The 230,686-nt window shown below is 41.4% G+C and carries 200 protein-coding genes, 1 tRNA gene and 5 pseudogenes (2 of these 206 only partly in view); 82 read left to right on the forward strand and 124 right to left on the reverse strand.

Annotation, left to right across the window (positions count from 1 at the left end; all coding sequences use genetic code 11):
* Nucleotides 1–148 (reverse strand): annotated as a pseudogene (locus M5E07_RS12060) (SDR family NAD(P)-dependent oxidoreductase) (it extends 577 nt beyond the left edge of the window).
* Between the two features lie 168 nt (nt 149–316).
* On the opposite strand from M5E07_RS12060, the gene M5E07_RS12065 reads away from it, so the two are divergent.
* Nucleotides 317–703: a winged helix-turn-helix transcriptional regulator gene (locus tag M5E07_RS12065; RefSeq protein WP_252219513.1), complete on the forward strand. Its 387-nt coding sequence runs from the start codon at nt 317–319 to the stop codon at nt 701–703.
* A gap of 23 nt (nt 704–726) precedes the next feature.
* On the opposite strand, the gene M5E07_RS12070 is transcribed toward M5E07_RS12065, so the two are convergent.
* From M5E07_RS12070 to rplU, 8 genes are all read right to left on the reverse strand, one after another.
* Nucleotides 727–1,212: a tRNA (cytidine(34)-2'-O)-methyltransferase gene (locus tag M5E07_RS12070; protein WP_116759891.1), complete on the reverse strand. Its 486-nt coding sequence runs from the start codon at nt 1,210–1,212 to the stop codon at nt 727–729.
* Nucleotides 1,213–1,315: 103 nt separating this feature from the next.
* The gene (cysG, locus tag M5E07_RS12075; protein ID WP_252219515.1) at nt 1,316–2,689 is read right to left on the reverse strand and encodes a siroheme synthase CysG; all 1,374 of its coding nucleotides are present in this window, start codon (nt 2,687–2,689) and stop codon (nt 1,316–1,318) included.
* Between the two features lie 76 nt (nt 2,690–2,765).
* On the reverse strand, nt 2,766–4,037 hold the full coding sequence (serS, locus tag M5E07_RS12080; protein ID WP_116759895.1) for a serine--tRNA ligase: 1,272 nt from the start codon (nt 4,035–4,037) through the stop codon (nt 2,766–2,768).
* Nucleotides 4,038–4,166: 129 nt separating this feature from the next.
* The gene (locus M5E07_RS12085) at nt 4,167–4,964 is read right to left on the reverse strand and encodes an RsiV family protein (protein ID WP_252219517.1); all 798 of its coding nucleotides are present in this window, start codon (nt 4,962–4,964) and stop codon (nt 4,167–4,169) included.
* Between the two features lie 210 nt (nt 4,965–5,174).
* Nucleotides 5,175–5,873, reverse strand: a complete 699-nt coding sequence (gene lolA, locus M5E07_RS12090; RefSeq protein ID WP_116759899.1) for an outer membrane lipoprotein periplasmic chaperone LolA — start codon at nt 5,871–5,873, stop codon at nt 5,175–5,177.
* 220 nt (nt 5,874–6,093) lie between these two features.
* Nucleotides 6,094–7,755, reverse strand: coding sequence for a YadA-like family protein (locus M5E07_RS16335; protein ID WP_286675271.1), 1,662 nt, complete (start codon nt 7,753–7,755; stop codon nt 6,094–6,096).
* A 231-nt stretch (nt 7,756–7,986) separates the two neighbouring features.
* Nucleotides 7,987–8,244 carry a 50S ribosomal protein L27 gene (gene rpmA / locus M5E07_RS12105; RefSeq protein WP_016165771.1) on the reverse strand — a complete coding sequence of 86 codons (258 nt, stop codon included), beginning with the start codon at nt 8,242–8,244 and terminating at the stop codon, nt 7,987–7,989.
* Between the two features lie 19 nt (nt 8,245–8,263).
* Complete coding sequence (rplU, locus tag M5E07_RS12110; RefSeq protein ID WP_010113102.1) at nt 8,264–8,575, reverse strand: 50S ribosomal protein L21; 312 nt, start codon at nt 8,573–8,575, stop codon at nt 8,264–8,266.
* A gap of 437 nt (nt 8,576–9,012) precedes the next feature.
* On the opposite strand from rplU, the gene sdsA reads away from it, so the two are divergent.
* The 8 genes from sdsA (at nt 9,013) to M5E07_RS12150 (ending at nt 19,642) form a co-directional block, all read left to right on the forward strand.
* Entirely contained in the window at nt 9,013–9,990 is a 978-nt protein-coding gene (gene sdsA, locus M5E07_RS12115; protein ID WP_116759901.1) for an All-trans-nonaprenyl-diphosphate synthase, read from the forward strand.
* Nucleotides 9,991–10,011: 21 nt separating this feature from the next.
* Nucleotides 10,012–12,063, forward strand: coding sequence for a site-specific recombinase (locus tag M5E07_RS12120; protein ID WP_252219519.1), 2,052 nt, complete (start codon nt 10,012–10,014; stop codon nt 12,061–12,063).
* Nucleotides 12,064–12,197: 134 nt separating this feature from the next.
* Nucleotides 12,198–12,803, forward strand: a complete 606-nt coding sequence (locus M5E07_RS12125; RefSeq protein WP_252219521.1) for a phosphatase PAP2 family protein — start codon at nt 12,198–12,200, stop codon at nt 12,801–12,803.
* A 32-nt stretch (nt 12,804–12,835) separates the two neighbouring features.
* Nucleotides 12,836–14,092 carry an AdeA/AdeI family multidrug efflux RND transporter periplasmic adaptor subunit gene (locus M5E07_RS12130; protein WP_116759907.1) on the forward strand — a complete coding sequence of 419 codons (1,257 nt, stop codon included), beginning with the start codon at nt 12,836–12,838 and terminating at the stop codon, nt 14,090–14,092.
* Between the two features lie 12 nt (nt 14,093–14,104).
* The gene (gene adeJ, locus M5E07_RS12135; protein ID WP_252219524.1) at nt 14,105–17,284 is read left to right on the forward strand and encodes a multidrug efflux RND transporter permease subunit AdeJ; all 3,180 of its coding nucleotides are present in this window, start codon (nt 14,105–14,107) and stop codon (nt 17,282–17,284) included.
* A complete protein-coding gene (adeK, locus tag M5E07_RS12140) occupies nt 17,284–18,741 on the forward strand; it encodes a multidrug efflux RND transporter AdeIJK outer membrane channel subunit AdeK (protein WP_252223810.1) in 1,458 nt (485 codons plus the stop codon). Before adeJ ends, adeK begins: the two co-directional genes overlap by 1 nt.
* A 103-nt stretch (nt 18,742–18,844) precedes the next feature.
* Entirely contained in the window at nt 18,845–19,201 is a 357-nt protein-coding gene (locus M5E07_RS12145; protein WP_252219526.1) for a YbjQ family protein, read from the forward strand.
* Nucleotides 19,202–19,204: 3 nt separating this feature from the next.
* Nucleotides 19,205–19,642 (forward strand): YbjQ family protein, encoded by a 438-nt coding sequence (locus M5E07_RS12150; RefSeq protein WP_252219529.1) that lies wholly within the window; start codon nt 19,205–19,207, stop codon nt 19,640–19,642.
* A 201-nt stretch (nt 19,643–19,843) separates the two neighbouring features.
* Here the strand turns inward: M5E07_RS12150 and M5E07_RS12155 are convergent, their stop codons facing one another.
* On the reverse strand, nt 19,844–20,650 hold the full coding sequence (locus M5E07_RS12155) for an SDR family NAD(P)-dependent oxidoreductase (protein ID WP_252219532.1): 807 nt from the start codon (nt 20,648–20,650) through the stop codon (nt 19,844–19,846).
* Nucleotides 20,651–20,683: 33 nt separating this feature from the next.
* Complete coding sequence (locus M5E07_RS12160) at nt 20,684–21,346, reverse strand: hypothetical protein (RefSeq protein WP_116759920.1); 663 nt, start codon at nt 21,344–21,346, stop codon at nt 20,684–20,686.
* 182 nt (nt 21,347–21,528) lie between these two features.
* On the opposite strand from M5E07_RS12160, the gene M5E07_RS12165 reads away from it, so the two are divergent.
* Nucleotides 21,529–24,423 (forward strand): valine--tRNA ligase, encoded by a 2,895-nt coding sequence (locus tag M5E07_RS12165; RefSeq protein ID WP_434087784.1) that lies wholly within the window; start codon nt 21,529–21,531, stop codon nt 24,421–24,423.
* Nucleotides 24,424–24,464: 41 nt separating this feature from the next.
* Here M5E07_RS12165 and M5E07_RS12170 read toward each other — a convergent pair whose 3' ends face one another.
* The 3 genes from M5E07_RS12170 to M5E07_RS12180 form a co-directional block, all read right to left on the reverse strand.
* Nucleotides 24,465–25,316, reverse strand: coding sequence for a class I SAM-dependent methyltransferase (locus M5E07_RS12170; RefSeq protein ID WP_252219534.1), 852 nt, complete (start codon nt 25,314–25,316; stop codon nt 24,465–24,467).
* A 169-nt stretch (nt 25,317–25,485) separates the two neighbouring features.
* Nucleotides 25,486–25,854 (reverse strand): endonuclease domain-containing protein, encoded by a 369-nt coding sequence (locus M5E07_RS12175; RefSeq protein WP_252219536.1) that lies wholly within the window; start codon nt 25,852–25,854, stop codon nt 25,486–25,488.
* A 147-nt stretch (nt 25,855–26,001) separates the two neighbouring features.
* Entirely contained in the window at nt 26,002–27,024 is a 1,023-nt protein-coding gene (locus M5E07_RS12180) for a coiled-coil domain-containing protein (RefSeq protein WP_252219538.1), read from the reverse strand.
* A 644-nt stretch (nt 27,025–27,668) separates the two neighbouring features.
* Between M5E07_RS12180 and M5E07_RS12185 the strand changes: the two genes are divergently transcribed.
* The 5 genes from M5E07_RS12185 to M5E07_RS12205 all read left to right on the forward strand — a co-directional run bounded on the left by M5E07_RS12185 (nt 27,669) and on the right by M5E07_RS12205 (nt 32,448).
* Nucleotides 27,669–28,610: a transporter substrate-binding domain-containing protein gene (locus M5E07_RS12185; RefSeq protein ID WP_252219541.1), complete on the forward strand. Its 942-nt coding sequence runs from the start codon at nt 27,669–27,671 to the stop codon at nt 28,608–28,610.
* Between the two features lie 72 nt (nt 28,611–28,682).
* On the forward strand, nt 28,683–29,426 hold the full coding sequence (locus M5E07_RS12190) for an amino acid ABC transporter permease (RefSeq protein ID WP_252219543.1): 744 nt from the start codon (nt 28,683–28,685) through the stop codon (nt 29,424–29,426).
* Nucleotides 29,426–30,109 (forward strand): ABC transporter permease subunit, encoded by a 684-nt coding sequence (locus M5E07_RS12195; RefSeq protein WP_116763406.1) that lies wholly within the window; start codon nt 29,426–29,428, stop codon nt 30,107–30,109. The genes M5E07_RS12190 and M5E07_RS12195 overlap by 1 nt, the downstream gene beginning before the upstream one ends.
* Before the next feature lie 14 nt (nt 30,110–30,123).
* Nucleotides 30,124–30,849, forward strand: coding sequence for an amino acid ABC transporter ATP-binding protein (locus tag M5E07_RS12200; RefSeq protein ID WP_252223816.1), 726 nt, complete (start codon nt 30,124–30,126; stop codon nt 30,847–30,849).
* A gap of 411 nt (nt 30,850–31,260) precedes the next feature.
* Nucleotides 31,261–32,448: an ammonium transporter gene (locus M5E07_RS12205; protein WP_116763402.1), complete on the forward strand. Its 1,188-nt coding sequence runs from the start codon at nt 31,261–31,263 to the stop codon at nt 32,446–32,448.
* Between the two features lie 66 nt (nt 32,449–32,514).
* Here M5E07_RS12205 and M5E07_RS12210 read toward each other — a convergent pair whose 3' ends face one another.
* Entirely contained in the window at nt 32,515–33,210 is a 696-nt protein-coding gene (locus M5E07_RS12210) for an HAD family hydrolase (RefSeq protein WP_252219546.1), read from the reverse strand.
* A gap of 191 nt (nt 33,211–33,401) precedes the next feature.
* Here M5E07_RS12210 and M5E07_RS12215 point away from each other — a divergent pair, with 191 nt between their 5' ends.
* Nucleotides 33,402–34,145 (forward strand): phosphatase PAP2 family protein, encoded by a 744-nt coding sequence (locus tag M5E07_RS12215; protein ID WP_252219549.1) that lies wholly within the window; start codon nt 33,402–33,404, stop codon nt 34,143–34,145.
* A gap of 237 nt (nt 34,146–34,382) precedes the next feature.
* Here M5E07_RS12215 and M5E07_RS12220 read toward each other — a convergent pair whose 3' ends face one another.
* From M5E07_RS12220 to M5E07_RS12240, 5 genes are all read right to left on the reverse strand, one after another.
* Nucleotides 34,383–35,702 carry a sensor histidine kinase gene (locus M5E07_RS12220; RefSeq protein WP_252223819.1) on the reverse strand — a complete coding sequence of 440 codons (1,320 nt, stop codon included), beginning with the start codon at nt 35,700–35,702 and terminating at the stop codon, nt 34,383–34,385.
* 25 nt (nt 35,703–35,727) lie between these two features.
* Complete coding sequence (locus M5E07_RS12225; RefSeq protein ID WP_252219551.1) at nt 35,728–36,405, reverse strand: response regulator transcription factor; 678 nt, start codon at nt 36,403–36,405, stop codon at nt 35,728–35,730.
* A 15-nt stretch (nt 36,406–36,420) separates the two neighbouring features.
* Nucleotides 36,421–38,097 carry a phosphoethanolamine transferase gene (locus M5E07_RS12230; protein ID WP_252219554.1) on the reverse strand — a complete coding sequence of 559 codons (1,677 nt, stop codon included), beginning with the start codon at nt 38,095–38,097 and terminating at the stop codon, nt 36,421–36,423.
* Between the two features lie 121 nt (nt 38,098–38,218).
* Nucleotides 38,219–39,370, reverse strand: a complete 1,152-nt coding sequence (locus tag M5E07_RS12235; RefSeq protein ID WP_252219557.1) for a porin — start codon at nt 39,368–39,370, stop codon at nt 38,219–38,221.
* Between the two features lie 134 nt (nt 39,371–39,504).
* Complete coding sequence (locus tag M5E07_RS12240) at nt 39,505–40,752, reverse strand: MFS transporter (protein ID WP_252219560.1); 1,248 nt, start codon at nt 40,750–40,752, stop codon at nt 39,505–39,507.
* Nucleotides 40,753–40,893: 141 nt separating this feature from the next.
* On the opposite strand from M5E07_RS12240, the gene M5E07_RS12245 reads away from it, so the two are divergent.
* From M5E07_RS12245 to putP, 5 genes are all read left to right on the forward strand, one after another.
* The gene (locus M5E07_RS12245; RefSeq protein WP_252219563.1) at nt 40,894–41,520 is read left to right on the forward strand and encodes a 1-acyl-sn-glycerol-3-phosphate acyltransferase; all 627 of its coding nucleotides are present in this window, start codon (nt 40,894–40,896) and stop codon (nt 41,518–41,520) included.
* Nucleotides 41,521–41,580: 60 nt separating this feature from the next.
* Nucleotides 41,581–42,507: a patatin-like phospholipase family protein gene (locus tag M5E07_RS12250; RefSeq protein WP_252219565.1), complete on the forward strand. Its 927-nt coding sequence runs from the start codon at nt 41,581–41,583 to the stop codon at nt 42,505–42,507.
* A gap of 100 nt (nt 42,508–42,607) precedes the next feature.
* Nucleotides 42,608–43,081 (forward strand): NfeD family protein, encoded by a 474-nt coding sequence (locus M5E07_RS12255; protein WP_252219568.1) that lies wholly within the window; start codon nt 42,608–42,610, stop codon nt 43,079–43,081.
* Between the two features lie 14 nt (nt 43,082–43,095).
* Nucleotides 43,096–43,950 carry an SPFH domain-containing protein gene (locus M5E07_RS12260; protein ID WP_252219570.1) on the forward strand — a complete coding sequence of 285 codons (855 nt, stop codon included), beginning with the start codon at nt 43,096–43,098 and terminating at the stop codon, nt 43,948–43,950.
* Between the two features lie 204 nt (nt 43,951–44,154).
* Nucleotides 44,155–45,645 carry a sodium/proline symporter PutP gene (gene putP / locus M5E07_RS12265; protein ID WP_252219573.1) on the forward strand — a complete coding sequence of 497 codons (1,491 nt, stop codon included), beginning with the start codon at nt 44,155–44,157 and terminating at the stop codon, nt 45,643–45,645.
* A gap of 84 nt (nt 45,646–45,729) precedes the next feature.
* Here the strand turns inward: putP and M5E07_RS12270 are convergent, their stop codons facing one another.
* The 3 genes from M5E07_RS12270 to prpF all read right to left on the reverse strand — a co-directional run bounded on the left by M5E07_RS12270 (nt 45,730) and on the right by prpF (nt 49,238).
* Nucleotides 45,730–46,638: a polyprenyl synthetase family protein gene (locus tag M5E07_RS12270; protein WP_116763378.1), complete on the reverse strand. Its 909-nt coding sequence runs from the start codon at nt 46,636–46,638 to the stop codon at nt 45,730–45,732.
* Nucleotides 46,639–46,878: 240 nt separating this feature from the next.
* A complete protein-coding gene (locus M5E07_RS12275; RefSeq protein ID WP_252219576.1) occupies nt 46,879–47,850 on the reverse strand; it encodes a sensor domain-containing diguanylate cyclase in 972 nt (323 codons plus the stop codon).
* Nucleotides 47,851–48,047: 197 nt separating this feature from the next.
* Nucleotides 48,048–49,238, reverse strand: a complete 1,191-nt coding sequence (gene prpF / locus M5E07_RS12280) for a 2-methylaconitate cis-trans isomerase PrpF (protein ID WP_252219579.1) — start codon at nt 49,236–49,238, stop codon at nt 48,048–48,050.
* Between the two features lie 316 nt (nt 49,239–49,554).
* Between prpF and M5E07_RS12285 the strand changes: the two genes are divergently transcribed.
* From M5E07_RS12285 to fic, 11 genes and pseudogenes are all read left to right on the forward strand, one after another.
* Nucleotides 49,555–50,910 (forward strand): amino acid permease, encoded by a 1,356-nt coding sequence (locus M5E07_RS12285; protein WP_116763372.1) that lies wholly within the window; start codon nt 49,555–49,557, stop codon nt 50,908–50,910.
* Nucleotides 50,911–50,994: 84 nt separating this feature from the next.
* Nucleotides 50,995–51,070: transfer RNA gene (locus M5E07_RS12290), tRNA-Arg, on the forward strand.
* Nucleotides 51,071–51,237: 167 nt separating this feature from the next.
* On the forward strand, nt 51,238–52,560 hold the full coding sequence (locus tag M5E07_RS12295) for a tyrosine-type recombinase/integrase (protein WP_252219581.1): 1,323 nt from the start codon (nt 51,238–51,240) through the stop codon (nt 52,558–52,560).
* A 380-nt stretch (nt 52,561–52,940) separates the two neighbouring features.
* Nucleotides 52,941–53,600: a hypothetical protein gene (locus tag M5E07_RS12300; RefSeq protein ID WP_252219582.1), complete on the forward strand. Its 660-nt coding sequence runs from the start codon at nt 52,941–52,943 to the stop codon at nt 53,598–53,600.
* Nucleotides 53,601–53,692: 92 nt separating this feature from the next.
* Nucleotides 53,693–53,902 carry a helix-turn-helix transcriptional regulator gene (locus tag M5E07_RS12305; protein ID WP_252219583.1) on the forward strand — a complete coding sequence of 70 codons (210 nt, stop codon included), beginning with the start codon at nt 53,693–53,695 and terminating at the stop codon, nt 53,900–53,902.
* Between the two features lie 3 nt (nt 53,903–53,905).
* Nucleotides 53,906–54,589: a Rha family transcriptional regulator gene (locus tag M5E07_RS12310; RefSeq protein WP_252219585.1), complete on the forward strand. Its 684-nt coding sequence runs from the start codon at nt 53,906–53,908 to the stop codon at nt 54,587–54,589.
* A 3-nt stretch (nt 54,590–54,592) separates the two neighbouring features.
* Nucleotides 54,593–54,937, forward strand: a complete 345-nt coding sequence (locus M5E07_RS12315) for a hypothetical protein (protein ID WP_252219587.1) — start codon at nt 54,593–54,595, stop codon at nt 54,935–54,937.
* Between the two features lie 2 nt (nt 54,938–54,939).
* A complete protein-coding gene (locus M5E07_RS12320) occupies nt 54,940–55,257 on the forward strand; it encodes a hypothetical protein (RefSeq protein WP_252219589.1) in 318 nt (105 codons plus the stop codon).
* Nucleotides 55,254–57,357, forward strand: a pseudogene (locus M5E07_RS12325) (DUF3987 domain-containing protein). The gene M5E07_RS12320 and the pseudogene M5E07_RS12325 overlap by 4 nt, the downstream one beginning before the upstream one ends.
* A 262-nt stretch (nt 57,358–57,619) precedes the next feature.
* Nucleotides 57,620–57,852, forward strand: a pseudogene (gene ssb / locus M5E07_RS12330) (single-stranded DNA-binding protein); the annotation flags it as partial.
* Nucleotides 57,853–58,200: 348 nt separating this feature from the next.
* The gene (fic, locus tag M5E07_RS12335) at nt 58,201–59,310 is read left to right on the forward strand and encodes a protein adenylyltransferase Fic (protein WP_252219591.1); all 1,110 of its coding nucleotides are present in this window, start codon (nt 58,201–58,203) and stop codon (nt 59,308–59,310) included.
* A gap of 813 nt (nt 59,311–60,123) precedes the next feature.
* Here the strand turns inward: fic and M5E07_RS12340 are convergent.
* Entirely contained in the window at nt 60,124–60,954 is an 831-nt protein-coding gene (locus M5E07_RS12340) for a Hint domain-containing protein (RefSeq protein WP_252219593.1), read from the reverse strand.
* Nucleotides 60,955–61,097: 143 nt separating this feature from the next.
* On the opposite strand from M5E07_RS12340, the gene M5E07_RS12345 reads away from it, so the two are divergent.
* From M5E07_RS12345 to chrA, 3 genes are all read left to right on the forward strand, one after another.
* Nucleotides 61,098–62,432 carry an ISNCY family transposase gene (locus tag M5E07_RS12345; protein WP_252219596.1) on the forward strand — a complete coding sequence of 445 codons (1,335 nt, stop codon included), beginning with the start codon at nt 61,098–61,100 and terminating at the stop codon, nt 62,430–62,432.
* Nucleotides 62,433–64,843: 2,411 nt separating this feature from the next.
* Nucleotides 64,844–65,764 (forward strand): chromate resistance protein ChrB domain-containing protein, encoded by a 921-nt coding sequence (locus M5E07_RS12350; RefSeq protein ID WP_252219598.1) that lies wholly within the window; start codon nt 64,844–64,846, stop codon nt 65,762–65,764.
* A 2-nt stretch (nt 65,765–65,766) separates the two neighbouring features.
* Nucleotides 65,767–67,119 (forward strand): chromate efflux transporter, encoded by a 1,353-nt coding sequence (chrA, locus tag M5E07_RS12355; RefSeq protein ID WP_252219600.1) that lies wholly within the window; start codon nt 65,767–65,769, stop codon nt 67,117–67,119.
* 95 nt (nt 67,120–67,214) lie between these two features.
* Here the strand turns inward: chrA and M5E07_RS12360 are convergent, their stop codons facing one another.
* Genes M5E07_RS12360 through kdpA form a run of 5 tightly spaced genes read right to left on the reverse strand, consistent with a single transcriptional unit; the run spans nt 67,215 to nt 74,962 of the window.
* Nucleotides 67,215–67,919 (reverse strand): response regulator, encoded by a 705-nt coding sequence (locus M5E07_RS12360; protein WP_252219602.1) that lies wholly within the window; start codon nt 67,917–67,919, stop codon nt 67,215–67,217.
* Between the two features lie 10 nt (nt 67,920–67,929).
* Complete coding sequence (locus M5E07_RS12365; protein WP_252219604.1) at nt 67,930–70,578, reverse strand: sensor histidine kinase; 2,649 nt, start codon at nt 70,576–70,578, stop codon at nt 67,930–67,932.
* Nucleotides 70,579–70,590: 12 nt separating this feature from the next.
* Entirely contained in the window at nt 70,591–71,226 is a 636-nt protein-coding gene (kdpC, locus tag M5E07_RS12370) for a potassium-transporting ATPase subunit KdpC (RefSeq protein ID WP_116762545.1), read from the reverse strand.
* Between the two features lie 9 nt (nt 71,227–71,235).
* Entirely contained in the window at nt 71,236–73,248 is a 2,013-nt protein-coding gene (kdpB, locus tag M5E07_RS12375) for a potassium-transporting ATPase subunit KdpB (RefSeq protein WP_116762543.1), read from the reverse strand.
* A gap of 16 nt (nt 73,249–73,264) precedes the next feature.
* Nucleotides 73,265–74,962, reverse strand: coding sequence for a potassium-transporting ATPase subunit KdpA (gene kdpA / locus M5E07_RS12380; RefSeq protein WP_252219606.1), 1,698 nt, complete (start codon nt 74,960–74,962; stop codon nt 73,265–73,267).
* A 396-nt stretch (nt 74,963–75,358) separates the two neighbouring features.
* Between kdpA and M5E07_RS12385 the strand changes: the two genes are divergently transcribed.
* Nucleotides 75,359–76,327: an MBL fold metallo-hydrolase gene (locus tag M5E07_RS12385; protein WP_252219609.1), complete on the forward strand. Its 969-nt coding sequence runs from the start codon at nt 75,359–75,361 to the stop codon at nt 76,325–76,327.
* A gap of 123 nt (nt 76,328–76,450) precedes the next feature.
* Here the strand turns inward: M5E07_RS12385 and M5E07_RS12390 are convergent, their stop codons facing one another.
* From M5E07_RS12390 to M5E07_RS12405, 4 genes are all read right to left on the reverse strand, one after another.
* Nucleotides 76,451–77,131 (reverse strand): DUF799 domain-containing protein, encoded by a 681-nt coding sequence (locus M5E07_RS12390; protein ID WP_116762537.1) that lies wholly within the window; start codon nt 77,129–77,131, stop codon nt 76,451–76,453.
* On the reverse strand, nt 77,128–77,505 hold the full coding sequence (locus M5E07_RS12395) for a DUF4810 domain-containing protein (protein ID WP_116762535.1): 378 nt from the start codon (nt 77,503–77,505) through the stop codon (nt 77,128–77,130). The genes M5E07_RS12390 and M5E07_RS12395 overlap by 4 nt, the downstream gene beginning before the upstream one ends.
* Nucleotides 77,506–77,518: 13 nt before the next feature.
* On the reverse strand, nt 77,519–78,190 hold the full coding sequence (locus tag M5E07_RS12400) for a CsgG/HfaB family protein (protein ID WP_252219611.1): 672 nt from the start codon (nt 78,188–78,190) through the stop codon (nt 77,519–77,521).
* A gap of 98 nt (nt 78,191–78,288) precedes the next feature.
* A complete protein-coding gene (locus M5E07_RS12405; protein WP_171304982.1) occupies nt 78,289–78,870 on the reverse strand; it encodes a LysE family translocator in 582 nt (193 codons plus the stop codon).
* A 463-nt stretch (nt 78,871–79,333) separates the two neighbouring features.
* Between M5E07_RS12405 and M5E07_RS12410 the strand changes: the two genes are divergently transcribed.
* A complete protein-coding gene (locus M5E07_RS12410) occupies nt 79,334–80,947 on the forward strand; it encodes an oleate hydratase (protein WP_252219614.1) in 1,614 nt (537 codons plus the stop codon).
* Nucleotides 80,948–81,057: 110 nt separating this feature from the next.
* Here M5E07_RS12410 and M5E07_RS12415 read toward each other — a convergent pair whose 3' ends face one another.
* On the reverse strand, nt 81,058–81,249 hold the full coding sequence (locus tag M5E07_RS12415) for an NF038215 family lipoprotein (protein ID WP_252219616.1): 192 nt from the start codon (nt 81,247–81,249) through the stop codon (nt 81,058–81,060).
* A 240-nt stretch (nt 81,250–81,489) separates the two neighbouring features.
* Between M5E07_RS12415 and M5E07_RS12420 the strand changes: the two are divergent.
* The 3 genes and pseudogenes from M5E07_RS12420 to M5E07_RS12430 all read left to right on the forward strand — a co-directional run.
* A pseudogene (locus M5E07_RS12420) lies at nt 81,490–81,637 on the forward strand (HlyD family secretion protein); the annotation flags it as partial.
* A gap of 63 nt (nt 81,638–81,700) precedes the next feature.
* Nucleotides 81,701–82,570 (forward strand): 1-aminocyclopropane-1-carboxylate deaminase/D-cysteine desulfhydrase, encoded by an 870-nt coding sequence (locus tag M5E07_RS12425; RefSeq protein ID WP_252219618.1) that lies wholly within the window; start codon nt 81,701–81,703, stop codon nt 82,568–82,570.
* 64 nt (nt 82,571–82,634) lie between these two features.
* Nucleotides 82,635–83,834 (forward strand): BaiN/RdsA family NAD(P)/FAD-dependent oxidoreductase, encoded by a 1,200-nt coding sequence (locus M5E07_RS12430; protein ID WP_252219620.1) that lies wholly within the window; start codon nt 82,635–82,637, stop codon nt 83,832–83,834.
* A gap of 89 nt (nt 83,835–83,923) precedes the next feature.
* Here the strand turns inward: M5E07_RS12430 and M5E07_RS16340 are convergent, their stop codons facing one another.
* From M5E07_RS16340 to M5E07_RS12460, 7 genes are all read right to left on the reverse strand, one after another.
* Nucleotides 83,924–84,058 (reverse strand): hypothetical protein, encoded by a 135-nt coding sequence (locus tag M5E07_RS16340; RefSeq protein ID WP_265735818.1) that lies wholly within the window; start codon nt 84,056–84,058, stop codon nt 83,924–83,926.
* Between the two features lie 146 nt (nt 84,059–84,204).
* Entirely contained in the window at nt 84,205–84,360 is a 156-nt protein-coding gene (locus tag M5E07_RS12435; RefSeq protein ID WP_416253323.1) for a hypothetical protein, read from the reverse strand.
* Nucleotides 84,361–84,424: 64 nt separating this feature from the next.
* Complete coding sequence (locus M5E07_RS12440) at nt 84,425–86,104, reverse strand: mechanosensitive ion channel (RefSeq protein ID WP_252219622.1); 1,680 nt, start codon at nt 86,102–86,104, stop codon at nt 84,425–84,427.
* Between the two features lie 617 nt (nt 86,105–86,721).
* The gene (gene eutC / locus M5E07_RS12445; RefSeq protein ID WP_252219624.1) at nt 86,722–87,537 is read right to left on the reverse strand and encodes an ethanolamine ammonia-lyase subunit EutC; all 816 of its coding nucleotides are present in this window, start codon (nt 87,535–87,537) and stop codon (nt 86,722–86,724) included.
* 15 nt (nt 87,538–87,552) lie between these two features.
* Nucleotides 87,553–88,938 (reverse strand): ethanolamine ammonia-lyase subunit EutB, encoded by a 1,386-nt coding sequence (locus M5E07_RS12450; protein ID WP_252219626.1) that lies wholly within the window; start codon nt 88,936–88,938, stop codon nt 87,553–87,555.
* A 12-nt stretch (nt 88,939–88,950) separates the two neighbouring features.
* Entirely contained in the window at nt 88,951–90,396 is a 1,446-nt protein-coding gene (gene eat, locus M5E07_RS12455) for an ethanolamine permease (protein ID WP_252219628.1), read from the reverse strand.
* 121 nt (nt 90,397–90,517) lie between these two features.
* Entirely contained in the window at nt 90,518–91,387 is an 870-nt protein-coding gene (locus tag M5E07_RS12460; protein ID WP_252219631.1) for an IS982 family transposase, read from the reverse strand.
* A 239-nt stretch (nt 91,388–91,626) separates the two neighbouring features.
* On the opposite strand from M5E07_RS12460, the gene M5E07_RS12465 reads away from it, so the two are divergent.
* Nucleotides 91,627–92,049, forward strand: a complete 423-nt coding sequence (locus tag M5E07_RS12465; RefSeq protein WP_116762515.1) for a hypothetical protein — start codon at nt 91,627–91,629, stop codon at nt 92,047–92,049.
* Nucleotides 92,050–92,135: 86 nt separating this feature from the next.
* On the opposite strand, the gene M5E07_RS12470 is transcribed toward M5E07_RS12465, so the two are convergent.
* Nucleotides 92,136–92,897 carry a ferredoxin--NADP reductase gene (locus M5E07_RS12470; RefSeq protein ID WP_252219634.1) on the reverse strand — a complete coding sequence of 254 codons (762 nt, stop codon included), beginning with the start codon at nt 92,895–92,897 and terminating at the stop codon, nt 92,136–92,138.
* Between the two features lie 85 nt (nt 92,898–92,982).
* Here M5E07_RS12470 and gigC point away from each other — a divergent pair, with 85 nt between their 5' ends.
* The gene (gene gigC, locus M5E07_RS12475; RefSeq protein ID WP_116762511.1) at nt 92,983–93,861 is read left to right on the forward strand and encodes a LysR family transcriptional regulator GigC; all 879 of its coding nucleotides are present in this window, start codon (nt 92,983–92,985) and stop codon (nt 93,859–93,861) included.
* A gap of 53 nt (nt 93,862–93,914) precedes the next feature.
* Here the strand turns inward: gigC and M5E07_RS12480 are convergent, their stop codons facing one another.
* The 16 genes from M5E07_RS12480 to ndhC all read right to left on the reverse strand — a co-directional run bounded on the left by M5E07_RS12480 (nt 93,915) and on the right by ndhC (nt 110,958).
* Nucleotides 93,915–94,673 (reverse strand): cold shock domain-containing protein, encoded by a 759-nt coding sequence (locus M5E07_RS12480; protein ID WP_252219636.1) that lies wholly within the window; start codon nt 94,671–94,673, stop codon nt 93,915–93,917.
* Nucleotides 94,674–94,775: 102 nt separating this feature from the next.
* Nucleotides 94,776–95,069 carry a cold shock domain-containing protein gene (locus tag M5E07_RS12485; protein WP_116762507.1) on the reverse strand — a complete coding sequence of 98 codons (294 nt, stop codon included), beginning with the start codon at nt 95,067–95,069 and terminating at the stop codon, nt 94,776–94,778.
* An 80-nt stretch (nt 95,070–95,149) separates the two neighbouring features.
* Nucleotides 95,150–95,785, reverse strand: a complete 636-nt coding sequence (upp, locus tag M5E07_RS12490) for a uracil phosphoribosyltransferase (protein ID WP_116762505.1) — start codon at nt 95,783–95,785, stop codon at nt 95,150–95,152.
* Nucleotides 95,786–95,907: 122 nt separating this feature from the next.
* Nucleotides 95,908–97,401: an NADH-quinone oxidoreductase subunit NuoN gene (nuoN, locus tag M5E07_RS12495; RefSeq protein WP_116762503.1), complete on the reverse strand. Its 1,494-nt coding sequence runs from the start codon at nt 97,399–97,401 to the stop codon at nt 95,908–95,910.
* Between the two features lie 3 nt (nt 97,402–97,404).
* Complete coding sequence (gene nuoM / locus M5E07_RS12500) at nt 97,405–99,012, reverse strand: NADH-quinone oxidoreductase subunit M (protein ID WP_252223823.1); 1,608 nt, start codon at nt 99,010–99,012, stop codon at nt 97,405–97,407.
* Nucleotides 99,013–99,019: 7 nt separating this feature from the next.
* Complete coding sequence (gene nuoL / locus M5E07_RS12505; protein WP_116762498.1) at nt 99,020–100,909, reverse strand: NADH-quinone oxidoreductase subunit L; 1,890 nt, start codon at nt 100,907–100,909, stop codon at nt 99,020–99,022.
* Complete coding sequence (nuoK, locus tag M5E07_RS12510) at nt 100,906–101,214, reverse strand: NADH-quinone oxidoreductase subunit NuoK (protein WP_039621332.1); 309 nt, start codon at nt 101,212–101,214, stop codon at nt 100,906–100,908. Before nuoK ends, nuoL begins: the two co-directional genes overlap by 4 nt.
* On the reverse strand, nt 101,214–101,732 hold the full coding sequence (gene nuoJ / locus M5E07_RS12515) for an NADH-quinone oxidoreductase subunit J (RefSeq protein WP_171304980.1): 519 nt from the start codon (nt 101,730–101,732) through the stop codon (nt 101,214–101,216). Before nuoJ ends, nuoK begins: the two co-directional genes overlap by 1 nt.
* Nucleotides 101,732–102,274, reverse strand: coding sequence for an NADH-quinone oxidoreductase subunit NuoI (nuoI, locus tag M5E07_RS12520; protein WP_116762494.1), 543 nt, complete (start codon nt 102,272–102,274; stop codon nt 101,732–101,734). Before nuoI ends, nuoJ begins: the two co-directional genes overlap by 1 nt.
* An 18-nt stretch (nt 102,275–102,292) precedes the next feature.
* A complete protein-coding gene (gene nuoH / locus M5E07_RS12525) occupies nt 102,293–103,309 on the reverse strand; it encodes an NADH-quinone oxidoreductase subunit NuoH (RefSeq protein WP_116762492.1) in 1,017 nt (338 codons plus the stop codon).
* 3 nt (nt 103,310–103,312) lie between these two features.
* Nucleotides 103,313–105,994 (reverse strand): NADH-quinone oxidoreductase subunit NuoG, encoded by a 2,682-nt coding sequence (gene nuoG / locus M5E07_RS12530; protein WP_116762490.1) that lies wholly within the window; start codon nt 105,992–105,994, stop codon nt 103,313–103,315.
* Nucleotides 105,995–106,005: 11 nt separating this feature from the next.
* Nucleotides 106,006–107,334 (reverse strand): NADH-quinone oxidoreductase subunit NuoF, encoded by a 1,329-nt coding sequence (gene nuoF / locus M5E07_RS12535; protein WP_252219638.1) that lies wholly within the window; start codon nt 107,332–107,334, stop codon nt 106,006–106,008.
* Entirely contained in the window at nt 107,331–107,840 is a 510-nt protein-coding gene (gene nuoE / locus M5E07_RS12540; protein WP_016166025.1) for an NADH-quinone oxidoreductase subunit NuoE, read from the reverse strand. Before nuoE ends, nuoF begins: the two co-directional genes overlap by 4 nt.
* 13 nt (nt 107,841–107,853) lie before the next feature.
* The gene (gene nuoC, locus M5E07_RS12545) at nt 107,854–109,641 is read right to left on the reverse strand and encodes an NADH-quinone oxidoreductase subunit C/D (RefSeq protein WP_116762486.1); all 1,788 of its coding nucleotides are present in this window, start codon (nt 109,639–109,641) and stop codon (nt 107,854–107,856) included.
* Between the two features lie 87 nt (nt 109,642–109,728).
* Nucleotides 109,729–110,406, reverse strand: a complete 678-nt coding sequence (locus M5E07_RS12550; protein ID WP_016166027.1) for a NuoB/complex I 20 kDa subunit family protein — start codon at nt 110,404–110,406, stop codon at nt 109,729–109,731.
* A gap of 6 nt (nt 110,407–110,412) precedes the next feature.
* Nucleotides 110,413–110,958 (reverse strand): NADH-quinone oxidoreductase subunit A, encoded by a 546-nt coding sequence (gene ndhC, locus M5E07_RS12555; protein ID WP_252219640.1) that lies wholly within the window; start codon nt 110,956–110,958, stop codon nt 110,413–110,415.
* 529 nt (nt 110,959–111,487) lie between these two features.
* Between ndhC and M5E07_RS12560 the strand changes: the two genes are divergently transcribed.
* On the forward strand, nt 111,488–111,844 hold the full coding sequence (locus M5E07_RS12560; protein ID WP_252219642.1) for a hypothetical protein: 357 nt from the start codon (nt 111,488–111,490) through the stop codon (nt 111,842–111,844).
* An 87-nt stretch (nt 111,845–111,931) separates the two neighbouring features.
* Here M5E07_RS12560 and bfmS read toward each other — a convergent pair whose 3' ends face one another.
* Together bfmS and bfmR are read right to left on the reverse strand one after the other, a co-directional pair.
* On the reverse strand, nt 111,932–113,590 hold the full coding sequence (gene bfmS / locus M5E07_RS12565; RefSeq protein ID WP_252219644.1) for a sensor histidine kinase BfmS: 1,659 nt from the start codon (nt 113,588–113,590) through the stop codon (nt 111,932–111,934).
* A 34-nt stretch (nt 113,591–113,624) separates the two neighbouring features.
* Nucleotides 113,625–114,341: a response regulator transcription factor BfmR gene (bfmR, locus tag M5E07_RS12570; RefSeq protein ID WP_116762477.1), complete on the reverse strand. Its 717-nt coding sequence runs from the start codon at nt 114,339–114,341 to the stop codon at nt 113,625–113,627.
* Between the two features lie 586 nt (nt 114,342–114,927).
* On the opposite strand from bfmR, the gene M5E07_RS12575 reads away from it, so the two are divergent.
* The 3 genes from M5E07_RS12575 (at nt 114,928) to M5E07_RS12585 (ending at nt 119,423) form a co-directional block, all read left to right on the forward strand.
* Nucleotides 114,928–117,756, forward strand: coding sequence for a ribonucleoside-diphosphate reductase subunit alpha (locus M5E07_RS12575; protein ID WP_252219646.1), 2,829 nt, complete (start codon nt 114,928–114,930; stop codon nt 117,754–117,756).
* Between the two features lie 111 nt (nt 117,757–117,867).
* Nucleotides 117,868–117,996, forward strand: a complete 129-nt coding sequence (locus M5E07_RS12580) for a preprotein translocase subunit YajC (protein WP_116762473.1) — start codon at nt 117,868–117,870, stop codon at nt 117,994–117,996.
* Nucleotides 117,997–118,139: 143 nt separating this feature from the next.
* The gene (locus M5E07_RS12585; RefSeq protein WP_252219649.1) at nt 118,140–119,423 is read left to right on the forward strand and encodes a ribonucleotide-diphosphate reductase subunit beta; all 1,284 of its coding nucleotides are present in this window, start codon (nt 118,140–118,142) and stop codon (nt 119,421–119,423) included.
* Nucleotides 119,424–119,579: 156 nt separating this feature from the next.
* Here the strand turns inward: M5E07_RS12585 and M5E07_RS12590 are convergent, their stop codons facing one another.
* The 10 genes from M5E07_RS12590 to M5E07_RS12635 form a co-directional block, all read right to left on the reverse strand.
* Nucleotides 119,580–132,488: an Ig-like domain-containing protein gene (locus M5E07_RS12590; protein ID WP_252219652.1), complete on the reverse strand. Its 12,909-nt coding sequence runs from the start codon at nt 132,486–132,488 to the stop codon at nt 119,580–119,582.
* Between the two features lie 60 nt (nt 132,489–132,548).
* Nucleotides 132,549–133,496: an OmpA family protein gene (locus M5E07_RS12595; protein ID WP_252219655.1), complete on the reverse strand. Its 948-nt coding sequence runs from the start codon at nt 133,494–133,496 to the stop codon at nt 132,549–132,551.
* Between the two features lie 422 nt (nt 133,497–133,918).
* Nucleotides 133,919–135,157 (reverse strand): HlyD family type I secretion periplasmic adaptor subunit, encoded by a 1,239-nt coding sequence (locus tag M5E07_RS12600; protein WP_252219658.1) that lies wholly within the window; start codon nt 135,155–135,157, stop codon nt 133,919–133,921.
* Between the two features lie 185 nt (nt 135,158–135,342).
* Nucleotides 135,343–137,481, reverse strand: a complete 2,139-nt coding sequence (locus M5E07_RS12605; protein WP_252219661.1) for a type I secretion system permease/ATPase — start codon at nt 137,479–137,481, stop codon at nt 135,343–135,345.
* 87 nt (nt 137,482–137,568) lie between these two features.
* Entirely contained in the window at nt 137,569–138,831 is a 1,263-nt protein-coding gene (locus M5E07_RS12610) for a TolC family protein (RefSeq protein ID WP_252219664.1), read from the reverse strand.
* A 623-nt stretch (nt 138,832–139,454) separates the two neighbouring features.
* Complete coding sequence (gene acpP, locus M5E07_RS12615; RefSeq protein ID WP_016166057.1) at nt 139,455–139,691, reverse strand: acyl carrier protein; 237 nt, start codon at nt 139,689–139,691, stop codon at nt 139,455–139,457.
* A gap of 87 nt (nt 139,692–139,778) precedes the next feature.
* Nucleotides 139,779–140,513, reverse strand: a complete 735-nt coding sequence (gene fabG, locus M5E07_RS12620) for a 3-oxoacyl-ACP reductase FabG (protein ID WP_116763572.1) — start codon at nt 140,511–140,513, stop codon at nt 139,779–139,781.
* Entirely contained in the window at nt 140,510–141,496 is a 987-nt protein-coding gene (fabD, locus tag M5E07_RS12625) for an ACP S-malonyltransferase (RefSeq protein WP_116763570.1), read from the reverse strand. The genes fabG and fabD overlap by 4 nt, the downstream gene beginning before the upstream one ends.
* Before the next feature lie 161 nt (nt 141,497–141,657).
* The gene (gene rpmF, locus M5E07_RS12630) at nt 141,658–141,840 is read right to left on the reverse strand and encodes a 50S ribosomal protein L32 (protein WP_004695348.1); all 183 of its coding nucleotides are present in this window, start codon (nt 141,838–141,840) and stop codon (nt 141,658–141,660) included.
* 76 nt (nt 141,841–141,916) lie between these two features.
* Nucleotides 141,917–142,474 carry a YceD family protein gene (locus M5E07_RS12635; protein WP_252219667.1) on the reverse strand — a complete coding sequence of 186 codons (558 nt, stop codon included), beginning with the start codon at nt 142,472–142,474 and terminating at the stop codon, nt 141,917–141,919.
* A gap of 97 nt (nt 142,475–142,571) precedes the next feature.
* On the opposite strand from M5E07_RS12635, the gene M5E07_RS12640 reads away from it, so the two are divergent.
* From M5E07_RS12640 to rluB, 5 genes are all read left to right on the forward strand, one after another.
* Nucleotides 142,572–143,234: an elongation factor P hydroxylase gene (locus tag M5E07_RS12640; protein ID WP_116763566.1), complete on the forward strand. Its 663-nt coding sequence runs from the start codon at nt 142,572–142,574 to the stop codon at nt 143,232–143,234.
* A 77-nt stretch (nt 143,235–143,311) separates the two neighbouring features.
* Entirely contained in the window at nt 143,312–143,929 is a 618-nt protein-coding gene (locus M5E07_RS12645) for an L-threonylcarbamoyladenylate synthase (protein ID WP_116763564.1), read from the forward strand.
* 329 nt (nt 143,930–144,258) lie between these two features.
* Nucleotides 144,259–145,050, forward strand: a complete 792-nt coding sequence (locus M5E07_RS12650; protein WP_252219669.1) for a segregation and condensation protein A — start codon at nt 144,259–144,261, stop codon at nt 145,048–145,050.
* Nucleotides 145,047–145,631 (forward strand): SMC-Scp complex subunit ScpB, encoded by a 585-nt coding sequence (scpB, locus tag M5E07_RS12655; RefSeq protein ID WP_252219672.1) that lies wholly within the window; start codon nt 145,047–145,049, stop codon nt 145,629–145,631. Before M5E07_RS12650 ends, scpB begins: the two co-directional genes overlap by 4 nt.
* A 41-nt stretch (nt 145,632–145,672) precedes the next feature.
* Complete coding sequence (gene rluB, locus M5E07_RS12660; RefSeq protein WP_116763558.1) at nt 145,673–146,782, forward strand: 23S rRNA pseudouridine(2605) synthase RluB; 1,110 nt, start codon at nt 145,673–145,675, stop codon at nt 146,780–146,782.
* Nucleotides 146,783–146,884: 102 nt separating this feature from the next.
* On the opposite strand, the gene M5E07_RS12665 is transcribed toward rluB, so the two are convergent.
* The 6 genes from M5E07_RS12665 to M5E07_RS12690 are packed head-to-tail and all read right to left on the reverse strand — an operon-like array spanning nt 146,885 to nt 156,303.
* Nucleotides 146,885–148,603 (reverse strand): ABC transporter ATP-binding protein, encoded by a 1,719-nt coding sequence (locus tag M5E07_RS12665; RefSeq protein ID WP_252219675.1) that lies wholly within the window; start codon nt 148,601–148,603, stop codon nt 146,885–146,887.
* A 13-nt stretch (nt 148,604–148,616) separates the two neighbouring features.
* Nucleotides 148,617–149,759, reverse strand: a complete 1,143-nt coding sequence (locus M5E07_RS12670; protein ID WP_252219678.1) for an ABC transporter permease — start codon at nt 149,757–149,759, stop codon at nt 148,617–148,619.
* Between the two features lie 7 nt (nt 149,760–149,766).
* Nucleotides 149,767–150,705 carry an ABC transporter permease gene (locus M5E07_RS12675; protein ID WP_252219680.1) on the reverse strand — a complete coding sequence of 313 codons (939 nt, stop codon included), beginning with the start codon at nt 150,703–150,705 and terminating at the stop codon, nt 149,767–149,769.
* 11 nt (nt 150,706–150,716) lie between these two features.
* A complete protein-coding gene (locus M5E07_RS12680) occupies nt 150,717–152,732 on the reverse strand; it encodes a M3 family metallopeptidase (protein WP_252219682.1) in 2,016 nt (671 codons plus the stop codon).
* Between the two features lie 24 nt (nt 152,733–152,756).
* Entirely contained in the window at nt 152,757–154,565 is a 1,809-nt protein-coding gene (locus M5E07_RS12685; protein WP_252219685.1) for an ABC transporter substrate-binding protein, read from the reverse strand.
* Between the two features lie 13 nt (nt 154,566–154,578).
* Nucleotides 154,579–156,303: an ABC transporter substrate-binding protein gene (locus tag M5E07_RS12690; protein ID WP_252223826.1), complete on the reverse strand. Its 1,725-nt coding sequence runs from the start codon at nt 156,301–156,303 to the stop codon at nt 154,579–154,581.
* A gap of 786 nt (nt 156,304–157,089) precedes the next feature.
* On the opposite strand from M5E07_RS12690, the gene M5E07_RS12695 reads away from it, so the two are divergent.
* The 6 genes from M5E07_RS12695 to M5E07_RS12720 all read left to right on the forward strand — a co-directional run bounded on the left by M5E07_RS12695 (nt 157,090) and on the right by M5E07_RS12720 (nt 163,816).
* Nucleotides 157,090–159,762: a TonB-dependent receptor gene (locus M5E07_RS12695; RefSeq protein ID WP_252219689.1), complete on the forward strand. Its 2,673-nt coding sequence runs from the start codon at nt 157,090–157,092 to the stop codon at nt 159,760–159,762.
* Between the two features lie 163 nt (nt 159,763–159,925).
* Complete coding sequence (locus M5E07_RS12700) at nt 159,926–160,636, forward strand: energy transducer TonB (RefSeq protein ID WP_252219692.1); 711 nt, start codon at nt 159,926–159,928, stop codon at nt 160,634–160,636.
* 28 nt (nt 160,637–160,664) lie between these two features.
* Entirely contained in the window at nt 160,665–161,534 is an 870-nt protein-coding gene (locus M5E07_RS12705; RefSeq protein WP_252219695.1) for a MotA/TolQ/ExbB proton channel family protein, read from the forward strand.
* A 15-nt stretch (nt 161,535–161,549) separates the two neighbouring features.
* A complete protein-coding gene (locus M5E07_RS12710; RefSeq protein ID WP_252219697.1) occupies nt 161,550–161,975 on the forward strand; it encodes an ExbD/TolR family protein in 426 nt (141 codons plus the stop codon).
* A 21-nt stretch (nt 161,976–161,996) separates the two neighbouring features.
* Entirely contained in the window at nt 161,997–162,419 is a 423-nt protein-coding gene (locus tag M5E07_RS12715) for an ExbD/TolR family protein (protein ID WP_116760161.1), read from the forward strand.
* Between the two features lie 266 nt (nt 162,420–162,685).
* Nucleotides 162,686–163,816, forward strand: a complete 1,131-nt coding sequence (locus M5E07_RS12720; protein ID WP_252219699.1) for a hypothetical protein — start codon at nt 162,686–162,688, stop codon at nt 163,814–163,816.
* A gap of 55 nt (nt 163,817–163,871) precedes the next feature.
* Here M5E07_RS12720 and bioD read toward each other — a convergent pair whose 3' ends face one another.
* From bioD to M5E07_RS12745, 5 genes are all read right to left on the reverse strand, one after another.
* The gene (gene bioD / locus M5E07_RS12725) at nt 163,872–164,513 is read right to left on the reverse strand and encodes a dethiobiotin synthase (RefSeq protein ID WP_252219702.1); all 642 of its coding nucleotides are present in this window, start codon (nt 164,511–164,513) and stop codon (nt 163,872–163,874) included.
* Nucleotides 164,510–165,289, reverse strand: coding sequence for a malonyl-ACP O-methyltransferase BioC (gene bioC, locus M5E07_RS12730; RefSeq protein WP_252223828.1), 780 nt, complete (start codon nt 165,287–165,289; stop codon nt 164,510–164,512). The genes bioD and bioC overlap by 4 nt, the downstream gene beginning before the upstream one ends.
* Before the next feature lie 9 nt (nt 165,290–165,298).
* Nucleotides 165,299–166,456 carry an 8-amino-7-oxononanoate synthase gene (locus M5E07_RS12735; RefSeq protein ID WP_252219705.1) on the reverse strand — a complete coding sequence of 386 codons (1,158 nt, stop codon included), beginning with the start codon at nt 166,454–166,456 and terminating at the stop codon, nt 165,299–165,301.
* Nucleotides 166,453–167,736, reverse strand: coding sequence for an adenosylmethionine--8-amino-7-oxononanoate transaminase (gene bioA / locus M5E07_RS12740; RefSeq protein WP_252219707.1), 1,284 nt, complete (start codon nt 167,734–167,736; stop codon nt 166,453–166,455). The genes M5E07_RS12735 and bioA overlap by 4 nt, the downstream gene beginning before the upstream one ends.
* Nucleotides 167,737–167,841: 105 nt before the next feature.
* Nucleotides 167,842–168,555: an alpha/beta hydrolase family protein gene (locus M5E07_RS12745; RefSeq protein ID WP_252219710.1), complete on the reverse strand. Its 714-nt coding sequence runs from the start codon at nt 168,553–168,555 to the stop codon at nt 167,842–167,844.
* Nucleotides 168,556–168,836: 281 nt separating this feature from the next.
* On the opposite strand from M5E07_RS12745, the gene M5E07_RS12750 reads away from it, so the two are divergent.
* Nucleotides 168,837–169,373: a peroxiredoxin gene (locus M5E07_RS12750; protein WP_252223831.1), complete on the forward strand. Its 537-nt coding sequence runs from the start codon at nt 168,837–168,839 to the stop codon at nt 169,371–169,373.
* Nucleotides 169,374–169,379: 6 nt separating this feature from the next.
* Nucleotides 169,380–169,889: a hypothetical protein gene (locus M5E07_RS12755; RefSeq protein WP_252219713.1), complete on the forward strand. Its 510-nt coding sequence runs from the start codon at nt 169,380–169,382 to the stop codon at nt 169,887–169,889.
* 71 nt (nt 169,890–169,960) lie between these two features.
* On the opposite strand, the gene ftn is transcribed toward M5E07_RS12755, so the two are convergent.
* Nucleotides 169,961–170,425 carry a heteropolymeric bacterioferritin subunit Ftn gene (gene ftn / locus M5E07_RS12760; protein ID WP_116760145.1) on the reverse strand — a complete coding sequence of 155 codons (465 nt, stop codon included), beginning with the start codon at nt 170,423–170,425 and terminating at the stop codon, nt 169,961–169,963.
* A 573-nt stretch (nt 170,426–170,998) separates the two neighbouring features.
* Here ftn and M5E07_RS12765 point away from each other — a divergent pair.
* On the forward strand, nt 170,999–172,066 hold the full coding sequence (locus tag M5E07_RS12765; protein WP_252219716.1) for an SDR family oxidoreductase: 1,068 nt from the start codon (nt 170,999–171,001) through the stop codon (nt 172,064–172,066).
* 61 nt (nt 172,067–172,127) lie between these two features.
* On the opposite strand, the gene ligA is transcribed toward M5E07_RS12765, so the two are convergent.
* The 5 genes from ligA to M5E07_RS12790 form a co-directional block, all read right to left on the reverse strand.
* On the reverse strand, nt 172,128–174,167 hold the full coding sequence (gene ligA / locus M5E07_RS12770) for an NAD-dependent DNA ligase LigA (RefSeq protein WP_252219718.1): 2,040 nt from the start codon (nt 174,165–174,167) through the stop codon (nt 172,128–172,130).
* An 87-nt stretch (nt 174,168–174,254) separates the two neighbouring features.
* The gene (locus M5E07_RS12775; protein ID WP_116760136.1) at nt 174,255–175,211 is read right to left on the reverse strand and encodes a cell division protein ZipA C-terminal FtsZ-binding domain-containing protein; all 957 of its coding nucleotides are present in this window, start codon (nt 175,209–175,211) and stop codon (nt 174,255–174,257) included.
* Nucleotide 175,212: 1 nt separating this feature from the next.
* A complete protein-coding gene (gene smc / locus M5E07_RS12780; RefSeq protein WP_252219721.1) occupies nt 175,213–178,665 on the reverse strand; it encodes a chromosome segregation protein SMC in 3,453 nt (1,150 codons plus the stop codon).
* Between the two features lie 9 nt (nt 178,666–178,674).
* The gene (locus tag M5E07_RS12785) at nt 178,675–179,370 is read right to left on the reverse strand and encodes a GntR family transcriptional regulator (RefSeq protein WP_116760132.1); all 696 of its coding nucleotides are present in this window, start codon (nt 179,368–179,370) and stop codon (nt 178,675–178,677) included.
* Nucleotides 179,371–179,525: 155 nt separating this feature from the next.
* Nucleotides 179,526–180,335 carry a sulfite exporter TauE/SafE family protein gene (locus M5E07_RS12790; RefSeq protein WP_252219724.1) on the reverse strand — a complete coding sequence of 270 codons (810 nt, stop codon included), beginning with the start codon at nt 180,333–180,335 and terminating at the stop codon, nt 179,526–179,528.
* 28 nt (nt 180,336–180,363) lie between these two features.
* Here M5E07_RS12790 and M5E07_RS12795 point away from each other — a divergent pair, with 28 nt between their 5' ends.
* Together M5E07_RS12795 and M5E07_RS12800 are read left to right on the forward strand one after the other, a co-directional pair.
* Nucleotides 180,364–181,122, forward strand: a complete 759-nt coding sequence (locus M5E07_RS12795; protein WP_116760119.1) for a biotin--[acetyl-CoA-carboxylase] ligase — start codon at nt 180,364–180,366, stop codon at nt 181,120–181,122.
* 9 nt (nt 181,123–181,131) lie between these two features.
* Entirely contained in the window at nt 181,132–181,878 is a 747-nt protein-coding gene (locus tag M5E07_RS12800; protein WP_252219726.1) for a type III pantothenate kinase, read from the forward strand.
* Here M5E07_RS12800 and M5E07_RS12805 read toward each other — a convergent pair.
* The gene (locus M5E07_RS12805) at nt 181,854–182,432 is read right to left on the reverse strand and encodes an RBBP9/YdeN family alpha/beta hydrolase (RefSeq protein WP_252219729.1); all 579 of its coding nucleotides are present in this window, start codon (nt 182,430–182,432) and stop codon (nt 181,854–181,856) included. The genes M5E07_RS12800 and M5E07_RS12805 overlap by 25 nt on opposite strands.
* 145 nt (nt 182,433–182,577) lie before the next feature.
* A complete protein-coding gene (gene ffh, locus M5E07_RS12810) occupies nt 182,578–183,987 on the reverse strand; it encodes a signal recognition particle protein (RefSeq protein ID WP_252219732.1) in 1,410 nt (469 codons plus the stop codon).
* Between the two features lie 138 nt (nt 183,988–184,125).
* Here ffh and M5E07_RS12815 point away from each other — a divergent pair, with 138 nt between their 5' ends.
* A complete protein-coding gene (locus M5E07_RS12815) occupies nt 184,126–184,935 on the forward strand; it encodes a cytochrome C assembly family protein (RefSeq protein WP_252219735.1) in 810 nt (269 codons plus the stop codon).
* 189 nt (nt 184,936–185,124) lie between these two features.
* Here the strand turns inward: M5E07_RS12815 and blaMCA are convergent, their stop codons facing one another.
* Both blaMCA and M5E07_RS12825 read right to left on the reverse strand, forming a co-directional pair.
* Nucleotides 185,125–186,297 carry an MCA family class C beta-lactamase gene (gene blaMCA / locus M5E07_RS12820; RefSeq protein ID WP_252219738.1) on the reverse strand — a complete coding sequence of 391 codons (1,173 nt, stop codon included), beginning with the start codon at nt 186,295–186,297 and terminating at the stop codon, nt 185,125–185,127.
* Nucleotides 186,298–186,993: 696 nt separating this feature from the next.
* A complete protein-coding gene (locus tag M5E07_RS12825) occupies nt 186,994–187,353 on the reverse strand; it encodes a hypothetical protein (RefSeq protein ID WP_252219740.1) in 360 nt (119 codons plus the stop codon).
* Nucleotides 187,354–187,592: 239 nt separating this feature from the next.
* Here M5E07_RS12825 and M5E07_RS12830 point away from each other — a divergent pair, with 239 nt between their 5' ends.
* Entirely contained in the window at nt 187,593–188,528 is a 936-nt protein-coding gene (locus M5E07_RS12830) for a tRNA dihydrouridine synthase (protein ID WP_252219743.1), read from the forward strand.
* A 60-nt stretch (nt 188,529–188,588) separates the two neighbouring features.
* Here M5E07_RS12830 and M5E07_RS12835 read toward each other — a convergent pair whose 3' ends face one another.
* The 15 genes from M5E07_RS12835 to M5E07_RS12905 all read right to left on the reverse strand — a co-directional run bounded on the left by M5E07_RS12835 (nt 188,589) and on the right by M5E07_RS12905 (nt 198,097).
* Nucleotides 188,589–189,035, reverse strand: coding sequence for a YybH family protein (locus M5E07_RS12835; RefSeq protein WP_116760101.1), 447 nt, complete (start codon nt 189,033–189,035; stop codon nt 188,589–188,591).
* Nucleotides 189,036–189,367: 332 nt separating this feature from the next.
* Nucleotides 189,368–189,703: a YegP family protein gene (locus tag M5E07_RS12840; RefSeq protein WP_016165324.1), complete on the reverse strand. Its 336-nt coding sequence runs from the start codon at nt 189,701–189,703 to the stop codon at nt 189,368–189,370.
* A gap of 220 nt (nt 189,704–189,923) precedes the next feature.
* The gene (locus M5E07_RS12845; RefSeq protein WP_252219746.1) at nt 189,924–190,301 is read right to left on the reverse strand and encodes a 5-carboxymethyl-2-hydroxymuconate Delta-isomerase; all 378 of its coding nucleotides are present in this window, start codon (nt 190,299–190,301) and stop codon (nt 189,924–189,926) included.
* 115 nt (nt 190,302–190,416) lie between these two features.
* Nucleotides 190,417–190,761 carry a zinc ribbon domain-containing protein YjdM gene (locus M5E07_RS12850; protein ID WP_044739298.1) on the reverse strand — a complete coding sequence of 115 codons (345 nt, stop codon included), beginning with the start codon at nt 190,759–190,761 and terminating at the stop codon, nt 190,417–190,419.
* A gap of 84 nt (nt 190,762–190,845) precedes the next feature.
* A complete protein-coding gene (locus M5E07_RS12855; protein ID WP_252219749.1) occupies nt 190,846–191,463 on the reverse strand; it encodes a class I SAM-dependent methyltransferase in 618 nt (205 codons plus the stop codon).
* A 61-nt stretch (nt 191,464–191,524) separates the two neighbouring features.
* Nucleotides 191,525–191,887 carry a DUF488 domain-containing protein gene (locus tag M5E07_RS12860; RefSeq protein ID WP_252219752.1) on the reverse strand — a complete coding sequence of 121 codons (363 nt, stop codon included), beginning with the start codon at nt 191,885–191,887 and terminating at the stop codon, nt 191,525–191,527.
* A gap of 35 nt (nt 191,888–191,922) precedes the next feature.
* Nucleotides 191,923–192,267, reverse strand: a complete 345-nt coding sequence (locus M5E07_RS12865) for a DUF2004 domain-containing protein (protein WP_116760093.1) — start codon at nt 192,265–192,267, stop codon at nt 191,923–191,925.
* 14 nt (nt 192,268–192,281) lie between these two features.
* Nucleotides 192,282–192,728: an SRPBCC family protein gene (locus M5E07_RS12870; protein ID WP_252219755.1), complete on the reverse strand. Its 447-nt coding sequence runs from the start codon at nt 192,726–192,728 to the stop codon at nt 192,282–192,284.
* A 110-nt stretch (nt 192,729–192,838) separates the two neighbouring features.
* Nucleotides 192,839–193,207, reverse strand: a complete 369-nt coding sequence (locus M5E07_RS12875; RefSeq protein ID WP_016165331.1) for a ribonuclease E inhibitor RraB — start codon at nt 193,205–193,207, stop codon at nt 192,839–192,841.
* Nucleotides 193,208–193,289: 82 nt separating this feature from the next.
* Nucleotides 193,290–193,955: an RluA family pseudouridine synthase gene (locus M5E07_RS12880; protein ID WP_116760089.1), complete on the reverse strand. Its 666-nt coding sequence runs from the start codon at nt 193,953–193,955 to the stop codon at nt 193,290–193,292.
* A gap of 126 nt (nt 193,956–194,081) precedes the next feature.
* Nucleotides 194,082–194,780 carry a DUF1003 domain-containing protein gene (locus M5E07_RS12885; RefSeq protein WP_252219758.1) on the reverse strand — a complete coding sequence of 233 codons (699 nt, stop codon included), beginning with the start codon at nt 194,778–194,780 and terminating at the stop codon, nt 194,082–194,084.
* A gap of 93 nt (nt 194,781–194,873) precedes the next feature.
* Nucleotides 194,874–195,116 (reverse strand): DUF6868 family protein, encoded by a 243-nt coding sequence (locus M5E07_RS12890; protein ID WP_252219761.1) that lies wholly within the window; start codon nt 195,114–195,116, stop codon nt 194,874–194,876.
* Between the two features lie 42 nt (nt 195,117–195,158).
* Entirely contained in the window at nt 195,159–195,722 is a 564-nt protein-coding gene (locus M5E07_RS12895; protein WP_252219765.1) for a DUF4256 domain-containing protein, read from the reverse strand.
* A 574-nt stretch (nt 195,723–196,296) separates the two neighbouring features.
* On the reverse strand, nt 196,297–197,184 hold the full coding sequence (locus M5E07_RS12900; protein WP_252219768.1) for a DMT family transporter: 888 nt from the start codon (nt 197,182–197,184) through the stop codon (nt 196,297–196,299).
* A 76-nt stretch (nt 197,185–197,260) separates the two neighbouring features.
* On the reverse strand, nt 197,261–198,097 hold the full coding sequence (locus M5E07_RS12905; protein ID WP_252219771.1) for a helix-turn-helix transcriptional regulator: 837 nt from the start codon (nt 198,095–198,097) through the stop codon (nt 197,261–197,263).
* Nucleotides 198,098–198,164: 67 nt separating this feature from the next.
* Here M5E07_RS12905 and M5E07_RS12910 point away from each other — a divergent pair, with 67 nt between their 5' ends.
* From M5E07_RS12910 to M5E07_RS12925, 4 genes are all read left to right on the forward strand, one after another.
* A complete protein-coding gene (locus M5E07_RS12910; RefSeq protein ID WP_252219774.1) occupies nt 198,165–198,572 on the forward strand; it encodes an Mpo1-like protein in 408 nt (135 codons plus the stop codon).
* Between the two features lie 239 nt (nt 198,573–198,811).
* A complete protein-coding gene (gene ygfZ / locus M5E07_RS12915) occupies nt 198,812–199,537 on the forward strand; it encodes a CAF17-like 4Fe-4S cluster assembly/insertion protein YgfZ (protein ID WP_252219777.1) in 726 nt (241 codons plus the stop codon).
* A gap of 450 nt (nt 199,538–199,987) precedes the next feature.
* Entirely contained in the window at nt 199,988–201,310 is a 1,323-nt protein-coding gene (locus M5E07_RS12920) for an OmpP1/FadL family transporter (protein ID WP_116760073.1), read from the forward strand.
* Between the two features lie 335 nt (nt 201,311–201,645).
* Nucleotides 201,646–202,866, forward strand: coding sequence for an OmpP1/FadL family transporter (locus M5E07_RS12925; RefSeq protein ID WP_116760071.1), 1,221 nt, complete (start codon nt 201,646–201,648; stop codon nt 202,864–202,866).
* Between the two features lie 64 nt (nt 202,867–202,930).
* On the opposite strand, the gene thrH is transcribed toward M5E07_RS12925, so the two are convergent.
* A complete protein-coding gene (gene thrH, locus M5E07_RS12930; protein ID WP_116760069.1) occupies nt 202,931–203,548 on the reverse strand; it encodes a bifunctional phosphoserine phosphatase/homoserine phosphotransferase ThrH in 618 nt (205 codons plus the stop codon).
* 201 nt (nt 203,549–203,749) lie between these two features.
* Here thrH and M5E07_RS12935 point away from each other — a divergent pair, with 201 nt between their 5' ends.
* Both M5E07_RS12935 and M5E07_RS12940 read left to right on the forward strand, forming a co-directional pair.
* Nucleotides 203,750–204,484 (forward strand): phosphoadenylyl-sulfate reductase, encoded by a 735-nt coding sequence (locus M5E07_RS12935; RefSeq protein ID WP_116760067.1) that lies wholly within the window; start codon nt 203,750–203,752, stop codon nt 204,482–204,484.
* A gap of 173 nt (nt 204,485–204,657) precedes the next feature.
* Nucleotides 204,658–206,037 (forward strand): WS/DGAT/MGAT family O-acyltransferase, encoded by a 1,380-nt coding sequence (locus M5E07_RS12940; protein ID WP_116760065.1) that lies wholly within the window; start codon nt 204,658–204,660, stop codon nt 206,035–206,037.
* A 59-nt stretch (nt 206,038–206,096) separates the two neighbouring features.
* Here M5E07_RS12940 and M5E07_RS12945 read toward each other — a convergent pair whose 3' ends face one another.
* The 6 genes from M5E07_RS12945 to M5E07_RS12970 all read right to left on the reverse strand — a co-directional run bounded on the left by M5E07_RS12945 (nt 206,097) and on the right by M5E07_RS12970 (nt 210,855).
* The gene (locus M5E07_RS12945) at nt 206,097–206,270 is read right to left on the reverse strand and encodes a PA1571 family protein (protein ID WP_165815689.1); all 174 of its coding nucleotides are present in this window, start codon (nt 206,268–206,270) and stop codon (nt 206,097–206,099) included.
* A 140-nt stretch (nt 206,271–206,410) separates the two neighbouring features.
* Nucleotides 206,411–207,865: a ribonuclease G gene (gene rng, locus M5E07_RS12950; protein WP_116760063.1), complete on the reverse strand. Its 1,455-nt coding sequence runs from the start codon at nt 207,863–207,865 to the stop codon at nt 206,411–206,413.
* 39 nt (nt 207,866–207,904) lie between these two features.
* Nucleotides 207,905–208,471: a Maf family nucleotide pyrophosphatase gene (locus tag M5E07_RS12955; RefSeq protein WP_252223834.1), complete on the reverse strand. Its 567-nt coding sequence runs from the start codon at nt 208,469–208,471 to the stop codon at nt 207,905–207,907.
* On the reverse strand, nt 208,459–208,950 hold the full coding sequence (gene mreD, locus M5E07_RS12960; RefSeq protein ID WP_252219779.1) for a rod shape-determining protein MreD: 492 nt from the start codon (nt 208,948–208,950) through the stop codon (nt 208,459–208,461). The genes M5E07_RS12955 and mreD overlap by 13 nt, the downstream gene beginning before the upstream one ends.
* The gene (gene mreC / locus M5E07_RS12965) at nt 208,937–209,794 is read right to left on the reverse strand and encodes a rod shape-determining protein MreC (RefSeq protein ID WP_016165347.1); all 858 of its coding nucleotides are present in this window, start codon (nt 209,792–209,794) and stop codon (nt 208,937–208,939) included. Before mreC ends, mreD begins: the two co-directional genes overlap by 14 nt.
* Before the next feature lie 14 nt (nt 209,795–209,808).
* Nucleotides 209,809–210,855, reverse strand: a complete 1,047-nt coding sequence (locus tag M5E07_RS12970) for a rod shape-determining protein (RefSeq protein ID WP_116760057.1) — start codon at nt 210,853–210,855, stop codon at nt 209,809–209,811.
* Between the two features lie 132 nt (nt 210,856–210,987).
* Between M5E07_RS12970 and gatC the strand changes: the two genes are divergently transcribed.
* The 5 genes and pseudogenes from gatC to M5E07_RS16375 all read left to right on the forward strand — a co-directional run.
* On the forward strand, nt 210,988–211,302 hold the full coding sequence (gene gatC / locus M5E07_RS12975; RefSeq protein ID WP_241626980.1) for an Asp-tRNA(Asn)/Glu-tRNA(Gln) amidotransferase subunit GatC: 315 nt from the start codon (nt 210,988–210,990) through the stop codon (nt 211,300–211,302).
* A gap of 53 nt (nt 211,303–211,355) precedes the next feature.
* Nucleotides 211,356–212,834: an Asp-tRNA(Asn)/Glu-tRNA(Gln) amidotransferase subunit GatA gene (gene gatA, locus M5E07_RS12980; protein ID WP_116760055.1), complete on the forward strand. Its 1,479-nt coding sequence runs from the start codon at nt 211,356–211,358 to the stop codon at nt 212,832–212,834.
* Nucleotides 212,834–214,300 carry an Asp-tRNA(Asn)/Glu-tRNA(Gln) amidotransferase subunit GatB gene (gatB, locus tag M5E07_RS12985; protein WP_252219782.1) on the forward strand — a complete coding sequence of 489 codons (1,467 nt, stop codon included), beginning with the start codon at nt 212,834–212,836 and terminating at the stop codon, nt 214,298–214,300. Before gatA ends, gatB begins: the two co-directional genes overlap by 1 nt.
* Nucleotides 214,301–214,380: 80 nt before the next feature.
* Complete coding sequence (locus tag M5E07_RS12990; RefSeq protein WP_252219785.1) at nt 214,381–214,800, forward strand: hypothetical protein; 420 nt, start codon at nt 214,381–214,383, stop codon at nt 214,798–214,800.
* A 5-nt stretch (nt 214,801–214,805) separates the two neighbouring features.
* Nucleotides 214,806–214,895: pseudogene (locus tag M5E07_RS16375) on the forward strand (hypothetical protein); the annotation flags it as partial.
* 48 nt (nt 214,896–214,943) lie between these two features.
* Here the strand turns inward: M5E07_RS16375 and M5E07_RS12995 are convergent.
* The 3 genes from M5E07_RS12995 to M5E07_RS13005 all read right to left on the reverse strand — a co-directional run bounded on the left by M5E07_RS12995 (nt 214,944) and on the right by M5E07_RS13005 (nt 218,130).
* Entirely contained in the window at nt 214,944–216,458 is a 1,515-nt protein-coding gene (locus M5E07_RS12995) for an AAA family ATPase (RefSeq protein ID WP_252219788.1), read from the reverse strand.
* Between the two features lie 190 nt (nt 216,459–216,648).
* On the reverse strand, nt 216,649–217,164 hold the full coding sequence (locus tag M5E07_RS13000; RefSeq protein WP_252219791.1) for a hypothetical protein: 516 nt from the start codon (nt 217,162–217,164) through the stop codon (nt 216,649–216,651).
* A gap of 45 nt (nt 217,165–217,209) precedes the next feature.
* Complete coding sequence (locus tag M5E07_RS13005; RefSeq protein WP_252219794.1) at nt 217,210–218,130, reverse strand: LysR family transcriptional regulator; 921 nt, start codon at nt 218,128–218,130, stop codon at nt 217,210–217,212.
* A gap of 114 nt (nt 218,131–218,244) precedes the next feature.
* Here M5E07_RS13005 and M5E07_RS13010 point away from each other — a divergent pair, with 114 nt between their 5' ends.
* Both M5E07_RS13010 and M5E07_RS13015 read left to right on the forward strand, forming a co-directional pair.
* Nucleotides 218,245–218,820, forward strand: coding sequence for a chromate transporter (locus tag M5E07_RS13010; protein WP_252219796.1), 576 nt, complete (start codon nt 218,245–218,247; stop codon nt 218,818–218,820).
* Nucleotides 218,817–219,332, forward strand: a complete 516-nt coding sequence (locus M5E07_RS13015) for a chromate transporter (RefSeq protein ID WP_252219799.1) — start codon at nt 218,817–218,819, stop codon at nt 219,330–219,332. The genes M5E07_RS13010 and M5E07_RS13015 overlap by 4 nt, the downstream gene beginning before the upstream one ends.
* A gap of 112 nt (nt 219,333–219,444) precedes the next feature.
* Here the strand turns inward: M5E07_RS13015 and M5E07_RS13020 are convergent, their stop codons facing one another.
* A complete protein-coding gene (locus M5E07_RS13020; RefSeq protein ID WP_252219801.1) occupies nt 219,445–219,927 on the reverse strand; it encodes a hypothetical protein in 483 nt (160 codons plus the stop codon).
* Between the two features lie 208 nt (nt 219,928–220,135).
* Between M5E07_RS13020 and M5E07_RS13025 the strand changes: the two genes are divergently transcribed.
* Nucleotides 220,136–220,714, forward strand: coding sequence for a DJ-1/PfpI family protein (locus M5E07_RS13025; protein ID WP_252219804.1), 579 nt, complete (start codon nt 220,136–220,138; stop codon nt 220,712–220,714).
* A 227-nt stretch (nt 220,715–220,941) separates the two neighbouring features.
* Here the strand turns inward: M5E07_RS13025 and M5E07_RS13030 are convergent, their stop codons facing one another.
* From M5E07_RS13030 to sbmA, 3 genes are all read right to left on the reverse strand, one after another.
* Nucleotides 220,942–221,919, reverse strand: coding sequence for a hypothetical protein (locus M5E07_RS13030; RefSeq protein ID WP_252219806.1), 978 nt, complete (start codon nt 221,917–221,919; stop codon nt 220,942–220,944).
* Between the two features lie 289 nt (nt 221,920–222,208).
* The gene (locus tag M5E07_RS13035; protein ID WP_434087814.1) at nt 222,209–223,282 is read right to left on the reverse strand and encodes a DUF1176 domain-containing protein; all 1,074 of its coding nucleotides are present in this window, start codon (nt 223,280–223,282) and stop codon (nt 222,209–222,211) included.
* Nucleotides 223,283–223,426: 144 nt separating this feature from the next.
* Nucleotides 223,427–224,620 (reverse strand): peptide antibiotic transporter SbmA, encoded by a 1,194-nt coding sequence (sbmA, locus tag M5E07_RS13040; RefSeq protein WP_252219812.1) that lies wholly within the window; start codon nt 224,618–224,620, stop codon nt 223,427–223,429.
* Between the two features lie 469 nt (nt 224,621–225,089).
* Between sbmA and M5E07_RS13045 the strand changes: the two genes are divergently transcribed.
* Nucleotides 225,090–225,284, forward strand: coding sequence for a hypothetical protein (locus M5E07_RS13045; protein ID WP_116760028.1), 195 nt, complete (start codon nt 225,090–225,092; stop codon nt 225,282–225,284).
* 253 nt (nt 225,285–225,537) lie between these two features.
* Nucleotides 225,538–226,356: a tetratricopeptide repeat protein gene (locus M5E07_RS13050; RefSeq protein WP_252219814.1), complete on the forward strand. Its 819-nt coding sequence runs from the start codon at nt 225,538–225,540 to the stop codon at nt 226,354–226,356.
* Between the two features lie 76 nt (nt 226,357–226,432).
* On the opposite strand, the gene M5E07_RS13055 is transcribed toward M5E07_RS13050, so the two are convergent.
* Together M5E07_RS13055 and M5E07_RS13060 are read right to left on the reverse strand one after the other, a co-directional pair.
* Nucleotides 226,433–227,359 (reverse strand): AEC family transporter, encoded by a 927-nt coding sequence (locus tag M5E07_RS13055; RefSeq protein WP_252219817.1) that lies wholly within the window; start codon nt 227,357–227,359, stop codon nt 226,433–226,435.
* A gap of 114 nt (nt 227,360–227,473) precedes the next feature.
* Complete coding sequence (locus tag M5E07_RS13060; RefSeq protein ID WP_252219820.1) at nt 227,474–228,583, reverse strand: NADH:flavin oxidoreductase/NADH oxidase; 1,110 nt, start codon at nt 228,581–228,583, stop codon at nt 227,474–227,476.
* A gap of 192 nt (nt 228,584–228,775) precedes the next feature.
* Here M5E07_RS13060 and mutM point away from each other — a divergent pair, with 192 nt between their 5' ends.
* Nucleotides 228,776–229,627 carry a bifunctional DNA-formamidopyrimidine glycosylase/DNA-(apurinic or apyrimidinic site) lyase gene (gene mutM, locus M5E07_RS13065; RefSeq protein WP_252219823.1) on the forward strand — a complete coding sequence of 284 codons (852 nt, stop codon included), beginning with the start codon at nt 228,776–228,778 and terminating at the stop codon, nt 229,625–229,627.
* On the forward strand, nt 229,624–229,908 hold the full coding sequence (locus M5E07_RS13070) for a peptidylprolyl isomerase (protein WP_016165366.1): 285 nt from the start codon (nt 229,624–229,626) through the stop codon (nt 229,906–229,908). Before mutM ends, M5E07_RS13070 begins: the two co-directional genes overlap by 4 nt.
* A gap of 57 nt (nt 229,909–229,965) precedes the next feature.
* On the opposite strand, the gene M5E07_RS13075 is transcribed toward M5E07_RS13070, so the two are convergent.
* Both M5E07_RS13075 and mscL read right to left on the reverse strand, forming a co-directional pair.
* Nucleotides 229,966–230,295: a gamma-glutamylcyclotransferase family protein gene (locus M5E07_RS13075; protein ID WP_252219826.1), complete on the reverse strand. Its 330-nt coding sequence runs from the start codon at nt 230,293–230,295 to the stop codon at nt 229,966–229,968.
* Between the two features lie 133 nt (nt 230,296–230,428).
* A protein-coding gene (mscL, locus tag M5E07_RS13080; protein ID WP_116760018.1) for a large conductance mechanosensitive channel protein MscL crosses the window boundary here: on the reverse strand, nt 230,429–230,686 show its 3' portion. The gene runs 177 nt beyond the window's last position; only the last 258 of its 435 coding nucleotides appear in the window; its start codon lies off the right edge, out of view; it ends in the stop codon at nt 230,429–230,431.

The following is a 230,686-nucleotide window of genomic DNA, read 5'->3' on the forward strand; positions in this document are numbered from 1 at the left end:
CTTTCTTCTTGAAACCCAACGATCTGGCGCATTGCGACATATATTTTTTTGTGCCTTGTTTACGTGCTTCACGTGCAATTGCCAAACCTAGCCCGCGATTAGCACCTGTAACAAAACAACAAATCTGTAACTTTATTGCATGACCCATCCCCAAAATGATTGGTGATCCAATACAGCATCTATTCATAACAGTAGCGCAATTTTCATTCACCCATGATACACTTATGAAATCTAGTATCAATTAGTTACCACATGGTAACTGGTATAGGAAATTGATATTTAAGCAGCAAAATGCAATCAATGAGGTCTGAAATTTATGAATAAACCACTGAAATTTAATATTTTTCATCCTGATTGTCCTGCGCGACTTTTTTTTGAAAAATTTGCAGATAAATGGATCTTATTAATTGTATATACGCTGGATCAGGAATCTCAGCATTTCAATGAATTGAAAAAGAATATCCTAGGAATTTCACCTAAAGTACTCTCGCAGAAATTGAAAATATTAGAACGTGATGGATTTTTAACGCGTACTATTCATGAAGACAATGTCATTCGCGTTGAATATGCACTGACTGAAATAGGCAAAGATTTTGCGCAAAATGCCTATCAAATGAAAGATTGGGTCGAAGCCAATATGGGGAAAGTCTTAAAATCAAGACAGGGTTTTGATCAGCGCCAAGAACAAGCAGAGTCGGTTTAAATCAACTCTGCCATTTTATTACTTTATTCTTCTACTAATTGCTTAAAGCCTTGCTGACGCCATGCTTCATAGACGATCACCGCAGTGGCATTAGATAAATTTAAACTGCGAGAATTGGCTGCCATCGGTAAACGAATCCAATGTTGCTGTGGAAACATTAAACGCACATGTTCAGGTAAACCACGTGTTTCTGGTCCCATTAATAATGCAACTGGTCGATTTAAATCAGAAGTATGTGGCGTTTCAGTCCCTTTAGTGGTTAAAGGATAGACGGCATCTTTATCCACACCTTGTGTTGCCAAAAATTCAAGACATTGTTCAATATTGTCCCAAATTTGCATGCGTGCCCACTCATGATAATCTAAGCCAGCACGTTTGAGTTTTTTATCATCCAACTCAAAGCCTAAAGGTTTGACCAAATGTAGCTGCGCTCCAGTATTGGCACATAAACGAATGATATTTCCTGTATTGGCAGGAATTTCAGGCTCGTATAAAACAACATGGATCACAACATTTCTCAACTTAATAATTTTGCTCTATCTTAGATGAACCGTTCAATATCAGAACAATTCAGTCTTAGATAAATAGCAGATGGAATGAAACAATGGCATGTTACTGCCATTTTAATTGTTCACGTAAACTCACCACTTCACCAATGATGGTTAAAGTCGGTGCTTGAATATGATGTTCGCTCACTTTACTCGCAATATCTGCCAGAGTACCCACAACCACTTTTTGCTCGGGTGTTGTGCCTTTAGAAATCAATGCAACAGGCATATTGGGACGTTGTCCATGTGCAATCAGTTGCTGACAGGTATTTTCCAAGCCAACCAAACCCATATACAACACCAAAGTTTGATTCTCATAGACCAACTCATCCCAAGGTAACTCAGGCGAACCTTCTTTGAGATGCCCTGTTAAAAAACGGACACTTTGGGCATAGTCACGATGCGTCAGCGGAATACCTGCATACGCTGAACAGCCTGATGCCGCCGTAATCCCTGGCACCACTTGGAAGGTAATGCCTGCATCAAACAACTCTTGAATTTCTTCACCACCGCGACCAAAAATAAAAGGATCACCACCTTTTAGCCGACAAACACGCTTGCCTTGACTGGCGTACTTCACCAATAATGCGTTAATACCTTCTTGGGGTACTGAATGATTAGAGCGCGCTTTGCCTACATAAATTTTTTCTGCATCACGACGACATAAATCCATAATCGGCTGCGAGACCAGACGATCATAAATCACTACATCCGCTTGCTGCATTAAGCGTAATGCTTTTAAAGTCAATAATTCAGGATCGCCAGGTCCAGCCCCCACCAAATAGACTTCCCCTTTCGGAGTTTTCCATTCTTGTAATGCCTGCTCAATTAGTTGATCGGCTTCAGCCTCATTGCCATTAAACACCTGCTCTTTGAGTGGACTTGCATACAAATCTTCCCAAAAAATGCGACGCTCGTCAGGATTGGTAATTTTTTGCTTTACTGTCGCACGCCATTTACCTGAAAACTGCGCCAGTTTACCCATCCCATGCGGAATTAAGGTTTCCAACTGCGTCCGAATTTGACGAGATAAAACGGGAGATGTGCCATTGCTCGCCACAGAAATAATCAGTGGTGAACGATCAATAATGGCAGGGACCATAAAGCGACAATGGGGTGGATCATCTACACTATTAACAAGAACCTTTTCTGCTTCACAGGCTTCAAACACCTGCTGATTAACAGCGCGATCATTAGTCGCTGCAATCACGAGGCGATAATCGCGTAAATTGACCTGTGTTTTAAAAGCAGCAGCAACATACTGACCTTGGGTTTGTTGTACCAAAGTCAGTAAATCTGGTTCAATTTCAGGCGCAATCACATGCAGAATTGCATCTGCTTTGGCCAATAAAACCGCTTTGCGGTAAGCGATACGCCCACCGCCGACAATCAGACAAGGTTGCTGTTGCAGCTTTAAAGAGATTGGAAATATTTCCACGGAATACCTCTAATATTTACATCTGATCGTCTTAAAGCAATTTTCGTGCACAAACGCACACCTATCGAAAAATTAATTAATCGATGTATTCGGCACCACCCATATATGGACGTAATGCTACTGGAACTTCAATTGATCCATCAGCACGTTGATAGTTTTCCATCACTGCCAATAAAGTACGTCCTACCGCCAATCCAGAACCGTTCAAAGTATGTACGAATTCGGTTTTCTTCTGATCGGCACGGTAACGTGCTTTCATACGACGTGCTTGGAAATCCCACATATTTGAGCATGACGAAATTTCACGATAGGTATTTTGACTTGGTACCCAAACTTCAAGATCATAAGTTTTTGCTGCACCAAAGCCCATATCTCCACCACATAACGTGATTTTACGATAAGGTAAGCCCAATGCTTGCAAAATACCTTCTGCATGACCTGTTAATTCTTCTAAGGCTTGCATCGAATCTTCTGGTTTTACAATTTGCACCATTTCAACTTTGTCAAACTGATGTTGGCGAATTAAACCACGCGTATCACGACCATAAGAGCCTGCTTCACTACGGAAACATGGCGTGTGCGCTGCATATTTTAATGGCAAACGATCAGCATCAATAATTTCATCGCGTACAAAGTTAGTAACTGGCACTTCAGCCGTTGGAATTAAGTAGTATTCTTTTTCGCCCTGTAATTTGAATAAATCTTCTTCAAATTTAGGAAGTTGTCCAGTACCACGTAAAGAATCAGCATTGACCAAATACGGCACATAGGCTTCGGTATAGCCATTTTTTAAGGTATGCGTATCGAGCATAAATTGAGTTAAAGCACGCTGTAAACGTGCTAAAGGTCCTTTGAGGACGCTAAAACGAGAACCCGTTAATTTGGTTGCCGTTTCAAACTCCAAACCACCCATCCATTCGCCAAGGTCAGTGTGATCTTTAATCTCAAAGTCAAAGCTACGTGGTGTGCCCCATGTATAAACTTCAACATTATCACTCTCGTCTTTACCTTCTGGCACAGACTCATGTGGCATATTCGGAATTGAAAGAAGTTTTGCTTCAAGTTCCGCTTGTAATTCTGCTAAAGCAACTTCAGCAGCTTTAATTTCATCACCAATAGCACCCATACGTGCCATGATTTCCGATGCATCGCCACCAGATTTTTTAATTTGACCAACTTGTTTTGCGCCCGCATTACGCTCAGCTTGTAACGCTTCAGTTTTGGATTGTAAATCTTTACGGCGAGCTTCTAATGATGCCCACTCGGCTACATCCAATTGAATGCCACGTTTTGCCAAGGCTAAATTTACAGCCTCAATATTTGTTCTGATTAATTTCGGGTCGATCATAGCCAGTCTTTACTAAAGAAAAAAACTGGCTATAGTGTAAGCTGTTCATGCCAAAAAATACAGTCAGCAACGTTCCAGCACCACCACATTCAGGCAATAATCCATCAATTAGGCTTATTCATGCGTATTTTAATGCTCAGGATATTGCGGCAAACTTGGTAAATATTCAGGGCGTACAAATTTTTTCAATGTGTAGTACGGTAATGTCAACTCACTCATGCCTTCAGCATAAGAGGCTAGCTCATAAAGTGGATACACAAACACTAAACCATTTGCACCATAATAAAAATTATCACTAAGCTGTAGTTTTGCCTTTTCTATATTGTGTTCTTGCAACCAATTTTGGTTATTGTCATATAGCGCATCTAAAACTTGTGCATCAACACCTTTAATTAAAACATCTTGCAGGGCTAAACGCTTTTTCTTGTTCAGATCAAAATTTACGAATTCTTGATGGTACATTCCATGTGCCGCACCTGCTGAATAACTATAACTCTGTATGGCAAAGGTTGCGAAATTATCGTTTTGCCCTACATAACGTACGTAGGTTGAACTTTGATTTAAACCCGGCTGAGCACCTTCTTCGATACGTACTTTCTGGTTAGGTTGATTTGAAAATGCTATTGGGTCAGCTTTTTTAATCCGATCCATAAAATACTGATCAATCCATTTAAAATTGGTTTCAACCGTTTGAATATCGTATTGCGTGCATCCTTCCGTTTCGCATGCTTCAGGTTTAGCCAATTTAACAGGTACGACTTTTGCCTGAATTGCAGGAATGACTTGCGTAGCCGATGCTTCCGTGGCTGTAGTTTTGGCTTCCACAGATTTCTGTGAGGTATCCTTAGGCTGACAACCTGCAAATAAAACCACTGAACACAACAGCGGTAAAACTAAATTTCGTTGTTTTAATTGGAAAGTATTCATAAATAAACCTTATATTCGGTATCTTCAAACAATATATTTCACTATACAAACTCTCACTTTAAGATGAAATTACAAAATGTAGCCCAATGTATTGACTACATATTTAGATGAATATTTCAATCGAAATCATTTATTGAATTATTAATGTAAAAAAATGCAGCACTTAGGCTGCATTTTTTATCACTCGTCATTTGATGGAGGTTTTCAGATTTATTGATCAATAATATCTGTACCCTTTGGCGGAGTAAAATTAAAAGTCGATGCAGGAATTGCCGCATTCACCTTAACATTATTAAATTTTACATAAGTAGTTTGACCCAATGAGTCTTGTAAAATCATTAAATTCGGAGCTTTGTTGCCACCAAAACTGATGGTTAAACTTTGGAAAGCACCATCATCACTCTTTGGATAAAGGGTGTAATAGGTTTTTCCTTTATTCGGTTGAGTAACACGGTAAGACTTCATAATCTGGTTGGTATTACCCGATAATAACAACGCTGGCGTATTTGCAACTTGCTCATCTAAACTTTGACGAACTGCCTGTTGTAAGTCTGGGTCGTAAATCCACACTGTTTTACCTGAAGTCACGATGGTTTGTTTTGCAGGTGTTATCGTTTCCCAATAGAATTTTCCTGGGCGTGCAACTTTCATTGTCCCTTTAAAGGTCTGATTCATGTGCTGCGCAGTTAAGCCTTTTTTTTGTGTCTTGTTCGCACCACTTGAAGCTTTTGTTGTTTGCTCAAAATTAGCCGATAAACTTTGAATACCACTTAACTGCTTAACCAAATTTGCAGTTGCTTGTTGCTCCGATGCCGCTACAGGTGCTGCAAAAACAGTAGTACTCATCATTGGTGCGAGTGTCGCTGCACCCAATGCCATAGCACACATGGTTTTACGAAGCATATTCATGTCATCACCTTTTTTATTTGCTATTTCGCAATCTATTGAAAGCCACATATTAAACCAAATTCAGTGGCTAATAATTGAGAAAATAAGAAGATTTGTATAAATATTAATGTTTAATGTATAACACATCCATCATGATGAAGACCAATTTTTTAGCTCATATGCAAAAAAGCCCCTGAAGTTCAGGAGCTTTTCTGCTTGAGCTACTAAGATCAATTTATACTTACTTCCATTGATAACCTACAGAAGCACCGCCACCAAAGTCACCTTGGCTATTGCCCGTCAACGCAACTTTATAGACATATTTATTATTTTCAGTCACACCACTTACACCGAAGGCATAACCTTGCTCACCTTCCCAGAACCCAATACCACCGCTTACCATACTCATACCTGCTTCAGTCGGTTGTGGTAAAGAAGCGATTGCGATACTAGAAGCTACAGCAGCATATGTTCGATCTTCCAAATCTCGCATGTCTCGATTCAATGCATTCACTCGACTATCAGTATAAGCTTTCGCATCATTCAGAGTTTGCTGCCCAACTTGATTTATATAAGTTTTGGCTTGGTTCAAGATAGTGGTATCGGCAGCAGCCATTTCCTCTGGAGTGATACCATTTGTACCATCTGCACCATTTATACCATTTATACCATTTGTACCTTTCAGACTCGCTAGCCATTGAGTAATAGTTCCAGCATAACCATTGTTTACAGCAACTTGATATGCACTCACACCATTAGCGCCTGTAGTACCATTTGCTCCTTTAAGGCTTGCCAACCACTCAACCACGGTACCATCAAAGCCATTTTCCACAGCTTGTTGATACGCATTTAACCCTTGGGTACCTATTGCTCCAGTAGCACCTGTCGCACCATTTATACCTTGAAGGCCTTGTTCACCCTGCGCACCTGTAGCTCCTGTGGCACCCGTAGCGCCTGTCGCACCAGTTACACCCTGAATACCTTGTAAACCTTGAATACCCTGTTCACCTTGAGCACCTGTAGCTCCTGTGGCACCCGTAGCGCCTGTCGCACCAGTTACACCCTGAATGCCTTGTAAACCTTGAATACCCTGTTCACCTTGAGCACCTGTAGCTCCTGTGGCACCCGTAGCGCCTGTCGCACCAGTTACACCCTGAATGCCTTGTAAACCTTGAATACCCTGTTCACCCTGCGCGCCTGTAGCACCCGTTGCACCCGTAGCACCTGTCGCACCAGTTACACCCTGAATGCCTTGTAAACCTTGAATACCTTGTTCACCTTGGAGACCCTGTTCACCTTGAATACCCTGTTCACCTTGGAGACCTTGTTCACCTTGAATACCCTGTTCACCTTGGATACCTTGTTCACCTTGGAGACCCTGTTCACCTTGAATACCCTGCTCACCTTGGATACCTTGTTCACCTTGAATACCCTGTTCACCTTGGAGACCTTGTTCACCTTGGATACCCTGTTCACCTTGAATACCCTGCTCACCTTGGATACCTTGTTCACCTTGGATACCTTGAGCACCCTCAAGACTTTCCAGCCACTCTGTTTCAGTTCCTTGAAAACCATTATTCACTGCAACTTGATATGCACTATCTCCAGCAGGACCAGTTGGTCCTGGTATTCCACTCTCAGGACAACTACCTGTATCTTGATTAGAATTACACGAAGTTGCAAAAACGTTTGTATTCGCTGTCATTAAAATTGCACTTAATAAAAGCACTTTAGCAGCGAACTTTTGTTTACGAAGATAATGATTTGGCTCAAGTGTTTGTAGATTCATTGCAGTAGATACTGCAGTACTAATATGAGTTTGTTCTTTTTGTAACGTATTTTCTAAGGCTTTCGTCATTCGACTATTCGGAACACCCAAGACATTTTGATTTAATTTTTTCATGTCCTTCTTCCTTATCCTTCTCCTATTTCATCTATTACACGCCCAAATAAATGTGACGTACATCACTATTTTTTGGTATTTTGTGACTAGTAGTATTTTAATAAGAAAAAATATGGTGAAGAACAATGCGACGGTTCATCTTTTGGCTTAAATCATTTTTAGAAAAATTCATCTTTAAAAAATATAAAAAAAACCCGCATAAAATGCGGGTTTTTTCTGAACTTTTAAAACTTATGCAGTTTCAACAGTTACATAGCGACGGCCAAATTGACCTTTCACTTCAAACTTAATTACGCCGTCAGCAGTAGCAAATAAAGTATGGTCACGGCCCATACCAACATTTGCACCAGCGTGGAATTCTGTACCACGTTGACGAACGATAATGTTACCAGCAGTCACAGCTTGACCACCGTACATTTTAACACCTAACATCTTAGGATTTGAGTCACGACCGTTCTTAGTCGAGCCACCGGCTTTTTTAGATGCCATGTCTATATACTCCTAGTGATTAGCCTGCGATCGCAGTAATTTTCAACTCGGTAAACCATTGACGGTGACCTTGTTGTTTACGGTAATGTTTACGACGACGCATTTTAACAATACGGATTTTGTCGTGACGACCATGACCAACCACTTCTGCAGTTACTTTTGCGCCAGCAACAACTGGAGCACCGATTTGAATGCTTTCGCCGTTAACAACCATTAATACGTCATCAAACGTAATAGTCGCGCCAGTTTCAGCTTTCAATAATTCAACTTTAAGGGTTTCACCCTCAACTACACGGTGCTGTTTACCACCGCTTTGGATTACTGCGTACATAATGTACTCCAACTTGCCCGTGTCGTCGTGTCGATAAAGGGATATATCGAGCTTAAAACGACCGCCACTGGGGTTATACAAGGGGACAGATTTTAAGTGATTATGGCAGAAACAACAAGCCATCTTCACAAAAAAAACCAAACTTAGCCCTAAGTTTAGTTTGAAGCCCTAACATGCTAAATTAAAATAGAATGAAACACATACGACTGTGTAATAAACAATAGATTTTTAAAATCAATTCGCTACTATAGTCAGCAGATACATTTTTGATGTCATCCAAAACGTCGTTTACGTGTCTATGATAATCAATAGTCCAAATTATCACACATCAGCAACCTTGTTTACTGTGTCATTTTTTGATTCTAATTTTTGGTTACACTACAAATAACGACGCTACCGTTGAAAACATCACTTAACCAATAGAGGTTTCTATTCCTATGGCCATCGATTTTAAGCAAGATATTCTCGCCCCTGTAGCTCAAGACTTTGCTGAGATGGACACATTTATTAATGAAGGAATTACATCTAAAGTTGCATTAGTGATGGCAGTCAGTAAACATGTGGTTGAAGCAGGCGGAAAACGTATGCGCCCAATTATGTGCTTACTTGCAGCCAAAGCCTGCGGTGCCGAAGATTTAGCACAACAACGAAAATTGGCTGCCATTATTGAAATGTTGCACACCGCAACGCTTGTGCATGATGATGTTGTAGATGAATCTGGTTTACGTCGTGGCCGCCCGACCGCAAATGCAACATGGAACAATCAGACTGCGGTTTTAGTTGGTGATTTTCTAATTTCACGTTCTTTCGACTTACTGGTCGATTTGAACAACATGACCTTATTAAAAGACTTTTCTACAGGAACGTGTGAAATTGCTGAAGGTGAAGTATTGCAACTACAAGCTCAACATCAACCTGATACCAATGAACAAACGTACTTAGATATTATTCATGGCAAAACTTCGCGTTTGTTTGAGTTGGCGACTGAAGGGGCTGCAATCCTGACAGGTACACCTGAATACCGTGAACCTCTTAGAAAATTTGCTGGTCATTTTGGCAATGCCTTCCAAATTATTGACGACATTTTAGATTACACATCTGATGCTGAAACGCTTGGTAAAAATATTGGCGATGATTTAATGGAAGGTAAACCTACTTTGCCACTCATCTCTGCACTACAACACACCACAGGCGAGCAACACCAAATTATACGTAAGAGTATTGCAACCGGTGGTACTGCACAACTCGAACAAGTCATCGAAATTGTGCAACAGTCTGGTGCATTAGATTATTGTCGTAAACGCGCTACTGAAGAAACTGAAGCTGCATTGGCAGCACTTATGGCTTTGCCTGATACACAATATCGTCAAGCATTATCAAACTTGGCACAATTGGCCTTACACCGAATTCAATAAAGTAGACTTGCTTATTTGCTTATGCATATACAATTTAATGATGTATTGCGGAACATGCAGCAACAGCTTGAGCTTCCTCAGGCTGTTGATGATCTTCTGCTGATTGAGCTGGTGAATCATATTCGACCCAGTGACAGTAAAAACATAGACGAAATAGAACAAAAGTTTCAGCAATTTATTCAAACCCTTTTACTTACGCCACATGCTGCAATTACCTTACAAAGTTTTCTTCTGCGCCTGATCAATCAATATAAACAAACCAGTTTATTTGCCGATACAGGGATTTTATCGCTTGATGGTTTTTGGAATCAGTTGGCCCAGCGCGTAGGCGCACACTTTTTACCCTTAATTTATGATGGAACCCAACTGCAAGAATTGGTTCGACGAGTCTTTCATCAACCAAATGATCATTACTGGCTAGATCAAATTTCTGAAAAAAATTGGCAGCAGTTATTACAGCTCTTAAACCAAGGTCATAGCAATCAGAAAGAAAAGCTCAAAATTAAACATGAGCTGATTAAAGCAATTACCGTGATTTCATATCGAATTAGTGGTATTGGTTTATACCCTGAATTTATTAATGCGCAACCAGAACTGACTGAATACGAATCTCCGTTTTTAGAACAAAATCGTGAAATTATTGAATTTATTCAGCATTATAAAAAATTGCATCAAAATCGGGATGAATTTGCTGCCATTGCGCCACCTGATGCTTCACAAGCCTTGGTCATGATTGATCAATGTCGAGAAGTAGTCTTAAAAATTCGACGTGCCACCAAAAGGATTGGGGTGAGTATTAGCCTCACCTATTTGCTCTCTTTATTAGAGCAATGCCTTGATCGAATAGAACTGCTTCTGCAATTGATTGTTGAAGAAGATGAGGTTCGTTACCACGCTATAGGTAGCCTACTCACCGATATTAGCCAAGCGATTTATAATGAACGCAGTGTCCGTGCATTATTGGCCAATAACAGTGAACTCATTGCCTTACAAGTGACTGAAAATGCCAGTAAAACGGGCGAACACTATGTAAGTACGGATAAAAAAAGTTTTTGGTCCATGTACCGCTCCGCCGCAGGCGCTGGGGTAATTATTGCCATCATGGCCACTTTAAAAACCCTAGCATCTCGTGTCGTGATGGCACCCATCATGCAAGCGGTTGTGTATAGCATGAATTATTCTTTTGGTTTCATGCTCATTCATATTGTGCATTATACCGTCGCAACCAAACAACCTGCGATGACAGCGGCGGCACTTGCATCAACGGTACAGCATCGTAAAGGCTCTAAGACTACACAAATTGCTGAATTAGCAGCTTTAATTATTAATATTATTCGTACCCAATTTATTGCAATTATTGGCAACATTTCCATAGCAATCCCAACCGCGGCATTGATTGCTTGGTTATGGCAAACTGGATTACATGAACCGCTAATGAATCATGCCAAAGCAGCAAAGACATTACATGATTTAAATCCATTTACATCTTTAGCTATTCCACATGCAGCAATTGCAGGGGTCTGTCTTTTCTTATCGGGCTTAATTGCGGGATATTTCGACAATATGGCGGTTTACCGAAAAGTAGGCCCCAGACTTAAAGCACATCAGCAGTTGAAATTATACTTAGGACAAGAACGCCTGTATAAGTTTGCAGAATATGTAGAACGAAATTTAGGTGCGCTCGCGGGTAATTTTATTTTTGGGATCATGCTCGGCAGCATGGGCACCATAGGTTTTATTTTAGGTCTTCCCTTAGATATCCGACATATTGCCTTTGCATCTGCTAATTTTATACAAGGTCTCATGAATATTAATGATAGCCCTGATATTGGCCTAATTATTGTATCTTTTTTAGGTGTACTTTTAATTGGTTTGACCAACTTATTTGTGAGTTTCACACTGACCATTATTGTTGCTTTGCGGGCGCGTCGCGTGCGTTTTGAGCAATGGAAACCGTTAGCAAAATTAGTACTGACCCACTTTTTAACGCGTCCAATTGATTTCTTTTGGCCACCAAAGTCGCCTTTAGTCGTTGACGAAACTACAAATTCTCACAAAACTTTAAGTAAATGATTTGTTATATTTCCAACTTACTATAGATAAATTTAACCGAGTTCACACAGACTTGAAAAAAAGTGTACTGACGAGTACACTTTTACCCAAATGTTAACTGGGGGAGTCCGGTTAAACGAACAAGAGGTTAATGCATGCCGTACTTGTTGCTGATTATTGGTTGTTTTTTGTTATTTTTCAGTGTTTTGATTTTAAACACTCCCAGTTTGCTTTCATTTGATTTAGCTATTGTCGAATGGGCAAGTCATTATCGTACTGAAAATTTGAACCAAATAACAACGCTACTATCAGCAATTGGGGGGATGCCTGCTGTACTTTTTTTTACCACTTTATGGTGTTTCTATCTAACTTGGTATAAAAAATACACATATATATTACTAATTTGTTTAGGACTAATTGGAAGCGGAGCCTTTGCTTGGCTACTTAAATACTGGATTGCAAGACCACGCCCACCTGAAATATTTCATTTGGTTCAAAGTTATGGTGCTTCTTTTCCAAGTGCGCATAGTGTTTATGCTGCTGCTTTAAGTGGTCTGGTTATTTATGTATACCGTGAACACTCCAAATACTCATATATTTATTGTTTTGCAGTTATATGGTTCATTTTAATGGGGTGCTCAAGAGTGTATTTGGGCGTACATTTTCCTTCTGATGTTCTTGCAGGTTGGGGCATAAGTTTTATTTGGATTACCCTGCTATACATAGTGTTACAACACGCTATTAAGCGAAAAATAAATTAATTTTTAGATAATAATCTAACCGAGGTGGAACAATGATGTCTGCAAAGCTTTGGGCTCCAGCCCTCACCGCTTGCGCATTAGCAACAAGTATTGCACTTGTTGGTTGTAGCAAAGATCAAAAAGATGCGCAGCAGGCTGGTGCATCTCAACAAATGCCACCAACGGAAGTTGGTATTATTGTTGCGCAACCGCAAAGCGTCGAACAATCAGTAGAGTTATCTGGTAGAACCACAGCATTTGAAGTATCAGAAGTTCGCCCACAAACCAGTGGTATTATTCTGAAACGCTTATTTGCAGAAGGCAGTTATGTCCGTGAAGGTCAGGCACTTTATGAGTTAGATTCTCGTACCAACCGCGCGACACTCGATAATGCAAAAGCAGCACTCTTACAACAAGAAGCCAACTTAAGCTCGCTTAAAACAAAGCTCAATCGCTATCAACAACTGGTTTCAAGCAATGCCGTTTCGAAACAAGAATATGATGATTTAGTCGGTCAAGTTAGAGTTGCTGATGCGCAAGTTGCGGCTGCACGTGCCCAAGTCAAAAATGCTGAAGTAGACTTAGGTTATTCAACTATTCGCTCTCCAATTTCTGGTCAAACCAACCGCTCAACGGTAACAGCAGGTGCGCTTGTCACTGCAAATCAAGTAGATCCATTGGTGACCATTCAACGTTTAGATCCAATTTATGTGGATATTAACCAGTCTAGCACCGAATTATTGCGTCTACGCCAGCAACTCAGCAAAGGCAGTTTGGACAGCAGTAACAACACACGTGTGAAGCTGAAACTTGAAGATGGTAGCTACTACCCAATTGAAGGTCGTTTAGCCTTCTCAGATGCCAGTGTAAATACAGACACAGGGACTGTCACAATTCGTGCGGTATTCCCAAATCCAAATCACTTGCTATTACCTGGTATGTTTGCCAATGCGCAAATTGTACAAGGTGTGATTCCTAATGCAATTTTAGTTCCTCAAGCGGCAATTACTCGTACACCAACAGGTCAAGCGATGGCGATGATTGTGGATGCGAAAGGCGCAATTGAGTCACGTCCTGTCACCACAGTAGGTGTTCAAGGTCAGAATTGGATCGTGACTGAAGGCATTAAAACAGGTGAAAAAATTGTGGTTGATGGTGTGGCGAAAGTAAAAGCGGGACAAACCGTTTCTGCGAAACCATATCAACCTCAAACTGAGGCATCAAAAGCTTCTGCGCCAGCATCTGCTGAAAAACCGCAAGCGAAACAAGCAGAATCAAACACTGAACAAAAAGCTACTTCACACGCATAAGGGGTAGACTGAATGGCTCAATTTTTTATTCATCGCCCCATTTTTGCGTGGGTGATTGCACTGGTTATTATGCTGGCGGGTATTCTTACGCTAACAAAAATGCCAGTTGCCCAATATCCAACGATTGCACCGCCCACGGTGACAATCTCTGCAACTTATCCAGGTGCTTCTGCACAGACTGTTGAAAATACGGTTACTCAGATCATTGAACAACAAATGAATGGTTTGGATGGTCTGCGTTATATTTCATCTAACAGTGCGGGTAATGGTCAGGCATCCATTAACTTGAACTTTGAGCAAGGGATTGACCCTGATATTGCACAAGTTCAAGTACAGAACAAACTACAATCGGCAACAGCACTTTTACCTGAAGATGTACAACGTCAAGGGGTAAAAGTAACCAAGTCAGGTGCGAGTTTTATGCAGGTTCTTGCATTTTTCTCTCCTGATGGAAGCCTATCTGCTGCCGACATTAAAGACTATGTGAACTCCAACATTTCTGAACCACTGAGCCGTGTTGCTGGTGTGGGCGAAGTCCAAGTTTTTGGTGGTTCTTATGCCATGCGCATTTGGTTAGACCCTGCCAAAATGACCAGCTTACAAGTCACTCCAAGTGATGTTGCTGCTGCGATTAATGCTCAAAACTCTCAAGTGGCGGTTGGTCAGTTAGGCGGTGCACCCGCTGTACAAGGTCAAGTACTGAACGCAACGGTGAATGCGCAAAGTATGTTGCAGACTCCTGAGCAGTTTAGAAATATCTTTCTGAAAAATACGGCTTCAGGTGCCCAAGTTCGCTTAAGTGATGTTGCTCGTGTTGAACTCGGTTCAGATAACTATCAATTTGACTCTAAATTTAACGGTAAAGCTGCTGGTGGTGTTGCGATTAAACTGGCAACAGGTGCCAACGCACTGGATACTGCTGCCGCTGTTGAAGAACGCTTAAGTGAACTTCGTCAAAACTACCCAGACGGTTTAAAAGATCAATTGGCTTATGACACCACGCCGTTTGTTAAGCTTTCAATTGAAAGTGTGGTACATACTTTAATTGAAGCCATATTCTTGGTATTCATCGTGATGTTCTTGTTCTTACAGAACTGGCGTGCAACCATTATTCCTACGCTTGCCGTACCTGTTGTGGTATTAGGTACATTTGCAGTCATTAACATTTTCGGTTTCTCAATCAACACGCTCACCATGTTTGCAATGGTTTTGGCCATTGGTCTTCTGGTCGATGATGCGATTGTTGTGGTGGAAAACGTCGAACGTGTAATGCAAGAAGAACACCTCGATCCTGTCGAAGCAACTGAAAAATCAATGCAACAGATTTCTGGTGCCTTGGTGGGTATTACCAGTGTGTTAACTGCGGTATTCGTTCCAATGGCATTCTTTGGTGGTACAACGGGGGTTATTTACCGTCAGTTCTCCATCACGCTTGTGACCGCGATGATTTTATCACTGATTGTGGCATTAACCTTTACCCCTGCCCTGTGCGCAACCTTGTTAAAACAACATGATCCGAATAAAGCGGAAAGTAACAATATTTTTGCGCGTTTCTTCCGCTGGTTTAACAACAGCTTCGAAAAAGTTGCTCTGAAGTACCAAGGTGGTGTCAATCGTATGACCCATCATAAAGTCTTCTCGGGTGTGATTTATGTATTGGTTATTGTAGGTTTAGTAGGTCTATACAAAGTATTACCTTCTTCGTTCTTACCTGAAGAAGACCAAGGCGTAGTCATGACTTTGGTTCAACTTCCGCCGAGTGCAAGTCTGGAACGTACCGACAAAGTCATAACCACGATGACGGATTACTTCCTGAACAAAGAAAAAGAGCACGTAGATTCGATCTTTACCGTTTCTGGTTTCTCGTTCACAGGTGTGGGGCAAAACGCAGGTCTTGCTTTTATTAAACTGAAAGACTGGGACGAACGTACAACACCTGAGTCGAAAATTGGTGCAATTATTCAACGCGGTATGGCACTGAATATGATTGTCAAAGATGCATCTTACATTATGCCTTTACAATTACCAGCAATGCCTGAACTAGGTGTAGCATCAGGTTTTGATATTCAACTGAAAGATGCAAGTGGTCAGGGACATGACAAGCTGATCGCTGCACGTAATGCGATTTTGGGTATGGCTGCACAAGATAAACGTCTTGCAGGCGTACGTCCAAATGGTCAAGAAGATACCCCTCAATACCAAATTACCATTGACCAAGCACAAGCAGGCTCAATGGGTGTCAGTATTGCAGATATTAATAGCACCATGAGCATGGCTTGGGGTGGTTCATATATTAATGACTTCGTTGACCGTGGTCGTGTGAAAAAGGTTTATGTTCAAGGCGAAGCAAGTACACGCATGATGCCTGAAGACCTGAACAAATGGTACGTGCGCAATAACGTCGGTACGATGGTTCCTTTCTCAGCATTTGCAACTGGGCAATGGACGTATGGTTCACCACGTTTAGAGCGTTATAACGGCGTATCTTCCGTGAACATTCAAGGGACTCCTGCACCTGGTGTAAGCTCTGGTGATGCGATGCTTGCAATGGAAGAAATCATTGGCAAATTACCATCAATGGGCTTACAAGGTTTCGACTACGAATGGACAGGTTTATCTCTAGAAGAACGTGATTCAGGTAGCCAAACAGGTCCGCTACTGGTTCTTTCAATGTTAATCGTCTTCTTATGTCTTGCCGCATTATATGAAAGCTGGTCTATTCCTGTTTCAGTATTGCTGGTTGTTCCACTAGGGATTATCGGTGCATTTACTTTAACGTGGTTGGGTATGATCATTAAAGGCGATCCAAACTTGTCGTTTAACATCTATTTCCAAGTCGCAATTGTTGCAGTAATTGGTCTTTCAGCAAAAAATGCGATCTTGATTGTAGAATTTGCGAAAGAATTACAGGAAAAAGGTGAAGATCTATTTGACGCAACTTTACATGCTGCAAAAATGCGTTTACGCCCAATCATCATGACCACTCTTGCCTTTGGTTTTGGTGTACTTCCACTTGCGCTTTCTACAGGTGCAGGCGCAGGTAGTCAGCACTCTGTCGGCTTTGGTGTACTTGGTGGTGTAATTAGTTCTACACTTTTGGGTATTTTCTTCATTCCAGTATTCTTTGTTTGGATTCGCAGTATTTTCAAATACAAACCTAAGAAACAAAATAATCAGGAGCAAACATCGTGATGCAAAAAGTATGGTCTATTTCAGGTCGTAGCATTGCGGTATCTGCACTTGCGCTTGCTTTGACTGCATGTCAAAGCATGCGTGGTCCAGAACCCGTCGCTCAAGCGGATATCCCAACAGGATATATTGGTTCAACAGCAGGTCCTTCTGTTGCTGAACAAGGCTATAAAGACTTTTTTGCTGACCCACGATTGGTACAAGTCATTGAAATGGCTTTAGCGAATAACCGTGACTTACGCACTGCGACGTTGAACATCCAACGTGCGCAGCAAGCGTATCAAATTAGCGAAAACAACCAACTGCCAACCATTGGTGCAAGTGGTAGTGTGCTTCGCCAAGATACACTCAGCTCGAATAAGCCAATCACAACGTATAATGTTGGCCTTGGCGTAACCGCGTATGAGTTAGACTTTTGGGGTCGCGTTCGTAGCTTAAAAGACAATGCTTTAGACAGCTATTTGGCGACTCAAAGTGCACGTGATGCAACACAAATTTCGTTAATTGGTCAGGTTGCGCAAGCATGGTTGAGCTATTCGTTTGCCAATGCCAACTTAAAACTGGCAGACCAAACCTTAAAAGCACAGCTTGAATCATACAATCTGAACAAAAAACGTTTTGATGTGGGTATCGACAGCGAAGTCCCTGTACGTCAAGCGCAAATTTCGGTTGAAACTGCACGTAATGACGTTGCGAACTACAAGACTCAAGTTGCACAAGCACAGAACTTGTTAAACCTATTAGTGGGTCAACCTGTTCCAGCAAACTTATTGTCTCCTCAGCCTGTGAAACGCATTACCCAAAGTACGGCGTTGACAGCAGGCTTGCCAAGCGACTTGTTAAATAACCGTCCTGATGTCCGCGCTGCGGAATATCAATTGTCTGCTGCGGGTGCCAACATTGGTGCGGCAAAAGCACAATTGTACCCAACCATCAGCTTAACGGGCACAGCAGGTTATGCATCGACAGATTTAAGCGACTTGTTTAAATCAGGTGCTTTTGTGTGGTCACTCGGCCCAAGCTTGGACATTCCAATCTTTGACTGGGGCACGCGCCGTGCCAATGTGAAGATTTCAGAAACTGACCAAAAAATTGCGTTGTCAGATTATGAAAAAACCATTCAAACGGCTTTCCGTGAAGTGAATGATGCCTTAGCAGTACGTGAAAATATTGGTGACCGTTTGGCGGCACAACGCCGTCTTGTAGATGCAACCAACACCACCTATAAGCTTTCAACTGCTCGCTTCCGTGCAGGTATCGACAACTACCTCACTGTACTTGATGCACAGCGTACATCGTACTCGGCGGAACAAGGTTTGTTATTGCTTGAACAAGCAAACTTAAACAACCAAGTTGAAGTGTATAAAACCCTCGGTGGCGGCGTAAAAGCCAACTCGACGGATCAAGTGGTGAAACAGCCTTCTTCTTCAGATGTGAAATACAACAAAACAGCAAACTAAGGTTTGCAACATCAAAAGCTCACTTCGGTGGGCTTTTTTATTGCTTTTTGCTAGGCTTTTTCCTATCTTCAAAGATAATCAAATCATTTGAATATTAAAGATTATGCTTTTAAGTAACCTAGAGTCCGTTCCTGGACATAGCATTTCCCAACAACTGGATGTGGTCTATGGCAGTACCGTTCGGAGTAAACATGTGGGACGCGACTTTTTGGCAGGTTTAAAAAATATTGTCGGTGGTGAACTTACTGCCTATACCGAGCTTTTAGAAGAATCACGCCAAGAAGCCATGAATCGTATGATTGCAAAAGCACAAGGCTTAGGGGCCAATGCCATTGTAGGTATTCGTTTTTCAACCTCAAATATTGCCCAAGGTGCCTCTGAGTTATTTGTTTATGGCACTGCCGTCCGTGTCACACCGTTAGACAACCATCTTCCCGATCCATTTCCAACACAGGCCTAAGCAATGGAAAGTTTAATTTTCCAACTGCTGATCTTTGCCGTGCTCTTTAGCGTCGGTTTTGGCTTTGGTCGTTATAACGAACGCAAACATTTGGCAGAGCTTGAACACAATGAAAAGCGTCTTGCCTATATTACCGTAGGGAATTTACGCAAAGTGAGTTTTGAGCAGTCTGGGCACATGATCAGCAGCAATGTTGTGATTTCTCATGATTATTTCAAATATGTACTGGCTACCGTGCAAAACTTTTTTGGGGGGAGACTCACCAGCTATGAAAGTGTTGTCGATCGTGCCCGTCGTGAAGCAATTGTCCGACTCAAACTTGAAGCAGAAAAATACGGCGCAACGCATATCGCTTGTATACGACTGGCGACTACCGAAATGGGCATGCAAGGTGGCATGGTTGAGGTTTTTGCTTATGGCACAGCCATTTTAAAGTCGTAAAACATCTTCCCTATTCAGCACACTCAAACAGCATGAGCATTCAAAATGGCTCATGCGCTCCTATCTTCTATCGTACATTCGGATGGTAGATTGCTCGCTAGAGCATCATTCTCTAGACTGAATAAAATAGGTCACAGATAATAAAATCGTTAGCACTTTAAATAGGTGGAGAAAGCATTACTCTCTCCTATTCTTCCCAATTTACTTTACTTTCGCTTTACGAATCATTCGATACAGAGTACTTGGTGATAAACGTGAAACCAGTACGCCTAATTTTTCTTTACGCCCGCCAATGACAATATATTCATCGCCTTGCATTAATGATTTAACCGCATATTGTGCAAATTCATCTGCGTCTAAACCATTGGCTGTTGCATCATTATCAAAACCTTGTGCCTGACCTGCTCCATTTAAAGCATTAATGGACACATTGGTTTTTACAAAACCTGGGAAAACCACCGAAACATCCACCCCTTCATCAGCCACTTCTGCCCTTAGACTGTTTGCCCACATATGAATGGCCGCTTTTGCCGCAGAATATGAAGCACGATATTGCGTACCTAACAACCCTGCAATACTCGAAACAAATACCACCCGCCCAGACTTTTGTTTTAAGAATGTGGGTAAAACGGTTTTGGTCAAAAATACCTGCGAAAAATAATCGACTTCCATAATGGTGCGTTCAGTTTGCATGGTGGTTTCAGCAATCAGGGCGCGCTGACTTAAACCCGCATTATTCATCAGCCAGTCAATGCGTCCTTTGGCCGCTAAGACTTGATCATATGCATGTAAGACTTGAGCTTCATTGGTAATATCTGCACAAATTGAAAGATGTAAATCTGGATTTAACAATCCAACACGTACCTTTTCTAATTCGTCAAGGCGACGGGCAGTCAGCACCACTTGTGCACCTTGTAATGCACATTCTTGTGCCAAGGCTTTACCTAAACCTGAAGATGCCCCAGTAATCCATACCACCTTATTTTCTAAACTGTCTAGCTTGGCCATTGTTGTCTACCCTGATTCGATTACGGCAATTGCCTAATTGTTGGTTGAATTTTCTAAAAAAACAAGAAAATGATTGAAATAATGACTCATGGTTTTGGCATCATATTGCGTGCCCAATTTATCAAAACGCTTATAGCCCATTTGTGTAGTGACATGAATGACCCCGTTCAAGGTCTTATCTACCACCAGATTAAATTTCAGCATTTTTTTCGGAATCCGAATTAAATGCGTCACCCCCTGATCCACAATTTGAGTAAATGCCTGTAAAGCAGGAATCACCTCGGCATTATTACCATGTTGCATTTCTTCGGCAGAACTGAGCAAGGCTTGAACACTGTCTTCATCGACTGGATAGGACAAATAAAATTCACCCTCTTTTTGATACATCAGTTCGTGCAGATAATTTACCATCGGCAACAAACGCTCATTGCCAAAAAATGACACCGACCATGGCATATATTTACGTGTGGTTTCCATAATGTGCTGGATTACTTTGGCAGACTCATTATCCCCCGAATGCGAAATGCGGGTGATCTCACCAAAAACCTGATCAATCACTTCATAGGAAATATCTGCCAGCACCTCACCCAATGCTTTGGCCAAACTCTCGGTTTGACCTTGATTAAGTTGTTGATGAATATCCTGAAAACGTTGATGGGTTGCTGATTTCAACTTAAGTGAAATAACATAACTCATTCTATTTTTTCCTTTTTATCAAGTTCTACGATCTTGTGCATGGTCGTTATACAAGCTTCATCATAAAACCTCTCACTTGCTGTGACAATTGCAGAAACAAAGCATTTGACGAACATCCCAAAGCAGTTATTTTTTTGTTACACTAGATGCAATTTTTTATTCACTTTTTATCTATTCTGACTATGACTGATTCTGCGCAAAACATTGCTACGACTTACGATCCGACTGAGATCGAGAAAAAATGGTACCAAACTTGGGAAGAGCGTGGCTATTTCAAGCCCTCTGAAAAAGGTGAGTCATTTTGTATCATGATTCCGCCACCAAACGTCACCGGTAGCTTGCATATGGGTCATGGTTTTAACAATGCCATTATGGATGCCCTCACACGCTACAACCGTATGTCAGGTAAAAACACTTTATGGCAACCAGGTACAGACCACGCGGGTATTGCCACACAAATGGTGGTTGAGCGTCAGTTGGGTGCTCAAGGTGTGAGCCGTCATGACCTCGGCCGTGAAAAATTCATCGAAAAAATTTGGGAATGGAAAGAACAATCGGGCAACACCATTACCCGTCAAATCCGTCGTTTAGGTTCATCGGTAGATTGGTCTCGTGAACGCTTTACCATGGATGAAGGTTTATCCAATGCAGTAAAAGAAGTGTTCGTTAAACTGCACGAAGATGGCTTGATCTACCGTGGCAAACGTTTGGTGAACTGGGATCCAAAATTACAAACTGCTCTTTCAGACTTAGAAGTTGAATCGGATAAAGAAGAAGCAGGTTCACTGTGGCACTTCAAATATTTCTTTGAAGATAAAAACCTACGTACCCACGATGGCAAAGATCACATCGTTGTTGCAACGACTCGTCCTGAAACATTACTCGGTGATACTGCTGTTGCTGTGGCACTGGATGATGAACGCTATACACATCTTGTGGGTCAAAACATCATTCTACCGATTACAGGTCGTGCTGTTCCTATCGTTAAAGATGAATATGTGGATAAAGAATTTGGTACAGGCTGTGTGAAAATCACCCCTGCACATGACTTTAACGACTATGACGTCGGTAAGCGTTGTGAACTCCCAATCATCAATATCTTCAATAAAAATGCAGAAGTATTGGCTGAGTTTGAATACATCGCGAAAGCGGGCGAGCAAATTTCTAAAACCATCCCTGCTCCTGCGGACTATATTGGTTTAGAGCGTTTTGAAGCACGTAAAAAGCTGGTTGAACAAGCTGAAGCTGAAGGTTGGTTAGACCAAATTCAACCTTACACCTTGAAACCACCTCGCGGTGACCGTTCAGGTGTGATCGTTGAACCATTATTGACAGACCAATGGTATGTGAAAATTGCACCATTGGCTCAACCTGCCATTGAAGCGGTTCAAGATGGACGCATCAAGTTTGTTCCTGAGCAGTACAGCAACATGTACATGGCGTGGATGAACAACATTCAAGACTGGTGTATCTCTCGTCAACTTTGGTGGGGTCACCGTATTCCAGCTTGGTACGATGCTGAAGGTAACATCTATGTGGGTCGTGACGAAGCTGAAGTACGTGCTAAAAACAATATCCCTGCTGATGTTGCGCTTAGCCAAGATGAAGACGTACTGGATACTTGGTTCTCTTCTGCGCTGTGGACATTCTCAACTTTAGGTTGGACTGGCGATGCCAAGAAAGATGCGGAAAACTATTTCCTCAATACTTTCCACCCAACTGATGTATTAGTGACTGGTTTTGACATCATCTTCTTCTGGGTTGCTCGTATGATTATGTTTACGATGCACTTCATGAAGAATGAAGATGGTACGCCACAAGTTCCGTTTAAAACGGTCTATGTTCACGGTTTAGTCCGTGATGGCGAAGGTCAGAAGATGTCGAAGTCGAAAGGCAACGTGCTTGACCCATTAGATTTGATTGACGGTGTAGACCTTGAAACTTTAGTACAAAAACGTACTACAGGTCTAATGAACCCGAAACAAGCGGCGAAGATTGAAAAATCAACCCGTAAAGAGTTCCCAGAAGGCATTCAAGCCTATGGTACAGACGCAGTGCGTTTCACCTTCTGTGCGCTTGCGAACACAGGTCGTGACATTAAGTTCGACATGAAGCGTGTTGAAGGTTACCGTAACTTTGCCAACAAAATCTGGAACGCAACGCGTTTCGTAATGATGAACTGTGAAAATCAAGAAATTGGTAGCGAAGTTCGTCAAGACCTTTGGGAATTGCCTGAACAGTGGATCGTAAGCCGTCTGCAAAAAGCAGAAGCTGCGGTACAACAAGCTTTCGCGACTTACCGTTTAGACTTGGCTGCACAAGCGATTTACGAGTTCATTTGGAATGAATACTGTGATTGGTATGTCGAACTGACCAAACCTGTTCTGAATGATGAAAACGTATCGGTTGAGCGTAAAGCTGAAGTTCGTCGTGTATTGCTTGCAGTGATGGAAGCATCTTTACGTCTTGCACATCCTCTTATGCCGTATTTGACTGAAGAAATTTGGCAGACGCTTGCACCGAAACTCGGTATTTCTGGCGAAACCATCATGCTTGCGCAATACCCTGTAGCTAACCCTGAGCGTGTAAACGAACAGGCTGAAGCAGATATGCAATGGCTTCAAGGTTTGATTGGTGCGGTACGTAACATCCGTGGTGAAATGGGCTTGGGTAATGCGCGTTTATTACCAGTGCTTCTACAAAACACGACGGAAGCTGAGAAAGCACAGATCACACGTATTGAAGCCTTGTTTAAAGCCTTGGCGAAAGTAGAAAGCATTACTTTCTTGGCGGATGGCGAGCAACCACCATTGTCTTCTTCTTCTGTGGTTGGACATGCGTCTGTATTTGTTCCGATGAAGGGCTTGATTGACCCGAAAGCGGAATTGGGGCGTTTACAGAAAGACTTAGACAAAGTGCAAAAGCAGCATGACGTCATTGCAGGCAAACTTTCTAATGAAGGTTTTGTGGCGAAAGCACCTGCGGCTGTGGTTGAAGGTGAAAAAGTGAAGTTGGCTGAATTTGCGGATCAGTTAGTGAAGATTAAAGCGAATATGGAGCAGATTGCAGCGCTGTAAGGTGTTGGTAATTTGATCTAATTCGTAGTATAAAGGGCTGATTATTCAGCCCTTTTTTTATATACATTAACTGAATGCAACCAAAGTTCTTCTTGTGTCTTTTCAAAATTGGTATCACGTGACATTTGTTTGACCATCCCCACTCCATTTGTTGACGGAGTACCAAATTCTATTTGATTTACTTTATCCGAAACTATTAGTTTAGTAACCGAAGCTTGGTCTTTATGATTGATAATTAAGTTTTTCAATTCTTCTTCGTTTAAATATAATGACCTATCAATAATATTTAAGACTCCTCCCTCTTTTAAAATTTCATCAGATATTTCATAAACTGTATTTTGAACTTTTAAACGATAGTCCATAGCACTTTTCACCCAACCATCTAAATTGCTATCAAACCATTTAGCACCATGAGTTCCGATCAACCAACATATAATCGATTCAATTTCACACTCTTTAAAATATTCAACTAATTTTAGATCTTGTAAAATATCGCTCTGTATTAATAGACAATCAAACTCTTCAAAAACTGTTTTAGCATTTGGTAATGATTTATGTTTAACATTAGTTGCATAAAATGCACCATCTAATTTTCTATCTAGACGATCATTAATCGTTAGAACTTTAAATCCATTCATCTCTATAAGCTTACGTGTATGCTCGATACAGTAATAGTTTTCATCGACACTTATTAATTTCTTGCCTGATTTCAATAAAGCTAAAGTTGAATTTCCAACTCCACAACCAATTTCTAATACTCTTTGATGATTAGGATCTAGCTGTGAAACCATCCATTCATATAAGCCTTTATCTAAAATAGATTGTGAGTCATTTGACCATCCATTTAGATATTCTTTTTGCTTGTCTTGTACAAAAGTTTTAACTGATTTCATTTTTTCATTGTCTTATAAAGTAGCCTTTACGAAATTTAATTCATAATTTAACACTAATCTAGTACATTAACTTTAAAAATTAACCTATTTCAACAGTGAGAGGGAGCAACATTTGATTAAATACATGCCTGAATTTCGCAATGAAGTTCCCTATCCTTTTAGGAGAGGGTTAGGGAGAGGTCTGTTTTAATTCAGAACATCTCCGCCACAAATCCTCCAACACCACATCCGTCCGATTCAACACGTCATGATTCCAATACCTCACCACTCTCAAATCCAAAGCCTCTAAAAACCTTGTCCTTTCAGCATCATATTCAATCGCATCGTCTGTGCCATGCTGACTACCATCTAGCTCAATCACCAAACCCAACTCATGACAGTAAAAATCCACAATATATGGTGCAATCACATGTTGACGACGAAATTTAAGATTCATAAATCGTTTGGCACGAAGTAATTGCCACATCAGGTGTTCTGTATCTGTAGCATTGCTTCGCATAGTTTTGGCGAATTCTAATAATTGTGGGTCTAGTTTCATTTTTTATTTTCCATTTTAATTACCCTCACCCCAGCCCTCTCCCTGAGGGAGAGGAAGCATTCTTTATTAATTTAATAGTTATTTGATACGCAATGAAGTTCCCTCTCCTCCTAGGAGATGAGCAGCGCTGCTGCGCAAGGGGAGAGGTTACAAAACCCCATGTTCCAACAACATCTCTACCCCACTCACCTTTTTCATATGCTTTAAACGTTCTTTTTCCCACTTCAACTGCTGCTTTAACTCAGCAGCATCCTTATCAATCACCTTATACACATCACTCATTTTGAGCTGTTTGGTATTGATATGACTACTCAAGTGAAAAGACGTAAAGATTTCCTCTAACTGAATTTGTAAGTTCTGGCTCTGTGCTTCCAAAGACAACTGATAAAACTTCACTTGCTCCGAACTTAAAGCTTTTGAGCTTAAGCCTTTATTGGTGTCGAGCTGTAACTGGAGTTTTAATAAATAAAATAAATCCTGCTCTGCATAAGCTTCATTGACCTTCTGCAAAAGTTCGGTCTTTTCTAATTTCTTCGCTTCATCATGTTCACGGTCAGGGTGAATCATCGCGGTAATTTTTAAATACACCGTTTTCAAGGACTGCGCTGCCATTTTGGCTGCTTGCTCACGTTTTTCTTGTTGTTTTAACTGCTTGGCACGTTCTCGCTCTGCTTCATACTGGGCAGAATCATATTCATAATTTTCCCAGTCTACATCCACGTTTTGTTCTACCGTTTCAGCGAGGTCATGATTTTGTATTGAGTTTGCTTTGGCTTTCTTCGCACGTACATGCTCTGCATGCTGCATATAGAAAGTATCAATTTTCTCTACTTGTTCTTTTTGCTCGCAAGTTAGCCTCTGTGATTTTTTTAGCATCTTGGCTAAAGCGGCTATTTTGGTATCAATCTGTACCAAGTCTGCTTTGCTAAAGGCATCGCTGGCTAAGTGATTCCACAGAGTATCAAGCTGTTCAAATAAAACCGTGTGCAACTCGCTATAAACAGGTAAAAGCTTACTGCGCGTATAGTTTTGAATGTCAGCTTGCGCATTTTGCCATGTCGCCAGTTCTTGTTTTTGCTGTTCAATACGCTCAATCAAACGATTTAATTTTTTCTGTTGTGGAGACTGCTCAGCTCTGTGCTCTAAGCTGATTTTGAGATTGAAGGACATACTCATCCACACGCTGCAAAATAAAAGCACTATAACAAGATTACCCCGATGATAGAACGTCCATCCCTGATATCGCCCAATCTAAATCGTTGATTCAATTCAACAGAAATAAATGCACAATCACAGTACTTTGCATGGTGCGACATACAAATAATCGGCTTTAAATATCATGGGTAGATCGTTGTTTTGATCTTTTTCTCATTCATTTTTATCCGAACAGTAACCTATGCATGTATACATGTGTAAGCAACTCCAGTATTTTAAAAAAGTACATTAAAATCAAAACATTATATTTAAATTAAAAATTTAGAATCTATTTATCTCTCTAGAATGTTTCAATAGTGAATTGTTTATTTTTATTAAACACAGTATTTTATTAAATTATGTAATTCTGTTCAGGCACAGATTCTGCTTTGTTTACTCTAGATTCTATCTATTGGTCTTAAATTTGTTTAAAACTTAAAGATTTATCGTTAACAAAGCATCAACAATCTGACCTGCGCAACCGACTAAGACTCGCGCTAAGATGAAGCTAAATCTGTTTGTTAAACAAGCAGCCAATAATGCAAAAAACAAATAAGCTGATGGATATTCAGTCAATAAATAAAGTGAATGATGAGAACAAAACACAAGGAGTTTTACTTATGTCATTAAAACGGCCCCTGACTTCCCTGCTCTGCGCCAGTACATTGGTATTCGGTTTAAGTGCTTGTAGTGGCGACAAGACACCAAGCAGTAATGATTCTGCGGGCAAAGAAGGTTCCGCATCGGGAACGCTACAAAAAATTAAACAGTCAGGTACCATCGTATTGGGTTATCGTGACTCTTCCATTCCATTTTCTTATATTGCCGATAATCCGAATCAACCTGTGGGCTATGCACATGATTTACAACTTAAAGTTGTAGATGCAGTCAAACAAAAACTGAATATGCCCGATTTAAAAATTCGCTATAACTTGGTCACCAGTCAAAACCGTATTCCATTGGTCTCTAATGGTACAGTCGATTTAGAGTGTGGTTCGACCACCAACAACAAAGAACGTCAACAACAAGTTGATTTTTCTGTGGGATATTTTGAAGTGGGTTCGCGTTTACTTACCGCCAAAGACTCTGGCGTGAAAGACTTTACCGACTTAAAAGGCAAAAAACTGGTGACCACCGCAGGGACCACTTCAGAACGTTATATTCGCCAACATGAAAAAGAACTGGGGATTGGTGAAATTATTTCTGCCAAAGACCATGCCGAATCTTTCTTAATGCTACAAAACGGTCGTGCTGCGGCATTTATGATGGATGATATTTTACTTGCAGGGGAAAAATCGAAAGCCAAAGACCCAAATCAATGGATGATTGTGGGCACTGCACCTATTCATGAAATTTATGGCTGTATGCTCAGAAAAGGCGACCCTGAATTTAAGCAAGTGGTAGATGATGCAATTAAAGCAATCTATAGCTCAGGTGAAATTAATAACATGTATAAAAAATGGTTCGAACAACCTATTCCGCCTAAAAATATTAACCTGAACTTCCCAATGTCTGAACAATTAAAAGCTCTTATTGCGTCACCACATGACCGTGATCAGTAATCTATGCTGATCATTCTCTCAATGATTCTCAGGTAGTGCTTTCGCCTACCTGATTAAGAATATGGAGCTCCTATGAACTATAGCTGGAACTGGGGCGTACTATTTCAATCTACAGGTGTCGGTGACAGTAGCTATTTCAACTGGATTTTAACAGGTTTAGGTTGGTTACTGTTTATTGCCATCGTGGCATGGTCTATCGCATTTGTCTTGGGCAGTATGCTCGGTATTATGCGTACGCTTCCAAATAAAACTGCACGTGCGATTGGCACAACCTATGTGACCATTTTTCGTAATATTCCTTTATTAATACAACTGTTTATTTGGTTTTATGTCGTACCGAATTTTTTACCTGCGGGACTGAAAGACTGGTGGATCAATGATTTAAGTGCCAGTACCAGTGCCCTGATTTCTGCCAGTATTGGCTTGGGACTCTTTACGGCTGCACGGGTCTGCGAACAAGTCCGTACAGGGATTGAAGCCTTGCCCAATGGGCAAATTAATGCAGGCTATGCCATGGGGTTCAGTACTGCACAATTATACCGATACATTATTTTGCCGCAGTCCTTCCGTACCATTTTACCTCCACTCAGCTCCGAACTGACCAACTGTGTAAAAAACACCTCGGTCGCGTCACTGGTCGGTGTGGCTGAAATTATTTCGCAGATGAAAACAATCAGTGAGTACACACAAAACACCATCGAGATTTATACCTATGTCACCATTATTTTTATTGTGATTAACATCTGCTTAATTCAATTCATGACTTTTCTGGAAAAACGCTTGCGTATTCCAGGCACGATTGCAGGAGATAAATAATGGACTGGCTCTCTGCATTTATTCAAGATTTACAACTCTCTGCACCTGCTCTATGGCATGGTCTCAGTATCACCTTGAAAGTCGTCAGCATAGCGACCGTCGGGGGGATTTTTATTGGGACGTTACTGGCTTTAATGCGCCTGTCTTCAATTCGGATACTGAATCTAATCGCACAAGCCTATGTCAATTTATTCCGCTCTATTCCACTACTGTTGGTACTGATGTGGTTTTACTTTGCGGTTCCATTTTTCTATACCGCAATTACAGGCAATTATTTGACCATCGATACGGCTTTGGTTTCGAGTATTGTTGCCTTTATGCTGTTTGAGGCAGCCTATTTTTCTGAAATTGTCCGCGCTGGGATTCAGTCTATTCCCAAAGGGCAAAGCGCCGCAGCTTATGCGCTAGGAATGAGTTATGGTCAATCCATGCGTTTAATTATTCTGCCACAAGCCTTTCGGAAAATGACGCCATTGCTACTGCAACAGACCATTATCTTGTTCCAAGATTCGACCATGGTCTATGCAATTGGCTTGCTCGATTTTTTCCGTACCAACTATGTTCGTGGCGACCTGATGTCATTATTGACCCAGTACATTCTATTTGCAGGTCTGGTTTACTTTAGCATCAGTGTGTTGGCAACATTTATTGTGAAAAAAATTCAAAGGAGATTAAAAGTATGAGTGACCAAAAAATAATGATTGATCTCCAAAATGTCAGTAAATGGTATCAACAGTTTCAAGTCCTGACCGATTGCACCACACAAATTTGCCAAGGTGAAGTGGTGGTGGTTTGTGGACCTTCAGGTTCAGGCAAATCGACCCTCATTAAAACTGTCAATGGTTTAGAACCCTTTCAAAAAGGGCAAATTTTTGTGGATGGTATTCCAATTGCAGACCCAAAAACCGATTTAAATAAATTGCGCAGCCGCGTAGGCATGGTGTTCCAACACTTTGAATTATTTCCGCATTTAAGTGTGACTGAAAACTTAACCATCGCCCAAATCAAAGTTTTAGGGCGTAGTGCTGATGAAGCGAAGAAAAAAGGACTGGCTTACCTAGACCGTGTCGGATTAAGTTCGCAAGCCAATAAATTCCCTGCACAGCTTTCTGGTGGGCAACAACAACGAGTTGCAATTGCACGTGCATTGAGTATGGACCCGATTGCCATGCTGTTTGATGAACCAACTTCTGCACTTGACCCCGAAATGATTAATGAAGTACTTGAAGTGATGGTCGGTCTAGCGAAAGAAGGCATGACCATGATGTGTGTTACTCATGAAATGGGCTTTGCACGCCAAGTGGCAAATCGAATTATCTTTATGGATCAAGGCAAAATTGTCGAAGACTGTTCCAAAGATGATTTTTTTACCACGCCTCGTAGCGAACGGGCACAACAATTTTTAGAGAATATTTTGCATTAATTCCGTGCACATTCATCAAGAGAGACTCACCTCACTTGATGAAGTTTTGTTCTAATCCTCGATCAATAAAAATGCACTTCAATCTGCTGATCTAGCAAATTGAAGTGACACTAAAAATTCTGAACGAACATTCAACTTATATCTATGATTTTTAATTTAATTAAATAGAAACCAAAATTTTTTATGATTTTAAATTGCAACCTAGAGCACTCTTTTAAGCCGATATGCACTATTTTCCACCGAATAATTCATAGTTTTATCTGAATTGGTGCATTTTTTGCTTAATTATATGCATGAACGGAGTATTCGGTTGCTGAACTCCAATTTTTAGATTTACTAAACTATTTTGGTGCAAATCCTCTTCCAAAATTTGTACCTAAAGTCATATTTAGCACTTTTTTTGAGCAAACTATGCAAGATATCGATTTACTTTTTCTACTGCTAGGCGCAGTGCTGGTACTGGCCATGCATGCCGGTTTCGCATTTTTAGAACTAGGAACAGTTCGACATAAAAATCAGGTCAATGCCTTAAGTAAAATCCTAACCGATTTTGCACTTTCAGCGATTGCTTACTTTTTCGTGGGTTACTACATTGCCTATGGACATCATTTTTTCCATATGGGAGCAACTTTAGCGGCAGATCATGGTTATAACTTGATGCGCTGCTTCTTTTTGCTAACTTTCGCTGCGGCTATTCCTGCAATTATTTCTGGTGGTATTGCGGAACGTGCCAAAATGCGTTCCCAAGCCTTAGCGACGCTACTCTTAGTCGCATTGGTGTATCCATTCTTTGAAGGCATTGTTTGGAATGGTAATTTTGGCATTCAAACATGGTTAGAGCATACATTTGGTGCACCCTTTCATGACTTTGCAGGCTCGGTAGTTGTACATGCCATGGGTGGATGGATTGCCTTAGCCGCTGTGATTTTACTGGGTGCACGCCATGGTCGTTATAAGAAAGATGGCCGCGTCAGTGCGCATCCGCCTTCATCCATTCCCTTCCTTGCCTTAGGTTCTTGGATTCTCATAGTCGGTTGGTTTGGCTTCAATGTCATGAGTGCGCAACGTTTAGATGCGATTTCAGGCATGGTTGCCATTAATTCATTAATGGCGATGGTCGGCGGAACCATTACTGCGAACATGATGGGTAAAAATGACCCTGGCTTCTTACATAATGGTCCACTTGCTGGTCTGGTTGCTATCTGTGCAGGCTCTGATATTGTGCATCCTTTTGGTGCGCTTGTGATTGGTGCCATTGCTGGCATCATTTTTGTGAAGTTCTTCACCTATACCCAAAACAAACTCAAAGTGGATGATGTACTGGGTGTGTGGCCATTACATGGCATTTGCGGTGCCTTTGGTGGACTTGCAGTTGGTATTTTCGGTCAACAATGGTTAGGCGGGATTGGTGGTGTGTCCATGATGTCACAAATCATGGGGACTTTATTCGCTATTGTGGTTGCACTTGCGGGTGGATTCGCAGTGTACGGCGGTTTAAAAGCCTGCATCGGTATTCGTTTATCGCAAGAAGACGAGTTCCGTGGTGCTGATTTATCCATTCATAAAATTTCAGCAAATTCGGATGACAGTATGTTTTAAGTTTTCTCAATTTCCGCATGTTGCGAAGCGATTCTTTAGAATCGCTTTTTTTTTATACCAGCAATTTTATGCTTGCTCTAAATAGGCATATAACTCTTGTAAGTTCTGGATACGAGGAACTTGTAAACTTTCATCTTCAGGGTGAAAACCTTGTAACCAGATGGCTTGCATCCCTGCTTGTTGTGCGCCTCGAATATCATTCACAGGATGATCTCCAATGAACAAACATTCTGAAGGATGTACCCCTAATTTTTCCGCAGTATGTAGAAAAATCTGCGGATGAGGCTTACTCATCCCTGCTTGTTCGGAACTCACTATCACATCAAAATAGTTCTTGAAGCCAAGTCCAGTTAAAATATTCAAGCGCGTTGCATGTCCACCGTTCGACACCACTGCCAAGGCATAATCTTGTTGTTTCAAGCTTTGTAACAGCTCAATAGCACCTGACATAGCAACGGCGCATTGTCCAAAATACTGAAACCAGAAATCGGTTAAGTCTTGAAAATCGACCTCAGTTTTCCATGCTAATTCTTGCAATAAAGCAAATGCAACCGATGCCCCAATGCTCGGGTGAGTCAGTTCTTCTTTTTTAGGATATCCGCCATTATCAATTCGGCGGATCATTTGCTGTATTTTTTCCAGATCAGGTACAAATAAGTATGACTGAAACTGTTCTAGTAAAAACTCACTATAGCGCCGAATACTTTGGTCACGATGGGTTAAAGTGTTGTCCAAATCAAATAATACGGCACGAATAGGCATAAAATTCTCGGGCGACTTTTGCCTTTTAATCTAACATTTTAAACCATGTTTACATTACAGATTATCTGCTAAGTTCTACATCAAATCTGTTAAATACATCAGTCCCTCTATCTGCTTTTAAGATTCAATTAAGTCGGTTTTAAGTTTGTATTGGTTAAATCAAAAATAATTAAAATATCGTTTGTACGACCATGTCTGAATTACAACGCTTTAGCCTAAAACAAGGATTGATTCTGCTAGGCTGTTTTATTCTTTTGCAGTTCTGGTTCCCTGTCGGCGGACAACTCGATCTTATGCTCATACAACCGTGGACGGGCTTACATGGTCAATTTCCATGGCGTTATGACTGGTTCTTAGAAAAACTGAATCATAAATATGTCAAAAACCTTTTAATTCTCTGTGATGTCAGCTTCCTTGCTCTTTGGCTTGCCAGCTTTAAAATTGAACGTTTACATGCGCAGCGCTGGCAGTATGCTTATCTGTTCTGGATTTTAATTTTAAGCACCAGTGTGGTGGGTATTCTTAAATCACAATCAGGACATGCCTGCCCTTGGAATATGACTCAAGCTACAACGACTGGTTTTCTCTGGAATTTTAATCTTAGTCATGGGCATTGCTTCCCTGGCGGACATGCAGCAACAGGTTTTGCCTTAATGACGGGCTTCTTCGCTTTTAGGAAAACTACGCCTAAACGTGCTTATTTCTATCTTGTTGCAGGTTTAATATTGGGCTTTGCTATGGGATGGGCACAAATGATGCGTGGTGCTCACTTTCTCAGTCATAACTTATGGACAGCATGGGTCGTTTGGTGCTGTAACGTCACGCTTTATCCATTCTTTTATAGACGACTCGTTCCAGCACAAACCTTAGAAGTGGAACAGCCTATTGCGATTACTCAACAACCTACTACAGAAAATACTCAAGAAGCCGCTTAAAATCCTGTCCAACAACACTTGTCATTATGCTTACAACTGTCAAATTAATGATGTCTCTAGGCCATTCAATTTGCTCAAGTCAGCATGTATTTTTTTCGCACTGACCACGCATTGAATAGGCGCCTCATTCTAAAATAACAACATGCTTTGCAGCATTTTCCAAATGAAAAAATTTATTAAAAACAATCTCAACTAACTTTTGCACGAGTTAAGCCAATTTCCAAATTAGAGCAAGGATTAATCTGACTTCACCTGTTTAGGAAACTGCACTTGCACAAATAAACCACCCAGAGTTTGGCTCTTACCAAACTGAATTTTCCCACCTAAATGTTCTGTTGCTTTTTGCACAATCGAAAGACCTAGCCCACTTCCCATCTCTAAGTGATGATGAATGCGATAAAAGCGTTTCATGATCTGTTCATACAAAGCAGGGTCAATTCCAGGCCCACTGTCTTCAACTTGAATAATGGCCTCATTGCCTTGTGAAAAAATCGAGACATTAATCACGCCATTTTTAGGCGTGTATTTAATTGCATTATCAATCAAATTATAAATAATGGAGCGTACAGCAGACTCTAAACCATTCACCAATACTTCCTCTTGGCGCTCCATACCCAAATCAATCTCTTTCTGCAAAGCCACGTGAATGAGTTGTTCGACACAGTTTACTGCCACTTGGTTTAAGTAAAATGGCTGTTGCTGCATGGTATGTAAGCTACTTGCATCTTGCTTGGCTAAATCAAGTAACTGGCTAATTAAATGCTGAATACGAATTAAACCTTGGCTCAAATTTTCCAAGGCCATGTTTTCTGGAAATTCACGCAATAAAATCTGCATTTGTAAATTAAGTGCTGTAATTGGTGTTCTTAACTCATGTGCTGCATCTGCAATGAACTGACGCTGCTCTTGTTGCGCCGACTCAATACGTTCAAGTAAATAATTCATCTCTTGAATGGTGGGGATTAACTCAACAGGATAACGATTCAGCGTAATTGGAGTGAGTTCATCTAGATCACGGCGGGCAATTTCTTGTCTAAACTCATCCATGGGTCTTAGACTGCGTAAAATCACCCAGCCCAAGCCCCATAAAATAAATGGGATCATCACCAGATATGGCACAAACATACTGGTGGCTAGTTCTAAGGCTAAATGACTTCTTGCAGAAAAAGGTTGGCTGACCTGAATTTGATACTTTTCAGTAGGTAACACATACATGCGCCACACCCCTTGCGTGGTGGAGCGGTCATAAAAACCTGCCTGATTTACGCCGTGTAATAACAAATTAAATTGATGCTGCGGATGTTCTTGCTTTTCCCAGACATCAATAAACAAGTCTTCTTCATGATAGCGTTTATGAATATCAAAATGGCTTTTGATTGGCTTAGGATCATGTACAGCAACACGTTCCGCAAGATTTTTCATTTGGGCATCAAGAATTTCATCCAGTTCACCCAATGAAATCCAGTATGCCGTTGCAATTAACATGCCTCCCAACAGCAAACTAAACCCTGAAACAAAAATCAGTAATCTTTTCTTTAAAGATGTTTGTGTTGGCATTGCGTGCAATTGCTGCATAGAATCCTTAATCCAATTTACCTAAGCGATAACCCATACCACGAATGGTGCGGATAAAATCTTTACCCAACTTTGCACGCAAGTGATGAACATAAACTTCAATTGTATTGCTATTTACTTCGCTATCAAAGTCGTACAGCTTATCTTCTAAATTGGCTTTGGAAAAAATCTTATTCGGATAACTGACCAATGGCACCAGTATTGCCCATTCACGATTGGAAAGCTCCAACTCATGCCCATGCAATAAAGCAATGTGCTGCTCAACATCTAACACCAAATCACCGTAACGAAGCATCAATGTTTCACTTGAGGCTGCTTCTTGAGTAGTGCGACGCAATAAAGCTTGAATACGTGCCAAAAGTTCTACAAATTCATAAGGCTTGACCAGATAATCATCTGCCCCCTGATTCAAACCATCCACCCGATTTTGCACCTGATCACGTGCAGAAATAATCAAAACAGGTAAATTCGGAAAACTTTGACGGATTTTTGTCAACACCTGCATCCCATCCATCATGGGCAAGCCCAAATCCAACAACACAGCATCAAAACTTTGCTGTTGTAGGAGCTTTAGCGCATCAAGTCCATTGTTTACCCATTCCACCTGAAAATCATGCAACTCCAATAGGGTTTTGCTAGATTCAGCAATCATGAAATCATCTTCAATCATTAAGATTTTGGTCATTCTGCTCATCCTAACTTATGCCTTTCCTATTGGATTCGTTGCACATTGTTTTAACATATCATTTTTATCATCAATCACTTGGGTTTTCACACCCAATAAGGACAATAAAGTTGGAAATAAATTATCCTGACTGCGTGCAATTTGTTGTTGCTGCTGCAAGCAATTGACTTGGCTTGCATTATGCTGTTGCCATGTTGGTGAGAACCACATAATCATCGGCACATGAGTTTGCTGAATTGGTGCAATTGCATAAGGCGCACCATGTAAATACATGCCACTTTCACCCGTCGACTCACCATGATCCGATAAATACCAGAAGCCCGTTTGATGATTTGGCACATCTTTAATGGTCTGAATCACCTGATTTAAAATATGGTCTGTATACACAATCGAGTTGTCATAACTGTTCAGCAATTCATCTCGGCTACAACCTTGAATGGCATTGGTTGCACACATTGGCTTAAAAGGTTGGAACTGCTCCGTCGAACGTTTGTAATAGGCTGGACCATGACTGCCCATCTGGTGTAGTACGATCAGTTGAGGTGTTTTATCTTGAGCTGGAATGCTCGCCAAATATGACTTCAAGCTATCCACCAAAACTTCGTCCATGCATTCACCTTCAGCATCACACCACTTTTGTTTTAATGCTGCTGGAATTTCAAACTTATGTACGCGGTCACAAGCCCCTTTACAGCCCGAGTTATTATCAATCCATGTCACTTTATAGCCCGCACGTTGTGCAATATCGAGTAAACCTTCTCGATGACCCGCCAACTGTTCATCATAATCTTCACGTGGCATTCCTGAGAACATACATGGCACCGATACCGCAGTTGCCGTACCACAAGAACTCACTTGACTAAAGTTAATGACATTTTGTTTAGACAATTCTGGATTGGTATTCTTCGCATAACCATTTAAAGAAAAACTCTCCGCACGAGCTGTTTCACCCACCACCAAAACCATGAGTTTAGGCATTCCTTCTGCACTGGTATTAATTACTCGATGTGCATCAGTCCCATAGGTCACTAGGGGTAAATTTTCTTTTGGTTTCTGTTTACGGTAATACGATAAAGTCGAAGCAATGGTATTTTGTGGTGAAATCATGCCTTTTAAATCACGATGTTCACGGAAAATCGCTGCAAAATCGACATAGAACACAAAAAGTAACCCTCCGATAACCGCCAACGAGCCCACAATATGCAAGCTCTTGCTCAACAGTTGTTTCAATAGAGGTTTGTTTTCAATGCGAATCAGTGCAATCAACACCATTGGCACCACGACCATAAACATGCTCCACACTACAAACTGCATAGAAAATAAATCCAATGCTTCTTTAGTGTCGGTTTGCATCATGTTTTGGACTTGCCCAGGTGAAATCACGACACCTAAACCATTCACAAAATAAGCTGTTAATCCGCCTACAAAAACCAAAAAAAACGCCAAAATTTTAGCATTCCATTTCCACTGAAATAACTGTAAAACTACGTTATAGAGTGCGACTACAACTAACACCGTCGCAAATATAAAAGTATAGGATTTAACACCTTGATAAGGCGTGATTAATTGAATTTGCTTATAAAAAGCAAAATTCAGTGCAATACCTAACCAAAGTGCCAGTAACAAGTTAAATTGATGAAGAGCCAGTGGCGGAAGAAACTGTTTAAGTCGTTCGAGGCGGGTCAAATTCATTTTACGCAGTTCAATAATCTATACGTTTATCACTGTATAAACTCAAACTTAAATCTGACTTAAAACAAAAAAAGGACGCTGCTTTTGCACCGTCCTTTTGAATGGATTTTTTTATTAAAAATTAGAATTTAAATTCTAAGCCAGTACCTACAACTGGTTGTTTAGTTTCATCATCACCTTGTTCAAGCGTTAAGTAACCACCGTAACCATACATCTTCACTTGCTTGCTGAATGCATAATCTACGCCAGCCATAATTTGGTCAGCATCATAGTCATCTTTGTTAGATTTAAAGCTAGTCGTGTTTGCACTGTATTGTGCTTTGATGGTCCACGCTTTTGCAGATGGAATGTTATATTCCGCCCCCACTAACCAACCATCAGACTTATCAATATCTTGGGCATTTGCTAGGTTTGTAGCATAATCCGATGCTTTAGTATCTGCATATGTTGTTTCTTCTACTTCAGAAGTTTGGTAAAGCGCTTTTAAAGACAAGCTGTTGTCAAGCACATTTAAACGACCAATCGCACGTAGAGTGTTTGCTGCTGCAAAAGCTGTACCTGCTACACCGCTCGTGACTTCTGCTACAGATGCATTTGTCATACCACGACCTGCAAAAGTCGTTGGAACCGCTTTGTCATAAGCAACACCCGCTACAAACATTGGGCTGTCATAGACCAAAGATGCAGACCAAGTATCGCCTAAACCACGACCCGCAGCTTTAGAAGCACCATTACCTTTAGAAATACCACTAGCTTCACCAGTTGCAAGTAAAGCATTAAATTTGACTGCACCTGTAGGTAATGTCAGTGCTGGCGCTTCATAGACCACAACATTTGCAAGACGAGTCTCACCCGTCATAATGCCTGTGATGTCCGCTTTATTGGCAACATAGTTGTTGAATGTATCCACAACACCAGAAAGTTGTTTTAATGGGGTATCATGCGCGCCCACTTTTACTGTACCTAATTTGGCATCTTTTAAACCCACGTAACGGTTACGTGCAGACCAATCTGTGCCATCACCATCGGCATTGAAAGCCCATTCAGCAAGGTAAACTGCGCTTAAACGGTCATTTAGTTTTTCATCACCTTTGACACCAAGGTAAGAGCTGTTTGAACTGACTTCGACTACATCTTTATCTGAAGTGCCCGAAGCATTATCTTCTGGTAAATAGTCCACACTCGCATCAATCTCACCATAAAACGTTGGTGCCGCAAAAGTTGAACCCGCTAACAAACTTAAAGCAATCGCTGCTGCAATTTTGGTTTTCATTAAATCATTTCCCTGGTGTTAATTTTGTTACAAATATTACATTGCAGTCACATATTACAAAAGGATTAATTTTTTATTTATATATATGTTTTAATACTTTAGGCTAACAATAACTAAACAACTGAATTGTAACATTATTTTTCACACCTCACCCATCGAAAAATTGTAACAAGGCAGAGTATTGCGATAAAAATGATCAAAAATAGATAATTTGTATAGCCTAAAACATCAGCAATCAAACCGCTCAAGCTATATAACACACCACTAACCGTTGCCATAACAGCGACCTGAAAGGTGAAATCTGTGGCTGCGTACTCAGCACGACTATATTGCATCACGACCGTTAGCATCACCACTAACAACAATGCAGCAATCAAATCCTCAGCCGCATTAATGGCATAAATCACAATAGGCGCTACGGTCTGTTGCTGTTCATATTGATAAGCTAACCAAGCATAGGCCGCTAATGACATAATTTTAAGCCAAGAAAAAAACCACAATGCTTGAGCGCGGCACATCGTTCTGAGTAACGCCCCTGCCAAACCAGCCCCGCATAAAGCTGCTATTGCGCCCAACATGGTCACATACAAACCTATTTGACTAAAACTTAAGCCCAAGTCAACCATTAATGGTTTAAGTAAGGGACCAGCAAGCCCATCTGCGACTTTAAATGTCAACAACACCCAGAGCCAACGCCATAACACAGGGCTGCTTCGGTAATAGGCGACATAATCGGTAATGGCTTTCCATTTTTGCTGTCTTGAGCTTGAAGTCGGATACTGAACCCGATGATGTGAACGTTCCTGATACAACAAAATGGGCAAGCTATTCAGAAGAACAATCACCGCCATTATCCCAAAGGTACTACGCCACTCAAGCCAGTCCAGCATCCAGAGCACGGCTCCGCCACCGACAATAAACCCCAAACGAGAACCAATCACTTGAAAGGTGTTACCCCAGTGCTGCTGTTCAGATTTTAAAATGCGAACCGCCAGACCATCCGTTGCAATATCTTGCGTAGCACCTACAACGTTCAAACTCATTAAGACAATAAAAAATAAAAATAAATATTGAGGTTGATCTAATGCATGAATGGGTAAAAATGACAGTGCAATCAATGCAATGACCGTGAGCAACTGTGTGGGAATAATCCAACTACGATAATGCCCACGCTGATGATTTCCAAAACGGTCTACCCAAGGTGCCCAAAAAATTTTGATTGACCACGGCAACATTAATAAGCCGAAACCACCAATATGCGCCAGTGAGACACCTTCTGCACGCAGAATGACAGGAAGTGCATGAGTCATAAATCCCACAGGCAAACCTTGCGCCCAATATAGAGAGAACAGCAAAAGATAAACATTCTGTGCAATAGGCATAAGCCGTAATCCTACGATGGGTTCTTGATGTACCGCAGTGAGCATTTTTGCACATCGAAGCTTACATTTTGCCAATGAAGCCCTAATTCCGAAAGCGTAATATCAAGAAAAACTAAGAATATTTGTCAGGATGACAAGCCCATGTCCGCTTCATATTTCCCTGTGCTCCCCCCTCACGTGCCGACACGAGGTAGCACATTGAGCAAGCAATTTTTTCGGCAGCTTTTTCTGGCGCAAGGCTGGTCTTTTTCTGGTGAATTTCCAGACTTGCCTAAAGCAGTTGCCATTATTTCACCGCACACCTCTAATATTGATGCTTGGCATGGCTTTACTGCACTATTGGGTTTAGGCATTCAAATTACCGTGTTTGGTAAACATACGTTGTTTAAAACACCGCTCAAACCGCTGTTAAAATGGATTGGCGTGATTCCTGTTAATCGCACCTCCCCACATGGTTTAATAAAGCAAATTGTTCAAATCATTCAAGCAAAAGAGCAGATTTGGGTGGGTATGGCACCCGAAGGTACACGAAAAAGTGCCACCAGCATCAAAAGTGGTTTTTATCGTATCGCGGTCGCTGCCAATATTCCAATTGTCATGTTTGCCTTTGATTATGATCAGAAAACCATTCGTTGTTTAGGTGTCTTTTATCCAAGTGGTGACTTTAGTCAAGATTTACCCAAAATTTTAGCCTGTTATGCAGGACAATTCTCTGCGAAAAATCCTGAATGGTTGGCAAAACCGTTACAAACTCTCGTCAAAAAGTGACTGGAAATATGTGTCAAAATTTGCTCTGATGTGCGCAACTTTTATCCTGTTTAGAGTGCAATGACTCAGCTACGCTTTTTTCAATATGGCTTAATTGGCTTACTTGGTTTTACCCTCGCAGGTTGTGATAAAACCGCAACCAAACCACCTGTAACTACCCCGATCAAGGCTCGTGAACCTGTAATTGCGATTGCTCTTGGTGGGGGTGGTGCCAAAGGTTTTGCCCATATTGGCGTGCTCAAAGTCTTAGAGTCACATGGCATTAAACCCAAAATTGTCACTGGTACCAGTGCGGGAAGTTTTGTCGGCAGCATCTATGCCAGTGGCAAAAGCCCCTATCAATTGCAACAGCTCGCACTCCAATTGCAAGAGTCAGACCTACGTGATTTAACCTTAAATAATCAAGGCATTGTATTGGGGCAAAAATTACAGAACTACGTCAATAAAAATGTAAGTAATCAACCTATTGAAAAATTCCCAATACGCTTTGCAGCAGTTGCAACACGCTTAGACAATGGTAAAAAGGCGGACTTTATTTCTGGCAATGCGGGTCAAGCTGTACGTGCCTCGTGCAGTATTCCGAATGTCTTTGTTCCTACAACCATTCGTGGCAGTAAATATGTTGATGGTGGCTTGGTCAGTCCTATTCCTGTAACTACAGCAAAAGCCATGGGTGCAGATATTGTCATTGCGGTCGATATTTCTGCCCGCCCTGTCGGCAATAAACCGCTCAACATGTGGGGCTTACTCGACCAAACCATTAATATTATGGGACAGCAAAGTATTAATACCGAGCTGAATCAGGCCAATATTGTGATTCAACCCAAAGTCGGTCATGTTGGTACTTTAGACTTGAAAGCCAGCAATGCATCCATCCTTGAAGGTGAAAAAGCGGCACAACTCAAAATTAAAGCCATTGAAACGGCTATTAGTAACTTTAAAAAGTCACCCGCAGCATTTAAACCTGTGCCAAAAGCAAAATTTTAAATAAACACTTTTTTTAATATTCATCATCTTAGACATCTGTTACAGTGAATATTGATGCCTTTGTAAGCACTATTCACTAACACAATACACGAGTAGATGTATGGAATTTGTTTTTGAACCGTGGCACTGGTTTGTCCTCGGTGTTTTATTAATGCTGTCTGAATTGATCCTTCCCGCTTTTGCAGCGTTGTGGTTTGGGATTAGTGCAATTTTGGTGGGTATTTTATTGTGGATTTTTCCTGCCCTCGACTCAACAGCACAATTGGTGCTGTGGATGATTCTGTCTATTCTTTGTACCGTCGCATGGTTTAAATTCATAAAACCGCTTTCCATTGATAAAACCAAAGCTGGACTTTCGCGCGAAGCGACCATCGGTCAGGTCGGAATGGTCATTCAAGTCAATATGGAACATGAACAAATCCGCGTACGATTTCCAATGCCTGTTTTAGGCTCCGATGAATGGAGCTGCCGCACTCTCGCTAACGTCAATGTAGGCGATCGGGTACGCGTGGTCGATATTCTGGGGAATGATCTTGTGGTACAACCACATCGTCCAAATCATGACAATCAATAAAAGCGAGTAAAACTATGTCAGCGGGATCTATTATTGTTATTGCGTTGTTGGCCTTTGTCGGCATCACGATTTTTAAGGGGGTTCGTATTGTTCCCCAAGGCTACAAATGGATTGTACAACGTCTAGGTAAATACCATACGACCTTAAGTCCTGGTCTTAACTTTGTTATTCCATATGTGGATGAAGTGGCTTACAAAGTCACCACCAAAGATATTGTGCTGGATATTCCATCACAAGAAGTGATTACCCGTGATAACGCGGTTATTATGATGAATGCCGTCGCATACATTAACCTAACCACACCTGAAAAAGCAGTCTACGGGATTGAAAATTACACGTGGGCAATTCAAAACTTGGTACAGACCTCACTGCGTTCAATTGTTGGGGAAATGGATTTGGATGATGCTCTCTCTTCTCGTGACCATATTAAAGCCAAGCTAAAAGCAGCCATTTCTGATGACATTGCAGATTGGGGTATTACCTTAAAAACAGTCGAGATCCAAGACATTCAGCCTTCACAAACCATGCAATCTGCCATGGAGGCACAGGCTGCTGCCGAGCGTCAACGTCGTGCGACTGTCACCAAAGCCGATGGCGAAAAACAAGCTGCTATTTTAGAAGCCGATGGACGTCTTGAAGCTTCGCGCCGCGATGCGGAAGCACAAGTCGTTTTGGCCGAAGCTTCACAGCGTGCCATTGAAATGGTGAGTTCAGCCGTGGGTGATAAAGAAATTCCTGTTGCCTATCTGCTAGGTGAACAGTATGTCAAAGCCATGCAAGAAATGGCGAAATCGAATAATGCCAAGACGGTAGTATTACCTGCGGATATTTTAAATACTATTCGTGGTGTCATGGGACGTAATAATTAATCCGACGGATGAGATTCCTTTGCATTTCAGCAAAATAGGCAGTTTATGACTGCCTATTCTTTTTTTTAGAACAAAAAAAACAGAAAACTTTGTGGATTTATGTTTAAATCCCGCGCTTATTTTCAGGATATTGTTTGCTTTTTGTAACAATCAAGTGCAAAAAGCTACATTCTAGTTCGTGATTTAACTCCCAAGGATAAGCGTATGAGTTCACTGAATCCGACCTTAATCACTTTTTTCTTTTATATCATTGCCATGGTTTTTATTGGCTTGATGGCTTACCGTGCAACCACCAATTTTGATGATTACATCTTGGGTGGTCGTAGTCTAGGAAGTTTTGTGACTGCACTTTCGGCGGGTGCATCCGACATGAGTGGTTGGTTACTCATGGGCTTACCTGGTGCAATCTATTTATCAGGTTTATCTGAAATGTGGATTGGGATTGGTTTAATTATTGGTGCTTGGCTCAACTGGCTATTGGTCGCAGGTCGTTTACGAGTACATACCGAAGTGCAATACAACGCATTGACTCTCCCCGACTATTTTTCCAATCGTTTTAATGACCACAAGAAAGTCCTGCGTATTGTCTCTGCCTGCGTGATTTTAATTTTCTTCGCAATTTACTGTGCTTCTGGCATGGTGGCTGGTGCACGATTATTCGAAAACATGTTTGGTATGTCTTATACAACTGCACTTTGGGTCAGTGCCATTGCAACCATCAGCTATGTATTTATTGGTGGTTTCCTAGCAGTTAGCTGGACAGATACCATTCAAGCCACTTTAATGATTTTTGCCCTCGTGCTCACGCCTATTGTTGCCGTACTGAGTTTTACGGATACGCAACAACTGACCATAGCGCTTGAAGCTGCACGCCCACAAGCCATGAACCTTTTTGGTGACTTGAGTATGGTAGCCATCATTTCATTAATGGCTTGGGGCTTAGGCTACTTTGGTCAACCCCACATTTTGGTACGCTTTATGGCAGCGGACTCTGTGAAATCAATTCCCAATGCTCGTCGTATTGGTATGACATGGATGATCTTCTGTTTAGGCGGTGCTGTCGCTGCGGGATTCTTCGGTATTGCCTTTTTCCAGCAACATCCAGAATATGCTGCTGTTGTCAGTGCCAACCCTGAAACCGTATTTATGGAGTTAACCAAAGTTCTGTTTAATCCATGGATTGCAGGGATTGTGCTTGCGGCAATTTTAGCGGCTGTGATGAGTACTTTGAGCTGCCAATTACTGGTGTGTTCAAGTACCTTAACTGAAGACTTTTATAAAGCATTCCTACGTAAAAATGCTTCGCAAAAAGAATTGGTTTGGGTTGGTCGCCTCATGGTGTTATTGGTCTCTGTCCTTGCCATTTGGATGGCTGGTAATCCTGATGCCAAAGTATTAGGACTGGTTGCTTATGCTTGGGCTGGCTTTGGTGCTGCATTTGGTCCACTGATTATCTTGTCTTTATTCTGGAAACGCATGACCTTAACGGGTGCGCTTGCAGGTATGCTTACAGGCGCAGTCATGGTTATTGTGTGGAAGAATGCCTTTGCTGCAACCGGTATTTATGAAATTATTCCGGGTTTCATCTGTGCAACAATCGCGATTATTGTGGTCAGTCTATTCAGCAAAGCGCCTGAACAAGACATCACTGATCGTTTTGAACAAGCTGATGAGCTTTACAAAGCGTCTAAATAATTGCTGTAAAAAAACGCTATATCTTTGAAGATATAGCGTTTTTACATTTCAAATATCTTTAAAACTTATGTTCAATACATGTCATTAAAACTGACGAGCCAATAAGAACTGAGAAATTTGCTCCAATTCTTGCGCTTGTCCTTCAAAAAACTGCAAAGCTGCAAAAGCTTGATCGTGCAAATTTTGCGCATAAGCTTTGGCTGGTTCTAAACCCATCAATGCAGGATAAGTCGACTTATCGACTTGTTCATCTTTGCCTGCAGTCTTACCGAGTTGTTCTGTATTGGCGATAATGTCTAAGATGTCATCTTGGACTTGAAAAGCCAGACCAATATTTTGCCCATACTGACGTAATTGCGGAATTGCAGGATCCGTGCCCTGAAAAATCGTCACCGCTGCCATCATAATTGCCGCAGTAATTAAAGCACCCGTTTTATTACGATGAATCGTTTCTAAAGCCTGCTGATCAATTTGCTTACCTTCAGCCTGTAAATCTAAAACCTGCCCACAGACCATTTTCGAAGAAGCTGTCGCCAGAATTTGCATTTGCTTAAGCACGATAGACGGCTCAACTGCTTCACCTTGGTCAAATAAGCGACTCCCCAAAACCTCAAATGCCATGGATTGTAAAATATCACCGGCTAAAAGCGCAGTATCTTCCCCATACGCGACATGACAGGTTGGTTGACCACGACGTAACTGATCATTGTCCATGCAAGGTAAATCATCATGTGCCAAGGAATAGCAATGAATCAGTTCTACCGCTACGGCTGCACGACGTACTGCTGCTCTGTTTTGATTCGGACGAATCGCTGCTGTGGCGTAGCATAAGGCTGGACGTACCCGTTTTCCGCCCAACATCACCGCATGATGCACTGCACTTTTTAAAGGCTCTGGCAAAGAAAAAGCCTGTAATGCGGCAAGAAGATCTTGCTGAATCTGCTGTTGCGCTTGATGCAACGTATTATTTTGTACGTCAGTTAAAGATGACACATTTGCCTCGAGTATTTTTGCTATACAGCGCCACAAAGATGCTGCATGACCATCAAAGTTCGGATTGCTCGTGATTGTACGCTAAATGTGAAGCCTGCCATACACCTTGATCTAGATTTGATGCAAGTTAATTTTATAAAGCGCGATGCTATAAGCTGTATGCTTCATTTTAGCCAATCAACTTAAAGTATTCTTTACCTAAGACCATGTGTTTCCACACATAAGATTTAATCCTATCGCTTATAAACAAGACTCACCTTCCTGACATCGCTGCTGTTTTGAATAGGAATAACATTCGGTATGGTTGCTATAATACACACTGTTTTTAAGCCCTTTTTTAGCACAATACAGGGCTTGATCTGCCAACTCATAAAATGAGCGAGCAAACATAAATTCCCGAGTACTCACCACCCCAACTGAAATCGACAACTCATGCAAAATTTGACCTCGGAAATGCTGTCCTAAAATCTCCACTGCACTTCGATAAATTTCTGCCTGCTCACAACCTTGCTGTAAGGAAAAGTTCGGCAACAAAATTGCAAACTCTTCTCCGCCAATACGATAAATATGCTGTGAAACTTCAATCGGGCTTACATTGAATAAGGTTCGTGCCAAAGCTTTGAGCACATTATCTCCCAAATTCTGCCCATAAAGATCATTAATGTGTTTAAAGTTATCAACATCAATTAACAATAAGGTCAGTTCAGATGCTTCATGCTGCGTCATGCCATGTAAATAATGTTTTAATTTCAAATCAAAGGTACGACGATTCGCCAAACCCGTTAAATGGTCCTTTTCACTGATACGCCGAAGTTCTAAATGGCTTGCCTCAAACTGGATTTGCTTGTGCATTAAATTGGAAATATCTGAACTACATAATAAAATGGATTGTACTTCACCATTTACACTATAATTTGGCTTCAACATGACCCAATAATAGCGACCAAATACTTGATATTCAAAAGGTTCGACTGAAAGCCCTTGTCTAAAATGCAATACTTTTTGGCTAAACACCTGAAAGGATGCTTCAGAAAATTGTGCGAGATTTTGCAAATACATCTGCTCAACCGAAACATTGAAGCCACTCGCAAAAAAGCGATTGGCAAACAAAATATCTCCTGTAGGAGAGAGTAATGCTGTTGCCAAAGGCAAAGAATCTAACACTTCATGGGTATCAATATTCAGGTTATTTTGAATAGAATGTGCATCCATAGTACATACATTTTTTTAGGTAAAAGCTACGCGAAATGTTATCAAAAATTGTATTTCTAACCTTCAAATATAAAGTGAATAGCTTATAAAAATATAATATATATGAATTTATGAATTACTTATTTATATTTAAGAAATAGCCAATAAAAAAGCCCCTATCAATCAGATAAGGGCTTTAACAATGTGCTAGAAATAACTTATTTTAAACAATCCTCAGGCACACGTACCCAGCCTTCCATGAGTACACGAGCACTGCGACTCATAATGGCTTTTTTCACTTGCCACTGGCCATTTTCCAATAGAGCTTGCGCACCCACTCGCAAAGTGCCTGAAGGATGTCCAAAACGAACCGCTTCTCGCGCACCACCACCCGCAGCCAAGTTCACCAATGTCCCTGGAATAGCAGCCGCTGTACCAATGGCAACCGCAGCCGTCCCCATCATGGCATGATGCAGTTTACCCATCGACAATGCACGAACCAGTAAATCGCTATCCACTTCGGTAATGGCTTTACCACTTGAAGACACATAGGCTTTCGGTTTAGAAACAAAGGCTATTTTGGGTGTATGTTGACGTGTCGCCGCTTCTGAAATGTCCTGAATCAATCCCATTTTTTTGGCACCATACGCGCGAATGGTTTCAAAACGCTTTAATGCCGCAGCATCACCATTGATCGCATCTTGGAGTTCTGTCCCCGTATAGCCAATATCTTCTGCATTTAAGAAAATAGTCGGAATACCTGCATTAATAAAAGTCGCAGGAAAAGAGCCTATCTCAGGTACGTCCAAGGTATCCACGACATTTCCAGTCGGGAACATGGCACCGCCATCTTCACCATCATCGGCGGGGTCTAAAAATTCAATTTGGACTTCCGCCGCAGGAAAAGTCACACCATCAAGTTCAAAATCACCCGTTTCTTGGACTTGTCCATTGGTGATAGGAACATGGGCAATAATGGTTTTTTGAATATTGACCTGCCAGATTCGTACCGTACATATGCCGTTTTCAGGAATCCGTGCTGCATCCACCAAACCGTTCGAAATAGCAAATGAGCCCACAGCAGCAGTTAAGTTACCGCAGTTACCACTCCAATCCACAAACGGCTGGTCAATAGACACTTGGCCAAACAAATAATCGACATCATGCTCGGCTTGCGTGCTTTTCGCTAAAATGACGGTTTTACTGGTGCTTGATGTTGCTCCACCCATCCCGTCAATTTGTTTTGTATACGGATCTGGACTACCAATGACGCGCAGTAAAATTTGATCACGAATTTTACCTGCCACCTGCGCAGCTTCTGGTAAATCATCGCGCTTAAAAAATACCCCCTTACTGGTACCGCCACGCATATAAGTCGCTGGAATTTTAATTTGAGGAGCAAAAATCATTGTGCTTCTATCCTTCCTGAGTCATTTTTTTAACGGATTACTTCATTTAAGCCTTATCCATCATACTGCTTTTTATGAAAAAAATTTGTCTTGCAGGACTTAAGTATAAAAAATCAACGGTTGATCATTTTTTTTACAGCATGTAGAACGATAGAGTCATTTTTTAAATAAATCTAAACAATTGATTCATCATTCAATTTTATATGTTAAAAAAAGAAATACGCATAGCGAAATGATTTGACCGATCGTTCATCTACTAGGCTAAGTGTAATCAATCCTTTACAATCCATATACATTCATTGTCGGGCTGAGAACTTTGAACAATAACTCTTCACAACTTCAGCGTGGCTTAAAGAACCGTCACATCCAACTTATCGCCATGGGTGGCGCAATTGGTACAGGCTTATTCTTAGGTTCCGCACAGGTTATCCAATCTGCTGGTCCATCCATCATTTTAGGTTATGCCATTGGTGGTTTAATTGCATTTTTAATTATGCGTCAGTTGGGGGAAATGATTGTCCATGAACCTGTTGCCGGTTCATTTAGTCATTTTGCTTATCAATACTGGGGCAAATTCCCAGGCTTCCTTGCTGGTTGGAATTACTGGATTCTATATATTTTAGTGGCGATGACTGAGCTTACTGCAGTCGCTAAATATATTAATTACTGGTGGCCTTTTATCCCTGCATGGGCTTCCGTACTGTTCTTTTTCGTTGTCATTACCCTCATTAACTTGGGTAATGTAAAGTTCTATGGAGAGTCGGAATTCTGGTTAGCAATTATTAAAGTTGCTGCGGTAATTTCCATGATCGTATTCGGTTTATATTTATTATTTACCGCAGACGCAAACTCAACGGCTTCATTTAGCAACCTTTGGGCACATGGTGGATTCTTCCCGAATGGCTTTGAAGGTCTATTCTATATGTTGGCTTTCCTGATGTTCGCCTTTGGGGGAATTGAACTGATTGGGATGGCAGCGGCAGAAGCTAAAGATCCTGAAAAAACCATTCCTAAAGCCATCAATCAAGTTGTGTTCCGTATTCTCATTTTCTATGTGGGTTCATTGACCATTCTGTTGTCTTTAGTGCCTTGGAATCAATTAGATTTAGGTGGTTTGGACAAAAGTCCATTCGTGATGATTTTTAGCCAAATGGGTATTCAATGGGCTGCACATTTACTGAATTTCATTATTTTAACCGCTGCTTTATCTGTATATAACAGTGGTATGTACGCAAATAGCCGTATGTTGTTTGGTTTAGCAGAACAAGGAAATGCGCCAAAAGTTTTCTTGAAAGTGAACAAACAAGGGGTACCAATTCCTGCGGTATTGTTCTCGGCATTACTCATTTTCGGTTGCGTATTGTTGAACTACTTTGTACCTGAAGATGCGCTGGGTCATTTAATGTATATCGTTGTGGGTGCATTGGTATTGAACTGGGCAATGATTAGTTTGACACATTTAAAATTCCGTCAAGCGATGCAAGCCACGTCAACGCAAACTAAATTCCCTGCACTTTGGTCCCCAGTAAGTAACTATCTAGTCCTGATCTTTATTGCGACTGTGCTATACATTATGTGGACGCAAGGCTTTAAAGAGTCTGTATTGATGCTTCCTGTGTGGATTGTCTTAATGCTGATCTTCTTTAAAATGATCAAACCCGCCAAAAGCTAAGTAACTTTGGGTTGAACTAAAAAGTTATTGCTTCGGCAATAACTTTTTTTTTGCTTTAAAATCAGGTACATTATTTCCACTTTAGCGCCCTTAGCTTAACTGGATAGAGCAGTTGCCTCCTAAGCGACCGACGTGGGTTCGAGTCCCGCAGAGCGCACCAAATCATTAAACGCATATAACTCTACTTACATAACAATCAATAAAAATCAATAACTTAAACAACAATCATGGTCTTTCTTAACTCTATATAACTTGATATAGCCTTAAATAATAAGTACCTTAATGAGTACCTAGCCCGATTCTATCAACTTTCAGGTACTCATTCTCATGGCTAAACTGGTTAAACCCCTTACAGACCCTCAATGTGGGGCTGCAAAACCACGAGATAAAGATTACACCCTATTTGATGGTGATGGGTTGATATTGCTTGTACGCACATCGGGCACAAAGACCTGGCGATATAGATATAAAAATCTATTGGGTACTCAAATCATCACAATAGGTACTTATCCGGCTATCAAACTAGCAAAAGCTCGAGAGCATCGAGCAAAATATAAAACCATGCTGGCCAACGGATTGGACCCTAAAGAGCAAATAGCGATTGAACAATCTAAGCAAGACAATAAATATCACTTTGAACCTATAGCAAGGGCTTGGCATGTTGCCTACAAAGCAAGTGGTAAATGGGGCGAAGAAACGGCGGAACGTGCGTTAAAGAACCTAGAGAAATATGTATTCCCTCTTATTGGGACCCGTCCGATTGACAGCATCAAGCCTAAAGACCTCAATTATGTCCTGAGCCAAATTGAAGAAACAGGCTTTCTTGAAGTGGTCAAAAAGACACGCCAGCGTTTTGTCAGTATTTTTGCTTATGCTATTTCTAAAGGACTAATAGAGTTAAACCCTGCATCTAGTTTAAAAGATGCCATTACAGTGACACGTAAAACTAAGCACCACCCTAAACTACACCTGAGCCGATTACCTGAGTTTTTACAGAAGATAGAAGCTGATAAAGGTTATCCAATTACTAAGCTGTGCTTAATGTTCGCCCTACACACTTTCGCCCGATCAAGTGAGATACGCTTTGCGCGCTGGTCTGAATTTGACTTAGAAAAGGGACAATGGATTATCCCTCCTGAACGTAAAGCATCAAAGGGTAGCAAGTATGCTCATCGCGGAGCAAAAATGAGAACTGAGCATTTGATCATGCTCTCCCCTCAGGCCTTAGCCATTTTAAAAGAGTTACAAGCCTACAGTGGCATGTATGAAAATGTATTCCCTAAACACGGCGACCCTTACGGCTTTATCAGTGAAACCACCATAAACAACACATTAAGACGTATCGGCTACGATACCAATGAAGATGTTTGTTTGCATGGCTTCAGAGGCATGGCTTGCGGTGCCTTAGTTGAAAGTATGCTATTCACTGAAGAAGCCGTTGAGAAGCAAATGAGCCACCAAGAACGCGACCAAGTGCGTTTAGCCTATACACATCATGTTGAGTTCTTAGATGAACGTAAAAAGATGATGAACTGGTGGAGTAATTATCTTGATAAGAATAAGAGCGAATATATCAGTGCTTATGACTACGGTCAGGAAATCAAAAACATTGAGCAAGATAATCTCATTCAGTTTAAAAAGACTAAGTAAATAAACTCTATTTTACTTAGAGGTACGGCTTAATGGCTTAATCACTTCCAAAGCCTTGCAAGGAAAGAGATTCCATTAAGCTAAGCACTATTTCATGTACTGGCATAATGGCTTAATCAATATATTTCCCTAAGGAACCCTGCGATTTTGCGATTTGGCTTTATATCCCTTGCCATATATAGGTTAGAACTTCGCAAACTATTTGCGATTCCCCTATTTTTATAACGCCGTGATTTGTCGCTGTAATGAGCTTATATGCACATATATGGTTATTTATGATTTATATTCAGTTTGCTAAGTCTAGGTTTGCTCCCGAAAGTCGGATACCCAATTCGATTGGCTTAGCTGTTTTATTGGGATGCTGTGGGAGGCAGGTAGAGATGGCAAATGTTTCTTTTATAATAAATTACCTTAAAAATACTTATAGTGAATACGGAAGTATTTCACAACAATTTGATCATATATTTGAATTTCTCCAAGTAGACAAAAATGAAGCGATAGATGCTTTTTATGAAATATATTCAACTGAATCCCACCCTGCATTATATCCAAGTTACGAAAAAGATGCCTGCCACTTTTCAAGTGTCAAATTAATCCAACGTCTTACCTCAATAGCACCACCTAACAATATTGATAGACTCGCCATTTCTTATATTATCTACGATATAACTAAAGAAAAAATTCAACATTTGAATAAGAAATTAACAAATGATGATATCAATCTTGCCTTAAAAAATATTGAGGTGATTAATTTTGATTTAGGCGTATTTATGCAGTGCATAAATGCTCAAATGCTCTCCACATATCGAAATGATTTAAAAAAATCTATACAAGCCTTGGGGGGACTAACCAGATCTAAAAAATATCAAACAATAAAAAACACAATAATAAAAGATTGGAAAGCTTCCTCTTATCACTCTTATGCTGAATGCGCGAGAAAACACGCAGTAATACATGGACTGAGTACAAAAACAATTGAAAAATGGCTCTCAGACGAATTTAAAAAAACCCAACATGGTGCAAAAATGCCTATGTGCTAGCAAAATACCCATTGTGCTAGCTCAAAGGTTTTTCACGAGAATAATCATAAACATACTAACTCCACGATATACAACTATGTGGAGTTATACACATGCAACCTATCCGAGTTACTTACAATCAGGCTTGTGAGTTATTGAGCATAAAGCGCAATGCTTTACGTGAACTCACCCTAAATGACCCTGAGTTTCCAAAACCGTATAAAGCTGGCCCTACTCGTCAAGCTCCTGTGTATTTTGACTACGCTCAGCTTGTTGAATGGCATAACAAGCAAATGCAAAGCCTTACTATATTGGAGGCTTAATTCATGAATCAAATCCTTTCACCTACTCCAACCATGTCCAGTCGTGAAATAGCAGAATTGACTGGCAAAGAGCATAAAAATGTTATTAGAACTATTAAGGACTTATTAGCAGCGGAAATTTTAGACGCTCAAATTGAGCCACTAAAATTTGAATACCGTGGCCAGTGGTTTGATTACTACGAACTAAAAAAGCGTGACAGCCTTATCCTTGTTGCACGTCTTTCGCCTGAATTTACAGCTCGCTTGGTAGATCGTTGGCAAGAACTGGAATACCAATCCAAACAGCACAATGTAGACATTAACAATCCACACGCTCTACGCAAGGCATTACTTGAATATACAGAACAGGTTATCGAGTTAGAGCATAAAAATACTGGGTTGGAAAAATCCATAAAGGTAATAACTCAAACCAATCACGGCGTTAAATTCCAACAGGCTTGCAAGATTCTCAATATTAAGCGTTCTGTGTTAGCTGATTGGCTCAGTAAACATGGTTGGGATAGACGACTTAACAATGCACGTGCATCTACCCACTATAGCCAAGAACGTGGGTACTGCGAAACTAAGTATGAAGAGCGTACAAAAATCAAAGCCAATGGTGAGCTGGGAAGCTATAGCCAAATTGAATTTTTTATTCTGCCTAAGGGGATGGAAGTTTTAGCTAAACATTTCGGAATAAGGGGGTGATGCATGAAAGAGCTCTCTATCAACCTTCTAAAGCTACTCTTCATCTGGGCTATGGCTGTTTTTCTTGTTGCAAGCTGTGAACGTTCAGCTTATGCTAATCCCGTTCATCAAAAAGCAGATGAGCTAACCTTGGCCGGTTACAAGTTTTCACTAGGCGCACAGTCCGCTCATAGGACTTTTTTTGTGCGTGAAATCTCTATGCATTCGCATGTTATGGCGGGGCTGGAGAGGGACACCTTCGGGTGTGCAGGTGACCTAGTGAGCCTGTCGGCCAACCCTTTTCAGCTTCGCCACCCTCATTTGGCCGTGAATGGTGAAGCTTCTATTAAATCGCTAGGAGCGCATTAATCATGCCTAATTCAAATCAAAAATCGAAACCAATTAATAACGATTATTTCCCATCTCTAAGCTGTACCAGCGCATTTTTTACACCACATAAAGATGCAAACCATCTCAATGCTCAAGATGTTATTCATTGCCTTGTTGGAAGTGCTAAAGATATTTCAACCGTTACTTTCAACTGTTTTGAAAATGGTAAGGAATTAACCATTAATGGTGAAATTGTTGCAAACCTGATTTTTGAAATCCAAACCAAATTAGAAATAATTGAGAAAATATTGCCTTTGGCTTTTGAATGGCAAGAAAGCAATAAAGGTGGTGCCAAATGAATAACACCACCTCCATCAAACCCGACACCATCTTAGCAAATTGCACATTACTTAATCCACTGGATGATACCTATATCAATCATCCAGTCATTCAGCGTTTTGGCAGTCCTTTACAGCCAATCTATGTGGACCAGTGCCATGTAGATATCAACGGCGTGAGCTATGATAATCCTTTAATTCTGCCGATCTATAACGCTCAATTAGAGCTTGTTCAATGTGCCATATTACAAGATAAACAACCCTTACGAGTCATCCCCGATGGAGTGGCCAAAGGCTTTGCTATGTTGGGTGAGTTGCACCAGGATAAACCTGTCATCATCACCTATAATCTTAAGGCATTCTTTAAGATTGCTCAAACAGGCTACACCGTGGCATTGGTAGTATTACCAAGCCTATGTGATGCTCATCAAATCGAGTTAAAGCCATTTGATTTTGAGCAAATGCAGTTCGTGATTAATCAGCTTTCAAAATCAGGTTTTGACAGGTTGTATATGCCAGTACGCCCTGAGCATATACAGCTCGAGGTATTCCAAAACCTTGAGAAAAATAGCCCCATTCGATTGCTCAATCAATTTCAGAAAGCTGGTGAAAGTGAGTTTTTAACTGAACTGTTACAGGATGATGAGGCTGAAGAAGTACAGGCTTTTCTTGATTATGCCATTGAGCAATTACCATCATTAAACCTATGGGGTGAGTTATTACCTCTGGTGCAAGCCGATACGGCGTTAAATAGTCCTTATCCCATTCATGCCCTGCCACCACTGGCAAGGGATGCCGTGCTAGCAATTGCTGAGCATGTACAGGCACCAATAGCAATGACAGCTCGATGCGTCATTGGAGCCATGTCACATATTGCTCAAGCTCACGTAAATGCACCACATCCTTTTAGCTCTCATGGTGAGCCGTGTAGCCTTTATCTACTCACTGAGGGGCAAAGCGGAAGCCGTAAGAGTACCAGTCGAAATATGGCAGATAGAGCCATTATTCAGCATGAACGGAAACAATACGAGCAATACCGCCGTGAGCTGGAGCAATGGAAAAGTGGCCAAGCCTCTTTAAATAAGAAGGATAAAGAAGCCTATTGTGCTGAAAATCCCCCACCACATGACCCAAGCACGTTATATAGCGATATCACGCTTGAATCGATTGCAGGGCTTTATGTTGATGGCGTGTTGAATAATGCCTCAATTGCCAGTGATGAGGCTGGACAATTCTTCGGTGGCTATACCATGAAAGGCGATACACGTACTCAAGCGATTGGAGGCTATCAATGGTTTTGTGGAACGTACTCGCTCCAAATCAAATTTAAACGGTAGTGGTCGTGCTTATGACGTTCGCTTGACCTTCAATTTACAGGGGCAGCATGAAGTACTCTCCGAGGCCCTTAAAGATCCTGTGCTACGTGGTCAAGGCTTTTTACCTCGCTTTATTTTAACCATCCCTGAAAACTTGACTGGTACACGCCTACAAGATGCCATCTACCGATCTAAGAACGCCAATCATGACCATAGGCTTATCGCCTACTGGACACGGTGCGAATATTTACTTGATGACTGTCCTAGACCACAAGGAGGGCAAGAACTTCATAATGGGCGTTATGTCATTCCCATGAATGATGAAGCAAAGGAAATAGATGCATCGTTCTACAACATGTTTGAGGAACTACAGGGCAAAGGTAAGCGTTATGAATACCTACAGGCATTTGCTAGTCGTGCCAGTCAATTAGCACGGCGTTTAGCAACTGTATTCGCTTATTTTGAGGGTATACAGTGGATTGATGCCAAAACATTAACAGGGGCTTGTGAGGTCGTTAAGCATTCCCTGAATGAATGGGCGATGTATGCAGATATTGAGGTCAAAACGGAAAGTGATGCTGAACGGCTGATTAAATGGTTCACCAAATACTGTGCAAACAAGAAAATAGACAAACTGGCATATTCTAGTTTTATGAATAGTTGCCCTCGCCCAATGAGGGGTAGTAAGCAGAAATTAGAGCCTGTTTTAGAGGAGCTGATAGACAGTCACTATTTAAAGATAGAGGAAATATCAAAGGTTCGACACATCCTAATTAACCCTATTTTACTAGGAACGGTGGCTTAATGGCTTAATCACCTTGAAAGCCTTGCTATAAAAGGCTTTCCATTAAGCATGATAGTGTTTTGTATGGTGGCATAGTGGCTTAATGAGTGAATAAATTATCCTGATTAAGCCATTATGCCAATGGCTTTTTAGGGTATTGGCTAAGTGAAAAGCCTTGCTATATAAGAGTTACAGCGCAATTAAGCCATTAAGCCAAGACTTCTATAGAAAAATATAAATTTTGATAGGTAAATAAATGCCAAACGTAAATAAAGTCATTTTAATGGGCGTATTAGGTCGTGACCCTGAAACAAAACAATTTCCCAATGGTGGAAGCATTACCACATTCAGCCTTGCTACATCGGAGCATTGGAAAGACAAGACCACCAATGAGCGTAAAGAGGCTACAGAGTGGCACAGAATCAGCACCAACGGACGTTTAGCGGATGTTGCAAGTACCTCAAGAAAGGCAGTAAGGCTTATATTGAGGGTTCATTGCGTACACGGAAATGGAAAGACCAAAACGGCATAGATCGAGAGGCAACAGAGATTAGGGCGGATGTGTTGCAGTTGCTTTAAAAATGAAGCTCCTCTTTTTTGAGGGGCTTATGTTTTTTATTCAAATCGACACATGACCATTAATATGCTTATACCATCGACATATACAAAAACTCATGTTCGATTTTTTAGTTTTTATCGACATATTTATCTAGTCATGTTTGTTGCATCGACATAATTACAACCATATGTCGATTTTTACAAAAAATATCGACATGTAGGGCATGTTATGTTTATCTTATCGACATAAGCTAAAAGTTATGTCGATTTTTCTTATTGGAATCGACACAAAATGAGATAACCGTAATGAGTCAATGGCAAGCAGATCAACCATATAACACTTTACCCTTTCTTCCCCCATCACAAGATGTGGAAAATAAAGCTGTATTAAAATTATGTATTGAAGCTAGATCGGCACTGGCTGAATTAAAACAAGCTGGGGAGTTGATACCGAATCAAACGATTCTAATAAATATTATTCCGCTATTAGAAGCTAAAGACAGCTCAGAAATTGAAAATATTGTCACAACCACAGACAAACTATTTCAGCATGCACAGGGTAATGATGAACATGCAGACCATGCAACTAAAGAGGCTTTAAGGTATAGAACCGCATTGTATAAAGGGGTTCAATCAATTAAAGAACGACCGCTATGTACAGGCACAACTATTGAGATATGCCAAACAATTAAAGGTGTAGATTTAGGTATTAGAGCAACGACAGGTACAGCATTAAAGAATAGCTATACAGGAGAAATTATTTATACCCCTCCAGCAGGTGAAGATGTAATTCGGACATTATTATCAGATTGGGAAAAATTTATTCATTACAATGAAGAACTAGACCCCTTAGTTAAAATGGCTATAGCTCATTATCAATTCGAGGCAATTCACCCTTTTATTGATGGGAATGGTCGTACAGGAAGAATTTTAAATATTCTCTACCTTATGGATTGCAACTTATTAAGCTTGCCTATTCTTTATCTAAGTCGATTCATTATTCAAAATAAATCACAATATTACGAGTTGCTACTCAATGTGACCAAAGAAAGCGATTGGCGTTCTTGGGTAATGTTTATGCTACAAGCAGTAAAGAACACCAGTGAATGGACTATATCTAAAATTACAGCTATCAAAAGTCTACATGAGCATACAATTGAATATATAAGAACTCATGCAGATAAAATTTATACTCGTGAGCTAGTTGATACTATTTTTGAGCAACCATACAGTCGTATATCCAACCTAGTTGACAAAAATATAGCTAAGCGCCAAGCAGCATCAACATACTTAAAAAAACTTGTGGAAATTGGTGTGCTACATGAGTTACAGCTTGGTAAAGAAAAGCTATTTATCCATCCTAAACTATTAAATCTCTTACAAGATGATAGTAACCAATTCACGCCGTACAAATAAATTGTAATAGCTCCTTAGCTTGAGGGGCTTTTTTATTGGCTAATTAAACATAGAAGATTTACTTCCAAGTTCGCCAAGATTTTTGACATTTAATTGCGCTATATCGTCATAACGCAATAAAAAACAACCCAATTGCTTTGACATTTTGACCGACAAAAACGCCGTGAATTCAGCTATACAAGACACTTAAATTTAGGTTGACGGCATACGATAGAAATTAGGTATTAAATCCTATTCAAACCTATGTACAGCAAGGCTTTAGCCCTTTTTAGTAAATCCCCATTCTGTCAACCTACGTCAACCTAAATACCCTCATTTCGTATAGCTACGTATAGCAAAACTTGGTCACATTCTAAATGCTCTCAAGTTATGTGTCATTTCCACCATTCCATCAACGTAGAATGAAAAACGCCATGTATTTTGTTGTACAAGACACAAGCAATTCACCTTGACAGACCTAGATTTAAAACAGCTTGCCCATTCAACCAAAAGCCTTACCAATAATGCATTACAGCCAATTTTCGTAAGGTTTTTAAAGTGGCGTTTCGTCAAGGTACGTCAAGGTAAATCCGTACAGCTACGTACAGTAAAATTCAGGATTTAAAATCCGAAATTACCCCTATGGAGCAGAGTTAATTCGTATTGAGGAATATCTGCATATTCTTCTAATGGAAACCAAATTTCACAAACAAATGAACAGAGTGTTGTATCTAACTTGGACACTTTAAATGGGAATAACAACTCAATTTCGTACAACCACCATTATGTTAAATGGGGGGGTAAGTTTAGGAATTTTTCCAGTCTAGAGCCTTATTATTTTGATGTTGATAATAATTCAACAGTTTCCTCACCGCCGCAGTTATGTACCCATAAACCTTCTTCGCCTACAAAATAAGTATGATTTTCTGCTACTTCCAGATTATATACATCACATAACAAACTAGTTGAGTCTGCAGCACCTGCGAGCTCCTTTACCAATTTTAAGTCAAGTTCATTTAAGAGTGCTGGCTTATATTTATTTCTATAAATTTGGTTATAACCATATATATAATCTTTATTTATTTCAAAAAAAGTATCTATTCTAACTGCATCTTCAAAATCCTGTAATGGTGGTGAGGTATGACCATATATTTTTCCAACACTATCAGTAGTTTTATACAATTTATTTGCATATAAAAAATGGAACTGTTTATCAACTGCCAAGGTAAATACTTTATCGCCTGTGTTTAATCCTTTTGCAGGACACCATCTTTCTTCAGACATCGACCAAATTGGGTGTTCTGCAGTTGCTAAAACATAGCTAATTTCTGGTTCATCTTCTTCATACTGGTCTCTTGCCCAATAAGTACAACGGTATACCTCTTTTTCAGGCGTATGAATAGTTCGTAATACAGGTTTATATGTTTTTTCTCCAACACCTGCTTCAGGCATAGATAAAACCATATCACCCACTTTAATATCCTGTATTGGCACCAATCCTTTGTCAGTATGTACAAAAGTACCCGCAGCAAAACAGAAGTTCGGACGTTGAGTCAGGTCAGTGGTATAAGCATAATCCGCCATAGAACTATCTACACGGCTTTGTAGCTGGCTAGAGGTAATGATCTTGTTCGCATCATCGGCCTTTTTCGATGTATATTTCATTCATTCAATATTTCTAAAATTAACATAATACACGGTATACGAAATGCGTTTGTTAGAACCCATTTAAAGTGTCTATATTCTCACCAATAAAAATGTCTGGTCTATGATGCGCATCAACATCATGGACTGGATATACATTTGAGATGCTGATCACTATGTCTGACAAGGAAATTCAACGTCTTGCAGTTCTGCAAGATGTTCGAGATCTACGTATTACACAAGTCCGTGCTGCTGAAATTCTGAATCTTTCAACCCGTCAAATTACTCGGTTATTGCAGAAGCTAAAGCAAGATGGTATTTCAGGCCTGACACATGCCAGTCGTGGTCAACCTGGCCATCGTCGTCATGATGAAGCTGTAAAGTCTGAATGCCTTTCCCTTATTTCTGAACATCTGCTGGGCTTTGGCCCAACCTTGGCTCATGAGAAGCTCAGTAGCATATTTGGTCTGAATATTCCTGTGGAAACGGTTCGTCGCTGGATGACTGCCAATGAACTCTGGATTCCGCGATCCAAACGCCTGAAACGTCCATATCAGCCTCGATATAACCGTGATTGCTTCGGTGAACTGATCCAGATTGATGGTTCATATCATGACTGGTTTGAAGGACGAGCCGCCAAATGCTGTTTGCTGGTTTATATCGATGACGCGACTGGAAAGCTGTTGCATCTGCGCTTTTGTGATGCTGAAACGACCTTTGACTATATGCTTTCCACCCAAGCCTACATTGAGCAATATGGTAAGCCGCTGGCCTTTTATAGCGACAAACATTCGGTATTCAGAGTGAACCAGAAATCCAGTCAGGACAGCCAGATCACGCAATTTGGCCGGATCCTGAATGAGTTAAACATTGATATTATCTTTGCCAACTCACCACAGGCCAAAGGTCGTGTTGAACGCGCCAACAGGACACTTCAGGATCGTCTGATCAAGGAAATGCGCCTGGAAGGTATTTGCTCGATTGCCGAAGCAAATGCGTGGCTGCCCTGCTTTATTGAGCAATTCAATCAGAAGTTTGCCAAGTGTGCGAGAAATTCCAAGAACTTGCATCGCCCTTTAACAGAGTCTGATGCTGAATTGGAGGATATTTTCACCTGGCAGGAACCACGCAAAGTTACGAAGAACCTAACCATCACGTATGACAAGTGTATTTATATGCTTGAGCCAACAGCACTGAATCATAAGCTTGTTGGGCAATACATTTCATTTCTGGAGTATCCAGATGGCACTGTGGCAATCATGCATGAAGGACGGAAGCTCAACTACAGTATTTTTAATAAATTGGTTGGACAACAGCAAAATGCAGTGGTTGAGAATAAAAGATTAGGCTCGGTTCTGGCCCATATCCAACAACAGCATGAAGAGTTGGAAAAACAGAATAAACGTTCCCGTCTCAAGAAAAGTATGCCGAGTCGTAAAGCTCAGAAAGCGGTTATTGAACAAAGAAATTTAAATCCTGTTCTTGACTCTTGCAGTTAAAAACAGGACATTTTAAATGGTTTATCGCATAGACATTTTAATTGGTGAATAACAGGAAATTTTCCTATAAGCATCAATATCTTAGTCAAAGATATTCTAGGGTTCAGCGCACTGGAACAGCTTTTTAGTGATTTTTCATGTTCCACCGTCAATAAACAATCAAATTTCCACGGCTTTATGTAGTCTCATTTAACCCTAAAACAGAAAAAAATATCCAGATAAAATAAGAATAGATGTCCAAGCAGTTATTGATTTTGCAGAATATCTCGTTCTGTGTCGCTACGTGTCGCAAAAAGGCTCTAAATCTTGTACGACAGGGTATCTTTATTTTGCTAAACAAGATGCCAATAAAATAATCTCTAAAAACACACTCAAAGCTAGGCTATACAAGGGTTTTAAACCTTTTGTGAAAAGTGCGTTTTGTCATGCTACGTCATGCAAGAAAATCGTGTTTTGTCGTTCTACGTCTAACAAAATAGGCTCAATTTTAGAGATACAAGAACAGCTTATTTTTGTTTTACAGCCTACTTATTCAAATTTGCATTTATGCCAAGCACCACAAGGGACACGGCGATATTTGAGATTCAATTTCGTATAACTACGTATAACAAGATAGGTGAAAAAGAGCCTATTCCATCCAAGTACATCCAAGTAATTTTTGCTTTACAGCGCATTGGTGGAAATTGACTTGTAGACCATATAGAGAAAGGCTTACAGCAGAATTGTAATTTTCATTTCGTAAAGCTACGTAAAGCAAAACCACCTTAAATTATTCTTTACGGCGTTTATTTAATTTCCTTGATGGGACACCCGTAGCAAGCCCCTTAAAATAACCTCAAAGTTATATGTGGTAAGGCTTACCGTTTAATGATGGTTGCTTGATTCCATCAAGGAACATCAAGGAAAAGTTTGAAAAATCCCATAATTGAACAAGGTACAACAAGGCAGAAGTAGAGAAATGTATTCTTGTGCTAACCTTCGTAATAGGTAAAAGTTGAAAAATACAGTATTTTATCCAAGTACATCCAAGTAAAAGAATAAGCGATTAATAAAAAAGTCCTATCGTTATTGATAGGACTACTGGTGAGGTTATGTATTGCAGTTTTTTAGGTAAGTTAATTTTTAAAAGGTCTATCTGGTCTCGAATACATCTTATATTTTAACCATACCAAGAAAGCTGACTCGCCAATCACTAAAACTCCGTAAAAAGTAAAAGCTATTAATACCTTAGCCATTCCTTCCACTAACAAATACAGTGATGTGAATGACAAAAGCACTCCACCTGCTAATCTTAATAATGTTATTAATGTATCAACTAACCCTTCAGATATGGCCCTTAAAGTTGATTTAGACTTGAAGTTAAAAAATCGATATAGAATCCATAATAAGACTCCAATAAGCAATGAAAAACATGTGGCTCCTATATTAATACCATCATACTGATCATTTAAAGAATCTATAATCTTTTCAACACCTTTTATCCCTTTAAAAAATATGTTAATCCCATAATAATACAGTTAATTATTACCACTATCCAAAATTCAATTTTAAAGAAATGCCATATTTGTTTTAGAAAACTTTGATTTTTTTTCATATGAAAAATCCATAATTATTAATATGAGTTTATTATAATTTTCTGGCACATTTTTGAATTTATTTCGATTGCCCTAATAGCATTTACTTTTCCCAACCTAACTGCCCTATAGCATCATCCAACTCATTAAGAAAAGATTCTTTTGCCATATGTGGTACTGATAATCTTGTTCACCTTAGAATGAGCAATGCTCTAAACCAATTTTCATACGCTAGAACTCATTCAATGCATACATCAGTTCGAATCCTAAACAGGGACTCACACCGACGTTCAAATAGCATCAAGTTTAGGCATTTTCAGAAATGAGTACCTATATGAGTACCCAATACAAAAATATAATTATTATAATACTTTAATATCAATAGCTTACACATATAGTTCTAGGCGCGCAGGGCGCACCATCTTATGGTTTATTTTAGTCTTTAGCGCTCTAAATTAAATTCAAACAATTGATAGAAGTTATATTTGAGCCAATCTAACAAACCTGCTCCCTTAACCACATTCAACATTTAACAAATAGAAAAAAGTCTATTCTCGACAATTTTATTCCGATGAACTCAAGAAGTACTCAAAATCAAATGATCATTTGACATCATTAAGTCACAATTCTTGCTATACAATAAACTTAGATACCGCAATCTTTAAATTATTCTAAAAGTTTTCAAATCAATTGCTCATCTCCGTTTCTAAAACAAATCAGAAATAAGCTTTGTTAACGATTAGGTTCATATCTATTTTGTATATATTCTTTGCAGAAAATATGATCTACTGATTATAAAAATAAAATATACTTAACAAAATATGTTGAGTATATAACATGAAAATATCTTTACTCATCTCTTCACTCCCCACACAAAACACAACCACTCGTATGAGGGTATGGAGATCTCTTAAGGCAAGTGGCGCTGCAACCCTTCGGGATGGGGTCTATGTACTCCCAATTGCTCATCGCGAAAAATTTGATGCTATTGCTCATGATGTTATTTCTGAGCAAGGAACTGCTTATATATTCCATACAGAGTCCCTTTCAAATCTTGATCTTTCGACTATTTTCAGTCGAAAAGAAGAATACGATGCTCTTTATAAACAACTTACTGCATTACGAGACCACCTGACTCAAAATCAAAAGAAAGAGCTGCTCAAGCAAGTTCGTAAACTCCGAAAAAGTATCGATGCACTTGTAGAAATTGACTATTACCCTGACGAAACTCAGGCTCAAGTGCTAAACGAACTTTCATTATTGGAACGCACTATTGCACGACTTGGTGAAGTTAACGAACCCCAAGCAATGCAAACTCATATTCAACTTTTAGACAAAACAGATTATCAAAACCAAATTTGGGCAACTCGAAAAAGACCTTGGATTGATCGCCTAGCCTCTGCATGGCTGATTAAGACTTTTATCGATGCCACACCGACCTTTATGTGGTTAGAAACCCCTGCTGATTGCCCCGAAGAGGCCTTAGGTTTTGATTTTGATGGCGCGAGGTTCAGCCACGTGAATCACTGGGTCACTTTTGAAGTTCTTTTACATAGTTTTAATTTAGAAACACCTGCACTCAAAAAAATCGCTGAAATTGTGCATTACCTTGATGTGGGTGGAATTGAACCACCAGAAGCAATAGGGATTGAAAAAGTCATGCAAGGTCTTCGAAGCCAAATCAACAATGATGAACAATTATTTGCATTATCCAATCATATTTTTGATGGCCTCTATGCCAACCTATCCAGAGAATAATCATGGAACAAGAACGGATTACATCCCCCGAAGCAGAAATACAAGCTGTTTCATTTTGGCAGGCCTTTCTGTTTTGGCTTAAATTAGGGTTTATTAGTTTTGGTGGTCCCGCTGGTCAAATCGCGGTTATGCATCAAGAACTGGTCGAACAAAAACGCTGGATTTCCGAGAAACGTTTTTTACATGCACTGAACTATTGCATGCTCTTACCAGGCCCTGAAGCACAACAATTGGCGACTTATATTGGTTGGTTAATGCATAGAACCGCTGGGGGTTTAGTTGCAGGCATTCTTTTTGTACTCCCATCGCTCTTTATTTTAATTGGCCTTTCATGGGTCTATGTCAAATTTGGTGATGTCCCTATTATTGCTGGACTGTTTTACGGTATCAAACCCGCCGTTGTTGCCATTGTTTTTCATGCAACACATCGAATTGGGAGTCGATCACTCAAGAATAAATTCTTATGGTTGATTGCAGCGCTTTCATTTATTGCGATTTTTTTCTTTAATTTACCCTTCCCTTTAATTGTGTTATCGGCTGCGATCATTGGATATCTGACCAGTAAAAAGTATCCCACCCTATTTTCTAGCGGAAACACGCATCAGCAGAGTAAAAAAGATTATGGACGGGCTTTCATTGATGATGATACGCCTACGCCCGAACATGCGATCTTTAACTGGAAACGGCTGGGCAGTATTTTACTGATGGGAGGGCTACTGTGGTTTGTTCCTATCCTGAGTCTAAGCTTAACGCTTGGGTGGAATCATGCCTATACTCAAATGGCTTGGTTCTTTACTAAAGCAGCCCTGCTCACCTTTGGCGGTGCCTATGCCGTATTACCTTATGTTTATCAAGGTGCTGTTAACTATTATGGCTGGTTAAGCCCAACTCAAATGATCGATGGCTTGGCACTAGGTGAAAGTACGCCCGGCCCTTTAATTATGGTGGTTGCATTCGTTGGCTTTTTGGGCGCATTTAACCAAGCCCTCCTAGGTCCAGATCATCTATTCTTGGCGGGAGCGATTGGCGCGACAATCGTGACTTGGTTTACCTTCCTATTTTCCTTTATTTTTATCTTGGCTGGTGCACCCATTATAGAGTCAACACATAATGAGCTCAAATTTACAGCACCCCTAACGGCCATTACAGCAGCGGTTGTCGGCGTGATTCTGAATCTTGCACTATTTTTTAGTTATCACGTGCTCTGGCCAACAGGATTTGGTGGTTCTTTTGATATCGTTGCTGCTTCAATCGCACTTGCAGCCCTGATTGGACTGTTCTATTTTGAGTTGAAAGTCATGTATGTCCTTGCTGCTTCGGCGTTAATCGGCTTACTTTGTTTTAGCTTCCTTTAATGTATATCAATTGAATGAAGGCCTTCTTTTGTGGGATGTGATTGAATCAATCCCACACTATTTTTAAGTCCCTTGTGTTCTCTTGAAGTTGATCGTTAGGATTCACCCAAAAAACGCAACCCGACCCCAGCAATAGTAAAAATATACTTTGGGTTCATCGCTGAGTCTCCGATTTTGGTTCGGAGTTTTTTCACCAAGATTCGAAGATAATGGGTATCTTCTTCATGCGTGATGCCCCATAACTCCGTCATGATTTGTTTTTGAGTCACGATCTTACCTTGATGACGAATCAGCAGTGCCAACAGTTGAAATTCTTTTTTGGTCAGAATAATTTCTTCATGGGCTAATTTCACGACATGCTCAGCCACATCGACGGATAATTGACCATCATCAAATACAATGTTCAGTCCAGATTGCTGTGGTTTATTACGAAACATCACTCGAATACGCGCACATAATTCCTGAATGCTAAACGGTTTGGTCACATAATCGTTTGCACCTGCATCTAACAATTTAATTTTTTGATTTTCATCAGGACGTGCGGATAACACAATCACAGGAATGTCCGACCAGAGTCTCATCTCGGTCAATACCTGCTGTCCCTCCATATCAGGTAAGCCCAAGTCTAAAATCAGTAAATCCGCACCACGGGTTGCCAAAGTCTCTAAGCCTTGCATGCCATTTTCTGCAACATGCACCTGATAGCCCTGCGAACGTAAGGCAATGTCCAAAAATTTTCGGATTTGAGGCTCATCATCAATAATCAAAATTGAAGCATTCGAATGAATTGTTTGCGGCATAAAAATGTTTTTAGTCCTGATGTAACGGTAATCGTATGCGAATTAAGGTGCCTTGACCATCTGTTCCAGCAAAAGCTTCGATACTGCCCATATGAGCGCCAATAATGGCTTTGACAATCGCCAGCCCTAAACCTGTCCCCGTTTTGCCTCGATCGCCACGCTGCATGGTATAGAACATATCAAAAATTTGTTCACGTTCATCTTCGGGAATGCCGATCCCTTGATCGATAATGTCAATTTGCAGACATTGTTCCTCTTGCTGAATCTTTATTTCAATCGGAACATTCTCTGGTGAGAACTTGGCAGCATTTTCTAAGACATTAAAAATGGCTTGCTCAATCAAAGCAGGATGCACATACAATTGAGGAAGTTCTTCCGCCAAAGCAACCTCGATTTTCACCTCAGGCTGATAGCGTTTCAGTCGTTGAGTTGCCGAGCCAATCAGTTCATCCACACCAATCCAAGCACGACTTAAAGTCAACCCTTGATGACCTAATCGAGTCATATCCAACAGGTTTTGAATATAACGATCTAGTCGTTCACCCTCAATGTGAATGGTGTCTAATAATTCATGCCGATCGCTTTCAGGCATCTGTTCGCCATAATATTTAAGCGTATCTGCTGAACCAATCATCGCGGCTAAGGGTGAACGTAAATCATGTGACACCGAAGAAAGTAAGGCGGAGCGAAGCTTTTCCGTTTCAGCCACCACACGAGAATTTTCTAACTGTAAAGAGAGTTGTACCCGAGCAACAGTTTGTGCAATGTCTTCAATCATCAACTCAGTTAAACGTTGCAATTCAAAACTGATGGTTTGAGCGTTTTGATGAAAGCGAATTGCAATCACCCCATATTCTTTCACCAAATTTAACGGAATAAACCACCATTCAGAATTGGTCAGTGTATTGGTAAAGCGTCCACAGGGTTTCGCATTCTTCTGCGTCCAATCTGCGGCAATCTGATCTTTTTCATTTAAAGCAGAGACATCACCTAAAGACTGATTTTCAACTTTTAACCAAACCGTGGCATTTAATGAAGTTTCTAAATGTTGTTTGGCAACGGTTAATACCTGTTCAATATCTACACAGGTCGATAGCTTGCGCTCTAATTCTTGTAATTGTAACGAGACTGAATTTGCTGCGCGTAAACTCAACACCTGAGCACGTAATTGATTGGCTAAACGCCCGACCAGTAAGGCTGAAATAATGAATGTGATAATGGTAATCACGCCGCGTTCAGCACTGATCATAAAGGTAAAGCGAGGTTCGATAAAAAAGTAGTTGTAGAGTAAAAAACAGATAAATACGCTGATAATTGTAATCAACATGCGGGCGCGTATCGCAACCAATAATACGGTCACAATAAAAATCAAGGCTAAATCGCTATACCCAATAAAATGATCACTGATTGCCGCCACAATCAGTCCTAGCAATACAATGATGATACTTTCGAATACTTCTCGTGAATTAAATGCCAAACCCTGTTCTCGCCAAGATGAATAAGCCACATCTTTCTGCAAACGCTTTTCATTATTTTTGGCTTTTAAAGGCTGAACAAAGGTGATTTCAAAAGGGTGCTGTTTCTCTAAAAGTTGGTCAGCAATATGATCTGAAAATAGGCGCTGCCATAGCGATTTTTGAGGGCTTTTGCCAAGTAAAATATTGGATGCACCATAATCATAAGCTGCCTGTAAAATGGTCGATGCAATATGATTGCTATACAGTAAATAGGTGTCTGCACCGAGCTTACGCGCTAGGTTAAAAGCCTTCGTCACCGTAAAAATTTGCGTCGTTTCGGCTTTACTTTTTTGAATCGAAATGACGCTCCACGTTGCATTGCGTCTTTCCGCAATCCGATGTGCACGGCGCACCAAATCTTCAGAGAATTCAGAACCATCTATCGCCAACAGGACGTGATTTTGAATCGGGATAATCTGCCCTTGCGCAACAAATTTTTCTCGATAATCAATATCGACCTGCCCTGCAACAGTTTGAATTGCCAGATCACGTAACGCTGTCAAATTCGCAGCTTTAAAAAAACCTTGTAATGCATGGGGTGCAACATCAGCGAAATAAATCTTGCCATGATTCATCCGTTCTAATAATTCGGGAACAGGTAAATCAACCAGTCGAATATCTTTCAAACGTTTAAGTAGTGCATCGGGGACAGTTTCAGTTACCCGAATCCCCGTAATTTGAAAAACCACATCATTGAGGCTTTCCAAATGCTGAATATTTAAGGTGCTATAGACATCAATGCCTGCATCCAACAACTCATTGACATCTTGCCAACGATATTCATGTCGGCTGTTGGGTACATTCCGATGTGCAAGTTCATCAACAAGCACAATTTGAGGCTTTAATTTAAGAATTTGGTCGAGATCCATCTCTTCCAACATTCGCCCTTGATATTCCACAGACTTTCTTGGAATAACATTCAGCCCTTGAATCAAACGTTCGGTATCAGATCGACCGTGGGTTTCTACGACCCCAACTACCACATGCTGCCCTTGTTGCATCAATTCATGCGCTCGGGTCAGCATGGCATAGGTTTTCCCAACCCCGGGTGCTGCACCCAAGAAAGTAGTCAAACGTCCAGATTGTTCACGTTGGCTATGTGCCAACCATGCATCTGCTTTGTTATTACGGTCAATCTGCATAAGTGCGCTCTATTAACGAGGTGTAGATGACAATTGATCTAAGGCTAAATTTAACTGCAACACATTCACTCGCGCTTGCCCATATACGCCGAACTGTGCAGGCTGAATTTGTTGTTGTACCAAATCACGAATGTGTTGCTCAGGCAAATGACGTTGCTGTGCCACACGTTTCACCTGCAACAATGCACTTTCAGGTGAAATATCAGGATCAATCCCACTGCCCGACGCAGTCACCATCTCGTTCGGCACTTGTTGCTTAGTAATCTGATTATTTTGGGCAAATTGTATCGTTCTCTCTTTAATTTGTTTTTGCAAATCAGGATTAGAGATTGCCAAATTACTGCCTGCCATGCCATCGACACTGTAACTTACCGCACTCGGTCGCCCATGGAAATATTGTTCACTAACAAAGTTTTGTCCGACCAAACTTGACCCCATCACTTTACCATTGAGTTCAATGACACTGCCATTGGCCTGTTTGGGAAAGATCAACTGTGCAATGGAGACACTTGCTGTAGCGTACAACATGCCTGCAATCAAGAAACCAACCGCAACCAAACCGAGGCTTGGACGTAAAACTGAATGAACAGGATTCGATAATTGGAGATTCTGTTGATTCAATTGCTCATGCTTCAATAAAATATTCATTTCCAACTCCTAAATCCACAAGGACACAACAAGGTCAATGAGCTTGATCACAATAAATGGAAAAACGACCCCACCTACCCCATAGATCAACATATTACGGCGTAACAATTGCAGCGCACTGGCAGGTTTAAATTGAACACCTTTGAGTGCCAATGGAATCAGCATTGGAATAATCAAGGCATTAAAAATCAAAGCGGAAATCACTGCGCTACTTGGGCTACTGAGTTGCAAAATATTCAAAACGCCAAGCTCAGGAATCGCAACGGCGAATAATGCAGGTAAAATCACAAAGTACTTAGATACGTCATTTGCCAAAGAAAAAGTGGTTAATGCGCCACGAGTAATCAGTTGCTGCTTGCCAATTTCCACCACATCCAGCAATTTGGTTGGATCAGAATCCAAATCCACCATATTGCCAGCTTCTTTGGCTGCTTGCGTACCAGAATTCATGGCTAAACCAATATCTGCCTGCGCCAAGGCGGGAGCATCGTTGGTGCCATCACCGACCATTGCGACCAATTTCCCTGCTGCTTGTTCGTTACGAATACACGCCAATTTGTCCTCAGGTCTCGCTTCCGCAATATAGTCATCCACCCCTGCTTCGGCCGCAATCGCAGCCGCAGTCAATGGATTGTCTCCCGTGACCATAATGGTTTTGATGCCCATCTCACGTAGCAGCGCAAAGCGTTCTTTAATGCCTTGTTTAATCACATCCGAAAGTTCAATCACCCCTAAAATACTGTGATTCGAAGCCACCACCAATGGTGTTGCACCTTTAGAAGCCACTTGTTCGACACGAGTTTTAAGCTCTAAGTTGTCTTGAATATTTTGATGGGTAAAGTTAAGAATGGCATCGACAGCACCTTTACGAATCGTTTGTCCAGTTGCTAGATCTACTCCTGAAAGACGAGTTGAGGCACTAAATTGAATGAACTCAGCATCTTTCGGCTCTTGGATGCTCTCACCTAATTCTTTCCCAAGGCTGATGACCGACTTCCCTTCAGGCGTTGGATCGGCAAAAGAAGTCAGCATTGCTGCTTGGCGTAACTCACTTGGTGTCACACCTGCCAATGGATAAAAAGCAGTGGCTTGGCGATCTCCATAGGTGATCGTGCCTGTTTTATCCAAGAGCAACACATCAATATCACCTGCAACTTCAACGGCTTTACCTGATTTTGCTAAGACATTGGCTTTTAAAGCACGGTTCATCCCTGCGATACCGATTGCAGGCAGCAAGCCACCAATCGTGGTTGGAATTAAACACACCAACAGTGCAATCAGCAAAACCATACTGATTTTGATTCCAACCATTGAACCAATAACAGGTAAAGTCAGCACCACCACAATAAAAGTGATGGTCATAATATTCAGTAAGATACTGAGTGCGATCTCATTCGGTGTCTTTTGGCGATTGGCACCTTCCACCAAGGCAATCATACGGTCTAAGAAGCTATGCCCTGCTTCATTACTGACTCGAATAATAATTTCATCGGACAAAACCTTAGTTCCGCCAATCACACCTGAACGGTCGGTATTGGCTTCACGCAGTACGGGCGCAGATTCACCTGTAACCGCTGATTCATTGATAGTCGCAAAACCCTGAATAATCTCACCATCGGCAGGAACAATTTCACCTGCTTTGACGATGACTAAATCATCCTTCTTCAGTAAATTTGCAGAAATCACTGTCGGTACAGCATTTAAATCGAGGATACGATTTGCAGTTAAATTTTCACGCGCCTGACGTAATGATGCGGCTTGTCCTCGACCTTTGGCTTCTGCAACCGCTTCTGCATAGTTGGCGAATAAAACCGTAACCAATAAAATCAAGCTTAGGACTAAGCCAAAACCTAAGCTGGTATTTCCCATCAAAGTGGCAACAAGGGTTAAAACTGTTCCCACCCACACACATGCCATCACTGGGTTTTTAAACGCGTGTTGAGGCAGCAATTTATGGAAAGTTTGCTGAATAATTTCTTTATTCAAGATATCCATCTGTTGTGTCGCATTTGAATGTTTCATTGTGCTTGCTCCACGCTTAAACTTTTATCGATAAATAGTCAGCAATTGGTCCAATCACCAACACTGGCATGAATTGCAACAAGGTCAGAATCAATACGATCCCAATTAGGGTCAACGCAAAGGTTGGAGATTCAATCTGTAAAGAACCTTTGCTTTCGACTGCTTGCGGTTTGGTTGCCAAACTGACTGCAATTAAGACTGGAATGATCAACACGCTATAACGCCCTGCCAATAACGCCACACTGGCACTCAGGTTCCACCATAAAGTGTTATCGCCTAAGCCTTCAAAACCCGAACCATTATTGGCATAAGCAGAAACATACTCATAAAACACTTGGCTAATGCCGTGAAATGCTGGATTGGAACTCCCTGTCATTGATGGGACTGCAATGGCGATGGCCGTCAAACCAAGAATCACCACAGGTTGTAAGAGAATCACCAGCGCCAATAACTTAATTTCAGCAACTTCAACTTTTCGCCCAAACAATTCAGGGGTACGCCCTGTCATCAAACCTGCGATAAATACGGCAAGAAATAGGTAAATAAAGAACTGTAATAGACCACAACCAATCCCACCCCAAATGGCATTGATCAGCATATTGCACAGTTCAACCAATCCAGTCAGTGGTGAAGCCGAATCATGCATCATATTGACTGAGCCGTTATTCACTTGTGTGGTCAAACTTCCCCACAATGCCGATGCGTCAGCACCGAAACGCATTTCCTTCCCTTCCATCAAAGCAGTATTTGGAATTAACGAAGATTTTTCAGCCCACAGGGTCAATAGTGTTGAAGACAGCGACATCAACAACATGCTACCAAAAATCATCCACATCAGTTTTTTGCGTTGAATAAAGCGTCCAACCATAAACACCGCAGAAAGTGGAATCAGTAAAATCGCAATCATCTCAATTACATTGGACAATGGTGTTGGATTTTCTAAAGGCACAGTACTGTTTGGTCCATACCAGCCACCGCCATTACTGCCGAGTTGTTTAATCGCGACCATCGGTGCAACAGGACCCAATGGAATATGTTGGGTTTTGACTTCTGTGCTTTGCTCTAAAACTTGCACTGTTGGGCCAGCAGACAGCGTTGATGGAACACCTTGAAAAGTGAGCAGCAAAGAAAAAACAAAACCAAGCGGAATGAAGAATCGAAATAAGGGGCGGATGATATCCATCCAATAATTGCCCAGATTAATGCGATTCCATTTGTTTTGCTCTAGGTCTTGTTGTTGAGCAGATTGTAAAAATAATGCTCTTAACATGGCGACCAATAAGGCAAGTCCCATAATTGGCGATAAATATTGCAATCCCACAATCACCGTCATTTGCGATAGATATGACAGTTGTGCTTGCCCCGAATAATGCTGTTGGTTGGTATTGGTCAGGAATGAAATCGTAGTATGTAAAGCCAAGTCCCAATTCATATTGGGAATATGATCAGGATTTAATGGTAGCCATGCCTGTGTCATTAAAATAGTGACACTCGCCCCCAGCAATAAAATATTGCTCAGAACAAAAGCACCCAAATATTGTCGCCAGTTCATCCCACTGCGCTTGACACCGAGCACAGCATAAATCGGTTGCTCAATCCATTTAAAAAAATGGTCACTCTTCATTGGTTTGCCTTGCATCACATCCGCAAGATAAGCACCAAGCGGGTAAGCCAGCAACAATGAAAAGACAAATACAGTAATAAATTCCCACATAGCAAATGCCATTTAAAATAGGTCAGCATTAGTATGGAAATTGAGGGCGTAAATTCTCTATATTGAAAAAAGTAAGACGCGTAAATTTCGCGTAAATTTTTAAATGATTCAGATCACAGATAAAAAATTGACTTAAAAAAGAAAACCTAAAATCTTCATTAGCCTACATAGATAAAACTTAAATTTGGCATAAGCCAGCACGTCCTATTCCGTTGTAAATGCGTACTAATTTGATGTGAATATAAATTGAGGTTTATCCCTTAATAGCAAAATAAAACATCCGCCTTTATTTCTTTAAATTTGAAAAGCTAATGTCTAAAACAGAGCCAGAAAATTGCTGCGGAATCATTTACATGTTAAAAATAAAACACTTAATAATTTTATATATGAATCCCAATGAATAAATATATTGCTGCGACTTTCATCTGCACGAGTTTGATTAGCCACGCTGCATTTGCCACTTCACCTCCCGCACCAATTCAACAGCAAAAACAAGTTTCAGGCTATTACCAATACCAAGCGGGTGATGTGCAAATCACGGCTCTGCTCGATGGCACCAACTTCATGTCGCCGAAGCTATTTCAAAACACTCCAGAAAAAGAAGTACATGACATTTTAAAGAAATACGCTGCCGACCAATCCAAAGGCGTACAAACCTCTATCAATGCCTTTTTGGTCAATACGGGTCATTCACTGGTTTTGGTGGATAGCGGCGCTGCGAGCTGTTTTGGCGCACATTTGGGTTCAGTTTTAAACAACTTAAAGGCTTCTGGCTATAAACCAGAACAAGTCGATACCATTTTACTTACGCATTTACACCCAGACCATGTGTGTGGGATCAGCCAAAATGGTGTTGCCAACTTCCCAAATGCAACGGTTTATGTCTCGAACGATGAAGCCAACTATTGGCTAAACCCGAAACAAGTCGACCAAATTCCTAAAGATAAACAAGCTGGCTATGTCGGCACTGTGGAAAAAATTAAGCAAGCCATAGCCCCTTATCAAGCCAAACAACGTTTCAAAACCTACACATTGGGCGGTGAGATTCAAGGCTTTAAAGTGATGAATACCGCTGGGCATACACCAGGACATTTTAGCTATGCGCTGAAAAGCAAAGATGAAACGGTGGTATTTATTGGTGACATTGTACACTCGCATACCGTGCAATTTGATAAACCTACAACCGCCATTGATTATGATATCGACCCGAAAAAAGCGGTGCAAACACGCCTAAAACAATTTGCGGAATATGCAAAAGGCGGGCAAACCATTGCAGCACCACACCTCCCATTCCCCGGCATTGGACATATCTATTCGGCAGATGGGAAAAGCTATCAATGGATTCCTGTGCATTTTAAAGATTAATTCTTAAATAAGCCTTCTCCCTTTGGGATAAATAACACTGTTCCAAAAGGGCTGAGGATGAAAAATCATCCCCCTATAAGCAGGTTGAATCATAAAAATCCCCTCATGAGAGGGGATTATTTTTTACTGCTGTGAGCTCATCGAATTTTGTACGAAATTCGGAGAACGCGGCCCATATAATAAACCTTTCTGCTGTACCAACTGCGGAGCATATAACTGCGTACTCACACTGTTAGAAAGCACATAGGCTTTGTCCGATAGGTGATTTGAAATTTGGTCAATCAAAGCACCAACCAACATCCCCACCAACCCCGCGTTGCTATTATTATTGGCTTGTTGGATTTTTTCCTGACCTTCCCATAATAATGCCCCAGTTTTTAAATCCACCAATTTCGCCTCGACCGCGACGGTCGAAACAGATTGAATCACCTGATACTTAGAACCATATTCTTTGACTTTGATATACAGTGCAGCATCCGCTCCAAAGATTTCATTAAGTTTTTGAATTGGAATTTGCTGCGCATCATAGCCGTTGGTTACACCATTTTCTTTAAATAGCGTATCCACCACAGAAATGGGAAACACGTAATAACCTGCTTCTGCCACAGGTAAAGTTACAGTAGACCAATATCCATAGGTTGCCCGTGTGTCGGGTGACTCATTTACAGGCGGCAATACCAAAATAGATTTTGGCATATTGGCATGATATACAGATAAATCACGTTTACTTTTTGGTGCCGTAACACACCCCGTAAGCAAGGTCGCTGCAAGCCCAAGTACGCATAGTTTTTTAAAATTTTTCACTTTGCCCCCCCAACAGTAGATTGAGCGGTCATTTTTTTCAAAAGACGATCCATTAATACTGCCGACTCTGGGTAGGTTTGGCGTTCAAGCTCAAAATACTGAACAGCACGTGGCCCATTATTGATATTTAGGTTCAATAAACCCAAATGCGCATACAAGCCTGGAGGCACTGCTGCATTTTTAGCTTTGGCTTTTTCAATATCTTTTTCGAGTTTGCCAATCTGTTCTTGTGGAGAAGTCTTTTCCGGCAGACTCAACATCAAATAGGTTTGCTGCGGGTATTCGCCCCAACTGTAGAGTGATTTTGGCGCTGAAACACAGCCCACCAAAGTCATGGTGCAGATTGCACCTAAAACTAATATGATTTTTTTCATTGATTCAAACCAATTACTGCGTAGACCACTTATTGGTTTGAATATCCAATACCAAATTATTGACCGCTTCACGTACAGCCAAATCTAATACTTTACCGTTTAAAGTTGAATCATATGAAGCGGTAGAACCAAAACCTAAGATTTCACGTTCACTCAGTGCATACTCACCTGCACCTTGCACAGAGTGGACAATTTCTGCTGTTTTCACATCCACAATATTTAAGTTCACTTTGGCATAAGCAATTTGAGTTTTACCACGCCCCAATATGCCAAAAAGCTGATGATCGCCGACTTCTTTACGACCAAATTCAGACACGTCACCTGTTAATACATAACGTGCGCCTTTAATGGCTTGAGAAGATTTGGTGAAGCCAGCTTCTTGTTGTAATTCAGTAAGGTTGTCGCGGTTTAGGACAGAGAAATAGCCTGATTGCTGTAAATGCGTTTCTAAAATGGTTTTCGCTTGACCACCTAAACGGTCAACATTGTCTGAAAAAATGCCCCGCATGTAGCTCGAGCGATTGTCAAACTTCCCTACAGAAACAGGGGTTTTAGTTCCCGTATATTTGACTGTCGCCACTGCCGCTGTCACTTGTGGTGCTTGAATTGTTTTTGAGGTTTCTGTTGTTGAACAGGCAGATAATGTTAAAGCGCTAAATACTGCTGTAAAAATAATTTTCTTCAAGAGTTATCCCACTGATATTTATTAAAAATCAGTGGAATTATAACAAGTTACATTCTGGTTACATATACAAAATTAAATATTGTTGTTCTATAAAGGTATTACTTCATTCCAAAAATCAGTTTTAACCCAAGTAAGGTCATGACCCCACCCGCTACACGGTCAAAAATCGCTTTCGATTTTAAATAAACTTTACGTGGACCTTCTGCCGATAAGGCAACTGCCACCAATGAATACCAACCTGCATCAATAAAGAAACACAGCATCGGTAATACCACATAAAAATAGGTAGGAATATCTTTTGGCAATAAAGCAGTGAAAATACTGGCCAACACAATCGCAATTTTTGGATTACTCATTTGTGTAATTAAACCCAATCGGTACGCTTGTTTATAGCTCATTGGAGCTGCTGCACCATTCGTAGTTTCCATGGGCTCTTTTGCATGCTTAATGATTTTAAATGCCAGCCAAAGTAAGTAGATACCACCGCAGATTTTTAAAGCGAGATACGCCGAAGGCACTGCTAATAGAATGGCTTGTAAACCCATCACTGCCAATAAACCGAACAACGCGGCGCCTGTTCCTGTACCCAATGCGGTAAACAAACCATGTTTACGCGAAATCGCAATTGAGTTTTTCGCCACATAAATAAAGGTTGGCCCGGGGCTAATTGCGCCTAACATTAAAGCTAAGGTAATTGAACCTAATATAATGAGCGATTCCAAAGCGCACCTCGATGCATTGGGATAAAAATGGGTGCGTCATTTTAGACAAAATTTGCACCAAAACCTATCAAAAAATATGCTTAGCGCAATAAAAAATGCTTTAAATCGCATAATTCAAATGGATTCAGCCGTGTTAAAGGCTATTATTTAAATACACATGTAAAGTATTTCTTAATTCCCCAAAGACAGTCTCAATTAGAGTAATTATTCAATATAATATTTATTATCATATACTTAAAATTATAACACAGGAATTTTACATTTTAATCCAATTACTTTTTTCTCCATAAAATCATTTTTTTAATCAAAATTTCACATTAAATTTTCACATTTCTTTCCTAGTATTTTTACACCAACAATCACATACTAAAAATATGGTTTTATTTTACTTTCTGATAAAAATGACACAAGAGGGTTGATCATGCCGAATAAAAAAACATTCGACGCCAAACAAACACATCTCTGGATCGTTGGGGGTGGCATTGCAGGTATGGCGGCAGCAGCCTTTGCCATTCGTGATGCACAAGTCCCTGCCAAAAACATTCATATTCTAGAAGAATTAAATATTACGGGTGGCTCCATGGATGGCGGTGCAACACCTGAAGCTGCACATGCATGGGTTACGCGTGGTGGACGGATGCTGACCGATGAAACCTATTTATGTTTATGGGATTTATTTTCGACTATTCCCTCTTTAGAAAATCCAGACATTTCTGTATGGGAAGAATGTCGTGAGTTTAATGAGAAAGTGAAAACCCACGCCAATGCACGATTAATTGATGCCAAGCACAATATTTTAGATGCGGAAAAATTAGGTTTAAGCAATTTACATCGCGCACAAATGTTACGCTTATTAGCATCAAAAGAAGAGCGCATTGGCAGCCGTCGTATTGATGAGTTTTTTGATGACTCTTTTTTCCAAAGTAATTTTTGGCGCATGTGGCGAACGACTTTTGCCTTTCAAAAATGGCATAGTGCGGCTGAATTAAGACGTTACTTCTTGCGCTTTATTCAAGAACTGCCTCGCATTCATACTTTGGCTGGCGTAAAAAGAACCAAATATAATCAATATGATTCGATGATTCTGCCTTTACAGCGTTGGTTAGTTGAACAAGGCGTTGATGTGCGCTTTGGAAACTATGTCACCGATGCAGATTTTAGTACGGATGAAACCACACAAGAGCGTCGTGCGACCAAACTTTATGTCAAATTACCTGAAGGTAAAGAAGAAATAGAACTACAGCAGCATGATCTTGCCATTTTTACCTTAGGTTCAATCACTGCCGACTCACGTTATGGCAGTAACGATGATATTCCTGCATTAATTCGAGATCGCCAAGATCATGGCTGGCGTTTATGGGAAACGCTTTCCAAAAAAGCACCTGATTTTGGCCGACCTATGAGCTTCTATGGCAATGTGGATGAACACAAATGGGAGTCTTTCACGCTGACCATGAAAGATGATGTGCTACTAAAACGGATTGTTGACTATACAGGCAACGAACCCGGCACAGGTGCATTAATGACATGGTTTGAATCAGGTTGGCATTTATCCATTGTGGTTCCTGCACAACCCCACTTTGCCAATTTACCACAAGGTAGTTTTACCCTCTGGGGTTACGGTTTCCAAATAGATCATATTGGCGATTACATCAAAAAACCCATGTCTGAAGCCACTGGTCAAGAAATTTTAACGGAGCTGATCAAACAGTTAGGGTTTGACGATATTTTGGATCATGTTTTGGCAACCACCAATGTCACAACGGTCATGATGCCGTATGCCTCTGCCCTATTTGCCTGCCGTAAACCTGGGGATCGTCCTTTCGTGATTCCAAAAGGATCACAGAATTTTGCATTCTTAGGGCAATTTGTAGAAATTGAAGATGATGTGGTCTTTACCGTCGAATATTCAGTTCGTGGGGCAATGCTAGCCATTTATGAATTCTTTGGGGTCGAACGTGAAATCCCAGAGATTTATAATGGTTTACTCGATCCTAAAGTTGGATTAAAGGCTTTAGAAGCAGTTTTCCACTAATGACTTGAATTAAAAAAAGAGCGTCATTCAGATGCTCTTTTTTTATTTAATCTGTTTTGAATCACTATTGCCTTCTAAAGTTTAGTGAAATTCATCAAGATCCGATAACACTAAGGTTGCGAATGATCGACGTGGGATGTTTGATCACGAGCTATCGACTTATAATCATGATCAGCCACAGGGACACCCCCAATGACCATGGTTCTAACCATCGTTTGAGGTTTATTCAGATCATCCTTTGCATCACAAGCTGTGAGCAACCCTGCCATAATACAGATCAGTATCAAGGATATTTTGTTCATCACATCCCCTCTTTTTCGTTCTTATTGTTCTTTCAGCATAGCACTTTTATTTTTCCAATCCTATCGACTTTGTTACAACTTTTATCCATCCACATGATGGTTCTGCGCGTATGTTCTTTATTTTAAAAAACATCAATTATTCATAGTTAAAACAATAATATGAATGATTTAAGCCAACCAAAATTCGATGTAAATATTTATCCAATGTATTGAAAAAAGTTATCTTGGCGGCGTCTTATAAAACCCGCCAAAAATACGGGCAACTTTACCAAAGTGGTACAACGCTGCAGTACGTATTGCAATTGATCCAAATCAAACGAGTATTGAAAACTTACGTCCTGGCATGTCCGTAATTAGTTCGGTCGATACCCAATCTGTACAGCATTAATCTTGTGCAGAAACAATTCATTTTCATTTACACTATGCTCTAAGCCAAGTTGATAAAAATCTTATGTTTGACCAAATTGCCCAAACTATTCCTTATCAGAAGATTACTGTCGAAGGATTTGAGATCAGCATCAAACGTTTGGACTTGGTCCATCCACACATTTCAGGTAATAAATTTTTTAAACTCAAATACAACCTGTTGGCAGCACAACAACAAGGCTATAAAAAACTGCTGACCTTCGGCGGAGCATATTCCAATCATATTGCCGCAACTGCCTATGCAGCGCAGTTATTTGGATTTGAAAGTTTAGGCATTATTCGAGGTCAAGAGCTGGCCAGTAAACCCTTAAACCCAACTCTAAATACGGCGCAACAATTTGGTATGCAGTTGCAGTTTGTAACGCGTGAAGCCTATCGACTAAAGCAAAGCCCAGCCTACTTAGCACAGTTACAACAAGACTACCCTGATTATTATGTGATTCCTGAAGGAGGGACGAATCCCCTCGCCATTCTAGGCTGCACAGAAATTATCTCTGATAAAGATCGACAAAATTTCGATCTGATTTGCTGTGCCGTGGGGACAGGTGGCACCATTGCAGGTCTGATTGAAGCCAGTCATTCACAACAGCACGTTTTGGGCTTCTCCGCGCTCAAAGGCGATTTCTTAAGCACAGAGGTCGGACAACTCACCCCAAAACGGAATTGGCAAATTACCGATCAATATTGTTGTGGGGGCTATGCCAAAACCACGCCTGAACTACTGCAATTTATTCAAGACTTTGAGCAGCGCTATCAGATTCCACTGGAACAAATTTACACAGGCAAAATGCTGTTGGGTTTAACCGATTTGATTCAACAAGGTTCATTTCCAACGGGTCATCGTATTTTGGTGATTCATTCAGGTGGGCTTCAAGGTCGTTTAGCCGCGCTTTAGATAGTCCTGAAAAAGCAAAAAAGATGGTCTATAATGCCCTGCTTTATTCTCCCGTGAGTGTGTCATGTCCGCAAATCAATATGATGTCTTAGTTTTAGGTGCAGGTGCATCTGGCTTAATGACAGCCTATATGGCAGCTCAACGCGGACGGAAAGTGGTAGTGGTGGAAAAAGCCAATAAAGTCGGCAAAAAAATTCTCATGTCGGGTGGTGGTAAATGTAACTTTACCAATCTGTATGTCGAGCCAAGCAACTTTATTTCACATAATCCGCACTTTGTGATTTCAGCCCTGACCCGCTATACCAATTGGGACTTTATTGGTCTCGTTTGTGAGTACGGCATTGAATATGAAGAACGTAAACATGGTCAACTCTTCACCCTCAATGGTGCTAAAGAGATTTTAGCCATGCTATTGAGTGAGTGTGAAAAAACAGGTTTGGTTGATATTAAAACCAACTGTGAAGTGAAAGCCATCACCGCACTCGATGAGCAAGGTTTTCAAATTGCCACAACACTGGGTTATTTTGAAGCCGAATCTGTAGTGATCGCATCAGGTGGTTTATCTATTCCAACCTTAGGTGGTTCAGGCATTGGTTATGAGATTGCAAAACAATTTGGTCACCATGTTTATCCAACTCGTGCAGGTTTAGTGCCTTTCACCTTCTCGGACAGCTTTAAAGAAGTGACCACACGCTTAAGTGGCAACGCGGTCGATGCGACTTTATCGAATGATTTAAATTCTTTCACCGAAGCCTTGTTATTTACCCACCGAGGACTTAGTGGTCCAAGCTCACTACAGCTATCGAATTATTGGGATGTTGGGCAAAGCTTCAAAATTGACTTCTTGCCAAGCATAGATTTACAAGATTACCTAAAAGCGAAAAAACACAGTCAACCCAAAGCCCTGATTCGCACTTTACTTGGCGAACATTTTCCTAAAAGTGTAGTGATTGAACTGCAAAACCTGATTTGGCCTGAACTGGCTGAAACCGCAATTGGTCAGTTGTCGGATGAAAAACTTGAACACATCGCAACGCGCTTGCATGCATTTGAAGTCAAACCATCGGGAACCGAAGGCTACCGTACCGCTGAAGTGACTTTAGGTGGTGTAGATACCACTGAGGTTTCATCGAAAACCATGGAAAGTAAAAAGCAAAAAGGCCTGTATTTTGTCGGTGAAATATTGGATGTGACAGGACATTTGGGCGGTTTTAACTTCCAATGGGCATGGTCATCTGCACATGCAGCATCGGAATATGTTTAATCGTTTTATATGAAAAACAGGCAGTGTAAATTTGCACTGCCTGTTTTTATTTGAGCCAACCTATCATCAATAGACTGAAATCTCATCCGTTATTCTAAATAGTCGGTACGCAATAAATGTACTTGCGGATTCGCATGCACACGCTGAATGGCTTTTTGCATTTGATCTAAACTGTGTTCTGTATCAGTCAATACATTTAAACGTGTCAACAAGAATTTTAACATTGGAATTCCTTTCGTTTTATCTTTTTAGTTCTAAAAATTTAATTCAGAAATATGTCAGCAGTATTAAACTAAATACTAAATGATGCTGAATATTTTATATCAATAACACAATAAAATTTAAAATGCGACTCTCTCAGCATAAAGTATTAGTCCTTCTGTTTTGTTGAATCCTCTGCTTCATTAGCATTAGGATGTGCCGAATGCTGTGCAAAAATAAATTTATACGCACTCACTAAAAATCCGAAAGTAATTCCCGCAATAATGATTGGGGCAATAATCTTATTCGGTGCCTTATTCTTCATCATCTTTCCTCATGTATAAGATCGATCAGTCTAAGCATGATCGATCTCGACAAAATTCAACACGTTATTCTGGGTCATCTTTGGGCTGAATATCAACATCCTCTTCAGCTTCACCTGTAGAGCCGTATGGGTTATTCAAAGGCTTATGCTCAGGGTCGACCAATAGATCATCTGGAACAACCTGATCCGTATGTGATGTTGCAGCGGTTTGTTCCTTGACCTGTGTAGATGCCATCGGACTCGACGTTTTCGGTTGCGGATTGGGTTGTTTCGCCTGCTTTTTCGCACAATCAATCAAGTCAGTCAAAATACGTTCCGCAGGTTGACGACCTCCCAACCCAAATGCGAGTGCAAATGCCACAGCGACAGCACCCAAAGTTAAACCAAAAGCCAAGTTCACAATTGAATCAGCAATTCCCATCGCTCTTAAGCCCATGGCAACCACCAATCCCATAATGAGCACACGAACCAAACTGGCTAACCAAAGTGAACTCTGATATTCACCGCGTTGTACAATATTTGCCACCAAATTGGCCAACCAAAATCCAATTACTAAAATGACAGCACCTAATAGAATATTGGCACCAAACTGGATAAACATGGAAATCAGTATACTAACTTGCTCTAAACCCAAACGATTGGCTGCTTCGGACACCGCAAACAGCATGGTAAAAAATACAATCAGATAACCCACCACGCATGAAATTTTCGTGGTGCCTAAAAAACGCTGTAGGTCGAGTTTGGCAGGAATATTATCCACTCCAGTCCCAGAGATTACATCCACCACCAGATTTGCTACAAAACGCGAAACCACATAAGCAATAATCAAAATTAGCCCAGCCGCAATAATCTGCGGAATTGCATTCATAATTTCGTACAACATCGCCGTTGCGGGTTGTGAAATTGAATTAATACCCAAGACTTCAAATGCAATAATTAAGGCAGTAATAATAATAATGGCAAATACAAATGAGCCTAATACATGAGCTAAATTCGAGCTCTTAAACAATCCGATTTTTTGCACTTGCTTTTGCAGATCTAAACTTTGTATCAATCCTTCCAGAATACCTCGAACAATTTTTGCCAAAATATAGCCGACAAATACAATCACAATGGCAATAAACAAATTCGGTAGATATGAAATGGCTTCATTCAACATATTTTGAATTGGGAACAGCAAACCATTTAAACCTAAAATCGACAGAACAATCGGTAAAAATAGCAATAGAATCAGCCAGTAAACAATCTCACTAATATTTTGGCTAATAGGACTGACACCAACATCTTCACTTAGTTTTTCATCGAGCTGAGTTCGATCCAGTAATTTCTTCAGCCCAACTTTCACTAAATTGGCAAAAATCCAGCCAATAAAAGCAACTGCTGTCGCTGCCAAAAGTTGAGGAATAAATAACAAGAACTGCTGAATCATATTACTGAATGGACCACTGACGCTGGTCAGATTCAAAACATTCAATGCACCAATTACGGCGATAAGCAATACAATCCAAAAGACTATTCTAGACACGATATTTTCAATATTGGAACGATGTCCTGTTGCACCAGAAAGCTTTTGATTGGTGCCTAATTTAGATAATACTTTCTTCACCGCAGCGGCGATCACTAAAGCAATCACCCAACCAATAAGCAAAATAGCAACAGCAGACAAAATCGGATGCAACTGATCCCAATAATACATCCCATTCATTTCAGGGGGTCTCATTCCCCCTTCAAAAAACTCATTCATGTCTATTCCCTCTTCTTATTTCTGTTAATGACTAACTCCATCAGGAGCTTGATTGTTGTATTCATAAAGGTATGGAGGTACTTCATTACCTTAAAATTTGTATTTTTTTTAATCAATAACCATATGCAGAATTACAACAAAAGGGCACATTCCAATAGCAAAAAAGCTCTAGCTTGTTGAGCCAGAGCTTTTATTTTATAGACATCATTCAGTTAAATTATTCATTTCAACTCAAGCAAATTTAACTTGAATCATTGCATCGAACCCCCGTCTTCGAGTATTGCTTCAAAGACATTCCCCATTGCACATTCTTAACTTGGCGTTCCGCTTGAAAGCATATACACCACAAGTGCCAAGAAAAAGATACCCACTAAGATTAGCATGTACACTGGTAAGCGTTTTTTTTGTCTTATTTCTTCAGCACTCGTGACATGAGGCGGTTTATTGAAATCATGTACCATGTTCCCCTCACTCAATTCATTCCTTGTTGAATTTTTATACTAACAACAAAAAGTATGAAGTTGTGTGACAAAGCATTATTTGATCGTGAGCGCTTGTAAATTATCTATAGAACGAGCTGCTTAGCTTTTATTTTGACTTAGCATGATATCGCTCTTTTAGAAAATACCATGCAGTAATTGTGGCTGCCCCTGCTCAATCACCATTTCGTGTTCATCCTTTAAATTTACACCAGAAAATTGTAATTGTTTTGACTTAGACATCAGGGCAATCAGGCGTTGTGCCGCTGTCACTTCGTCCAAACCTGCTGGGCGCACATTAGAAATACAATTACGCATGGCATCATGACAGCCTTTTTGAGCTTGCCACGTGTAGTAAATCCCCATGCTATCTGGAGAACTCAAACCTGGACGTTCTCCAATCAGCATCACCAACATTTGTGCATTTAAGATTTGGGCAATTTCATCTCCCAAAGCAACTCGACTGCCCGTTGCGACCATGATAGGTGCCACAGACCAACCTTGCTGGGCACATGCATCTAATATTTTCGAGATAAAACTCACCGCATTATCTTCAATCGCACGTGCAGATAAGCCATCCCCAGCAACAATTAATACATCATATTGTGTTTGCTCGGATTGCATTGCTGTGAGCATTTGCCGTGAAGCCGCTGAAAGTTCCCGCCCCAAATCTGGACGTTTCAAATAAGTATCCTTATCAACTGCACAACTACAGACTTGTACAAAAGCCAGACTCTGCTGCTCAAATTGCTGGCTTAACAATTCAATATCAAGAGGTTTTAGTACAGCATCCTTGGCTTGGGCATGCGCCAATTGAAACTCTAAAAGAGGACGAGTTGGAAGGCTTCCGCCTGTTCTCCCCAAGGCAATTCGAGCATCGGTAAACTGTTTCAGTTGTTCCCAACTGTTTTGTTCAAATTGCTGTGGATATTGAACATCATAATGTAGCTTCATCCATATCTCCTCAAACTAAGACATCAGCAAACGTGAGAATTTTTCAGGCATGTGTTGTGGCCATTCCAGCTTTGAACATTGCTGTTTTAATATACCTTGCTGCTCTAACCAATAGGCAAATTCAGGTGCTGGCGCGAGTCCTAAAAGTTGACGAATGTATAAAGCATCATGGAACGATGTAGTTTGATAATTCAACATCACATCATCTGAACCTGGAATGCCCATAATAAAGTTAATGCCTGCATTGGCTAATAAAGTGAGCAGAACATCCATATCATCTTGATCTGCATCGGCATGATTGGTATAGCAAATATCACAGCCCATTGGGACGCCAAGCAATTTTCCGCAGAAGTGGTCTTCCAAGCCCGCACGAATAATTTGCTTACCGTTATACAAATATTCAGGGCCAATAAAACCCACCACAGTATTGACTAAAAATGGCTTGTACTTACGCGCCACCGCATAAGCTCTGGCTTCTATGGTTTGTTGATCTACCCCATGATGAGTTTGACTCGACAGCGCGCTGCCTTGACCTGTTTCAAAGTACATCACATTTTGCCCTACGGTTCCCCGCTTCAAGCTGAGTGCAGCGTCATAGCCTTCTTGCAGTAAAGCTAAATTAATCCCAAAGGCGCTATTGGCTTGCTCGGTCCCTGCAATTGATTGAAACATCAAATCAATCGGAACGTTTTTATTCGCAAGTTGAATACCTGAACTTACATGCGTCAGCACGCAAGATTGGGTTGGAATATCATATTCGTGAATAATGTAATCGAGCAGCTTTAATAGTTCAGACAGGTTTTGCAAGTTATCGGTCGCAGGGTTAATCCCAATCACCGCATCGCCATTACCATACATCAGCCCATCCAAAATACTGGCGGAAATGCCCAAAACATCGTCGGTGGGATGATTCGGTTGTAAACGGGTGGATAAATGTCCTTCTAAGCCAATGGTATTGCGGAACTGGGTAATCACGCGGCATTTTTTTGCCACCAAAATTAAATCCTGATTGCGCATAATCTTGCTGACGGCAGCCACCATTTCTGGCGTTAACCCTGCTTGTAGCACGGTCAATTTTTCGGTGGTGGCATCTGCACTCAACAACCAATTGCGTAAGTCTCCCACTGTAAAATGGGAAATTGGATAGAATGCCGCTGCATCATGTTCATCTAAAATCAGTCGGGTCACTTCGTCCTGTTCATACGGAATCAGCGCTTCATTCAGAAACTGTTTGAGTGGTACGTCTGCCAAACACATTTGCGCAGCAACACGCTCTGTTGCATTCTGCGCGGCAATCCCTGCAAGCTGATCACCCGAACGTTCAGGTGTCGCCTTTGCCATAAGTGTTTTTAAATCTGAAAAAACATAATGTTGATGTGCAACATCAATCCGATAGATCACTGCCCAGACTCCTTAGGTATTGAGTTCTTGTTCTGCTGCCTGAATATTGGAAAATTCTTCTTCTGGAGTGCCTGCCACCAAATGATGACGGCTATACAATAAGAAATAAAGAATAAACACCGCATAAATTGCGGCTGCCATAAACCACACTTTCGGATCCACCACGAAACCTGCAACCGTCGCAATAGCGGCTAAAACTAAGGCAATCGAAGCGGTAACAATTCCACCAGGTGCTTTATAAGGACGTGGCATATGCGGTTTGGCAATTTTTAATTTGATGTACGCCATCATCATCAGTACATAAGAAATAGTGGCACCAAAAACTGCCATCAAAATCAGCAAATCACCTTCGCCTGATAAAGACAGCATAAACCCAATCACACCAGGAATAATGATGGCTAAATGCGGTGCATGGTTTTTATTTGTTAATGAAAGTTTCTTGGGTAAATAGCCTGCTCGAGATAAGGCAAAAATCTGACGTGAATAGGCATAAATAATCGAGAAAAAACTCGCAACTAAACCTGCCAATCCCACGAAATTAACAAAGCCTGCCAACCACGTATTTTCGCCATAGACCACTTTTAACGCATCCACCAATGGTGCACCAGACTCTTTTAAGGTATCTGCGCCTGCGGCACCCGCACCCAAAAATAAAATGGCTAAGGCAAACACGGCTAAAATCAGCATTGAACCGATCAAACCACGCGGTAAAGATTTATGTGGTTCTTTGGCTTCTTCTGCCGCCAAAGGCACACCTTCCACCGCCAAGAAAAACCAGATGGCATAAGGCACAGCCGCCCAAATACCTAAATAGCCCAAAGGTAAAAATGCACTTGCCCCAACTGCATCGGCTTTGACAGGAATATTGAGTAAATTCTGGCTGTCAAAGTGTGGCAACATGGCGGCAATAAAAACCAGTAATGCTACGGCAGCCACGGCGGTAATAACGAAAATAATTTTTAAGGCTTCCCCTGCACCTTTAAGGTGAATGCCCATAAAAAACAGATAGCAAAGTAAATACACAAACCATCCGCCAATCCCAAACAAGGATTCACAGTAAGCGCCAATAAATACTGCAATTGCCGCAGGTGCAATCGCGTATTCAATCAAGATCGCTGTGCCCGTTAAATATCCAGCCAAAGGTCCAAAAGCCGTACGGGCAAAACTATAACCTCCTCCCGCTGTAGGTAACATGGTCGACATTTCCGACATGGCTAAGCACATACATAAGTACATGATCGCGACAACAATGGTGGCAATAAACATCCCACCCCATCCACCTTGTGCCAAGCCAAAGTTCCAGCCTGCAAAGTCACCAGAAATAACATAGGCAACGCCTAGCCCAATCAGTAATAGCCATCCGACAGCGCCTTGTTTGAGTTTGCGTTGAGCAAAATATTCTGTATTGGAATGATGATCTGAATTGACTTCTGCAACTACACTTTTAACATTTGACATAAGCACCTCGCCCTCGCTTGATGCTAAACACAAATGCATAAGCCATACCAATTTTGACTTTTCGTTCAAAATGATTTGTATTTATTTATAAAAACAGCAGCTTATTTAACCCGAATCCTGTTTAAGCCAATGATTCCATAATTTGAATTTTCGGCTTATTTCGATGGGTTAATTGATATGCGCATAACGATGCGTAAATCCCACTTAGAAATCCATGAATACTACGAGCTTTACTCGTCACTAAATTGTATTGGCCTTTCAATAAGCTGAATAACGTTTCTATTTTATTACGCTGTTTTAAGTGATATTCATCTGATGCACAGAGTTGAACAGACTGCATATTCTTTCGATGATAGGTAATTAAATCAATCCCTTGATTTTTTAATCTGCTTTTTAATTCTTGGCCGATATAGCCACGATCTGCATAAAGCTTTGCTTCTAAGCCTTCAACTAAATGCTCAACCATTTTTATGTCAGCCACATGTCCATTAGATAAAGCAGAACATGCTATTTCACCCAATTGATTCATCGCGATATGTAATTTACAGCCATAAAACCAGCCCATCGAGCTTTTACCACGTGATGCAATTTTGGCTAATGATTTATGGCGTTGAATCCGTTGATTTTTACAGACTGGTAAAGTGGTTGAATCAACCCATAAATATTGACTGCGTTGGCCTTTCATTAAGGCGACATGTAAAGCATGTAGCGCCAATTGATGCATATTGATGAGGTGAATCATCCGTTGGTAGCAGGGTAAACTTTTAAATAAATGATTTTTATCCTGTTTCAACCATGAAAAGAATGCTTTGAAATTGTTGATATGAGAACACTTATACCAAATGGCGATAAAATTGATTTCTGAGAGACTCAATTGAGCTGGGCGAATTCTTACGGAGTGACGACTTTGTTTGAGAAATTTCCAATAAGTTGCTTCAAATTTAAGAAAGAAATCATCAATTACGCAGAATAATTCGGTACTATTGAACATTAGGACTAGAGCTTTAGGTTTGGTGTGGTAACTCAACTGATGGCTCTAGTTCCTTTATTTTTCAAGTCAATTTCTTATCCGCGATTCGGGTTATTTAACTTAAGAAAAGGAAGCCTTTTAGCGTAGTTCCAAGCATGGTGACATGCTAAGCGCACATCAAAGAATATGTAACCAATCTGCCGCATTAAAGCGAAATTAGAGTATAATTATCCACCTCATTTTAAATGCTCCTAATCTTTATGGCGTATAGTCAACAAAGTGTCACACTTGATCTTGACACCGACGTCACCCATCAATGTTCACTACACTACACACGTGATCAGCATCTGATTGGTATTATTGAATTTACCAAACCCAGCTATGTGCTGAAATGGGGTGATTTAGAATATTTCCGTCGTCGCACTGAAGAATTTTCAGTCATGCCTTTTCCAGAGTGCGTGAATGCAATGATTGTGGATATTCGCAATATTGCAGCATTCCTAGACAATGAAGTTCCAATTCTGCCTTGGCGCTTACTGGAAGAGGAATGTCCTGTGCGATTGGTGGTTCCACAAGACCGTCTGGAATATTATGCAGGCTTGTTTGAACCCATTTGGCTCAGCACAGATTTAGACAGTGCGATTTATGAAATTCGTGATTTCATGGATATGTTTGTGCACTAAAAACATCTCCATGAAAGGCAATCCTACACGACAGCAACCGTCCGTGTACTGCTTTAAATGCTCTTGCGCCGCTACAACGCGGCTCATTACCAATAATTTTCGACCGCAATATTGCCTTCACCACGGCGATTCATCGTTAAACCCCGTGCTTTTAATGCTTCTTTGGTATCTTCCACCATTTGTGGATTACCACACAACATCACGTGACTGGTCTCAGGATTAAATGGGCAGCCTACTGCCTGTTCCAATGCACCATTCTCGATCAATATCGGCAAACGATCATGCAACACGGCTTGCGGATCACGGGTCACAATCGGCACAAATTTAAAACCTGTATGCCCTTCTCCGAAAGTTGCTGCAATGTGCTGAATGCGTTCACCATAGGCAAGCTCTGAAGCCGTACGAACACTGTAAACCAAATGAATCTTTTGATATTTGCTCCACGTTTCGAAGTCTTGCAACATAGAAACGAAAGGCGCCAAGCCCGTGCCTGTCGCCAATAGCCATAAATCCTGTGGTAAAGGCAATTGATAACGGGTCAAGGTCAAAAATCCGTAAGGAATTTTTTCTAAATACAGCTCATCGCCCACTTGTAAATGCTGCAAGTTAGACGTAAATGCTCCATCTGGCACCACAATTGAAAAGAATTCTAAGGTTTCATCAAAGGGTGAAGACACAATTGAATAAGCACGTACGACCAATTCATCGCCCACTTTTAAGCCAATGCGGGCAAATTGTCCTGCGGTAAACTTAAAATGCGCAGGCCGTGTCATGGTAAAACTAAATAAAGTATTGGTCCAACGCTGTACAGATAAAACCTTTTCTACGCTAAATTTTTCAATTGACATGATTTCGACGTGGCATCAAAGACTGTGCTCATGTTAGCATGACAGCATAATTTATTAATATTTTTTAAATGTTAAGGCTACATTCATGCGCATGACTTTACGCCAATTGGCTGTTTTTGTAGCAGTCGCTCAAGAAGGCACCGTGACCAAAGCCAGCGACGCGGTGAAGTTGACTCAAAGTGCTGCAAGTATGGCACTGGCAGATCTAGAAGATGGTTTAGGGGCTCCGCTATTCGACCGTTTAGGCAAACGTCTGCAATTGAATGATTTAGGTCGTTTTTTATTGCCACAAGCGCTTGAGATTTTAGGCCGCTGTGAAGCCTTTGAACAAGCAGCAAAAGGTGAATTACAAAGTATCGATTTACGTTTAGGGGCAACCTTAACCATCAGCGACTACTTAATGCCTGACCTCATGGCCAGTTTTTTACAAATTCAACCACAGGCACATTTACAACTTCAGGTTGGAAATACGCGCCAAATGATTGAAGCAGTGAATCAATTCCAATTAGATCTCGCTTTAATTGAAGGTTCATGTCATTTACCTCAATTACAATGTATCCATTGGCGTGATGATGAATTGGCGGTGTGCTGTGCACCGAACCATCCTCTTGCACGCTTAAATCGTGAACTCAGTCCTGCAGACTTTGACAATGTAGAATGGATTCTACGTGAAGAAGGCTCAGGTACCCGTGAAGTTTTTGATAATGCTATTTTGCAAGACTTGCCAGATGCCAATATTCGTCTCACCCTTGGACATAACGAAGCGATTCTTAAAATTGTTGCGGGTGGTTTAGGCATGTCGTGTATTTCTAAACTCGCGATTGAACCTTTACAAGAAAAAGGACATTTGGTGGTACTGAAAACACCGTTCTGGCAACTTTCACGACCTTTATTCATGTTGGTGCATCGCCAAAAGTATCAAGGACCAGGTTTAAAAGCCTTTATGAAATTCTGCGAAGGTTAATCACCTTCATCGTTAAAAATGCTCCTCACATGGAGCATTTTTTATTCCAAAATTTATCTTCCAAACTGCTTCTCACACGGTTCACCATCGTGATTGCCATCCATTTGTGTATTTGGGCAATTTCTCAAGAAAAATACAGCCTCATCATAAGATCGCATTTGACTACAGTGGGTACGCCCGTCACATTTGAAATGAGCAAGCTGTTCACCCTTTTGTACCTTTGCACCGTGAGTCGTTGTAAAGCCAGAGGAGGATGCTGTACTCACCTGCTGAACATTAACCGCATAACCTACTTTATCCAAATTTTTCATCCCCTGCGTTGAAAGAATTTGGTCGGGTAAATTCCCCAATGCTTCTCGCTGCTGTTCTACAATTCTTTTTTGTTGTTGTATCAATTGTTCTGCTTTCAATTGTTTTGCTATACGATAATCCTGAACTTTTTGATAGCCGACAAAACCCAATCCAGTCAATAAAATAAGCATCAACAAGATGATATATTTTAAGCGTGATACCGATTTCTTTGGCAGAATGATTTTCTCTGAAATCGGAATGGTCTGGTACACAAAGCTATGCTGCTCCATCAGGGAGTAATCATTCTCTGGCTTTAGATCTAAACGCACAATATCTGAGGCTCTAAACTTCCCCTGTTCCTCGATTACGCGAAATTTGAGCTGTTCTCCCTCATTGGGCTTAATGTGCCAGCTTGGGAAATCTTTAATATGAAAAAAAATATCTTCCGATTCATCTGTGGCACGAATAAACCCAAAACCACGTTCTGAATTGTAGTTTTTAATCTTCCCCTCAATAAACATAATTCGCCCCAATCTTTTTTATTTTTTTATTGTAATTAATAAAAAAGAGACCCTAAAGTCTCTTTCTTCAATTTGAAATGAAATAAATTAAACAGTTCGTGATCAACGTCTAAAGTTTGTCAATAAAGTGGATGTAATCGATTTATTATGAGTTGATACTTTCGACTTCTTGGCTTTAGCAGAATTATCTTCAACACGCTCAATCTTAATTGCTTTATAGCGATCGCCATTTTCAACCACATTAAACTTCACACGTTCATTGCGTTTCGGCTCGCCTGAGTCTGCAGGAAAATCTGAGATATGAAAAAACACATCGCCTTCAGATGAGGAAATAAAACCAAAACCTTTGTCAGCATTATATTGCTTAACTTTGCCTTGATATTGCTCGGCCTTCATAAACAGATCCTATATGTACACGCTTTGTTTTAGTATATAAAAAAGAGGCCATAAAAGCCCCTTTTTGCTGAGGCTCAAGATTAATCTTTTTGTACTGAACCAAAAATTTTGTCACCAGCATCGCCTAGACCTGGCACGATATAGCCTTGTGCGTTTAAGCCATCATCAACAGAAGCGGTAAAAATGGTCACATCAGGATGTGCATCTTCCACCCTTTTTATGCCTTCTGGTGCAGCAACCAACACCATGACACGTATGTCTTTACAACCGCTGGCTTTTAAAACGTCAATTGCAGCCACCAACGAAGCACCTGTCGCCAACATTGGATCAATAATCATGGCGATACGATTCTGCACATCTGGAACCAATTTTTTATAGTAAGTACGTGCTTCTAAAGTTTCTTCATCACGTTCCAAACCCAATACAGACACTTTGGCACTTGGAATCAAGTTTAAGAAACCATCCAGCATACCAATACCTGCACGAAGAATTGGCACTACGGTAATTTTCTTACCCGCAATACGTTGTGTCGTGACTTTACCCGCCCAGCCATTAATTTCATGATCAACTACAGCTAAGTCTTTGGTCGCTTCATAGGTCAGCAACATAGTCACTTCCTGCGCCAATTCACGAAAATTCTTTGTACTAATATCAGCGCGACGCAATAAACCAAGTTTATGTCGAATCAGAGGATGACGAATTTCATGAATAGCCACGGGAGTACACCTAAAAAAATCAAAACATTATTTGTACTATTATAAATGTTTTTTATAAATCTTATAACAAAAAAAGCCCCCAACTCGTGGGGGCTTTCCGATTAACACAATAATTTTTTCAATTATTGACGCGTTAACATGAAATGCAATGGAGATAAAATCTCAGCTTGTAAGGCCATTTTGATAATTGGATCTGGATAAATACCAATCACCAATACTGCAAGTGCCGCGAGCAATACCATGATACCACCCACTTTTTGACCCCAGTGATCTACAGCATCAATACGTGGAGTTTCTGGCGGAGTCATATACATCACAACCATCACACGGAGGTAGTAGTACAAACCAATACCCGAACCTACCACAATCATTGCAGCCAAGAACCAGTGTTGAGTTGTTACAGCAGCCATCACGACCAAGAACTTACCAATGAAGCCAGCTGTTAACGGAATACCCGCTAAAGACAACATCATCACAGTTAACGTCGCTGTTAATACTGGACGGCGCCAGAATAAACCGCGGTAATCTGCCAAACTTTCAGCTTCATCTACGTTATTGTATGGGCTAGACATCAATGCCACAGCACCAAATGCACCAATCGTGGTTAACACATAAGTGATGACATAAACTGATACATTACCAAGGCTTGCATAGGTCATGCTGATTAAACCAATCAACAAGTAACCAAAGTGTGCAATTGATGAATAACCCAGAATACGTTTCAAGTTAACTTGACGTACTGCCAAGAAGTTACCCACCAAAATTGAAAGCACTGCAATAATGGTAATAATTGTCACTAAAGACTCAACCAAAATTGCGCCTGAAGTCAGCAAGTAACGCACAAATAGACCAATCGTCGCCACTTTCGCTGCTGTCGCAAGGAAGGTTGCAATCGGAGCTGGTGCTCCTGCATAAACGTCTGGTGTCCATTTGTGGAATGGTGCAAGTGAAAGCTTAAAGCCAACTGCAAAAATAATCAGCGCTAAACCAAGAAGTACCATTGGTTGACGAATATTTTGCATCAATGCTTGGAAAGATTCATAGAAAGACAATGAACCTGTGTAAGCATAAATATATGCCATACCCATCAGCAACATTGCCGAAGCCGTTGCAGAAAGAACCAAGTATTTAATACCCGCTTCTAATGAGTTTGCACGTTGATGTGTATAAGCCAACATACCGTAGACAGGAATCGACATTAACTCAAGGCTAATGAAGAAAGATGCATAGTGCGAACTTGCCACCATTAACATTGCACCCGCAACCGAGCACAGCATCAAGATATACAGTTCTTCACGGTTATCTTTATAAGACTCAATATACGCGTGTGACAACGTACAGCATGCAAGTGATGCAATTAAGATCACCAATTGGTAAAGCATGGTGAACGGGTCCACCATGAACATACCCATCACGTTTGATGGTACAAATTGTCCACCAAACATGTTGAATAAAATATTTGCCGCAGCAAGGTTTAAGCCAACCACAGAAGCTGTTGCGATTAAATTATGATTACGTTTAATCGAAGTGAGGATCATCACAACGACCGCGGTCAATGCCACGATCATTACAGGAACTAATGGCATAAGCTCAGAAAAAGACATTGTGAAGTTCATGGCTTATTGCATCTCCACATTTTCGAGTTGAACAGATGCTTGATGCACAACGTCAACGACTTCTTGAACTGGAATATAGCTGTTTGCTAACCACGCCATGCTTGAATTTGAAATATCAAGGAAGGATTGTGGGTAGAGACCAAGCCAAAGCAGACCAAATGCACAAATTAATAGAATACCAACTTCACGCGCATTCAAATCTTTCAGTGGACTTGCGTAATGTTGTTTTTGCGCTTCATTTGGCGTACCAAATAAAGCTTTATGAATCAAAATCAGACCATAAAGACCAGCGAATACTAAGCTGATTGCAGCCAAAATAGTAAATACAGGGAACTTGGCATAAGAACCCATCAAGATTAAGAACTCACCAATGAAGTTACCTAAACCAGGAATACCCACTAACGCTGCCACGAAGAACATCAGGAAGAATGAAAGGTATTGGAATTGACCACGAATACCCCCCATTAAACGCATGTCACGTGTATGTAAGCGCTCATAAACCTGACCACACATAATGAACAGTGCAGCAGATGATAAGCCGTGCGCTAACATCATGATCATGAGACCTTGGAAGGTCAAAATATTACCTGCATACAATGCAAGTAAGATGAAGCCCATGTGTGAAATTGAGGTATAAGCCAACAGACGCTTCATGTCGGTTTGCTGGAAAGCACACCAAGCACCGTAGAAAATACCAATTAAACCCATGATGATTGCGATATCGGCAAACTGTGCAGATGCTGCTGGGAAGAATGGAATCACAAAACGGAGTAAACCGTAAGCAGCTGTCTTAATTAGGATACCTGCTAAGTCTACAGAACCTGCTGTAGGTGCTTGTGCATGTGCATCGGGTAACCAACCGTGTAATGGAAACACAGGAAGTTTAACCGCAAAGCCAACAAACAAGCACAACATGAAGGCATAAGCCACCGCAGGAAGCTCAGCATCAAGCGTATTCGCTACACCTAACAAGTAGTTGTAATCGAAGCCGATCATGCCTGTCATCATGTATCCATAAACCACAAGGCCTAGGATACCAATAAGCATGATTAAACCAGCAACTTGGGTATAGATGAAGAACTTAGTTGCAGCGTAAACACGTGATTTACCATCTGCACCACTATGTCCCCAAAGTGCAATCAAGAAGTAGATTGGAACAAGCATCATCTCCCAGAAGAAGAAGAACAAGAACATATCAATCGAAATGAATACACCGATGACCCCGCCCAATGACCACAAAAGGTTCAAATGGAAGAAGCCTACGTTCTTTTGAATTTCACCCCAAGAACAACCAACTGCCAAAATACCCAACAGCGCAGTTAAGCCCACCATTAATAATGATAAGCCATCAACTGCCAAGTGGATATTGATACCGAGGGTTTGAATCCACGGCAAGAAGAACTCTGCAGACCATGTTGGGACTTTTGCACCCAATTCATAGTTGTAAGTACCCGTTTGCCATAAAGCGATTGTTAAGCCCAAAGTAATGAGCATACCCACGAGCGCAATATAGCGTGGTAGTTGTTGGTCGATTTTATCGACCACCCAACATAAAAAACCTGCAATGAACGGTACGAGGATCAGCGCGGGCAAAACCAAATTGTTTGTGATTTCCATCTTATTTCCCCACGACCTGAATCACGACTAAGATCATCAGTAGAACCACAATGCCCAGTGACATGCTCGAAGCGTATTCACGCAATGAACCTGTTTGACGAGAGCTTGTAAAGCCGTTACCAGCTTTCACAATTGCAGGTAATACAAGCCATAAACCATCAATTGGATCACGACCACAAATCTTAGCAATCAGTAAATATGGTTTTACGAAGATAAGATCATATAAGGTATCGAAACCTAGTGCATTACGGCAAATATTCGCCAAACCTGCACCCAATGAAGTTTTCGCAAAACTTTTCACTGCACCATAAGCAAAAGCGAATAAGATCACACCAATCACAAGACCAGCAAGTGCAATACCCACAGCCATATGTTCTGCACCGTGTACACCCGCTTCCATCGCTTCTGGAATAATCACCGCTGGAATTTTTGCAGCATTCAAAATGCTTTCTACAGGTGCTTTAAGTGCTGCACCCACGAAAGTTGAAAGAACCGCTAAAATTGACAAAGGCCCCCAGTAAGTCACGCCTTTGATTGCATGATATGGCGTATTTTCTTTTCCAAAGAATACAACCCAAATTAAGCGGAATGTATAAATTGAAGTTAAGAAAGCACCTGCAACACCTGTCCAGTATAAGCAGTCATATAACGCTACTGCCTGACCTTTCATCCATACAGCACCCAAGATTGCATCTTTCGAGAAGAAGCCAACGGTGATGAATGGAATAGCGGCCAATGCACCGCCACCAATGGCGAAGCAAGCAAATAGGAATTTATTCTTGTAGAACAAACCTCCCATTTTGAAAATGTTTTGTTCGTGGTGGTAAGCCAAGATCACCGCACCAGAAGACAAGAATAATAATGCCTTGAAGAATGCGTGAGTCAACATGTGGAACAGACCCGCTTGGTATGCTTCCGCACCCACTGCCATAAACATATAACCCAACTGACTCATGGTTGAGTAAGCCAAGATACGTTTGATATCGGTTTGAACCAATGCAGCAAAACCAGCAACCAACAATGTTACAGCCCCTGTAATCGAAATGAACATCATCACTTGAGGAGCCATTTCAAATACAGTGAACATACGGCAGCAGAGATATACACCCGCAGTCACCATTGTCGCTGCGTGGATTAATGCAGATACTGGTGTAGGACCAGCCATTGCATCTGCTAACCATGTTTGGAGTGGGATCTGCGCAGATTTACCTGCAGCACCTAAGAACAACATTAATGCTGTCCAGATTGCCATAGATGAACCTTGCGTTAATACCGTTGGTGCCGCAGCAACCACTTCTGCAATGTTTAATGTACCGAACTGTTGGTAAATTAAGAACAATGCAATCAGTAAGAACACATCACCGACACGCGTTACTGTAAATGCTTTGATTGCAGCAAAACCATTTTCTGGGTTTTGGTAGTAGTAACCAATCAGCAAGTACGAGCAAAGACCTACACCTTCCCAACCTAAGAACAACAACGCTAGGTTATCGCCCAATACCAACAACAACATGCTGGCAACGAATAGGTTGAAATAAGAGAAGAAACGTGCAAAGTCTTCTTCGCCACGCATATACCATGAAGCAAAGATATGAATAAGGAAACCAACACCTGTCACCATGCCCATCATTAATAATGACAAGCCATCAAGGTGCAAGCTAATGCCTGGTGCAAGACCGCCAACATTGAACCATGTCCACAAGTGTTGTACTTGCGCCACAGAACCGTTGTTAACGAAATCCATCCCCGCAATAAGGGCAAATAAAGCAGATAGACCTACAGCCCCAACGCCAATAATCGCTGCAACTTTCTCAGGTAAATTTTGGCGCCCTGCCGCTAATAAAATAAAACCGATTAGCGGAAATAATACTGTTAAATATAAATAACTCATCCGCGCATCTCACTAGCAGCATCCACATCCAAATGATGGAAGCGATGATAAAACTGAAGGACAATCGCAAGACCGATACAAGCCTCTGCTGCAGCAAGGGTCAAAATCAGGATGAACATAATTTGTCCATCTGGTTGCACCCAAGCACTACCTGCCAAAACGAATGCCAACGCAGCAGCATTCATCATGACTTCAAGGCTCATTAACATAAATAATAGGTTGCGTCGCACCATTACACCGTAAAAACCCAGTGCAAAAAGAATGGTCGCAACGATCAAACCATGTTCTAAAGGGATGTTGCCCATTATTGTTTGTCCTCTTCTGCACTTGGCTCACGTTTACCTAAGTGGAATGCTGCAACCAAGGCTGCTAGCAATAACATCGCGGCAACTTCTACCAATAATAAGTAGTGAGTAAAGAGTGCTTGACCAACGGCTTTCGGACCTACAATTTCAGTGCCCATTACTGGACCTGCTGTGGTGTAGTCTGAACCTAACATCCAAACTAAAATCAAGCCCATTAGGAAGCTCATGAGTGCTGGATATGCCCAAGCAGATGACGTTAGCCATTTGCGCTCTTGATCAACCGTATGTTCACCAAGATTCAGCATCATCACCACGAACACGAATAACACCATGATCGCGCCAGCATAAACGATAATTTCCAATGCACCCGCAAATGGTGCACCCACAATCATGAACATCCCTGCAACAGCAAGTAAAGACACGATCAAGCTAAGTAACGCATGTACAGGGTTCGCGTTAGTAACTACACGAACCGTAGAAACGATGGCCACGAGTGCCATCAAATAAAACGGCCACATCATGGTAATAGACTCCGTACATCAACAGGTGCGCTTTCACGTTGCGCCTGACCTTTTTCTTTACCTGTTACAGCCATACCTGTAACACGGTAGAAGTTGTAGTCTGGATATTTACCAGGACCTGAAATGAGTAAATTCTCTTTCTCATATACAAGGTCTTGACGAACGTACTCGCCTAATTCGAAATCAGGTGTCATCTGAATTGCTGTAGTTGGACACGCTTCTTCACACATCCCGCAGAAAATACAACGCGAGAAGTTAATACGGAAGAATTCTGGATACCAACGACCATCTTCTTTTTCAGCTTTTTGTAATGAAATACAGCCAACTGGGCACGCAACAGCACATAAGTTACATGCCACACAACGCTCTTCACCATCTGGATCGCGCGTTAATACAATACGACCACGGAAACGTGGTGGTACGATTTCTTCAGCTGGTACTTCTGGATATAAAATCGTGTCACGTTTACGCGTCACGTGGCTGAATACCATCCACAATGAACGTACAATTGACCCAACTCCAGCTAGAAACTTAAACATTTTGTTCTCCCTGCCGTCTTAGGCCTGATTCATCAGAATCACAGCACCAGTCACAAGTAAGTTGACCAATGCCAATGGCAAGCAAATTTTCCAACCAAAGTTCATTACTTGGTCATAACGTGGACGCATTAATGAACCACGCGCCAATACAAACATCATCACAAAAAATGCTGTTTTGATAATGAACCAGAATACGGGTGGAATAAACGGAATTTCAAGGTTGAATGGTGCTAACCAACCACCGAAGAATAGCGTTACGATCAATGCAGAAATCAGAACCACGTTGACATATTCAGCAACGAAGAACATCCCCCATTTCATACCGCCATATTCTACGTGGTAACCTTCCGCCAATTCTTGTTCTGCTTCGGGTTGGTCAAATGGGTGACGATGCGTTACCGCAACACCCGCAACCACGAAGATTAAGAAACCTAAGAACTGTGGAATCACAAACCATACATCTTTCTGTGCTTCTACAATTTCACGCATGTTGAATGAGCCTGCAATCGCAACCACACCCATGAGTGAAATACCTAAGAACACTTCATATGAAATGGTTTGCGCAGCAGAACGTAGACCGCCAAGTAATGCATATTTGTTGTTTGAAGCCCAACCACCAAATAACACCGCATAGACTGCAATACCCGCCATTGCCATAAAGAACAATAAGCCAATGCTCATGTCTGCCACACCCAAATATGGGCTCACAGGAATCACCATGAACGACAGTACCGCAGTTGCCATCGCAACTGCTGGTGCTAAACGGAACGTTAACTTGTCCGCAAACTTTGGTGTCCAGTCTTCCTTAAACATGATTTTCAGCATGTCGGCAACAATCTGGAACATACCGCCAGGACCAACACGGTTTGGACCGTAACGGTCTTGCCATAAGCCGAGCAAACGACGCTCGACAAATGACATTAATGCTGCAATCAAAACCACCACCAATAAAATGACAATGGCTTGAATAACCGAGTACGCAATTGGCCAATTTTCAGCCCAGAGCGGTGTTTGACGTATAATTTCTTGATTCATGAATTACACTCCTACCGCGACTGAAACTGGTTCAGCTAAAGAAACAGTCGGTGCAAGACCAATTGGATAACCGATATAACCTGCTGGTAAATATTCAATCACTTGAACTGGCAAGCTAATGCTGGTTTCGCCTGCTTTCACCGTAATTTGCTGCCCATTTTGAACATTCAAACGTGCTGCATCTTGTTCACCTACCGCAAACATTGCTTCAGGAATACGAGATTGCATAGCAGGTGTTTTCACTGTGAATTCACCAGAAGCAAAAATGTGATGCATCGGCACAAGACGGAAGCTTTCAGGGTTAACAACAACCGCTGAAGGTGCAACATAGCTACGTGCTGGACGTTTCGGTAAGCGATCGAATAAACGCACACCTGAATCACCACCTTTTAAATGGCCGCCCACATTGTCTTGGAATTTATTCCATGCTTGTGGAGAGTTCCAACCTGCTGACCATGCAAATGGCACAAGTGCAGATGGAGTTTGTGTCCCCACATAACCTTCCATCGAGAACGTTAATGCTGAGTCAATGTCAGTCGGTTGTTTTGGCTCGTGAATCGATAACGGTGCACGAATTGCAGTACGACCTGAATAACGACGTGGTTCACGTGCAATTTTCAAACCATGTACACGGAAGCCTGCATCAGGTGCAACATCTTCAATCGCTTGTAATGCTGGAACGTTTTTCGCAACTGACTCGATCACGTCATCCAATAAAGTCCAAGAAATCGCTTTGCCTTTCACACCTGTTTCAATGGCATGTAACCAACGCCAAGATTCTTTGATCGCCAGTTCAGGTTTGTAGTAGCTCGGGTCATACACTTGATAGAAACGTTGTGCACGACCTTCTTGAGATACAACAGTACCATCACCTTCAGCAAATGAAGCCGCAGAAAGTACGATATCTGCTTTCTTCACAGTTTCAGTTTCAGAATGATCAAGTACGATTACATCTTTAGCTTTTGCAAGTGCTGCATCGACCTGAGCTGTAGGTAAACGACGGTAAAGATCGTTTTCAACCACAATCACGGTGTCATAGTCTTGTGCAAAAACTTGCTCTAGGCTTTGACCACCAAGAATTGCTAAGCCCATTGAGTTCACTTCTGGAACAGTCAAGGTTAAGCCTGCATTGCCAAGATTCTGTGCAACTTGTGCAGCAGCTTCCATAATCGCAGGATCTTGTAAGCTTGTACCTGAAATCACCAATGGTTTCTTCGCTGCTTTCAAAGTGTCCGCAATCGTTTGTGCAAATGCTTTCGCATCATCTGCTAAACCAAGAATTGCATCGCCTTTCACTGCCGCAGCAATCGCAAAACCTAAACGTGCGATGTCATTTGGAGAAGCTACCACTTCACCTGTCGCAACATCCGCTAAACGCGTTTGGGTTGCCGCCAAGATATAAATTGGTGACTTCGCATCTTGAGCAATACGTTGTACAGGTTCAGCTAACCAGTCTTGAGTACGACGTTCCGCAGCCATTTCTTTGGCTTTGTTTTTCGCCGCTTGACGAACAGACAATGCCATACGTGGTGCAGTTTGAGTTAAGTCTTCACCCAAAATCAACACGGCATCATAGCTTTCGATTTCACGCATATTCGGGTTGTAAACACCCTCGGTTTGCATGATTGAAGCCGCCAATTCAACCAAGTTTTGCTCTTTTTGAGACATACCTGTCGAATAGTTGTCTTGACCGACCAACTCACGTAATGCGTAGTTCGATTCAAGCGATGCACGTGGCGAACCAATACCCAATACTTTTTTGCCTTGGATATTTGCAATCACGCTATCGAGTGCTTGGTCAACAGACACAGTCTCAACATTTTCACCCGTGCGGAACTGGGGTTGACGTGGACGATCTGCACGGTTCACATAACCTGTACCGAAACGACCTTTGTCACACAAGAAGTATTGGTTCACTTCACCGTTAAAGCGGTTTTCGACACGACGTAATTCGCCATAACGCTCGCCCGGTGAAATGTTACAACCTGAAGAACAGCCTTGGCATACGCTTGGCGCATACTGCATGTCCCACTTACGGTTGTAGCGTTCAGAGTGAGTCTTATCGGTAAATACACCTGTTGGACATACTTCAGTCAAGTTACCTGAGAATTCAGATTCTAAAGTCCCAGATTCTGGACGACCAAAGTACACACGCGATGCATTGGCATACACGCCAAAGTCCGTACCACCAGCATAGTCTTTATAGTAACGAACACAACGGTAGCATGCGATACAACGGTTCATTTCATGAGAAATGAATGAGCCTAACTCTTGGTTGTAGTGCGTACGTTTGGTGAAACGATAACGACGACGGTCGTGTTGCGTCATTACAGTCATATCCTGTAAATGACAGTGACCACCTTCTTCACAGACTGGACAGTCGTGTGGGTGGTTGGTCATCAAGAACTCAACAATAGAAGCACGGAAATCAGTTGCTTCTTTGTCTTCAATCGAGATGTAGGTATTGTCAGATGCAGGTGTCATACATGACATGACCAAACGACCACGCGTATCTTCTGGATTCGCGTATTGAGTCACAGCACATTGACGGCATGAACCGACAGAACCTAAGGATGGATGCCAACAAAAGTACGGAATATCAATACCCAAAGACAAACATGCTTGCAGCAAGTTCTCTGAGCCATTGACTTCGTACGATTTGCCATCGACATGAATTGTAGCCATAGTCGAATTCCTTAAGCTTGTTCTACGTTGCGAGTTTGCGCAGCAGCATTCACTACTTTTGCTTCAAACTCACCACGGAAATATTTGAGTGCGCCCATCAACGGTTCCATTGCACCTGGAGCATGCGCACAGAAAGTCTTACCAATCCAAAGCTTACGCGTTAACTCTTGTAAGTGGTCGATATCTTCTTTCTTGCCTGTGCCATCTTCCAAGGCTTTCAGTGCTTTCACCGCCCACGGTAAACCATCACGACAAGGCGTACAGAAACCACATGATTCACGTGCAAAGAATTCTTCTAAGTTACGTGTCGCCGAAACCATACATTGAGTTTCATCCACCACCATCAGTAAGCACGTACCTAAACGCGAACCTGCTTTCATGATGCTTTCCGCATCCATTGGTAGATCAATGTGTTCAGCTGCCAAGAAGTCAGTTGATGCACCACCCGGTAACCATGCTTTGAGCTTTAAGCCATCACGCATACCGCCAGCATGATCTTCAATCACTTCACGTGCCGTTGTACCAAATGGAAGCTCCCAAAGACCTGGGAATTTCACCTTGCCTGATGCGCCATAAATCTTAGTGCCTGGATCTTTCGATTTCCCAGCAGAAAGATTGATATACCACTCTGGACCACGCAGCAAAATTGCAGGTAAGTTGTTGTAGGTCTCTACGTTATTGACAATCGTAGGACGACCCCAAGCACCTGCAACTTGCGGGAATGGTGGCTTCGTACGTGGGTTTGCACGACGACCTTCAAGCGAGTTAATCAATGCGGTTTCTTCACCACAGATATAACGACCCGCACCCGTATGCACGTGCATTTCGAAGTTCCAGCCCGTTCCAAGGATGTTTTCACCCAAGTAACCTTTGGCACGGATTTGCTCTAGTGCTTCATTTAAATAAGCAGCAGCTTCAATGTACTCGCCACGGATAAAGATATAACCATGGGTTGCTTCAAGGGTATAACCCGCAATCAGCATTCCTTCGATCAATTGATGTGGAAGTTTTTCCATCAACAAACGGTCTTTAAAGGTGCCTGGTTCCATCTCATCGGCATTACAGATCAAATAGCGTGGACCACCATCATTTGGTGCCATCAACGACCATTTGATCCCTGCTGGGAAGCCTGCACCACCACGACCTTTAACGGTTGCAGCTTTAATGACTTCAAGCACGTCTTTTGGTGGCATAGTCAAAGCTTTTTTAAAGCCTGCATAACCTTCCAATGCTTCATAGTCATCGGCACTACGTACAAACTCTTGTTTACTCAAGCGCCACGTTAATGGATGAGTTTCTGGGTTACCGTCGCCATAAATTGGTTTTGGTTCGGTATTCATACATACTTCTCCAATAACTGTTTCACTGAAGTCACTTCAACTAGACCATGCGTGTCTTCATCAATCATCAGCGTCGGACCTTTATCACAGTTACCTAAACAGCAAATTGGTAACAATGTAAAACGACCATCTGCTGTCGTTTGTCCAAACTGAATACCGAGCTCACGCTGGAATGCTTCAGCTAAAGTTTCTGCACCCATTAAGAAGCACGCAATCGAGTCACAGAGCAAAATTACATGGCGGCCTACAGGTTGACGGTAGATACGGTTATAGAATGTTGCGACACCTTCAAGGTCTGCGACGCTCATGCTTAGCATTTGCGCAATCGCATTCATTTGCGCATCATCTACCCAACCATTACGGCGTTGTACACACTTCAGCGCGTCAAGGCAGGCTGCACGTGGGTACGGATAGTGATCAATGTGATGTTCAATATCGTGGATTTCTTCCGCAGTCAAAATCCCTTCAACATTCACACGTGGCTTTTTATCAGTCAAAATCATCATAATGCGTTACCCCTTAGCGATCCACGTCAGCCATTACGACGTCAATTGTCGCTAAATAAATGATCAAGTCAGATACCAGACTGCCGTTAATCACGGAAGGCATTTGCTGTAAATGGGTGAAAGTTGGTGTACGAATACGGGTACGATAACTCATCGTTGACTTATCAGAAGTCAAGTAGTAGTTACTTGCACCTTTAACCACTTCAGCCATGACAGAGGCTTCACCAGCAGGCATTACAGGACCCCAAGATACGCTTAAGAAGTGCGTAATCAAGGTTTCAATATCTTGTAATGTTTTGTCTTTTGGTGGTGGAACAGCCAATGGGTGATCCGCTTTGTATGCACCAGAAGGCATGTTGTCTAAACATTGCTTCACGATTTTGAGTGACTGTTCGATTTCACGGTAGTGAACGATGACACGTGCATAGGCATCGCCTTCGTACTCTACAGGAACTTCAAAGTCATAGTTTTCATAACCACTGTACGGACGGTATTTACGCACATCAAAGTCAATACCAGTTGCACGTAAACCTGTACCTGTTACACCCCAAGCCAATGCAGATTTTGCATCGTATTGCGCAACATTACGTGTACGGCCTTCAAATACAGAGTTTTTAAGTGCTGCTGTATGGTATTCCTTCAAACGTTTTGGCATCCATTCGAGAATTTCACGAATCAAATGCTGCCAGTTGTTTGGAAGGTCGTGCGCTGTACCACCGATACGGAACCACGCTGGGTGCATACGGTAACCCGTGATCGCTTCAATCGCGTCATAGATTTTTTGACGGTCAGCAAACATGTAGAAGACTGGCGTCATACCACCCGCATCCTGAATTGCAGTACCGATATATAACAAGTGGTTATTGATACGGAACAATTCAGACATCATGACACGGATACATTGCGCGCGGTCAGGCACTTGAATGCCCGCAAGCTGCTCAACACCCATCACGTATGGCATGTTTTGCGCACAACCACCTAAGTAGTCGACACGGTCTGTATACGGAATGAATGAATGCCAAGTTTGACGTTCAGCCATCTTTTCCACACCACGGTGGTGATAACCGATATCAGGCACACAGTCTTTCACTTCTTCGCCATCTAACTGCAAAATTACACGGAATGCACCGTGCGCAGATGGATGGTTAGGACCTAAGTTTAGGAACATGAAGTCTTCGTCAGCATTCCCACGTTTTAAACCCCAATCTTCTGGGACAAAACGTAAATGCTCTTGCTCGAAGTCCTGCTTCGCTTGGTTCTGCATGTACGGTGTATATTCTGTAGCACGTGCAGAATACTCTTTACGTAGCGGGTGACCTTCCCAATAGGTTGGCAACAAAATACGACGGAGCATTGGATGCCCTTCGAAATTAATGCCGAACATATCGTAAGCTTCACGCTCATACCAGTTTGCATTTGGCCAGATATTGGTCGCAGTTGGAATGTTGAGATCACTCTCATTCAATGCAACTTTAATACGAATATCCGTATTGCGCTCTAATGACAATAAGTGGTAGAACACTGTAAAGTCAGACGCAGGCAAACTGTCACGGTGAGTACGTAAACGCTCATCTACCGCAGACAAATCAAACAGCATCACGTAAGGACGTGACACTGTACGCAAGAACATTAAAACTTCTTGTACGCGTGCGCGCTCAACCCAGACCGTTGGAAAATCTTCACGAGTCGTTTGCACATAGAAGTTCTCACCAAATTTGGTTTTGAGTTCTTCTATAATTGCAAATGCTGGGCGTGAATCAACTGCTGTTGATTCTGGCATAGCAATGTCAGTTTCAGCCATTGGCTTGGCTTCCTATTTAATACAAATTCAGTCAACCTTAACGACAATTACACCCATCTCGGGTGCATCAAACATTCATCGTTAAAATTATTTAATTTCATCCATAGAGCGTAAGTTTTTCACAGCAATACGCTGTGCATTCTTACGATCGCGTTCTGGCATCATCTTTGGCTTATATACAGGCTGAAGATCATCACCAATCACGGCAGATAGTGGACGGCGCTCTAATTGAATTTGGTCCTGTAGTAACATTAACGCTTGGATTAATGCTTCTGGACGCGGTGGGCAACCTGGGATGTACACATCGACAGGAATAATTTTATCGACACCTTGCACTACAGAGTAGATGTCATACATACCACCTGAGTTTGCACAAGCACCCATTGAAATCACCCATTTAGGCTCTAACATTTGCTCATACAAACGCTGAATAACAGGCGCCATTTTGACAAAGCATGTGCCTGCTACAATCATCAAATCCGCCTGACGCGGTGAAGCACGAATTACCTCAGCACCGAAACGTGACAAGTCATGCACACCCGTTAAGGTCGTTGCATACTCTACGTAACAGCAAGATGTACCAAAGTTAAACGGCCAAACTGAGTTCTTACGTCCCCAGTTTACTGCTGTGTGTAACACGTCTTCTAAACGAGTCATGAACACATTCTTATTCACTTCTTCTTCAAGCGGATCCGTAACGATCTGGCGCTCCTGAAGTGGATATTGATCAGCATTCGGATTCGCACGGGTTAAGGTATATTTCATCCCGAGTTACTCCTTAGATGAGACAGTCGGTGATTTTGCTTTCACGCGACCAGATGATTGAGCTGGAATATGACCCGTAGGGTCTGTTACCAATTCTTCAATAGAGTTAAAACGTGTAATGTCAGCAATGTTCATATTTGGAGAGCCAACTTTAATCACTTTACCAGCAGCTTTACGACGATCTGTAGGTGCCCAATTTAATGCACCAACAGAAACTGCATAAACTAAAGCAATCAATAAATCGACCACAAAAATTACAACAGTTGTAAAACCTAACCAGCCCACTTCACGTACAGAGGTAGCCCATGCGTAAAGATAAAGCGCTTCTAAGTCAAAAACCACGAAGAAAATAGCAACCAAATAGAACTTAGCAGACAAGCGAATACGTGCACCACCTGCACCCACTACGCCTGACTCAAACTGCTCCTGCTTAGCACGGCCCCATGACTTACCCCCAAGGAGTAATGGAACTGTGAGCATAAAAGCACAAAGAAATGTAACGCCGATCACGAAGGCAATTATTGCCCATTCGTATGGAGTAATGGCACTCATGCGGGGATAACTCCTGGCAGGCCTATTTATTAACAAAGAATGTATGTATTGGCCTTCAAATACACCAAACACAAAATTAATCCCGCCAATTGTACCTGATTTATGATTTCACTTGCTAGTTTATAGGTCTTAGTCTTTTGGATGATTTTTTGAGCTTTTTTCTATATTTCCACGCATAAAACACTGAAACCCACCCCACTATCGCTTTATTGAATGAAAAAATAAAATTCCATCATTTTTTTCAACATGACTTTCATTTAATACGGATTTCTGTGCAAGGCTTTATTGCTGAAATCCTTTATTTGTCTAGTTAAGCCGCAAATTTTCACAGCGCAATGCATCTATCAATAATTCACTATCGCAATCTATGCTTCATATAAATTTGGGTTAAAAGTCTTCAAAATTGCAAGATGGTTTTAAAAGAATTCTTTATTTTATTTACAACACTGCTACACGACTAAATTTCGCAAAGATCGTGATTATGGTATTCCTATATCATCATGTAAAACAAATAATAAGGAGCAAACACATGAATCTAGAATTCACACATAAACCCAATTATTACTTGTTTGCACAACTGCTCATTCGCCATATTGAAAATTATATTGCAAAGCATCCCGATGCAAACAATGCAATATTTGATCTGCGTGATATCTATGAATTATTCCGACAAGATCGTGCTTCAACCACCACCAACTTAGACGGAATATTCAACATTGTAGATGACTATAAAGTAGAAACACTGAGTGGAGACCAAAAATTAATTACGGGTCATTCTATTGATACTGTGAATAATTCGTTATTAATCGATTTCAATCAAGATGCTTTAGAAAGCCTAAAGAGCGGTAAACAAATTATCGAACCTGACGCCAGTATTTTGGATTAAAGCACTGTAGATACACATAGATAAAAGCCCAGCTAACTCCCTTCAAGAGTAATACTGGGCATATTAAAAATTAAAAACTATAAGAAATTAATTATCCAAACTCTCTTTAGACCCTAATTTCTTTTTATTACTCTTCGCGAAACGCTTTGCAGGCCAACTCATGGTGAATCTTGCGCCTTTTAAGGTTGGACTCGCATCAACTTCTATACGTCCACCAAACCAATAAGCAATCCGACTCACAATAGAAAGCCCTAAACCGTAGCCACCCGAGGCACGGGTACGGCTATCATCTAAACGTGCAAAAGCTTCAAAAATGCGTTTACGATCTTCCTCAGGAATACCTGGACCATCATCTTCAACGCAAACATAAGCCATGCCCGCATCTGTAATGCCACCACTAATCACAATCTTATGGTCACAGTAACGCACTGCATTTCCCACCAAGTTTTGCACCACACGATGTAGGTAACGACGCTCCGCATCTGCAATGACACTTGGTAAGGGTGCTTCTACAATAATTTCTTTTTGGGTTTTCAATGCTTCAGTTTCGGTCGCAACTTGCTCAAGTACTTCAGCCAACACAATTTTTTCAAAATCAAGTGAAGGCGTGCCTTGCTCCAACTTCGCATAGGTCATAATTTCATCAATTAAGGTATTTAGTGCCTCAATATCTTTATCAATCATGTCGACTTGCTGTATGCGATATTCATAATCGTCTTCCTCAGCCAGCATTTCCATACCGAATCGAATACGTGCCACGGGTGTTCTGAGTTCATGTGATACCGCGCGCATTAACTCTCGCTGCGCCTCAATCAAACGCTGGATATGGTCTGACATGCTGTTATAACTTGATGCCAAACTTGCCATTTCGTCGGTACCATCAATGGGTAAGCGCAGACTCAAATCGCCCGATTTCATGCGATTTAATGCATAGTTCACTTCACGAATCTTACGCTGCATAGGCAAAATCAGACCATAAACCCCCAAGCTCAAGACAAATAAACTCAGTAAAGTAATGCCTGCTGCCAATTGGAATGGCATCCAGTTAAATAAAGGCACTGGTCCCAGCACCAAAACCTCGGATGGCGTACTTGGAATAGGAGAAACAATCGAAATCGTTGTGCCGCGGACTGTGGCACTATCACGATATAAGATAATGCTATGGTCTAAGCGTAAACGCCCAATTTGCTCTGAATCTAAAGGAAGATTTTGTACTTTCGCAATTTCAATTGGATAGGAAAAATGCTTCTGAATTTTCGCTAGATATTCTTTTTCCTGTCCTGGGTAATACACCAGATAATCCAGAATAAAAATCGGCAGCGCTTTCATTTGACGCTCACCAATTTTATCTACTTTTACATATAGATAATGATTGGTGTCATTTTTTAAGCCGATAATAATATAAGCAATTGAGTTTTGCGCATCATAACGCACGGCAGCCTTTTGCTGACTAATACGTTTTTGTTCAGCTCTTGAAAGGTCAACTTTATTGGCATCGACATAATAAATGGGCAATTCCAACAAATCTGAAGCATCAGAAATCCAGTCTATCTTTTGTTGGACTGTCTGCTGACGCGCAATCCCCTCACTGATAATAAATGAAATACCATCAGTTAAAGACTCACGATATTCTTGCGCACGCTGGTAATTAATAATTTGCACCAGCAAATAAGCAAACAGCGCCACGATTGCAACCAGCACAACCAGACCTGCATAGATGCGCAAGAATATACTGTGTTTAAACACGAAAATGTCCTGTGTGAATCAAGAGAGATGTAAATTACATTCCGTTGGTTTCTTTAACAAAAAGATAGCCTTTACTACGCACAGTCTTAATTCGTTTCGGGTTTTCTGGATCATCGCCAATTTTTGGACGAATACGTGAAATACGCACGTCAATTGAACGGTCTTGACCATCGTACTCAATACCACGTAGACGCTCAAAAATATCTTCGCGTGACAAAATACGACCAGCATTAGAAGCCAACAACCAAAGCAAGTCATATTCTGCGCTGGTAAAATCAACTAACTCACCGTGTAAAGTCACGGAACGACCACCGTTATCAATCACTAAATCATCAAATTCGATGCGTTGTGCTACTTCATCTTCAGGCGCTTTGTCTGTACGACGCAATAATGCACGAATACGTGCAAGCAAAACACGTGGTTGAACGGGTTTAGCGACGTAATCATCCGCCCCCATTTCCAAGCCAAGTACCTGATCCATATCTTCAGTACGAGCGGTAAGCATTAAAATTGGTTGATGATAATGTGGGCGCACTTCACGACAAATGGTTAAACCATCAGCACCAGGTAACATCACATCCAGAACAACTAAATCGGGTTGCTCGGCAATAATACGACGAATGGCACGATTACCATCTGGCTCTACCCCAACTTCCAATCCATTACGGATTAAGTATTCTTGAGTTAAACGCGCAAGACGCTCATCATCTTCTACAATTAAAATTTTCGGTAACTTTTCTTCTTGGCTCATAAACTGCCCCTTCAATAGGATGAAGCGTATCTTTTAAAAATCCTACAGATACGACGTAATATAATTTTGCAATATACACACGTTTACATTGTAAACAAGATGCTATTCACGAAACTGATACATCTAAGTAGCTTTTTGTAATATTTTTTAATCGTTGAATTAATTGGCTTTTTCAGTTTGCCTTTTTTTGACTCGATTCAACATACCTTACCATAAGCGATCAATTATTAATCAAATCAGACAATTGATCATAAACTGTCTGATCAGTTTTATTCTTTTTCACTTATCCACAAGGTTATCTATAAGCAGATAAATAGAGCTTTGCTATGCTATGCCCTTGTCTAATAAGGCTTAAACCATAAGCATAAAAAACTCGAAAATTTGAGCTATTTTTTTTTGGCAAAAATTAGAAAAATTTTTAGTAAAATGTCAATATTGATCTACCCTCAATTTTCCCGTATCTTGTGTTCAATTCAATTTTAAACCACTAAGTCTTGTGTTTATTCCTCAAACACTGTGGCACACTTTTTGCCCAGTTCAAATGGTCCATAAACATAACAATAGATGACAATGGAGCTATGCTGACATGAGCGTAATCACATCCACCCCTGGGCAACTTCAGGTGATTAAACGAACTGGTGATGTTGCTGCTTTTGATGCCGAAAAAATTTCTGTCGCAATTGGTAAAGCCTTTTTAGCGGTAGAAGGACAACAAAGCGCTGACTCTAGCCGTATTCATGACCGCATTTCACAATTAACTGAAATGGTGATGAACACCTTTAACCGTCGTTTACCTTCTGGCGGTACAATCCATATTGAAGAAATCCAAGATCAAGTGGAATTGGCACTAATGCGTACTGGCGAACAGAAAGTTGCGCGTGCCTATGTGATTTACCGTGAACAACGTACATCTGCTCGTCAGCAAACAGGTGCACACCATCATCCGACTTTACAAATCACTGCACAAGACGGTCAACTTAAGCCATTAGATTTGAGCGCGCTCCAAGCCAAAGTTAATAAGGCGGCTGAAGGTTTAGAAGGCATTGATGCGCAAGCCATTATCGATGAAACCATTAAAAACCTTTATAACGGTGTAAAAGAGTCAGACATCTCGACTACGATGATGATGGCGACACGTACCCGTATTGAACAAGAACCGAACTATACCTACGTGACCGCTCGCCTACTTCGTGATGAATTGGTTGCAACAGGTTTAACTTTCCTTGGTTTGTCTGAAAACACCGTTGAAGGCGATGCTTTAGAAACTTTCCTTAAAAAAGGTATTGAGCTAGAGCTACTTTCACCAGAACTTCTTAACTTTGACCTTGCAAAATTGGCAGCGGCGATTCAACCAGAACGCTCAAATCAATTCACGTACTTAGGTCTACAAACTTTATTTGATCGTTACTTCATCCACTCAGATGGCGTACGTTTCGAATTACCACAATTATTCTTCATGCGTGTTTCGATGGGTCTTGCCCTTAACGAAGAAAACCGTGAAGAACGTGCAATCGAGTTCTATAACTTATTATCGAGCTTCGATTACATGGCGTCTACTCCGACGTTATTTAACTCAGGTACGCTACGTCCACAGTTATCAAGCTGTTACTTAACCACAATTGATGATGACCTGTATGACATTTATGGCGCGATGCGTGATAACGCAATGTTGTCTAAATGGGCAGGCGGTTTAGGCAATGACTGGACACCTGTTCGTGCCTTGAACTCATACATCAAAGGTACAAATGGTAAGTCACAAGGTGTTGTTCCATTCCTTAAAGTGGCGAACGATACTGCTGTTGCGGTTAATCAAGGTGGTAAGCGTAAAGGTGCCGTGTGTGCATACCTTGAAACTTGGCACTTGGACATTGAAGAATTCCTAGAGCTACGTAAAAACACCGGTGATGACCGTCGCCGTACCCATGACATGAACACAGCAAACTGGGTTCCTGACTTGTTTATGCAACGTGTGTTTGAAGATGCTGAATGGACACTGTTCACGCCATCTGAAACTCCAGACCTACACGACTTGATGGGTGCAGAATTCGCTGAGCGCTATGCACACTATGAAGCGATTGCGAAAGAAACAAATATGTTGCACAAGAAAATTCGTGCAAAAGATTTGTGGCGCAAAATGCTGTCGATGTTGTTTGAAACAGGTCACCCGTGGATCACATTCAAAGACGTATGTAACTTACGTTCACCACAACAACACGTCGGTGTAGTTCACTCTTCTAACTTGTGTACAGAAATCACATTAAACACAAGCAAAGATGAAATTGCAGTATGTAACTTAGGTTCGATTAACCTTGTACAACACGTTCAAGGTGGTGTGTTAGACCGTGAGAAACTTGCTCGTACTGTGAAAACAGCTGTTCGTATGCTCGATAACGTAATCGACATTAACTACTACGCAGTTCCACAAGCGAGAAACTCGAACTTGAAACACCGCCCAGTGGGTATGGGTATCATGGGCTTCCAAGATGCTTTATATGAAATGGGCATGGCGTACGGTTCTGATGCTGCAGTCGATTTTGCTGATGAATCGATGGAAGTGATTAGCTACTACGCAATTTCAACATCAAGTGATTTGGCTGTTGAACGTGGTACTTACGAGACATTTAAAGGTTCACTTTGGGATCAAGGTATCCTGCCGATTGACTCACTTGACCTTGTGGCTAAAACACGTCCTGAACGTATGTTTGAAGTTGACCGCACACAACGTTTGGACTGGGATACTTTACGTGCCAAAGTTCAAAAAGATGGTATGCGTAACTCAAACGTGATGGCAATTGCACCGACTGCAACCATTTCAAACATTTGTGGTGTGTCGCAATCAATTGAACCGACATTCCAAAACTTATATGTGAAATCGAACCTTTCTGGTGAATTCACAGTAATCAACCCGTACCTTGTACGTGCGTTGAAAGATCGTGGTCTTTGGGACTCTGTGATGGTCAATGATCTGAAACACTTCGAAGGTTCAGTTCAAAAGATTTCACGTATTCCAGAAGAGCTTAAAGCAATTTTTGCAACTGCGTTTGAAGTTGAACCACGTTGGATTGTGGATGCTGCATCACGTCGTCAGAAATGGATTGATCAAGCGCAATCGCTTAACCTTTACATTGCTGGTGCAAATGGTAAGAAACTTGACATCACTTATAAGATGGCATGGTTACGTGGTTTAAAAACGACTTATTACCTCCGTGCATTAGGTGCAACTTCTGCTGAGAAATCTACCATTAACACTGGTGCATTGAATGCAGTTAAAGCAACGACAGTAGCAGCACCTGTTGCAGCAGTTGCTCAGGAAGTTAAACCTGACATGGTTGCTGAAGAGGAAGACTTTAGTCAAGCAGCTCCAGTGCCAATGGCATGTTCAATTGACAATCCAGACTGTGAGGCTTGTCAGTAATCTGACCAGTTTCAAATCCTCCCCAACCCTCCTTTTAAAAAGGAGGGAGAAAAGCTCCTCTTTTCAAAGAGGGTTTTTAGAGAGATTAAAATATAAATAAAGGAAAAGACCATGTTCCACATGACCCATAACTACCTGTTAGGACTCGCGGTTCTGGTTTTTTCCTTTGTTTTCTTTTACGTGCCAATGGTCTATGCATTTGTTGCCATTCGCAATCAACAGCGTAAGCAAAATAAGTAGTGGGGACACTTGCTCTACCGAACAAAATTAGAGCATTTATCGACAAAACTTAATTTTGCTTACACAAATTAAGCGTATAGTAGGACATCTTCTTGGTTGAGATGTCTTCATAAAAGATATAAAGCAACGAAGAGAGAATTGATATGTCTATCCTAAGTTGGGACGATTTAGAAGATGATTCGCAAAAACCGGCTGCACCTGAACACAAGTCTGCGCCCGTCGAACCGCAAAAAGCGCCTGCTGCGCCGTTGGTATCTAATGCAGAGCAATCATCGTCGCATGTGGCAGCTGCACAATCCGCTGGAACCCGTTCAGTGCGAGCAACAGATCCAGCCGATCCGTTGGCAAGAGCATCTAACGCTCTAGAAACTTTAGATGTTGCCCCTGGTCTTGAAGAACTTGAGATGGGTGCGCAACGTGTACAAGTTGACGATAAAGCCATGATTAACTGTCGTGCTGACTTGAACCAACTTGTACCATTCAAATATGAATGGGCTTGGCAGAAGTATCTAGATGGTTGTGCAAACCACTGGATGCCTCAAGAAGTCAACATGAACCAAGACATCGCACTTTGGAAGTCTGAAAATGGCTTAACTGAAGATGAGCGTACCATTGTGATGCGTTCTTTAGGTTTCTTCTCAACTGCGGATTCATTGGTTGCAAATAACTTGGTGTTGGCGATTTACCGTCACATTACCAACCCTGAATGCCGTCAGTATATTTTACGTCAAGCATTTGAAGAAGCGATTCATACGCATGCTTATCAATACTGTATCGAATCTTTAGGTATGGACGAAGGCGAAGTCTTCAACATGTACCGTGAGGTTCCATCTGTAGCACGTAAAGCAGCGTGGGGCTTAAAGTATACTCAATCATTGAGTGACCCTACCTTCCAAACGGGCACACCTGAAAACGATCAAATTTTGCTGCGCAACTTGATCGCATTCTACTGTGTACTTGAAGGAATCTTCTTCTATTGTGGTTTTAGCCAAATTTTATCGATGGGTCGTCGTAACAAGATGAACGGTGTTGCAGAACAATTCCAATACATCTTGCGTGATGAATCAATGCACTTGAACTTTGGTATCGATATGATTAACCAAATCAAGATTGAAAACCCACACCTTTGGACAGCCGAATTCCAAGAAGAAATTATTCAAATGATTCTTGAAGGCACCATGCTTGAAATCGAATATGCACGTGACACGATGCCACGCGGTGTATTGGGTATGAACGCAGCGATGATGGAAGAATATTTGAAGTTTATCTGTAACCGTCGTTTAAGCCAGTTAGGCTTACCTGAACAATTTGCTGGTGTGAATAACCCATTCCAGTGGATGTCTGAAATGATGGACTTGCGTAAAGAGAAGAATTTCTTTGAAACTCGCGTAACAGACTACCAAACGGGTGGTGCGTTAAGCTGGTAAGTAAATATCCTAAAAAAATCCCGCCTTGATGGCGGGATTTTTTACATTAGATAGTTCTAACTTTAATGATTCAAACGCAATAAAGAAAAAACCTCCCTAATAAATCAGAGAGGTTCATGAGGTGATTCAAATCAAATAAGACGGTTTACCGATCAACTAAAGGACAATCACCCCCATACCATTCACAATATCATTATCTACAAATACTGTGTTTGCACCGAGCGTATATTGCGTCATCGTTACACCATTAATGGTAGATTCTGCGCCTTTAATCGCGCCAATCATTTGTACCTGATCATGCGAATCACCAAAAATTTGTAGTGTATTTGATCCAGTAACTTCCAGAACATCAGCGGCAGTCAACGTTAATTTCGAACCTTCTGCACCATTACCCAAATCGATATGTTCAATGTTGGTAATATTATTCGATGTCGTTAAATCTAAATCTATGCCACCCAATAACGTTAAAGTATCTGTATCCGCACCACCATCAATAGAAATAAAGCCTGTACCTGAAATGATAATCACGTCATTACCATTACCACCAGTGAAAGTATCGGCACCATTGCCATCAATCAACAGGTCATTACCATCACCACCATTTAAGATGTCATTCCCTGCACCGCCACGGAGTAAGTCATTTCCAGAACTACCATTTAGCGTATCATCACCATCGTAGCCATAGAGACGCTCATGAATGGTGCCAGATGCACTATTGTTTAAAGTATCATTTGCTGAAGTTCCTTGAATAATATCAGGATTTTCTCCAGACCCTAACAAGTTCTGCAGTACCTGAGCATTCAGTAACGATGAGAAACTGTCTGAATCTGTTGCACCGTAACTATCGGTTGCAGTCACAGTAAAACTACCCAAGGCGCTCACACTCAAACCCGTAACCAAACTGAGTAAATTTATATCGGAATTGAGCTGAATCGTGGCTAATAATTCATTCACAGCTAAATTATCAATATTTCCACCATCTGCAGCTGTAATGGTTATTGTTGACGTTGCTCCTACCAACCCCAATACACCCGATGTATTATTAATATGAATTTCGAGCCCTAAATCTGCGGCTAATTGAGCAGAAGCAGAGAAACTAAGACTTCCTAAATTTACCGTGAGTAGACCATTAAATTCCACCTCTACCGAACGTAAATTTTGGTTAGCATCGACCGCAATAAAAGCCTGTTGATTCAAGTCAATGATGCCAAGCGCATCTACACCAATTAAGCCCAGCAAAGTTGCATCGGCAGCTTGTGCAATCGGTGCTACATTCGGTTGTGTTGAGGTAGATGGTGAAGTTGAGTCAAAGGTGATATTGGTTGAAGCAGTATCACCATCATTATCTACTATCACTACATCAAAAGATGAGGAACCATTTAAGTCCGTGTTCGTGGTTTCCTGGTCTACCAAGAGGTTTCCATTTTTAAGTAAATTCGAAATAATCTCTTGCTGAGTGGTATAGCTACCCACTAAATCTACATTCGTAAATGTAATGTGCTGATCAGAAGTTGTTGCAGGTGTTGCAGCCGAAAGCGTACCCGCGGTATTGATATAAAGAATTGTATTGGTACCATCAAAGACAAAGTATAAATAATTTGCCAAGTTTCCAATACTTGTACCCTTCGCCAATTCACCGACCAATAAGCCACGTAAGTCGAGAATATCCCCTCCACCCGCAACAGGTTGTTTAGAAAAGTCAGTAATGGTATCTACGGCTGGTGCCACAACAGTCCCCTGATCACCTTTCTCCCAAAGGAAAGTGTCATTGCCTGAGCCACCTGTAAGTGTGTCACTTCCTGTACCACCACTTAAAATATCATTTCCTGAGCCACCTGAAAGCGTATCAGTCCCAGCTCCACCACGAAGTAAATCATTCCCTTGGTTACCCGTTAAATTATCATTGTCGGCGTAACCATATAAACGATCATCACCATTGGTTCCATTGAGCGTATTTGTAGCACTTGTGCCCTCTACCACACCTGCTGGGTCGTTACTCGGATCTAATAGACTTACACCAAGCAAATCAGTATAAGAAGTGCTAGAAGTCACGGGTTGACTATCTGTTGCAGAAATAGAAATTGTCGGTGCTAGACCTAGTGATACTAGATCTATACCATATTGATGAACGTAAACAGTTGCTAAAAATTCATTCAATTTAAAGTTATCAATTGGCCCACCATCCAAAGATGTGATTGTCAGTTTTGAATAAGATTGGGTTGTAAGTGTAGGGATACCTAAAACATCAACGACAAGAATGTTATTCTCTTCTACAACCTTTATTCCAAACTCTGCTGCCATAGCAGTTGACCAGTCCAATTTATAATAATTACCTAAACCAACACTAATGACTGAGTTTGCATTGACTACAACTGATTGAATATCGTTATTCGGATCAACCGCCGTTAAAAGTTGGTTAGTACCAATCCCGATCAAATCTAAGGCCTCTGCATTTACCAGCCCTAACAGACTGGCTGATTTATTAATGCCTACAATCGGTGCTTGAGCTGCTGTTGTTATCACTAATGAGGAATAACTGTAATGCCCCGTCAACATATCTACGACCAGAACTTCACCCGTGCCTTTGTTGATGGTTAACTCATCATTTACAGCATTAAAGCTATAAGTAATTGAGCCAGCCAATCCTGAAGCTGAAACCGAATCTGTTGTAGATGAATAGGTTAAAGTGTAACCATCAACCGAGATACTTTGCACATGACCATGATCTGCACCATAACTTACAACTAAATCTCCTTCTATAGCCGCAGGTTGGACATCGACATTATGTATGCTACTAGGCGCGGCAATTGGTGAATCATCTTCAACATTAATGACTAAAGTTGAATTGGTTGTTCCAACAGCATCAGTAGAGGCAATGGTAAAACCAAGACCTAAAATGTTTTCAAGTGAAGCAATTGAATGGTCTATCGGTTGTTTCAAGGTAAAGGTGTAAGCCCCTAAAGTTGAAAGTGTCAGTACCGCGACCTCTTTACCTCCCGCACTTCCTGTTAATGTATAAACGCCTGCCGTAATCGAACCACTCCAACTCACTGGCTGCCCACCAGAAGTAATACCCGATGGACCAGTTACAGCCACATTAGTTAAATTACCAAGATTTAAAGTTCCTGATACCATTGTTGAATTTGTTGTATCTTCAGGATTACCAACAGCATCAGCATTTGCACCTGTCAACCCTTCTTCTGAGACAGAGACAGTCACAACATCGCCTTTTGCGGTATCACTATCGATTTCCAAATAAGATGTAATATCATAACCATAAGCTGTTACTAAACTTCCATCTTTTACTGCATCTTGTCCAATGGTAACCACGCCAGTACTTGTATTTAAACTTACACCCGTTGGAGCTGGATCATCAAAATACCATGTACCATCTAGTGCTTGTGATACAGTCACTATTTGTGAATTATTATTTTCATCTGTAAAAGTAATGTCTTGATGGACGTTATCTGCACCTGGAGTCACAGTGACTGAACCATCATCTAATGCAACGACATCAGGTGCATCGGCTGCATTTGGATTCAGGTCATCAGCCAATGCCGTGTCATTGTCGCTCGCGCTGTTGTTGTATTGGTCCGTCCCCTCTGCGCTCACGAGACTGCCGTCTTTGACTGCATCACGCCCAATACTGACCACACCAGTACTTGGATCTATGCTGACGCCTGTCGGGGTTGTAGCCAAACTCCAAGTGCCATCCGCGGCTTTGGTCGCCGTCAGGGTCACGAGTGTATCGCTTTCATTGGTGTAGCTGATCACCTGTTGGACGTTGTCCGCTCCCGGGGTTGAGGTGACTGCACCACCTGGCAAAGCCACGACATCAGGTGCATCGGCTGTATTTAGGGTGATGTCATCTGTTTTTGCGGTATCACTGTCTGTCTCGCTGTTGTTGTATTGGTCGGTGCCGACTGAGGTCACCACACTGCCGTCTTTGACCGCATTCATCCCCAGCGTGATGACACCAGTACTTGGATCTATGCTGACGCCTGTCGGGGTTGTAGCCAAACTCCAAGTGCCATCCGCGGCTTTGGTGGCCGTCAGGGTCACGAGTGTATCGCTTTCATTGGTGTAGCTGATCACCTGTTGGACGTTGTCCGCTCCCGGGGTTGAGGTGACTGCACCACCTGGCAAAGCCACGACATCAGGTGCATCGGCTGTATTTAGGGTGATGTCATCTGTTTTTGCGGTATCACTGTCTGTCTCGCTGTTGTTGTATTGGTCGGTGCCGACTGAGGTCACCACACTGCCGTCTTTGACCGCATTCATCCCCAGCGTGATGACACCAGTACTTGGATCTATGCTGACGCCTGTCGGGGTTGTAGCCAAACTCCAAGTGCCATCCGCGGCTTTGGTGGCCGTCAGGGTCACGGGGGTATCGCTTTCATTGGTGTAGCTGATCACCTGTTGGACGTTGTCCGCTCCCGGGGTTGAGGTGACTGCACCACCTGGCAAAGCCACGACATCAGGTGCATCGGCTGTATTTAGGGTGATGTCATCTGTTTTTGCGGTATCACTGTCTGTCTCGCTGTTGTTGTATTGGTCGGTGCCGACTGAGGTCACCACACTGCCGTCTTTGACCGCATCACGCCCAATACTGACCACACCAGTACTTGGATCTATGCTGACGCCTGTCGGGGTTGTAGCCAAACTCCAAGTGCCATCCGCGGCTTTGGTGGCCGTCAGGGTCACGAGTGTATCGCTTTCATTGGTGTAGCTGATCACCTGTTGGACGTTGTCCGCTCCCGGGGTTGAGGTGACTGCACCACCTGGCAAAGCCACGACATCAGGTGCATCGGCTGTATTTAGGGTGATGTCATCTGTTTTTGCGGTATCACTGTCTGTCTCGCTGTTGTTGTATTGGTCCGTCCCCTCTGCGCTCACGACACTGCCATCTTTGACCGCATTCATCCCCAGCGTGATGACACCAGTACTTGGATCTATGCTGACGCCTGTCGGGGTTGTAGCCAAACTCCAAGTGCCATCCGCGGCTTTGGTCGCCGTCAGGGTCACGGGGGTATCGCTTTCATTGGTGTAGCTGATCACCTGTTGGACGTTGTCCGCTCCCGGGGTTGAGGTGACTGCACCACCTGGCAAAGCCACGACATCAGGTGCATCGGCTGTATTTAGGGTGATGTCATCTGTTTTTGCGGTATCACTGTCTGTCTCGCTGTTGTTGTATTGGTCGGTGCCGACTGAGGTCACCACACTGCCGTCTTTGACCGCATCACGCCCAATACTGACCACACCAGTACTTGGATCTATGCTGACGCCTGTCGGGGTTGTAGCCAAACTCCAAGTGCCATCCGCGGCTTTGGTCGCCGTCAGGGTCACGAGTGTATCGCTTTCATTGGTGTAGCTGATCACCTGTTGGACGTTGTCCGCTCCCGGGGTTGAGGTGACTGCACCACCTGGCAAAGCCACGACATCAGGTGCATCGGCTGTATTTAGGGTGATGTCATCTGTTTTTGCGGTATCACTGTCTGTCTCGCTGTTGTTGTATTGGTCGGTGCCGACTGAGGTCACCACACTGCCGTCTTTGACCGCATCACGCCCAATACTGACCACACCAGTACTTGGATCTATGCTGACGCCTGTCGGGGTTGTAGCCAAACTCCAAGTGCCATCCGCGGCTTTGGTCGCCGTCAGGGTCACGAGTGTATCGCTTTCATTGGTGTAGCTGATCACCTGTTGGACGTTGTCCGCTCCCGGGGTTGAGGTGACTGCACCACCTGGCAAAGCCACGACATCAGGTGCATCGGCTGTATTTAGGGTGATGTCATCTGTTTTTGCGGTATCACTGTCTGTCTCGCTGTTGTTGTATTGGTCGGTGCCGACTGAGGTCACCACACTGCCGTCTTTGACCGCATCACGCCCAATACTGACCACACCAGTACTTGGATCTATGCTGACGCCTGTCGGGGTTGTAGCCAAACTCCAAGTGCCATCCGCGGCTTTGGTCGCCGTCAGGGTCACGAGTGTATCGCTTTCATTGGTGTAGCTGATCACCTGTTGGACGTTGTCCGCTCCCGGGGTTGAGGTGACTGCACCACCTGGCAAAGCCACGACATCAGGTGCATCGGCTGTATTTAGGGTGATGTCATCTGTTTTTGCGGTATCACTGTCTGTCTCGCTGTTGTTGTATTGGTCGGTGCCGACTGAGGTCACCACACTGCCGTCTTTGACCGCATCACGCCCAATACTGACCACACCAGTACTTGGATCTATGCTGACGCCTGTCGGGGTTGTAGCCAAACTCCAAGTGCCATCCGCGGCCTTGGTCGCCGTCAGGGTCACGAGTGTATCGCTTTCATTGGTGTAGCTGATCACCTGTTGGACGTTGTCCGCTCCCGGGGTTGAGGTGACTGCACCACCTGGCAAAGCCACGACATCAGGTGCATCGGCTGTATTTAGGGTGATGTCATCTGTTTTTGCGGTATCACTGTCTGTCTCGCTGTTGTTGTATTGGTCGGTGCCGACTGAGGTCACCACACTGCCGTCTTTGACCGCATCACGCCCAATACTGACCACACCAGTACTTGGATCTATGCTGACGCCTGTCGGGGTTGTAGCCAAACTCCAAGTGCCATCCGCGGCCTTGGTCGCCGTCAGGGTCACGAGTGTATCGCTTTCATTGGTGTAGCTGATCACCTGTTGGACGTTGTCCGCTCCCGGGGTTGAGGTGACTGCACCACCTGGCAAAGCCACGACATCAGGTGCATCGGCTGTATTTAGGGTGATGTCATCTGTTTTTGCGGTATCACTGTCTGTCTCGCTGTTATTGTATTGGTCGGTGCCCTCTGCGCTCACGACACTGCCGTCTTTGACTGCATCCATCCCCAGCGTGATGACACCAGTGCTTGGATCTATGCTGACGCCTGTCGGGGTTGTAGCCAAACTCCAAGTGCCATCCGCGGCCTTGGTCGCCGTCAGGGTCACGAGTGTATCGCTTTCATTGGTGTAGCTGATCACCTGTTGGACGTTGTCCGCTCCCGGGGTTGAGGTGACTGCACCACCTGGCAAAGCCACGACATCAGGTGCATCGGCTGTATTTAGGGTGATGTCATCTGTTTTTGCGGTATCACTGTCTGTCTCGCTGTTGTTGTATTGGTCGGTGCCGACTGAGGTCACCACACTGCCGTCTTTGACCGCATCACGCCCAATACTGACCACACCAGTACTTGGATCTATGCTGACGCCTGTCGGGGTTGTAGCCAAACTCCAAGTGCCATCCGCGGCTTTGGTCGCCGTCAGGGTCACGAGTGTATCGCTTTCATTGGTGTAGCTGATCACCTGTTGGACGTTGTCCGCTCCCGGGGTTGAGGTGACTGCACCACCTGGCAAAGCCACGACATCAGGTGCATCGGCTGTATTTAGGGTGATGTCATCTGTTTTTGCGGTATCACTGTCTGTCTCGCTGTTGTTGTATTGGTCGGTGCCGACTGAGGTCACCACACTGCCGTCTTTGACCGCATCACGCCCAATACTGACCACACCAGTACTTGGATCTATGCTGACGCCTGTCGGGGTTGTAGCCAAACTCCAAGTGCCATCCGCGGCTTTGGTCGCCGTCAGGGTCACGAGTGTATCGCTTTCATTGGTGTAGCTGATCACCTGTTGGACGTTGTCCGCTCCCGGGGTTGAGGTGACTGCACCACCTGGCAAAGCCACGACATCAGGTGCATCGGCTGTATTTAGGGTGATGTCATCTGTTTTTGCGGTATCACTGTCTGTCTCGCTGTTGTTGTATTGGTCGGTGCCGACTGAGGTCACCACACTGCCGTCTTTGACCGCATCACGCCCAATACTGACCACACCAGTACTTGGATCTATGCTGACGCCTGTCGGGGTTGTAGCCAAACTCCAAGTGCCATCCGCGGCCTTGGTCGCCGTCAGGGTCACGAGTGTATCGCTTTCATTGGTGTAGCTGATCACCTGTTGGACGTTGTCCGCTCCCGGGGTTGAGGTGACTGCACCACCTGGCAAAGCCACGACATCAGGTGCATCGGCTGTATTTAGGGTGATGTCATCTGTTTTTGCGGTATCACTGTCTGTCTCGCTGTTGTTGTATTGGTCGGTGCCCTCTGCGCTCACGACACTGCCGTCTTTGACTGCATCCATCCCCAGCGTGATGACACCAGTGCTTGGATCTATGCTGACGCCTGTCGGGGTTGTAGCCAAACTCCAAGTGCCATCCGCGGCTTTGGTGGCCGTCAGGGTCACGAGTGTATCGCTTTCATTGGTGTAGCTGATCACCTGTTGGACGTTGTCCGCTCCCGGGGTTGAGGTGACTGCACCACCTGGCAAAGCCACGACATCAGGTGCATCGGCTGTATTTAGGGTGATGTCATCTGTTTTTGCGGTATCACTGTCTGTCTCGCTGTTGTTGTATTGGTCCGTCCCCTCTGCGCTCACGACACTGCCATCTTTGACCGCATTCATCCCCAGCGTGATGACACCAGTACTTGGATCTATGCTGACGCCTGTCGGGGTTGTAGCCAAACTCCAAGTGCCATCCGCGGCTTTGGTGGCCGTCAGGGTCACGAGTGTATCGCTTTCATTGGTGTAGCTGATCACCTGTTGGACGTTGTCCGCTCCCGGGGTTGAGGTGACTGCACCACCTGGCAAAGCCACGACATCAGGTGCATCGGCTGTATTTAGGGTGATGTCATCTGTTTTTGCGGTATCACTGTCTGTCTCGCTGTTGTTGTATTGGTCGGTGCCGACTGAGGTCACCACACTGCCGTCTTTGACCGCATCACGCCCAATACTGACCACACCAGTACTTGGATCTATGCTGACGCCTGTCGGGGTTGTAGCCAAACTCCAAGTGCCATCCGCGGCTTTGGTGGCCGTCAGGGTCACGAGTGTATCGCTTTCATTGGTGTAGCTGATCACCTGTTGGACGTTGTCCGCTCCCGGGGTTGAGGTGACTGCACCACCTGGCAAAGCCACGACATCAGGTGCATCGGCTGTATTTAGGGTGATGTCATCTGTTTTTGCGGTATCACTGTCTGTCTCGCTGTTGTTGTATTGGTCGGTGCCGACTGAGGTCACCACACTGCCGTCTTTGACCGCATCACGCCCAATACTGACCACACCAGTACTTGGATCTATGCTGACGCCTGTCGGGGTTGTAGCCAAACTCCAAGTGCCATCCGCGGCTTTGGTGGCCGTCAGGGTCACGAGTGTATCGCTTTCATTGGTGTAGCTGATCACCTGTTGGACGTTGTCCGCTCCCGGGGTTGAGGTGACTGCACCACCTGGCAAAGCCACGACATCAGGTGCATCGGCTGTATTTAGGGTGATGTCATCTGTTTTTGCGGTATCACTGTCTGTCTCGCTGTTGTTGTATTGGTCGGTGCCCTCTGCGCTCACGACACTGCCGTCTTTGACTGCATCCATCCCCAGCGTGATGACACCAGTGCTTGGATCTATGCTGACGCCTGTCGGGGTTGTAGCCAAACTCCAAGTGCCATCCGCGGCTTTGGTCGCCGTCAGGGTCACGGGGGTATCGCTTTCATTGGTGTAGCTGATCACCTGTTGGACGTTGTCCGCTCCCGGGGTTGAGGTGACTGCACCACCTGGCAAAGCCACGACATCAGGTGCATCGGCTGTATTTAGGGTGATGTCATCTGTTTTTGCGGTATCACTGTCTGTCTCGCTGTTGTTGTATTGGTCGGTGCCCTCTGCGCTCACGACACTGCCGTCTTTGACTGCATCCATCCCCAGCGTGATGACACCAGTGCTTGGATCTATGCTGACGCCTGTCGGGGTTGTAGCCAAACTCCAAGTGCCATCCGCGGCTTTGGTGGCCGTCAGGGTCACGAGTGTATCGCTTTCATTGGTGTAGCTGATCACCTGTTGGACGTTGTCCGCTCCCGGGGTTGAGGTGACTGCACCACCTGGCAAAGCCACGACATCAGGTGCATCGGCTGTATTTAGGGTGATGTCATCTGTTTTTGCGGTATCACTGTCTGTCTCGCTGTTGTTGTATTGGTCGGTGCCCTCTGCGCTCACGACACTGCCGTCTTTGACTGCATCCATCCCCAGCGTGATGACACCAGTGCTTGGATCTATGCTGACGCCTGTCGGGGTTGTAGCCAAACTCCAAGTGCCATCCGCGGCTTTGGTGGCCGTCAGGGTCACGAGTGTATCGCTTTCATTGGTGTAGCTGATCACCTGTTGGACGTTGTCCGCTCCCGGGGTTGAGGTGACTGCACCACCTGGCAAAGCCACGACATCAGGTGCATCGGCTGTATCAATCACCACATTCTGGCTGGTGCTGCTGGCGGTATTCCCAGCGCTATCGGTCACCGTCGCAATAACTGCATAGCTACCATCGAGTAATGTCGAACCCGTCAAATCCAGCGTCCAATTGCCTGAACCATCGACTGTGAGACGTGGGTCTGTTGCGAGATAAGTGGTGCTGCCGACTTTAACGCTCAAGCTGTTGCCATCAGCCAGATCCACCGTACCTTTAAACAGCAAGCTGTTGTCATTGGTGATGAAGTCACTGTTGGAACTGCCAGTGTCGTTGGTGATCGAGTCGAAGGTCACGGTTTTACCGTCATTATCAGTGTCGATCTTGGTATCAATCACCACGTTCTGGCTGGTGCTGCTGGCGGTATTTCCTGCTGCATCTGTGACTGTGGCTACCACTGCATAGCTGCCATCGAGTAATGTCGAACCCGTCAAATCCAGCGTCCAGTTACCTGAACCATCGATTGTGAGACGTGGGTCTGTTGCGAGATAAGTGGTGCTGCCGACTTTAACGCTCAAGCTGTTGCCATCAGCCAGATCCACCGTGCCTTTAAACAGCAAGCTGTTGTCATTGGTGATCAAGTCGCTGTTGGAACTGCCTGTATCGTTGGTGATCGAATCGAAGGTCACGGTTTTACCGTCATTATCAGTGTCGATCTTGGTGTCAATCACCACATTCTGGCTGGTGGTACTTTTGCTATTCCCCGCGCTATCGGTCACCGTTGCAATAACTGCATAGCTACCATCGAGTAATTCCGAACCCGTCAAATCCAGCGTCCAGTTACCTGAACCATCGATTGTGAGACGTGAGTCTGTTGCGAGATAAGTGGTGCTGCCGACTTTAACGCTCAAGCTGTTGCCATCAGCCAGATCCACAGTACCTTTAAACAGTAAGCTGTTGTCATTGGTGATGAAGTCACTGTTGGAACTGCCCGTGTCGTTGGTGATCGAGTCGAAGGTCACGGTTTTACCGTCATTATCAGTGTCGATCTTGGTATCAATCACCACATTCTGGCTGGTGGTACTTTTGCTATTCCCTGCGCTATCAGTCACCGTTGCAATAACTGGATAGATGCCATCAAGTAGTAGTGTGCCTGTAAGATTCAGCGTCCAGTTACCTAAAGCATCTACCGTTAATTCAGAATCTGCTAAGGTATAGTTGGTTCCGCCTACACTGACACTTAGGGCATTACTATCCCCCAGATCCACCGTACCTTTAAACAGTAAGCTGTTGTCATTGGTGATGAAGTCACTGTTAGAACTACCCGTGTCGTTGGTAATCGAGTCGAAGGTCACGGTATAGCTTGTAACATCTAAATGCGCTGTATCACTGTCGCTCGCAGTATTGTTGAATTGATCTGAACCCACTGAAGTGACGGTGCTTCCATCTTTTACAGCCTCCATTCCAATAGTAACAACACCTGTCACAGGATTAATAATCACGCCAGTTGGTGTACTGTCTAAACTCCAAATTCCACTTGCACCCTTAGTTGCCGTTAGAATCACAGGATTATTGGATTCATCTGTATAGCGAATAACTTCTTTAACATTATCTACACCAGGGGTGACTGTAACCGAACCCCCAACCAGCGCCAATACATTAGGCTTATCGGCAATTAAATCTGAACCTTGAGTATCCGTCTCATCAGCTTTTGCTGTATCACTATCTGTCGCAGTGTTGTTATACGCATCAGTACCCACGGACTTAACGATTGAACCATCTTTGACTGCATCTGGACCAAGCGCAATCACGCCTGTCGCAGGGTCAATTAAAACATTGGCAAGCGTTTTATCTAGACTCCATTTACCATCAGCTCCTTTTATTGCCGTTAAGGTCACTGGATTATTGGATTCATCTATATAAGTAACAACTTGCTTAACGTTATCTGCACCAGGTTTTACTGCAACTGCACCTGTCACTAAAGCCATAACATCGGGTACATTGGCTGAAGTTGGGGTGCTATCGTCTATCTTAGCCGTATCGCTATCAGTAGCCGTATTATTGCTAGAGTTGGTGCCCGTAGAATTCACTGTGCTGCCATCTTTTACGGCATCCATACCAATAGTCACCAAGCCTGTTGATGAATCAATGCTTACACCTGTTGGCGTTTTATCTAGACTCCATTTACCATCCGAACCCTTTATTGCTGTTAAGGACTCTGGATTATTAGATTCATCTGTATAGGTAATGACTTGTTTTACATTGTTTGAACCTGGTTTAACTGTAACTACACCACCATTTAGAGCCACCACATCGGGTTTGTCCGTAGATGGAGCTGGTGTCCCGCCACCTCCGCCTCCACCTCCACCAGCCGCCGCCAAACCAACCAGAGGAATTAAAGCCAGCAACCAATACGGGTTAAATTCATAGGCTGCAGAAGTTAAAGGCTCACCACCCAAAGCTTGTCCAACACTGACTTGATCAGCCAGCATACTGACTGCATGCTGCTGTGCACCTGTTTCAGGTACATACGCGTAATAACTGCCATTTTCATGCAGCCCAATAAGCAGATTGGTTGTCGTCCCATCCGTACCGTAATAACCTTGAATAATGAGGTCAGGATCAAGTGCGTTAACACCATCATCTTCAAAACCAATATATAGATCATTACCGACACGCTGAATTTTGATATTTTCTGGCGCAAATTGAGTTGCATCATCAATCAACTCGTAATTAATGCCCTTTTGTGCCTGAATCGTCACAGGCTGATCGTGAGTTTTAGTAACTTGCAAAGCCGAAATAATGGTTTTCGCATCATGTAATTTTATAGTAACTGTTTGATTTGGCATTTTATTTATCCTTTTCTTATAACTTGTTTTTTAAAATTTTGAATAAATATAGAGCAACGTTTATTCAGCTTTCATTCCATAGGTCACAATTTCTACCCGTCGGTTTGGCAAGTTACATTGCTCACGCGCTGCTTTATCCTTGGCATATTTCTGCTCACAATCACTCACCACAAGCTCTTGCTCACCACGCCCTTCAACCAAAATATTCTTTTTCACGACACCGTTTTGAACCAAGATTGCACGTACGGTTTCAGCACGACGCTGCGACAGTTGTTGATTGGAATTTTCAGACCCCACAGGATCTGTATAACCAATCACTGCAATATGGCTAATCGACTCTTGATCACGGGTAATTTCTGCTGCAATTGAAGCAATCTCTTCACGACCTTTCGGTGTTAAATCATTAGGTCCAGATTTGGCATAACCAAAAACCGTACTTGCCTCTAAGGTATATTTCTTCAACTCCGATTTCACAGGAACCTGAACATAAACTGGCTGTGCACATTCCTCGATCGCTTTTACACGAGAGACTGTGCCAATTGCCTCTTTCAAATTTGGTAGCAGCGATTGAGCTTGTGTCTCAGTAAGCTCTTGGACTTGTATTGCCTGATTACTACCATTAACTAATCTGAAGTATTGTGTCGAACCTTCTGTAAGTGATTGCGTAGAATTCAATCGACGTGCATTGGTATAGTTCACAGCACTTTGCGCGTAAATTGCACTAATACGGGTAGGACGTGCACATAACTGTATTGCTTTAAATGAATCAGGTAATAATGACGTTAAATAATACCCTTCAACAAATACATTCGCTGCCGGCCCTTTTAATCCCTCTTTATCACGAATAAATACAACTTGCGTATGCCCTTCTTTAATAATCTTAGGCTGTAAGTAAGGTTTTGAACCGAATTGATTCCAATGTTCAAAAGGTGGATTCTTATTTGCAGTTGAACATCCGACCCAAAACAATGAACACCCAACCATCAATATTAATCTTTTAACACTCATAATACCCACCTCTTTTATTTCTATTTCATTTTCCTACCCCTTAAACCAAGGGGATTTATTTTTATTCCACATAAACCCTTAAAAAAATTAATATTTTATGTGATAATTTTTTATAATGCTTATTTAAAAGAATATAAAAAAAAGAAAAAAAAACAATAGCATTAATTATAATTTTAAAAATAACATGAACTGGTTCACATATTTTTCAGATAGATGAATTATATTTTTATACTGATTATTTTTTAAATAAAGATTGGACAGTTTAACGCTATAAACATGATCTAAAAAATCAACACCATATAACATATATCCAAAATATACCTTATTTTATTAAAACAATAAGCTATTAACCGAGTTATGGCCCATTTATTTTAATAACAAAAACCCTATTAAAATATAGAGTTTCTGCCAACAAAATATTGCTATCTCTCTTGCAAAGCTTGCTTCATTCGAGTGATTGGTTTTATTAAATATTGAAATATGGTTTTCTCTCCTGTTTTTACATCCACACTGGCAATCATGCCGGGAATAATCGGCATGGTTTTACCATTTTTATCGGTTAGTGAGTTCTGGTTGGTTTCAACCAAAATACGGTAGTACGCCTCATCAGGATTTAAATTCAGTTCACTCGGTCGTGTTTTATCTCTTAATGTGTCAGGGCTAATTAAAGTCACCTTACCTTCTAAGCCACCATACAAGGCATAGTCATAAGCAGTCACTTTTACAATCGCACCAAGCCCAGGATGAACAAATGCAACATCTTGAGGGCGGATATAAGCTTCAACCAATAATTTGTCATTGAGCGGCACAATTTCCATAATGTCTTGTCCAGCCTGTACTACACCACCCACCGTATTAATCTTGATATTTTTAACAATTCCTCTTAAGGGTGCACGAATAAGTGAACGATCTACAGGGTCTGCACGCATCGCCATATTTTCTTTGGCTTGAGCCAATTCAGACTCGACTCGAACCAACTCATTATTCGCATCTGCGGCATATTGATTTCGCTTTTCATTTATTTGCAAAGCCAAATCAGAAGATTGACGTCGCATACGTAGCAGCTCAACTTCAGACATCACCCCCTCTGCCACCATGGGTGACGTAATTGAAATTTCACGATCCAACATGGCTTTACTGGTTTGCAACCCTGCAACAGCATCATCTACCGCACGACGACGTGCAACATATGCTGCGCGTTCACGATGTTTTAAAGATTCACTAATTCCCTCAGGAAACTGAATTTTCGTACCATAAGATTCCGCTCTTAAACGGGCAGACATTGCTTCCAGATTAGCAACTTTTGCCTCACTCTCTCTTAAAATAGCAGAACTTCGGGTATCATCGAGACGAAGTAAAATTTGTCCTTTTTCAACAACATCTCCTTCTTTCACCAGCATTTCCTTGATGGTTCCTGGGTCTAAACTTTGCAAAATTTGTTCGCGACTGGTTGGAATAACACTACCTTGACCGCGCGTCACTTCTTCTACATGGCTGTGATACGCCCAAAAAACAAACACAATCAAAAATACAAAGAGCAACCCAATTGTCCAAAACAGACCTGTATGCCTTTCCGTTTGTAAGGCGGCATTCAAATCATTTAACAATTTCAAGTCTTTCGACTGAACCCGATCTGCGGGTGGATTTCGATATTCTTCCATATGCCTCACTTACGTTGATGTCGCCTTGCTACACACGACTACTCAACATTTATTTTTTCTAATTGTGTATTGTTAGGGTGATTCTGCACCGTCGATGCATGATCTGGTTTGATCACGATGGTGCGACCTTCTTTTTGCCCCGCTGCTACAGCAGAACTTGTTTGCCCTGTCGCAACCGTAGAATTCTATTGTGTTGTCGATTTGGTCTGCTCATTTAAAGCAAGTTTTTTCAGCACTTCATCTCTGGGGCCATCCATAACCACCTGTCCTTGGTCAATGACAATAACGCGACTCACAATGCTCAAAACTTGAGTACGATGCGTCACCACCAACAAAGTTTTGTCTTTACACCATTGATGCAATGCCGTCAGTGTTTGTCGTTCAGTTAACTGGTCTAAGCCATTGGTCGGCTCATCCAATAACACCACACGTGGAGAACGCAATGTTAAGCGAGCCAACGCTATAATTTGCTTCTGTCCACCCGAAAGCCCCAAACCATCCTCACCCAAAGGCATATCTAAACCGCGCGGATGATTTTGAATTAAGCTGTCCAAACCAAAGCGCTTCAAAGCCTGCAACAACTCTTGATCTGTAGAAAAACCATCTTGTCTCGACAAATCTAAATTTTCACGTAGCGTCCCAAGAAAAAGACGTGGTGCTTGCCCTAGTAGAGCAACCTGATTACGTAAATAATTAGGATCCAACTGACGTAAATCCACACCATCCAGCGTGACATTTCCCTCTAGTGGTTCAAACATGCCACTGGCGAGCTTTAAAGTTGTCGTTTTACCACTGCCGATTTTCCCAAGTATTCCCACCTTTTCACCAGGTGCAATATTCAGATTTAAACCCTTAAGTACAGGAGGAATATCTGTCTGATATTTAAAACACACGTTTTGAAATTTAAGTTCGCCATTGACCTGATCTAAACTGATATATTGCCGATCTGGATGACGTTCAATTTTACGCTCAATAATGCTTTGCAACCCTTGTAGCCCAATTTTGGCTTGTTGAAAACGAATCGCTAAACTCGAAATTTGCGCCAATGGTGCCAATGCACGCCCAGATAAAATGACCGAAGCAATCAAAGCCCCCATGGTAATTTTATGGTTTGGATCTGGACTGTGAATGAGATAAGTTCCAACAATCACCAAAATCACGGTATTTAATTGCTGTATGGCAACAGAAAAATTAACCACAAAATTACTCAAATCACGAGTTTTAGTGCTCGAAACAGCAGTTTTAGCCGTGTAATAATCCCACTTTTGCTGTGCCCAACTGGTTGCATTATTGGCTTTTAATGTTTCGATCCCTTCTATAGCCTCTACCGCCAAACCTTGGCGCTGTGAAGACTCTTTCATTGATTCACTGATATAGCGTGCTAAAGGTCTCTGAGACAACATTCCAACCAGCATCACGATTGGTATTAAAATTAAGGGAACCATTGCCAGTGCACCGCCAATCATCCAAATTACAGCAATAAAAAGCAAAAGGAATGGTAAATCAACCAACACCAACAGACTGGCACTGGTCATAAACTCCCGCACAGATTCAAATTCACGCAGGTTATTGGCATAGGAACCTGATGACACTGGACGTTCTGCTAAATCCAAACTCATCACACGACGAAAAATAGCCGAACTAATAATTAAATCCGCTTTTTTACCTGCAATATCTGTTAAATGCCCACGGATCATTTTTGCAGCAAACTCAAAGCTTATTGCCAAAATTACCCCAATACTGAGCACCCACAGTGTTTCATAAGATTTGTTCGGAATAACGCGATCATAGACATTCATGACATAAAGTGAGCTGACCAATGCCAAGAAATTAATGATGAATGTCGCTAAGATGACTTGCGAATAATAAGCCTTAAAACGCCAAATGACCTTCCAGAACCATGCTTTAGGTAAGTGATATTCTGGCAATTCAGAACGTAAGTCACTGGCTAATTTAGGTTTAATAAACCAACAGTACCCCAAGTACAATGCTAATAGCTGCGCATGATCTATTCTTTGCTTTAAACCATCAATTTGTTGTAATTCATAAACTCGATCTGCCCCACTGCCATGAATTTGAGTAATCACTGCAGCTTCATTTTGCTGCAAAACAATCACCACAGGCACGGCTAAAGTAGGAATTTCATTGAGTGCTTTTTTACTTAATGTATTTTCAAAGCCATGACTTTTTAATACTTCAACTAAAGAAGGGTAATTGACATTTAAATTTTGGTCATGCGTTACCTGTGCCATCAACGTTGCGACAGGTAAAGGGCTTCCCAACAGTCGGGTTACCAAAGCAATATGCTCTATTATGGATTTCATTCTCGTTATGTCATCCTATTTTAATTATTTGACCTTTAAGTCAATTAAGCATGATCCACATCCACTTTGGATCAGCAGTTTTTATTCTTACTGCTTCACCCAATTGCTAATGTTGGCTTGAGCACGCAAATAAGCAAGCGCTGCCATTCGATAATCATTCTGTGCCGTCACATAAGCCATTTCAACACTTGCTAATTCGTTATACGCATTAAGCACATCAATTAAGCTTTTTCGCGCAATTTTGAATTGTTTTTCATTGTCACTCACCACTTTACGGGATGCTAAAATTTGCTCCTGTGAAATATTCATTTTTTGCTGACTTTGAAACATGTCAATTTCAGCAGTACGTGCACGTTCCTCAATATCACGCTGAATTTGATCAAGTCGTGCTTTAGCTGCCACTGCGGATTGCCCACTTTGTTCAACAGAATATTTCGCACCGCGGTTCAACAAATCCCACGACATGTTCAAATACACTTCACGGTCTTCTGTGGTCACATTGCCTTCCAAGTTAATACTTGGATAACGCTTTGCTTTACGGTACTTCACCTCAGAGCGAATACTCTCTAACTCCGCCTCCTGAGCCAAATAAGAAGGATGTTGAGTAACTTCTCCCAGTTGATAACGTGATATAAATTGAGAGGGTGCCAGACCGATAAATGGATCTCTTAGCGCGTCTTGATCAATCACTTCTGGTGAATATTTCTTAAGATGACTCAGCGCAAAACCCAATTCACGCTGCAAACTACTAATGGTGTGTTCTACCTGCATTTGGCGAGCGCGTGCTTGTGTGAGCTCTGAACGACGACCTGCATCATATTGCACAATCACACTAATATCATGCGTAAACTTATTGTGACGCTCCAAACTTCGCATTTGTACAGCCAGCGCTTCATGTGCATTGAGAGCTTTTAAATATTCAGAACCAATGTTGTAACCTAGCTCTTCCGCAGTCTCATCAATTTTTTGCTCAAAATATTGAGATTTTTTTTCATCACGATCTACCTGAGCACTAATTGCACCAAATGAATATAAATTCAGGCTGCCTCTCACCCCAGGTGTAAAATCTTCACTCGCATAGTCATATTGACTCTCGTGAGATTGATCCAGAATTTGATTAGCTGTCAAAGCTAAAGTTGGATAATGTAGCGATTTTGACTCTTTAACCTTGCTTAACGCTGCTTCTTCATTGGCTTGTGCTTCCAACATCATTGGGTCTTGCTCCAAAGCTGTTTTTAACAACGTCTGTAACTGAACCGCATAAACCGAACTACTACATAATAATGTGATCAATAAAGTAATTCTTTTATGCCAAGTCATTTGTTGTACTTGTTTATTTCGTATTCTCATATTTTTACTTTAGATATTTCTTATATACAGAACACTGCGGCTTGTATTTCAAGGTGATTTTAACAATTAAATTCAATAAGTTAATTAAAAATTTACAAAGTAACACATGATGAAATTATTAAGCTATTATTAACAATAATAAAAAACAGACAGATGAATTTCTTATTCAATAAGTCTATTAAAATAAGCTTAGCAAATATAGAGGAACTAATTTGTGCAAAAATGAGAACCAGTTAACCAAAAAATTAATATTTATCTCTTGTTTACACATATGCATATTAATTATATATATTTTTTTATCATCAATTTTACTTATTTTTAAGCATAACTTATAAACATGCAAAGCCAAGCATCTTGACATACATTATTTGTTACAAATAGACCAACTAAAATACTCAACTTTAACAATCAAATACATCACTTTTCTAGTTTTAAGTCTTTTCATTATTTTGTATTCAATACAGTAAAATTGAATCTGAAGAAGCACCATCCCCTTTTCTTGGTATATTCATATGACTGAACTAATTTCTCACATCAATACACCTAAGCAGCTTAGCCCATACAGACATTAAAAAAGCCACCTAAAAGGTGGCTTTTCTTTCAGCAGCGCTGAACATCAACAATTAACCAAGTTTCTTAGAAACATAGTCAATTGCAGATTGAACTGTAGTGATTTCGTTAGAATCTTCATCAGGGATAGTGATGTCGAAATCATTTTCGAAAGACATTACAAGTTCAACTAGGTCTAGAGAGTCTGCACCCAAGTCATCCATAAAAGATGCTTCGTTTTTGATCTCTTCTACTTTAAGACCCAATTGTTCTGCAACCGCTTGTTTAACGCGTTGTTCGATATCGCTCACAGGAATTCTCCTCATTGCTTGTGGCGTTTTTAAATGCCATCAGTTTAATTGAAACTTTAATTTTTTGAAAGTTAATCCATCAGCTAATTAGCTCATGTATAAACCACCATTTACGTGTAAAACCGTACCTGTAATATAACTTGCCTTCTCAGAAGCCAAGAAACTTACAGCATTCGCGATATCTTGTGGTTCACCTAAGCGTTGAAGTGCCACTTGATCACTCATTTTTTTACGAATTTCTTCGCTTAACTGTTCTGTCATTTCAGTTGCGATGAAACCTGGTGCAACTGAGTTTACAGTAATTTGGCGGCTACCCATTTCTTTGGCAAGGCTGCGGCTAAATGCCTCAATCCCTGCTTTAGCAGCTGAATAGTTTGCCTGGCCTGGGTTTGCGAAATGTGCAACCACAGAACTAATATTAATAATTCGTCCAAAACGCGCTTTGGTCATGCCTTTAAGAACACGTTTTGATAAGCGGTATACCGCTTTTAGATGAATATTGAGAATATCATCCCAATCATCTTCAGACATACGCAACAACAAATTATCTTTGGTAATCCCTGCATTATTTACAAGTGCAAGAACTGAACCATAATTTTGTTCGATATCTGTAACCAAAGCATCAATTGCAGTACCGTCACGTACATCTAGCACTTTACCTGCACCATTCTCACCAAATGCTGCTGATAATTTTTCTGCACCAGACTCAGAAGTCGCTGTACCTACTACAAAATAACCGTCTTGAATGAGTTGTTGAGCGATGGCAGCACCAATCCCTCGACTCGCGCCTGTCACTAATGCGACTTTGCGTTCTTGTGTCATGCAATTTTCCCTTCCGCCACTAAAATGGCATTCAGCGCATCCTCCACTCGACCTTTCGTATCGATTGGGAATGCTTTTTCTATATTCGGCAAACGTTTCGCAAGATTGGCAAGGACATTACCAGGACCACATTCAACAATATATTGTATGCCCTGATCTTGCACAGTCTGCATTGTCTTTGTCCACTGCACCGACTGATACAGTTGCGCAGTCAATGCCTGACGTAATTGCGCTACATCAGTCGCGATTTCCGCATTGACATTTTGTATTACAGGAATGCTAGGTAGCTCAATGGCAGTTTGTTCCAAAGCATGCGCGAATTGCTCAGCAGCAGGTTTCATCAGCGAACAATGTGATGGAACTGATACTGGAAGTGCAATTGCCTTGCCAGATTGTTCTTTTGCCATAGCCATGACTGCTTCTACTGCGGCCTTATCACCCGCAATCACCACCTGACCTTGTGCATTATAGTTCGCAGCTTCTACTGAACCCTGACCCTGCGCTGAAACTTCAGCACATAGCTCAAGGACTTTGGCATCTTCTAGACCCAAAATAGCCGCCATTGCACCCTGACCTTGTGGTACAGCACTTTGCATAAGCTTGCCACGTAAGTTGACTAACTTAACAGCATCGCCCAAGGACATTGCACCCGCAGCAACCAAAGCACTGTATTCACCTAATGAGTGACCAGCAAGATATTTAGGCACCACACCGCCCAACTCCAACCAAACACGCCATAAAGCAATACTGGCTGTTAGTAATACAGGTTGAGTAAATTCAGTTTGGTCTAAGCCTTCACCGCTTTGGGCAATATGCCACAAATCAAAACCCAGGGCTTCAGAAGCTTCCGCGAAAGTGTCACGAACACCACTAAACTGTTCAGCAAGTTCAGCCAGCATGCCGACTTTTTGCGAACCTTGACCTGGAAACACAAATGCAGTTTTTGTTGCTTGAGCTGCTTGTTCAAGTGGTCTAGCAGACATATAAAAAATCCTTTATGTAGTCACTGCTCATTCATGGAGCGGAAATTTAACACTTAATTTTGTTTTTGGTAATTGCGAAATACAACAAAAATCGAAGACAAAAAAAAGGGAGCTTACGCTCCCAATTTTTTCACTAAGCTTATCACTTAATGCTTCATCAATTATTCAGCAGATGCTTTAGCGAATAATTGACGACCACGGTAGATACCATCTTTAGATACATGGTGACGACGGTGAATCTCGCCAGTAGCTTGGTCTACAGTTAATGCATTCTCGGTTAAAGCGTCATGTGAACGGCGCATGTCACGGCGAGAGCGACTTTTACGGTTTTGCTGAACGGCCATGATGGCTCCTTACAAATCGAAAAATATGGATCAGAACAAATTCAGTTGTCTTATACGGAAGAGTATAACACAAAAATTAGTTAAGTTTACCCTTCAAACTTGCCAAAACATCAAACGGGTTATCCCGCTTCTCTTCGACAAGCTCTTCAATGGCAGGTTGGTGCTTATGTTCACAAGCATCATGCTTGGGAGACAAAGGCATCAACAATAACAATTCATCTTCTATCAGAGACAGTAAATCAGCCGTCGCAGGTGCATCATAGCTACCTTTCGTCGTTGCTTCACTTTCACCTAAGACGATGAAATCAGCATCCTCATCCAAGCGCTCTATCAGTGACTCATCATCCACTAGAGCTAGATGAAAATCTGAAACGAGTTCAATGTTTACCGTGCCTAAACAGCGTTGGCATTCCATTGGAACCTGCGTTTCAACGCGACCATCTAGCCATACAATGCGATGATACGCATCCATTGATAGCTTACAGTCTATGTTAATCAATTGATCATCAATTGATCCAACAGCTTCACGAGCGATACGAGCAAAGCGAGACAATGGCAGGGTACCTGACCATGTAAAGCCTTGTTCAGCCCATTTAAACGGCTCAATCTGTGCCGGAAAGGTATTTGCTGACATAATTAAGGCGGCAATTCTACAAATTCATCAGTACTCTGTCAAAGATTAAGATACAATTTTGTACTTATTTAGACAGACCATTTTGGGTAACACAGTCATGCATCTGTTGCAGCCGCAAACAGAAGTGAATAAAAAATCACTTATTAGCACACTTTCAACTGTTCATTTTGACATTTCACCAGACCAAGTGCAACGTTTGGAATGGGCGAATTTACAGTCAGAAACTGAACAAGTTGACTGGCTCATCTTACACTTTAATTACTGGTTTTCCCACCTTAATGTGAATTTGATTCGCGGCGAACACGAACCTGAATATTTTCCAGCGACACAGCAACAGCCGGCACGTATTCAATTTGCTCACGGTTTCTTTAATAGTGCATTACATGAAATTAGCCATTGGAGCATTGCGGGTGAACAACGTCGCCTACTCCCCGATTTAGGCTATTGGTATGCCCCTGATGGTCGCACACAAGAACAACAAGCTTTATTTGAGCAAGTGGAAATTAAGCCTCAAGCCATTGAATGGATGTTTGCCAAAGCCTTTGGACGTAAATTTAGGGTTTCACTCGACAATTTGACGGGTGAAGGTGGTGATGGCTCGACTTTTAAAGATCATGTATATGCACAAGTTCAGCGTTATTGCTCTGGAGAAATGGCGCTACCTCGAGATGCCCAATACTTTATTGACTGTGTCTGTACGTGTACGCGAGGTGGCAAAAGATTACAAAGTGGCGAGTTTCAACGCGAAATGCTGGATTAATTACAGAAATTCATCAAAATTACATGACAAGATGTTGTAATTTCAGCAAATAATATCTAAAAAATCAGGAGAACAATATGTTGCACTTAAGAATACATCCTGATAATCCACAACCGCGCTTAATCAGTCAGGCAGTGGAACGCATCCGTGCGGGTGACGTGGTGGTTTATCCAACTGATGCTGCTTATGCGATTGGATGTCAGATTGGAAATAAGAATGCTATGGAGCGTATTTCTCAGATCCGTGGTTTAGGGCCAAAGCATCAGTACGCGATTATTTGTTCAGATTTATCTGACATTGCCACCTACGCCAAAGTAGACAATGCCATGTATCGTTTACTCAAAAATAATACCCCTGCCGTGACCACTTTCATTTTACCAGCCACCAGTGAAGTACCTAAACGCTTGATGCACCCCAAAAAGAAAACCATTGGTCTGCGCATTCCAAGCAACCCAATTTGTCAGATGCTACTGAAAGAATTAGGTGAACCGCTACTGACCAGTACGCTGATTTTACCGGGTATTGACGATCCTTTAGATGACCCCTATGAAATTGAGATGCAACTGGAAAAACGCATTGATGTCTTTATTGATGGCGGTTTAGGTACCTTAAGTACCACCAGTATTGTGGATTTATCAGGAGAGAGCCCTGTTGTGATTCGTAAAGGCGTAGGTGATGTTAGTGCTTTTGAATAAATTTAACTATCAGGGTTAGGGGGCCTAGCCCCTCCCCTAATCCATTTGTTAACGTTTATGATCTTGTTTTATCGTCATTTTATAATTTTTTCTATTCTTCGTTTTTTTTAAATGATAATTTAAGCCTTCATCACACAAATAAATACCCCATATTTATTTAATACTTTTTTGTTATTTAACCCCCCAAGTAATTTATTCATTTCCTAATATGCATTACACTAAGGCCTATTAAAATTATGTATTTTTTAATCACCTCTACTTTCTCCCCTAAGTACTGATTCGAAAACACATAATCATGCCTTTGAAAATTCGCGTGGCCAATAACTGTAATGAATCAATCCGTCCCTAATGCTATGGAAGAAATGCCGCACATCCGTGTTCTAGATGAATGGCAAGACTCCATCCCAGAGGATTTATATATTCCTCCTGCCGCATTTGAAATTCTCTTGGAGCATTTCGAAGGACCACTCGACTTTTTAATTTACTTAATTCAAAAAAATGGCTTCGACTTATTACAATTAGATATTGCTCCGATTGCAGCCCAATATCTTTCTTACATGGATGCCATGAAGTCACTCAATATTGAGCTGACTGCTGACTATATGGTGATGGCGGCCTTATTGGCTGATTTAAAATCCCGTTTATTACTGCCAAAACCTACCAGTATTGCCGTTGAAAAAGACCCGAAACAAGAACTGATTGATCGGTTAGAAACTTATCTTCGCGTGAAACAAGCGGCTGAGCGTTTGGGCCAAATGAGTATTTTAGAACGAGATACTTTTCAGACCAATGTCAGTCTTGGGGATGTTGCTGCCCGTCATGATGGCTTTTCCGCCCATCTATTGCATGACGCTTTATTTTGTGTGTTTAACCGCCCAGAGCCAGTGACCCATAAAATTGAGCAAGAACCAGTATTGCTTGAAGAACGAATTGCATTTATTGAAGAAAAGCTGCAAGCCGGTGAAGTTCTCGATTTTATTGAATTACTCAAACCAAGTCAGGGTCGTATGGGCGTGGTCGTCACTTTTATGGCCGTGCTGGAACTGACCCGTCAACAACGCATTCAAATTATTGGTTCAGGTATAGAGGCGCCACTTAGTGTCCAAGGAGCACACCTATGAGTGAAGCGGATCTGTTTTCTCAATCAGAAATTCAACATGAAATGTTGATGCAACTGGAAGCCATTATTTTTGCGAGTGATGCACCGGTTTCTTTGGCACGTCTGAAAGAGGCATTTCAAGATCAATATTCCAAATCTGAACTGCGACAACTGATACAACAACTCATGGTTTTACAACATGGTCGCTCGATTGAACTGGTAGAAACTGCACAAGGTTTCCGCTTTCAAGTACGCGCTAAGTATCGTCAGATGATTAGTCAAACGTGGCCTGAGCGTCCAACACGCTTATCGCCTTCTCTGCTCGAAATTCTAGCGGTGGTGGCTTACCATCAACCCGTGACTCGTGCGGACATTGAACAAATTCGCGGAGTCTCGAATAATAGTCAAATATTAAGAACTTTGTTCGACTGGAACTGGATTAAAGAATCTGGTTTTAGGGAACTCCCTGGAAGACCCGCGTTGTTAGTTACAACGCCACAGTTTTTAAATGCTTTTGGCCTAACATCAGTTGGTCAATTGCCTCCCCTACAGGATGCCAAGGAAGCTTTTATGGCTCTCGATGCGCAAGCACCGAGGTCTTAAATAGGTGAACTGTTGATGATAATTTCTAAGGTTATGCTGTCATGAGTGAAAAATTGCAAAAGGTGCTCGCACGAGTTGGTCTCGGCTCTCGCCGTTATATGGAAGAAGTGATTGCTGCTGGTCGCGTGAGTGTCAACGGTCAAGTTGCCCAGGTGGGCGAACGTATTGAGCCAGGCGATGAGCTTCGCATCGATGGTCGTAAAGTGCAGTTCCAAATTGAAGACGAAATTCGCCGTCGTGTTTTAATTTACTACAAACCAGAAGGTGAAATTTGTTCACGTAATGATCCTGAACAACGCCCAACGGTGTTTGATAACTTGCCGAGCATTACCAATGATCGTTGGGTGATGGTTGGTCGTCTGGATATTAACTCTACAGGCTTGTTGCTGTTCACAAATGATGGTGAACTAGCAAACCGCTTAATGCATCCATCGAATGAAATTGAGCGTGAATACGCAGTGCGTGTTATGGGTGAAGTAACGCCGCAAATTAAAAATAATATGCTGCGTGGTGTCGTATTAGACGATGGCCCTGCAAAATTTGAATCATTCTCTGAGATTGGCGGTGAAGGAATTAACCGTTGGTTCCAAGTGGTGGTAAAAGAAGGTCGTAACCGCGAAGTGCGTCGTATTTTTGAATCTCAAGGTTTGAAAGTGAGCCGCCTATTACGTACCCGTTATGGCACCGTGATTTTACCGCGCGAACTCCGTACTGGTCGTTGGATAGAGTTGGACAAAAACGACATCGACAATTTAACCAAATCGGTTGAACTTAAGCCACGTCAAGGTACAGGTTTATTCGGCATGGCAAAACGCCGTACTGAACGTATGCAAGAAAAACCACTGGTAGCACGTCGTGGCGGTTTCTTACGTCAGCAACGTCGTGACAATGAAGATGAAGGTCAACAACAAGCGAAGCCAGCATTCAACCGTGAACGTCGTGAAAACCCAAATGGTCATAGCCAACGTCGTCAAGACAATGCGCAAACAGGCTATGGGCAACGTGAACAACGCCAAAACACGGGTTATGCACAACGTGATAACCGCTCAGAAAACTTTGGCAACAAAGGCTCATATGGTCAACGCGATGCACGTGATGAACAAGCTCCACGTAAGCCATTTGGCGTAAACAAAAGCTTTAAAAAGTTTTAATCATTCAAGTTAAAATTTGAGCCACTTTCGAGTGGCTCTTTTTATATGTGATGTGGATGCAGTTTAATAAGTACGTTTTAGTTATCCAAACTCAGCGATTGATTACACTCCCCTTGGTATAGCACTGAGTAAGCGTTGGGTATATTCATGTTGTGGCGACTGATACAAATCATCTGAATTGGCAATTTCGACAATATCCCCATGATTCATAACCATAATCTGATCTGAGATATATTTCACCACTGACAAATCATGTGAGATAAAAATATAACTCAAGCCAAACTCATCCTGTAAATCTTGCAGTAAATTCAAGACCTGTGCTTGTACGGAAACATCCAATGCCGACACCGATTCATCACAGATCAAGATTTCAGGTTTTAAGGTTAGGCAGCGTGCAATCGCAATGCGCTGTCGCTGTCCACCCGAAAACTCATGTGGATAACGATGATATGCCGATGCGGGCAAACTGACTCGCTCCAGTAGATCCAAGGCGATTTTTTTGCGTTCAGCATCATTGGTACCAATGCCATGCACCTGCATCGGCTCCAGTAGAATTTGTCCTACCGTAAAGCGCGGATTAAGCGATGCATAAGGATTTTGAAAAATAATCTGAATTTTACGTTGAAACTGGGCAAACTGCTTATCTGACATTGCCAAGATATCTTGTCCATAAATCCGAGCCGTCCCCCCTGTTGCTTGTTGCAACCGCATGAGTAATAGCCCAATGGTGGTTTTACCTGAACCTGACTCCCCCACCAAGCCTAATGTTTTGCCTTTCGCCAATTGAAACGAAACACCTTTGACCGCCTGATACTCTTCTCGACCAAACACCCCTTTACGACTATAAAATGATTTTTTTAAGTCTCGAACATCCAGAATGATTTCTTCATTGCCCTTCAGCCCGCGTTGTCGCTGTGCACGAGGCTGTTCAGTCACCACTTTTTCTATCCAATCCTGACCTTGTTGCTGCATAAAGTCACTGATCATCGGCAAGCGGAACGGGCGTTGTGACAGTTGCGGACGACATTGTAATAAGGCACGGGTATAAATATCTTGTGGCTGCTCCAAGACTGATTTTACTGCGCCTTGCTCACGAATTTCCCCATGCCGCATTACAATCACGCGATCGGCAATTTCACCCACCAATGCCAAGTCATGGGTAATAAACAGCATCGACATATTACGGCGTTGCTGTAAGTCTTGTAATAAATCTAAAATTTGCTTTTGAATGGTCACATCTAGTGCTGTGGTGGGTTCATCCGCAATCAATAACTTCGGTTCACAGGCAATTGCCATCGCAATCATCACACGTTGTTGCTGCCCACCTGAAAGCTGACTGGGATAAGCATCAATTTTGGTTTCAGGAGAAGGAATACCGACTTCTTTGAGTAACTCTAAAGTACGTGCTCTGGCTTGCTTACGCCCCATGGCCAAATGTAGCCTGAGTACTTCTGCAATCTGATCGCCCACAGTAAATACAGGATTCAGCGAAGACATCGGTTCCTGAAAAATCATGGCGATGTCTTTGCCACAAATTTTTCGCATCTCTGCACGTGATAAGGTCAATAAATTGACGTCTTCAAACACAATCTTACTTTCTGCCGAAATTCGACTTTGCTCTGGTGGCAGTAAACCCATGGTCGCAAGAGATGTTACTGATTTACCACTGCCCGACTCGCCCACTAAGGCAACCGTGGTATGCACTGGAATTTCAAATGATATTCCCTTCACCGTTTCGATGTACTGTTTATTTTCTCCCTTAAAACTGACTTTAAGATTTTCAACTTTTAATAAGATTGAGTTTTGTTTTGATTCAGTCATGTTCATACACCTCTTATTTTAGTTTTGGGTCCAGTGCATCACGCAATGCATCAGTAAACATGGAAAATGCGGTGACCAAGACTGCCATTGCGATGGAAGCTGCCGCCAATTGCCACCATTTACCTAAAATCAATTCACTTTGTGCCTCATTCAGCATACTGCCCCAAGACACCACCCCTACGGGTACACCAAAACCTAAGAAGCTGAGAATGACTTCGGACTTAATAAAGGCCACCACAAGAATCGAAATTTGCACCAAAGCAATATGACTGACATTCGGGAAAATATGGACAAACATACGTCTAAAATGACTGACCCCAATAGCTTTGGCAGCCAGCACATATTCACGCGAGGTATGTTTCATATACTCGGCACGAATCAACCGATAAACACCTGTCCAACCTGTTAAACCCAATATCAATACAATCGAGACAATGCCTTTTTGCTGTAGTACCGCTGCAATGGCTAAAATCAGTAACAGATAAGGAATAGAAGTAAAGATGTTATAAAACCAGTTCAGGACATCATCGACCCAGCCACCAAAGTAACCTGAAATTGCCCCAAGCACTGTCCCAATCACCACCGCCAATAAGGCTGCGACCACACCAACAATAATGGATGTTTCTGCCCCTTTAATGGTTTTTTGCAAGACATCTTGTCCCCATTTGTCAGCACCAAAAGGAAGAGTTTGTTTTAATTCAGCCTGTTGATCCAACAAATGCCCATCCAATTGCTGATCTATCGCTTTCATGTCCTCCGCCAATGGATCAACCACACCGTAATAATCTATCGCGCCACCAGCACTTTGTTCTTTGACAATTTCGGCATTCAGTTCATGAATCACATCTTTTAAGGGATCAACGGGATTTTCAGGCAAAGCCTGTGATTGAGTAGCGACTTTTTCGGTTGTATCACGGACAGCATCTGCCCCCATAAAGGTGGGTGGCGCATAGCTGACAGCGACTTCTTTATTCCAGTTGGAGGCAATCACTCCTGTCATGGACAGCAGTAACATCACGAAATAACACAGCACCACAAACAATGAGATCATGGCGATACGATCTGCCTTTAATCGACGCATCGCCAGTTGCCAAAGTCCAGAAGAAGTGGTGTCTGTGGTATCCAGTGCTTTTCTTTTAAATATCACACTTAACATAGTTCACCTACTTCAACTGTACGCGAGGATCGACCAACTTATACACCAGATCGGCAATCAGGTTAAAAATCATGGTGGCTGCTGCCACATAAACTGTGATGGCTTTAATCACAGGAAAATCACTGCGTTCGACCGCAATAATCACTTCCCGCCCAATGCCCGGAATACCAAAAAAGCGCTCAATCAAAAATGCCCCAATCAACAATGCAGGTAAGGTCGCCATAACATCGGTAATAATCGGGATAGAGGCATTGCGCAGTACATGCACGCCAAGGATGCGACGTTCTCCCACCCCTTTGGCACGTGCTGTACGCACATAGTCCTGATTCACTTCATCGAGAACAAAGCTGCGGTAAAGTCTTAAGGTCGGTGCAATACTGACCACCAGCATGATTAAAATCGGCAGTAAGGCATATTTAAATAGGTTTTCACTAAAATGATCACTCCAACCTTGCACGGGGAACCAACTCAGTTGATAAGCAAATACATACTGAAAAACAATGATATACACCAAAATACTGATCGACATGCCAATGGTACACATCATCATGACCATACGATCCGTTAGAGTGCCACGCACCGCAGAAACCGCCAATGCCAAAATAATCGAGATCACAGTTTGCAAAATCGTGAGTGGAATGAGTAAGGTCAATGACGGACCTAAACGTGTGGTGATAATTTGTGAAACAGACTCCCCTGTACTCCAACTTAGACCATAATCAAAGGTCAAAATCTGTTTGATGAAAATCCACAACTGTACATAGTAGGGTTGATCGACGCCCAACTGTTGGCGAATATTTTCAATCTGTTCTGGATTGGACATTTTGCCTGCCAGAATATAAGCAGGATCTCCCCCCACCCAGTTAAACAGAAAGAAAATCAGCAGTACAACTCCGAGCATGGTCGGAATCATTTGCCATAGGCGACGTATGATATATGCCAGCATATTGATGCCCCCTATTTAACCCGTTGGCCTGTAATTTCATCGAAAAAGGCTTTGTTGTCGGGTTTACGACCCAAGAAATCTTTCACCAAGTCTTCTGCAGGTTTCTGGCCGCCTTGAGATAAAATGGTTTGGCGATAACGTTGCCCCACTTCTGGATTATTTAAATTCTTGCCAAAAGCAGAAAGCATGTCTAAAGCAAGCACTTCAGACCACATATAGCCGTAATAACCCACTTGATAGCCGCCCATGATGTGCCCAAACTGCCCAGGAAATTCCGTGTTGGGTACATAGCCCAGTGCGGTTGAGCCTTCCATTTTCTTCCAGACATCTAAAGGCTGTACCTTCAAAGCATTACTGCCATGTAGTGCCATATCATATTGGGCGTACAAAGTTTGACGAGCATAATGCAAGCCACGACCATAACTGTGTACTGCATTCAGTTTGGTAATCAACTTATCATCGACCCGAGGACATGCAGGTTGGCAATAATCTGCCACTTTCGATAATGTTTCTTTGCGTCTTGCCCATTCCTCATACATTTGCGAAGGAGCTTCAACAAAGTCACGTTCTACCGATGTACCTGATTGTGCGGAATAACGGGTAGTCGACAAAATGCCATGCAATGCATGTCCAAACTCGTGCACAAAGGTTTCCAGTTCATCACTGTTTAAACCTTTGCGGTTAAAATTGGTAACCAATGCCGAAATCGGTTTACGCCCCGTTAAGCTACTGCCACCATAAACACCCCATACCGCAGCATGTCCGTATTTGCCTTCACGTGGGAATTTATCGACATATAGCCCACCTAAAAGCTGTCCTGTTTTCTGATCGGTTACATCGTAATATTCAACTTCGTTCTGCCAGACATCGACTTTGGCTGGTTTAAACTCAATGCCATACAGGTTAGATGAAATGGCGAATAACCAGTCCTGTGCGGCTTGAGTTGGGAAATATTCCCGCATTTTTTCTTGGTCGATCTGATACTTGGCTTTACGCAGCTTTTCGCTCCAATATGCCTCACTCCATCGTTCGATTTTGGCTTGCGCTAAGGGAATATTTAAGGTTTTCGCTTGAAACTCGCGCAGTGTATTCACTTCTTTTTGTTCTAAAGGCGCAACCGTCGCATGTACTTCAGACAGAAATTTTTTCACGTTTTCTGGCGTTTCTGCCATACGTTTATGTAGCGCCCACTCGGCATAACTGGATTTACCAAACAATTGTGCCAATTCATAACGCAAGTCCATGGCTTGTTTCAGCAAGATCAAATTACGCTCACCTCCACGGCGGGTATAGGCAATTTGATAACGCTGGCGTGCAGCATCGTTGTCTGCCAATTCCATAAAAGGACGATATTCAGGATATTCAAAACCAAGTAAATAATTGCCTTGGTCATTTTTCTTTAAGGCATCGATATAGCTTTGTGGTAATCCTGTTAATTCGGTAGGTGTAAACTCCAGCTTTTGCGGATTATCACGCACATTACGCGCATATTCCTGCTCAATCTTCGCCAGTTCTGCCAAAATCACTTTTAAACGTGCTTGCTTTTCGGCACTTAACTGAATCCCTGTTTTTTCAAAATCATTGAGTAAATCTTCCCGAAACTTGCTATCAATCGCATCACTGGCTTGGGTGTTTTTAATTTGTTGATACAGTTTTGGATTTTGATAAATATCGGTTTGGAACTGACTAATCTTGATTTCACAACCTTCTGCCGCTTTACGCAGTGCCGCATCTGGGGAAACATTGCTGTATAAGCCAATGGGTCCATAAAAATCTTCAAACGAAGCAAAAATACGATCCCATTCTGCCAGTACAGGCGCGGCATTGTTCTGTGCCGTCATAGGCTTGGCTTCAAAATGCTTAAGCTGCTGTTGAATATCCTGAATTTTGGTATCACACAAAGCAGGAATATCTTGGGCTTGAAATTGCGGCAAGGTCTGACGCGTGGGAGAGTCTGCAAAAGTGAACTGCTGTATAGCAAAAGTCAAAACACTGAGTGCGGTCAATTTAAAGATTGGGTGATTCATCATTACTCCAGTTTTATTTAATTTCTATTTCTTCATGTCAATATCGATGTACATCCATTCCGCAGGCAAAATCGGATGCTTTTTAAAACCAATCACGCGGGGCTGTGCCAAGACATTACGATAACGCGCACCAATAATTTGTACGGGCATATACACTTCGAGCAAGCGTGACATTTTCCGATACAATGCATCTCGTTCTGGACTAGGCGGCATTTTCTGGCTTTGTTCATACAAACGGTCATATTCAGGAATTTTCACGCAGGCATTGTTGGTTACATTGATATTCTTGCCATAGAACAACTGCATAAAGTTGTCAGCATCTGGATAATCGGCAATCCAAGCCGAGCTTTTAAACATGGTCTTGCATTGCTTTTCTAACTTCAGTGCTTCAGCAAATGGCAAGGACTGGGTGCTCATTTTAATTTTGATACTATCCAGCGTTTTCTTCCAAAATTCTGCCTGTTGTTGACTCCGCGCACTATTACCCGAGATCGTCATATTAATTTGCAAAGGTTTACCATTCGGCAAAGTACGCCAACCATCTGCACCGACTTTATAGTGATAGCGGTCTAACAGTAGATTGGCGGCTTTAACAGAATAAGGAATACTGCTTTTATAGTTTGGATCATAGCCCACCACGCCATTTGGAATCGGGGCTTGTAAGCGTTGTGCATCGCCTTTTTGTAAAATATTGATGTAGTTATCTGCCGAAAAGGCCATCGCCATGGCACGACGCAAGGCGATTTTGTCTTTGCTCATACCACCCACGACTGGGTTTTGCATGTTCCAATAATGGTAATCAATCGAAGGATCAGTAATCCGCGACAGGTGTACGCCTTTTTTCGCCAGTTCAGGTTTGAGTTTGCCATTTTGCAAAGCTTGAACGGTTAATTCCCCATCCAAAGCAAACAGATCAACTTCATCTTTAATAAAAGACAACCAACGCGACTGCCCTTCTTCCATCACCTGAATATCAATCACGCCAATTTGTGGCATTTTTTTGCCTTGCATGGCTTTGACAATTTTCTGATCTTCTACCGTAGAAGCCTTAAAGTTCCAGACAAAACTACGAAAATCAGGATTAGCTTTCAAAATAATGCGGGAACCTGGCGTCCAACGAGTTAGCATATACGGCCCCGTTCCGACAGGGTGCCCCATGACAAAACCTGCTTTATCTCGATATTTCTCAATCACTTCACGTGCCACGGCACCCGCAGGTTGATGTGCCAGTAACATCGGAAAGTTTTGATCAGGACTGGTTAAACGAATCACCAAGGTATATCGGTCAGGCGTTTGCAAACCTGCAACGGGTTGATCGTAATTAAACTTGCCTGTTTTAGCCGCCTGTTTTAATACTGTGTCCATTCCTAAAATACGTCCATCCAGTAACCAACTGTTCGGAGAACGCAAGTTCGGATCGAGTAGGCGTTTAAAGGTATACACATAATCTGCCGAAGTTAGTTCACGCTTTTTGCCCTTAAAGACTGGATCTGCGGCAAAATAAATGCCCTTTTGGATACGAATGGTATAGGTCAAACCATCGGCACTGACTTCAGGTAAGGCGACTGCGGTACGTGGAACCAACTTTGCAGGCGATGCCAAATAATCGTAGGTAAACAAAGTCTCAAAAATTGAACCGTTGACATGCGCAGAATACAAATCATGTACGCCTGCGGGGTCAAAACCCGTTTCAGCCACAGGGAACACATAACGTAAGACTTTGTGTGGGTCGGCAGGGCTTTGTGCCAATAAACTCATAGAGCTTGTGATTAAAAGGCCACCTGCCAATACCCCTTTGAGCCAATACTGATTTTTTTTATTCAACTGTTTCATTGTTCGTCCAAGCTTATTTATTTTTTACAGGCTGTATATCTAAATATTGCCAGTTGGTATTCATCATTGGATGGGCTTTGAAACCCTGAACTTGTGGATGCAACAACCAGTTACGAATACGGCTACTATGAATAATCCATGGATTATCAGCTTCAATCTGACGGCTTAATTTTTCGTAATACGTTAAGCGTTGCTGTGGTGGTAAACCTAACATGTGCTGATACAGCGCATCATAACTTTTCGATTGATAACAACTTAAATTGCCCTGTGCTGAATTCGGCCCATACAGCAACTGAGCAAAATTCTCCCCTTCTGGATAATCGGCAATCCAAGCACCGCCCCAGACCATGTATTTGCATTGGGTTGCAGCTTTTAAATTATCGGCAAAATTACTGACCTGAAAATCGACCCGAATACCTATTGCATCCAGATTTTTTTTCCACAGTTCAGATTGCACCACGGAACTGGAACTATTTTCCGTCATAAACTTTAAAGTGAGTGCTTTGCCATTGGGTAAAGTCCGATAACCATCTGCACCTTTTTTATAACCGAAACGATCCAGTAGTTTATTGGCCAAGATAGGGTTATAGGCGAGGCTACTGCGATAATTCGGATTGAAGCCCTGCACACCGTCTGGAACCAGCATTTCAGACCTAACCGCCTGTCCCTTATAGAGTTGTTTAATCGCTTCGTCTTGATTAAATGACAAAGTGATTGCACGACGTAAGGCAATTTTATCCAGCCCAAACCCACCGACAATGGGATCTTTCATATTGAACATGGTGTAGGTAATTTCGGGGTCTTTATTGGGGTAGTGCTGAATCCCTTGCTTGACCAATTCAGGTTTGAGCTTCTGACCATCCAGTGCTTGCGGCACAGCATTCGAGGTTAATTTGTCGAAATCGAGTTGCCCTGTTTTAAATGCCAGCCAGCGCGATTGTTCTTCTTCAATAATACTGACCTCGACTTTACCAATTTGCGGCATCTGTTTGCCTGACATTTCTTGTACCAGTCGGTTATCCCAAGTACTACCTGTCGATTTGAAATTCCAGACAAAACCACGGTAATACGGGTTGGCGGTCAATTCAATTTTGCTACGAGGAACATACTTGCTCAGTTGATACGGCCCAGTCCCGACAGGATGCTGTACAATACGATCACCATAATATTCAACTACTTCGCGTGCTGTGGCACCAAAGGTGACATACGCCAGAATATACTGAAAATTATAATCAGGACGGGTCAGAGTAATTTGTAAGGTATAGGGGTCAAGGGCTTTTAAGCCTGCAATTGGAGTATCGTAATTAAACTTTCCCGTTTTCTTGGCCAGAGCATTGGCTTGATTGCCCCCCACAATTTTTCCATCAATGAATGAATAGGTGGCCGAACGGTTTTTTGGGTCTAAAATACGTTGAATGCTGTAAATATAATCTTGTGCTTTGAGTTCACGACGTTGCCCCTTAAACGCAGGGTCGGGAGAAAAATAAATTCCTGGCTTAATCTTAAAGGTATAAACCTTGCCATTTTGCTCGATACGCGGCAAAGCTTGTACCGTATTCGGCACCAACTGTACGGGACGGGCTAAATAATCGTATTTCAGCAAAGGTTCAAAAATAACCTCGGCTATTTTTCCGCTGTAAAAATTGTAGGTTTTGACCATATCAAAACCATCATCAGGTGCTTCTATCGCCACGTGTAAAATCTTGTTGGGTTGTGCAGTAGCCTTGGCTTTCAGCATACAGCCCGATGAAATCAACAGGGTTAAAATGGCTATTCTTAATTTTTTAGCTTCCAATTTTTACCTTTCCTGTGCTGCTCGCTTAAGCGCTGCGTCATGCATTGTTTTTAAACTGATGTGTTTATTGTTATCCATGTTCCATTTAAGCAAATTCTATGTCATCCGTCCTCTGCTTAAATCATGAATCCACAATGATTTGAGGCTAAAGCGAATTTCGTGCCATCCTGAAAAACTTGCCAGTGTTTAAAAAAACCACATTATTTAAAGTTATTTTTTATTAGATATTTATCGTATTTTTATCTAACACCTTCCTAGCTACAATTGACCAAAAAGTACAACAACCAGACCTACAATGAACACTTACACAACGCACAAAAAAAATACATATATGATTCATAATAGCTCATACTTGATTTTTTTATAACGGAAAATATATTCAATATACTGTTTTATATAAATTTTACTATTTATACGTTTTATAAAAATAAATTATCATTTACACAAAAATGTGAAGTTTCGTTTATTTTTCATACAAATGTTAAAAAATAATAAAATTCATGCTGACTTTTAGTTCCAAATTGACGCATTTTCACTCACCCCCCAATTATTGATCATCCTACTTATATAGCTAATAAAAGTTGTGAGTAAAATCACCTTTTAATTCTATAAAATAATTAAATTTCAAATATTTATATTTTAAGTATCTTTTAAAAAACAACTTGGCATCTGAATTGCTTAAACCTAGCCAGCAATCTCGCTAAATACAAAAAAAGGATTACTTTTACGATGATAAAGAACAAAAATGCTAAGGTGACGGTCAAGCCGTCAGTTAGCAAAGCAATTCTTAAATTAAGTACGCTCAGTTTAAGTATGATGTGTTTGTCTTTAGCTCATGCTGAAGACACAGAAATACCAGAACAACCCGTAAAAGTTGCCAAAGTCACAGTAACGGGATCTTCAATTAAAGGGGTAGCTGCGCAAAGTACCTCCCCCATTACAATTATTAAAGGCGAAGACTTAACCAATCAAGGGATTACCACCGTCGAAGAAGCATTGACCAAGGTCAGTGCCAACCAAGCGGGCTTTTCGACCTCACAGAACGTGGGTGCAAGTAATACCGAAGGTGCATCTGCCAACCTTCGTGCCTTAGGAACCGATAAAACCCTCGTTCTACTGAATGGGCGTCGTCTGGCCTATAGTGCATTTAGCACCTCCACCACCAACCTAAATATCATTCCATTGGCAATGATTGAGCGTATTGAAATTCTGCGTGATGGTGCTTCTGCCGTGTATGGTGCCGATGCCATTGCAGGGGTCATTAACTTAATTACCAAAAAAAGCTACGAGGGATTCAGCATCAGTGGTGGCTTTCTTCAACCTGAGCAGTCAGGCGGAGATAAACAAGACGTCCAAATTTTTGGTGGCTACGGTGATTTAGATGAACAAGGTTTTAACGTCTTTGGTGTGGTCGATTACCGTCGTTCTAATGACATTATGGCAAAAGACCGTAAAGTCAGTCAGCGCGGTGGTGTAATACCTGAACTCGGTATTGATGCCAGTTCAGCCAATGGTTTCCCTGCCAATTTTTATGATCCAACCACAGGAACATTGGGCAATCCTTATGGCAATAGTAACTGTAATAACACCCCAAATGTCGTGGCAGATGGTGGACTGTGCTATCTGAATACGCAAGCGCTGATTGGCATTGTGCCTGAAACGGAAACTATTTCGGCAATGGGTCGCGGTACTTTCAAACTGAGTGACACCTTCAATGCGATTGGTGAATATATCTATTCTCATAACGAAGTCACTACTTCCATTGCACCCGATGTCTACAGTCGCTCAGTAACTCTCCCTGAGACCAGTCCTTATTATCCTGGTAAAGGAATTACACCGTCTGTAGATGGTTTAAGCGGTGTTCCACTACAACTATATTTACGTTCACAAGCGGGCAATCGTGTTTCTCAATCGGTAAATGAGTCGCACCGTGCCTTTGTCGGCATTGAAGGTGAAGCCTATGGCTGGGACATTAACGGTGGCGTGACCTATGCCAAAAGTGAAGCGACCGACAGTTTTGTCAGTGGTTATTTAAACCGTAGCAAATTACAAGCCGCTTTAGATGATGGCTTGATCAATCCCTTTGGTACCAGTCCAGACTCAAGTTTATGGAATTCTTTTTCGGTCACAGGTGAATCGAATGTTGCTTCTTTAGATTCCACTACAGTGGACCTAACCGTGAGTCGACCTATTTATACCCTACCCGCAGGTGACATTGGTTTAGCACTCGGTGGCAGTTTCAGTAAACAAGAATGGGAAGCTAAGGTTAATTCAGACATTGTGAGTCAAGTCCCGAGTAGCGGTACAGACCCGAATAAACCGCTGAGCGAAGGTGACCGTGATATTACCGCCTTCTTTGGTGAATTACATATTCCAATCACCAAAACTTTAGAGGCTCAACTGGCAGCACGTTACGATGATTATAGTGACTTTGGCGATACCTTTAACCCCAAAATTGCTTTCCGTTGGGAACCACTCAAACAACTGATGTTCCGTACCTCCTACAGTACAGGTTTCCGCGCACCAAGCTTATATGACATCAATGCACCGCAAAGCGAAACCTACACTGGGGCAAGATATAACGACCCTGTGCTTTGTCCAGGGGGTAAAGCGACTTCTACACAATACCAAACCGAATGTAATGTGCAGTTCAAACGTATGCAAGGTGGTTCACCCGATTTACAACCAGAAGAATCCACCTCATATACTGCGGGTTTTGTGCTCGAACCCATCAAGAATTTAGTGTTCACAGCCGATTACTACAACATTGAAATTGATGGTCTTATCGACACCATTAGTGATGCCATGATTTTTGAAAATCCAACCAAATATGCAGACCGTTTTGTCCGTGATAATGAAGGTCGGATTAAATACGTCAACACTACACTGGTGAATATGGGCGGGATTAAAACCGAAGGGATTGACCTGACCCTGAACTATTTGACCCCAATGACCGCAACAGGTCGTTTGGGTTTCGGCATCGATGGCACCTATATCATCAAATATGACAAACAAGAAGAAGCTGGCGGAGCATGGGAAGGCAAAGTCGGAACGTATGACGACCCTGCAATTCTTCGTTGGAAACACGTTGCCAACATTAACTGGAGTTATGAAAACTGGAAGATGATGTTTGAGCAAGAATTCTACCGTGGCTATGACGACCAAAATGCCATAGGCGATGATGCTTATGACCACCACAAAGTCAGTGACTACACCCTCTATAACGTTTCAGGCACCTATAAAGGCTTTAAAAATCTAGAGCTGACTGCGGGGATTAAAAACCTATTTGATGCTGAGCCTGCCGCATCGAATGTGATAGACAACTTTCAATACGGTTATGACCCACGCTATAGCGACCCAACTGGACGTGCTTACTATCTGCGAGGGACTTACAAGTTCTAATTGGCGTTCTGTCCATCCTGTCTTGAAATCCTCCAGTGAGACAGTATGGGCAAAACATTTAATCCTTCATTTAGTCAAACAACAAATATCGTCAATCTGCCCATCTTTCATAAGCAGTGATGCATGAACGATTTATTGTTTGTCTCAAATTTCAGGAGTAACCATGGGCACGAGTTTCACAGCATTAGAGAACAATTCAGCCAAACGCCTGATTGGTATTGGGGCAGTCATTTTTCTGCATCTTATTATTTTCTATGCCCTTATGGCGGGTTTGTCCAAAACCATACATAAGCCCGAAGAACCAACCGTGGAATTGATGATTATTCAAGATAAACCACCTGAACCTGAAAAGCCGAAACCCAAAGAGATTCCGCCTGAACCACCCAAAATGGTTAAAGAGGTCGTAAAAAACCCTGTACCCGAGAAGCCCGTGGAAAAAGTCGAACGTGTGCAAAAAACAGCACCAGTTAGCCCAACTCAGCCTGTAAAAGCTGTCACACCGACACCTACCGCAGCGCCTTCACCAAGTCCAGTGCCTGCCCCTACACCTGTTGCGGCAGCAGCAACGCCAGCTCCTGCACCTAAACCTGCGGGTGTAACTCGCGGAGCATCGCAAGGTGAAGGAGGCTGTAAACAACCAGAAATGCCGCGTGAAGCACAAATGAATGGTGAATTTGGTGCAGTGACCATTTCGGTACTGGTCGGTACGGATGGAAAAGCCAAACAAGTCAAAGTGAAAAAATCCAGCGGTGTGAAGAGTTTAGATAAAGCAGCCTCTAAAGCTTATAGCTTATGCACCTTTAATCCCGCATTAAAAAATGGTGAACCGCAAGAAACTTGGTTTGAAATTCCTTATGAATTTGCACTGGACTAATGAATTAAACAAAAATTGGAGCATATAGATGAATAAAATGATCAATCCTGTCAAAAAAATCGCCACTGTTGGCCTACTTGCAGCAAGTAGCCTTCTCCCGATTCATCCTGCATTTGCTGAAGATACGGCCCCTGCAACGACGACAGCAGTAACTTCGAGTAACACCGCCACTGCACCGCAACCACCTGCCAAATCAGAAGCCCCTGCATACAACCCTTATGGCTTAGAAGCCATGTGGAAAGAAGGTGACATGGTCGCCAAAACCACGCTGTTTATTCTAGTCATGATGTCGATTGGCACGTGGTACATCATGATTACCAAACTGCTGCAACAATCAAAAATTAAAGGACAAGGTCGTAAAGCCGATGCTGAATTCTGGGATGCCAGTACACTCGAAAGTGCAACAGATAGCTTAGACAAAGACAGTGTTTTCCGTTTTATTGCGGAAAAAGGTATTCACTCGACCAAAAACCACGAAGGAACTTTACTAGAACGTATCGACTTTAATACGTGGGTAACCATTTCCATTCAACGCGCCATCGACAAAATTCAAAGTCATTTAAGTGGCGGACTGGCGTTTCTGGCAACCGTTGGCTCAACTGCACCGTTTGTGGGGTTATTTGGGACGGTTTGGGGAATTTATCACGCACTCACCGCTATCGGCATGTCGGGTCAAGCATCGATTGATAAAGTTGCAGGTCCTGTTGGTGAGGCTCTCATTATGACGGCGATTGGTCTGGCCGTCGCAGTGCCAGCGGTGCTCGGCTACAACTGGTTAACCCGTCGCAATAAAGCCGTGATGGAAAATGTCCGTACTTTTGGCTCTGATTTACACACAGTCTTACTCAGTGGCGAAATCAGCAGCAATCCAAATCATAAAAAAGTTGTGAATAAATAAAAGAGGACATCAACCATGGGCATGATGGTCAGTTCAGATGACAGTGAAGATGATGTAATCGGAACCATTAATACAACCCCGCTAGTGGATATTATGCTGGTTCTGCTGATTATTTTTCTCATTACGGTGCCTGTTGCCATTCATACAGTACCCGTAAAATTACCTGAAGAGAAAAATACACCGTATGCCAATAAACCTGAAAATATTCAACTTGCAGTCAATAAAAATGGTGATGTGTTCTGGAATGAAAAATATATTGAAGACAAAGCCACACTGATGACACGCTTACAAGCTGAGGCGCAAAAACGTCCACAGCCCGAAGTGCATATTCGTGGTGATCAACAGACTCACTTTGATGCGATTGATCAAGTGATTAATGCAACCAAACACGCTGGGATTGGTAAAATTGCGTTTGTCACCACTCCCCCAGCTTCACCGTAATTGGGTCAGAAGGAGCAAGTTATGGGTATGAATGTTGGCTCAAATGATGACGATGATGTCCTACTCGATGTCAACATGACACCGTTAATTGATGTCATGTTGGTGTTGATTATTATGTTTATTATCACCATCCCAATTCCAAATAATGCCATCAATATTAATTTGCCGAATGGTGCTCCGCCACCACAAAGCAATGAAAAACCACCGGAAATCATCAATCTCAAATTAGATGCACAAGGAAAAATCTTTTGGAATGGTCAGCCTGTAGAGAATCAACAGGCTTTAGAAAACTTATTTATGACGGTGTCTAAAAAGTCTGAACAAGACCAAATTAAACTACAGCCTGACCGTATGACCGAATACAAACAAGTCGCAATGGTCATGGCGATGGCACAACGTCTAAATATCACTAAAATTGGAATTGAGAGTAACGCTTCACTTTAATCTTGTCGAAAAAAATCCGCATTTCATCTCTATAAAATGCGGTTTTTTTTTGTTTGTAAAATCGACTTCTTCACTTATCAATCAGCTATAAAAATCATGTATGAAAACACTCGGCATTCAAATGCTCGGATTAACATCAATGATTCAATTTTTATGTACTCACATGGAAGAATAAAAATTATTCACCATACAGACCATTCTATATATAATCTGCTTCTAACTTTAAAACTTAATAATTCAATAATTTAAAACCTAGAGTCATACAAATGAAGAAATTTACAACTTTAGCATTCTCTATATCCATTACAGTTTTAAGTGGATGTGGAGGAGGATCAGGTGATTCCACTTCCTCGACAACCCCATCCACTTCAAATTCAGGTTCTGGAGAATCGACCACGTTAACATGTGATCGAGGAATTCTTTTAAATTCCCAAATTACTGGAACTACTATTTTTGATGAGCCTTTATACAATTTTGATTATGAATATAAAAGTAGTGTAAATACTCCAAATTATGTAACTCAACTATATGCAGATGTGATTCAAAGAAATGGACAAATGCTCTATGTGAACTATGCACCCATTTATAATGTTAGTGCAGAAGAATTAGATAAAAGTACCGCAGAAAATGAAGAAATTTATGAAGGTTACATATTAAATAGTCAGGGGCTTTATACTCAAAAAAAACTTCAAAAACAATCTAATGGATGGCCTTACTATTACCTATCTTCATCTCAAGGGCTACAAGTTTCAACAGGATTATTTAATGATGAATGCAGCCTAAATGCAGGAAAGCAAAATTTTAATTTTGAAAAGATTGATCTGTCAGGTAAAACGATTTCAGATATTTTCCCGACCAATCTACTCACAGGATATCCTAAAACTCAGGATTATATTTACTTACACAATCAAATTGGCATGATTCTAAAAGGGAATAAAGATGCTTTAGCCGCCCTGCTTTCAAGCACTGCGACATTCCCCGCTGGTTCTTATGTTTATATTCCCAAATCTATTGTTAATGATGATTATCAATTTTACTTTTCCGAATCTACAGTAACAAATGCAACTAGTTTAAATGACTGGATTCAAAAATATTATGGTCAATCAGATTATACCTATAAGATTGGTAAGGTTTCTAATCTCGATGTGGCATATAGTGTAGATACTAATGGTAATCCTCTATATGAAGCTGGTGCTGATCCTGCAATTAGCAAAGATGGAAAAATTTATGATGGAGAATGGGATGTCAAAGGTGACATACTTTCTCCAGAATACGGCATGATTTTGAATGGTCAATTAGTCAACTACGAATCAAAGGGAAGTTATACGCTATTTAATAAATCAAGTTTTGAGTTTATTACTCAACAGATTAAAAATAACTATCCAAGCATTAATTAAATTTTAAGCCTATAATAAAAGAGGAGTTATTTTAAAATAACTCCTCTTTTTACATTTATAGCACAGGAATATCGATCCATTGTGCTTCTGGGAAATACTTGGCTAAATAAGCTTTCAGATATTCAGAAGTATCTTTGGAAATTAATGGATCTTGCGATTCATCATTTAAGTTATAAGCCAAAGCATATAAAGGTAAGCCTCGTGCTTTTAGTGCTTCTAGGCTCAGTAAAGTATGGTTAATACTACCCAAACGCCCAGAACTGACCAAAATCACAGGAAACTTTTTCTGTTCCAAATAATCAATGGTCAGTAATTCTGTGGTGAGTGGCACCATTAAACCGCCAGCACCTTCCAGTAACACCACCTCAAATTTTTCTGCCAATTGCTGTGTTGCAGCTTCAATTTTAGCAAAATCAATGTCACGACCATCCAGTTTGGTGGCTAAATGTGGTGAAGCAGGATAAGTAAAAATTTCTGGCATGGTCAGTTTACTTTCATCTTCTGGCAACCAACCTGTACCCATAATTTCACGGTGCTGCTGAATATCTTCAGACACATCCACATTGCCCGTTTGAATCAGTTTTTGGGTAATGACATGCTGACCTTGCGCATTCCATAACTTCGCCAGATATCCTGTGGTATAGGTCTTGCCAATGCCTGTATCAATTCCACTGACAAAATAGATGTCTGCCGTCATGTTGTTCTCCGTGCAATACAATAAATCGGGTGATAGCTGAGTGCATACTGTGCTTGCCCTTGCTGATCCATCTCCGAAAACTGCTGATAATCTTGATAAAACTGTTGTAACGTTTTCTTGGTCCAACGATGTGAAATATTGGTCGCAGTGACACCCGTGGCTTTTAAATGCTGTAACACCTGCTTGGGATGGGTAAAGTACAGCGTGGTCAGTTGTTCACTGAGGTGTAAAACCTCGAACCCCGATTGAATTAACGCTCGCTCCAGTTCAGGCATGCTGTGATATTCCAGTCCCTGCCCCGTTAAGGTTTTAATTTCTTTTAAATTCTGCTGTCCAAAAATGGAAAAACAGAAGAAACCTTCTTGCACCAAAGCATGTGCGACTTTAGTAAAAACTGCCTGTAAATCTATCATCCACTGTAAGGCAGAACTGGAAGTCACCACGTTTAATTGTGTTGGAAACTCAAGTTGTTCAATGTCCCCAATTCGCCATTCAATTTGTTGCTGTTGCGGAAAATGGCGTGCAACCTCAGTATATAGATCATTTAAAATCAGGTGATCCATTTGCAAATTTTGCAATAAAAGGTGACTCAAATTTCCAGAACCACAACCAATTTCAAAGACCCGCGCCTGATGACGAGTCGGCAAATGATCGAGCATCAATTGCATTAAATGTTGGCAAATTTGTTTTTGCACAATGGCATGTTCAGTATAGCTTTGTCCCGCTTGTGCAAAACGCTGAGCAACACGAGATTTATCTATTTGAGATGGATTCAACACTAAAACTCATAACAAAACGACAAACTGATCCAGTTCATCTTGCTGAAATTGGGTATTTAAACAAATACGTAAACGCGAACTTTGTACAGGAACCGTCGGTGGACGAACAGGCATAATATAAAAGCCTGCTTGCTGTAATTGTGCCGCAGTATCTACTGTTTTTTGCGACTCACCAATAATCACGGGCACAATATGACTGGTCGATGGACAAGCATAGCCTTTTGCCTGTATCGCTTGTTGTAAATAACTGCTTAATTGTTGTAAATGCTGACGGCTGGCATTCATACCCAATATTTTTTGGAAAATGAAGTTGGTCCATGCCATACACATCGGCGGTTGTGCGGTACTAAAAATTAAAGAACGCATGCGATTAATCAGAAATTCACGGATAATCGGATGGCAAATTAAGTAGCCACCGACTGAGGCCATCGCCTTACCAAATGTCCCTACCAAAAAGTCAATTTGCTCAATCACTTGATATTGTTCGGCACAACCTAAACCTTGTTCACCACGCACACCAATCGCATGTGCTTCATCCACATACAGCATGACTTTGGCAAATTGGGACTTAATACGAGCTAATTCTGCCAAATCAGTTTCATCGCCATCCATACTAAAAATGGATTCAGTCACCACAATAATGCGCTCAAAAGCCTCATCATCATGATATTTCTGCAACAATTGCGACAAATGCTGTAAGTCATTATGGCGATAACGGACATACTTGGCAGAGGAAAGACGAATCCCGTCAATCATACTGGCATGCACCAACTTATCCGCAAGAATAAGCGTCTTGGCATCACTGACCGCAGGTAAAATTCCAATATTCATGTGGTAGCCACTGTTGAATAACAGCGCAGCACGTCCAGCAAAAGCCTGACTTAAACTGGCTTCGAGCTGTTCATATTCAGGAAAATTCCCTGTCAATAAACGCGAAGATGATGAGCTCATCAGACGATGCGCATTCGGAGTTTCATCAAAAAACTGTTCGCGTAAGCTCAGATCTGAAGCCAAGCCCAAATAGTCATTTGAAGCTAAATTCAACATACGGCGTTGCTGAATTTCAATCCACTTCCCTTGTTGGGAGTTTGACGTAAATTGACGTAAATTGCCCTGCTGTTTTAGCTCATCCAACTGTGCAGCATAATGGTCTAACAAATTCATGCGGCTTCCTCTTGCATATGGCGAACCACATCCACCAATTCAGTCAATAAAGTATCCAACTGCGTTTCAGAAATGACATACGGCGGCATTACGTAGACCAACTTACCAAATGGACGAATCCAAATGCCACGTTTTACAAATTCTTGTTGTAGCGTTTTCATATCGACATTAAAGTTCAGCTCAACCACACCAATCGCCCCTAACACGCGTACATCCTGCACATAATTGAGTTGTGCTAATGGTGCAAGATGTTGCTGCAATTGGTTGCCAATGCGCTGGATGGTACTTTGCCAGTCTTGAGACACCAAGAGTTGCGTGCTGCGTAATGCCACTGCACAAGCCAATGGATTGGCCATAAAGGTGGGGCCATGCATAAACACGCCCGCTTCACCTTTAGAGATGGTTTCAGCCACATGCTTCGAGGTTAAGGTTGCAGACAGCGTCATATAACCACCTGTTAAGCCTTTGCCGATACACATAATATCGGGTTCAACTTGCGCATGTTCCCAAGCAAAGAGTTTGCCTGTACGCCCAAAACCTGTTGCGATTTCATCAAAAATGAGCAGGATATTATATTTTTCACAAAGCAGTTTGGCTTGGCGCAAATACTCAGGATGGTAGAAACGCATGCCACCTGCACCCTGCACAATCGGCTCAATAATCAGACCCGCAATACTGTGATGATGCTGTTCCAAGGTCTTAGCAAGTTCAGCAATATCAGTAGGATCCCAAGTCTGATCAAAACCGACTTGTGGTGCAGAAACAAAAATTCGATTTGGCAAGCTGCTGCCAAAAATCTGATGCATGCCCGTCACAGGATCACACACCGACATCGCATTCCACGTATCCCCGTGATAGCCAGAACGTGGCGTGACAAAATTGGTCTTTTCTGTATTGCCCTGTGCCGCCCAATATTGCACTGCCATTTTTAGCGCGACTTCGACTGCAACAGAACCTGAATCGGCATAGAAAATTTTGTCTAAACTGGGTGGCGTAATCTCTAATAACAGTTTGCCCAGTTCAATCGCAGGATCATGGGTAAAACCACCAAACATAATATGCGACATATTTTGCAACTGATCGGTCACCGCCTGATTCAAATCTGGGTGGTTATAACCATGAATCGCACACCACCATGACGACATACCATCAATCAGTTGGCGTCCATCATCCAGTTCAATTACTGCCCCATAAGCTTTCTTTACTTTGAAAGTTGGCAGCGGATTGGTCATAGAGGTATAAGGATGCCAGATATGTTCAAGGTCAAATAAATCAGTCATCCATAACTCCTGTGGTGTCGTATTTTTTGCAATGTGGGCTATCTTAAACCTGCAAGTTTCTAAAAAACATTGCGAGAATGGTCATTCCTAGACAGCCTGAAGTGGTTACTTCAGAAAATCTTCAATAATTTGCATAGTTTGTTCAACTTGGAAGCAAAGAAAACCATGCGAAGCATGTTCAATACTTACAACTTTTACATTTTCTGCAAGTAATTGCTGCATATTTTGAATAATTTCGCAAGGAACCAGAGCATCTTTCTCGGCAAACACATGCAATTGCTGCCCTGTATAATGCTCCAAAGTTTTGGCTAAATTCAACTGCTCCAATAACACTAAACCTTGTTCTAATAGTGAAATTGGTTGTGGCTTAATCAGTTTTTGCATTTGAACAAAATCTTTCTTGGCAGAATCTGCACCTTGGCACACCAAAAATCCAAAGCGCTTGAGCGTTGCCACAGCATCTTGTTGAAAGGACAATTTAAATTGCTTAAATGTTTCTTGTGGCATAGCAGTTGACCAAGTCGCTTGAGCAACAAAACATGGATTCGATGCCAAAGTAATCAACGTTTTCTGTTCCGCATACTGTTGTTCAAGCTGTTGTACTAACAATGTGGCAAGTTGACCACCTAAAGACCAGCCCATAATCACATCAAAGCGATGTGCCAGTTCGACATGGTGTTGCAGAATATCTGCATCCAAGGCATTAAAAATATTGATTAGCTCAACGACATATCCCTGTTGTTGTAGCTTATGTTGTAAAGGCTCTAACAGTTGTGTACCACCACCCCAACCCGTAATCAGTAAAATACTTTTGTTCAACGTTTTGCTCTAAAAATAAAACTTTGCACAGCAGTATAACTGCTTTTATTTTGCGACTGAGCTGCATTTCCTATCATTCTCAAACTGCAAAGTCACACTGTTTCACCTGATAAAGTCATCCCAAACATGGTTCAGGTTTTAATCCACTCACCAATCACCACACGTAGCCATTCTAGAATTTTGTTGTACGGGTGACAGCAATTGTTTGCTAAGATAAAGTTTCCTTAGCAGCGAAAAATTAGAAGAAAATGACTTTGAATCAATTGCTCCGTGTTAGCTTAATGGGTATGACCTGTAGTTTCGGGACTTATCATTTAACTCATGCCGAAACTTCGATTTTTTCTTCTTCTTCCTCAAGTCAAAAACAATGGGTTGGACAGGCAGCACCTAGCTTTAAATTACAAGATCAAAATGGCAAATGGCACGAATCCAAACAATATCGTGGTCAGTGGATGGTCTTGTATTTTTATCCCAAAGATGACTCCCCAGGCTGCACTCAAGAAGCCAACCAGTTTAAAGCGCTGTATCCAAAATTCTTAAAAGCAAATGCTGTGGTCTTGGGCGTCAGCCTAGACGATGTTAAATCCCATCAAAAATTTTCCAGCAAATTGGGACTCCCTTTTCCAATTTTGGCCGATCAAAAACAACAACTTGCAGGTCAGTTCAGCATAGTCCGTAATTTTGGTGTAGCTCAAATTACCAAGCGTGAAACTTTCTTGATTGATCCTAAGGGTACTATTGTCTACCACTACAGCAGTGTGAACACACAAACCCATGCCAAACAGGTTCTTGCAGATATTCAAAAAATAAAATGGTAATCACTAATGCAATTACAAAACAATGAAAAAATTTTATATAAAACAAAGCCTATAAATTCTATTTACCTATTTTTCCTATGTATGGTCATAGCAATATATGTTTCTTTTGCACTTCCGTTGCAGTCTAAACATTTTATAATGTTGGCTATATTATGCTTGTTGAGTTTTTTCAGATTTTTTGACTCTATCATTGTTACCAACCAACGTATCATTTCACATCTGTTTTTACGTCAGCGTACAGTTCAACTTTCTACATTGCAACAACCACCTTTTCTCACGATTGATCCTAAAAAATTCAGACAATATGAATGGCAACGTAAATTATTAAAAAAAAATTTCCAAGATTTTTGGCTATATAAAACAGATATTTATTTTAAACAATTAATTAGTGTAGTAGATCCAACCCCTTTAGAAAGAATCCCTTTATCTCTTTTTTCAAAAAAACAGAAAGATCGAATCATTCAAACATTGGCACAATCATGGCAACTTGATCCAACGATTGAACATCGAGAATAAGCTGTAATTTGATATCAAAAAAATTTAAACCATAAAAAACCCAGTATTTACTGGGTTTTTTTATTTGAATCTTACATTTGCGACTGAATATAATTTTGTAAGCCAATCAATTCAATTAAGCGAATTTGCTTTTCTAACCAGTAAGTATGATCTTCTTCAGTATCTGACATTTGCTGACGTAACATATCACGCGTGACATAATCACCTTTTTCTTCCGCCAGTTTCACGCCTTGCGCCAATTTCTCACGTACATGATATTCAAGTGCCAAGTCTGCCTTTAAACAGGTCACGACATCTTGTCCCACATCAATATCATCACGGTGCATATTCGGTGTACCTTCTAGGAAAAGTACACGACGAATCAAGGCATCTGCATGTGCTGCTTCTTCTTGCATTTCATGATCAATACGTTCAAAGATTTTACTTAAGCCCCAATCTTCATACATACGTGAATGAATAAGATATTGATCGCGAGCTGCTAGTTCCCCACCAATCAACATATTTAAATAGTCTACTACTTCTGGATTGCCGCGCATCTCGTTATACCCCTACCTTTTTCAAATATTATGGCGACATTTGAAAAGGATTGCAAAAGTTAAATTTTGTAAGTTTATGATTTTTATAAAATTAAAATGAGAAACATACGCATTTGCAGTTTAATTTAAGTCATTTTTCGCATATAAAATAAGCCTTTGCAGTATTTTGCATCTTAGGGCAAAGGCTATTTCATTCAAAATTTTGCTTATTTTAAAATTTGTAACTATTTTAAATAGCCCTTATTTCACCACGTCTTTAAAACATCACGAAGTTAAAATTATCACACCATCATTTTTTTATTATTAAAAATAAAAAGTTACACTCAATTTAGAGCTGCGAGTCCCCACTGTTGCATAGTAAGTGTTAAATACACCTTCTAAGATTTTTTCTTGATCACGTTGTCTATATGGGATAATCAAGTCGTCTTTAGCTCGCCCAATTTGGTTTTATAACGTGCATCAACATCTACGTTGAAATGACGCATAAGTTAGATACCTGTTTCCCATAAGCAAAGACTTTCATCACATTCGCGCTTACACTATGCCAATACCTAAAACAACAACGGTTGATCTATGACAAACTTAGCAACACAAGCACCTGTACTGGTCACAGGTGCCTCGGGTTATATTGCCAGTTGGGTAATTCAAAAATTATTAACCCAAGGCTATACCGTACATGCCACTGTCCGTGACCTGAACAAAACTCAAAGCTTCGCGCATTTATCTAAAATTGCAGAAAGCAGCACAGGAACACTCAAACTATTTAAAGCGAATTTGCTCGAACCAAATTCATTTAAAGAAGCCATGCAGGGCTGTGAAATTGTGTTTCATATGGCGTCACCTTTTGTCGTTACCAACTATAAAGATGCCGTGAAAGACATCATTGAACCTGCTGTTTTAGGTACAGAAAATGTTTTAAACACCGTGAATGAAACTGAGTCAGTCAAACGCGTCATTCTCACTTCGAGCATTGCATCGACATATGGTGATGCCGTGGATATTTTAAAAACTGATCATAATACTTTTGATGAAAGTCACTGGAATACCAGCAGCTCAGAAACCCATCAGCCTTATCCATATTCTAAAGTGATGGCTGAACGTAAAGCTTGGGAAATGGCAGATGCACAAAACCGTTGGCAATTGATTTGCATTAACCCAGCATTGGTCTTTGGTCATTCATTAACGCAAAATACGCAGTCAGGTTCAATTGAGGTCTTACAACAATTTACCAATGGCTTAACTCTCGCTGGTGTTCCACCCATGTGGAATGGTGTGGTCGATGTTCAAGATGTCGCCGAAGCACACCTACAGGCGGCATTTAACCCAAAAGCAACAGGCCGTTACATCGTCAGTGGCGATACTTTGAGTTTGCTTGAAATTGGTCAATTACTTAAAGCACATTTTGGTTGGAAGTTTCCATTTCCACGCAATGAACTGCCAAAAACGGCCTTTAAAGTGATTGGTCCGTTCATTGGTTTTAGTCGTGAATTTGTTGAGCTGAATATGGGTTACCCTATTTATTTTGATGCGAGCAAGAGCCAAAAAGAATTAGGTTTACAGTATCGCGATGTCAAAGAAAGCTTGATTGAGCACTTTCAACAATTGCTCAACGATGGTCTGATCAAACAATATATTCCTTAATAATCACTATAAAAAAAGACACCTTATCGGTGTCTTTTTTTATTTCATACAAATCAAAAATCTAAGCCTCTAACTGACCATAATCTTGCATCAGTTGAATAAACTCACTTTCATTCATCACATGAATACCGAGCTTTTCAGCTTTTTCTAGTTTGGAGCCAGCTTTTTCACCTGCGACCAAGCATTTGGTTTTGCTTGAAACACTGCCACTGACACGTGCACCCAATGCTTGTAACATCTGCGTTGCATCATCACGCCCCATTTGGCTGAGCGTACCCGTAATCACCCAGCTTTCACCATTAAAAGGTTGGCGTGTTGGAGCGACAGGTGCATCCCAATGAATACCCGCAGCCAACAATCGATCCAAAACCTCAAGGTTATGGGGTGCTTGGAAGAAATCGACAATCCACTCTGCCGTAATATCACCAACATCTGGCGTTTTCTTTAAAGCCTCAATATCAGCTACCCGTAGTGCATCAAGGGTTTGGAAGGTATTGGCCAACATTCGTGCTGTTGTTTCACCCACCCCGCGAATACCAAGGGCATAAATAAATGCAGCCAACGTGGTTTTTTTACTATTTTCGATCGAATCAATCAGGTTTTGCACTGACTTCTCACCCATTTTTTCAATGGTGAGCAATTTCTCTCGATGTTCATGTAAATGGTAAATGTCTGCGACATCTTGAAGTAAATCCAAATGTAATAAAGATTCTACCCAACGATCTCCCAAACCTTCAATGTCCAGAGCCTTACGTGATACAAAGTGGCGAATTGCCTCAATCCGTTGTGCAGAACAATATAAGCCACCCGAGCAACGCGCTAAAGCTTCACCTTCAGGCATGACCACAGGTGATTCACAGACAGGACATTGTTCTGGTAAATGCACTTCCTGAGTATCATTTGGACGGAATTCGGGCCAGACTTTTTCCACCTTTGGAATGACATCACCACTACGATAGACACTGACCGTATCGCCAATACGGACATCTAGACGATGAATTTCCCCAATATTATGTAAGGTCACATTGGAAACTGTAACCCCTCCCACAGCGACTGGGTTCAAACGTGCAACTGGGGTTAGCGTCCCTGTTCGTCCCACTTGCCAGTCAATATTTTCAACCGTTGTAAGCGCAGCCACCGCAGGAAATTTATAAGCCGTTGCCCAACGGGGTTCTCGACTTAAAAAACCCAACTGCTGTTGTTGTTTTAAATCGTTAACCTTAACCACCATCCCGTCAATTTCAACGCTTAATTCAGGTCGTTCGGCATTGATTTTTTCATAAGCCTGTTGCACTGCTTGGATACTGTCACAAACGAAATGTCGCTCACCGACGGCAAAGCCAAACCCAGTCAACCAATCTAAACTTGCAGACATGGTGGCTAAGCCATGATTCGGTTCACACTGTGCAATACCATAGGCATAAAACGCCAGTGGACGTGCAGCAGCCACATTCGGATCTAACTGTCTTAAACTACCTGCCGCAGCATTACGTGGGTTGGCAAAAGTCTTTTCACCTTTGGCTTCATTTTCAGCATTTAACTTTTCAAAACCAGACTTTGGCATGAGCACTTCGCCACGGACTTCCAGTAACGTCGGAACCATACCAGAGGCATGCGTTAAAACTTTCGGTAAGTTACGAATAGTTTTAACATTCTGGGTAATATCTTCACCCGTTTCGCCATCACCACGAGTTACGCCACGAACCAGCGCCCCATTTTCATACCACAATGAAATTGCCAAACCATCGAACTTTAATTCGACATCGTATTCAATCTTCTGATTCGGTAAACGTTCTTCAATGCGTCGTGCGAAAGCAAATAGTTCTTCTTGATTAAACACATTGCCCAACGACAGCATGGGCACAACATGTGTCACCGATTCAAATTTTGCCAATGGTTTAGCACCGACATTATTGGTCGGGGTATCGGTCTGAACCCATTCTGGATATTGTTGTTCTAATGCCTTCAGTTGGTGAAATAACTGGTCATACTCACTGTCGGCAATGGTGGGCTGATCCATCACATAATAGGCATGATTATGCTGTGCCAGAATCTGAATCAGTTGACGCATTTGTGCGACAACAGTGTTTTGCTGAGTCATAGTTTCACCATAAAAAAGGGCGGTTTCTCCGCCCTTCAACAATCTTGTCCAACTATTATAAAAGTCAGACTCTCATTTTCAATTTGATTATACCGTTGCTTGTTGACCAGAACGATAATCAATGGCTTGATGACGCCAAAATTCACGCAATTGCGCAGTCATTTCCTGCTGATTTTGATCATAAATCGTGCCATCAATTTCACGTGCAATCAGGTTGGAAATACTGACCATGGTATCAAACGCATTTTGCACATCATGATGTGGTAACGCCAAGAAAAATGCCAAGCCTTTGACTTGCTCATTGGCTAAAGTTTCTAAGTCAAACCCAGCAGGCCCCTCATCGGTAATTTGTAAAACAGAAAATGAAAGCTTTTCATGTTCTTCATCATAACGATGGAAACATGCCATTTCACCATAGCGTAGACCGTATTTAAGCAACACTTTTAAAGTCTTGTCACCCGTCAATACACGGCGTTCTGGATAAATATTGAAAACAATAAATTCTTCTGCCGTTTGTAAAACACTTTCTTCATCGACACGTTGTTGTTCGTGTAAGTGCTCATCTAAAATGCTACTTTCTTCGTTAAATTCAACAATTTCTGCTTTTTCAATATGATGTGCATTTAAATGTAAACCTTCATCTGCATTCGCCACTGGTGCAGTTTCTTCTACTTTGGCTGTCACCTTTGCCTCAACCACAGTCTCTGTTTGTGTTGCTTCTGTCGTGGTTTTGGCATCTGTATTGACGACTGAATCTGTAGCTTGTTGTTTTTCTGTGGCAACTTTAGGGTCATGCTTTTCTGTGAGATCTGCAACCACTTCAGCATCATTCAGCGTTGGCTCAACGCGTTCTGTTCCTTCTGTTGAGGTCTGCAATTGATCGCGTACATGACGCGGAATAATTGGAAGCTGACTATCTGAGTTCACCTGCAATTCGCTCTCAAGTGAAGGTGTTGCATTCGCATTTTTTTTAAACAACATGCGAAAACCGATTAAAATAATGATAACGGCAATAACAATACCGACTATTGTTGTGACTTCCATATTATGACTCCGCGACTAAACCGTATTCTTTTGCCTGTTCCAAATTTACGCTAACAAGTTTTGATGTCCCGGGCTCTGGCATCGTTACCCCCAATAAATCAGTTGCCATCGTCATTGCTAGCTTGTTATGTGTAATGTAAATGAATTGCACTTGTTCAGAAAGCTCTTTTACCAAATTACAAAAACGACCAACATTGGCATCATCCAAAGGGGCATCAACTTCATCCAGTACGCAGAACGGTGCTGGATTTAAACGGAAGATGGCAAAAACCAATGCCAATGCAGTCAGCGCCTTCTCTCCTCCAGACAACAATGCCAAGGAACTGTTACGCTTACCTGGTGGACGTGCCATGAGTTTAACCCCAGATTGCCAATCATCTTCTAAAGTGAGGCAAGCTTCGCCGCCATTAAAAACTTTTGGAAATAATTCCTGCAACTCAGTATTCACCTGATCAAACGTGGTCATAAATAACTTACGTGTTTCCTGATCAATACTTTTCATTGCAGCTTGAAGTTGTGCAACTGTTTTTTCTAAGTCTTCAATTTGATGACTCAGTTCATCAAAGCGCTTGGACACTTCTTCATATTCTTCCGAAGCCGCCAGATTGACTGCGCCCAATTTAGCAAATTGTTGTTGAGCTTTTTCCAATTGGGCCTGATGTGCAACTAAATCAATGTTTAAACCCGTGATTAATTCACTGTCCATCGCTTTCAACTGTTCAGAATAGTGTTGAAAGTCCGACTTGGCTGCTTGCCATGACAAACGCTTTTCTTCCAGTTCTGTCCGTAAACGTTCATCTTGTTGTTGCTGTTGATGGCGCTGCTCGGTCACTTGCTGTTGCTTTTGTTGCACACTGTTCAACTCAAGCTGCCATGCATGCCATGTTTTTTGTAATTTCTCGGTTTGCTGAGATTGCTCGGCAAATTGTGACTCCAAACTCGGAAGTTCTAACTGAACTGGATCCACAAACTTCTTTGCCTGCTCCATCTGCTGAGCAATTTGCTGATTTTGCGTTTTCAGGAAAGAGCTATCTTTTTCCAACAGTTCAATCTGTTGCTGCGTTTGTGTATTTTGACGGCGCAACACTTCCAGCTCTTGTTGCGACTGTAAACTTTGTTGCTGTGCCAACTCCAATTGCTCAGTCAACTCATCGAGTTGGAATTGCGTGGTTTTATAGTGTGGTAAAACTTGTTCCAGCTTTAAAGTCAGTGCATGCAAATCAATTTCCAGATCATCCTTTTGCATGGCATCTTCTTCAAGCTGCTCATCCAACTGTTGCAACTGGTCACGCAATTGTTGTTTCTGAATGGCAAAAGCCTGCACACTACTCTGTAACTTGGCAATATTCACATCCAACTGTTGGAAAGACTGTTGCTGCTGTTTCAGTAATACTTGCTGTTCTTTGAACTGCATTTGAAGCTGCTGAATCTGTTGTTGTAGACTCGGTAATTGCTGATCCGCCAGCTCATACTGTGCCTGTAAATTATTCAGCTCAATCTCAATGCTTTCTAAACGAATCCGATGGCTCAGTGCACCTTGCCCGGCTTGGCTACTTTCATCATAAAGCAAGCCAATGACCCAATCCGCCGCAACCTGATAGCCATCTAAACTTAAGATGGACTGCCCATGCTGAAGCTGAGATTGGTAAGACAGAGCTTCTCTTAGTGTCGTTGCAATAGCAACCTGATTCCACAATGAATGCTGTGCAGAGGCAATCCAATCTGCCAGACATGGCAATTCAGCCACTGTAAGTTTACTGCGACCGACGCTCATTTTAAGCTGACGCGCAATGCTCGCTTGAAATTCCGTCTCTGCATCTAGCACTTCAGCCGACAGCCACTTGGCAAGGAATTTCTCGATCAATTGGGCATGCGGTTTGCCCTGTTCTGTCAGCTTCAAGGTCTGCATCAATTGCACATTGGCATTGTGTGATTCAGGACTTTGCTTGACCAAAAGTTGGGTTAAGTTTTTCTGTTCAGACTGCAACACCTTCATCTCAGATTTTAATTGCAGCACCTGACTCTTTTGCAGAGCAGATTGTTCCTGTAATTGTTCTAATTGCAGACGCTGCTGCTGAATCATTTGCTCGGATTGTTCAATCTGGGTCTGAAGCAATTGTTTATCTTGCTCCAGTTGTTGCATATCTTCATGCTGAGTTTGGTTTTGAATCTGAGCGGCTTGCTGTTGCAAAGTTTGTTTTTGTTGTTCTATGCGCACCATATTTTTAGTTAATTGCTCAGACTGTGCCAGCATTTGCATTTTCTGCTGTTGCTGCTTTTCCACTTGTGCTTTGAGCTGCTCAAACTGCTGCTGCACTCGCTGCTGTTGGGCTTTTAAATCTTGATAACTTTGACTTTGTTGCTGATTTAAAACGTCTTGTTGCTGCAATTGTTCAGTTTGATCTTCCTGTTGTTGCAGTAAGGTTTCAAGCTGTAATTCAATCAGTTGCAAACGCTCTTTGGTTTGTACCTTTTGCTGTTCGAGTTGCGCCAACGTTGAGGTATTTTGCTGAAAAAGTGACTGCTTTTGCTCTAAAGTCACTTTCAGCTCAGCCAGTTTTTTCTCAGCTTGCTGCCATTCATTTTGCAATGGTGTCGATTGTTGAATCAGACGCTGAAATAACTCACTGGTCGAACTTAAATCATGTTCCAAAGTGGTTAAATCTGAACGTACCAATTTAAACTGATCACCCAATTCATTCATTTGCACCGTATATTCCTGCTGCAAACGACTGCTTTGTTCGCATTGGAAAGACAGCACTTCCACTTTAATGGTCCGAATGGTTTTTTCTAATGCTTTATATTGAATTGCAGTTTCAGACTGACGCTTTAAAGTTTTTAACTGAGATTTGAGCTCTTGGGCAATATCATCTAAACGAGATAAATTTTGGGTGGTGTGATCTAAGTGTAATAAGGTTTCACGACGGCGCGCCTGATAACGAGATACACCAGCCGCCTCTTCAAGAAACACCCGCATTTCTTCTGGTTTGGCATCAATCAGACGGTTAATCATGCCTTGTTCAATAATGGCATACGAACGCGGACCTAAACCTGTTCCCAAGAAAATATCGGTAATATCTCGACGACGACATTTGGTCCCGTTTAAAAAATATTCAGACTTGCCATCTCGATTGACCTGACGGCGAACCGCCAATTCATTATAGGCATTATAAGCGCCACCCAATTTGCCATAAGTATTTTCAAAACGGAGTTCGACACTAGCAACGCCCACAGGTTTACGCTTGGCTGTCCCTGTGAAAATGACATCCTGCATGCTGCCGCCACGGAGTTGGCGCGCATTGGATTCACCCATCACCCAGCGAATGGCATCAATCACATTGGATTTACCACAGCCGTTCGGTCCCACCACCGCACTGCGGTTGGCTTTGAATTGTAAAGTCGTGCTATCGGCAAAAGATTTGAAGCCTGAAAGTTTTAAACTGCTTAAACGCATAATGTCCTGCTAACGTCGTGAACGACGCGCCCATGCTAATTCGATTTGTTTCATGCGTGTTAGAGATTCCAACACCAAGTTACGCAAGTGTCGACAAAAATCGTCCATAAATAAAGTGGCTTGTTGTGATTTTCGGATTAAAATTGCATCACTCACCAGTTTAAACAACTCAAACGACTCTTGTAACTCTCTACGCGAAGTATTTAGGGTTAAGAAGTAACTACGGCGCATGGAAGGTAACAGCTCCTGATAGAAATTCATCAAGTACGGATTTGCCACCATATCTTGCTGTCGCGCCAAATATTGAAAAATTAAATCATAAAACTTTTCAGTATGCCCCTGACGACATTCTTCTTGAATTTGCTCCATCAAACGTTGGAATTGCTCTGCTTCATGCTGACGCCACGTTTCCGCAATGCGTTGCACAATTTGCCCAGACAGCATGGCACAACTGTCAAATAACGCTCGCACCTGTTGTGCTGACATTTCAGAAACAATTGCACCACGTCGCGGGAAAATCTGAATTAAATGCGTACGCTCTAACAGCAGCAAAGCTTCACGCACCGAACCCCGACTAACATCGAGTTCTTTGGCAATTCTTAATTCCTGAATTCGCTCACCTTCGACCAATTCGCCACTAATGATCTGCTCACTAATGTGTTTGGCAATTTGCTCCGAGAGGCTCTCTATTTCTTCTTGTTGCATACTTTTCCTATCTTGTTTTTATAAGATGCAATCCACAATACATCACATGACTCATGGAACAGTTTTAACTGATTTCAACCATTCCGCGCCATGTCATTGTCAGACAATATTATGTCTAAAAAGCCAATTTAAACAGTAAAAGTCATCATAAATCTTTAGAATAATTTTGAAAATCCTTGGTAAATAAAATAAAGACCTACAGTGGTGAGCAATCCTGAAAAACATCTTTTCAGCATGGTAGCTGACAATTGATGAGCAACTTTCGCACCAAGTTTAGCTGTGATAAAACTCATCAAACTGATACCTAAAAATGCATAAACATGAATATAACCAATGGTATTCGGTACATCGACCTGTGCTTTGGCACCAAACCACATAAAGCCTAAAGCGCCTGCCACAGCAATCGGTAAACCACAAGCTGCCGATGTGGCAACCGCCTTTTGCATGACCACCCCATGACGGTTCAAATAAGGCACGGTTAAGCTGCCACCGCCAATCCCAAAAATAGCGGAAGCAACGCCAATACCTCCCCCTGCTAGCATTTGTTTCGCTGTCGATGGAAGCTGTTGTGAGGTACTCACTTGAGCTTTTGCCCCTTTGAACATGCGATAAGCCACCCAAAGTGCAAAAAAACCAATGATCAGTTGTAAGCCCTGACCTGGCAGTAAATCTGCAATTCCTGCACCTAAGAATGACCCTAAAATTAAGCCAGGCGCCAAGTGACGAAACACTGACCACAGTACCGCACCTTGCTTGTGATGTGCAGACACCGAACTGAATGAAGTTACAATAATGGTCGCCAAAGAAGTCCCCAATGCCATGTGCATAATGACCGATGGATCATAATGAAGTTGGGTAAATACAATATAGAGGATCGGCACAATAATTAAACCGCCACCCACACCAAATAATCCTGCGGTAAATCCTGCGATTGCACCAATCAGTAAATATATGATTAACTCCATAAATATTTTTCACTATGCTCAGATTCAAATGGATGTAGAAACTCGCCAACTACAACAACGACTTCAAGCGGCTCAACAACTTCCTGAAGTCCTGATGCTCAAACCAACCACCGCATCAACCAATGATGATGTGCGTGAAATTGCACAAAAAGGCATACAAAGTGCATTGGTGTGTAGTGCCCAACAAACTCAAGGAAGAGGTCAGCGACAACGGCAATGGGTGTCACCCGAAGGAAACGTGTATTTAAGCACATTGCTTAATACTCGAACAGCAATAGATGGGCGCTTAGCTTTAGAAGTTGCCTTGAATATTCTACATATGCCCAGCCTCGAGCAGTTGAACTTACAAATTAAGTGGCCCAATGATTTGTACAGCGTACAAGGCAAATGGGGCGGTATTCTGATTGAACCCATCACACCAAAACAAGTCATTGTCGGTGTTGGACTCAATCTTGCCCCTGTTGCGGATGCTAGTATTGATCAACAAGTCACGTCACTCACAGAGCTAGGACTACAAGGCACTTCACGCATTGATTTGATTGCTGAACTTTATCTGGCGATTCACCGTGCTGGAGAATGGTTTGATCACCAAAGCTATAATCTAGCAGCACGCTTTAATCGTTATGCCGCTTTTCAGCAACAAGCCGTCGAGTTTGAACATAGTACAGGGCATTGCGCTGGAACCTTTATTGGCATTCAAGACGATGGTGCGGTACTACTTGAAACCGAAGCAGGTATTCAAAGTTTTTACCAAGGTCGTTTACGACTCAGTACAGCAACCCAATAGGATGATGTAATGAAAAGTTTATGGCTCGATATTGGTAATACTCGACTCAAATATTGGATTACGCAACACGACCAAGTTGTGGAACATGCTGCTGAGTTACATCTACAATCCCCTGCCGATTTACTGCTCGGGTTAATTCAACATTTTCAAGGCTTGAACATTCAACACGTCGGGGTTTCCTCGGTTCTAGACCCAGATAATAACCAACGTATTCAGACCATTCTAAAACGTTTGGCTGTACCTGTAATTTTTGCCAAAGTGCATACCGAATATGCAGGCTTAAAATGTGGCTACGATGATCCTACGCAGTTAGGGATTGACCGTTGGCTACAAGTCTTAGCAGTTGCCAATCACGCGAATCAAAATTATTGTGTGATTAGTTGTGGTACTGCCCTAACCATTGATTTAGCGGATGGATTACAACACCTAGGCGGCTACATTCTGCCGAATTTGTATTTGCAACGTGATTCCCTGATTCAAAATACCAAAGGCATTAAAATTCCTGATGCTGCTTTTGAAGAACTCAGCCCGGGGCGAAATACTATTGATGCGGTCCATCATGGCATTTTATTAGGTTTGCTCAGTACCATTGAACGCGTTATGCAACATTCACCGCGACAGCTTGTATTGACTGGTGGTGATGCTGAATTGTTTGCCCAACATTTACAGCACTATCACCCGATCATTGAAGCAGATTTACTTTTAAAAGGTTTACAACATTATATTCATCATCAAACTGAAAGCATCAAAGGCTGAAGAATCTGCTGCAAGAGTGAAAATTCACTAAAACCATCCTGCTGGGTAAAGTGCCCTGCCTGTTTCACTTCCAGCAATTGCGCATTCATAAAATGTCCAAATTGCAGCGCAAGCGGAGGTGGAACAACAGGGTCGTTATTGGAAAACAATACGATTCGATGTGCAATTTGACGGTGTAACACACGACTTTGTAAGGTAGTTTGTTGGATAAATGAATTAAGCTCAGGCTTATGCGGCGGTACAGATTTAAACCCTGCCACACAAATAAGCGCCTCCATTTTTTGATGGTTTAAATACTGACTCAAATAATGGGCGACAGCTAAGCAACCCAAACTATGTGCTATCACAATACTGTGCTCATTCAGATCTGACATCTGCATATCCAATGCTTGTTGCCAAAGATCAAACTCAGGAACATCTGCATCAGGTAAAAAAACCAATTTCGCTACGCCGTGCATAGCTTTGACCTGTTGTGCTAACCAAGCAAACCAATGGTCTTCTGGTGATGCATGCTCACCATGCACAATAAAAACAGTTTTGGAACAATTCGACATAACTACATTTCTTTTTATTCATTTGCGATCAAATACTAATCACAACTTTTATGGTTTTATATTGATCTTTTGTAGTTTGTTTAAAAATTGAAGACATAAAAAATAGGTGCATCAAGCACCTATTTTTTTATTGAAGTATCTTCAATTATTTCTTTTGATCATTGTTGCCGAAGAGTGGTCCCATGCCACCACCGCCACCGAATTGCTTTTGCAAGCCACCCAATGAACGCATCATTTTCGCCATGCCCGATGGGTTCGCAAACTTCTTCATCATTTTCGCCATTTGCGCATGTTGTTTGATGAGTTTATTCACTTCAACCACATCCATACCACAACCTGCCGCAATACGTTTTTTACGGCTTGGGTTCATCAAGTCTGGGTTACGGCGTTCTTTAATGGTCATCGATTGAATAATCGCTTCCATTTTCTTCACTTGCTTTTCAGGGTTTGCTTGTGCAATTGCATCTTGAATCCCTGAATTGCTCATGCCAGGCAACTTGTCCAAGAAGCCCATCATGCCGCCCATTTTGTTCATTTGCTCAAATTGCATCAGCATGTCTTCAAAGTTGAAGCTGCCGCCTTTTTGCAATTTTTTCGCCATTTTTTCGGCTTTTTCTTTGTCGATTTTGCGTTCAACTTCTTCGACTAAAGAAAGTACGTCACCCATACCCAAAATACGTTGTGCAACACGCTCAGGATGGAATGGCTCTAAGGCATCGAGCTTTTCGCCCATACCCAAGAATTTAATTGGCTTACCGGTAATTGCGCGAACCGAAAGTGCTGCACCACCGCGGGCATCACCATCGGTTTTGGTTAAAATCACGCCTGTAAGCGGTAAAGCATCATTAAAGGCTTTTGCAGTGTTTGCCGCATCCTGACCTGTCATGGCATCAACCACGAATAAGGTTTCAGTCGGCTTAATCGCAGCGTGTAACTCTTTAATTTCGTCCATCATGTCATCATCGACATGTAAACGACCCGCAGTATCGACAATCAAAACATCCGCAAATTGGATCTTGGCTTGTTCAATCGCACGATTGGCAATATCAATTGGCTTTTCATTGGCATTCGATTCAAAGAAAATCGCACCAACTTCACCTGCAACCGTTTGCAACTGCTTAATTGCCGCAGGACGGTAAACATCGGCAGACACCATTGCCACTTTTTTCTTTTGGCGTTCTTGTAAGAAACGCGCTAATTTTGCCGCAGTGGTGGTTTTACCTGCACCTTGCAAACCTGCAAGAAGTATAACCACTGGAGGTTTCGCTGCGAGGTCAAGGCTTTCATTGGCCTCGCCCATCATTTTGGTTAATTCGTTATAAACAATTTTAACGAAGGCTTGCCCAGGGGATAACTGCGTCATCACTTCCTGGCCTAATGCTTCTTCCTTAACTTTCGCGATGAATTCACGAGTTACAGGTAACGCAACATCGGCTTCAAGAAGTGCCATACGTACTTCACGTAACGTATCTTTAATATTATCTTCGGTTAGCTGCCCTGAGCCAGTAACATTTCTTAAACTCTGCGTGAGTCGTTCTGTTAAGGTATCAAACATTGCAAAATCCGCTTAAAATAGCCAGTAGCAAAAAAATCTTTCTTAAAATAGAAAATTTATGCATAAGATGCTATAGGATACTGTAGTTCGAGTCGAATTTATATAAATGAATATTCATCATCCTGAAAAAGGTTTGACATGATTAGTCTTCCCTTGGCTTATACCATTTTGGCTTTAATTGCCTATACCACCTCCTTTTGGTATTTATTCCTGCATTTAATGTCGAAACGTGAACCAAACCATTGGTTTATTGGCGTAATTTTGGGTTTAGGGCTGCTGCTGCATGCAGGGGTGCTTTGCCATGACATGCTTACGCCACTTGGGGTCAATTATGATGTTTTTGTGCTCATGTCCTTTACCTCAGGTTTAATGCTACTACTGAGTTTAATTTTTAGTACTTATCGCCCGATTCTGGCATTAAATTTAATTGGTATTCCTGTCGCTGCGACAGGGCTGATTTTAGGCTTCGCCTTTAGTAAGCCTGATCAATTTATTGAACAACACTCAGTCAGTTTAGATATTCATATTATTTTGTCTTTATCGGCCTATGCTGTTTTGCTAATGGCAACCATTCAGGCGGTAATTTTATGGTTCCAAAACCGTGAGCTGAAAAACAAACAAAAGAAGCGTATTTGGGTTAATTTGCTTCCCTCTTTTCAAGCGATGGAATCGTTATTGTTTGATTTAATTCAAACAGGCTTTATTTTACTGACTACAGCATTAGTGTTTGGTTTCTTTACCATTGAAGATTTCTTTGCCCAACACTTAGCCCACAAAACCGCGTTCAGTATTATTTCATGGTTTGTCTATGGTTCACTGTTGATTGGGCACTACAAATTTGGTTGGCGCGGGCAAAAAGCCATTCGCTTTACCCTGATCGGCTTCTTCCTTTTAGCCGTTGGTTTTATTGGTTCTAAGTTTGTACTGGAAATGATTTTAGGAAGATAAAGGCATTTTTTCAGTTTGGCTGATTAAAGATATAGAACATTCTTCATTACGCGAACGAAGAACATCAAAATTCAATAGAAAAGCCCAGTTTATATAAACTGGGCTTTTATCCAATCAACAATCTATTGATTATAAATGACTTAGATAGTACATTTCGTATAAGGCGTATTATGTTGATTTTAGAGAACTTTAATTATCTTTCAATGTCTCAAAAACATTATATGCAGCCTTAATACGATCTACATTTGGTATCTTTTTATTCATTAACATAACCAATCCAAATCCTTCTTCTGGAATAAATAAAACATACGCCCCAAAGCCATTGGTCGAACCTGTTTTATGAAAAACTTTAGATTTGGGTTGCGATAATTCTTTTACAACAGGATTTGAGCCCAATAAGATTTGTTTTGAATTACTAGCCTGCAGAATTTCAGAAGTAGTGGGATAAGAAAACATTTCCCATCCAAGTGCTTGTGTCATACCGCTATCAGCAACTTTAAAATATCCTTTGTGTGTATCCAATATAGCTTTTTTCATAACAGGGCTATTTGTATCTACATTAAGATTCGAATTTACAAACTTAAGCATATCTGGGAGTGTTGATTTAACGCCATATGCCTCATCCGACAATGGACCAGGATTAACCTGAATTGGCTTGTTATTTTCATCATAACCAAAAGCATAGTTCATTTTTTGTGCTTCTGGAACATTGACGTATGTATGTTTCAAATTAAGTTTAGGAAAAACAGTCTTCTCTAATAATGAAGAGAAAGGAACATTCATCGATTTTGCAGTTAGATACCCAAAAAGTCCTATACTTGGATTTGAGTATTCACGATAAGTACCCGGAGGATTCTTTACTTTACAATTTTTGAAATACTCTAATATTTGCTTATCAGTTTTGATATTATCTGGAAATTGTAATGGCAAATTGCCACTTGTATACGTTAATAACTCTAATAAATTTACCTTATCAATTTCTGAATTTTTTAAAGCAGGGACGTATTTACTAGGATGATCGTTGAACGATATTTTACCTTGATGATTAGCATATGTTCCTGAAATAGCAGTAAAAGTTTTACTTAAAGAACCTAACTCAAAAAGTGTCTGACTATTTACGCTTTTATTTGTATCTTTAGATCGGACACCATAATATTTTTCATAACTTTTACCGTTGTAAATTACACCTATAGCCATACCAGCTACACCGTACTCATCCATAAGTGGCTTAAATGATTGGGTAACAACTTTTTCAATATTTTTCTCATTTTGACTGACTTCACTTGCATGTAAATTCATACCAAAACCTATAACCATGGTAATAAGGCTTGCTTGAAAAAAATATTTTTGATTAAAAACCATCAAGTTAAAGTTCTTTTAAAAAATGGGGAATATAATCTCATATACTAAATATTACATATGTATTAATTTTTTTAAAAATAACTTCTTATATAAAAATCATCTAATCCAACAGCCATTTAACACAATAGCGCTTATACGAAGTACACTTGCATATTAATATAAATATCAAATATTTAAAAATATCACCCAAGTGAAAATGCACAAAATACCGACTTTGAAACAAGTCAGCATTTTATTCAGCGAATTTGTCACTTTCAGCCAATAAAATTGATCAAAAAATCGCTCATATTTCAGCTTTTCCCTGATACCTCCTGCTCTTGAAATTATCCGCAATTTCTGCGGATACACCTTGGGGTAAGTTTTGAGCGATTCTGTACGCTCAGGCTGACATGAATTAGGGGCCATTACGTCTATGTCACTACTGCGATTTTTCATATGATGGGGACATAGAGAACAGGAAGTTCCAAAGAACAAAAATAAGAAAGATCGCACTAGGACTGCAAGGTACGACAGGAGTTATACCAAGCGAACCGATACGAAAAAGCCCGACAGGATGTCGGGCTTTTTTTATTGTCTAAATTTATTTCAAATAATTGCCATTATGTTAATTAAACGGTTTTATAAACTAAAGATTTGGAAATCGAATCTTTGTTTCTGCTTTTCTAATTTCATTACTGGTGAAAGAAATAGTTGTTCCTAAGAATACGAATAGATCCCTTGAATAGAATCATTAGATGACTCATATGAAATATAAAATCCATTATCAACCCGACCCACCCAATCAAAACTATTTTTATATTTTTCAAAAAGATATTCGATTATTTTCTTTTTTATCTCTATATCATCTGTATCAATATCATAAGCAATACAATGAAGTTTACCTTGCCATTCTTGAAGAGAAATAAAGCCTATTGGTGTTTTTAAGTTGTACCAGTTTGACTCTTTAATAAAGTTTACTCCTGAAGTCTTTGCTTCTAAACTGAATTTAGTTTGAATTTCTGAAAAATTAGAACCAATTTCGAATATAAATGGTTCTAATACTTTATTTGTATTCAACGTATTCGTCTCTGCATGTAATAGATGATTGATAGAAATTGAAATCATAACTAGCATAAAGCTTTTAACATAAGTAATTTTTAAAATTAAGTTTTCTTAAAATTAACATAATACAGCTTATGTAAAATTTAATTACACAAACCTATACCGCTCTACTGCCTTTCAAAGCCCTTCGCCTAGACAATTTGCACAAAAAAACGTATAACACCGTTCTTCAAATTTAACTGGTGACTCAAACCGTGAAACTCATCCTTGCACCCATGGAAGGCTTAACTGACCCGATTATGCGTGATGTCTTAACATCCGTCGGCAGCTTCGACTGGTGTGTAACCGAGTTTATTCGTGTCACCAACTCTGTTTTACCTGATCATATTTTTCATCAGTTTTGCCCTGAATTACTCAACGATGGGAAAACAGCTTCGGGCACCCCCGTACACGTGCAGTTTTTAGGTAATGATCCTGAAATGTTGGCAGCCAATGCCATTCGTGCTGTTGCACTTGGTGCACCTGCTATCGATATGAACTTTGGATGCCCCGCAAAAACTGTCAATCGTCATCGTGGCGGTTCGGTATTGTTAGATGAACCTGAAGTCGTGCACGAGTTAGTCAAAGCTGTGCGTGATGCAGTGCCTTCGCATATTCCTGTATCGGCCAAAATGCGCTTGGGCTATATGGATCGAAACTTTATGCTGGAAAATGCCCATGCAATTGAAGATGCGGGCGCAGCTTGGGTAACGGTACATGCCCGTACCAAAGCAGATGGCTATACCCCACCTGCGTTTTGGGATCAGTTACAACCGATTCGTGAAGCATTGAAAATTAATGTGATTGCCAATGGTGAAATCTGGACCAATGCCGATGCTAAACAATGTCGCTTAGAGTCGGGTTGTGAAGATTTGATGATAGGTCGTGGTGCTGTAACGACTCCCGATTTAACTCAATGCATCCGCCAAAACTCAGATACAGCTTTGTTGAGTTGGAATGATTTATTGGCTTTGCAAATTCGCTTTATTAACGGCCCAGCCAAAACTGAAATTGGTATGCTTGGACGTTATAAACAATGGTTAGGCATGATGTCTAAGCATTATCCTGAAGCGAAATTACTTTGGGATGAAGTAAAACGTATTAAACAATTGCATGAAATTGTAGAAAAATTAGAAGCAACTGTGCTTTAAGTTTCAAATAAAGGCCATGAGATACTTTTCGTATCTCATGGCTGTTTCAAGCTAAAAGGATTAACTCACTTCGCTCAGTAAAATAGGCAGTCCTGTTTCAAGTTGTATTGGCATAGAAATATGCTGATGCGCCACTTTCCAGACTTGCTCTACTTTCTGAAAACATATGGTGGTGCGGCACCAAAACACTTCTAAATTGGGAATTGCATCAATTTGATCGACCTTTGAAAAGCAGTGCAAGACGGCGAGTTCAGGCTGGGCAATAAGTTTAATGCCTTCACGATATACACGAATGTTTCCAGCTTTCACTGGAAGATAACGCCTCCACAATTGTTTGTACGCTTGTATACCCGTTAAATGGGTACTTACATCAATTAAACTTACATCTTCGACACAAAGATCAGCTAAAGCTTGTATATCCATGCTTGCTACAGCTTCATCCCATTGTTTCAGCATTAATAAGATGGCATGGGCACTTTGCTCATCACCCGAAATTTCTATGCTCATCGTGTCATTCCTTTACAGTGTATCCACTTATCATCAACATAAGCTCTGATTTTGACAGCATCACGACTTCAACGTATCTGCATACAAATTAAAAACATTCAGAGGCATTTTGTCTTTTATACACAGTCTCAGAAGGTGCACTCCCTACAGCCCTCACAAACTTTAAAACATGTGATTTTCATCACACTATAAAAACTATAGCGAAAATAATTCAGAGAATAAAGCGGTTATTTTAAAGGGCTTCCAAACCCTTATTTCCTCACCGCTTTTAGCAAATTCAATCCAATAAAAAAGCATGTCGATGGACATGCTTAATCAAGATAAATTGGGCATTACACCGTTAAATCTTTAATTGTGATGGATGAGCCATTATTTTTGACTGACTCAATTCCCTTATCGCGTGATTGTTCGGAAGAGTAAAACTGACTGGTACCAATCACCTGATGGTTGGCTGCTTTTAAATTAAAATACGGCTTGCCATTACTGGCGGTTAAACGCTCATAACGACTGTCATCTGCACTATTTTTATGAACGGATTCTATTCCCACGTGCGCCGAGGCTTTTGCTTTGTACAGCTCACTGGTTAAAATTACTTCCCCATTACCCGCTTTGAGCACAAAGCGATATTGCCCATCTTTTGCTTGACTCAGCTCAAACCATCCAGACATATTTTTATTCCTCTTGTTGTTTTCACTTTACTTATTGTTGCTTAAAACTATTTAAGTTCTAAGAAATATAAATGACTTTTAGACAACAAAAAAGAGCATTTTTAATCAAACATTCGCTCAGCAGGAACCATTGTGATTCCTGCCGCCCCAAAACCATGCAATTTTTAGGGCGTGAGCATTAATTTTTGCTTAAGTAACTCTATAAAAACACAAGATGGCATCACGTCACTGATGTAGGTACAACCACGGTTTTACCGTAAAAAGCGGCTTCCATTTCAATAATTTCCACACACAGTTGTACCGTCAAATGCATTTGCTTGGGTAATAACTGCTGTAAAGCTAGAAGTAATTGATTGGAAATTTCTGTTTTTGTAGCTATATCTCGCCCTGAAAGCAAAGAAACCTTGACATGTACATAGGCTTGATTCGATTCACCTAAACCAATCAAATAATCACTTTGACAAATTGCTCGGCTTTTAATATCTGTAGCAACTTGTACATGGCCCGTAGCAAACAAAGCCTGATTTAAGCCCATTAAAACAGATTGAGAATGAAAGTTTTCTAAATTGTCAGAATATTCCAAATGAATATGCGGCATCTGAGTGCAACCCAAACAGTGAAAACTGGGTTATAACATGTTTTCATACCTCACTGATGCAAGAAAAAGGATGAGATCATCCTCAATCTCTGCATAGTGAGATAAAACATTACAATTAAACTTTTTTCACATATTCCGATTTCAGTTTGATTGCCCCAATACCGTCAACCTTGCAATCAATATCATGACCATCGCTGGCTTCAGGCAATAAACGAATGTTCTTGACCTTGGTCCCAACTTTAACCACTGAAGATGAGCCTTTAATTTTTAAATCTTTAATCACAGTCACAGTATCGCCATCAACCAATAAATTACCGTTAGCATCCTTAATTTGAGCAACCTCTTCTGCTTGGTTCAGCTCACCTTCTTTCCATTCGTGCGAGCATTCTGGGCAAATCAATAAGTCGCCATCTTGATAGGTATATTCTGATTGGCATTTTGGGCAGTTTGGTAAAGACATAAAAAACTCAAAAAATAAAAAATAAAACTTAGTGTACTGTAAAATTACGAATAACCCTAAATTCCATATGGGTATTTCTGCAAATTATTGCTTTTGAAACACCACATAATTAAATTTCTGAGTTTGTTGATTGGGTGTGATATGCACGTCCTGTACACTCGAAATGAAGCGGAAATCGGGTTCAGCAAATTGTTGCTGTAATTGTGCAACACTATAACGTTGAACCTCTAATCCACTGCATTTTAAAGGACCATCTTCAGCAAAAGTAGCTACTATCACGTATCCTAAGGACTGTACGGCTGTTTTCACTTGCTGTATATAACGCTTTTGCTCTTGAGGCTGGGTCAAAAAATGAAATACCGCACGATCATGCCAAACTTGATAGCTTTCTGGTTCGAATTCCACGCTTAAAAGGTCGGCTACCTTCCAGTGAATCAAATGAGCGCGATCACCTAAACGCTGTTGGCTCTGCTGCAAAGCCATGTTGGATATATCCAATACGGTTAAATTACTATAGCCTAAATCGAGTAACTCATCAGCAAGTATAGATGCGCCAGCGCCAACATCAATAATTGCAGCGTCAGGTTCCAATTTCAAAGATTGAATCAATTGTATCGATTGGCTTGCATGTAACTGAAACCAACTCACTTGCGTCACGGCTTTATCTGTATAAACCCGATTCCAATGTGTTTCTATTGACATGTCTTCATTCTCAATAATTAATCACTTATACAAACAATATTATATTAAAGCATATTCTATTTTAAGTAATTTCTTCTTCAAGGGATTCTAAATAATGCTTCAAGACCACAGCATGATTTTGCGTTGCATTCTTTGCCGCAGTAATCAAGCTAATATTATTGTGTTGGACTAAACGTCGTAATTCTGCGAGGGTTTCAGGATGTTGCCTCAATTCAAGTAAATATTTTGCTCGAAATTCTTGCCAGCCAATTAAATCTTGATGATAAGACTGCCTTAAAACAGTGGACGGCGTAATCTCTTTGGGCCAAAGATCAATCTTGGCATCTTGTTTTTTAATGCCTCGTGGCCATAGACGATCCACTAAAATTCTTAATCCATCATCTGCGGTAACAGGACTGTAGGCACGCTTGATTTGAATCTGCATTAATTTCCTTAGCGATGCGAAAATAAAGAATTCATTTAACTTTCCATACTAATATCTTCAACATTTCCATCTTCATCAAATGAGACACATAACACATAGTCAGTCACATTTTCTGGCAGACTAAAGTCAATCGAATCATCATTTTCCTCAACGGAATGAAAGTCTAAAAAACGTTGGGTCGATAATAACTCAATTACCTGCTTCGCTTCAGGGCGCGTGAGTCCAGTATGATGCTGCCAATACTGTGGAGAGATTTCTTGCAAATGATGCTCCACATATAAGCGCACCTGATTATCTAACCCGACATCTTGCAGATAGCTTTGCCAAATCGCATTTCGGGCTTTCTGTTCTCTGTCCTTAAAATTATTAAACGTTTGCATAACATCCTTACCTTTTATCCATCAGGTATTTCAGGTGTAATCAAGAGTGCCAGCAATTGTAAAGACTCTTGCCAGCCCAAATAACACGCTTCTACAGGAATTACATCAGGTATACCTGATTGCGTGATTTGAACTTCTGTCCCTACAGAGACCGCTTTAAATTGAACTTTGACTTCAATTAAATCGGGCATGTTTGGATCTTCAAATTGATCAACATAGCGTAACAGTTCATTCGGAACCACTTCGTGATATGTGCCACCAAAACCAATGCGTGTGCCTGTAGAAAAGTTAGTGAAATACATGCGATATTTGCCCTCAGGCTTCACCTCAAGCAAATCGACATGTGCTGTAAAACCGTGGGGTGCCATCCATTTGACTAAGGCATCTGCTGTGGTAAATGCCCGATAAACACGCTCTGGTGGTACATTAAACACGCGATGTAATTGAACCGTATTCGACATGAGACACCTATATTTTTATTCTTTAGTTTTAAATAGTGTACGGCAGGCAGAGGTGGCTTATGTATAACTTGAGTATAAATTATACAGCACCCCCCTACTTTGGCCGCTCACTACTCGTCATCATAATCATAGAGGTAGCTCAGGCAGCCCCAACCGTCATATTCACCTTGGAACATTTCAGCAATTTTAACGAACCACTCTTCTAAATCTTGAACATCCTGATATTCAGGAATCATATTGACATGAACATTCAACACCCATAAATCACTGCCATCATTTTTGACTTCTTCTTGAAACAGCGAAATTTTTTGTTCTTCATGCAATAAATGCAAAGCGCATTTTTCTGCCTGATCTTGGGTTGTAAAAACAATAGAGAATTCAATTTCATGTAGATCGGTTAGATCATTGCCATCTTCATACATTTGCCACAGTACATTACCGTTATCGTCATCTGGAAATAATTCATAGTTGCGGCTCATGGTTATATCCCTGCTTTTTGTTTATTAATTCAACATAATTTAGCATGATTTTATGACAGTTTAAGCCCCAAAAGAGACATTTTTAAAATGTAGCTAAACTCTGAATATCGACCAACTCACCACTAAATGGCTGGACAAACTTCAAGTGACTGGCATGTAATGCCATGCGCTTTAGAGGACTTTGAAAGGGTTCAGGATGATAGAGTTTATCCCCTGTGATGGGATGCCCAATATATTGCATATGCACACGTAATTGATGGGAGCGCCCTGTAATCGGAGTCAGCAATACACGGCTGATATCCTGTTCTGGATGATATTCCATCATTTCAAATAAGGTTTTGGCAGCTTTACCCAATTCAAAATGCACAATCTGACGTGGACGATTTTCCCAATCTGTAATTAAAGGGACTTCGACACTTCCCGATTGCTGAATCTGACCTTGCACCAATGCTTGATAATGTTTGGTCACCGTTCGTGCTTGGAACATTTTGCTGACCGCGACTTCGGCATCACGATGCTTGGCAAACATCAAAATTCCCGAGGTCGCCATATCCAAACGATGGGTAATTTTCGCATCAGGAAATTGCGCTAAAACACGATAATAAGCACTATCATGATGTTCAGGTAAACGCCCCGGCACCGACAGCAAACCCGCAGGTTTATTAATCACCACCAAGTCTGCATCTTCATAAATAATCTGCAAAGGTTCTTGTGGTGGGGTATAAACGAAGTGGTCATTTAGAGACATGAGCAGATGGGATGACAAACAAAGCGGGCAAAATATCAAGCCACCATGATGCTGTCAATTTTTCTACGTTTCAGTCATTTCATTTATTCCAAAGTGATACTTTCTCCATCAAAAATCGACAAATGTTTAGCGATGCTTATTCATTTCTGTCAGTAAATCTAACTGAATTTCTTGAATTTGTGTCAGCCGTTCCCACTGATTTGACAATAAATGATCCATTTTTTCATGCAAATGTCGAATCTCTAATTCCGCTTTAAGGTTGATCTGATAGTCATGTTGTGAACGTAAGCGGTCTTTGGCTTCCTGTCGATTTTGGCTCATCATAATAATTGGTGCCTGAATCGCCGCTAAACATGACAAAACCAAATTTAATAAAATAAAAGGATACGGATCGACTGGATATACCCATAACACCACTGTATTTAACAGAATCCAGAGCACTATAAAAATGGCAAAAATAATGAGAAATATCCAACTTCCCTCAAACGTGGCGATTTTATCTGCCAGCTTCTCACCAAGCGTCCTTTTTTGATCAAATTCAGTTTCGATGTTTTTGGTAATCAGTTCATGCCGTTGCATGCTGCTAATCACTTCACGCTCTAAATCGGTCAGCTCGCCTTTTTCAGATTTCAACAATGAATGTACATATTGGATGCAATAATGGGTCAAATCGGGTCGACAAATAAAACTTTCTGATGACCAATTTGGTTCATCTTTTTTGATCTCATCACTGATCACATCACGAATCATATGCCCAGAGACCAATGCTTTATAAGGAAATGACTTTTTGCACACTGCACACGTTTGAGTTTGTCTATCTGTCATTTTTTTAATTGGTTTTCTATTTTGACTCCATCATAACAATTTTCTATGCAAATGAAGCGACTTCCATTACTGCAACAATACAAATTGTTAGATTTAACTTAAAACAGATAGAACAATAAATGGAACCAAATTAAACACCATAATTAGAATTTTATAGACTGCCATCGCAGCATAATGAATGGCATCAAAAGTCTGATCATTTAAATTAAACCAGCGACCATGTAAGCTTTTCATCCACGTTCTAGCGTAGATAAAAACCAAAAACCAAATCAGTAAAATGAGATAATTGAGGACTAAAGACCAACCCAACACTTGCCCTAATAATTGCATATCCATGTGTATCACCTCTATCTTCACGTTGAATAGTCACGTCATGAGCTAAAGTTTTAACCCGACACGAAAACCTCGCGCAGCATAATAAGATTCAGCCCCGTTATGATACGTAAACACCTGACCATAGCGGCGGTCACAAAATAATGCTCCGCCCAAAGCCCGAATAGCCTCAGGTGTACTCACCCAACTTGATGTTTTTTTGTCAAAATTTCCCAATTGTTGTAATTTATAATATTGCTGTTCTGTGAGTAGCTTAGTGCCCTTCATCCCAGCTAAACGCAGCGCACTGTCTTGTGGCGGATTCTGCTTTCGAGCAGCCAAGGCTTCAGCGTCATAACATAAACTACGACGACCTATGGGGCTTTCCTCCGCACAATCAACAAAATAATATTCATTGCTGTTTTGCTCAAATTGAATAAGATCTGGCTCGCCCCCTGTTTGCTCCATCCAGTGCAAACTTTGAATTTTTTTAGGTTGTGCTTGAAGTTTGGACAACACTTTACTCCATTTGAGATGAGGATGTCTTAAAACATGCTGCTCGAAACGTTGTTGTAAACGGGTAAAAAGTTGCTGATCATCCAATGGCTGATCTAAGTTGTGATGGCTCATCTCTGCTCTTCTTTTTATGACATTATTTTTCGAAACCTGCTCTTATCATGTTACTGAATGAGACAAAAAAACATCGTCTGAATTTGTAAATAATGTAAACAAGTAGAGTAATATGAATAAGCAGCCAAACTAAAAGAGAGGTTAAAATATTATTAAAATTATATTGTTATTCGATTTTATTCTAAAAAATTTTTAGGGTGTCAAGGGAAAACATCAGTGGTTTACTTCAACAACCATGACTTTGTAAATCATAACCTTGTGCCTATAAACTTTTGGTTTATAGCGTCCTAAGCCGAATCGAGACCTTTTGGGTAAGTACTACACTCACGTTGTACGCAACTGGTAGCAATCTACTCTTTCCGATCCCCATCACACCCTTGAGATATAGTGTAGGTAGATTCGATTGGGATTGTTTTCCTAAAATTTAGAATTTTTTAAAATTTTTAAGTATATTTCCCACAATATAAAAATTATAAGGAATTAATTTCCATTTATTAAAATTTAATGAAGTTTTAATTTCACTTTTAATAATAATTTGCGTTTTTTTACCACCCAAACTCCAGCAAATCTAAAATTATGCCCAAATCACCATAATGGCTGCCAAAATGACTAAAAAAAGCCCCAAATGATCTGAACGAGCTAATTTCTCTTTAAAGAAAAATACCGAAATCAACAAACTAAATAGAATTTCAATTTGCCCTAGGGTTTTCACTAAAGCCACGGTCTGCATACTCATGGCACTAAACCAACCTAAAGATGCCAAGAAACTACATACACTGACTTTGAAGGTCAGTCCGACGCGCTGCCCCATGTGGTACAAGGTTTTTCTGCTAAATAAACTTAAGTACAACAACAGAATCACACATTGAAAGCCAATTAAAATACACAATACCCACGCTGCACGATGCAAAAAAGGCAGCATTGCTAGTTCTAAACTGGCTTCTCGAACCAATAGGGAGGTAATGGCAAAACACAACCCACTGCCTAATCCGATCATTAAGGTTTTGACGGAAAGTTTGGTCTGCTTGCTTCCTTGACTCAGTAAGAATACAGCGATTGCACCAATCAGTACCCCAAGCCACCCCCAAACGCTTAAGTGCTCTTGTAGCAACATGACACCAATGAGTGCAGCCAAAATGGCTTCGCTTTTTGCTAGCCCGATGCCAATCGCATAATTCTTTTGTTGAAACAATTTTACCATTAAGGCCGTTGCGTATATTTGGCTCATGCCTGCAACCACAATGTACAGCCAAAAATGTGCTGAAAAACTCACAACTGCTGTAACAGGTTGTTGGTGATATAAAATAGCGAGGTAACTTAAAGCAAAGATTGGAGAAAAGAGAAAACGCGCTAAGGTGGTGCCATAGACATCAACGCTGGTACTGAGTTGCTTTTGAAAAGCATTACGCCACGCCTGCATAAAAGCAGCCATGATTGTAAATAGTACCCAAGCAATTGCCATAATTCTGACTTCATCTCTAAATCATGTGCTAATTTACTCGCTTCAAATTGACTTTTCGAGCTTTAGTTTCCTTTTACTACACTGGTGTGTGATGCGACTTTGGCTGAACAGCGGGCTCACTAATAAAAACCGTGTTGGCCTTCAAAATGGAAGGGGCAAAATCGACCATGCGACGTAAGGTTCGCGTGTAATGTGCTTGATCCGAAAAGCCAGCTTCAAAGGCAAGATCAATTAAACTATAACCTTCAATCCACAATTGAATGGCATAGCGTACTTTTAACCACAATATATATTGCCGCATGGAACCACCCAATTGAGCACTAAATAAATGCATCAAACGTGACTCAGATAAACCGACTTGAGCCGAAACATCTGCCACTGTAGGAATATTCTGTGGTACTTGCTGTTTAATATATTCACACGCTTTTAAAATACGGACATCCCACGGCAAATGAGTTACTTTCGGGGATATAAGCTGCAAAATACGCAATAATAATCGCTTCACTTGCTCAATATTTAATGCCCCTAATCTCAAGTGTATAAGCTCACTGCTGAGCGGTTGTAAACAATCCGCAGGCAATGAACGCATCTGCTTTCCTTGTAATGCAGTGTGTACATAGCCATAAAGTTCATGGTCTGGATCTATTAACACTGCCAGATAAGGTTGATTTTCAGAATCCGTGCTATGGCTAACATTCGGTGCCATACAAACAATGTCATGATAACTGCGGGGCTGATGATCCAGAGTTACGGCAAATTGTGCACCTAACCCGATTTGTAACAGTGCAGGGAAATGCACATGTGATTTGTTTAAGTGTTCTTGTGTGACATATAAAACGATGCCATCCCAAGCATATACCCAGCTCTTTTCTGGTTTCGCTACTGGGTCAGATTCCTTCTGATGAAATAGCATAATCGTTCAAGACCCGATGTGGTATGTTGTTCAAAATGACTCCTGTAAACACTAAAGGAGTAGTTACATGTTACAGAATACCCAAGAACTGATTAAAAACAACACTCAGGAACTCATTAAAAATACTGTACCAACACTCACAAATAAGCATGAGGTGCAAATTGTCGGCAGTGATGGTCGTATTAAAACGCTCAAAGAATTCTACCCTTTTTATCTTTCACAACATGCAGACTCAACGTGTCGTCGTTTGCATTTCGTAGGTACAACCTGCGTGATTGGTATTGCTGCAACCGCAGCCATGAAGAAAAATGCCAAATTACTTTGGGCCTTACCTGTGGTGGGTTATGGTTTTGCTTGGGTCGGTCACTTCTTCTTTGAACACAACAAACCTGCAACATTTAAACAGCCCTTCTTTAGCCTAATCTGTGACTTTAAAATGTATAAAGACATTTTAGTCGGCAAAGTCGATTGGTAAAACCTCAATTGGAGCTGACTTATTTAGGGCTCTAATAAGTCCGCTCCATCCTCACAATATTCTTAGAAATAGCCTCTATTAACGGTCATCCAATAGCTGTGACCTGTTCGCAAAAAACCAGGAAAATTTTAATCTATTTTCTTTTCATGTTTTCCTGTAAAGCAAATGTGCAATTTCACGCAAAATAGTGGAAAATCAAGCGAATTAATTCTTCTATAAATTGTTGAAGTGAGCATTTCATGAGTACTCTTGCATTTACGGCTTTCACTCTTAATGGTGTAGACGCGCAAAAATTTCTACAAGGTCAAGTTACCGTTCACGTAGAACGCCTAATTGAAAATCAAACTCGCTATACCGCAATTTGTGATCTTAAAGGTCGAATTCATTTTGGCTTGTGGCTAAAAAAAGTAAATAGTGAAAGTTTCGAAATTATTACCACACTCGATCAAAGCGAAGAATTTGCCAAGCATATTCGAAAGTTTGGTGCATTTTCCAAGATGAAACTGGAATCTATTGGCTCAGTATTTCCGAGTATTGTTGGTACACATACTGAATTTTCAACAACAGAAACAGATATAAGTGCTTGGCAATTGCAAGCCATTGAAACAGGTCAAGCATGGATTTGCCAAATCACTGAACATGCGTTCCAACCTCAAGAATTACGTTTGCATCAACGTGAAGGTGTTCACTACGATAAAGGCTGCTACTTAGGTCAAGAAATTGTGGCCCGCCTCTGGTTTAAAGCCAAACCAAAACACTGGCTACATTTAGTTCAAGGACACGGTGAAGCCCCAGCCCCAGCGACACAACTCAACAAAGATGTGGAAGTGGTCAATAGCATACCGACAACCGACGGCTATAAAGCATTAGTCGTTGCAAAACCAACTGCAATGACTGAGTTAGGCTTACAAATCTTAGACCTACCAGAAGAATTGAATGGTGATGTTGCAAGACCTGTTCATTAAGTCTGTTTAAATGTATTTCTAGATCGTATATGAATCGCATATACGATCTTTTTAAACTTAGAAAAATAATATAAAAAATAGATGCTTAGAACTTTTATAAATTACAGGTCATTTACGTTTTATATTTCCTCTCTAGCGAATTAAATTACACAATACCCATTTTTGGTTATTTTATAACCACTTGCATTTTATTCCAAATCCCACTTAAATTCCAATTAAACATATATATTTCAGCTAGTTAAAATAAAACCATGGATAGAATATAGATTTTTTACTCTATTTTGTTGTTTTTTTGAACTAATCAGTTCTGCTAGAGCATTTACTCTTATTTTAATTGTGTTATTTTTGTCACATGGAGTAACGATATGATTTTGGTCGGATCTACCAAATAATTCCAGATTTTACATAAACATACATAAAAAATCGTGTACCTCAAGGGAAGATGAAAGAATGAAATTAAAAGCGCTAACTACCGCAATGATTCTCGCAGCATTACCAACCGCTGGAGCATTTGCTGCGGCACTTGACCGTTCAGGACAATCTATTTCTGCCTTCTTGCAACCAGGCAACTATTTTGAAGCAGGTATTTCAATCCTTGATCCGGACGTATCAGGGAAAGATATATCTGGTAACAATGCTAGCGACATGGCTGGGGACTACTACTTCCCTACTGCTGCATTAAAACTACAATTAACTGATCAATTCTCTTTTGGTTTACTTTACGATCAACCATATGGTGCTGAAGCTGAATATACTGGTAACAATAATTTCGTTGCCAAACAAAGCGACCGCTTATTACCATCTGCTAGCAGCCCAACTTTAGGACAAGCTGGTTTAGGCAATGTAGTTACTGGTGGCACATCCGTTGAAGTAGATACTCAAAATTTAAACTTTATCCTAGGCTACCAACCTACAGCTAATTGGAACTTGTATGGTGGTGCTGTTTATCAAACAGTAAAAGGTAATGTGAAACTACGTGGTTCTGCATATAGCCTTTATAATGGTTACGATGCCGACATTAAAGAAACAGGTGACTTTGGCTGGTTAGCAGGTGTCGCTTATCAAATTCCAGAAATTGCATTAAAAGCATCATTAACATATCGTTCTGAAATTGAGCATAATGCACAAGTTAATGAAAATATTCCTATTGTAAACTTGGTTGCAGCAAATCCAACATTATTGTTTGGCGCTCTGGGTATTACAGATCCTGCTACGCAGCAAGCTATCGGTCAGAAACTTGCAGCATTAGGTGGCAGTGGTAAAACTGACATTACAACGCCTCAATCTGTAAATTTAGATTTCCAAACTGGTATTATGGCCAATACAGTTGCCTTTGCTAACCTACGCTGGGTAAACTGGAAAGATTTCTCAATTCAACCATATAAGTTTGGTCTTGTTTCTCAAGCTGCTGGTCAATTACTGCCACAATTAAACAAACCAAATGGTTTTAATTTAGTTGATTACTCAGATGATCAATGGTCAGCAAACGTTGGTGTGGGTCGTAAATTGACTGAACAATGGGCAGGTAATGTATCTGTCGGTTGGGATTCTGGTGCTGGTAACCCTGTAACGACACTAGGCCCAACAGAAGGTTATTGGAACCTTGGTTTAGGTGTTCAATATAGCCCTACACCTGCAACATTCATTGCTGGTGGTGTGAAATACTTCTGGTTAGGCGATGCAGATGCTCAAACTGGCGCTCATTCTGCGGCAGGTACTTTCAGTGACAATGATGCACTTGCATATGGTTTAAAACTCGGCTACCGCTTCTAATTCCTACTTGACTCAAAAGACCATCCTTCTGGATGGTCTTTTTTTGGCAAAAAGTATCATTTTTATAAATCTCAATTTCCACCGAACTTAGCCAAGTGTTTCTAAATTAAACATTTAATTTTTTACTTAAATGATTCTACAATTAAACTAATTACTCTATTTTTTATATATAAATCATTAATATACATACGTACCATTAGTATTTTTACTCTATTCAAGCACTTTTTGTGTATGAGCTAGTTCAATTAATAAACGGCATAGTGCATTTACTCTTTTTTAATTTGTGTTACCTTCCCTTAACTTTTAGTTACAAAGCGATATCAGGGAAAATATCCATGAAGCTTACAGCTCTTAAAAAAGCAATTTTACTCTGTCTTATTCCTACTACTTCTACATTTGCCGCAGGCCTTGATCGTTCTGGTCAATCTATTGCAGCTTTTCTGCAACCAGGAAACTACTTTGAAGCAGGTATTTCTATACTTGATCCAGATGTTTCAGGCAAAGACAAAGAAAATAATAATACAGGTGACATGGCTGGTGACTATTACTTCCCTCATGCCGCTTTGAAAATCCAAGCAACAGATCATTTCTCTGTTGGCTTGATTTACGACCAACCCTATGGTGCAGATGCTGAATATTCTGGGGATAGTGGTTTTGTAGAAAATCGTCCTGTTCCCTTTAAAGGTGGTACATCTGTTGTTGTTGATACTCAAAACTTAAATTTATTAGTAGGTTATCAACCGAATGATAACTGGAACTTATATGCTGGTGCTGTATATCAAACGGTAGATGGAACAGTCTTACTTCGTGGTACAACCTATAGCGTTCTTAATGGTTATGATTTTAGAACAGGTGAAGATGAGTCTGTTGGTTGGTTAGCGGGTGTTGCTTATCAAATTCCTGAAATTGCATTGAAAGCATCAGTAACTTATCGTGCTGAAATTAAGCATAAAATGAATGCTTATGAGCATTTTGGGCTTGCGGGTTTAACTGGTAATGCAAAACTTGATGGTGTCATGACCGCATTAAATGCTTCAAGTGGTGAAACAGAATTAACCACCCCTCAATCTGTCAATGTCGATTTACAAACAGGCATCATGGCCAATACTGTGGCATTTGCCAATGTACGTTGGGTAGACTGGTCAAACTTCAAAGTTCAACCTTATAACTTTGGCAAACTTTCTCAAGTCCTTGGACAGGCTGGACTTGTAGCGAATAAACCGAATGGTTTTAATCTCATTGATTATAAAGATGATCAAATTTCTGCAACTGTTGGTTTAGGTCGTAAATTTAGTGATCGTTGGGGAGCTAACGTATCAGTAGGTTGGGACTCTGGCGCAGGTAACCCTGTGACTACACTGGGTCCAACAGAAGGCTTTTGGAGTGTAGGAACGGGTGTACGTTTCTCTCCTGCTGAAAATTACTTTATCGGTGCAGGCGTAAAATATTACTGGTTAGGTGATGCTGATGCCGTAACTGGTGCTCATTCTGCAGCAGGAACATTTACTGACAACAATGCCATCGCGTATGGTTTAAATGTAGGCTATAAATTCTAAAATCTAGAATTTAAAAAAAAGACGGACTTATGAGTCCGTCTTTTTTTGCTTTAATCTTATAGAGTTAAGCAGGAATATCACGTACAGATGCCTTACGAATGGCTTCTTTTAATGCATCATAACCATTGATTGCTGGGAATTGTGGAAATTCAGCAATCACATTTTCTGGCGCATCAAACAAGAAACCATGATCCGCTTCGCCTAACATTGTGGTGTCATTATACGAATCGCCCGCGGCAATCACACGGAAGTTCAAACCATGAAGCGCTTTAACCGCCTGACGTTTTTGGTCTGGTTGACGTAATTTATAAGCAGAAATCATGCCCTGCTCATCTGTTTCTAACTTATGACAAAAAATGGTTGGCCAACCCAATTGTTTCATCAGTGGATGTGCAAATTCATAAAAAGTGTCTGAAAGGATAATCAGTTGGAAATGCGTACTGACCCATTCTACAAATTCTTTCGCACCTGGAAATGGTCCCATTTCCGCAATCACATCTTGAATATCATCCAAGCCTAAATTATGTTGCTTAAGAAGATTTAAACGCTGTGTCATCAACACATCGTAGTCAGGAATATCACGTGTTGTCGCTTCTAGCGCTTTAATTCCAGTTTTTTTTGCAAAGTTAATCCAAATTTCTGGAACTAACACACCCTCTAAATCAAGACATACAACTTCCATGAATGCTCCCAACTGTCTATGAAAAAAATTTGGACTATAATAACATCAACTTATGATTCAGTAGTTGCTGTTTTTTAAATCTATTTTTTTCATAAGCATTTATTTTTTAATGCTAAGTAGAAATATTCAATTCAATTAGAATATTTTCAAAATCTTTTAATATAGGTTTTGAAGTCTCCAAGCCTATAGCCAGGAACTCTAATGACTACTATCCCTACTGTCGATCATATTGATGCACTTGCATCTGAATATGCAGATAAATCTCCAAGTGAAATTTTAGAACTCGCACTGAATCAAGAAGGTGAAATTGCCATTTCTTTTTCTGGCGCTGAAGATGTTGTACTGATTGATATGGCTGCCAATCTGGGTAAACCATTCCGTGTTTTTAGTTTAGACACGGGGCGTTTACACCCAGAAACCTATCAATTTATTGAAACTGTGCGTAAACATTACAATGTTAATATCGAAATCTGTTTCCCAGAATCTGAAGCAGTCCAAGCGCTTGTCAATGAAAAAGGGTTATTCAGTTTTTACCAAGATGACCATAAAGAATGCTGTGGTATTCGTAAAGTACAACCTTTACGTAAAAAACTGGCGACTTTAGATGGTTGGATTACGGGTCAGCGTAAAGACCAAAGCCCTGGTACACGCACTGAAATTCCAGTGGTTCAATCTGATGTTGGCTTTTCTGGCCCAGGTAAACAGTTGATTAAATACAATCCTTTGGCGAATTGGTCGAGTGCTGAAGTATGGAGCTATATCCGTATGATGGAAGTGCCATACAATCCACTACATGAGCGTGGTTTTATTTCAATTGGCTGTGAACCATGTACGCGTCCTGTATTGCCCAATCAACATGAGCGTGAAGGTCGTTGGTGGTGGGAAGAAGCCACCCATAAAGAATGCGGATTACATGCTGGTAATTTATCAAAATAATTTTGTCAAGCCAAAGCCACTGAACTATTCAGTGGCTTTTTTTCAGATTGATGGACATATAAAGCCGTAACTTTTCTAAGTAAAAAGCGCTATACTCAAATCAAGTTTTATAATTCTAACAAGGTGTCTCAGAAAGGAGTCACCGCAGAAATTGCAGTGAGGCAATCAATACTATGCGCCCCTTACACCCCATTGACTTTATTTTTTTAACATTAGAAAAACGGCAGCAACCGATGCACGTTGGGGGATTATTCCTTTTCCAAATTCCTGAGCATGCACCTGAAACTTTTCTACAGAATTTAGTTGCGGATATTCGCAACTCAAAATCTATTCCTATTCCACCATTTAACAATAAATTAAATGGTCTGTTATGGGATGAAGATGAAGAGTTTGATCTCGATCATCATTTTCGCCATATTGCCTTACCCCATCCTGGACGCATTCGTGAATTACTGACCTATATCTCACAAGAGCATAGCGCCCTTATTGATCGAGCTAAGCCTTTATGGACGTGTTACATCATCGAGGGAATCGAAGGTAACCGTTTTGCGATGTATTTTAAAATTCACCATGCCATGGTCGACGGTATTGCAGGTATGCGTCTGGTCGAAAAATCGCTATCTCACGATCCACATGCCAAAAGCATTGTGCCGCCGTGGTGTGTTGAAGGGCCTCGTGCCAAACGCATAAAAGAAGCGAAAGTCAGCCGCATGAAAAAAATCATCACTGGGTTGAAACAACAGGTTGAAGCAACCCCTATCGTGATGCGGGAACTTTCCAAAACAGTTATGCAGGATATGGGGCGTAATCCAGACTATGTGTCCAGCTTTCAAGCACCAAGCAGTATTTTGAATCAGCGTGTCAGTTCATCACGCCGCTTTGCTGCCCAGTCTTTTGAGTTTGATCGTCTGCGTCATATTGCGACATCTTTAAATGTCACGATTAACGATGTGGTATTGGCGATTTGCTCTGGTGCATTACGTGAATATTTACTGAGTCAAAATGCCCTACCCAAAAAGCCTTTGATTGCCATGGTTCCTGCTTCTATTCGGGATGATGATTCAGAAGTATCGAATCGAATTACCATGATTTTGGCAAATTTGGGAACACATAAAGAAGATCCTTTAGAACGTTTGCAGATTATTCGTCGTAGTGTCCTGAATGCAAAAGAACGCTTTAAACGCATGAACTCAAACCAAATCATGAATTATAGTGCTTTTGTATATGGCGCCGCAGGCTTAAATATTGCCTCAGGTTTAATGCCAAAACGTCAGGCATTTAATTTGGTTATCTCTAACGTACCAGGCCCACGTGAACCTTTATATTGGAATGGTGCCAAATTAGATGCGTTGTATCCAGCATCCATTATTTTAGATGGTCAAGCGCTCAATATTACGATGACCAGTTATTTGGATAAGCTTGAAGTCGGTCTGACGGCATGCCGTGTTGCACTACCTAAAATGCAGAATTTATTGACGCATTTGGAAGAAGAAATTCAACGATTTGAAAGTATTGTTGGGGTCAAAAGCCCAAAGTTGAAGGCGGTGAGTTAACCGCAGAAACTGATGACACAAATTAAGTAGAATAAATTAAGGGGCTTCATGTGAGCCCCTTAAGCTTTAATACTGCGACACTGTTTCAGTAGCTGATGACAAACCGAACGAACCATAGCAGTTGTAATTTGAGTTTCTTTGCCTTGTTCGTCTACGATATAACCCGTATGTACGTTTTTATTATCTAGCACGTTCTTAATACCTTGTTTGATAATTTTTTCACTCATGCCCATTTCACACCTCTTCTTGCTAAGACCAAATTCCCCAAAAATGAAAATTTAGTTTGGCTACTTGGTATGAGTAGTATTGAAAAAACTAGCTCGAAAGTAAAATTTCAGTTGTAACAAGTGTTTAACGACATCCTGTTACAATTTCAGCTCAGAATGATATCGTATTGCTCTTGCGTATATAAATTTTCCACCTGAAATTTAATCATACGATTAATAAAATGCTCTAAATCCGCTACAGCTGGTGCTTCTGCTGTAAGTAAGCGATCAATCACAGAAGGATGTGCGACAACAGTAAAGCCACTCTGTGATTCAAAAGCTCGGGTATATCGTAAGATTTCTCGAAAGATTTCGTAACATACCGTCTCTGCTGTTTTAACATAACCACGTCCCTGACAAGTCGGACAAGATTCACATAACAAGTGTTCTAATGACTCTCGGGTACGCTTACGCGTCATTTCGACTAGACCTAACTCAGAAACCTGTGTAATTTTGGTCTTGGCATGGTCACGTTCCAACATGCGCTCAAACTGATTCATCACTTCTTCACGATGCTGAGCTTCCTGCATGTCAATAAAGTCAATAATGATAATGCCACCCAAGTTACGCAAGCGTAACTGGCGCGCAATGACCTGTGTTGCCTCCATATTGGTTTTAAACACGGTATCTTCCAGTGTTCTGCCACCCACATAGGAACCTGTATTGACATCAATTGTGGTCATGGCTTCGGTCTGGTCAATCATTAAATAACCACCAGACTTTAAGGCAACACGAGTTTGTAATGCTTTCTGAATGTCTTCTTCAACATTATATAAATCAAAAATCGGGCGTTCACCAGGATAGTGAATCAAACGACTCTGCATATTTGGCACAAACTCAGCCACAAATTCCTGTAATTTCGCATGAATTTCACGTGAATCAACGGAAATTTTTACAGTATTTTCATTTGCTAAATCACGAATAATACGTTGTGGTAAGGGTAATTCTTCAAAAATAAGAGAAGGTACCGCAATATTTTTTTGTTTACGTTGGATGTATTCCCACAACTTTGCCAAATACGCCATATCCTGCGCAATCGACGCTTCATCAATGCCTTCCGCAGCAGTACGTACAATGACTGAACCGGGTAACTCGTGTTCAGCTTGGATCTTCTCAATAATAGAACGTAAACGCTCACGTTCTCCTTCCGATTCAATTCGTTGCGATACACCAATATGATTACCAAAAGGCATGAGCACCAAATAACGCGAAGGAATAGAAAGGTCTGTGCTTAACCGCGCACCTTTGGTTCCCAACATATCTTTCATGACTTGGACAGTCAGAATTTGTCCGGGCTGTAATAACTCAAAAACATTCGGAATCGGCTGATTCCGCGGCCAGATCATATCATTGATATGTAAAAAAGCAGTACGCGACAGACCAATATCGACAAAAGCTGCCTGCATACCTGGCAAAACACGAACCACTTTGCCTTTATAAATATTTCCTACCAAACCCCGTTTTACAGTACGTTCAACATATAACTCGTTGACTGTACCGTTTTGAATTAATGCCACACGACACTCCATCGGTGTGACATTAATCAGTAACTCGTCAGACATAATAAGACTCAAAACATTATAAAAATTTTTGTTTCACCATTAATTTAATAGCTTAATGGCTTTGAATAACTCGACTGTCTCATGTAACGGCAAACCAACTACATTGGTATAACTGCCTTCAATACGGGGAATATAACGCGAAGCAAGCCCTTGTATGGCGTAAGCTCCGGCTTTCCCTTCAGGTTCCCCTGTTGCCCAATAGTCTTCCATGTCTTTCAGGCTCAGCACTTGAAATTCGACTTGGGTACGCACCACTATACTTGAAATTTGCGCTGATGTACGTACACACACCCCAGAAAATACATCATGCTTTCTGCCCGAGATTTTTGCCCACATTTGAAATGCATGGTCTTTTGATTCTGGCTTGCCCAAAATTTCACCATCAACACTTAAACTGGTGTCTGCAGCAACAATGATGGCATTTGGAAATTTTTGTTGTACTACCGACGCTTTTTCACAAGCCAAACGCTGGACATAATCTGCTGCTGTTTCATTCTCAAACGCAGATTCATCAATCTCAGGACTATAAATTAGGAACTCTAGACCGAGCTGCTGAAGCAGCTCACGACGTCTGGGAGAACTAGAGGCAAGAACTAGATGCGCCATTTTTTCAGTACAGAATAAACCAATGGCCATAGCAAAACACTGGTGAGTAATGGTTGCCAATGTCGGGCAAAGGGAAACTGAATGCCCCCCATAATTTGTGCCACCCACATCATAAATAGGTAGGCTAGAATTGCCAGCGCTGCAATAACCCACAGGTTGGCAAAAGTCAGTACACGGCGTTCACGAATCAAAAAACGCGTAACAAAACTAATCACCACAAAACATAAGGCATTCAAGCCCAGTGGTGCATCCATCAACAAATCAACAAAAATACCAGTACCGAAGGCAAACCAGACACCACACCATGTTGGCTGACACAGCACCCAAAACAGCATCACCATCATCATAAACAATGGACGCCAGCCCGAAACCGCATATGCCAATGGATAAACCATCAGCACAGAAGCAACAATCACTGAAAAGATGATTGGGAATAACGGATCTTGACGTTTTTCTTGACGTAACTTAGCGATTGGCATGTGGCTGCTCCATCGCTAATGAATCGGAAAACAGCACCACAACATGATGACCACTGGCTAACTGCGCCGCGGGAACCACATCAATCTGTGCAAATTCACCTGTCGTATGTCGACTCACTTTAGACACTGTACCGACCAAATATCCTGCTGGGAAATGCGCCCCTAAACCTGAGCTATACACTTTTTCACCCACCTTAATATTGGCACTGGTCGGAACGTATTCCATTTTCAGATGTCCTAAATCACCTGTACCTGAAACAATAGCACGCATGCCTGTGTACTCTAAACGTACCGATAAAGAATGATCTTTGTCGGAAAGCAGCATGACGCGGCTACTGTGCGGATACACATTGATGATTTGCCCCATAATACCCTTATCGTCCAATACCGTTTGTCCAACTTTCAAGTTGTTGGTTGAACCACGGTTAATCACAATAATATGGCGTAATGGATCAGCATCCGTCCCAATGACTTCAGCAATTTCCATTCGACCATCAATAATTAAAGGCGTATCGAGTAAACCACGTAAACGTGTATTTTCAGCAGAAAGCTCGGACAGCTTTTGCAAACGCACTTGGGCTTGTAGCAACTCCGCCTGCATGGCCGTGTTTTCACGACGTAGTTGTGCCTCAGACTTGGTCTGCTGAGTCAACCATTCGCTGGACAATACAGGATAACTTGCCAAGGCATAAATCGGATTATATGCCGCATACAAGACATCTCTTGCAGGCTGTATCACATGAGGTAAGCGCCAGTTAAAAAATAGCACCACCAAACATGTTACAACCGCAATGATAAATGAGCGAAATGATGGGGGCTGCCTAGAAAACAAATTTGTTTGCACAGCCAAATCCTTAATTAACCAACGAATAACATGTCGTGATTTGGATTATCAAAGAATTCTAAAACTTTACCACCACCACGAGTGACGCAAGTTAAAGGATCTTCAGCAACTACGACTGGTAAACCAGTTTCCTGAGCCAATAATTTGTCGAGGTTACGTAGCAATGCACCACCCCCTGTCAATACAATGCCGCGCTCTGCAATATCTGAAGATAATTCAGGTGGCGTTTGTTCTAATGCAGATTTCACTGCTGAAACAATGCTTTGTAAAGGATCAGAAATCGCTTGGGTAATTTCGTTTGAAGTTACAGTAATGGCACGTGGCACACCTTCTGCCAAGTTACGACCACGAACTTCAATTTCTAAAATTTTACCATTTTCGTCTGGTAAAGCCATGCCTACTTCTTTCTTGATGTTTTCTGCTGTGGTTTCACCAATCACGCAGCCATGTGCTTTACGTACATAGTTAATGATTTGTTCATCAAACACATCACCACCAACACGTAAAGAGTCAGCATAGACACAACCTTGCAGCGAAATAATCGCAATTTCAGTTGTACCACCACCCACATCTACCACCATTGAACCGCAAGCTTGTTCCACAGGTAAACCTGCACCAATTGCAGCAGCCATCGGTTCTTCAATTAAACGGACATCACGTGCGCCTGCATTAAATACAGCCTCACGAATGGCACGACGTTCAACCAAAGTTGATTTACATGGGACACACACTACAACGCGTGGCGCAGGTGGAAATAAACGCTTTTCATGCACTTTACCAATAAATTGGTTTAGCATGGTTTCAGTCACTTCAAAATCAGCAATTACACCGTCTTTCATTGGGCGAATTGCAGAGATGTTCGCAGGCGTACGACCAAGCATTTGCTTCGCATCAAGACCAACAGCGGCAACAATTTTGTGTGAACCACTGTGACGAATAGCCACAACTGTCGGTTCATTTAATATAATGCCTCGTCCTGGTGCATAAATAAGTGTATTTGCTGTACCTAAATCAATGGCGAGGTCTGGCGAAAACAAGCCAATTAGTCGTTTTAGAATCACGGGGTCGTTCTCAGTTTAACTTTATATGGACGCAAGGTCGCAACTTTAACTAAATGTGATGCTTTGAACAAGTCAATCGCTTATTATAACGCACGATATTTTGAAATTTTTTAATACTGATTAGGTGATGTTATGTCTACATCGGATGCTCAGCATTCAGCAGATTTAAATGCTCAAACCGTTTCAGCGATCGCCAATCTTGCTCGTTTGTCGCTAGATGATACGCAATCTGCTGAATATGCTCAAAGTTTAAATAAAATTTTAGGCATGATGGAAACCTTAAAAGGCATCGACACCGATGGTGTTGAACCATTGAAAAGCCCTTTCGACAATCCACAGCCGTTACGTGAAGACGTGGTGACTGAACAAAATCATCGTGAAGAATATCAAGCTGTTGCACCTGCAACTGAAGCAGGCTTGTACCTTGTACCACGCGTGATTGAATAATTTTCACTCAGTTGAACCATTTTTTTTAAATTAAACGTAAAGAATTATTTCTCATGACCGATTTACACCGCTTATCGATTCGTGAACTTGCTGAGGGTTTGGCACAAGCTCAATTCTCTTCTCGCGAACTGACTGCACATTATTTAAAACGTATTGAAAAAATCGATGCCCAAGTTCAATCCTATGTGACGGTGACGGCTGAACAAGCTTTGGCTCAAGCCGATGCCGCAGATGCTTTACGTCAAGCAGGTCAAGCGACTGCGCTCACAGGTGTACCGATTGCGCACAAAGATATTTTCTGTACTCAAGGCATTCGCACTTCTGCGGGTTCTAAGATGTTAGACAACTTTATCTCTCCTTACGATGCAACAGTGGTTGCCAAAGGTAAAACCGCAGGTCTGGTGACTTTAGGTAAAGTGAACATGGACGAATTTGCCATGGGTTCAACCTCTGAGAACTCCTTCTACGGTGCTACAGCTAACCCTTGGAACTTAGGTCATGTACCAGGTGGTTCTTCAGGTGGTTCTGCGGCAGCCGTTGCAGCGGACCTTGCTCCATTTGCGACAGGTACCGATACAGGCGGTTCAATCCGTCAGCCTGCTTCGTTCTGTGGTTTAACGGGTTTAAAACCAACCTATGGTCGTGTATCCCGTTTCGGGATGATTGCTTATGCATCATCACTCGATCAAGGTGGTCCAATGGCACGTTCGGCAGAAGACTGTGCTTACCTCATGAACGTGATGGCAGGTCATGACGCAAAAGACTCAACGTCGATTGAAAAAGACGTTGATGATTATGTGGCAAACCTAAACAGCACAGCGGTTAAAGGCTTACGCATTGGTATTCCAAAACAATACTTTAATGTCGCTGGTTTAGACGCAGCAGTTAAAGCACGTGTTGAAGAGTCATTGAAGAAGTTGGAAGAAATGGGCGCAACACTTGTTGAGATTGATCTCAACATGACTGAAGCTTATGTTCCAACCTATTATTTGATTGCACCTGCGGAAGCATCATCGAACCTCTCTCGTTTTGATGGCGTGCGTTACGGTTACCGCTGTGAAAACCCGACTGATATTTTAGACCTGTATAAACGCTCTCGTTCTGAAGGTTTTGGTGCTGAAGTGCAACGTCGTATCCTGATTGGAACCTATGCCCTGTCTGCGGGTTACTACGATGCGTACTACGTGAAAGCACAGAAAGTTCGTCGTTTAATTCAGCAAGACTTCTTAAAAGCCTTTGAACAAGTGGATGTGATTGCTGCACCATCTGCACCGACCACCGCTTACCGCATTGGGGCATCGTTAGACCCAGTCGAAATGTATTTGGGCGACATCTACACCATCGCAGTGAACTTGGCAGGTTTACCAGCCATCAACGCCCCTGTTGGCTTTGACCAAGATCAACTCCCTGTTGGTTTACAGTTGATTGGTAACTACTGGTCAGAATCACAATTGTTGTCAATTGTTCATCAATACCAACAAAACACGGACTGGCACACCAAACGTGCAGCAATTGCTGAGGAGAATGCATAATGGCTGAAGCTCAAAAGTTGAAATTGATTGACGGTTGGGAAGTCGTTATCGGGATTGAGATTCACACTCAGCTTGCGACCAAATCTAAAATTTTCTCAGGTTCTTCGACCGAATTTGGTCAAGACCCAAATACACAAGCCAGCCTTGTTGACTTGGCGATGCCAGGTGTATTGCCTGTTTTAAATAAACAAGTGGTGGATTTGGCAATTCGTTTTGGTTTGGGTATTGATGCGTACATCGACCAAGCATCTGTGTTTGCCCGTAAAAACTACTTCTATCCAGACTCACCTAAAGGCTACCAAATCAGCCAGATGGACAACCCGATTGTGGGCTTGGGTCATATCGACATTCAACTTGAAGATGGTACGGTGAAGCGCATTGGCGTAACGCGTGCTCACCTAGAGGAAGATGCGGGTAAATCAATCCATGACCAGTTTGAAGGGATGTCAGGTATCGACTTAAACCGTGCTGGTACACCTTTACTTGAAATCGTGTCTGAACCTGACATGCGTTCGGTTGAAGAAGCTGTGGCGTATATCAAGTCGATTCACACTTTAGTACGTTGGTTGGGCATTTCTGACGGTAACATGGCAGAAGGTTCATTCCGTGCCGACTGTAACGTGTCGCTACGTCGTCCGGGCAACGAATTTGGTACACGCTGTGAACTGAAAAACCTCAACTCTTTCCGTTTCATTGAACAAGCGATCAATGTTGAAATTGAACGCCAAATGGAAATTTTGGAAGACGGCGGCAAAATCGACCAAGAAACACGTCTATTCGACCCAGTAAAAATGGAAACGCGTTCAATGCGTTCGAAAGAAGAAGCGAACGACTATCGCTACTTCCCTGACCCAGACTTGTTGCCTGTGATTATTTCAGATGCACAAATTGAAGCGGCTCGTGCAACATTACCTGAGTTACCTGCGGCACGTCGTGAGCGTTTCGTGGCGGACTTTGGGGTGACTGAGTACGATGCACACGTTTTAACACTGACTCGTGAAATGTCTGAGTTTTATGAAGCGGTGGTTCAAGCTGCTGGCGGTGCGGCTCAAGGTAAAGTGTCGGCAAACTGGGTGATGGGCGAATTCTCGGGTGCTTTAAACAAAGCGGGCTTAGAGTTGGCAGATTCCCCTGTTTCGGCTGAACAGTTGGGCGGCATGATAGCACGTATTGTAGACAACACTATTAACGGCAAAATCGCGAAGCAAGTGTTTGGCTTTATGTGGGAAGAAGGCAAAACTGCCGATGCCATTATTGCTGAAAAAGGCTTGAAGCAAGAAACTGATACTGGTGCGATTGAAGCAATTATTAAAGATGTGCTTGCAGCCAACGAGAAGATGGTTGAGGAATACAAGTCTGGTAAAGAAAAAGCCTTTAACGGTCTTGTTGGTCAAGTGATGAAAGCTGCAAAAGGCAAAGCTAACCCTGCGCAAGTGAATGAATTAATGAAGAAATTGATTGGTTAAACTGATCAATTTTGAAAAAGAAAACCCGCTTTAAAGCGGGTTTTTTTAAAGATGCAATAATTTTTAATGAGTAAATAATCATGACAATAAAAGAATTTTTTGATGCTGAAGTGGTGGAAATAGATGAACCTGCTATTTTAATTTCTATTAATAAGACTGTAGATGAACGTAGCATTTATGATGCGGCTCGATTTGCATGGAAATTGAAATTAGAAGAAGCAGAGAAAGCTGAACTAATCTTTGCCATTACTCGGGGCGTCATTAGAGGTGTTTTTATTGCTAAACAATGGTTACCAGCTACCGAAGATAACTTTCCCAACTTCCATTTGATAAATGAGGAAGTATATACACCTACTTTACGTGAAAAAAGATTTGGTTTTATCGGTCATGCTGCACCTGAATATTTTCAAGAAAAATACTTAGGCAAAAAAATTCCTGAAAAGTTTAGAAGACGTGGTGCAAGTAACCCGATCAAATATTCGTGGAAAGCTAAAGATTAAGTAATAACAGTTTTTTGCATCAAGTGATGAAAGCTGCAAAAGGTAAAGCCAACCCTGCGCAAGTAAATGAATTAATGAAGAAATTGATTGGTTGATCTGATATTTTCTAAAAAGAAAACCCGCTTTAGAGCGGGTTTTCTTATCTAAGCTACCTGTGTCGTCGGCTCCAATAAGGTTGCCGTATAAGGTAATAAAAAGTCATTTATTGGTTTAATATAATTATCCCACGCACTAGTTTTCGAAAGTAACCGAATAATTTTCGTCAATCCAGCCTCCCTACTGTCCCCTAGCTGTTCTATTAAATCATTGATAAATCCATGATTCTCTGATGGCAAAGGTAATTGTCTAACCAAGTAAATTATTTCCTGATCATCTTGATCAAGCTGATACTCATCAAAAGAATCATTTAACAATGTCAGATACATAAACTTTTCAGGTGATGTTTTTTCAGGCAAATTATATTGAAAAATAGAATTAAAAGTTTTCATCTGCAGCTCATCCATTAAAGGATCATCACCTACTAACTTTTTCCGGATTTCATCTCGTTTTTCATCATCAGATACATATACATCACCATCTAATACAAAATAGTAATCTCTTAAGTTATTATCATTTAGGAACATGCCAGAAGCTATAGTAAAGCAATTTAAGGCTGCTCCGAACCGATCTACTTGAATATGTCTTTTAAGTTTCAATTTTGAAGCAACATGATTAACAATAGCTCTAGACAAATCATCCTCAACGAAAATATTTACAGATCTAATTGGTCCTCCAATTAAACGAGTAACTGCATCTGGTTTAGTCTCATTCAAACAAAATGTTTTATCAGTAGAACTATAAATATGTCTTATATTGATATCTGTTCGTTCAACAATACTTTCACGATGTGTTGTAAAAATAACCTGTATTTTTTTTAAATTAGCTCTTTCAACTATAACTTCAATTAACTTTTGTAAAGCTAAATCATGTAGTAATAGATCTAATTCATCGATCAATATTAGTGAATATTTACTAGCCTCATAAATAGTTTTTAAAATATGAAAAACTTTTTGCTCACCTGCACTCATACTCAAGGCAGAATACTTTAAACCACCAACTTCAACACCAATGAATTCTTTGGATGAAGATTTATGAGTATTATAGCGAGTGTAAGTTTTATTAAGTACATAAGATGCTTTAGTTAATACATTTTCAATATCTGAAGTATTAACAGAACTAGTAGAATAATTAACACGTGATTGTTTCTTTTCAGATTCAATCATTGGTACACATTTATCAATACCTATATAATAAATTTCTCGTTTATGCCTATTCACATAACGAGGACTCCAACGGTCAGCATTCTTTTGATAACTTCTATTAATAACATGTTCTTGCTGCCTATCTTTAAATGAATAATTAATAGTCAGACTAGAATTATTCCAAAGAGCGTCTGTATTAGGTAAGAAAAAATCACTAAATTTATATTCCTCTCCTTTCCCATTATCTAGTGAGGAATATGCACATGCTAAAGCATGTAAAATTGTGGATTTACCATTACCATTAGGACCCAAAATCGCAGTAACATTATTCCCTAAAAAGTCTATTTCTAAGCCTTTTAAATTTTTTAAGTTCTCAACTTTCATACTAAGAATTTTATGGTCGCTAATATTACTCATAACACTCTATTTTTATTGAAAATAATATGAACATTTTAACTATTAAACCAATAATTACAATATCAATGTTGGCACAATTTAGTCTACCAATTGATCATCGAACTCCTTTAACAAATGAGGCTTTATCTCATATGATATTCCCTCTTCTTTTAAAAAAGAGAGCTAAGAAAAGAATTCCTCTTAAGTATTATTACCTCACCACACCCAACTTATTCCAAATCTCAGGCGTCAAAAACGTCGTCACCATCTTGTTCAAATCCACATAACGCAACAAACCATTCAACTGTTGCTTCACTTCGGTATTCTTTACAATTTCCTCGCCCGTAATCTGCCCCAACTGCTGAAAACTTTCGCCTACGGCTTGAATGCCCTCTGCCTGAATCACGGCTTTAGTTTGTGCCGAACATTGCTCAACCAAAATGCGCTGTAACACCTGCGCTACGTTTTTATCCAATGCGGTTTTCTGGTCTTCTGTGACCTGACTATACTGCTTTAAATCGGGATGCGTCGATAACGCCACAAAGGTCCATTGCAACACGGCGGTTTTATCGGTCGCCGTAGTCGATTTCACCAAACAGTCACTCAGTTGATCGACCGTCGTACTCGCCATACTCATCTGCGTTGCACCCAAAACCGTGGCTACCAACAACACCGCACGACCAAGACCCGACCATTTCCCCTGAGTTTTCACAAGCTGAACTGACATCTGCTGAATTCCAATAACTGATTGGCTTCTTTGTAGCACAGGACTTTAGCGTTGGTTGTTATGACTCTGTATCTCATGGTGCTGTCTACCCAACAATTGCAACACATGCTGTAAACGTACATTTTCAGGATTGTCCTTATACACTGCATAAATTGGGGCAATACATGGTGGCTCTGCCTTTAACGACTTATACACAATCTGTTTGTTCCAAAAATCTCGAATAGCTTCGGGCACAATGGATAAACCAATACCTGCCGCAATCAAGTTTAAACTGGAGGTTAACCGTGGGGCTTCTTGAACAATTTTGGGACTAAACCCCGCCTGATAACAACTCGCCATAATATTGTCGAATAAGTCTTGCCCTGCTAAACGGCGATACAGCACAAAATCGTAAGGCTCTAAAGCTACCAATTGGATTGCATCTGGCTGTTCTGCCAATGGATGATTATTCGGCATCGCCACAATCAATGGCTCATCCAATACAGGCAAGCTATTTAGTCCCAAACCAATCGGTGCGGGTTTGCGTAAAAATACGATATCGTTTTTATCGTTGCTGATGGAATCAATCAGTGAGTTACTGCCATCTTCTTCCAGATGAATCGACACCGCAGGAAAAGCTTCACGGAAGCTCCGCAGCAAGGCAGGTAAAAAAGGATGTAACCCAACCGAATTGGTAAAGCCAATATTCAATTGCCCTTCCAAACCTTGGGTAATGTTCTTCACGCGCTGTGGAATCGCCTGTGCATGCGCCAATATGGTCAGGGCTTCCTGATACAACACTTTTCCTGCTTCAGTTACCTCTACGCCACGCGGTAAACGCTTCAGTAGCTGCACATTCAATTCATCTTCCAGACCTTTAATGATGCGGGTCAAAGGTGGCTGCTGCATATTTAAACGAACGGCTGCACGTGAAATATTGCTTTCTTCTACCACTGCCACAAAGGCATTGAGCTTGTGTATATCCATCTTCCGCCCTCCAAATTAAACATACTTTTTAGGTATGGATTACACCATAAATAGAATTTTTCATTATAACGCAACAGGCGCATACTTTTGACATTAGAACAAGTGAGGTCAGCAATGAAAACTGAAGTCATGACATTGGAGCAAGACATTCATCCCAATAATCAGGAATTATTTATGGGGTTTATGAAACTTGGTCTGATGGGGTTTGGTGGAGTACTGCCACTGGCACACCGTATGATTGTGGATGATCGTAAATGGCTGACGATTGAGGAATTTACTCATTTACTTGGAGTGTGCCAACTACTGCCTGGCGGCAATATCATCAATATGTCAGTCGCAATTGGCTATCAATTTCAAGGAATTAAAGGTGCAATTAGTGCTGCGGTGGGTTTGATCTCGGCACCCACTTTAATTGTGATTATGCTGTATGAACTGTACACCCAATTTCAGTCCATTCCCATGGTCAAACACATGCTTGAAGGTTTGGCAGCGGCTGCCGCAGGTTTGTTGTTTGCGGTGGGGCTGAAAATGCTGCGTCCCATTATAAAACGTTATTTAACTTGGGTGACCATTGGCATGACTTTTCTATTTATGCTGGTCATCAAAATTCCCTTGCTGCTGACTTTGCTGATTTTAGTTGCGCTTAACATCACAGTTTTAAGCCTGAATAAAGGAGCAAAAAACGCATGATTCTGATTGCTTTAGCCATCGTTTTTACTCAGCTTTCGTTACTGGCTTTTGGCGGTGGTAATGCCATTTTGCCTGAAATACAACATCAAGTGGTCGAAGTGCATCACTGGTTAACTGCTACAGAATTTAGCACCATGTTTGCGATGGCACAGGCAGCGCCCGGCCCTAATATGATGATTGTTCCGTTGGTGGGTTGGCATGTAGCAGGCCCCGCTGGACTCTTGGTCACCTCATTTGCCCAATTTGGGCCTTCATCCGTGATTACGGTATTCGCACTCAAATTCTGGAATCAGTTTAAAGACCATCCTCTACGCGAACGCTTTGAAAAAGCCTTAAAACCCATTACGGTGGGCTTGGTATTGGTCAGTGCGTGGATTATTGCCGATGCTTCGGCACAAAATAGTTTACTGATTGCTATCATTGCAATTGCGACAGTAATGAGCCTGTTTAAGAAAATACATCCTCTTTGGGTCATGCTCTTTGGTGCAACCGCAGGCGCTTGTTTTCTATAAAAATATCATAAAGGTAAATAAACCCGCATTGTGCGGGTTTCATCATTTTTCTAATTAGATACGGAGTGAATCCAACTCACCGAATGGCATCTACTGTCGGACAAAACATGATTTAATATTGCGCTAAATCTCGCTCCCGACAAGACAGCTCATAATATTCAGCTTGCGGGCGTCTTTTTAGAATATGACTATAATAATCCGTATTATCGTTTGCTATAAGGCCTAAAGTACACTGATTCTTTTTGGCAAATTGTTGCAATGCGGCCAAGTCCGCAGTTTTGCTTAATACAGCCCCCCAACCTTCACTGACACAACAGCCAACATACTGTGACATATATTCATCCGACACCGCGACCACACTTTGCCCCATAAACTTAAGCGGTTTTTTAATGCGAAATACATCATTGTAGTCATAACGGGAAACTTCAGGTTTCTTAGCAATAAAGCCACCTGCTTGTAAAACTTTAAACGTCGGAAAATCTTGTTTCGTAGTCCCCATCCCCCGATAGTTGGTCATGTCCGCAGCCATAGTCATTGAAGAAAAACTGATTGCGACCCATAACAAACTTTTTGAAACCCAGTGCTTCACACTCATCTTTATTATCCTTTGTTATTGCTATACGACAGACCCGCATTTTAATGCAGCTCAGGTCTAAAACAACTGATGATCACCATAATATTGGATGTCTTTTATTTTCCATCCGCCTACTGGTAATTCATTACGACTAAAGACAATAAAGCCTGACTTAAACTGATCATCGGGCTATGCTATGGTAAAACATAACAACACAGAGGGAAAAATCATGCCTAAACAGATTCTCATGCTGGTCGGTGACTATGCCGAAGATTACGAAACTATGGTGCCTTTTCAATTTTTGATAGGACTGGGTTATACCGTACATGCGGTCTGTCCAGATAAAAAATCGGGGGACAGTATTGCCACGGCAATTCATGACTTTGAAGGGGAACAAACCTATAGCGAAAAGCGTGGACACAACTTTGCCATTAATCATGATTTTGATGCAGTGAATACCACAGACTATATTGGCTTGGTGATTCCGGGAGGCCGCGCGCCTGAGTACTTACGCATGAATGCCCGTGTCATTGAAATTGTGCAAGAATTCGATACTTCGAAAAAACCGATTGCTGCGGTATGTCACGGTGCACAAATTCTGGCTGCTGCCAATGTATTGCAAGGCCGAACCTGTTCAGCCTATCCTGCTTGTGCAGCAGAAGTGAAACTGGCAGGTGGTCACTATGCCGATATTGCCGTAACAGAAGCGGTGACAGATGGACATTTGGTCACAGCACCTGCTTGGCCTGCACACCCTGCTTGGTTAGCACAATATGTAAAAGCACTTGGTGCAACTATTCAGATTTAAGACATTTTATCTTAAGTAATGATCGTTGCGTTCCAGACCACATGTTGGGAACGCAACCCATAGATGAGCTATTTCATCACGGGCGATTGATGATGTATGGTCGGTGATTTGTTCCAATACCAATAAAAATAGCCCCCTTAATTTTGTAATAAGGTATGCGTTTTCAATTGAGTCTGCTGCTGACTGCCCCAGTTCCATTGATCCACTTTAACTGACCATTAAACGACTTATCGCCCCTGTTTCAACATGCGCTTAGCACCTGCATGGTTATAGTTGCTAGCAAGATTTTGCAGAATTTTATCGGCTTGTCCTTTCGGGTTAGAAAAACGAGTGCTGTATGCAGGCACACTGGTCAAACAACGTGCAACGAGCATGCCTGAATCTGTGTATACATTTGCATTGGTTCCTGCCAATTTGCCATAGTTATACGCACGTTGGGCATTGTTACAGGCATTTAACTTATTGGTCCCTTTGCTTAAATCACGACGAGCGGTGACATAAGCTTTAAGCTGCTGCTGTTGCGGTGTTTCAACTGCTGGAGCAGTTACAGTTTGCGTTGCTTCTACTACAGTAGGTTTACTTTCTTTCTTTTTCTCTGCTTCTTTTTTATTGTCAGGCTCTTTGGCTATTTCGGTTTTGCTATTTTTTGTCGTTGTAGCGCTCTTCGCTGTTTTTTTCTCTGCCGAGTTTGATGCTACATTTTTATACCATTGCTTGGCTTCATCCGCACTCAGCATCCGAGTTTGTAAACTCACAACACGCGCTGCAAGACGACTTTCCAACTTTCCTTCTGCTGTTGGTTCAATCGAAACAATCCAACGCTCATTAGGTAATACACATTCATAAGCACCGATACCTTGCTTCACATTACTGTTTCCCGTCAGGCGTTTTTTCTGTGTCTGATCTTTGACTAAATACAAATTACTTTTATACAGCAAGGCAAATTTGCCACCTTTAGCATGACAATAACTGCCTAAATACTTACGTGGATATAACGCTTGAGTTTCAGTGCTTTTTTGCTGTTGTCCCCAATCATAAACATATTCTTTCGCACCACCATTCGCAGCATTCAATTTTTTCTGGTCAATTAACGCTTGTGGTGTAGCATATTTATTGATGGAATCGGTACTGAAATTACCGATGTGGTTACATCCCTGTAAAGTCATTCCCATCGCCCCAATGAAAATAAATTGTTTTACATTCACGTCGTCGTTCTCAATAATTATTTTATTATTTAAAAATATCGCAAATTACATAAAATAACAAACCATAGGTCACTGATTTTATTCTTCATTTTTATTTTTTACTGAAAACTAGATCAAGCAAACTATATTTAATGTTAAACAATTTCTACTTTTCAATTTTTCGTTGTATCAATTAACACAATTTTCTTAAATAGGCTCTATAGGAATGCACTCTAATAAAATATTGTTTTATATCAATTAAATAAAACTAGGCAACCCACCCTAGTTTCAATACATGATCATCAGCCAACTACTTCAACACTGCCTCAATTTTATCTAACTCCCACACGCCTCCTGCGGCTAAACCTTTACACATGCCTGTCCAACGATCGACCGTTTGCACAAACTGTTGACCATTCCACACCCATTCTGCAATAGCCCAACAGTCGCCAATGCCTCGTCCTTTTTGCCCACTATAAATATGCCCCTCCGAAAAATCTGACGCAGTTTCGGTAATAAAAGTTGCAGGACCTTTAAGTGAAGTATCTAATATCCACATGCCATAACCTTCATTATAGGCGGCACGCCAGCACAGCGTTGTGGCCAATACCTTTTGTCCACTCAGTTTATACAGTTGAATCGGTTGTGGTTCCTGTCCATCACCTGTATATATCCCTTCACAAAAACCTTCAGCAACATCTTCCGTTTTAGGCTGCGATGACATCAACGTTTTATACAATGCCTGATAGTGTGCTTGAGTTGGTGCTAAAGTCCGATAAGGTTGATTTGCTGTCTTCACTGGTTTCACCACGAATTTTGGAGCAGCCGCTAAAACTCCAGCTTCACTGTTGCGTCCCTTTTTAATCAAAGCGCTGACAGTATTTATCCGTTTTTGGAAATCATCCATTTTTAACAGTGTCGCAGTCATGCCCTTATCAGAGATTTGCCAATGTAAATCCTGATTCTTAAACTCAATTTTGACATTTTGAGCCGCAACTTCTAATAAAGCATTCACTTGCAACTTAGACAGCGTCCCCATCAAAGGAAGCTCATTGCCCTCCACACTCACCGCACCTAAGTCCCGACCATTCACAAAAAAATGAATATTCCGAACCTTAGACACAGGCAATTCTTCTTCTTCAAAACTCGCTAAAGCAAATTCTGCCTTTACCGTTTGCTTCGCCCCTGCGTGACGCGTCAAAAGTATTGATGCAGGTTCTGATTGATTGACATCATCATTTTGGTAACCCGCCACACGGCATGTGCCTGTATTGCTACAATAAAGCTCCCAGTCTTCGTGAGAAAAGGACATCCCTTGAATGTCTTGTGCTAACACACTCGCACTAACCGCAGTTAAACATGTTACAGAAATAAAATAAGTGATACATTTCATCAGGAATATACTGCTATTTATTGTCATCATTATTTTTAGTTTAACGCTTTTCATATTTTTGAACAGAATTACCTTATTTGCCAAAATAAAAAAACCTGCAAAATGCAGGCTCTTTTCAATCGATAAACAGTTCGATTATTCATCCAAAATCGATTCAAAGGCTTTCAAACGCTTATAAATGGACAACAGTTCAATAATGGTTTTCCAAGACATAATTAAATATTGGAAAGATTCACGAACTTTATCAAAAACATTACCAATCTGATTGACCAAACCTAAGGTCATTTTTCCTGCTGCAATGGACGGAAATAGCACCACTAAGCTATATAAAATATCAAGTTGTCGGTACCACGTTGCCACCAAGTTGAAATAGGCATAATGAAAATACAGACGGAAATAGTTTTTGCGTACGCGACTAAAAAGTTCAGCTAAGGTTGCAGGCTGCGCACGATCTACATGATCTTCTCCATATACCAATTCTTTACGATATGCTGCTTCCACTCTCTGATTATTAAATTCCAAACCTGGCAGCTTATTCCCCACTACCATCAATAATACGGTACCAAAAATTGCCCAAATAATAGATGCCCAGACCAGTGAATGCTCAACTTCTCCCACTATCGGTAATACGGGCACATGTTTGGACAGATCAAATAAAATAGGCAAGAAAGCGACCAAAATCATAATGGCTTTAATCAGCTCGACCCCCAAATCTTCCATAATGGTGGCAAAACGCATGGTGTCTTCCTGCACACGCTGTGATGCCCCTTCAACTTGGCGTAGTTTTTCCCAGCGTTCCGTATAGTATTCATTCATTGCTGTGCGCCAGCGGAATACATAGTGACTGGTAAAAAAAGCGTTAATCACGGCAAAAGTCACTGCGACCATCGCAATATAGAGAAAGGTTAAGGTGCCCATATATAGGTCTTTAATATTACCGCCTTTGCCCAACATATTTTGGATTAAGTCCCAAAATGGACCATACCAAGCATTGATTGCAACACTGACCTGTACGCCAAACCAGATGTTAAACAAAATAAAGGCAGAACCCCAAATCGACCAACGTTGCCATTTATTGTTGGAAAAAAACTTCCAGAACAAAGCAAAGAGTGCAGTTGAAATAAAGAACCAGACATAAAACCATAAAAATGAAGGTGACCAAAAGCGACTCACGCCGACAGGTAACTCAGCATTGGTATATCCCTGTGGCCATCCAATGGCACTCCCCCATGTATTTCCTCCCGTGTACCACAACGTCATATTAAGTACTGACCAGATCAACACCGAAATAAAAAACCATTTGGGATTTGGAAAAAATGATTTAAACATTGAACCCGAAAATCCTTGAATTATTTGAATGGATATCCTTGGAATACTAATCCTAATTTTGTAATTTCTGGTACGAACTTTTGCAGATATTTGTACTTTTTTCTTTTGTAATCATTTATTTATGCAAATAATTCTCATTTGCGCAATCTTTTTGTGGATCAATCGCATAATTTTTTATCCATTAGAGTTTCACATTCCAACACTGACCTTTCGTCCATAACGATTGATTCTTTTACATAATGATTATATTGGTAATCAATCAGCCTCCCTATATATTGCTTATAGATTGGCTATTACTAAAAAAGCAGCAAGATGTGAAATAGAGTTTCGATTTTTATCAAGATCGATAGAATTTTTTCATCGTTATTCCATGAAATTTTTTGTATTTCAGACGTAGGGCAATCTATGTCTGAAAGGAATAATGTTAGACTGTTGCCATAAAATTAACTAAATTGATGAGGAGAATAATATGGAATCATTTGTCATCGAACTGATTAAACCAATTACCCTAGAAAAAGAAAATCACACCGCGAAAGTCTTCGAAGAAGGCACGATTCTTAAAGTCTTATTGAAAACACCGAATTCTTTATTGGTAAGTGATGATAGCAAATTTAGTTTTACTGTAGATTTAGATGGCGAAAATATCATTTGGTGTAAACTTTAAGATTCCACTCTGCCCGCCAAGATACATGAATTGTCATATTCACCACCCCATATCGGGTATATGGCGTGGTTACGTTCACAAGCTCTAATTGAGTGAATTTAAACACTGATGAATATTGGCAAATCAATAACAATAATTTTAAGCAAAACACAATTGCTATATTTACATTCGGTCAATTCAACTTATTATATATTTGTTTCTCTACCCGACACACAGATGGAATTGTGTGAATGCCCTACAAGGTTTTTAAAAGATGAAAAAAATAATTCTTGCTAGTTTAATCGCGATGTCCACACAATTCGCATTTGCCGAAAGCAAACCTGCTACAGCAGATCCCGCTTTTACTGAAGTCGAAGCCATGGTCAAAGCCAATAATATGACGGGTGCCTATCAGGCATTGGAAAAACTTGGCAAGGCAGGCAATGCTCAAGCCCTTTACAATTTAGGTTATTTAACCCAAATGGGGCAAGGCACAACCAAAGATGAAAAGAAAGCCATTCAGCTTTACGAGCAATCTGCCAGTAAAGGTTACCCCGTTGCGGACTATGTACTTGGCAAAAATTATTTAGCAGGTACTTTGGGTTTAAAACAAGATACAGCGAAAGCAAAACAGTATTTTGAAAAAGCCTCTGCTAAAGGTTTTAGCGATGCAACAGTTGATCTGGCGGTGTTACTTTTTTCTGAAAATAACCCAGCCTCGGACAAACTGGCATTACAAAAGCTTGATCCTTTAATCAAAAAAGGGAATTTCCAAGCCCTTCACGCTAAAGCCTTGTATGACATTAGCACTGGATTCAAAAACAAAGATGAAGCTCCGATTAAGCAAGGTTTAGCCAGCATTCAAAGCTTGGCACAAAAAGGTTATATTCCTGCATTAATGGCAGTAGGTAATATGTTTACCAATGGCAATATCGTGCCGCAAAATCTGCCTGAAGCGAAAAAAATCTTCGTGGCACTTGCCAAAGAAAATGTACCACAAGCACAGGAATCGTTAGCCGTGGTTGAAAAAATGATGGCTGAACAGGCGAAAGTATCAACCGCATCATCCACTAAAGCCGCGAAAAAAAGCTAATTTATCCTGATTACTTGCTCATATAAAAATGCCCATCTAAAGATGGGCATTTTTATGGCTAGAAAGTACGGCACTTCTATCCCCACCAAAATGCAATTAGCCCACTCACAACCCCAAAACCCAGTACCGTACTGAGCATTAAAGGCGTGAGTGCTTTTTCATTCAAACCATAAGTCTGTCCAAATATGCCAAACGCAATTGGCATAGGCAATGCCGCCAATAAAGTTCCTGCATACAACATTTCCTGACTGACATTCGGCAGTACCGAAAACAGAAGAAAAATGGTCAATGGCATTAGAATAATTTTAAAGAAAACCAAAACAAGGCTTTGTATATCAACAGCTTTAAAACCTATACCCACCAAACTCCCACCAATCACAAACAACGCCAGTGGCGATGCCGTCTTCCCCAGCATTGCTAGAATCTGATCGATGGCAGCGGGCAATTTTAGCCCCAATAACACACAGCTCATCCCTAAAATAATGGCTAAAATGACGGGGTTTTTCAGCAGATTAACCAACGTTGGAAGGGCAACCTGTTTAAAACTGCCCTGCTGCTGTAGTCCTGCCTCAGCAATCATTAACACCAAAGCCACAATCAGCAGATTTTCAATAATCAATGTCAGAGAAATATAAATTGCCGCATGTTGACCAATCAGCATGGTCAAAATTGCAGTACCAATAAATCCTGTATTTGACATCGATGCCCCCATCGCCATAACAGCCGAAGCAGTTAAGCGATGCTGGAAATAATGCCGATATAAAACAAAGGCACAAACAAACAGCAGTAATGAGCCACCACCATACGCAATGAAATAACTCGGGTGCCAAATCTCATTTAGATTACGACTGGCTAAGGCATGTAATAAAAATGCAGGTAATGCGATCTTGATCACGAAGGCACTGAGCGCTTTAATCTGTTCAGACAGGATTAAGCCACCTTTGACACAGGCAAACCCAAGCAATACCAACAATATAATCGGCAAAATAATACTTAAGACCACATGTGTACTCCATACCAACGCTTTTTCAAAATGCCTCCTTGCTATGCTTTAGCATGCAATCATCACGGTATGATTGCGGGAAGGTTCTACGCCAACAATGAATTCAGCCTTGGTTTATTCCGAAAATGGCTTGAATAATTGCTTCACGCCATGCGGCTGACAACGCAAATATTGCGGTGCAATTTCCAGAGTTTCACCCAATTCTGCTGCAGCATGCCAAGGCCAACGCGGATCGTACAACATGGCACGCGCCAAACCGATGGCATCAGCTTGCTCTTGTTGCAACACCTGTTCTGCTTGTTGAGCTTCCGTAATCAACCCCACTGCAATCACTGGAATATCAATGGCTTGTTTCACAGCTTGTGCAAACGGAACTTGATAATTCGCGCCAATCTGAATCGCCTGCTCTACATGTAAACCCCCACTGGAAACATGAATATAGGCAGCGCCCAATTGTTGCAGGCGTTTCGACAATTCAACCGATTCCTCAACCTTCCAACCGCCATCAAACCAATCTTGGGCCGAAAGACGCACACCAATTGGGTAGCCTTGAGGTACAACATCAAGTATGGCTTGAAAAGTTTCTAAGGTCATCCGAATGCGATTTTCAAACTCGCCACCATATTCATCCTGACGCTGATTTGCCAGTGGTGACATAAATTGATGCAACAAATAACCATGCGCTGCATGTAACTCAATTAAATCAAATCCTGCATCCACAGCACGAATGGCAGCTTGGGCAAAATCTTGCTGAACCTGTTTAAGCTCAGCCGTCGATAATGCATGTGGAGGAATATCTTTCGGATTAAATGTCACCTCACTGGCAGAAACGGTTTGCCAACCATGTTGTTCTGTTGGAGTAAATTGTCCTCTGCCTAACCAAGGCTTATCCGTAGATGCCTTACGCCCTGCATGCGCCAATTGAATCGCAAAAGGCATTGGAGAGATTGAATGTACTTTCTTCAATAACTGCTGCATTTGATCGCGTTGTCGATCATTCCACAATCCTAAATCGGCAAAACTGATTCGTCCTTCAGGTTGCACTGCTGTCGCCTCCACAATACACAACCCCGCACCAGATAAGGCATAATTTGCCCATTGCTGTTCATGCCAATAGCTCAGCTCACCTTGATCGTTGGCTGAATATTGGCACATTGGCGCAATTACGATGCGATTTTTTACAGAGAGTGAACCATACTGAATGGACTGAAATAAGCGTGACATGCGATGCCTCATCATTCTAATTTTCGTGACTTATCACGTTATACAGATTATGCCGAGGCTGCAAATACTCTTTTCATCTATTGTTGAAGTCCCATCCTCAAAAGAAAGCGATCAGATTTTGAAAAGGCTTGCATTCCCGCCTATTCAGCCCGATATTAGCCTTGTTGTCCTAGAACCGTCATTTTGAAGCTTATGCCTGAATTACCTGAAGTTGAAACCACCAAAACCAGCCTGCTCCCGCTGATTGGGCAAAATATTCAATCCGTTACAGTCTTTGAGCCACGTTTACGCTGGCCGATACCTGATGATTTGCACCGTTTACAAGGACAAAAACTACTCAAACTCACGCGTCGCTCTAAGTATATTTTGGCGGAATTTGAACAAGATCGGATGCTTTGGCATTTAGGCATGTCTGGCAGTTTTAGATTGTGTGAAACACATGAAGAAAAACGCAAACACGATCATTTAATTCTTCAATTTGATGACATTCAATTGCGCTATCACGACCCGCGTCGCTTTGGCTGTATTCTTTGGTGGGATGCAGAAACTGAAGCAAAACTGCTTGCCCCTTTAGGACCTGAGCCTCTCAGCGAAACATTCAATGCAGAATATTTAAGCCAAAAACTGAAAAACAAACAGGTCGGCATAAAAATTGCACTCATGGATAATCATGTGGTGGTAGGTGTAGGCAACATCTATGCCACTGAAAGCCTATTCAATTTGGGCATACATCCAGCACAAATAGCCTCAAGTTTATCTATGCAGCAAATTGAAAAACTGGTGCAGGAAACCAAAAGAATCTTACAGCACGCCATTCAACTGGGTGGATCAACGCTACGAGATTATAGTAACGCGATGGGGGAAAATGGCTACTTTCAACAAACCCTGCTCGCTTATGGTCGTGCTGGTGAAATGTGTGTGAACTGTGAAACAACATTGGAAAATTTAAAACTGGGGCAACGTGCAAGTGTCTTCTGCCCACAATGCCAACCCTTGAAACAGGTAGCTAAAACGACAGCAATCAAGCGAGGTAAGATCAAATGAAAACAGCCATTGTTCGACATATTCTGGTCAAAGATAAAGAGTTAGCTGAGCAGTTAAAAAAGAAAATTTTAGATGGTGCCGATTTTGCCAAAATTGCCAAACAATACTCGACCTGTAATTCAGGTAAGCGTGGTGGTGAACTGGGTGAGGTGAAAAAGGGACAATTGGTGCCCGTTATTGATAAACTGGTCTTTACTGCGGCTGAACACGTCTTGCATGGTCCAGTGAAAAGCCAATTTGGCTTTCATTTGGTTGAAATAAAATTCCGTATGGCATTCTAAAATGATCCTGTAAAGCAGCGCCTATATGATTTTAGGCACTGCCCTTTTGATAGCGGTTTAAGCCGCTTTCATTTCATATATCCACGCATCCGTTCGTTCGCCCGACTCCAATTCAACTTGTACAGTGACACGTTGATACTGCATGCCTTCAAAGGCATCTAACGAAGCCCAATGTTCAATCAATTTGTCTGTACTAAAAAAATAACCTTCTACTTTCGGGGCATCTTGGTCGAGTACAATTGCGGGCAATCCTTGGTCTGGCCCCCAATCCAAAATGTGTACCACACCATTTACATAGCCTTTTTGCCATGTGCCGCCAATGCCTTCTAAAATATGCGCATTTTCCTGATTTGGGCGTAAGGTTCCGTAGACAAACAATCGATTCATCGGATCTTCATCTTTTAATTAAAAAATCAGCGCGCATCTTAATCGTAAAAATGTACAAAAACTAGCCCCTTAATGTTCAATTGATGACATAAAAAACGGCACTTGAAAGTGCCGTTTATAAAATATAAATCGATTAAGATTTATTTTTTAATTCATCACGTATTTCACGTAGTAATTGAATATCTTCAGGTGTTGCTGCTGGTTCTGGTGCTGCTTCTTCTTGCTTACGACGCATACGGTTAATCATTTTCACCATTAAAAACACCACCCATGCCAAGATGATGAAGTTAATTAAAATGGTAAGGAAGTTACCATAAGTCAGGACATTTACCCCTGCTTTGGTCAACTCATCTAAGGATTGTAGGTTATTCGGATTATCGCCCAAAACAAA

The organism is Acinetobacter tibetensis (assembly GCF_023824315.1).
Taxonomy (GTDB): domain Bacteria; phylum Pseudomonadota; class Gammaproteobacteria; order Pseudomonadales; family Moraxellaceae; genus Acinetobacter; species Acinetobacter tibetensis.

What these genes read in the sequence shown, in the direction of transcription:
- M5E07_RS12065 (WP_252219513.1), top strand. Translation starts at nt 317, where the DNA reads ATGAATAAACCACTGAAATTTAATATTTTTCATCCTGATTGTCCTGCG.
- serS (WP_116759895.1), bottom strand. Translation starts at nt 4,037, where the DNA reads ATGATCGACCCGAAATTAATCAGAACAAATATTGAGGCTGTAAATTTA.
- M5E07_RS12085 (WP_252219517.1), bottom strand. Translation starts at nt 4,964, where the DNA reads ATGAATACTTTCCAATTAAAACAACGAAATTTAGTTTTACCGCTGTTG.
- lolA (WP_116759899.1), bottom strand. Translation starts at nt 5,873, where the DNA reads ATGAATATGCTTCGTAAAACCATGTGTGCTATGGCATTGGGTGCAGCG.
- M5E07_RS16335 (WP_286675271.1), bottom strand. Translation starts at nt 7,755, where the DNA reads ATGAAAAAATTAAATCAAAATGTCTTGGGTGTTCCGAATAGTCGAATG.
- rpmA (WP_016165771.1), bottom strand. Translation starts at nt 8,244, where the DNA reads ATGGCATCTAAAAAAGCCGGTGGCTCGACTAAGAACGGTCGTGACTCA.
- rplU (WP_010113102.1), bottom strand. Translation starts at nt 8,575, where the DNA reads ATGTACGCAGTAATCCAAAGCGGTGGTAAACAGCACCGTGTAGTTGAG.
- sdsA (WP_116759901.1), top strand. Translation starts at nt 9,013, where the DNA reads ATGGCCATCGATTTTAAGCAAGATATTCTCGCCCCTGTAGCTCAAGAC.
- M5E07_RS12120 (WP_252219519.1), top strand. Translation starts at nt 10,012, where the DNA reads ATGCATATACAATTTAATGATGTATTGCGGAACATGCAGCAACAGCTT.
- M5E07_RS12125 (WP_252219521.1), top strand. Translation starts at nt 12,198, where the DNA reads ATGCCGTACTTGTTGCTGATTATTGGTTGTTTTTTGTTATTTTTCAGT.
- M5E07_RS12130 (WP_116759907.1), top strand. Translation starts at nt 12,836, where the DNA reads ATGATGTCTGCAAAGCTTTGGGCTCCAGCCCTCACCGCTTGCGCATTA.
- adeJ (WP_252219524.1), top strand. Translation starts at nt 14,105, where the DNA reads ATGGCTCAATTTTTTATTCATCGCCCCATTTTTGCGTGGGTGATTGCA.
- adeK (WP_252223810.1), top strand. Translation starts at nt 17,284, where the DNA reads ATGCAAAAAGTATGGTCTATTTCAGGTCGTAGCATTGCGGTATCTGCA.
- M5E07_RS12145 (WP_252219526.1), top strand. Translation starts at nt 18,845, where the DNA reads ATGCTTTTAAGTAACCTAGAGTCCGTTCCTGGACATAGCATTTCCCAA.
- M5E07_RS12150 (WP_252219529.1), top strand. Translation starts at nt 19,205, where the DNA reads ATGGAAAGTTTAATTTTCCAACTGCTGATCTTTGCCGTGCTCTTTAGC.
- M5E07_RS12155 (WP_252219532.1), bottom strand. Translation starts at nt 20,650, where the DNA reads ATGGCCAAGCTAGACAGTTTAGAAAATAAGGTGGTATGGATTACTGGG.
- M5E07_RS12160 (WP_116759920.1), bottom strand. Translation starts at nt 21,346, where the DNA reads ATGAGTTATGTTATTTCACTTAAGTTGAAATCAGCAACCCATCAACGT.
- M5E07_RS12165 (WP_434087784.1), top strand. Translation starts at nt 21,529, where the DNA reads ATGACTGATTCTGCGCAAAACATTGCTACGACTTACGATCCGACTGAG.
- M5E07_RS12170 (WP_252219534.1), bottom strand. Translation starts at nt 25,316, where the DNA reads ATGAAATCAGTTAAAACTTTTGTACAAGACAAGCAAAAAGAATATCTA.
- M5E07_RS12175 (WP_252219536.1), bottom strand. Translation starts at nt 25,854, where the DNA reads ATGAAACTAGACCCACAATTATTAGAATTCGCCAAAACTATGCGAAGC.
- M5E07_RS12180 (WP_252219538.1), bottom strand. Translation starts at nt 27,024, where the DNA reads ATGTCCTTCAATCTCAAAATCAGCTTAGAGCACAGAGCTGAGCAGTCT.
- M5E07_RS12185 (WP_252219541.1), top strand. Translation starts at nt 27,669, where the DNA reads ATGTCATTAAAACGGCCCCTGACTTCCCTGCTCTGCGCCAGTACATTG.
- M5E07_RS12190 (WP_252219543.1), top strand. Translation starts at nt 28,683, where the DNA reads ATGAACTATAGCTGGAACTGGGGCGTACTATTTCAATCTACAGGTGTC.
- M5E07_RS12195 (WP_116763406.1), top strand. Translation starts at nt 29,426, where the DNA reads ATGGACTGGCTCTCTGCATTTATTCAAGATTTACAACTCTCTGCACCT.
- M5E07_RS12200 (WP_252223816.1), top strand. Translation starts at nt 30,124, where the DNA reads ATGATTGATCTCCAAAATGTCAGTAAATGGTATCAACAGTTTCAAGTC.
- M5E07_RS12205 (WP_116763402.1), top strand. Translation starts at nt 31,261, where the DNA reads ATGCAAGATATCGATTTACTTTTTCTACTGCTAGGCGCAGTGCTGGTA.
- M5E07_RS12210 (WP_252219546.1), bottom strand. Translation starts at nt 33,210, where the DNA reads ATGCCTATTCGTGCCGTATTATTTGATTTGGACAACACTTTAACCCAT.
- M5E07_RS12215 (WP_252219549.1), top strand. Translation starts at nt 33,402, where the DNA reads ATGTCTGAATTACAACGCTTTAGCCTAAAACAAGGATTGATTCTGCTA.
- M5E07_RS12220 (WP_252223819.1), bottom strand. Translation starts at nt 35,702, where the DNA reads ATGCCAACACAAACATCTTTAAAGAAAAGATTACTGATTTTTGTTTCA.
- M5E07_RS12225 (WP_252219551.1), bottom strand. Translation starts at nt 36,405, where the DNA reads ATGACCAAAATCTTAATGATTGAAGATGATTTCATGATTGCTGAATCT.
- M5E07_RS12230 (WP_252219554.1), bottom strand. Translation starts at nt 38,097, where the DNA reads ATGAATTTGACCCGCCTCGAACGACTTAAACAGTTTCTTCCGCCACTG.
- M5E07_RS12235 (WP_252219557.1), bottom strand. Translation starts at nt 39,370, where the DNA reads ATGAAAACCAAAATTGCAGCAGCGATTGCTTTAAGTTTGTTAGCGGGT.
- M5E07_RS12240 (WP_252219560.1), bottom strand. Translation starts at nt 40,752, where the DNA reads ATGCCTATTGCACAGAATGTTTATCTTTTGCTGTTCTCTCTATATTGG.
- M5E07_RS12245 (WP_252219563.1), top strand. Translation starts at nt 40,894, where the DNA reads ATGTCCGCTTCATATTTCCCTGTGCTCCCCCCTCACGTGCCGACACGA.
- M5E07_RS12250 (WP_252219565.1), top strand. Translation starts at nt 41,581, where the DNA reads ATGACTCAGCTACGCTTTTTTCAATATGGCTTAATTGGCTTACTTGGT.
- M5E07_RS12255 (WP_252219568.1), top strand. Translation starts at nt 42,608, where the DNA reads ATGGAATTTGTTTTTGAACCGTGGCACTGGTTTGTCCTCGGTGTTTTA.
- M5E07_RS12260 (WP_252219570.1), top strand. Translation starts at nt 43,096, where the DNA reads ATGTCAGCGGGATCTATTATTGTTATTGCGTTGTTGGCCTTTGTCGGC.
- putP (WP_252219573.1), top strand. Translation starts at nt 44,155, where the DNA reads ATGAGTTCACTGAATCCGACCTTAATCACTTTTTTCTTTTATATCATT.
- M5E07_RS12275 (WP_252219576.1), bottom strand. Translation starts at nt 47,850, where the DNA reads ATGGATGCACATTCTATTCAAAATAACCTGAATATTGATACCCATGAA.
- prpF (WP_252219579.1), bottom strand. Translation starts at nt 49,238, where the DNA reads ATGATTTTTGCTCCTCAAATTAAAATTCCAGCGACTTATATGCGTGGC.
- M5E07_RS12295 (WP_252219581.1), top strand. Translation starts at nt 51,238, where the DNA reads ATGGCTAAACTGGTTAAACCCCTTACAGACCCTCAATGTGGGGCTGCA.
- M5E07_RS12300 (WP_252219582.1), top strand. Translation starts at nt 52,941, where the DNA reads ATGGCAAATGTTTCTTTTATAATAAATTACCTTAAAAATACTTATAGT.
- M5E07_RS12305 (WP_252219583.1), top strand. Translation starts at nt 53,693, where the DNA reads ATGCAACCTATCCGAGTTACTTACAATCAGGCTTGTGAGTTATTGAGC.
- M5E07_RS12310 (WP_252219585.1), top strand. Translation starts at nt 53,906, where the DNA reads ATGAATCAAATCCTTTCACCTACTCCAACCATGTCCAGTCGTGAAATA.
- M5E07_RS12315 (WP_252219587.1), top strand. Translation starts at nt 54,593, where the DNA reads ATGAAAGAGCTCTCTATCAACCTTCTAAAGCTACTCTTCATCTGGGCT.
- M5E07_RS12320 (WP_252219589.1), top strand. Translation starts at nt 54,940, where the DNA reads ATGCCTAATTCAAATCAAAAATCGAAACCAATTAATAACGATTATTTC.
- fic (WP_252219591.1), top strand. Translation starts at nt 58,201, where the DNA reads ATGAGTCAATGGCAAGCAGATCAACCATATAACACTTTACCCTTTCTT.
- M5E07_RS12340 (WP_252219593.1), bottom strand. Translation starts at nt 60,954, where the DNA reads ATGAAATATACATCGAAAAAGGCCGATGATGCGAACAAGATCATTACC.
- M5E07_RS12345 (WP_252219596.1), top strand. Translation starts at nt 61,098, where the DNA reads ATGCTGATCACTATGTCTGACAAGGAAATTCAACGTCTTGCAGTTCTG.
- M5E07_RS12350 (WP_252219598.1), top strand. Translation starts at nt 64,844, where the DNA reads ATGAAAATATCTTTACTCATCTCTTCACTCCCCACACAAAACACAACC.
- chrA (WP_252219600.1), top strand. Translation starts at nt 65,767, where the DNA reads ATGGAACAAGAACGGATTACATCCCCCGAAGCAGAAATACAAGCTGTT.
- M5E07_RS12360 (WP_252219602.1), bottom strand. Translation starts at nt 67,919, where the DNA reads ATGCCGCAAACAATTCATTCGAATGCTTCAATTTTGATTATTGATGAT.
- M5E07_RS12365 (WP_252219604.1), bottom strand. Translation starts at nt 70,578, where the DNA reads ATGCAGATTGACCGTAATAACAAAGCAGATGCATGGTTGGCACATAGC.
- kdpC (WP_116762545.1), bottom strand. Translation starts at nt 71,226, where the DNA reads ATGAATATTTTATTGAAGCATGAGCAATTGAATCAACAGAATCTCCAA.
- kdpB (WP_116762543.1), bottom strand. Translation starts at nt 73,248, where the DNA reads ATGAAACATTCAAATGCGACACAACAGATGGATATCTTGAATAAAGAA.
- kdpA (WP_252219606.1), bottom strand. Translation starts at nt 74,962, where the DNA reads ATGTGGGAATTTATTACTGTATTTGTCTTTTCATTGTTGCTGGCTTAC.
- M5E07_RS12385 (WP_252219609.1), top strand. Translation starts at nt 75,359, where the DNA reads ATGAATAAATATATTGCTGCGACTTTCATCTGCACGAGTTTGATTAGC.
- M5E07_RS12395 (WP_116762535.1), bottom strand. Translation starts at nt 77,505, where the DNA reads ATGAAAAAAATCATATTAGTTTTAGGTGCAATCTGCACCATGACTTTG.
- M5E07_RS12405 (WP_171304982.1), bottom strand. Translation starts at nt 78,870, where the DNA reads ATGTTAGGCGCAATTAGCCCCGGGCCAACCTTTATTTATGTGGCGAAA.
- M5E07_RS12410 (WP_252219614.1), top strand. Translation starts at nt 79,334, where the DNA reads ATGCCGAATAAAAAAACATTCGACGCCAAACAAACACATCTCTGGATC.
- M5E07_RS12415 (WP_252219616.1), bottom strand. Translation starts at nt 81,249, where the DNA reads ATGAACAAAATATCCTTGATACTGATCTGTATTATGGCAGGGTTGCTC.
- M5E07_RS12425 (WP_252219618.1), top strand. Translation starts at nt 81,701, where the DNA reads ATGTTTGACCAAATTGCCCAAACTATTCCTTATCAGAAGATTACTGTC.
- M5E07_RS12430 (WP_252219620.1), top strand. Translation starts at nt 82,635, where the DNA reads ATGTCCGCAAATCAATATGATGTCTTAGTTTTAGGTGCAGGTGCATCT.
- M5E07_RS16340 (WP_265735818.1), bottom strand. Translation starts at nt 84,058, where the DNA reads ATGTTAAAATTCTTGTTGACACGTTTAAATGTATTGACTGATACAGAA.
- M5E07_RS12435 (WP_416253323.1), bottom strand. Translation starts at nt 84,360, where the DNA reads ATGAAGAATAAGGCACCGAATAAGATTATTGCCCCAATCATTATTGCG.
- M5E07_RS12440 (WP_252219622.1), bottom strand. Translation starts at nt 86,104, where the DNA reads ATGAATGAGTTTTTTGAAGGGGGAATGAGACCCCCTGAAATGAATGGG.
- eutC (WP_252219624.1), bottom strand. Translation starts at nt 87,537, where the DNA reads ATGAAGCTACATTATGATGTTCAATATCCACAGCAATTTGAACAAAAC.
- eat (WP_252219628.1), bottom strand. Translation starts at nt 90,396, where the DNA reads ATGTCAAATGTTAAAAGTGTAGTTGCAGAAGTCAATTCAGATCATCAT.
- M5E07_RS12460 (WP_252219631.1), bottom strand. Translation starts at nt 91,387, where the DNA reads ATGTTCAATAGTACCGAATTATTCTGCGTAATTGATGATTTCTTTCTT.
- M5E07_RS12465 (WP_116762515.1), top strand. Translation starts at nt 91,627, where the DNA reads ATGGCGTATAGTCAACAAAGTGTCACACTTGATCTTGACACCGACGTC.
- M5E07_RS12470 (WP_252219634.1), bottom strand. Translation starts at nt 92,897, where the DNA reads ATGTCAATTGAAAAATTTAGCGTAGAAAAGGTTTTATCTGTACAGCGT.
- gigC (WP_116762511.1), top strand. Translation starts at nt 92,983, where the DNA reads ATGCGCATGACTTTACGCCAATTGGCTGTTTTTGTAGCAGTCGCTCAA.
- M5E07_RS12480 (WP_252219636.1), bottom strand. Translation starts at nt 94,673, where the DNA reads ATGTTTATTGAGGGGAAGATTAAAAACTACAATTCAGAACGTGGTTTT.
- M5E07_RS12485 (WP_116762507.1), bottom strand. Translation starts at nt 95,069, where the DNA reads ATGAAGGCCGAGCAATATCAAGGCAAAGTTAAGCAATATAATGCTGAC.
- nuoN (WP_116762503.1), bottom strand. Translation starts at nt 97,401, where the DNA reads ATGAACTTCACAATGTCTTTTTCTGAGCTTATGCCATTAGTTCCTGTA.
- nuoL (WP_116762498.1), bottom strand. Translation starts at nt 100,909, where the DNA reads ATGAGTTATTTATATTTAACAGTATTATTTCCGCTAATCGGTTTTATT.
- nuoK (WP_039621332.1), bottom strand. Translation starts at nt 101,214, where the DNA reads ATGGGCAACATCCCTTTAGAACATGGTTTGATCGTTGCGACCATTCTT.
- nuoJ (WP_171304980.1), bottom strand. Translation starts at nt 101,732, where the DNA reads ATGTGGCCGTTTTATTTGATGGCACTCGTGGCCATCGTTTCTACGGTT.
- nuoI (WP_116762494.1), bottom strand. Translation starts at nt 102,274, where the DNA reads ATGTTTAAGTTTCTAGCTGGAGTTGGGTCAATTGTACGTTCATTGTGG.
- nuoH (WP_116762492.1), bottom strand. Translation starts at nt 103,309, where the DNA reads ATGAATCAAGAAATTATACGTCAAACACCGCTCTGGGCTGAAAATTGG.
- nuoG (WP_116762490.1), bottom strand. Translation starts at nt 105,994, where the DNA reads ATGGCTACAATTCATGTCGATGGCAAATCGTACGAAGTCAATGGCTCA.
- nuoF (WP_252219638.1), bottom strand. Translation starts at nt 107,334, where the DNA reads ATGAATACCGAACCAAAACCAATTTATGGCGACGGTAACCCAGAAACT.
- nuoE (WP_016166025.1), bottom strand. Translation starts at nt 107,840, where the DNA reads ATGATGATTTTGACTGATAAAAAGCCACGTGTGAATGTTGAAGGGATT.
- nuoC (WP_116762486.1), bottom strand. Translation starts at nt 109,641, where the DNA reads ATGGCTGAAACTGACATTGCTATGCCAGAATCAACAGCAGTTGATTCA.
- M5E07_RS12550 (WP_016166027.1), bottom strand. Translation starts at nt 110,406, where the DNA reads ATGAAATATACCTTAACCCGTGCGAATCCGAATGCTGATCAATATCCA.
- ndhC (WP_252219640.1), bottom strand. Translation starts at nt 110,958, where the DNA reads ATGAGTGCCATTACTCCATACGAATGGGCAATAATTGCCTTCGTGATC.
- M5E07_RS12560 (WP_252219642.1), top strand. Translation starts at nt 111,488, where the DNA reads ATGAATCTAGAATTCACACATAAACCCAATTATTACTTGTTTGCACAA.
- bfmR (WP_116762477.1), bottom strand. Translation starts at nt 114,341, where the DNA reads ATGAGCCAAGAAGAAAAGTTACCGAAAATTTTAATTGTAGAAGATGAT.
- M5E07_RS12575 (WP_252219646.1), top strand. Translation starts at nt 114,928, where the DNA reads ATGAGCGTAATCACATCCACCCCTGGGCAACTTCAGGTGATTAAACGA.
- M5E07_RS12580 (WP_116762473.1), top strand. Translation starts at nt 117,868, where the DNA reads ATGTTCCACATGACCCATAACTACCTGTTAGGACTCGCGGTTCTGGTT.
- M5E07_RS12585 (WP_252219649.1), top strand. Translation starts at nt 118,140, where the DNA reads ATGTCTATCCTAAGTTGGGACGATTTAGAAGATGATTCGCAAAAACCG.
- M5E07_RS12590 (WP_252219652.1), bottom strand. Translation starts at nt 132,488, where the DNA reads ATGCCAAATCAAACAGTTACTATAAAATTACATGATGCGAAAACCATT.
- M5E07_RS12595 (WP_252219655.1), bottom strand. Translation starts at nt 133,496, where the DNA reads ATGAGTGTTAAAAGATTAATATTGATGGTTGGGTGTTCATTGTTTTGG.
- M5E07_RS12600 (WP_252219658.1), bottom strand. Translation starts at nt 135,157, where the DNA reads ATGGAAGAATATCGAAATCCACCCGCAGATCGGGTTCAGTCGAAAGAC.
- M5E07_RS12605 (WP_252219661.1), bottom strand. Translation starts at nt 137,481, where the DNA reads ATGAAATCCATAATAGAGCATATTGCTTTGGTAACCCGACTGTTGGGA.
- M5E07_RS12610 (WP_252219664.1), bottom strand. Translation starts at nt 138,831, where the DNA reads ATGAGAATACGAAATAAACAAGTACAACAAATGACTTGGCATAAAAGA.
- fabG (WP_116763572.1), bottom strand. Translation starts at nt 140,513, where the DNA reads ATGACACAAGAACGCAAAGTCGCATTAGTGACAGGCGCGAGTCGAGGG.
- fabD (WP_116763570.1), bottom strand. Translation starts at nt 141,496, where the DNA reads ATGTCTGCTAGACCACTTGAACAAGCAGCTCAAGCAACAAAAACTGCA.
- rpmF (WP_004695348.1), bottom strand. Translation starts at nt 141,840, where the DNA reads ATGGCCGTTCAGCAAAACCGTAAAAGTCGCTCTCGCCGTGACATGCGC.
- M5E07_RS12635 (WP_252219667.1), bottom strand. Translation starts at nt 142,474, where the DNA reads ATGTCAGCAAATACCTTTCCGGCACAGATTGAGCCGTTTAAATGGGCT.
- M5E07_RS12640 (WP_116763566.1), top strand. Translation starts at nt 142,572, where the DNA reads ATGCATCTGTTGCAGCCGCAAACAGAAGTGAATAAAAAATCACTTATT.
- M5E07_RS12645 (WP_116763564.1), top strand. Translation starts at nt 143,312, where the DNA reads ATGTTGCACTTAAGAATACATCCTGATAATCCACAACCGCGCTTAATC.
- M5E07_RS12650 (WP_252219669.1), top strand. Translation starts at nt 144,259, where the DNA reads ATGAATCAATCCGTCCCTAATGCTATGGAAGAAATGCCGCACATCCGT.
- scpB (WP_252219672.1), top strand. Translation starts at nt 145,047, where the DNA reads ATGAGTGAAGCGGATCTGTTTTCTCAATCAGAAATTCAACATGAAATG.
- rluB (WP_116763558.1), top strand. Translation starts at nt 145,673, where the DNA reads ATGAGTGAAAAATTGCAAAAGGTGCTCGCACGAGTTGGTCTCGGCTCT.
- M5E07_RS12665 (WP_252219675.1), bottom strand. Translation starts at nt 148,603, where the DNA reads ATGACTGAATCAAAACAAAACTCAATCTTATTAAAAGTTGAAAATCTT.
- M5E07_RS12670 (WP_252219678.1), bottom strand. Translation starts at nt 149,759, where the DNA reads ATGTTAAGTGTGATATTTAAAAGAAAAGCACTGGATACCACAGACACC.
- M5E07_RS12675 (WP_252219680.1), bottom strand. Translation starts at nt 150,705, where the DNA reads ATGCTGGCATATATCATACGTCGCCTATGGCAAATGATTCCGACCATG.
- M5E07_RS12680 (WP_252219682.1), bottom strand. Translation starts at nt 152,732, where the DNA reads ATGAATCACCCAATCTTTAAATTGACCGCACTCAGTGTTTTGACTTTT.
- M5E07_RS12685 (WP_252219685.1), bottom strand. Translation starts at nt 154,565, where the DNA reads ATGAAACAGTTGAATAAAAAAAATCAGTATTGGCTCAAAGGGGTATTG.
- M5E07_RS12690 (WP_252223826.1), bottom strand. Translation starts at nt 156,303, where the DNA reads ATGCTGAAAGCCAAGGCTACTGCACAACCCAACAAGATTTTACACGTG.
- M5E07_RS12695 (WP_252219689.1), top strand. Translation starts at nt 157,090, where the DNA reads ATGATAAAGAACAAAAATGCTAAGGTGACGGTCAAGCCGTCAGTTAGC.
- M5E07_RS12700 (WP_252219692.1), top strand. Translation starts at nt 159,926, where the DNA reads ATGGGCACGAGTTTCACAGCATTAGAGAACAATTCAGCCAAACGCCTG.
- M5E07_RS12705 (WP_252219695.1), top strand. Translation starts at nt 160,665, where the DNA reads ATGAATAAAATGATCAATCCTGTCAAAAAAATCGCCACTGTTGGCCTA.
- M5E07_RS12710 (WP_252219697.1), top strand. Translation starts at nt 161,550, where the DNA reads ATGGGCATGATGGTCAGTTCAGATGACAGTGAAGATGATGTAATCGGA.
- M5E07_RS12715 (WP_116760161.1), top strand. Translation starts at nt 161,997, where the DNA reads ATGGGTATGAATGTTGGCTCAAATGATGACGATGATGTCCTACTCGAT.
- M5E07_RS12720 (WP_252219699.1), top strand. Translation starts at nt 162,686, where the DNA reads ATGAAGAAATTTACAACTTTAGCATTCTCTATATCCATTACAGTTTTA.
- bioD (WP_252219702.1), bottom strand. Translation starts at nt 164,513, where the DNA reads ATGACGGCAGACATCTATTTTGTCAGTGGAATTGATACAGGCATTGGC.
- M5E07_RS12735 (WP_252219705.1), bottom strand. Translation starts at nt 166,456, where the DNA reads ATGAATTTGTTAGACCATTATGCTGCACAGTTGGATGAGCTAAAACAG.
- bioA (WP_252219707.1), bottom strand. Translation starts at nt 167,736, where the DNA reads ATGACTGATTTATTTGACCTTGAACATATCTGGCATCCTTATACCTCT.
- M5E07_RS12750 (WP_252223831.1), top strand. Translation starts at nt 168,837, where the DNA reads ATGGGTATGACCTGTAGTTTCGGGACTTATCATTTAACTCATGCCGAA.
- M5E07_RS12755 (WP_252219713.1), top strand. Translation starts at nt 169,380, where the DNA reads ATGCAATTACAAAACAATGAAAAAATTTTATATAAAACAAAGCCTATA.
- ftn (WP_116760145.1), bottom strand. Translation starts at nt 170,425, where the DNA reads ATGCGCGGCAATCCAGAAGTAGTAGACTATTTAAATATGTTGATTGGT.
- M5E07_RS12765 (WP_252219716.1), top strand. Translation starts at nt 170,999, where the DNA reads ATGACAAACTTAGCAACACAAGCACCTGTACTGGTCACAGGTGCCTCG.
- ligA (WP_252219718.1), bottom strand. Translation starts at nt 174,167, where the DNA reads ATGACTCAGCAAAACACTGTTGTCGCACAAATGCGTCAACTGATTCAG.
- M5E07_RS12775 (WP_116760136.1), bottom strand. Translation starts at nt 175,211, where the DNA reads ATGGAAGTCACAACAATAGTCGGTATTGTTATTGCCGTTATCATTATT.
- smc (WP_252219721.1), bottom strand. Translation starts at nt 178,665, where the DNA reads ATGCGTTTAAGCAGTTTAAAACTTTCAGGCTTCAAATCTTTTGCCGAT.
- M5E07_RS12785 (WP_116760132.1), bottom strand. Translation starts at nt 179,370, where the DNA reads ATGCAACAAGAAGAAATAGAGAGCCTCTCGGAGCAAATTGCCAAACAC.
- M5E07_RS12790 (WP_252219724.1), bottom strand. Translation starts at nt 180,335, where the DNA reads ATGGAGTTAATCATATATTTACTGATTGGTGCAATCGCAGGATTTACC.
- M5E07_RS12795 (WP_116760119.1), top strand. Translation starts at nt 180,364, where the DNA reads ATGGATGTAGAAACTCGCCAACTACAACAACGACTTCAAGCGGCTCAA.
- M5E07_RS12800 (WP_252219726.1), top strand. Translation starts at nt 181,132, where the DNA reads ATGAAAAGTTTATGGCTCGATATTGGTAATACTCGACTCAAATATTGG.
- M5E07_RS12805 (WP_252219729.1), bottom strand. Translation starts at nt 182,432, where the DNA reads ATGTCGAATTGTTCCAAAACTGTTTTTATTGTGCATGGTGAGCATGCA.
- ffh (WP_252219732.1), bottom strand. Translation starts at nt 183,987, where the DNA reads ATGTTTGATACCTTAACAGAACGACTCACGCAGAGTTTAAGAAATGTT.
- M5E07_RS12815 (WP_252219735.1), top strand. Translation starts at nt 184,126, where the DNA reads ATGATTAGTCTTCCCTTGGCTTATACCATTTTGGCTTTAATTGCCTAT.
- blaMCA (WP_252219738.1), bottom strand. Translation starts at nt 186,297, where the DNA reads ATGGTTTTTAATCAAAAATATTTTTTTCAAGCAAGCCTTATTACCATG.
- M5E07_RS12835 (WP_116760101.1), bottom strand. Translation starts at nt 189,035, where the DNA reads ATGAGCATAGAAATTTCGGGTGATGAGCAAAGTGCCCATGCCATCTTA.
- M5E07_RS12840 (WP_016165324.1), bottom strand. Translation starts at nt 189,703, where the DNA reads ATGTCTGGATGGTTTGAGCTGAGTCAAGCAAAAGATGGGCAATATCGC.
- M5E07_RS12845 (WP_252219746.1), bottom strand. Translation starts at nt 190,301, where the DNA reads ATGCCGCATATTCATTTGGAATATTCTGACAATTTAGAAAACTTTCAT.
- M5E07_RS12850 (WP_044739298.1), bottom strand. Translation starts at nt 190,761, where the DNA reads ATGTCTTTACCAAACTGCCCAAAATGCCAATCAGAATATACCTATCAA.
- M5E07_RS12855 (WP_252219749.1), bottom strand. Translation starts at nt 191,463, where the DNA reads ATGTCAATAGAAACACATTGGAATCGGGTTTATACAGATAAAGCCGTG.
- M5E07_RS12860 (WP_252219752.1), bottom strand. Translation starts at nt 191,887, where the DNA reads ATGCAGATTCAAATCAAGCGTGCCTACAGTCCTGTTACCGCAGATGAT.
- M5E07_RS12865 (WP_116760093.1), bottom strand. Translation starts at nt 192,267, where the DNA reads ATGCAAACGTTTAATAATTTTAAGGACAGAGAACAGAAAGCCCGAAAT.
- M5E07_RS12870 (WP_252219755.1), bottom strand. Translation starts at nt 192,728, where the DNA reads ATGTCGAATACGGTTCAATTACATCGCGTGTTTAATGTACCACCAGAG.
- M5E07_RS12875 (WP_016165331.1), bottom strand. Translation starts at nt 193,207, where the DNA reads ATGAGCCGCAACTATGAATTATTTCCAGATGACGATAACGGTAATGTA.
- M5E07_RS12880 (WP_116760089.1), bottom strand. Translation starts at nt 193,955, where the DNA reads ATGTCTCTAAATGACCACTTCGTTTATACCCCACCACAAGAACCTTTG.
- M5E07_RS12885 (WP_252219758.1), bottom strand. Translation starts at nt 194,780, where the DNA reads ATGACAGATAGACAAACTCAAACGTGTGCAGTGTGCAAAAAGTCATTT.
- M5E07_RS12890 (WP_252219761.1), bottom strand. Translation starts at nt 195,116, where the DNA reads ATGGATATGCAATTATTAGGGCAAGTGTTGGGTTGGTCTTTAGTCCTC.
- M5E07_RS12895 (WP_252219765.1), bottom strand. Translation starts at nt 195,722, where the DNA reads ATGAGCCATCACAACTTAGATCAGCCATTGGATGATCAGCAACTTTTT.
- M5E07_RS12900 (WP_252219768.1), bottom strand. Translation starts at nt 197,184, where the DNA reads ATGGCAATTGCTTGGGTACTATTTACAATCATGGCTGCTTTTATGCAG.
- M5E07_RS12905 (WP_252219771.1), bottom strand. Translation starts at nt 198,097, where the DNA reads ATGCTATTTCATCAGAAGGAATCTGACCCAGTAGCGAAACCAGAAAAG.
- M5E07_RS12910 (WP_252219774.1), top strand. Translation starts at nt 198,165, where the DNA reads ATGTTACAGAATACCCAAGAACTGATTAAAAACAACACTCAGGAACTC.
- ygfZ (WP_252219777.1), top strand. Translation starts at nt 198,812, where the DNA reads ATGAGTACTCTTGCATTTACGGCTTTCACTCTTAATGGTGTAGACGCG.
- M5E07_RS12920 (WP_116760073.1), top strand. Translation starts at nt 199,988, where the DNA reads ATGAAATTAAAAGCGCTAACTACCGCAATGATTCTCGCAGCATTACCA.
- M5E07_RS12925 (WP_116760071.1), top strand. Translation starts at nt 201,646, where the DNA reads ATGAAGCTTACAGCTCTTAAAAAAGCAATTTTACTCTGTCTTATTCCT.
- thrH (WP_116760069.1), bottom strand. Translation starts at nt 203,548, where the DNA reads ATGGAAGTTGTATGTCTTGATTTAGAGGGTGTGTTAGTTCCAGAAATT.
- M5E07_RS12935 (WP_116760067.1), top strand. Translation starts at nt 203,750, where the DNA reads ATGACTACTATCCCTACTGTCGATCATATTGATGCACTTGCATCTGAA.
- M5E07_RS12940 (WP_116760065.1), top strand. Translation starts at nt 204,658, where the DNA reads ATGCGCCCCTTACACCCCATTGACTTTATTTTTTTAACATTAGAAAAA.
- M5E07_RS12945 (WP_165815689.1), bottom strand. Translation starts at nt 206,270, where the DNA reads ATGGGCATGAGTGAAAAAATTATCAAACAAGGTATTAAGAACGTGCTA.
- rng (WP_116760063.1), bottom strand. Translation starts at nt 207,865, where the DNA reads ATGTCTGACGAGTTACTGATTAATGTCACACCGATGGAGTGTCGTGTG.
- M5E07_RS12955 (WP_252223834.1), bottom strand. Translation starts at nt 208,471, where the DNA reads ATGGCGCATCTAGTTCTTGCCTCTAGTTCTCCCAGACGTCGTGAGCTG.
- mreD (WP_252219779.1), bottom strand. Translation starts at nt 208,950, where the DNA reads ATGCCAATCGCTAAGTTACGTCAAGAAAAACGTCAAGATCCGTTATTC.
- gatC (WP_241626980.1), top strand. Translation starts at nt 210,988, where the DNA reads ATGTCTACATCGGATGCTCAGCATTCAGCAGATTTAAATGCTCAAACC.
- gatA (WP_116760055.1), top strand. Translation starts at nt 211,356, where the DNA reads ATGACCGATTTACACCGCTTATCGATTCGTGAACTTGCTGAGGGTTTG.
- gatB (WP_252219782.1), top strand. Translation starts at nt 212,834, where the DNA reads ATGGCTGAAGCTCAAAAGTTGAAATTGATTGACGGTTGGGAAGTCGTT.
- M5E07_RS12990 (WP_252219785.1), top strand. Translation starts at nt 214,381, where the DNA reads ATGACAATAAAAGAATTTTTTGATGCTGAAGTGGTGGAAATAGATGAA.
- M5E07_RS12995 (WP_252219788.1), bottom strand. Translation starts at nt 216,458, where the DNA reads ATGAGTAATATTAGCGACCATAAAATTCTTAGTATGAAAGTTGAGAAC.
- M5E07_RS13000 (WP_252219791.1), bottom strand. Translation starts at nt 217,164, where the DNA reads ATGTCAGTTCAGCTTGTGAAAACTCAGGGGAAATGGTCGGGTCTTGGT.
- M5E07_RS13005 (WP_252219794.1), bottom strand. Translation starts at nt 218,130, where the DNA reads ATGGATATACACAAGCTCAATGCCTTTGTGGCAGTGGTAGAAGAAAGC.
- M5E07_RS13010 (WP_252219796.1), top strand. Translation starts at nt 218,245, where the DNA reads ATGAAAACTGAAGTCATGACATTGGAGCAAGACATTCATCCCAATAAT.
- M5E07_RS13015 (WP_252219799.1), top strand. Translation starts at nt 218,817, where the DNA reads ATGATTCTGATTGCTTTAGCCATCGTTTTTACTCAGCTTTCGTTACTG.
- M5E07_RS13020 (WP_252219801.1), bottom strand. Translation starts at nt 219,927, where the DNA reads ATGAGTGTGAAGCACTGGGTTTCAAAAAGTTTGTTATGGGTCGCAATC.
- M5E07_RS13025 (WP_252219804.1), top strand. Translation starts at nt 220,136, where the DNA reads ATGCCTAAACAGATTCTCATGCTGGTCGGTGACTATGCCGAAGATTAC.
- sbmA (WP_252219812.1), bottom strand. Translation starts at nt 224,620, where the DNA reads ATGTTTAAATCATTTTTTCCAAATCCCAAATGGTTTTTTATTTCGGTG.
- M5E07_RS13045 (WP_116760028.1), top strand. Translation starts at nt 225,090, where the DNA reads ATGGAATCATTTGTCATCGAACTGATTAAACCAATTACCCTAGAAAAA.
- M5E07_RS13050 (WP_252219814.1), top strand. Translation starts at nt 225,538, where the DNA reads ATGAAAAAAATAATTCTTGCTAGTTTAATCGCGATGTCCACACAATTC.
- M5E07_RS13060 (WP_252219820.1), bottom strand. Translation starts at nt 228,583, where the DNA reads ATGTCACGCTTATTTCAGTCCATTCAGTATGGTTCACTCTCTGTAAAA.
- mutM (WP_252219823.1), top strand. Translation starts at nt 228,776, where the DNA reads ATGCCTGAATTACCTGAAGTTGAAACCACCAAAACCAGCCTGCTCCCG.
- M5E07_RS13070 (WP_016165366.1), top strand. Translation starts at nt 229,624, where the DNA reads ATGAAAACAGCCATTGTTCGACATATTCTGGTCAAAGATAAAGAGTTA.
- M5E07_RS13075 (WP_252219826.1), bottom strand. Translation starts at nt 230,295, where the DNA reads ATGAATCGATTGTTTGTCTACGGAACCTTACGCCCAAATCAGGAAAAT.